At 66.8% G+C, this 230,686-nt stretch carries 194 protein-coding genes and 3 pseudogenes (2 of these 197 running past the window's edge); 105 read left to right on the forward strand and 92 right to left on the reverse strand.

Annotated features, from left to right (window positions below; all coding sequences use genetic code 11):
- The 20 genes in view from ACWMMN_RS33505 to ACWMMN_RS33600 are tightly spaced (at most 58 nt apart) and all read right to left on the reverse strand, a layout consistent with a single transcriptional unit that may run on beyond the window.
- Window positions 1-219, reverse strand: partial view of an ABC transporter permease gene (locus tag ACWMMN_RS33505; protein WP_486424385.1) — the start only. The gene continues 861 nt to the left of window position 1, outside the view; 219 of the gene's 1,080 nt are visible here — the first part of the coding sequence; it begins with the start codon at window positions 217-219; its stop codon lies off the left edge, out of view.
- Window positions 212-1,225, reverse strand: coding sequence for an ATP-binding cassette domain-containing protein (locus ACWMMN_RS33510; RefSeq protein WP_486424386.1), 1,014 nt, complete (start codon window positions 1,223-1,225; stop codon window positions 212-214). The genes ACWMMN_RS33505 and ACWMMN_RS33510 overlap by 8 nt, the downstream gene beginning before the upstream one ends.
- Before the next feature lie 11 nt (window positions 1,226-1,236).
- The gene (locus tag ACWMMN_RS33515; protein ID WP_059241313.1) at window positions 1,237-2,310 is read right to left on the reverse strand and encodes a TauD/TfdA family dioxygenase; all 1,074 of its coding nucleotides are present in this window, start codon (window positions 2,308-2,310) and stop codon (window positions 1,237-1,239) included.
- 3 nt (window positions 2,311-2,313) lie between these two features.
- Window positions 2,314-2,976 (reverse strand): class I SAM-dependent methyltransferase, encoded by a 663-nt coding sequence (locus ACWMMN_RS33520; RefSeq protein ID WP_059241314.1) that lies wholly within the window; start codon window positions 2,974-2,976, stop codon window positions 2,314-2,316.
- Window positions 2,977-3,004: 28 nt separating this feature from the next.
- Entirely contained in the window at window positions 3,005-4,252 is a 1,248-nt protein-coding gene (locus tag ACWMMN_RS33525) for a citrate/2-methylcitrate synthase (RefSeq protein ID WP_486424387.1), read from the reverse strand.
- 1 nt (window position 4,253) lies between these two features.
- Window positions 4,254-6,101: an acyl-CoA dehydrogenase family protein gene (locus tag ACWMMN_RS33530; protein WP_174992317.1), complete on the reverse strand. Its 1,848-nt coding sequence runs from the start codon at window positions 6,099-6,101 to the stop codon at window positions 4,254-4,256.
- Window positions 6,101-7,192, reverse strand: a complete 1,092-nt coding sequence (locus ACWMMN_RS33535; protein ID WP_256087741.1) for a hypothetical protein — start codon at window positions 7,190-7,192, stop codon at window positions 6,101-6,103. Before ACWMMN_RS33535 ends, ACWMMN_RS33530 begins: the two co-directional genes overlap by 1 nt.
- Window positions 7,189-8,766, reverse strand: coding sequence for an acyl-CoA ligase (AMP-forming), exosortase A system-associated (locus tag ACWMMN_RS33540; RefSeq protein ID WP_486424388.1), 1,578 nt, complete (start codon window positions 8,764-8,766; stop codon window positions 7,189-7,191). The genes ACWMMN_RS33535 and ACWMMN_RS33540 overlap by 4 nt, the downstream gene beginning before the upstream one ends.
- Window positions 8,767-8,786: 20 nt before the next feature.
- Window positions 8,787-9,962 (reverse strand): PLP-dependent decarboxylase, encoded by a 1,176-nt coding sequence (locus ACWMMN_RS33545; protein ID WP_486424389.1) that lies wholly within the window; start codon window positions 9,960-9,962, stop codon window positions 8,787-8,789.
- Window positions 9,952-10,941: a beta-ketoacyl-[acyl-carrier-protein] synthase family protein gene (locus ACWMMN_RS33550; protein WP_059241320.1), complete on the reverse strand. Its 990-nt coding sequence runs from the start codon at window positions 10,939-10,941 to the stop codon at window positions 9,952-9,954. Before ACWMMN_RS33550 ends, ACWMMN_RS33545 begins: the two co-directional genes overlap by 11 nt.
- 1 nt (window position 10,942) lies before the next feature.
- On the reverse strand, window positions 10,943-11,926 hold the full coding sequence (locus tag ACWMMN_RS33555; protein ID WP_174992320.1) for a ferritin-like domain-containing protein: 984 nt from the start codon (window positions 11,924-11,926) through the stop codon (window positions 10,943-10,945).
- A gap of 1 nt (window position 11,927) precedes the next feature.
- Window positions 11,928-12,548 (reverse strand): hypothetical protein, encoded by a 621-nt coding sequence (locus ACWMMN_RS33560; protein ID WP_486424390.1) that lies wholly within the window; start codon window positions 12,546-12,548, stop codon window positions 11,928-11,930.
- Between the two features lies 1 nt (window position 12,549).
- Entirely contained in the window at window positions 12,550-13,425 is an 876-nt protein-coding gene (locus ACWMMN_RS33565) for a hypothetical protein (RefSeq protein ID WP_256087744.1), read from the reverse strand.
- A 7-nt stretch (window positions 13,426-13,432) separates the two neighbouring features.
- Window positions 13,433-13,687, reverse strand: a complete 255-nt coding sequence (locus ACWMMN_RS33570) for an acyl carrier protein (protein WP_011350104.1) — start codon at window positions 13,685-13,687, stop codon at window positions 13,433-13,435.
- Between the two features lie 58 nt (window positions 13,688-13,745).
- A complete protein-coding gene (locus tag ACWMMN_RS33575; RefSeq protein WP_486424391.1) occupies window positions 13,746-14,840 on the reverse strand; it encodes a hypothetical protein in 1,095 nt (364 codons plus the stop codon).
- 13 nt (window positions 14,841-14,853) lie between these two features.
- Window positions 14,854-16,194: a hypothetical protein gene (locus tag ACWMMN_RS33580; RefSeq protein ID WP_486424392.1), complete on the reverse strand. Its 1,341-nt coding sequence runs from the start codon at window positions 16,192-16,194 to the stop codon at window positions 14,854-14,856.
- Complete coding sequence (locus tag ACWMMN_RS33585) at window positions 16,184-16,924, reverse strand: outer membrane lipoprotein-sorting protein (RefSeq protein ID WP_059241326.1); 741 nt, start codon at window positions 16,922-16,924, stop codon at window positions 16,184-16,186. Before ACWMMN_RS33585 ends, ACWMMN_RS33580 begins: the two co-directional genes overlap by 11 nt.
- Window positions 16,921-18,138 (reverse strand): ABC transporter permease, encoded by a 1,218-nt coding sequence (locus tag ACWMMN_RS33590; RefSeq protein WP_174992322.1) that lies wholly within the window; start codon window positions 18,136-18,138, stop codon window positions 16,921-16,923. Before ACWMMN_RS33590 ends, ACWMMN_RS33585 begins: the two co-directional genes overlap by 4 nt.
- Window positions 18,110-18,820, reverse strand: coding sequence for an ABC transporter ATP-binding protein (locus ACWMMN_RS33595; RefSeq protein WP_059241328.1), 711 nt, complete (start codon window positions 18,818-18,820; stop codon window positions 18,110-18,112). The genes ACWMMN_RS33590 and ACWMMN_RS33595 overlap by 29 nt, the downstream gene beginning before the upstream one ends.
- Window positions 18,817-20,580 carry a fatty acyl-AMP ligase gene (locus tag ACWMMN_RS33600; protein WP_226196055.1) on the reverse strand — a complete coding sequence of 588 codons (1,764 nt, stop codon included), beginning with the start codon at window positions 20,578-20,580 and terminating at the stop codon, window positions 18,817-18,819. Before ACWMMN_RS33600 ends, ACWMMN_RS33595 begins: the two co-directional genes overlap by 4 nt.
- Window positions 20,581-20,960: 380 nt before the next feature.
- On the opposite strand from ACWMMN_RS33600, the gene ACWMMN_RS33605 reads away from it, so the two are divergent.
- The 4 genes from ACWMMN_RS33605 (at window position 20,961) to ACWMMN_RS33620 (ending at window position 25,422) form a co-directional block, all read left to right on the forward strand.
- Entirely contained in the window at window positions 20,961-21,908 is a 948-nt protein-coding gene (locus ACWMMN_RS33605) for a fatty acid desaturase family protein (RefSeq protein WP_486424485.1), read from the forward strand.
- Window positions 21,909-21,934: 26 nt separating this feature from the next.
- Window positions 21,935-22,786: a ferritin family protein gene (locus tag ACWMMN_RS33610; protein ID WP_059242424.1), complete on the forward strand. Its 852-nt coding sequence runs from the start codon at window positions 21,935-21,937 to the stop codon at window positions 22,784-22,786.
- Window positions 22,787-23,424: 638 nt separating this feature from the next.
- Window positions 23,425-24,417, forward strand: a complete 993-nt coding sequence (locus ACWMMN_RS33615) for a LysR substrate-binding domain-containing protein (RefSeq protein WP_059241331.1) — start codon at window positions 23,425-23,427, stop codon at window positions 24,415-24,417.
- A 180-nt stretch (window positions 24,418-24,597) separates the two neighbouring features.
- Entirely contained in the window at window positions 24,598-25,422 is an 825-nt protein-coding gene (locus tag ACWMMN_RS33620) for an alpha/beta fold hydrolase (RefSeq protein ID WP_486424393.1), read from the forward strand.
- Between the two features lie 60 nt (window positions 25,423-25,482).
- On the opposite strand, the gene proP is transcribed toward ACWMMN_RS33620, so the two are convergent.
- Complete coding sequence (gene proP / locus ACWMMN_RS33625; RefSeq protein ID WP_340625897.1) at window positions 25,483-26,952, reverse strand: glycine betaine/L-proline transporter ProP; 1,470 nt, start codon at window positions 26,950-26,952, stop codon at window positions 25,483-25,485.
- A 464-nt stretch (window positions 26,953-27,416) separates the two neighbouring features.
- Between proP and ACWMMN_RS33630 the strand changes: the two genes are divergently transcribed.
- On the forward strand, window positions 27,417-27,944 hold the full coding sequence (locus tag ACWMMN_RS33630; RefSeq protein WP_340625898.1) for a hypothetical protein: 528 nt from the start codon (window positions 27,417-27,419) through the stop codon (window positions 27,942-27,944).
- A gap of 74 nt (window positions 27,945-28,018) precedes the next feature.
- Here the strand turns inward: ACWMMN_RS33630 and ACWMMN_RS33635 are convergent, their stop codons facing one another.
- Window positions 28,019-29,407: an MFS transporter gene (locus ACWMMN_RS33635; protein ID WP_340625899.1), complete on the reverse strand. Its 1,389-nt coding sequence runs from the start codon at window positions 29,405-29,407 to the stop codon at window positions 28,019-28,021.
- 131 nt (window positions 29,408-29,538) lie between these two features.
- A complete protein-coding gene (locus ACWMMN_RS33640; RefSeq protein WP_174992328.1) occupies window positions 29,539-30,462 on the reverse strand; it encodes a LysR family transcriptional regulator in 924 nt (307 codons plus the stop codon).
- Between the two features lie 119 nt (window positions 30,463-30,581).
- Between ACWMMN_RS33640 and ACWMMN_RS33645 the strand changes: the two genes are divergently transcribed.
- The 8 genes from ACWMMN_RS33645 to ACWMMN_RS33680 all read left to right on the forward strand — a co-directional run bounded on the left by ACWMMN_RS33645 (window position 30,582) and on the right by ACWMMN_RS33680 (window position 37,990).
- On the forward strand, window positions 30,582-31,160 hold the full coding sequence (locus tag ACWMMN_RS33645) for a YceI family protein (RefSeq protein WP_059241337.1): 579 nt from the start codon (window positions 30,582-30,584) through the stop codon (window positions 31,158-31,160).
- Window positions 31,161-31,187: 27 nt separating this feature from the next.
- A complete protein-coding gene (locus tag ACWMMN_RS33650) occupies window positions 31,188-31,793 on the forward strand; it encodes an FMN-dependent NADH-azoreductase (protein WP_059241338.1) in 606 nt (201 codons plus the stop codon).
- A 36-nt stretch (window positions 31,794-31,829) separates the two neighbouring features.
- Window positions 31,830-32,681 carry a pirin family protein gene (locus ACWMMN_RS33655; protein ID WP_174992329.1) on the forward strand — a complete coding sequence of 284 codons (852 nt, stop codon included), beginning with the start codon at window positions 31,830-31,832 and terminating at the stop codon, window positions 32,679-32,681.
- A 331-nt stretch (window positions 32,682-33,012) separates the two neighbouring features.
- Window positions 33,013-33,975, forward strand: a complete 963-nt coding sequence (locus tag ACWMMN_RS33660) for an ABC transporter substrate-binding protein (protein WP_486424394.1) — start codon at window positions 33,013-33,015, stop codon at window positions 33,973-33,975.
- A gap of 75 nt (window positions 33,976-34,050) precedes the next feature.
- Complete coding sequence (locus ACWMMN_RS33665) at window positions 34,051-35,565, forward strand: sugar ABC transporter ATP-binding protein (RefSeq protein ID WP_486424395.1); 1,515 nt, start codon at window positions 34,051-34,053, stop codon at window positions 35,563-35,565.
- Window positions 35,562-36,602: an ABC transporter permease gene (locus ACWMMN_RS33670; RefSeq protein ID WP_486424396.1), complete on the forward strand. Its 1,041-nt coding sequence runs from the start codon at window positions 35,562-35,564 to the stop codon at window positions 36,600-36,602. Before ACWMMN_RS33665 ends, ACWMMN_RS33670 begins: the two co-directional genes overlap by 4 nt.
- Entirely contained in the window at window positions 36,599-37,702 is a 1,104-nt protein-coding gene (gene yjfF / locus ACWMMN_RS33675; protein ID WP_486424397.1) for a galactofuranose ABC transporter, permease protein YjfF, read from the forward strand. The genes ACWMMN_RS33670 and yjfF overlap by 4 nt, the downstream gene beginning before the upstream one ends.
- An 18-nt stretch (window positions 37,703-37,720) precedes the next feature.
- A complete protein-coding gene (locus ACWMMN_RS33680; RefSeq protein ID WP_174992332.1) occupies window positions 37,721-37,990 on the forward strand; it encodes a hypothetical protein in 270 nt (89 codons plus the stop codon).
- Window positions 37,991-38,027: 37 nt separating this feature from the next.
- On the opposite strand, the gene ACWMMN_RS33685 is transcribed toward ACWMMN_RS33680, so the two are convergent.
- On the reverse strand, window positions 38,028-40,376 hold the full coding sequence (locus tag ACWMMN_RS33685) for a sensor histidine kinase (protein ID WP_486424398.1): 2,349 nt from the start codon (window positions 40,374-40,376) through the stop codon (window positions 38,028-38,030).
- Complete coding sequence (locus ACWMMN_RS33690) at window positions 40,369-41,202, reverse strand: response regulator transcription factor (RefSeq protein WP_059241346.1); 834 nt, start codon at window positions 41,200-41,202, stop codon at window positions 40,369-40,371. The genes ACWMMN_RS33685 and ACWMMN_RS33690 overlap by 8 nt, the downstream gene beginning before the upstream one ends.
- A gap of 1,440 nt (window positions 41,203-42,642) precedes the next feature.
- On the opposite strand from ACWMMN_RS33690, the gene ACWMMN_RS33695 reads away from it, so the two are divergent.
- Both ACWMMN_RS33695 and ACWMMN_RS33700 read left to right on the forward strand, forming a co-directional pair.
- The gene (locus ACWMMN_RS33695) at window positions 42,643-47,295 is read left to right on the forward strand and encodes a YadA-like family protein (RefSeq protein WP_486424399.1); all 4,653 of its coding nucleotides are present in this window, start codon (window positions 42,643-42,645) and stop codon (window positions 47,293-47,295) included.
- Between the two features lie 127 nt (window positions 47,296-47,422).
- Entirely contained in the window at window positions 47,423-48,085 is a 663-nt protein-coding gene (locus ACWMMN_RS33700) for an OmpA family protein (protein WP_486424486.1), read from the forward strand.
- A gap of 175 nt (window positions 48,086-48,260) precedes the next feature.
- On the opposite strand, the gene ACWMMN_RS33705 is transcribed toward ACWMMN_RS33700, so the two are convergent.
- A complete protein-coding gene (locus ACWMMN_RS33705) occupies window positions 48,261-48,731 on the reverse strand; it encodes a MaoC family dehydratase (RefSeq protein ID WP_486424400.1) in 471 nt (156 codons plus the stop codon).
- Window positions 48,732-48,795: 64 nt separating this feature from the next.
- Entirely contained in the window at window positions 48,796-49,860 is a 1,065-nt protein-coding gene (locus tag ACWMMN_RS33710) for a carboxymuconolactone decarboxylase family protein (RefSeq protein ID WP_486424401.1), read from the reverse strand.
- Window positions 49,861-50,112: 252 nt separating this feature from the next.
- Between ACWMMN_RS33710 and ACWMMN_RS33715 the strand changes: the two genes are divergently transcribed.
- The 5 genes from ACWMMN_RS33715 (at window position 50,113) to ACWMMN_RS33735 (ending at window position 57,608) form a co-directional block, all read left to right on the forward strand.
- Window positions 50,113-50,871, forward strand: a complete 759-nt coding sequence (locus tag ACWMMN_RS33715) for an SDR family NAD(P)-dependent oxidoreductase (protein ID WP_256087756.1) — start codon at window positions 50,113-50,115, stop codon at window positions 50,869-50,871.
- An 84-nt stretch (window positions 50,872-50,955) separates the two neighbouring features.
- Window positions 50,956-52,221: a crotonyl-CoA carboxylase/reductase gene (gene ccrA, locus ACWMMN_RS33720; protein WP_233464183.1), complete on the forward strand. Its 1,266-nt coding sequence runs from the start codon at window positions 50,956-50,958 to the stop codon at window positions 52,219-52,221.
- 52 nt (window positions 52,222-52,273) lie between these two features.
- On the forward strand, window positions 52,274-56,134 hold the full coding sequence (locus ACWMMN_RS33725) for a type I polyketide synthase (RefSeq protein WP_486424402.1): 3,861 nt from the start codon (window positions 52,274-52,276) through the stop codon (window positions 56,132-56,134).
- An 83-nt stretch (window positions 56,135-56,217) separates the two neighbouring features.
- Window positions 56,218-56,547 (forward strand): acyl carrier protein, encoded by a 330-nt coding sequence (locus ACWMMN_RS33730; protein ID WP_486424403.1) that lies wholly within the window; start codon window positions 56,218-56,220, stop codon window positions 56,545-56,547.
- Between the two features lie 68 nt (window positions 56,548-56,615).
- A complete protein-coding gene (locus ACWMMN_RS33735) occupies window positions 56,616-57,608 on the forward strand; it encodes a beta-ketoacyl-ACP synthase III (protein ID WP_174992340.1) in 993 nt (330 codons plus the stop codon).
- A gap of 252 nt (window positions 57,609-57,860) precedes the next feature.
- On the opposite strand, the gene ACWMMN_RS33740 is transcribed toward ACWMMN_RS33735, so the two are convergent.
- Window positions 57,861-58,745 carry an EAL domain-containing protein gene (locus tag ACWMMN_RS33740; RefSeq protein WP_486424404.1) on the reverse strand — a complete coding sequence of 295 codons (885 nt, stop codon included), beginning with the start codon at window positions 58,743-58,745 and terminating at the stop codon, window positions 57,861-57,863.
- A gap of 564 nt (window positions 58,746-59,309) precedes the next feature.
- Between ACWMMN_RS33740 and ACWMMN_RS33745 the strand changes: the two genes are divergently transcribed.
- The gene (locus tag ACWMMN_RS33745; protein WP_340625912.1) at window positions 59,310-61,409 is read left to right on the forward strand and encodes an ATP-binding protein; all 2,100 of its coding nucleotides are present in this window, start codon (window positions 59,310-59,312) and stop codon (window positions 61,407-61,409) included.
- A 105-nt stretch (window positions 61,410-61,514) separates the two neighbouring features.
- On the opposite strand, the gene ACWMMN_RS33750 is transcribed toward ACWMMN_RS33745, so the two are convergent.
- The 5 genes and pseudogenes from ACWMMN_RS33750 to ACWMMN_RS33770 all read right to left on the reverse strand — a co-directional run bounded on the left by ACWMMN_RS33750 (window position 61,515) and on the right by ACWMMN_RS33770 (window position 70,373).
- Entirely contained in the window at window positions 61,515-62,255 is a 741-nt protein-coding gene (locus ACWMMN_RS33750; protein WP_486424405.1) for an NYN domain-containing protein, read from the reverse strand.
- A gap of 400 nt (window positions 62,256-62,655) precedes the next feature.
- Window positions 62,656-63,450 carry an OmpA family protein gene (locus ACWMMN_RS33755; RefSeq protein WP_422674395.1) on the reverse strand — a complete coding sequence of 265 codons (795 nt, stop codon included), beginning with the start codon at window positions 63,448-63,450 and terminating at the stop codon, window positions 62,656-62,658.
- A 111-nt stretch (window positions 63,451-63,561) separates the two neighbouring features.
- Window positions 63,562-68,205 (reverse strand): YadA-like family protein, encoded by a 4,644-nt coding sequence (locus tag ACWMMN_RS33760; RefSeq protein WP_486424487.1) that lies wholly within the window; start codon window positions 68,203-68,205, stop codon window positions 63,562-63,564.
- A gap of 366 nt (window positions 68,206-68,571) precedes the next feature.
- Window positions 68,572-68,670, reverse strand: a pseudogene (locus ACWMMN_RS33765) (ESPR domain-containing protein); the annotation flags it as partial.
- 953 nt (window positions 68,671-69,623) lie between these two features.
- Window positions 69,624-70,373 carry a response regulator transcription factor gene (locus tag ACWMMN_RS33770; protein ID WP_174992344.1) on the reverse strand — a complete coding sequence of 250 codons (750 nt, stop codon included), beginning with the start codon at window positions 70,371-70,373 and terminating at the stop codon, window positions 69,624-69,626.
- A 518-nt stretch (window positions 70,374-70,891) separates the two neighbouring features.
- Between ACWMMN_RS33770 and ACWMMN_RS33775 the strand changes: the two genes are divergently transcribed.
- The 3 genes from ACWMMN_RS33775 to cuyB all read left to right on the forward strand — a co-directional run bounded on the left by ACWMMN_RS33775 (window position 70,892) and on the right by cuyB (window position 74,720).
- Window positions 70,892-71,806, forward strand: a complete 915-nt coding sequence (locus ACWMMN_RS33775) for a LysR substrate-binding domain-containing protein (protein WP_059241349.1) — start codon at window positions 70,892-70,894, stop codon at window positions 71,804-71,806.
- Between the two features lie 182 nt (window positions 71,807-71,988).
- The gene (locus ACWMMN_RS33780; RefSeq protein ID WP_174992345.1) at window positions 71,989-73,263 is read left to right on the forward strand and encodes a dicarboxylate/amino acid:cation symporter; all 1,275 of its coding nucleotides are present in this window, start codon (window positions 71,989-71,991) and stop codon (window positions 73,261-73,263) included.
- A complete protein-coding gene (gene cuyB / locus ACWMMN_RS33785; RefSeq protein ID WP_486424406.1) occupies window positions 73,260-74,720 on the forward strand; it encodes a cysteate racemase in 1,461 nt (486 codons plus the stop codon). Before ACWMMN_RS33780 ends, cuyB begins: the two co-directional genes overlap by 4 nt.
- Before the next feature lie 183 nt (window positions 74,721-74,903).
- Here the strand turns inward: cuyB and ACWMMN_RS33790 are convergent, their stop codons facing one another.
- A complete protein-coding gene (locus ACWMMN_RS33790) occupies window positions 74,904-75,092 on the reverse strand; it encodes a hypothetical protein (protein WP_034192021.1) in 189 nt (62 codons plus the stop codon).
- A gap of 165 nt (window positions 75,093-75,257) precedes the next feature.
- Here ACWMMN_RS33790 and ACWMMN_RS33795 point away from each other — a divergent pair, with 165 nt between their 5' ends.
- From ACWMMN_RS33795 to uvrA, 9 genes are all read left to right on the forward strand, one after another.
- Entirely contained in the window at window positions 75,258-75,473 is a 216-nt protein-coding gene (locus ACWMMN_RS33795; protein ID WP_059241351.1) for a DUF3820 family protein, read from the forward strand.
- Window positions 75,474-75,569: 96 nt separating this feature from the next.
- Window positions 75,570-76,079, forward strand: a complete 510-nt coding sequence (locus ACWMMN_RS33800; RefSeq protein WP_059241352.1) for a hypothetical protein — start codon at window positions 75,570-75,572, stop codon at window positions 76,077-76,079.
- Window positions 76,080-76,495: 416 nt separating this feature from the next.
- Window positions 76,496-77,011 carry a hypothetical protein gene (locus tag ACWMMN_RS33805; RefSeq protein WP_059241353.1) on the forward strand — a complete coding sequence of 172 codons (516 nt, stop codon included), beginning with the start codon at window positions 76,496-76,498 and terminating at the stop codon, window positions 77,009-77,011.
- A gap of 348 nt (window positions 77,012-77,359) precedes the next feature.
- The gene (locus tag ACWMMN_RS33810; protein WP_486424407.1) at window positions 77,360-78,508 is read left to right on the forward strand and encodes a c-type cytochrome; all 1,149 of its coding nucleotides are present in this window, start codon (window positions 77,360-77,362) and stop codon (window positions 78,506-78,508) included.
- A 13-nt stretch (window positions 78,509-78,521) separates the two neighbouring features.
- Window positions 78,522-80,276 carry a cytochrome c oxidase subunit I gene (ctaD, locus tag ACWMMN_RS33815; RefSeq protein ID WP_486424408.1) on the forward strand — a complete coding sequence of 585 codons (1,755 nt, stop codon included), beginning with the start codon at window positions 78,522-78,524 and terminating at the stop codon, window positions 80,274-80,276.
- The gene (locus tag ACWMMN_RS33820; RefSeq protein WP_059241356.1) at window positions 80,273-80,884 is read left to right on the forward strand and encodes a cytochrome c oxidase subunit 3; all 612 of its coding nucleotides are present in this window, start codon (window positions 80,273-80,275) and stop codon (window positions 80,882-80,884) included. Before ctaD ends, ACWMMN_RS33820 begins: the two co-directional genes overlap by 4 nt.
- On the forward strand, window positions 80,881-81,588 hold the full coding sequence (locus tag ACWMMN_RS33825) for a heme-copper oxidase subunit III family protein (RefSeq protein WP_059241357.1): 708 nt from the start codon (window positions 80,881-80,883) through the stop codon (window positions 81,586-81,588). Before ACWMMN_RS33820 ends, ACWMMN_RS33825 begins: the two co-directional genes overlap by 4 nt.
- A gap of 8 nt (window positions 81,589-81,596) precedes the next feature.
- Window positions 81,597-81,938 (forward strand): cytochrome C oxidase subunit IV family protein, encoded by a 342-nt coding sequence (locus ACWMMN_RS33830; RefSeq protein ID WP_486424409.1) that lies wholly within the window; start codon window positions 81,597-81,599, stop codon window positions 81,936-81,938.
- 204 nt (window positions 81,939-82,142) lie between these two features.
- Window positions 82,143-88,037: an excinuclease ABC subunit UvrA gene (gene uvrA / locus ACWMMN_RS33835; RefSeq protein ID WP_486424410.1), complete on the forward strand. Its 5,895-nt coding sequence runs from the start codon at window positions 82,143-82,145 to the stop codon at window positions 88,035-88,037.
- Window positions 88,038-88,118: 81 nt separating this feature from the next.
- On the opposite strand, the gene ACWMMN_RS33840 is transcribed toward uvrA, so the two are convergent.
- The 3 genes from ACWMMN_RS33840 to ACWMMN_RS33850 form a co-directional block, all read right to left on the reverse strand.
- Entirely contained in the window at window positions 88,119-88,853 is a 735-nt protein-coding gene (locus tag ACWMMN_RS33840; RefSeq protein ID WP_174992349.1) for an ABC transporter substrate-binding protein, read from the reverse strand.
- Window positions 88,854-89,040: 187 nt separating this feature from the next.
- Window positions 89,041-90,039 carry a zinc-dependent alcohol dehydrogenase family protein gene (locus tag ACWMMN_RS33845; protein WP_174992350.1) on the reverse strand — a complete coding sequence of 333 codons (999 nt, stop codon included), beginning with the start codon at window positions 90,037-90,039 and terminating at the stop codon, window positions 89,041-89,043.
- 61 nt (window positions 90,040-90,100) lie between these two features.
- Window positions 90,101-90,403: an ArsR/SmtB family transcription factor gene (locus ACWMMN_RS33850; RefSeq protein ID WP_059241362.1), complete on the reverse strand. Its 303-nt coding sequence runs from the start codon at window positions 90,401-90,403 to the stop codon at window positions 90,101-90,103.
- Between the two features lie 1,046 nt (window positions 90,404-91,449).
- On the opposite strand from ACWMMN_RS33850, the gene ACWMMN_RS33855 reads away from it, so the two are divergent.
- From ACWMMN_RS33855 to ACWMMN_RS33865, 3 genes and pseudogenes are all read left to right on the forward strand, one after another.
- Window positions 91,450-92,721 carry a peptidoglycan DD-metalloendopeptidase family protein gene (locus tag ACWMMN_RS33855; RefSeq protein WP_486424411.1) on the forward strand — a complete coding sequence of 424 codons (1,272 nt, stop codon included), beginning with the start codon at window positions 91,450-91,452 and terminating at the stop codon, window positions 92,719-92,721.
- 306 nt (window positions 92,722-93,027) lie between these two features.
- A complete protein-coding gene (locus tag ACWMMN_RS33860) occupies window positions 93,028-93,465 on the forward strand; it encodes a tetratricopeptide repeat protein (RefSeq protein ID WP_059241364.1) in 438 nt (145 codons plus the stop codon).
- Window positions 93,466-93,582: 117 nt separating this feature from the next.
- Window positions 93,583-93,696 (forward strand): annotated as a pseudogene (locus tag ACWMMN_RS33865) (LysR family transcriptional regulator); the annotation flags it as partial.
- 126 nt (window positions 93,697-93,822) lie between these two features.
- Here the strand turns inward: ACWMMN_RS33865 and ACWMMN_RS33870 are convergent.
- Entirely contained in the window at window positions 93,823-94,989 is a 1,167-nt protein-coding gene (locus tag ACWMMN_RS33870) for a porin (protein WP_486424488.1), read from the reverse strand.
- Window positions 94,990-95,963: 974 nt separating this feature from the next.
- Between ACWMMN_RS33870 and ACWMMN_RS33875 the strand changes: the two are divergent.
- From ACWMMN_RS33875 to ACWMMN_RS33885, 3 genes and pseudogenes are all read left to right on the forward strand, one after another.
- Window positions 95,964-96,409: pseudogene (locus ACWMMN_RS33875) on the forward strand (GNAT family N-acetyltransferase); the annotation flags it as partial.
- A gap of 140 nt (window positions 96,410-96,549) precedes the next feature.
- Window positions 96,550-97,962 carry a response regulator c-di-GMP phosphodiesterase, NosR family gene (nosR, locus tag ACWMMN_RS33880; protein ID WP_059241365.1) on the forward strand — a complete coding sequence of 471 codons (1,413 nt, stop codon included), beginning with the start codon at window positions 96,550-96,552 and terminating at the stop codon, window positions 97,960-97,962.
- A gap of 84 nt (window positions 97,963-98,046) precedes the next feature.
- Entirely contained in the window at window positions 98,047-99,816 is a 1,770-nt protein-coding gene (locus ACWMMN_RS33885; protein WP_226196049.1) for a histidine kinase, read from the forward strand.
- Between the two features lie 47 nt (window positions 99,817-99,863).
- Here ACWMMN_RS33885 and ACWMMN_RS33890 read toward each other — a convergent pair whose 3' ends face one another.
- From ACWMMN_RS33890 to ACWMMN_RS33900, 3 genes are all read right to left on the reverse strand, one after another.
- Window positions 99,864-100,976, reverse strand: a complete 1,113-nt coding sequence (locus ACWMMN_RS33890) for an extracellular catalytic domain type 1 short-chain-length polyhydroxyalkanoate depolymerase (protein WP_486424489.1) — start codon at window positions 100,974-100,976, stop codon at window positions 99,864-99,866.
- 247 nt (window positions 100,977-101,223) lie between these two features.
- On the reverse strand, window positions 101,224-102,927 hold the full coding sequence (locus tag ACWMMN_RS33895) for a cobaltochelatase CobT-related protein (RefSeq protein WP_486424412.1): 1,704 nt from the start codon (window positions 102,925-102,927) through the stop codon (window positions 101,224-101,226).
- Between the two features lie 4 nt (window positions 102,928-102,931).
- On the reverse strand, window positions 102,932-104,134 hold the full coding sequence (locus ACWMMN_RS33900) for an AAA family ATPase (protein WP_059241369.1): 1,203 nt from the start codon (window positions 104,132-104,134) through the stop codon (window positions 102,932-102,934).
- A 214-nt stretch (window positions 104,135-104,348) separates the two neighbouring features.
- Between ACWMMN_RS33900 and ACWMMN_RS33905 the strand changes: the two genes are divergently transcribed.
- On the forward strand, window positions 104,349-104,873 hold the full coding sequence (locus ACWMMN_RS33905; RefSeq protein WP_059241370.1) for a GNAT family N-acetyltransferase: 525 nt from the start codon (window positions 104,349-104,351) through the stop codon (window positions 104,871-104,873).
- A 69-nt stretch (window positions 104,874-104,942) separates the two neighbouring features.
- Window positions 104,943-105,812 carry an alpha/beta hydrolase family protein gene (locus ACWMMN_RS33910; protein ID WP_226196045.1) on the forward strand — a complete coding sequence of 290 codons (870 nt, stop codon included), beginning with the start codon at window positions 104,943-104,945 and terminating at the stop codon, window positions 105,810-105,812.
- 167 nt (window positions 105,813-105,979) lie between these two features.
- Here ACWMMN_RS33910 and ACWMMN_RS33915 read toward each other — a convergent pair whose 3' ends face one another.
- The 4 genes from ACWMMN_RS33915 to ACWMMN_RS33930 form a co-directional block, all read right to left on the reverse strand.
- Window positions 105,980-107,485: a methylenetetrahydrofolate reductase C-terminal domain-containing protein gene (locus ACWMMN_RS33915; RefSeq protein WP_486424413.1), complete on the reverse strand. Its 1,506-nt coding sequence runs from the start codon at window positions 107,483-107,485 to the stop codon at window positions 105,980-105,982.
- A 153-nt stretch (window positions 107,486-107,638) separates the two neighbouring features.
- Window positions 107,639-108,139, reverse strand: coding sequence for a flavin reductase family protein (locus tag ACWMMN_RS33920; RefSeq protein ID WP_256087777.1), 501 nt, complete (start codon window positions 108,137-108,139; stop codon window positions 107,639-107,641).
- A gap of 140 nt (window positions 108,140-108,279) precedes the next feature.
- Window positions 108,280-109,308 (reverse strand): methionine synthase, encoded by a 1,029-nt coding sequence (locus ACWMMN_RS33925; protein WP_059241374.1) that lies wholly within the window; start codon window positions 109,306-109,308, stop codon window positions 108,280-108,282.
- 25 nt (window positions 109,309-109,333) lie between these two features.
- Entirely contained in the window at window positions 109,334-110,317 is a 984-nt protein-coding gene (locus tag ACWMMN_RS33930) for a DUF1852 domain-containing protein (RefSeq protein ID WP_486424490.1), read from the reverse strand.
- 321 nt (window positions 110,318-110,638) lie between these two features.
- Here ACWMMN_RS33930 and ACWMMN_RS33935 point away from each other — a divergent pair, with 321 nt between their 5' ends.
- The 4 genes from ACWMMN_RS33935 to ACWMMN_RS33950 all read left to right on the forward strand — a co-directional run bounded on the left by ACWMMN_RS33935 (window position 110,639) and on the right by ACWMMN_RS33950 (window position 113,893).
- Window positions 110,639-111,547 (forward strand): LysR family transcriptional regulator, encoded by a 909-nt coding sequence (locus ACWMMN_RS33935; protein WP_486424414.1) that lies wholly within the window; start codon window positions 110,639-110,641, stop codon window positions 111,545-111,547.
- A gap of 237 nt (window positions 111,548-111,784) precedes the next feature.
- Complete coding sequence (locus tag ACWMMN_RS33940) at window positions 111,785-111,976, forward strand: hypothetical protein (RefSeq protein WP_404823516.1); 192 nt, start codon at window positions 111,785-111,787, stop codon at window positions 111,974-111,976.
- Window positions 111,977-111,988: 12 nt separating this feature from the next.
- The gene (locus ACWMMN_RS33945) at window positions 111,989-112,705 is read left to right on the forward strand and encodes an epoxyqueuosine reductase QueH (RefSeq protein ID WP_340626302.1); all 717 of its coding nucleotides are present in this window, start codon (window positions 111,989-111,991) and stop codon (window positions 112,703-112,705) included.
- 732 nt (window positions 112,706-113,437) lie between these two features.
- Complete coding sequence (locus ACWMMN_RS33950; protein ID WP_486424491.1) at window positions 113,438-113,893, forward strand: phosphotransferase-like protein; 456 nt, start codon at window positions 113,438-113,440, stop codon at window positions 113,891-113,893.
- Window positions 113,894-113,962: 69 nt separating this feature from the next.
- Here the strand turns inward: ACWMMN_RS33950 and ACWMMN_RS33955 are convergent, their stop codons facing one another.
- Together ACWMMN_RS33955 and ACWMMN_RS33960 are read right to left on the reverse strand one after the other, a co-directional pair.
- Complete coding sequence (locus ACWMMN_RS33955; RefSeq protein WP_486424415.1) at window positions 113,963-115,213, reverse strand: ATP-grasp domain-containing protein; 1,251 nt, start codon at window positions 115,211-115,213, stop codon at window positions 113,963-113,965.
- 37 nt (window positions 115,214-115,250) lie between these two features.
- Entirely contained in the window at window positions 115,251-116,195 is a 945-nt protein-coding gene (locus ACWMMN_RS33960) for a hypothetical protein (RefSeq protein WP_486424416.1), read from the reverse strand.
- Window positions 116,196-116,362: 167 nt separating this feature from the next.
- Between ACWMMN_RS33960 and ACWMMN_RS33965 the strand changes: the two genes are divergently transcribed.
- Window positions 116,363-117,238, forward strand: coding sequence for a LysR family transcriptional regulator (locus tag ACWMMN_RS33965; protein WP_059241380.1), 876 nt, complete (start codon window positions 116,363-116,365; stop codon window positions 117,236-117,238).
- 32 nt (window positions 117,239-117,270) lie between these two features.
- Here ACWMMN_RS33965 and ACWMMN_RS33970 read toward each other — a convergent pair whose 3' ends face one another.
- The gene (locus ACWMMN_RS33970) at window positions 117,271-118,539 is read right to left on the reverse strand and encodes an ATP-grasp domain-containing protein (RefSeq protein WP_340625927.1); all 1,269 of its coding nucleotides are present in this window, start codon (window positions 118,537-118,539) and stop codon (window positions 117,271-117,273) included.
- 52 nt (window positions 118,540-118,591) lie between these two features.
- The gene (locus tag ACWMMN_RS33975; RefSeq protein ID WP_059241382.1) at window positions 118,592-120,025 is read right to left on the reverse strand and encodes an MFS transporter; all 1,434 of its coding nucleotides are present in this window, start codon (window positions 120,023-120,025) and stop codon (window positions 118,592-118,594) included.
- Between the two features lie 448 nt (window positions 120,026-120,473).
- Between ACWMMN_RS33975 and ACWMMN_RS33980 the strand changes: the two genes are divergently transcribed.
- Both ACWMMN_RS33980 and ACWMMN_RS33985 read left to right on the forward strand, forming a co-directional pair.
- Window positions 120,474-121,589: a TauD/TfdA family dioxygenase gene (locus ACWMMN_RS33980; protein ID WP_059241383.1), complete on the forward strand. Its 1,116-nt coding sequence runs from the start codon at window positions 120,474-120,476 to the stop codon at window positions 121,587-121,589.
- Window positions 121,590-121,682: 93 nt separating this feature from the next.
- On the forward strand, window positions 121,683-122,624 hold the full coding sequence (locus ACWMMN_RS33985; protein ID WP_486424417.1) for an ABC transporter substrate-binding protein: 942 nt from the start codon (window positions 121,683-121,685) through the stop codon (window positions 122,622-122,624).
- 19 nt (window positions 122,625-122,643) lie between these two features.
- Here the strand turns inward: ACWMMN_RS33985 and ACWMMN_RS33990 are convergent, their stop codons facing one another.
- The 6 genes from ACWMMN_RS33990 to ACWMMN_RS34015 form a co-directional block, all read right to left on the reverse strand.
- The gene (locus ACWMMN_RS33990) at window positions 122,644-123,534 is read right to left on the reverse strand and encodes an AidA/PixA family protein (RefSeq protein WP_081052094.1); all 891 of its coding nucleotides are present in this window, start codon (window positions 123,532-123,534) and stop codon (window positions 122,644-122,646) included.
- Window positions 123,535-123,599: 65 nt separating this feature from the next.
- Window positions 123,600-124,103, reverse strand: a complete 504-nt coding sequence (locus tag ACWMMN_RS33995; RefSeq protein ID WP_059241385.1) for an inclusion body family protein — start codon at window positions 124,101-124,103, stop codon at window positions 123,600-123,602.
- Between the two features lie 293 nt (window positions 124,104-124,396).
- Complete coding sequence (locus ACWMMN_RS34000; protein WP_059241386.1) at window positions 124,397-124,780, reverse strand: GtrA family protein; 384 nt, start codon at window positions 124,778-124,780, stop codon at window positions 124,397-124,399.
- A 12-nt stretch (window positions 124,781-124,792) separates the two neighbouring features.
- The gene (locus ACWMMN_RS34005; protein WP_174992366.1) at window positions 124,793-125,836 is read right to left on the reverse strand and encodes a glycosyltransferase family 2 protein; all 1,044 of its coding nucleotides are present in this window, start codon (window positions 125,834-125,836) and stop codon (window positions 124,793-124,795) included.
- Between the two features lie 24 nt (window positions 125,837-125,860).
- Complete coding sequence (locus ACWMMN_RS34010; RefSeq protein WP_486424418.1) at window positions 125,861-127,240, reverse strand: glycosyltransferase family 87 protein; 1,380 nt, start codon at window positions 127,238-127,240, stop codon at window positions 125,861-125,863.
- Entirely contained in the window at window positions 127,237-128,475 is a 1,239-nt protein-coding gene (locus tag ACWMMN_RS34015) for a glycosyltransferase family 87 protein (protein ID WP_059241389.1), read from the reverse strand. The genes ACWMMN_RS34010 and ACWMMN_RS34015 overlap by 4 nt, the downstream gene beginning before the upstream one ends.
- Before the next feature lie 1,051 nt (window positions 128,476-129,526).
- Here ACWMMN_RS34015 and ACWMMN_RS34020 point away from each other — a divergent pair.
- The 18 genes from ACWMMN_RS34020 (at window position 129,527) to ACWMMN_RS34105 (ending at window position 147,654) form a co-directional block, all read left to right on the forward strand.
- Complete coding sequence (locus ACWMMN_RS34020; RefSeq protein WP_059241390.1) at window positions 129,527-129,718, forward strand: Flp family type IVb pilin; 192 nt, start codon at window positions 129,527-129,529, stop codon at window positions 129,716-129,718.
- A 141-nt stretch (window positions 129,719-129,859) separates the two neighbouring features.
- The gene (locus ACWMMN_RS34025; RefSeq protein WP_059241391.1) at window positions 129,860-130,051 is read left to right on the forward strand and encodes a Flp family type IVb pilin; all 192 of its coding nucleotides are present in this window, start codon (window positions 129,860-129,862) and stop codon (window positions 130,049-130,051) included.
- Window positions 130,052-130,133: 82 nt separating this feature from the next.
- Window positions 130,134-130,340, forward strand: coding sequence for a Flp family type IVb pilin (locus tag ACWMMN_RS34030; RefSeq protein ID WP_059241392.1), 207 nt, complete (start codon window positions 130,134-130,136; stop codon window positions 130,338-130,340).
- 28 nt (window positions 130,341-130,368) lie between these two features.
- Window positions 130,369-130,908 carry an A24 family peptidase gene (locus tag ACWMMN_RS34035; RefSeq protein WP_059241393.1) on the forward strand — a complete coding sequence of 180 codons (540 nt, stop codon included), beginning with the start codon at window positions 130,369-130,371 and terminating at the stop codon, window positions 130,906-130,908.
- Between the two features lie 32 nt (window positions 130,909-130,940).
- Window positions 130,941-132,341, forward strand: coding sequence for a hypothetical protein (locus tag ACWMMN_RS34040; protein WP_059241394.1), 1,401 nt, complete (start codon window positions 130,941-130,943; stop codon window positions 132,339-132,341).
- Window positions 132,342-132,376: 35 nt separating this feature from the next.
- Window positions 132,377-133,216: a Flp pilus assembly protein CpaB gene (cpaB, locus tag ACWMMN_RS34045; RefSeq protein ID WP_059241395.1), complete on the forward strand. Its 840-nt coding sequence runs from the start codon at window positions 132,377-132,379 to the stop codon at window positions 133,214-133,216.
- A 104-nt stretch (window positions 133,217-133,320) separates the two neighbouring features.
- On the forward strand, window positions 133,321-135,246 hold the full coding sequence (locus ACWMMN_RS34050; protein ID WP_059241396.1) for a type II and III secretion system protein family protein: 1,926 nt from the start codon (window positions 133,321-133,323) through the stop codon (window positions 135,244-135,246).
- 20 nt (window positions 135,247-135,266) lie between these two features.
- Window positions 135,267-135,563, forward strand: a complete 297-nt coding sequence (locus tag ACWMMN_RS34055; RefSeq protein WP_059241397.1) for a hypothetical protein — start codon at window positions 135,267-135,269, stop codon at window positions 135,561-135,563.
- Between the two features lie 25 nt (window positions 135,564-135,588).
- Complete coding sequence (locus ACWMMN_RS34060; RefSeq protein ID WP_486424419.1) at window positions 135,589-136,860, forward strand: TadE/TadG family type IV pilus assembly protein; 1,272 nt, start codon at window positions 135,589-135,591, stop codon at window positions 136,858-136,860.
- Between the two features lie 13 nt (window positions 136,861-136,873).
- Window positions 136,874-137,407 (forward strand): TadE/TadG family type IV pilus assembly protein, encoded by a 534-nt coding sequence (locus ACWMMN_RS34065; protein ID WP_059241399.1) that lies wholly within the window; start codon window positions 136,874-136,876, stop codon window positions 137,405-137,407.
- A complete protein-coding gene (locus tag ACWMMN_RS34070) occupies window positions 137,404-137,847 on the forward strand; it encodes a TadE/TadG family type IV pilus assembly protein (RefSeq protein WP_059241400.1) in 444 nt (147 codons plus the stop codon). Before ACWMMN_RS34065 ends, ACWMMN_RS34070 begins: the two co-directional genes overlap by 4 nt.
- A gap of 22 nt (window positions 137,848-137,869) precedes the next feature.
- On the forward strand, window positions 137,870-139,078 hold the full coding sequence (locus ACWMMN_RS34075) for a CpaE/TadZ family protein (protein WP_059241401.1): 1,209 nt from the start codon (window positions 137,870-137,872) through the stop codon (window positions 139,076-139,078).
- A gap of 18 nt (window positions 139,079-139,096) precedes the next feature.
- Window positions 139,097-140,464: a TadA family conjugal transfer-associated ATPase gene (locus ACWMMN_RS34080; RefSeq protein ID WP_059241402.1), complete on the forward strand. Its 1,368-nt coding sequence runs from the start codon at window positions 139,097-139,099 to the stop codon at window positions 140,462-140,464.
- Between the two features lie 32 nt (window positions 140,465-140,496).
- A complete protein-coding gene (locus tag ACWMMN_RS34085; RefSeq protein ID WP_174992370.1) occupies window positions 140,497-141,474 on the forward strand; it encodes a type II secretion system F family protein in 978 nt (325 codons plus the stop codon).
- A gap of 36 nt (window positions 141,475-141,510) precedes the next feature.
- Window positions 141,511-142,491 carry a type II secretion system F family protein gene (locus tag ACWMMN_RS34090; RefSeq protein ID WP_059241404.1) on the forward strand — a complete coding sequence of 327 codons (981 nt, stop codon included), beginning with the start codon at window positions 141,511-141,513 and terminating at the stop codon, window positions 142,489-142,491.
- A 941-nt stretch (window positions 142,492-143,432) separates the two neighbouring features.
- Complete coding sequence (locus tag ACWMMN_RS34095; RefSeq protein WP_486424420.1) at window positions 143,433-146,168, forward strand: xanthine dehydrogenase family protein molybdopterin-binding subunit; 2,736 nt, start codon at window positions 143,433-143,435, stop codon at window positions 146,166-146,168.
- On the forward strand, window positions 146,165-146,683 hold the full coding sequence (locus tag ACWMMN_RS34100) for a (2Fe-2S)-binding protein (RefSeq protein WP_486424421.1): 519 nt from the start codon (window positions 146,165-146,167) through the stop codon (window positions 146,681-146,683). Before ACWMMN_RS34095 ends, ACWMMN_RS34100 begins: the two co-directional genes overlap by 4 nt.
- The gene (locus ACWMMN_RS34105) at window positions 146,680-147,654 is read left to right on the forward strand and encodes a hypothetical protein (RefSeq protein ID WP_486424422.1); all 975 of its coding nucleotides are present in this window, start codon (window positions 146,680-146,682) and stop codon (window positions 147,652-147,654) included. Before ACWMMN_RS34100 ends, ACWMMN_RS34105 begins: the two co-directional genes overlap by 4 nt.
- A 15-nt stretch (window positions 147,655-147,669) precedes the next feature.
- On the opposite strand, the gene ACWMMN_RS34110 is transcribed toward ACWMMN_RS34105, so the two are convergent.
- The 6 genes from ACWMMN_RS34110 to ACWMMN_RS34135 all read right to left on the reverse strand — a co-directional run bounded on the left by ACWMMN_RS34110 (window position 147,670) and on the right by ACWMMN_RS34135 (window position 153,984).
- Entirely contained in the window at window positions 147,670-148,932 is a 1,263-nt protein-coding gene (locus ACWMMN_RS34110) for a serine hydrolase domain-containing protein (protein WP_486424423.1), read from the reverse strand.
- Between the two features lie 146 nt (window positions 148,933-149,078).
- On the reverse strand, window positions 149,079-150,035 hold the full coding sequence (locus ACWMMN_RS34115; protein WP_486424424.1) for a SphA family protein: 957 nt from the start codon (window positions 150,033-150,035) through the stop codon (window positions 149,079-149,081).
- A 36-nt stretch (window positions 150,036-150,071) separates the two neighbouring features.
- The gene (locus tag ACWMMN_RS34120) at window positions 150,072-150,599 is read right to left on the reverse strand and encodes a flavin reductase family protein (RefSeq protein WP_059241409.1); all 528 of its coding nucleotides are present in this window, start codon (window positions 150,597-150,599) and stop codon (window positions 150,072-150,074) included.
- A gap of 5 nt (window positions 150,600-150,604) precedes the next feature.
- The gene (locus ACWMMN_RS34125; RefSeq protein WP_486424425.1) at window positions 150,605-151,843 is read right to left on the reverse strand and encodes a styrene monooxygenase/indole monooxygenase family protein; all 1,239 of its coding nucleotides are present in this window, start codon (window positions 151,841-151,843) and stop codon (window positions 150,605-150,607) included.
- A gap of 64 nt (window positions 151,844-151,907) precedes the next feature.
- Entirely contained in the window at window positions 151,908-152,696 is a 789-nt protein-coding gene (locus ACWMMN_RS34130) for an SDR family oxidoreductase (RefSeq protein ID WP_256087788.1), read from the reverse strand.
- 40 nt (window positions 152,697-152,736) lie between these two features.
- On the reverse strand, window positions 152,737-153,984 hold the full coding sequence (locus tag ACWMMN_RS34135; protein WP_486424426.1) for a dienelactone hydrolase family protein: 1,248 nt from the start codon (window positions 153,982-153,984) through the stop codon (window positions 152,737-152,739).
- 352 nt (window positions 153,985-154,336) lie between these two features.
- Here ACWMMN_RS34135 and ACWMMN_RS34140 point away from each other — a divergent pair, with 352 nt between their 5' ends.
- A complete protein-coding gene (locus ACWMMN_RS34140; protein ID WP_486424427.1) occupies window positions 154,337-155,362 on the forward strand; it encodes an AraC family transcriptional regulator in 1,026 nt (341 codons plus the stop codon).
- A gap of 129 nt (window positions 155,363-155,491) precedes the next feature.
- The gene (locus ACWMMN_RS34145; RefSeq protein ID WP_486424428.1) at window positions 155,492-156,022 is read left to right on the forward strand and encodes a GNAT family N-acetyltransferase; all 531 of its coding nucleotides are present in this window, start codon (window positions 155,492-155,494) and stop codon (window positions 156,020-156,022) included.
- A 25-nt stretch (window positions 156,023-156,047) separates the two neighbouring features.
- Here the strand turns inward: ACWMMN_RS34145 and gcvA are convergent, their stop codons facing one another.
- A complete protein-coding gene (gcvA, locus tag ACWMMN_RS34150) occupies window positions 156,048-156,926 on the reverse strand; it encodes a transcriptional regulator GcvA (RefSeq protein WP_059242440.1) in 879 nt (292 codons plus the stop codon).
- Between the two features lie 126 nt (window positions 156,927-157,052).
- Here gcvA and argH point away from each other — a divergent pair, with 126 nt between their 5' ends.
- The 7 genes from argH (at window position 157,053) to ACWMMN_RS34185 (ending at window position 164,271) form a co-directional block, all read left to right on the forward strand.
- Window positions 157,053-158,486, forward strand: coding sequence for an argininosuccinate lyase (gene argH, locus ACWMMN_RS34155; protein WP_059241414.1), 1,434 nt, complete (start codon window positions 157,053-157,055; stop codon window positions 158,484-158,486).
- Window positions 158,480-159,373: an amino acid ABC transporter permease gene (locus tag ACWMMN_RS34160; protein WP_340625939.1), complete on the forward strand. Its 894-nt coding sequence runs from the start codon at window positions 158,480-158,482 to the stop codon at window positions 159,371-159,373. Before argH ends, ACWMMN_RS34160 begins: the two co-directional genes overlap by 7 nt.
- A complete protein-coding gene (locus tag ACWMMN_RS34165; protein ID WP_275054994.1) occupies window positions 159,370-160,173 on the forward strand; it encodes an amino acid ABC transporter ATP-binding protein in 804 nt (267 codons plus the stop codon). The genes ACWMMN_RS34160 and ACWMMN_RS34165 overlap by 4 nt, the downstream gene beginning before the upstream one ends.
- A 97-nt stretch (window positions 160,174-160,270) precedes the next feature.
- A complete protein-coding gene (locus ACWMMN_RS34170; protein ID WP_059241417.1) occupies window positions 160,271-161,104 on the forward strand; it encodes an ABC transporter substrate-binding protein in 834 nt (277 codons plus the stop codon).
- Between the two features lie 7 nt (window positions 161,105-161,111).
- On the forward strand, window positions 161,112-161,984 hold the full coding sequence (locus ACWMMN_RS34175) for a polysaccharide deacetylase family protein (RefSeq protein ID WP_059241418.1): 873 nt from the start codon (window positions 161,112-161,114) through the stop codon (window positions 161,982-161,984).
- Complete coding sequence (locus ACWMMN_RS34180) at window positions 161,981-162,889, forward strand: polysaccharide deacetylase family protein (protein WP_233464197.1); 909 nt, start codon at window positions 161,981-161,983, stop codon at window positions 162,887-162,889. The genes ACWMMN_RS34175 and ACWMMN_RS34180 overlap by 4 nt, the downstream gene beginning before the upstream one ends.
- A complete protein-coding gene (locus ACWMMN_RS34185; RefSeq protein ID WP_174992380.1) occupies window positions 162,886-164,271 on the forward strand; it encodes an MmgE/PrpD family protein in 1,386 nt (461 codons plus the stop codon). Before ACWMMN_RS34180 ends, ACWMMN_RS34185 begins: the two co-directional genes overlap by 4 nt.
- A 108-nt stretch (window positions 164,272-164,379) precedes the next feature.
- On the opposite strand, the gene ACWMMN_RS34190 is transcribed toward ACWMMN_RS34185, so the two are convergent.
- Window positions 164,380-165,336 (reverse strand): mannuronate-specific alginate lyase, encoded by a 957-nt coding sequence (locus tag ACWMMN_RS34190; protein WP_342706294.1) that lies wholly within the window; start codon window positions 165,334-165,336, stop codon window positions 164,380-164,382.
- A 400-nt stretch (window positions 165,337-165,736) separates the two neighbouring features.
- Between ACWMMN_RS34190 and ACWMMN_RS34195 the strand changes: the two genes are divergently transcribed.
- Window positions 165,737-167,929, forward strand: a complete 2,193-nt coding sequence (locus tag ACWMMN_RS34195; RefSeq protein ID WP_486424429.1) for a TonB-dependent siderophore receptor — start codon at window positions 165,737-165,739, stop codon at window positions 167,927-167,929.
- A gap of 7 nt (window positions 167,930-167,936) precedes the next feature.
- Here ACWMMN_RS34195 and ACWMMN_RS34200 read toward each other — a convergent pair whose 3' ends face one another.
- The 3 genes from ACWMMN_RS34200 to ACWMMN_RS34210 form a co-directional block, all read right to left on the reverse strand.
- On the reverse strand, window positions 167,937-169,046 hold the full coding sequence (locus tag ACWMMN_RS34200; RefSeq protein ID WP_486424430.1) for an alpha/beta hydrolase: 1,110 nt from the start codon (window positions 169,044-169,046) through the stop codon (window positions 167,937-167,939).
- Between the two features lie 106 nt (window positions 169,047-169,152).
- Window positions 169,153-169,968: a response regulator transcription factor gene (locus ACWMMN_RS34205; protein ID WP_059241424.1), complete on the reverse strand. Its 816-nt coding sequence runs from the start codon at window positions 169,966-169,968 to the stop codon at window positions 169,153-169,155.
- Window positions 169,969-170,347: 379 nt separating this feature from the next.
- Window positions 170,348-170,536, reverse strand: a complete 189-nt coding sequence (locus ACWMMN_RS34210; RefSeq protein ID WP_486424431.1) for a hypothetical protein — start codon at window positions 170,534-170,536, stop codon at window positions 170,348-170,350.
- 570 nt (window positions 170,537-171,106) lie between these two features.
- On the opposite strand from ACWMMN_RS34210, the gene ACWMMN_RS34215 reads away from it, so the two are divergent.
- Complete coding sequence (locus ACWMMN_RS34215; protein ID WP_059241425.1) at window positions 171,107-174,700, forward strand: YadA family autotransporter adhesin; 3,594 nt, start codon at window positions 171,107-171,109, stop codon at window positions 174,698-174,700.
- Between the two features lie 364 nt (window positions 174,701-175,064).
- On the opposite strand, the gene ACWMMN_RS34220 is transcribed toward ACWMMN_RS34215, so the two are convergent.
- Together ACWMMN_RS34220 and ACWMMN_RS34225 are read right to left on the reverse strand one after the other, a co-directional pair.
- A complete protein-coding gene (locus tag ACWMMN_RS34220) occupies window positions 175,065-175,589 on the reverse strand; it encodes a GNAT family N-acetyltransferase (protein ID WP_486424432.1) in 525 nt (174 codons plus the stop codon).
- Window positions 175,590-176,020: 431 nt separating this feature from the next.
- Complete coding sequence (locus tag ACWMMN_RS34225) at window positions 176,021-176,305, reverse strand: hypothetical protein (RefSeq protein WP_486424433.1); 285 nt, start codon at window positions 176,303-176,305, stop codon at window positions 176,021-176,023.
- Window positions 176,306-177,154: 849 nt separating this feature from the next.
- Here ACWMMN_RS34225 and ACWMMN_RS34230 point away from each other — a divergent pair.
- Genes ACWMMN_RS34230 through ACWMMN_RS34240 form a run of 3 tightly spaced genes read left to right on the forward strand, consistent with a single transcriptional unit; the run spans window position 177,155 to window position 181,216 of the window.
- Window positions 177,155-178,396 carry an aromatic ring-hydroxylating oxygenase subunit alpha gene (locus tag ACWMMN_RS34230; RefSeq protein WP_486424434.1) on the forward strand — a complete coding sequence of 414 codons (1,242 nt, stop codon included), beginning with the start codon at window positions 177,155-177,157 and terminating at the stop codon, window positions 178,394-178,396.
- A gap of 2 nt (window positions 178,397-178,398) precedes the next feature.
- Window positions 178,399-179,994, forward strand: coding sequence for an FAD-binding oxidoreductase (locus tag ACWMMN_RS34235; protein ID WP_486424435.1), 1,596 nt, complete (start codon window positions 178,399-178,401; stop codon window positions 179,992-179,994).
- The gene (locus ACWMMN_RS34240) at window positions 179,984-181,216 is read left to right on the forward strand and encodes an MFS transporter (protein ID WP_174992388.1); all 1,233 of its coding nucleotides are present in this window, start codon (window positions 179,984-179,986) and stop codon (window positions 181,214-181,216) included. Before ACWMMN_RS34235 ends, ACWMMN_RS34240 begins: the two co-directional genes overlap by 11 nt.
- A gap of 376 nt (window positions 181,217-181,592) precedes the next feature.
- Here ACWMMN_RS34240 and ACWMMN_RS34245 read toward each other — a convergent pair whose 3' ends face one another.
- The 11 genes from ACWMMN_RS34245 to sctU all read right to left on the reverse strand — a co-directional run bounded on the left by ACWMMN_RS34245 (window position 181,593) and on the right by sctU (window position 191,405).
- Entirely contained in the window at window positions 181,593-182,048 is a 456-nt protein-coding gene (locus ACWMMN_RS34245) for a CesT family type III secretion system chaperone (protein ID WP_059241437.1), read from the reverse strand.
- Between the two features lie 91 nt (window positions 182,049-182,139).
- Window positions 182,140-182,346, reverse strand: a complete 207-nt coding sequence (locus ACWMMN_RS34250) for a hypothetical protein (RefSeq protein WP_059241440.1) — start codon at window positions 182,344-182,346, stop codon at window positions 182,140-182,142.
- A gap of 146 nt (window positions 182,347-182,492) precedes the next feature.
- Entirely contained in the window at window positions 182,493-182,735 is a 243-nt protein-coding gene (locus ACWMMN_RS34255; RefSeq protein WP_174992389.1) for a type III secretion protein, read from the reverse strand.
- A gap of 18 nt (window positions 182,736-182,753) precedes the next feature.
- Window positions 182,754-184,022 (reverse strand): secretion protein, encoded by a 1,269-nt coding sequence (locus ACWMMN_RS34260; protein WP_486424436.1) that lies wholly within the window; start codon window positions 184,020-184,022, stop codon window positions 182,754-182,756.
- A gap of 137 nt (window positions 184,023-184,159) precedes the next feature.
- Window positions 184,160-185,053, reverse strand: coding sequence for a hypothetical protein (locus ACWMMN_RS34265; protein WP_486424437.1), 894 nt, complete (start codon window positions 185,051-185,053; stop codon window positions 184,160-184,162).
- Window positions 185,054-185,243: 190 nt separating this feature from the next.
- Window positions 185,244-185,507: a type III secretion system export apparatus subunit SctS gene (sctS, locus tag ACWMMN_RS34270; protein WP_059241447.1), complete on the reverse strand. Its 264-nt coding sequence runs from the start codon at window positions 185,505-185,507 to the stop codon at window positions 185,244-185,246.
- Between the two features lie 43 nt (window positions 185,508-185,550).
- Window positions 185,551-186,204 carry a type III secretion system export apparatus subunit SctR gene (gene sctR / locus ACWMMN_RS34275; protein WP_059241449.1) on the reverse strand — a complete coding sequence of 218 codons (654 nt, stop codon included), beginning with the start codon at window positions 186,202-186,204 and terminating at the stop codon, window positions 185,551-185,553.
- Complete coding sequence (sctQ, locus tag ACWMMN_RS34280) at window positions 186,188-187,495, reverse strand: type III secretion system cytoplasmic ring protein SctQ (RefSeq protein WP_486424438.1); 1,308 nt, start codon at window positions 187,493-187,495, stop codon at window positions 186,188-186,190. Before sctQ ends, sctR begins: the two co-directional genes overlap by 17 nt.
- An 84-nt stretch (window positions 187,496-187,579) precedes the next feature.
- Entirely contained in the window at window positions 187,580-188,176 is a 597-nt protein-coding gene (sctP, locus tag ACWMMN_RS34285) for a type III secretion system protein SctP (RefSeq protein WP_256087802.1), read from the reverse strand.
- Between the two features lie 6 nt (window positions 188,177-188,182).
- Window positions 188,183-190,300: a type III secretion system export apparatus subunit SctV gene (sctV, locus tag ACWMMN_RS34290; RefSeq protein WP_174992394.1), complete on the reverse strand. Its 2,118-nt coding sequence runs from the start codon at window positions 190,298-190,300 to the stop codon at window positions 188,183-188,185.
- A 22-nt stretch (window positions 190,301-190,322) separates the two neighbouring features.
- A complete protein-coding gene (gene sctU, locus ACWMMN_RS34295; protein WP_059241455.1) occupies window positions 190,323-191,405 on the reverse strand; it encodes a type III secretion system export apparatus subunit SctU in 1,083 nt (360 codons plus the stop codon).
- Window positions 191,406-191,672: 267 nt separating this feature from the next.
- On the opposite strand from sctU, the gene ACWMMN_RS34300 reads away from it, so the two are divergent.
- From ACWMMN_RS34300 to ACWMMN_RS34350, 11 genes are all read left to right on the forward strand, one after another.
- Window positions 191,673-192,266, forward strand: a complete 594-nt coding sequence (locus ACWMMN_RS34300; RefSeq protein ID WP_059241456.1) for an HrpB1 family type III secretion system apparatus protein — start codon at window positions 191,673-191,675, stop codon at window positions 192,264-192,266.
- 48 nt (window positions 192,267-192,314) lie between these two features.
- On the forward strand, window positions 192,315-192,704 hold the full coding sequence (locus ACWMMN_RS34305; protein WP_059241459.1) for a hypothetical protein: 390 nt from the start codon (window positions 192,315-192,317) through the stop codon (window positions 192,702-192,704).
- A gap of 59 nt (window positions 192,705-192,763) precedes the next feature.
- Complete coding sequence (gene sctJ / locus ACWMMN_RS34310) at window positions 192,764-193,525, forward strand: type III secretion system inner membrane ring lipoprotein SctJ (protein WP_155627374.1); 762 nt, start codon at window positions 192,764-192,766, stop codon at window positions 193,523-193,525.
- Between the two features lie 69 nt (window positions 193,526-193,594).
- On the forward strand, window positions 193,595-194,362 hold the full coding sequence (locus tag ACWMMN_RS34315) for a type III secretion protein HrpB4 (protein ID WP_174992395.1): 768 nt from the start codon (window positions 193,595-193,597) through the stop codon (window positions 194,360-194,362).
- Window positions 194,347-195,267, forward strand: a complete 921-nt coding sequence (gene sctL, locus ACWMMN_RS34320; protein WP_486424439.1) for a type III secretion system stator protein SctL — start codon at window positions 194,347-194,349, stop codon at window positions 195,265-195,267. Before ACWMMN_RS34315 ends, sctL begins: the two co-directional genes overlap by 16 nt.
- Complete coding sequence (gene sctN / locus ACWMMN_RS34325; RefSeq protein WP_081052098.1) at window positions 195,258-196,673, forward strand: type III secretion system ATPase SctN; 1,416 nt, start codon at window positions 195,258-195,260, stop codon at window positions 196,671-196,673. Before sctL ends, sctN begins: the two co-directional genes overlap by 10 nt.
- Window positions 196,673-197,170 carry a hypothetical protein gene (locus ACWMMN_RS34330; protein ID WP_059241464.1) on the forward strand — a complete coding sequence of 166 codons (498 nt, stop codon included), beginning with the start codon at window positions 196,673-196,675 and terminating at the stop codon, window positions 197,168-197,170. The genes sctN and ACWMMN_RS34330 overlap by 1 nt, the downstream gene beginning before the upstream one ends.
- Window positions 197,167-197,982, forward strand: a complete 816-nt coding sequence (gene sctT, locus ACWMMN_RS34335) for a type III secretion system export apparatus subunit SctT (protein WP_486424440.1) — start codon at window positions 197,167-197,169, stop codon at window positions 197,980-197,982. Before ACWMMN_RS34330 ends, sctT begins: the two co-directional genes overlap by 4 nt.
- A gap of 215 nt (window positions 197,983-198,197) precedes the next feature.
- On the forward strand, window positions 198,198-199,670 hold the full coding sequence (locus tag ACWMMN_RS34340; RefSeq protein ID WP_486424441.1) for a helix-turn-helix transcriptional regulator: 1,473 nt from the start codon (window positions 198,198-198,200) through the stop codon (window positions 199,668-199,670).
- A 61-nt stretch (window positions 199,671-199,731) separates the two neighbouring features.
- Window positions 199,732-201,561, forward strand: coding sequence for a type III secretion system outer membrane ring subunit SctC (gene sctC, locus ACWMMN_RS34345; protein ID WP_486424442.1), 1,830 nt, complete (start codon window positions 199,732-199,734; stop codon window positions 201,559-201,561).
- A 138-nt stretch (window positions 201,562-201,699) separates the two neighbouring features.
- Complete coding sequence (locus ACWMMN_RS34350; protein ID WP_486424443.1) at window positions 201,700-202,764, forward strand: hypothetical protein; 1,065 nt, start codon at window positions 201,700-201,702, stop codon at window positions 202,762-202,764.
- On the opposite strand, the gene ACWMMN_RS34355 is transcribed toward ACWMMN_RS34350, so the two are convergent.
- From ACWMMN_RS34355 to ACWMMN_RS34365, 3 genes are all read right to left on the reverse strand, one after another.
- Window positions 202,761-203,546, reverse strand: a complete 786-nt coding sequence (locus ACWMMN_RS34355; RefSeq protein ID WP_226196035.1) for a response regulator transcription factor — start codon at window positions 203,544-203,546, stop codon at window positions 202,761-202,763. The genes ACWMMN_RS34350 and ACWMMN_RS34355 overlap by 4 nt on opposite strands.
- 400 nt (window positions 203,547-203,946) lie before the next feature.
- A complete protein-coding gene (locus ACWMMN_RS34360) occupies window positions 203,947-204,576 on the reverse strand; it encodes a DUF3455 domain-containing protein (RefSeq protein WP_174992403.1) in 630 nt (209 codons plus the stop codon).
- A gap of 69 nt (window positions 204,577-204,645) precedes the next feature.
- Window positions 204,646-205,095 (reverse strand): HrpB1 family type III secretion system apparatus protein, encoded by a 450-nt coding sequence (locus ACWMMN_RS34365; protein ID WP_081052154.1) that lies wholly within the window; start codon window positions 205,093-205,095, stop codon window positions 204,646-204,648.
- A gap of 411 nt (window positions 205,096-205,506) precedes the next feature.
- Here ACWMMN_RS34365 and ACWMMN_RS34370 point away from each other — a divergent pair, with 411 nt between their 5' ends.
- The 4 genes from ACWMMN_RS34370 (at window position 205,507) to ACWMMN_RS34385 (ending at window position 207,328) form a co-directional block, all read left to right on the forward strand.
- Complete coding sequence (locus tag ACWMMN_RS34370) at window positions 205,507-206,139, forward strand: hypothetical protein (RefSeq protein ID WP_155627328.1); 633 nt, start codon at window positions 205,507-205,509, stop codon at window positions 206,137-206,139.
- A gap of 187 nt (window positions 206,140-206,326) precedes the next feature.
- Window positions 206,327-206,500, forward strand: coding sequence for a hypothetical protein (locus tag ACWMMN_RS34375; protein ID WP_155627329.1), 174 nt, complete (start codon window positions 206,327-206,329; stop codon window positions 206,498-206,500).
- Between the two features lie 28 nt (window positions 206,501-206,528).
- A complete protein-coding gene (locus ACWMMN_RS34380) occupies window positions 206,529-206,894 on the forward strand; it encodes an HrpB1 family type III secretion system apparatus protein (RefSeq protein WP_059241476.1) in 366 nt (121 codons plus the stop codon).
- 8 nt (window positions 206,895-206,902) lie between these two features.
- Complete coding sequence (locus ACWMMN_RS34385; protein WP_486424444.1) at window positions 206,903-207,328, forward strand: GNAT family N-acetyltransferase; 426 nt, start codon at window positions 206,903-206,905, stop codon at window positions 207,326-207,328.
- 56 nt (window positions 207,329-207,384) lie between these two features.
- On the opposite strand, the gene ACWMMN_RS34390 is transcribed toward ACWMMN_RS34385, so the two are convergent.
- Window positions 207,385-208,389: a hypothetical protein gene (locus ACWMMN_RS34390; RefSeq protein ID WP_340625957.1), complete on the reverse strand. Its 1,005-nt coding sequence runs from the start codon at window positions 208,387-208,389 to the stop codon at window positions 207,385-207,387.
- Between the two features lie 301 nt (window positions 208,390-208,690).
- On the opposite strand from ACWMMN_RS34390, the gene ACWMMN_RS34395 reads away from it, so the two are divergent.
- From ACWMMN_RS34395 to ACWMMN_RS34410, 4 genes are all read left to right on the forward strand, one after another.
- A complete protein-coding gene (locus tag ACWMMN_RS34395) occupies window positions 208,691-212,206 on the forward strand; it encodes a hypothetical protein (protein WP_486424445.1) in 3,516 nt (1,171 codons plus the stop codon).
- Window positions 212,207-212,600: 394 nt separating this feature from the next.
- Window positions 212,601-213,047, forward strand: a complete 447-nt coding sequence (locus ACWMMN_RS34400; RefSeq protein ID WP_226196031.1) for a cupin domain-containing protein — start codon at window positions 212,601-212,603, stop codon at window positions 213,045-213,047.
- Window positions 213,048-213,704: 657 nt separating this feature from the next.
- Window positions 213,705-215,540, forward strand: coding sequence for a winged helix-turn-helix domain-containing protein (locus tag ACWMMN_RS34405; RefSeq protein WP_486424446.1), 1,836 nt, complete (start codon window positions 213,705-213,707; stop codon window positions 215,538-215,540).
- Between the two features lie 14 nt (window positions 215,541-215,554).
- Complete coding sequence (locus ACWMMN_RS34410; RefSeq protein WP_486424447.1) at window positions 215,555-216,622, forward strand: hypothetical protein; 1,068 nt, start codon at window positions 215,555-215,557, stop codon at window positions 216,620-216,622.
- A gap of 36 nt (window positions 216,623-216,658) precedes the next feature.
- On the opposite strand, the gene ACWMMN_RS34415 is transcribed toward ACWMMN_RS34410, so the two are convergent.
- Entirely contained in the window at window positions 216,659-217,087 is a 429-nt protein-coding gene (locus tag ACWMMN_RS34415) for a lytic transglycosylase domain-containing protein (RefSeq protein WP_059241487.1), read from the reverse strand.
- A 673-nt stretch (window positions 217,088-217,760) separates the two neighbouring features.
- A complete protein-coding gene (locus ACWMMN_RS34420) occupies window positions 217,761-218,093 on the reverse strand; it encodes a hypothetical protein (RefSeq protein ID WP_174992406.1) in 333 nt (110 codons plus the stop codon).
- 540 nt (window positions 218,094-218,633) lie between these two features.
- On the opposite strand from ACWMMN_RS34420, the gene ACWMMN_RS34425 reads away from it, so the two are divergent.
- Complete coding sequence (locus ACWMMN_RS34425; RefSeq protein ID WP_174992407.1) at window positions 218,634-219,041, forward strand: VOC family protein; 408 nt, start codon at window positions 218,634-218,636, stop codon at window positions 219,039-219,041.
- 22 nt (window positions 219,042-219,063) lie between these two features.
- On the opposite strand, the gene ACWMMN_RS34430 is transcribed toward ACWMMN_RS34425, so the two are convergent.
- Together ACWMMN_RS34430 and ACWMMN_RS34435 are read right to left on the reverse strand one after the other, a co-directional pair.
- Window positions 219,064-219,603 carry a P-loop NTPase family protein gene (locus ACWMMN_RS34430; RefSeq protein WP_486424448.1) on the reverse strand — a complete coding sequence of 180 codons (540 nt, stop codon included), beginning with the start codon at window positions 219,601-219,603 and terminating at the stop codon, window positions 219,064-219,066.
- Between the two features lie 148 nt (window positions 219,604-219,751).
- On the reverse strand, window positions 219,752-220,843 hold the full coding sequence (locus ACWMMN_RS34435; RefSeq protein ID WP_059241491.1) for a hypothetical protein: 1,092 nt from the start codon (window positions 220,841-220,843) through the stop codon (window positions 219,752-219,754).
- 612 nt (window positions 220,844-221,455) lie between these two features.
- Between ACWMMN_RS34435 and ACWMMN_RS34440 the strand changes: the two genes are divergently transcribed.
- From ACWMMN_RS34440 to ACWMMN_RS34450, 3 genes are read left to right on the forward strand one after another with little or no spacing between them, the layout of a single operon-like run.
- Window positions 221,456-222,808 (forward strand): SAM-dependent methyltransferase, encoded by a 1,353-nt coding sequence (locus tag ACWMMN_RS34440; RefSeq protein WP_196486684.1) that lies wholly within the window; start codon window positions 221,456-221,458, stop codon window positions 222,806-222,808.
- A 45-nt stretch (window positions 222,809-222,853) separates the two neighbouring features.
- Window positions 222,854-223,780, forward strand: coding sequence for a hypothetical protein (locus ACWMMN_RS34445; protein WP_059241495.1), 927 nt, complete (start codon window positions 222,854-222,856; stop codon window positions 223,778-223,780).
- A complete protein-coding gene (locus tag ACWMMN_RS34450) occupies window positions 223,770-224,444 on the forward strand; it encodes a 2OG-Fe(II) oxygenase family protein (RefSeq protein ID WP_196486685.1) in 675 nt (224 codons plus the stop codon). The genes ACWMMN_RS34445 and ACWMMN_RS34450 overlap by 11 nt, the downstream gene beginning before the upstream one ends.
- 211 nt (window positions 224,445-224,655) lie before the next feature.
- Here ACWMMN_RS34450 and ACWMMN_RS34455 read toward each other — a convergent pair whose 3' ends face one another.
- The gene (locus tag ACWMMN_RS34455) at window positions 224,656-225,042 is read right to left on the reverse strand and encodes a MerR family transcriptional regulator (RefSeq protein ID WP_340625961.1); all 387 of its coding nucleotides are present in this window, start codon (window positions 225,040-225,042) and stop codon (window positions 224,656-224,658) included.
- An 88-nt stretch (window positions 225,043-225,130) separates the two neighbouring features.
- Between ACWMMN_RS34455 and ACWMMN_RS34460 the strand changes: the two genes are divergently transcribed.
- Window positions 225,131-226,039 (forward strand): alpha/beta fold hydrolase, encoded by a 909-nt coding sequence (locus ACWMMN_RS34460; protein ID WP_486424449.1) that lies wholly within the window; start codon window positions 225,131-225,133, stop codon window positions 226,037-226,039.
- A gap of 76 nt (window positions 226,040-226,115) precedes the next feature.
- Here the strand turns inward: ACWMMN_RS34460 and ACWMMN_RS34465 are convergent, their stop codons facing one another.
- Genes ACWMMN_RS34465 through ACWMMN_RS34475 form a run of 3 tightly spaced genes read right to left on the reverse strand, consistent with a single transcriptional unit; the run spans window position 226,116 to window position 228,762 of the window.
- On the reverse strand, window positions 226,116-226,907 hold the full coding sequence (locus ACWMMN_RS34465) for an ABC transporter ATP-binding protein (RefSeq protein WP_256087320.1): 792 nt from the start codon (window positions 226,905-226,907) through the stop codon (window positions 226,116-226,118).
- Window positions 226,904-227,758, reverse strand: a complete 855-nt coding sequence (locus tag ACWMMN_RS34470; protein ID WP_059241504.1) for an ABC transporter permease — start codon at window positions 227,756-227,758, stop codon at window positions 226,904-226,906. The genes ACWMMN_RS34465 and ACWMMN_RS34470 overlap by 4 nt, the downstream gene beginning before the upstream one ends.
- Window positions 227,759-227,769: 11 nt before the next feature.
- Window positions 227,770-228,762, reverse strand: a complete 993-nt coding sequence (locus tag ACWMMN_RS34475) for an aliphatic sulfonate ABC transporter substrate-binding protein (protein WP_059241506.1) — start codon at window positions 228,760-228,762, stop codon at window positions 227,770-227,772.
- A gap of 337 nt (window positions 228,763-229,099) precedes the next feature.
- Here ACWMMN_RS34475 and ACWMMN_RS34480 point away from each other — a divergent pair, with 337 nt between their 5' ends.
- The gene (locus tag ACWMMN_RS34480) at window positions 229,100-230,527 is read left to right on the forward strand and encodes an MFS transporter (protein ID WP_486424450.1); all 1,428 of its coding nucleotides are present in this window, start codon (window positions 229,100-229,102) and stop codon (window positions 230,525-230,527) included.
- 125 nt (window positions 230,528-230,652) lie between these two features.
- On the opposite strand, the gene ACWMMN_RS34485 is transcribed toward ACWMMN_RS34480, so the two are convergent.
- A protein-coding gene (locus ACWMMN_RS34485) for an LLM class flavin-dependent oxidoreductase (protein ID WP_340625967.1) crosses the window boundary here: on the reverse strand, window positions 230,653-230,686 show its 3' end. Its footprint extends 1,367 nt past the window's final position; only the last 34 of its 1,401 coding nucleotides appear in the window; its start codon lies beyond the right edge, outside the window; its stop codon occupies window positions 230,653-230,655.

Consider the following 230,686-nt stretch of genomic DNA (forward strand, 5'->3'; position numbering starts at 1 on the left):
GGCGACGATCTGCGCCTGGCACGCCTGGTTGTACGGCGTTGCGCCGCCGGGCAGGTCGAACGCGATGTCGGCGGTGCCGAGCGAGCCTGATCCGCCGAACGCGAACAGCATCACGCTCAGCAGGAACACCGGGAACACGAGCGTCCAGAACAGCGACGAGCGGCTGCGCAGATAGCCGAGCAGCTCGTTGCGCACGAGAATCAGGAACACTTTAGTCATGGGCCGGGCCCTCGGTGCAGAGGCGCAGCAGGTCGCCCGGCGTGCTCGGCGCGAGCGCGAGATGCTGGATGCCCTGTTCGCCGACGATCCGGTGCACGTTCGGATGCAGCGTCGCATCGCCGAACACCTCGACGACATGCGTGGCCGACACGCGCACGCCGGTGACGCCCGGCAGCGCCGCGAGCCGCTTGCGCAGCGTGCGCGCATCGGCTTCGTCGTGGCAATGCAGGACCGCGCGCGCGTCGCCGACGAGTTCGGCGCGCAGCGTGTCCTTGTCGCCCTGGTAGCGCACGCCGCCGTCGCGCACCCACACGAGATCGTCGACGACGGACAGTTCTTCTTCCGAATGGCAGATCATCACGACGCTCGTGTCGCGCGCACGGTGGCGCAGCAGGTCGATCACGACGCCCGCATAGCGGCGGTCGAGGCCAGTGAACGGCTCGTCGAGCACGGCCAGCTCGGGCCGGTGCGCGAGCGCGACGTAGAGGTCGATGCGCTGGCGCTGCCCCTTCGACAGCGCGCGGCACGGCTTGTCGAGCAGCTCGGCGATGCCGAGCGCATCGGTGATCGCCGCATCCGCGTGCCCGTACATCGCGCGGTGCAGCGCGACGATTTCCGAGATGCGCAGGTGATCGGGATACTCGACCTTCTGCAATTGCGCGCCGATCCGCCGCAGCGACCGCGAGTCGCGCATGAAGCGCTCGGCCGGCACGTCGAGCACGCGCACGTCGCTGCCGCCGCGCCGGAAGCCGAGCAGCGTTTCGAGCAGCGTGGTCTTGCCGGAGCCGTTCGGCCCGACGATCGCCGTGACGGCGCCGAGCCGGAACCGCACGTGGCGCGCGGAGAAGCGGAAATCGCCGGCCGCGACGTCGATCGCGCGTGCGCCGAGCGCCGCGCCCGGCGCACGCGCATCGGGCAGCGGCGGCGTGTCCGGGCGCGGCGGCCGGTCGAATGCGGTGTGCGGGCCGAACATCGCGCGCACCGAGGAGAGAAACGAAACGCTCATCGCCTGCGCCCTCAGTCGAACAGCATGACCTGCGTGTCGCGCGCGCCCCGGTACGGGTTGCGGCCGTGCGCGACCAGCATGTTGTCGACGACGAGCACGTCGCCGGCCTGCCACGGGAACGCGCGCTCCTCGTCGTCGAACGCGTCGTAGACCGCGACGAGATCGTCGAACGGCATCGGCGAACCGTCGCCATAGCGGATTTCGTACGGGAACGCGGCGCGCGCGCCGTACATGCGCTGCAGGTAGCGGTAGCTGAGCTCGCCCATCGAGCGCGGGTTCGGGTGCTGCGCGCTCGCCTGGTTGAACCACACCGTCTCGCCGGTGCGCGGATGCGCGCGCAGCGCGCTGCCGACGTGCGACACGGTCACGCTGCCGTCGTCGAGCCAGCGGCAGCCGACGCCGCGTTCCGCGCACAGCCGCTCGACTTCGTCGCGCTCGGGAGTGCCGAATGCGTCGTCCCACGGCCGGTGATACGCGGCGAACGGCAGGTTCGGGTTCGCGGCGAGGCCGTCCGCGCGGTCGCCGGGCGCCGCGAAGTTGCGCAGGTACATCACGCCGCGCGCGGCAAACCGCTCGCGCAGCGCGGCCGGCACGCGCGCGGTCACGCGCCGCATGTCGCAGATCGGCGTTTCGCCGCCGGCGTCGGCCGGCTGCCGGCAGTAGAACGCGACGAGGCGCGGGAACGCGGGCATGTAGGCCATTTCCTGATGCAACCCGATCTTGAAGGGCGGCGGCATGCGGGTCGACTCGTAGACCTGGCCGTCGATCTGCCGGCGCGGCGCGGCGCCCGCCGTGTAGCCGTTCGCGTGTGCCGGATACAGCGCGCCGAGGCGGCCGAACGCGGTGGTGTCGGGCACCGCGAAGCCGCGCCACAGCAGCGCGCCGCACGCGTCGAGCAGCGTGTCGATCGTGTCGAGCCGCGAGCGGTACCACGCGACGAACATCTCCGGCGACGTCGCGAGTTCGGCGCTGCGCGGTGTCACGCACAGCGGCAGCGTCGCGCCGGGTGCGACCGCCGCGCAGTGGACGTCGTCGGCGCCGAGCCGCACGGCGGCGTGCGCGGCGAGGAAGGCGAGATCGGTCATCGCTCAGGCCAGCGCCGGTTTCTTCAGCAGGATCTCGAAGCCGAGCGCACCGAGCCCCGCGCTCGGGCTGTAGATCGACGCGACGTCGGCCAGGCCGGCTTCGGCGACGAGCGCATGCGCTTCGTCGAGCGTGATCTTTTCCTCGACGTGGGTCGGCGGATAGTCGGCGGCCGCGCGCATCGCGGTGAAGCGGTCGAGCAGGTGCTGCGGCGCATCGCGGCGCATGTCGTGCACGAGCGCGATGCCGCCCGGTTCCAGCACGCGATACATCTCGGTCAGGCTGAGCGCCTTGTCGGGCAGGTGGTGCAGCGTCGCGCGGCCGACCGCCATCGTCAGCGTGCCGTCGTCGAACGGCAGTGCGAGCGCGTCGCCCACGCGCATCTCGATCGTGTGGTCCAGATCGAGTTCGCGGATCCGCGGGCGGCCTTCGTCGAGCATCGCCGGATCGAGGTCGATGCCGACGTAGCGCCAGCCGCGCATCGCCGGATCGGTCGCGAGCCGCACCGGCACGACGCCGGTGGCCGTGCCGATGTCGGCGATCGTGCCGGGCGTCATTGCGCGCGCGAGCTGGCGGATGCGGCTGATGAACAGCAGGTCCCACGGTTCGAGCGTTTCGGTGGCGAAGCGATCGTAGTCGTTCGCCGGGCGCAGGTTCTTGAGCAGCATGACGTTCCTTGTGCGAAAGGGTGAGGGTTCACAGCCAGCCGACCGGCACGGCGGCCAGCAGCCGTCGCGCGGTCGCGCTGTTGACGCCGAACGCGGGGCGGCGGCGCCGTTCGACCGCATGCGCGGCCATCGCCGCGATGCGTGCGCCGAGCCCGACGCCGACGCCCCACGACGGCGCGGCGACACCGAGTTCGAGCAGCGTCGCGGCGGTCAGGAAATCGATGTTCGGCCGCAGCGCGCGGCGCGCGTCGGCTTGCGCGCAGCACGCGTCGAACAGCGTCACGTACGCGCCGTCGAAGCCGCGTGCGGCGAACCGGCCGCGTATGTGCGGCGGACGCGGATCGGCGACGAACAGCGGATGGCCGAAGCCGTACAGCGTGTGTTTCGCGTCGAGCGCCGCATCGATCGCCGCGCGTCCGGCCGCGTCGAGCGCGGCGGGCGGCGCACCGGCGCCGGCCGGGACCGATTGCGCGAGCGCGGCGAGCCAGTGCATCGCTTCGAGTGCCGCGCCGACGTGCGACGGGCCGCTCGCGAGGAAGCCGGACGCGATCGCCTGCGTCAGCGTGACGCCGGTGCCGATCGCGACGCGCGGCGCGAGCACGGTCGGCGTGATGTAGCCGAAGCCGGCGTGCCAGGCGACGAGCAGCATGTCCATCGCGGCCAGGGCTGGCGTGTCGTGGCGCGTTGCGCCGGTCAGCACGAGCATGCGCTGCGCTTGCGTCGCGGCGGTATCGAGTGACGCGCTGGCGCCGCCGCCCGTACCGGCATCGGCGGCGAACGGACGGCCTTCGATCGCCGCGTGCAGCAGGAACGGCGCGGCGGCCACACCCAGCAGCATCGTGTCGAGGTCGGCGTCGTCCGGCGCGGGGCCGGGCAGCCGTGCCAGCACGTCGTCGAAGCCGCGCAGCAGGCCCGACGCGGCCGCGAATACCGGTGCGACGCCCGCCGCACCGAGTTCCGCGGCAAGCGACTGTGCGACCGAGCCGGGCGCCAGCGCGTCGGCGAACGCCGCGAGCCGCGCGCCGATCGCCGCTTCGTGCGCACGATGGCCGGCGCTGCCGGGCGCGACGTCGAACCACAGATGCGCCAGTGCGCCTTCGAACGTCGTTGCGCCGATCAGCGCGTTCAGGTCGAGATCGCGCACGCGCAGTGCTTCGGGTTCGAGCGTCGCGCCGTCGATGTCGGTGCCGCGATGGCGCGTCGCCGGTCGGCCGAGCAGGTTGCGCGGCGCGTCGCCGGTCGCGGCGGCGGTGCCGGAATCGAGTGTCGTGTCCATGTCATTCCGCCGGTGCGAGTTCGTCGCTGCTGACGCTGATCGCCGCATGCGCCATCGCGGCGATCACGGCCGCGTGCTGGTCGACGACGGGCAGCACGTTCGCGAAGTAGTAGCGTGCGCTTTTCAGCTTGCCGCGATAGAACGCGAGTTCGGCCGGCGTATCGGCCGTTTCCGGCGCATCGATCCGGCGCGCGGCGATCGTCGCCGATTCGAGCAGTACCCATGCCGACGTGACGACGCCGAACATCTCGAGAAAGCGCGTGTAGAACTGGCTGCTGCGGTGCGTGTGCCCGTCCTGCACGTCGCGCGCGATGTCGTCGAGCGCGGCGGCGATCCGGTCGGCGCCCGTGCGCAGCGCGTCGAACAGCGGCCGCAGTTCCGCGTGCGTGCCACCGTGATGCTGGTGCGCGAGGAACGCGTCGAGTTCGTCGCGGTAGTACTGGATCAGCCGCGAGTGGCGGCCGAAGCCGAGCTTGTCGCGCACGAGATCCTGCGCCTGGATGTAGTTCGTGCCTTCCCAGATCGACAGGATCTTCACGTCGCGCGCGTTCTGCTCGACGGGGCTCGCATCGGTATAGCCGAGGCCGCCGTGCACCTGGATCGCGGTTTCGCAGATCCGCCACGCCTGGTCGGAGATGAACGCCTTGCAGATCGGCGTCAGCAGCAACTGCAGCTTGCGGTGGCGCTCGATCTCGGCCGGGTCGGCGTCGGGCGTCGCTTCGAGCATCGCGGCCCGCGTCGCGGTCGCCGCGAGCTTGCCGAGCAGGCCGCGGCAGCCATCGACGCGGCTTTTCATGTCGACCAGCATGCGCTGCACATCCGCGTGCTCGACGATCGCGACGCGGGCGGCGTGGGTGTTCGACGCGCGCTCGATCGGCCGGCCCTGCAGCCGACGGCCTGCGTACTCGACCGCATGCAGGTATGCGCTCGATGCGACGCCGACGCCGAACATCCCGGTGCTCATCCGCGCCTGGTTCATCAGCGGCATCAGTTGCAGCAGGCCGACGTTGCGCCGGCCGCCGAGCAGCCAGCCCTTGGTCGTGCCGTTCGATCCGAACACGAGGTGCGTGTTCGCGCAGCCCTTGAGCCCCATCTTGCGCGGCAGGCCGATGCAGTCGACATGGTTCGGCTGCAGCTCGCCGGTTTCCTCGTCGGGCCAGAAGCGCGGCACGACGAGGCACGACAGCGAGAATGAATCCGGCGACGCGGTGTCGATGCGGCCGAGCACGAAATACAGCGTGTTCTCGGTCAGCTCATGCATGCCGGCCGAGATGTAGACCTTCTCGCCGTCGATCGCGTAGATGTCGCGTTCGAGCGGCGTTGCGCGTAGCGCGACCGCGGTGAGGTCGGTGCCGGCCTGCGGTTCGGTCGCGCAGAAACACGCGTCCCAGCGGTACGCCTCGAGCGGCGCAATGTGCGCTTTCTGGTGCGGCGTGCCGTGCATCTGCAAGAGCTTGATCGCGGGGCGCGTGAAGCCGCCGTACGTCATGAACGACGGGTTCGCGCCCATGAACATCTCGTAGATCATCTGCGTGACGATCGGCGGCAGCCCGTGCGCGGTGCCGAACAGCGTGTTCGACCATTCGTCGCGAAAGCGCGCCCACAGCGCGTGGAAATGCGACGGAATGCGCACCTGGCCGTCGTCGAGCAGCGTGCAGCCTTCGACGTCGGCCTGCTGGTAGCTGCGGCCGAGGTCGAGTGCGAAGTCGCGCGCGCGTTCGAGCAGCGCATCGACCGACGCGCGGTCGTGCGTACCGTACGGCCCGTGCGTCAGGAAGTGCCGGTCGGCCTCGAACAGTTCCCACAGAAAGAAGCGCAGCTCGCGCAGGCTCACCTTGTAGGCGCTCATCATGCGTCTCCTTCGATATCGAGCGCGGCATCGAGGCCGCCGGCCAGGTCGACGACGGCGGCGGCCGCCGCGCCATGCAGTGCCGCGTCCCACACGAGCACCGTGCGACGCTCGCCTTCGTCGAGCGCACCGGCGAGCCGGATCAGTGCGGCGGCCGATTCGGCCGACGACAGGTGACCCGACCCGTCGTGCTGGATCCGCGCGCCGAGCGGGATCGAGGCGGCGTCGGCCACGCGTGCCGCGAAGCCGGGATCGAAGCCGGGCGGCACGCACCAGTCGATCCGGTTCGCGCGCAGGTTCGCCTGATCGAGCGCGCGGCGGATCGCGCGCGCGGCGACCGGCGCGAGCGAGTCGCGCAGCGCAGCGGGCGCGTCGGCCCACGGATCGGCGATCGACGGCCCGAATTCGACCGCGACGGACCGCACGCCGCCCCACACGGCCGGCTCGGGCGCGGGGCCCGCGCGCGACACGAGCAGCGCGGCGGCGGCGTCGCCATAGCCGACCAGATCGCCGAACTGGCGGAAGAACGGGTACAGCCACTTGTCGCTGAGGATCACGAGCGCCTGGTCGCCTTCGTCGAGCAGCCCGTCGAGCAGCATCAGCGCCGAATACCAGCCGAGCGTGCCGTTCTGGCCGAGCGCGAACGGCGTCACGCGCTGCAGCCCGAGTTCGTACTGCATGCGGCCGACGACCGAGTCGCCGATGCCCTCGTTGAGCGCGCAGCTCGCGACGATCACGTGGGTCGTGCGCGCGAGCTGACCGGAGCCGAGCTGGTCGCGCAGGTCGAGCGCCGCATCGGCGGCGAGATCGGCGAGGCTGCGCCCGGGCGGCGCGACCCGCAGCACGGGCCGGCCGCCCGGCGCGAGGCGCGTGCCTTCCTCGGGCGTCAGCGCTCCCGATCCGCGCGGCCGGGCGAAGCGCGCCTGCGGCAGCAGCAGGTGCCGGTAGCCGGGATGGCGCTCCTGCGCCTGGATCGCGCTGAACACGACGGCGGGCGGCAGCACCACGACGCCGCCGGACAAGGCGAGCGTGCCGGGCGCGGCCACGCGGGGCGCGCCGATACGGGCTTCTTCGAGCGTCGACAGGGTCATGCGGCGGTCTCCTCGAGGTTCGGACGCGCGAACGCGTCGCGATACTGCGCTTTCAGTGCCGGCCGGTCGATCTTGCCGTTGGGGTTGCGCGGCAGGGCCGGCAACGGCTCGACGACGAGCGGGCTCATGTAGGTCGGCAGCGCGTCGCGGCAGGCGCGCGCGATGTCGGTGCGGCACGCGCCGGCGTCGAGCGTCGACACGACGCACGCGGCGATCGCTTCGCCGAGCGCCGGGTGCGGGACGCCGAACACAGCGGCCTCGCGGATATGCGGCAGCGCGAACAGCACGTCCTCGACCTCGGTCGGGCTGACGCGATAGCCGGACGTCTTGATCATGTCGTCGCCGCGTGCGACGAAGTACAGGAAGCCGTCCGCGTCGCGCCGCACGATGTCGCCCGACCACACGGCGACGTCCGGGCGCGGAATCTCGCCGTGGCGGCGCGGCAGTGCGCGAAAGCGCTGCGCGGTCAGTTCGGGCCGGTTCCAGTAGCCGAGCGTGACGAACGCGCCACGATGCACGAGTTCGCCGGGCTCGTCGGCCGCGCATTCGCTGCCGTCCGCGCGCAACACGAGAATGTCGGCGTTCGGCACGGCCTTGCCGATCGACGTCGGGCGCAGCGCCGCATCGGCCGGCGCGAGGTAGGTCGAGCGGAACGCCTCGGTCAGCCCGTACATCAGGTACGGCGACGCGTGCGTGAACAGTGCCTGCAGGCGGTGCAGCAGCGGCGTCGCGAGATGGCCGCCGGTGTTCGCGAAGCGGCGGATCCGCGTGCGCGCGGTGTCGCTCCAGCCGGCGGATGCGAGTTGCATCCACAGCGGCGGCACGCCGGTGATCGACGTGACGCCGAACGCGTCGCAATGGCGCGGCACCTCGGCCGGCTGCAGGAAGTCGAGCGGCGTGTAGCACGCGCCGGCCGCCAGCGCGGTCGTGAGCTGGCTCAGGCCCGCGTCGAAGCTGAGCGGCAGCACGCCGAGCACGACGTCGTCGTCCGCGAGCCCCTGGTATGCGGCGACGCTGAATGCGCCCGACACCAGGTTGCGGTGCGATACGACGACACCCTTCGGCTTGCCGGTCGAGCCGGAGGTGTAGAGCAGCGCGGCCGGATCGTCGTCCACCGGCCGGCCGGCGGGGGCCGGCGGCGGTGTGCCGGCATCCGGCGCGTCGATTGCCTCCGCGAGTTCCTCGATCAGCAGCGCGCGTGTGCCGACGAGTGCGGCGAGCGCCGGTAGGCGCTTGAGCCGCTGCGCGCCGGTCATGAACAGCGCGGCGCCGCTGTCGGCGACGATATGTTCGATCTGCGCTTCCTTCAACTGCGGATTGACCGGCACGAAGATCGCGCCGAGCGCGTTGGCCGCGAGCATCGCGACCAACGTCTCGATACGCTTCGGCGCGTAGATGGCGACGCGCTCGCCGGGCTGTACGCCGCGCGCCGCGAGTGCGGCGGCGGCGCGCCGGACCGCGCGCGCGAGCCGGTCGTAGGTCATCGTGCCGCCGCCGTCGGCATACGCGGGGTGATGCGGCCAGCGCTGTGCGCCGTGCTCGAGCAGGTCGGCGACGCTGATCAGTGCGTTCAAGATCGGCTCCTCTGGATGGTCTAGGCGGGCCGCACGTACACGTGCGCGGCTTCGTGGGACAGGAAATGCGCCATCGAGTACGTGCGGTGATACGCGCCGCAGCGTGCGAACACCGCGATGTCGCCGGCCTGCGGCGGTGCGCCCCTGTCGTCGCGGCCGATCACGTCCGCGCGGCTGCAGGTGCTGCCGACGTACAGCGTCGGCACGCCACGGGACGGCGGCGCGGGCGTGCGGCGCACGAGCGATGGCGTGGCCAGGCGCCGCATCACCGATTCGGTTTGCGCGAGCAGGAACGCATGGGACAGGCCGCCGTCGCAGACGGCGATCGTGCGGTCCTGCCACGCCTTGACCGCGACGACGCGCGTCGCGAACACGCCCGCATCGGCGAAGATCGCGCGGCCGGCCTCGTGGGCCAGCGTGAAATTGCCGGCCAGCGGCGCCAGCGCGGTCGCATAGCGTGCGAACGCGGCGTCGCCCGGATGATCGTCGGCAAAACCTCCGCCGAGGCTCAGCGAGCCGAGCGGCGCGCCGTTGGCCGGCGCGAGATCGCGTGCGAGCGCCGCGAGCCGTTCGGGCAACACGAGCGTATCGGGTTGCGTCGCGTCCTGGCGGATGAACGAGTGCGGGCCGGAGAACACGTGCAGCCCGGCGACCGGCAGGCCGGCGGCCGCAAGCGTGCGTACCGCGTCGTGTGCCTCGTTCGGCGTCATCCCGAAGTGGTCGTGCCACAGCGAGCGTGCGTGCTCGCCGGCCAGCGCACCGGCATTGACGCGCAACAGCACCGCACCCGGCGTGCTGCCGCCGGCCGCCGCTTCGCGCGCAAGCGGCACGAAGCGGGCGACCGCGTCCGGGTTGTCGAGCACGAAATGGCAGCGCGACGCGAGCCCTGCGCGCATGAACATCTCGTCCATCGACGGATTGTTCAGGTAGCGCGCCGTCTTGATCCGGCCGATTGCCGCATCGAGTTCGCCGCGGCTCGCCAGCTCGACGCCGTCCTCGTACGCGTGCGCGCAACGTGCGAGCAGGTCCTGGTTCGGGTTCGCCTTCAGCGACACGATCAGCCGCGTGCCGAGCCGCGCCTTCAGCGACCGGTAGCGTGCGATCGCGACCTCGGGCTCGTACACGTAGCAGGGCGTGCGCAGGTCGGCGAGCCACGCGTGGTCGCCGGCGGACGGAAGCGGATGCTCAGGCGTCATGGCGGCCCACCGGATGGAGCGTGGCGGCTGCATACGCGCCGCAGTTCGACTGCATCACGCCGAGCACGCGATGGCCATGCGCGACCGCATCGAGGCCGACGTCGGCCAGGTTGATCGGGAAATCCGAGCAGCACGCGTGGCCGCGCGCATGGATGTTTTCCGCGTAGAGCCGCTCGGCCGGTACGCGCATCGCCCGGCACAGCGCGTTCCAGCCGGGCAGGTCGGCGTTGTGCGGAAGCACGAGTTCGTATGCGTCGAGCGCGTGCGATTCGAGCGCGACGGCCGCGTCGATCGCCTTGCGCGTGTACGGCCACTCCATCATGATCAGGTCGGCCTCGTTGGCGGCGACGGTGTCCGAGCCGCGGTGCCATTTCGCATGCGTCTCGATCGCGATGCCGCCGAGCCGGTTCCTCGTGCTGTTGCGCGCGATCAGCATTGCGGCCGCGCCGTCGCACTGCACGCCCGTCATCTGCCGCATCCGGTAATCCTCGCCATACACGCGGTCGGACGACACGACGAGCGCCGCATCGAGCTGCGGATAGCGGCGCATCAGCGCGCGGACCGTCTCGATCCCGGCCGCGACCGACACGCAGTTCAACTGCGCGACCGAGCCGAGCCACAGCGGCTCGATGCCGAGCTGTGCGGCCAGCTCGTGCGGCAGGCTGCGCGGCGCGGGCGGCACGCTGAACTGTTGCGTGTGCACGTGCACGATCGCGCCGATATCGGACGGATGCACACGCGCGGTGTCGAGCAGCCGGCCGGCCGCCGCGATTGCGAGGTCGGTCTCGCTCGTGTCGAGCGCCATGTGGAAATAGCGGCTGCCCGATTGCGCGATCGCGGCCGCCCGCTGCGCCGGGTAGTCGCGCTCGGCGGCCCAGGCCTCGATATCGACGGGCAGGCCGGGCAGCTCGTAGGCCACTGCGTCGACGCCGATCCAGAAGCCGGCGTCGCGGGATGCGTGGGAGGAGGGCATCGTCATGTCAGTTGAGCGGCATCGCCGCGTAGTCGAGGACGTCGAGCTTGTCGAAGGTCGCCTGCACGGTCGGCGTGAGCAGGCCCATCTCGCGGATCGTCGGCACCAGGCGCCGGAAGATCGAGCGGCGGATCGAGCTCGACACCGGCGACTCGCGCACCATCGCGCTGCATTCGCGCTTCGACAGCCCCATCGGTTCCCAGATGTCGTCCGCGCACAGGTGCTCGTACAGCACGGCCGCGCCTTCGCAGACGAACTGCTCGCGCTCGCGCAGCTCGGTCGAACTCATCTCCGCATACACGCGGCACAGCGTGATCCGGCCGACCGCGAAGTGACGCGACTCGTCGCGCTGGATTCGCACGAACAGGTCCTTGATGAACGGATCGGCGCTATAGGCGACGACGCTCTGGAAAATCGACAGCGCGATGCCCTCGACGAGCACTTGCATCCCGAGGTTCGTCATGTCGAGCGCGCTGCTCGTGATCGTGTCGTGCAGCAGCCCCTTCAGCGAGCGGCTCATCGGGTAGCTGACGTCGAGCTTCTCGTTGACGAGCTTCGCGTACGCCTCGACGTGGCGTGCTTCGTCCATCATCTGCGCGGCCGCGCACAGCCGCGCGCTCAGGCCGCTTTCGGCCGACGCGAGCTTCGACGCGCAGATCAGCGCGGCCTGTTCGCCGTGCAGGATCTGCGACAGCAGCCAGCCCTGCGCGTGATGGCGCACCTCGCGCTTGTCGGCGTCCGACAGCTTGCTCCACAGCGCGGTGCCGTAGATCAAGAGCGTCGGGTCGGGCATGCCGAGCGGATTCGCCGGGTCGAGGTCGTGGCTCCAGTCGACGTCGGTCGCGACGTCCCACTGCGCGGCCTTCGCTTTCTCGTACAGCCGGTTCAGCGCTTCTTCGCGCAGCGCGTAGTCGTTCGACATCAGTGCATCGACGGGCATCGACCAGCGAATATCGGCCGTGTCCTGCATCACGGTTAGCGTGTCAGTCATTTCAGGGTCTCCCCGGCCGCGCGGCGGCGCCGGAATGATGGGCGGAATCGGTCAACGGGAGGGCGGCGCGCGATGCGCCCGGGTGCGGCTCGAGGCGGATCGCGAATGCCGGCCACGGGCCGCGCAGCTGCGCGTCGAAGGCATCGGCGAGCCGCGCGGGCCAGATCGCGCAGCACACGCGGTTGTCGCCGGCGAACTCCGCATCGCGCAGGATGCGGTCGCCGATCCACACGACGGGCGCGCCGCGCGCGGCATCGCGCAACGCTTCGTCGTACAGGTGCACGCCGAGCAGCACGTGCGGCGCGAGCAGTCCGGCCGGCAGCGCGCCGAAGTACGGCGCGCAGACTTCGATGAACAGGCGGGCATCCGGATGTACGGCGTCGCGGACGCGCGCAGCGGCTTCCGCGAGGAACGCGAAATACTGGACGTGGTCGAGCAGCACGCGGCGTTCGCCGCCGGCCGCGCCGCCCGCGTCGTACGCATCGCCGGCCGCTTCCGCGAGCGCGGCGCGCGCATAGTCGTCGGGCGTATCGAGCGGCATCCGGTACGCGCTCGCCGCGACGGCGACCGGCTGCCGCGCGTTGCGCTCGATCCGGTAGGTGAAATGAACGGGGCGCACCATGTCATGCCTCGCCGTCGAGTGAGAACGTCGCGTCCGGCGCGAAGGCCACGTCGGCGACCGCGTAATAGCCGTTCAGCGCGAGCGAACAGATGGCCGCGCGGCGCGGTGTGTCGCCGTCGCGATGCGCGAGCAGCACCGACAGCCACGGATCGCTGCCGAATGCATGTCCGAACACGCCGTGCCCGTCCGGCAGCAGCGGTGTCTTGCCGACGGCGGCGAGCAGCGCGCGGCGCGACGTGGCCGGAAAGAACGGCAACGCCGCGTGCAGGCCGGGGCGCGCCGCGCAGAACGTGCGGATGTCGCGGCCGAGCCGCACGACCGCGCTGGCCGGCGGCGCCGCATCGGCGATGACCGACTGCGCCGGGTCGCGGCCGACATCGACGAGCAGCGTGCAGACGCCGAAGCCCGAGCGCCCCCATGCGGGGTTGCCGTGCCAGTAGGTGTAGCCGTGCACGTCGACGTCGACGATCTGCAGCAGCAGCGTGCGCGGCCCGGTCTCGGCCGCGGTCGCGAGCGTGCGGCGCAGCACGTAGCCCCAGCCCGCGCATTCGTACGAGCAGGTCATCCAGTCGGGCGTGTAGTCGTTCGCACCGGCCAGTGCCTGCGCGAACGCGCGATGCTGCGGCGAGTCGTTCATCAGCAGCATCGACAGGATCGTCGAGCTGACCACGTAATCGTCCGCGCCGATCGCGCCGCACAGCCGCTCGCGCTCGGCGCACGCGAGCGTGCCGATCGCGTGCGCCGTATCGTTGAGCGGCACGGCCGCGCCGTCGCGCGACGGCGCGACGCGCCGGTACGCGAGCGCCTGCACGGTCAGTGCGGTCGCCGGGGCCGGTTGGGCGGCGGGAGCCGCCGCGGTCGCAAGGGGCGCGAGCATCGTCGTGTCAGGCGGCGTGCTGCTGGCGGCGCAATTGTGCGTCGAGCTGCTGCAGCGTCGTGTACTGCGTGATGTTCAGCGCTTCCGGATCGATCGAGCCGTAGAGCTGTTCGCAGAACACGATCAGCTCGACGATGTTCAGCGAATCGATACCGAGTTCGCCGATGCCGGCGTCCGTGTCGACGGTTTCGACGTTGAGGATCTTCGCGACTTCGCGGGACAGGATGTCGAGCGCGTCGGCCGGAACGTTCTGGGTCGTCATGAGGGGAGCTCCTGGAGTTGAAGTGAATGGATCGGGATCGATCGGCCTGTCGCGTGGGTCAACTGCCGGCTTCGCAGCGCAGGCTCTTGCGAAGCTCGTGATAACAACGGTACGAACTGCCTTCCATCTTCGAGAACGCCAGCAGGTCGCGCTGGTCGTCGAAGAGGGGAACCTTGCCGTCGCGCACGAGCGCGGTCAGGAACTCGTTCGACAGCAGCTTGATCGCGAGCACGCGCTGCACCTTGCCGAAGCTGTAGTGCGCGTCGTCGGTCTGGCTGCGTGCGGCATCGGCGATGAAGCGGTGCACGGCGCGTGCATCGGCATCGAGTTCGACGCGGCCGGTTTGTGCGAGCCAGCCGACGTGGGCCATCAGCGCACGAACGAAGTACGGCCGCACGACGGTCAGGTACTTGTTGAACACGGTCGGGCCGCCGATGCGCAGGCGATCCTCGGCGCTGACGCGCACCTGGCCGCCGACATTCGCGAGCTGCAGGTTGCCCGCGAGGAACGGCGCGCCGCAGGTCGCGCGTGTCAGCTTCCGGTACTCGTCGGGCCACACGAGGTAGGCGGCCGGGAACATCACGCCCGGCAAGCGCGCCGCGACGACGGCCATGCAATCGCGATGCGCCTCGATGCCCCACACCTTGTCGACGGTGAGCGCAAGGCCGCTGTCGTCGCTGCGGATGACCGTGCGCCACGCGGCGAGCGTCGGGCCGCCGCCGTCGCTCATCAGGAACGCGAAGTTGTGGCCGCTGTCGATGCAGTCGCAGGCGCGACGGTTCTGGTCGTCGGACAAGAACAACCCGAACATGATGCGGATGAACGCACGCATGAACGGCTTGAACAGGTGATGAAATCCTTCGCGGCCGATCTGCTCGAGCAACGCTTCGGTGAGCGGCGCCTCGTCGTGCCGCAGCGGCGCCGACGCGGACGCATCGGGCAGCACGCCCGGCGCCTCGGTGTGCAGCGCGATCACCATTTCGCTGTCGAGCAGCCGCACGGTGGCGGCTTCGACGAGCCGGGCCGCGGCGTGCGGCGGCGTGCCGGTCATATCGAGGTGGCGCAGCACCGGATACGCGGCCTGGTCGGCCACGCGCAGCAGCGGCTGCGCCGGCGGCGTGGCGATCGAAGCGGGAGCGGAAAGCGTGGACATGGCAGGGTTCCTGTCAGAAACGCACGCGCACGGCGGCGTCGATGCGGGTGCCGAGACCGACCATCCGGTACTCGGAGTGACTGTCGGAGAATGCGCGGGTGAGCGCGACATCGACGCTCACCCGCTTGTTCACGTCGGCGACGACCTGCGCGATCGCGAGCAGGCCCTTGTCTTGCGGCGAATAGACGCCGCGCAGCGAATACTCGACGCGGCCGATCTTCTTGCCGAGCCGCGCGAACAGGTAGTCGCGCAGGTTGCCGTCGACGCTCACGAAATCGGCCGTGCCGCCGAGGCCGGCCAGCGCGGCGCCCGGCGCGACGGGCAGCAGCGCGTTGTTCGCGCGCACCGCGCCGACCATCTGGCGCCACTGGTTCGCGTCGTAACGCGCTTCGTCGTGCGACCACTCGACGATCAGCGACAGGTTGCCGGGCAGTGCGCTCTGCATGCCGACCGCGCTGCGCCACATGTATTGACGGTCGTTGCGGCGATCGACGGCGTCATAGGCAGCTGCCGAATCGAGCGGCGTGCCGTTCGCGATGAACGCGGGCAGCGGCCGCGTCGTGCCGCGTTCGAGCCATGCGCTCGCATAGACGGTGTTCGAGCGAGCGACGTCGAACGACAGCGTCGCACCCGCGCCACCGTGGCCCGCGTGACGTCCCGCGAGCAATGCGGCCGAGCCGCCCGACCAGTTGTACGCGCCGCGCACGAGCTGCGTCGCGCCCTCCACGTCGCGGTTGTCGACGTCGTTGCGCAGCGTGCGGTTCTCGCCGGCGATGAACTGCAGCGTGGTCTGCTCGCCGGCCCATTTCGCTTCGACGAGCGGCGTGCCCTCGACGTCGCCGTAGCGATCGTAGATGTCGGCCGTCGCGGCCCGCTTCTGGAAGAAGCCGAGCGGGAAGAACGCCTGCGACGTGTCGAGCGGGTCGATCCGCTTGCCGGCCGTGAGCGTGATGCCGTTGTCGAACGCGTAGCGCACGCCGGCTTCGTTGAAGCGGCTCGACTGGGCGCCGAGCGAATGATTGCTGGCGACGGCCCGCGCATTCATGAACAGGTTCTCGCCGTCGATGCGCGCGAGCATGCCGGCTTCCTGCTGGTTGCGCGGCGAATCGCCGATCAGGTTGCCGAGCAGCGCGTGGCCGTCCATGCTGTCGACCGAGCGTGCGTACGCGATGCCGTTCAGCGTGCCGAGCTGGTCCATCAGCGACGCTCCATGCGCGAGCGAGCCGCCGAGCGCGAGCGGGACGGCGAGCGCGGCGCGTTGCCACGCGCGCCGGCACGGCGCATCTGCTCGGCCGGACGACGGATGGAGGCGGTCATGACGGGCGTCGGCATGGGCGTCGTGCTCACTGGCCATCGGCGAGCGTGTCGGGATTGAACCAGCCCGACGGAATCTTGCGCGGCTGGCCGTCGAGGATGTCGACGACGCTCGCGCGCTGCTTCTCGACCTCGTTGCGATACGTGATCTTGCGTATCACCTTGCGGCCGTTCGCATCGACCGGCGCGGAGAAATCGGCGCTGCGGAACAGCAGGCCGCTCGCCAGGAAGAACTGCGCGCGTACCGGCACGTCGGCCTCGGGCGTGACCCACAGCTTGATCGTCGGATAGACGTTGTCGGGATCGGTCGCGGTCAGGTCGAGCTCGGTGGCCGGCTTGCCGGCGATCGCCGTGGTGCCGGGCGCGGCCGTCGCGCGATAGCTGTCCGCCCAGTGCGTGCGCGTGATGTCGCTGATCACGACCTCGCCTTGCAGCCGCTGCATCCCGTTGATGCGCACCGCGCTGCGCGTGTTCGGCACGTAGAACCAGTGGCCGCGGGTCGTCGCGAGGTACTTCTGGCCATCGTTCTCGCCGCTGCGCGTCAGTGCGAGCGTGTCGCCGTTGCCGCGCGTGTAGACGAGATAGCGTGTCGCGTCGCCGGACTGTCCGCCGACCTCGTTCGTGATCTCGATGTTCGTCTGCGTATCGGCGGCCGTGCTGCGGTACGCGTCGGCACGGGCGAGCATGGTCTGGGCCGCCGGCGCGTCGGCGGCGCGGGCGAGCGGCGCGCACGCGACGAGCGCGGCGAGCATGAGGCGGATGCGGGTCATGGGGCGAGTCCTTCGAGGATGTTGCGTTTGGCGAGCCCGACGGTCGCGAGCAGCGCGGCGGCCACCCCGAGCACGACGAACGCGCCTTCGACGGCGGCCACGGCGGCCGGCGAGACCGTGAATTCGAGCAGGATCGGCTTCACGCGGCCGGGCGGCGCAGGCAGGTGGATCTGCGCGTGATTGAGCGCGACCATCGTCAGCAGGGCCACCGCGATGCCGGCGGCTGCGCCGAGCAGGCCGAGCAGCGCGGTTTCCTGGATCAGTACGCCGCGCACCGTGACGGCCGGCACGCCGAGCGCACGCAGCGTCGAGATCTCGCGGCGGCGCTCGACGATGCTCATCAGGATCCAGTTGCTCATCGACAGCAGGATCGTCACGCACAGAATTGCGCCGAACACCGAGAACTGGTTCTTGTACAGCGCGACGACCTGGTGATAGAGCGACACAAGCTGGTCCCAGGTCTTCACGTCGAGCGTCGGCAGCGCGGCGCGCAGCGTCGCGGCGGCGGCCGGGGTGCCGGCCGTGTTCGACAGGAACACCGCGATGCGCGATGCGCGGTCGGTGCGCAGCAGCGCCTGTGCGGCCGTGAACGTCACGTCGACGATGCGCTCGTCGACGTCCTTGTTGCCGGTGCTCATCACGCCGACGATCTGCGCGTCGGTCGCGTTGATGCCGCCGTGCGCGGTCGACGCCATCAACTGCACGACCGACCCGACGTGCACATCGAGCTTGCGCGCGAGTTCGGCGCCGACGACGACTTCGGTTCCTGCATTCGTCGGCGACAGGTAGCGGCCCGACAGCACCGAGTGATAGTCGAAGAAGCCGGGCGGTTCGCGGTTCGGCTCGATGCCTTCGCCGACGAAGCCGTAGCTGAGATCGCCGTTCGACACGAGCCCGTCGAAGTCGATGCCGCGCGCGGTCGTCGCGACACCGTGGAGCGTCGCGACGGCGCGTGCTGCCGCGGCCTGCTCGTCGGCCGTCAGCCCGTACTGCAGCGGCCGCTCGCCGATCAGGTCGAGATAGCCGTGATGCAGCACCTGCACATGGCCGACACCGCTGTCGATCGACCCTTCGCGCACCGCGTCGAAGGTTGCGATCACATAGCCGAGCGCGAGGCTCGACGCGAACGCGGCGACGCCGATCATCGCCATCGTCAGCACGGTGCGGCGCCGGTTGCGCCAGAGGTTACGCCACGCAAACGTCGACCAGTTCACGATTCACTCCCGGTACGCCGTCGCGCATCTCGATGCGGCGCGGCAGGTGCGCGCACAGACGATCGTCGTGCGACGCAATCAGAAAGGCGGTACCCAGCGTACGGTTGGTGTCGAGGATCAGCTCGGCGACCGCCCGTGCGTTGGTGCTGTCGAGGCTTGCGGTCGGCTCGTCCGCGATCACGATCGCCGGCTCCTTGGCGAGCGCGCGGGCCAGCGCGACGCGCTGCTGCTCGCCGCCGGACAGCTCGCCAGGGCGGTGGCGTTCGCGCGCGGCGAGCCCCACCGCGTCGAGCATCGCGCGGGCACGTTCGCGGCGCGTGCGCGGCGTGCCCCACGCGAAGCAGCCGAGCTCGACGTTTTCGAGGGCCGACATCACCGGAATCAGGTTGAACTGCTGGAATACGAAGCCGATGCGCTCGCGGCGGATCCGCTCGAGGGTGTCCGGTGCGTCGTCGATCCGGCGGCCTTCGAGCCAGCGCTCGCCGGTGCTCGGCACATCGAGGAAGCCGGCGAGGTTGAGCAGCGTGCTCTTGCCGCTGCCCGACGGGCCGACGAGCGCGACGACGTCGCGCTGGCCGATCGAGATCGTCGCGCCGCGCACGGCGACGACGCGGCCCGCGCCTTCGTATCTGCGCGTGACATCGCGCAGTTCGAGCACCGGAGAAAGGGAGCCGGTCGTCATGCGTACGCTCCCTGACCGGCTTCGGCGGCCGCCGTCGCCTGAATGACGGGCAGCGCGCCGTTCGCATAGAGGTCGCGGCATTTCAGGCGCTGCAGCTTGCCGCTCGTCGTGCGCGGCAGCGAGCCGGGTTCGACGAAACACAGATCCTGCGCGGCGAACCCGATGCGCGACGCGAGCAGTTGCTGGCACTCGGTGCGCGTTTGCGCCGTTGCATCGATCGGCCGTGCCTCGATGGCGACGACCAGCCGTTCGGTGCCCGTCTCGGGATCGGGCAGGCCGAACGCGATGCAGGTGTTCTTGCGCAGCGCGCCGTGCGACGCCAGCGCTTCCTCGATCTCGTGCGGGAAGTAGTTGCTGCCGCGAATGATGATGACTTCCTTCTTGCGGCCGAGGATATGGAGCTGGCTGTCGGCGACGTAGCCGATGTCGCCCGTGCGGAACCAGCCGTCGGCCGTCAGCGGCGCGGCGATCGTGCCGTCGTCGGGATTCAGGTAGCCGAGCATCACCGACGTGCCGCGGATCGCGACTTCGCCGACGGCGCGGTGACCCAGTGCGTGATCGCCGTCGTCGAGGATGCGGAACGCCATGCCTTCGATCGGCGTGCCCATTGCGAGCACCGTTTCGGTTTCCGTGTCGTTACCGTCGTTCGCCGCGGCCGGTTGCGCGTCGCGGCGCTCGATCAGCGCGCGCCGGTCGAGCGTGTCGGCGATCACGTACGGTGCACCGTCGACCGCGCCTTCATGCCACGCGCGATGCATCGATACCGCGAGCGTCGATTCGGCCATCCCGTAGCACGGCTGCAGCGCCGACGCCGCGAGACCGTACGGCGCGAACGTCGCGGCGAAATCGCGCAGCGTCGCGTCGTCGACGCGTTCGCCGCCGATGAAGATGTTGCGGCACGCGGACAGATCCACGCCGTCCATCGCGGCGGCATTGAAGCGGCGCACGCAGTAGCGCAGCGCGAAGGTCGGCACCGACGTGGTCGTCGCACGCGCCGACGCGATGCGCTTGAGCCACCCGAGCGGATTCCGGATGAAGCTGTTCGGCTGCATCATCAGCAGCGGCGCACGGTAGTGCATGTTCGACAGCAGCGTGAGCAGCCCCATGTCGTGATAGAGCGGCAGCCACGACGCGGTGCCGTCGCCGGCCGCGAGGTCGAAGCGCACCGAGCCGCCGATGCCGAGCACGTTCGCGATCACGTTTTCGTGGCTGAGCACCGCGGCTTTCGGATGCGACGTCGAACCCGACGTGAGCTGGACATGATGCGGATCGCGGCCGCTCTTCGCGCTGATCAGCGCGCGCGCGCCGGCATCGGCCGCGCTCGACAGCGTCGCGAGGTCGACGACACGGGTGGATGCGGCGGGAAATGCGTCGTCGCGCCACGCGGCGGCCTGCGCATCCGCGGCGACGACGAGGCGCGGCCGGTACAACTCGCACGCGACGTCGACCACTTGCCGCCCGGCGGCCGCACGCCGCGCGGGAACGGGCACGGTGCACGGCAGCGCGCCCGTCATCACGCAGGCCATCATCGCGGCCGCATGCTCGACCGACGCGGGCAGCGCGAGCATCACCAGGTCGTTCTCGCGGACACCGAGCTCGCGCAGCGCGCCGGCCTGGTGAAACACCGCTTCCGCGAAATGCCGGTACGTGATGCTCGCATCGCGGCCCGCATCGTCGACGAACGTCATGCGATGCGTGGCGCCCGCGACGTCCTCGAGCGATTCGATCAGGCGATGAATGGTGGATGCGCACTTCGTCACGAGGATTCTCCCCTTGAGGAACACGGCCGCTCGCGCCACGGTGCCGGCGGCGCCGTTCGTCGAGTGAAGGGGATTCTTGCCGGATCGATGCGGCGCGACAAACGGAATCTACGCAGGCTATGCATGAGCAGAGCGCATCCACGAGGTGACCGGTCGGTCGCATTCGACCAGTCGTCTAGTTCACGATGTGGTGTGCTCATGCGCGAGGGGCATGCAATGCGTTCGGAAAATTCGTTTGTCCGAAGCATCGACTCACAGAAGAATGGCAACCCGGCACGTGCCAGCGTCGCCGCGTCATCGTGCCGGGCAGGGTCCGGCCCAAGGAGAGCGTCTTGTCCGTCACCTCATCGCTTGTTGCCCGCCCGAAACCGGTTGCAGACATGAAGAGCCGCCCGAGCGGCGTGGTCTTCTCGCTGAAGCTGGCGGTCTACGTCGCGCTCATCGCGCACGGGATGATGTTCGCGCTGTCGGCGATCGTGATCCTGAAGATCGCCGGCATCCTGCTGATCGGCGCGATGTATGCGCACGGCGTCGAGCTGCAGCATCAGGCGCTGCACTACCAGGGGTTCCGGAGCAAGCGCCTGAACATGGTGTTCGGCGTGCTGCTCGGCATGCCGATGCTCGTGTCGTTTCATGCTTACCAGGACAGCCATCTGCGCCATCACCGGCTGCTGGGCACACCCGAGAACAAGGAATTCTTCGACTATGGCGACCAGTACGGCGCGAGCCCCGTCGTCAATCTCGGCCGCTGGGCGTGGCGCCTGTCGATGGCCGCACACTACATCCAGTTCGCGAAGAACGTCGCGAAGCTCGTCGTGCCGGGGGCGCGCTTCGGCGACAACCCGCTCGTGTCGCGTGCGATCCGGCGCGATCACCTGTTGACGGTCGCGGCGATCGTGCTGCTGGCCGGGCTGTCGTTCGCACTGCATACGTGGTTCGTCGTGTGGGTGTGGGTCGTGCCGCTCGCGTTCGTCGCGGCGCCCGTGCATGCACTGGTCGAGATGCCCGAGCACTACCGCTGCGACCTGACGAGCACCGATCCCTTTCGCAACACGCGGACGATCGAGAGCAATGCATTCATGACGTGGTTCACGAACGGCAACAACTATCACGTCGAGCATCACATGATGCCGAACCTGCCGATCGAACGGCTGCACGACCTGCATGGCGCAATCGCGCCGCGCATCCGCTACTACCACCGCACGTACCGGCAGTTCTATTACGCGCTGCTGCGCGGCAGGCTGTCGCCGCGCTCGGTGGACGACGACATGGACGACCGCGAGCCCGATGCGGAGTCGGCTGCGGCGGCGTCCACGCAATCGGCATGACTGCGCCCGCGCGCCTTTCGACGACGATGCTCTACCCGGAACTTTTCAGGTCGCTCGAAGCTGTCCGCTGGGACATGGAGAAGGACATTCCGTGGGACAGGTTCGACGCTTCGCTGCTCACCGACGAGCAGGCGAAGACGATCAAGATGAACGCGATCACCGAGTGGTCGGCGCTGCCCGCGACGGAAATGTTCCTGCGCGACAACCAGCACGACAGCGACTTTTCCGCATTCATGAGCGTGTGGTTCTTCGAAGAGCAGAAGCATTCGCTCGTGCTGATGGAATACCTGCGCCGCTTCAAGCCGGAAATGGTGCCGACCGAGGAGGAGCTGCACGCGGTGCGCTTCCAGTTCGACCCGGCGCCGCCGCTCGAGACGCTGATGCTGCACTTCTGCGGCGAGATCCGCCTGAACCACTGGTATCGCTGCGCGGCCGACTGGCACACGGAGCCCGTCATCAAGCAGATCTACGAGACGATCTCGCGCGATGAAGCGCGTCATGGCGGCGCGTACCTGCGCTACATGAAGAAGGCGCTGAACAACTGCGGCGACGTCGCGCGTGCCGCATTCGCGAAGATCGGCGTGCTGATGGCGTCGGCGCGCCGCACCGAGAAGCCGCTGCACCCGACCAACCTGCACGTGAACCAGGCGCTGTTCCCGCGCGACACCGTGCAGTCGCGCCTGCCGGATCCGGAATGGCTCGAGCGCTGGCTCGACGAGCAGATCCGTTTCGACGGCGAGTGGGAAAAGAAGGTCGTCGAGCGCATTCTGCACAACCTGTCGATCCTGTTCGAGCGCACGTTCGCGACCGCGCAGGAGCTGAACCGTTACCGCCGCGAGGTAACGGTGCGAGCGGGCAGTGTGGCGGACGCCGGCTAGGGACCGGAGGGGCCATGCGTCCCGCGGTCCGCGTTCCGCGTTGTGCGGGCGCACGCCGGATGCGAGCCGGCCCGTCGGCGCAGCGTGTGCGGATTGCCGCCGCCAGCCGGCGGAATGCGCATTTCCGGACACAATTGGTTCATCAATTTCCGGAATTGAATGAGGCGATTAAATTTCGTCCGTTTAGTATATTTCAATAAACATGAAATTCGTGATTTAAATGGTATTTTGAATGAATGTTGAATTGCATTGTTTTTTCGCAATCCGGTAAATGAAATGAATGGTCGGGAAAATGAAATTGATTTGTAGGCATTCGAATACAGCTCTGCCGGGGCGTCGAAAGCGCTGCCGAGATGGCAAATCCAGGCAAAAAGCATCTGTTTTTACGGGTTTTTTGCGATCGTCCGAGACATCATTTCGTGCATGTATTAATTTACAAAATCACTACTTCATAATGATTATGTAAGGATATCGGGGCGATGAAAAGTGATAGATAAATACGCGTGTCACGATTGAAAATAAGAATGATATGCATCCATGCTTCAATATAAAATCGTTTCCGAATCCAAATAGGAGAAGCGACACAGGGAGACGAACGGCGACTTGTCTGTCGATGGGTGCAACTTTGAGGTGGCGGTATGGCTAATGTGAGATTGGCAAAGCGATTGAGAAGTTTGCCTTCGCTGGATTTCCTGAGAGGCTTCGAATGCGCGGCGCGCCATTTGAGCTTTACGCGTGCGGGGCAGGAATTGAGCGTCACGCAATCTGCCGTCAGTCGCCAGGTCAAGGCGCTCGAGGAGCAGCTCCGGATCGAGCTCTTTCACCGGCACATCCGTTCACTGACGCTGACCGACAAGGGACGGGAGTTGTACGACGCGATCTCGTTCGCGTTGTCCGACCTGGAATCGGTGATCGGCAAGCTGTCGTCGAGCGTCGGCCAGCGCTCCATCTCGTTGTCGACCACCGTGTCGTTCGCGGCGCTGTGGCTGATTCCGCGCCTCGGTTCATTCCGCGCAAGCTATCCGGACATCGATGTGCGCGTGTCGGCAACGAGCGAAATTGAAGATCTTAAGCGCAAACGTTTGCACCTGGCCGTCCGATATGCGGGGCCGTATACGTCGACCGACGAGACGGAGGTGCTGTTTCGCGAGCGCGTCGTGGCCGTGTGCAGTCCGAGCCTGATGACGGCGGCGGGCGACGCCGCGTCGATGAAGCCGGCCGACCTCGACAAGCACGTGCTGCTGCATCTCGACGATCCGCGCGGCGAGTGGCCGTGGCACGGGTGGAGCCATCTGCTGAAGGAGCTCGGCGTGCCGCGCCTGCGGCCGGCCGGTGCGCTGCATTTCAGCCAGTACGACCAGCTGGTCCAGGCCGCGGTCGACGGGCACGGCGTCGCGATCGGCAGGCGGCCGCTGGTCGACGGGCTGCTGAAGCAGGGGCGGCTCGTCGAGCTGTTCCCGCATTGCACGGTTGCATCGGGCAGCTACGTGCTCGTGCAGAACCCGGATGCGTGCAACGAATTCGATATCGCGGTGCTGACCAACTGGCTGCTCGAACAGGCATGCCATCCGCTCGCGTCGAACCAGGATGCCGCCGGCAGCAACGTGCTGCCGATGTATCGCGTCGGATAGCACGGCCGCCCGCCATGCTTCGTGCGGTTTCGTGCGTGTCGCGCCGCCGCGCGTGCGGTTCCGTCATGCGCAACACCTGCGACCTGTGCGATGATGCGCCGCTTCGCGTTCGTTGCAGAACGCCGCCGACCGCGGCGCCCGGTTCCGGGTCACCGCCGCGTCCTGATACCCGGAGACGACATGCCCGCACACATCATTCAAGGCAGCACGCTGCATTACCAGGATCACGGCACCGGGTTCCCGGTGCTGTTCGGACACAGCTATCTGTGGAACGCGGCGATGTGGGCGCCGCAGATCGATGCGCTGTCGCGTTCGTACCGCGTGATTGTGCCGGACCTGTGGGGGCATGGTGCATCGGGCGCGCTGCCCGACGGCACGCAGACGCTCGACGATCTCGCCGCGCACGCGAGCGCGCTGCTCGATGCGCTGGAGATCGAACAATGCGCGGTCGTCGGGCTCAGCGTCGGCGGCATGTGGGGCGCACGGCTCGCGTTGCGCGAACCGCAGCGCGTGCGTTCGCTCGTGCTGATGGACGCGTCGCTGGAGGCCGAGCCCGAGGCGACCCGGCTGCGCTACTTCGGGATGCTCGATGCGATCGCGGCGGCCGGCAGTATCGTGCCGCCGCTGCTCGACGCGATCGTGCCGCTGTTCTTCCGTCCCGACGTCAATCTGGCCGACCCGGTGCCGACCGCGTTTCGCGCGGCGCTCGCGAGCCTGCCCGCCGACCGGCTGCGGCAATCGATCGTCCCGCTCGGCCGGCTGATCTTCGGTCGGCCCGACACGCTGTCGGCGCTGGCCGCGCTCGACGCCGAACGCACGCTGCTGATGTGCGGCGCGGGCGACATGGCGCGCCCGCCGTCGGAAACCGTGAAGATGGCGAGCGTGATCGGCTGCGCGCATGCGCTGGTGCCGGACGCCGGCCACATTTCGAATCTGGAAAATCCCGCGTTCGTCACGCGCGCGCTGCTCGACTGGTTCGACGCGCAGCAACTGCCGTCGAACTGACGAACGTGTGTATGGCGACGCCAGCGCATGCCGCACGGCGTCGCGTCACGCCAGACTGCATCAAGCGCGTTCGCCGGCCGGCGTGAACTTCCTGCCGGGTACACGGGCTTCGTCCGCATGCCCGCGCACGAGGCTCAGCGCTTCCGCGCGGCTGGCCACGCACGGCCCGGAGCCGGGCAGCGGCTGCCGCGCCGTCTCGCGCAGCGCGAGCACCGACACGATGCCGATGAACGAGGCGCCCATCAGGTAGTACGCGGGCATCATCAGGTCGCCGGTGCGATCGACCAGCCACGCGGTGACGAGCGGCGTCGTGCCGCCGAACAGCGACACCGACACGTTGAAGCCGATCGCGAGCGCGCCGTAGCGGATCCGCGTCGGGAACAGCGCCGGCAGCGCCGACGGCATCACGCCCGTGAACGTCGACAGCAGGATGCCGTAGATCAGCATCCCGCCGAACACCGGCAGCATGCCGCCGGTGCGGATCAGCATCAGCGCGGGCACCGACAGCACGAGCAGGCCCACGCAGCCGGCCATCATCACCGGCTTGCGGCCGACCTTGTCCGACAGGTGCCCGGCGTACAGCGTCATCGGCATCATCAGCACCATCACGAGCAGCACCATGAACAGCCCGTGCGATTCGCGGAAGTGCAGTGTCGCGGACAGATAGTTCGGCAGGTACGACAGCGCCATGTAGTCGGTCACGTTGAAGATCAGCACGAGGCCGACACACTGCAGCAGCGGCTTCCACTGTTCGGCGAGCAGCGTCGCGAAGCGTTGCTTCGGCCGCGCGCGTTCGTCCGCTTCGCGTGCTTCGGCCTCCTTCCTGAACGCCGGCGTTTCCTCGAGTTTCAGCCGCACGTAGAGGCCGACGAGGCCGAGCGGGCCGGCGATGAAGAACGGTACGCGCCAGCCCCACGACAGCAGCGCTTCCTGAGACAGCGTTGCGGTGAGCAGTGCGACGGTCGCCGCGCCGAGCGTATAGCCGATCAGCGTGCCGAATTCGAGGAAGCTGCCCATGAAGCCACGGCGCTTGTCGGTCGAGAATTCGGCGATGAAGGTGGCCGCGCCGCCGTATTCGCCGCCGGTCGAGAAGCCCTGCACGAGGCGGGCGACCAGCAGCAGCACGGGCGCCATGATGCCGATCGACGCGTAGCTGGGGATCAGGCCGATCGCGAAGGTGCCGACGGCCATCATGATCATCGTCGCGGCGAGCACGCGCTGGCGGCCGATGCGGTCGCCGAGCGGGCCGAACACCATGCCGCCGAGCGGGCGCACGAGAAACGCGGCCGCGAACGTGCCGAAGGTCGCGAGCAACTGCGCGGACGGGCTGCTGGACGGGAAGAACACCTTGCCGAGCGTGACGGCGATGTAGCTGTAGACGCCGAAGTCGAACCATTCCATCGCATTGCCGAACGCCATCGCACCGACTGCCCGCTTGAGGACGGCAGGGTCGACGATCGTGATGTCATCCAGCTTGACGGACTGGCGCGAAGATCGCGATTTCGCAGGGTGCGCTTGCGACGGGCTCAATGAACTCTCCTGGAATTGCCTTGGCAGCCGGCCGGGCTGGAATGCAGTGGAGTCGTGCGGGCCGAGGAGCAGCGAAGGCGGATGTCTCGGGGGCCTCGATGTCGGTGACGTGACGGGCGTTGCGGGCGACACCGGGCAAGTGTGTTGTGAGAGCCAGTTTAGAGAAACGGGTGCAGCCGACTATCGGTCATGCGCCCGGAACCCGGTTGTAAACGACACGGAAGGAACGGTGGCTGCCCATCGTTTCGATGCTCATCAACATCTGCAATCGTTGGCAACGTCGGGTGGAAACCGGGGCAACGCGCACGAGATGAACAAAAGCCATCTGCCGCCGTCTTTGGTGGTAGCGTAGCGTCTCCCGATCGGCCATGACGCAACAGACGATCACTATCAACGGGCGCTGGTGCCGGATAACGGCAGCATCGACTCGCCAGAGGTACTGTCGCCCGAGGCAGGGTGTTGCGATGTCCCGCGAGACGTTCGCACTGCCGCTCGATGGCGGGGCGATCCCGGTTACTTGTTTTTCTCGATTCTCGATGATGACGCTATCCAAGCTCACTGCATGCGCATGGATCCTCGTCGCGACCGTCGCCAACGTGACGTATGCCCGCGATCTGGACAAGCGCGACCCTGACCGCGCCCCTATACTGGCCGCCGTTCACCGGCTGAACGACCGCGAACCGGACCTGAAGGATTACCACTATTTCGTGGTCGATCTGATCGAGGATCGAGATGCCGCCTTCGCATGCGTGGCATTGACGGATAAGGGCGGCAGCCTGGAGATGACGGATGACCAGGCCGAGATCATGAAGTTCGCGCTGGACAAGCGCAGCGCGCAATGGGTCGCAACCGATCTCGGCGGCGTGGGATTTGCAGCCGGTGCGAAGCCGGTGCAATCGGATTGCAAGGTGGAAGGCCGTATCGTCAACACGCGCGATGATGTGAATATCGCGTTGAAGGCAACGGGGCACAAGCCATTCTCCCCGCGTTGACCGCGGAGAGTGCCCGGGAGACCGACAGGCCGGTGGCGACTTGCCGGATCTGAGGGTTGCCGCGACGGCTGTCGTTACGTATTCGCGGAAACCTCCGCCGCGGAAGTCACGGCCGCGCCCGCCGACTCATCGGCCAGCGCCCAGCGCTTCACGAGCGTCGCGATCACGAGCACGGCCACCGCACCGGCCAGCGGCGCGACGGCCATGATCGGAAGAATCTGGCCGAGGCCCAGCCCCGCGCTCAGGAGGGCCGCACCGGCAAACGCGCTGCCGATCGCGCCCAGCCGTCCGAACGCATGCATCCAGCTCAATCCGGTCGAGCGCGCGACGGTCGGGTAGAAGCGCGCGGTCAGCGCGTTCATGCCGGTATTCGTGCCGGGAATGAACCATCCCCACGCAAACGCGAGAACCTGCAGCGCCCCGAACGTCGACTGCATCCCGTGCACGGCCCACAGCGACAGTGCCGCCAGGCAAAAACTCGCGGCGATCACCCGGTAGCGGTCGAAGCGATCCATCAGCCAGCCGATCGCGACCGAGCCCAGCGTGCCGCCCCAGTTCAGGAAGCCGACCATGATCGCGCCCTGTGCGCTCGTATAGCCGGCGTCTTTCGCCATCGTCGGCAGCCAGTTGTACAGCAGGTAAAGGACGAACAGCCCGACGAAGTAGCACAGCCAGATCAGGACCGTGCCTGCGATATAGCGTGTCGACAGGATCGTGCCGATCGCGCCGCCTTTCACCTTCGGTTGCGCGGGCAGGAAGAATCGCGTGTCGGCGGGCACGGGTGTGCGGCCGATTGCGGAAAGGATCTTCGCGATCAGTTCGGGACGCTTGTTCTGAACCGTCAGGAATGCGACTGATTCAGGCAGCCACAGCATGAGAAGCGGCACGCATGCGACGGCCAGCGCACCGCCCACGGTCAGCATCGTGCGCCACCCGTAGCTCGGGATGATCCATGCCGCGATGAACCCGCACAGCGCGGCGCCGACCGTGAAGCCGCTGTACACGACCGTCACGAGAAACGAGCGCCGGCGCTCCGGCACGTACTCGGACCACAGCGTCACGACGTTCGGCATCACGGCGCCGAGGCCGAGCCCGGTGACGAAGCGGATCGGCAGCATCGTCGCGAGCGACGTCGCATGCGCGGTGGCCAGCGTGCCGACGCCGATGATCAGCACGCTCGCGACCAGCACGCGCTTGCGTCCGAACCGGTCGGCGATCGGGCCGCCCAACAGCGCGCCGGCCGCCAGACCGAACAACGCGGCGCTGAGCACCGGCGCCAGTGCGCTCTTCGTGACGCCCCATTCCTTGATGAGTTCCGGCACGACGAAGCCGATGATGACGGTATCCCAGCCGTCCAGCGAGATCACGACGAACGTGAGCAGCCCCACGAGCCACTGAAACGGGCTGACTGCGCGCGCGTCGATGAATTCCCGGACGTTGACGGATCTTCCTGCTGCCGGCATGGCTGTCTCCTGCGATGGGGCTCCGCGCCCTTGCATTGGCGTCAGTCGGTACCCGACGCGATGCCCCGCAGTGTTCGTGCGCCGAAATTCCGCGTCCAACAAGAAATTCCGTTCGCCGCGACAACGAAACGTTATCGGTCGGCCGCGGGCTCCGGGTACCCCGGTATCCCTTGACCGAGCTTCTCCAGCAGAAACTCGGCGACGACCGTGACCGCCGGCGGCAGAGGCGGGCGGCTCGTATAGACGAGCTGCAGCCCGAGGCCCGGGCTCGATCGCCGATAGGACGGCAGCACGCGCACCAGCTTGCCTTGCTCGATCGCCGGTTCGGCGATCAGTTGCGGCACCAGCGCGATGCCGAGCCCGGCGATGCACGCCTGCACGACCACGCGCATGTCGTTGACCGAGAAACGGCCGTCGATCGAGATTTCCTGCGTGCCGCGCGGCCCCTGCAGGCGCCACATGCTGCGCCCCTGGCGGCTGGACACCGTCAGGCAATCGTGACCGGCCAGTTCGCGCGGCGTGCGCGGCGCGGCGCACCGTTTCAGATAAGCGGGGCTGGCGGCGAGGATCATCGTACCCGGCGCGATCCGGCGCACGCGAAAGCTGCCGCCCGTCTCGATGCCGATGCGCAGCGCGAGGTCGATGCGCTCGCCGATCAGGTCGGACGGCGTGTCGTCGAGCAGGAAGTCGAGGCTGATTTGCGGATAGCGCGCATAGAACTCGGCCAGCCATTCGAACTGGAAAAATTCGAACAGGCCGGCCATTGCCGCCACGCGCACGGTGCCGGATGGTTCCTGCCCGTGCGCATGCTGCCGCTCGATCTCGAAGATCCGGTCGAGCGCCGGCGCATAGCGCTCGAATAGCGCCTGGCCTTCGGTGCTCGGTGCGAGCTTGCGGGTCGAGCGGTGCAGCAGGCGCGTGCCGATATGCCCCTCGAGCTGGTCGATGCGCCGGCTCAGCGTATTGGCCGGCATGCGCAGGCGCCGCGCGGCCTCCGAGAAACTGCCGGCCCGGACGACCTGGACGAACAGCGCGAGATCATTCAGATCGAGCATCGGATTCCTCCAAAAATGGATTAATCAAATCCTATTTATCCGTCTAGTGTAAAGCAGCTTCCATCTCCATACTGGCCTCACGCTACAGACGAACCCCCTGAAGTCTCAAGGAGATTGAATTGAAGAAGCATCTGACGATCGCGATTGGCGCGCTCGCTGCATCGCTGTCGCTTTCCGCATTCGCGGCCGCATCGACGTACCAGCTCGATCCGAGCCACACGTACCCGAGCTTTGAAGCCGACCACATGGGCGGCCTGTCGGTCTGGCGCGGCAAGTTCGACAAGTCGGGCGGCACCGTGACGCTCGACCGCGCGGCGAAGACGGGCACGGTCGACGTGACGACCGACATCACGTCGATCCGCACGGGCAGCGCGAAGCTCGACGAGCACCTGCAGACGGCCGAGTTCTTCGACGCGGCGAAGTTTCCGCAGGCGAACTACAAGGGCACGATCAAGTTCGACGGCGACAAGCCGGTATCGGTGGTCGGCAACCTGACGCTGCATGGCGTCACGAAGCCGGTGACGCTGAAGATCGACTCATTCAATTGCATGCCGCACCCGATGCTCAAGCGTGAAGTGTGCGGCGTCGACGCCGTCGGCGAATTCGACCGCAGCGACTTCGGCCTCGACTACGGCAAGCAGTACGGCTTCCGGATGAAGACGAAGTTGCTCATCACGGCCGAAGCCCTCAAGCAGTAATCGCGTCATCCCGTTCGGAGATTCCTCATGAAACTGCTGCATATCGATTCCAGCATCCTCGGCCAAGGCTCGGTCAGCCGCGAACTGTCGGCGGATATCGTCGCGACCTTGCGTGCTCGCGATCCCGGCCTCACGGTGACGCGACTCGACCTCGCCGCGACGCCGATCGGCCATCTGACGGCCGGTCACCTCGCCGCCGCGCAAGGCGCGCCGGTTGACGACGCGCTGAAGGCGGACGTCGAGATCGGCCAGCACGCGCTCGACGCATTCCTCGCGGCCGACATCGTGGTCGTCGGCGCGCCGATGTACAACTTCGGCATCGCGTCGCAACTGAGGGCGTGGATCGACCGCATCCTGGTGGCCGGCAAGACGTTCCGCTACGGCGAGAACGGGGCGGTCGGACTGTGCGGCGCCAAGAAGCTGGTCATCGCATCGTCGCGCGGCGGCGTGTACAGCGCAGGGGCGCCGGTGGCATCGCTCGATCATCAGGAAACCTATCTGAAAGATGTGCTCGGCTTTATCGGCGTCACGGACATCACGTTCATTCGTGCGGAAGGCGTCGCGATGGGGCCGGACAAGCGCAGCGACGCCATTGCATCGGCGAAGGAAGCGGTAGCGGCCCTCGCAGCCTGACGCGCCGGGCCGGATGCCGGTCACAGGAGAACCACCATGTTGCATGCCTTCGAATCTGGTCCGGGGACCATCGGCGCCTGCCGCCGTATCGTGCTTCGCACGCATGGCCACGCGAACGGGCCGGTCGTCCGGATGGTCAGCCCGTCCGATGTCGGCGAGATCATCAAGCCGTTCGTCTTTCTCGACCTGATCGACACGCAGGCGCCGATCGGGCAGCCGTCCTTCGGCTGGCACCCGCATTCGGGCATCGCGACGCTGACGCTCGCGATCGACGGGCACGGCACCTATGCGGAATCCACCGGCCATGAAGGCGCGATGGCACCCGGCGACATCGAATGGATGAGCGCGGGGCGCGGCGTCTGGCATACGGGTTCCGTGGTGCCGCCGGTCAAGGCGTTCCAGTTGTGGGTTGCGTTGCCGCCGGGGCGCGAGCTGGCGCCGGCGTTCAGCCAGCACTTGTCGATCGACGACATCCCGACCGACGGCCCGGCGCGCGTGCTGCTCGGCCGTCATGGCGACGCGGTCAGCCCCATCGATGCACCGCCGGGCATCAACTATGTCGTCGTCCAGCTGAAGGCAGGCGAGCGCTGGATCTGCCGGCCGCCGCACGGGTATCGGGTTGGCTGGACGGCGGTGATGGACGGCAGCCTGCGTACGCCGGATCCGGTCGGCCAGGGCGAACTGGCCGTGTTCGACTCGTCCGACGCGGGGATCGAATTCGAGGCCGTGACCGACGCGCGCTTCGTGGTCGGTACGGCGATTCCGCATCCGCACGATCTGCATCTGGGTGCCTACTCGGTGCATACGAGCGCCGCCGCGCTGGCGGAAGGCGAGCGCGAAATCGTGCGCGTTGGCCGCGAACTACGCGCCAGGGGTGTGATGCGCTGAGTTGACGGAAGCCGTTTCACGGCGACGCATCGTCCGCCGCTTCGATCCGGCGCAGAACGATCACTTCCCCTCCGTCCGCTGAAACCCGACGGGCCGGCGCATTCCCGCATGCGCCGGCCTTCGCGCGTTTAGGTGTTTATACGTATGCCGATTCCGATATCGCTTCAATCCAATATTTCATTGGAAGGTTATCGGGCTTGTTCCTAGACTGATGCGGGGCAGGCAGACCGGGCCGGCCGCACGCGCCGGCCGGCGCAGCCCCGATCCGCGCCAGCGCCACGCAGAAACAGAACAGCGCCGCGGCAGACAACGACATCATCGGAGACGGACCATGACATTCATCAGGAAGCTGGCGGCCGGTGCGCTCGTCGCCGCGGCGACGGTATGGGCGCCGGGCGCGTTCGCGCAGCAGAAGCCGATCACGCTCGGGTTCTCGCAGGTCGGCGCGGAGAGTGCGTGGCGCACCGCGAACACCGTGTCGGTGAAGGGCGCGGCGAAGGACGCCGGCATCAACCTGAAGTTTTCCGATGCGCAGCAGAAGCAGGAGAACCAGATCCGTGCGATCCGCTCGTTCATCGCGCAGAAGGTCGACGTGATCGCGTTCTCGCCGGTCGTCGAGTCGGGCTGGGAGCCGGTGCTGACCGAAGCGAAGGCCGCGCACATCCCGGTGATCCTGACCGACCGCGCGGTCGACGTGAAGGATCCGTCGCTGTACGTGACGATGATCGGCTCGGACTTCCTCGAGGAAGGGCGGCGCGCGGGTCACTGGATGGAAGAGCACTACAGGAACGATGCCGGCCCGGTCAACATCGTCGAGCTGCAGGGCACGGTCGGTTCGGCACCGGCCAACGATCGCCGCGCGGGCCTGCTCGAAGTGATCAGGAGCAATCCGAAATTCAAGGTGATCGCGTCGCAAAGCGGCGACTTCACGCTCGCCGGCGGCAAGCAGGTGATGGAAGCGTTCGCGAAGACCTACGGCAAGCAGATCAACGTCGTCTACGCACACAACGACGACATGGCGCTCGGCGCGATCCAGGCGATGGAGGAAGCGGGGATCAAGCCCGGCAAGGACGTGAGCGTCGTGTCGTTCGACGCGACGAAGGGCGGCTTCCAGGCGATGGTCGCCGGCAAGATCAACGTCGATGTCGAATGCAGCCCGCTGCTCGGCCCGCAACTGATGAGCGCCGTGAAGGACGTCGTCGCCGGCAAGGCGCTGCCCAAGCGCATCGTGACGAACGAGACCGTGTTCCCGATGAGCGTCGCGGCGCAGGTGATGCCGACCCGCAAGTACTGACCGGTCCGGCAGATCCGGCACGGGCCGCCGCGCCGCGGCCGCCCGGACGATGGCAACCGCTTCGAGGGAGGATGCATGGAGAGTCCGCCGGTGGTCGAGATGATCGGCATCGACAAGTCGTTTCCGGGCGTCAGCGCGCTGCAGCGCGTGAACTTCCGGCTGTTTCCGGGCGAGATCCACGCACTGATGGGCCAGAACGGCGCGGGCAAGTCGACGCTGATCAACGTGCTCACCGGCGTGCAAGCGTACGACGCGGGCGAGATTCGCGTCGGCGGCCGGCCGGTGTGCTTCGCCGCGCCGCGCGAGGCCGAGGCGGCCGGCATTCAGACGCTCTACCAGGAAGTGAACCTGTGCGCGAACCTGTCGGTCGCCGAGAATATCTTCGCGGGCCGGCAGCCGATGCGCCGAGGCGCGATCGACTGGAACGCGATCCATGCGCGCTCGCGCGCGGCGCTGGCCGAACTGGACCTGACGCTCGACGTCACGCGCTCGCTCGATGCCTATCCGATCGCCGTGCAGCAGATGGTCGCGATTGCGCGCGCGGTGTCCGTCGACGCGCGCGTGCTGATTCTCGACGAGCCGACATCGAGCCTCGACGACGGCGAAGTCGTGCGGCTGTTCGACGTGCTGCGCCGGCTGAAGGCGTCGGGCATCGCGATCCTGTTCGTCACGCACTTTCTCGAGCAGACCTACGCGGTGTCCGACCGGATCACCGTGATGCGCAACGGCGAGCGCGAAGGCGAGTATCGGGCGCGCGACCTGCCGGTCGATGCGCTGGTCGCGAAGATGACCGGCCGCGAACGGATGTCCGACACGCTGCAGGCCGGTGCGGCGGCGGTCGAGCGTACGGCCGGCGACGCCGTGCCGTTCCTGTCGATGCAGCAGGTCGGGCGGCGCGGGATGATGAACGCGCTCGATCTCGACGTGCACCCGGGCGAAATTGTCGGGCTGGCCGGGCTGCTCGGCTCGGGGCGCACGGAGACCGCGCAGCTGGCATTCGCCGCCGAGCGGCCGGACATCGGCGCGATCGAGATCGACGGCGCGCGCAGGCGGCTCGCCTCGCCGCACGATGCGGTCCGCCACGGTATCGCGTACTGCCCGGAGGATCGCAAGAAGGAGGGTATCGTCGCCGCGCTGTCGATCCGCGAGAACATCATCCTTGCGCTGCAGGCGCGACGCGGCTGGTGGCGGCTGATCGGGCGCGCGCGCCAGCGCGAGATCGCCGATACGTACCTCGTGCGGCTCGGCATCAAGGCGCGCGACGCCGAGCAGCCGATCGGGCTGCTGTCGGGCGGCAACCAGCAGAAGGTGCTGCTCGCGCGCTGGCTCGCGACGGATCCGAAGCTGCTGATTCTCGACGAGCCGACGCGCGGCATCGACGTCGCCGCGAAGTTCGACATCATGGAGCGCGTGCTCGCGCTGTGCGCGACCGGGCTCGCGATCCTGTTCATCTCGTCGGAGATCGGCGAGGTCGTGCGCGTCAGCCACCGGATCGCAGTGCTGCGCGACCGGCGCAAGGTCGCCGAACTGACCGGCGCCGACGCATCCGAGGAGCAGGTGTACCGGCTGATCGCGGGAGGCCAGTCATGACGCGGCTGTGCACGCTGTTTCGTCATCCGCTCGCGTGGCCGGCGCTGACGCTCGCGCTGCTGTTCGCGCTCGACGTCGCGCATCGTCCGGGCTTCCTGTCGATCGCGCTGCTCGACGGTCATCTGTTCGGCGCGCCGATCGATATCCTGAACCGCGCAGCGCCGCTCGTGATCGTGTCGCTCGGGATGACGCTCGTGATCGCAACGCGCGGGATCGACATCTCGGTTGGTGCGATCGTCGCGATTGCAGGCGCGGCCGCGGCGATCGTGCTCGATGCGGACCCGTCGCGGGTCGGCACGGCACTCGCGGCCGCGCTCGGCGTCGGGTTGCTGGCCGGCGCATGGAATGGCCTGCTCGTCGCGTTCGTCGGGATGCAGCCGATCATCGCGACGCTGATCCTGATGGTGGCCGGGCGCGGCGTCGCGCAACTGCTGACGGGCGGCCAGATCATCCCGATCGGCGCGCCGGGCTACCTCGCGCTCGGCGGCGGCTATCTCGCGGCTGTCCCGTGCGCGGTGTGGATCGCCCTCGCGACGATCGCCGCGGCCGCGCTGCTGGTGAACCGCACGGCGCTCGGGCTGTTCATCCGCGCGATCGGCGTGAACCCGGTCGCGACGCGGCTCGTCGGGCTGCGCTCGGGCGCGGTCGTGTTCGGCGTGTATCTGGGCTCGGGCGTGCTGTCGGCGCTCGCCGGCATCCTCGCGAGCTCGAACGTGCGCAGCGCCGACGGCAACAACGCGGGGCTGCTGCTCGAGCTCGACGCGATCCTCGCCGTGACGCTCGGCGGCACGTCGCTGCTCGGCGGCCGCTTCAGCCTCGCCGGTTCCGTGCTCGGCGCGCTGATCATCCAGACGCTCACCTACACGACCTATTCGATCGGCGTGCCGCCGGAGGCGACGCTCGTCGTCAAGGCGGTCGTCGTGATCGTCGTGACGCTGATCCAGTCGGAGGCGGCGCGCGCGCTCGTCGTCCGGCATGCGTCGCGGCTGCTGCCTTCCGCGCGTTCGCGCGCCACCTCCGGAGCGACGCACCGATGACCCGATTCCTTGGCCGGCTCGCCGACCCGCGCACGCTGCCGATCGTCGTGACGATCGTGCTGTTCGCCGCGCTGTTCGGTTTCGGGTCCGTGATGTACACGGGATTTTTCTCGATGCAGGTGCTGACCGGGCTGCTCGTCGACAACGCGTTCCTGCTGATCGTCGCGATCGGGATGACGTTCGTGATCGTATCGGGCGGCATCGACCTGTCGGTTGGCTCTGTGGTTGCGCTAACAACCATATTGTGCGCAGTCGGCGCCGAGCGGCTGCACTGGCCCGTGTGGGTGATCGTGCCGCTCGTGCTGACGTTCGGCGCGCTGTACGGCGCGGCGATGGGCGCGCTGATCCATTACTTCCGTTTGCAGCCGTTCATCGTCACGCTCGCCGGGATGTTTCTCGCGCGCGGCGCGTGCTTCCTGATCACGACGCAGTCGATCACGATCAACGAACCGACGTTCCATGCGATCGCGGGCGTCAGCGTGCCGGTCGGTGGCGGGATGCTGAGCGCGGGCGCGCTGATCGCGCTCGCGACGCTGGCCGTCTCGCTCTACATCGCGCATTTCACGCGTTTCGGCCGCAACGTGTATGCGATCGGCGGCAACGAGCGCTCGGCGCTGCTGATGGGGCTGCCGGTCGCGCGTACGAAGATCGGCGTGTATGCGTTGAGCGGCTTCTGTTCGGCGCTCGGCGGCGTGGTGTTCACGCTGTACGTGCTGTCGGGCTACGGATTGCAGGCGCAGGGGATGGAGCTCGACGCGATCGCCGCGACCGTGATCGGCGGCACGTTGCTGACGGGCGGCGTGGGCTATGTCGTGGGCTCGGTGTTCGGTGTCGCCATCCTCGGCACGATCCAGGTGCTGATCACGTTCGACGGCACGTTGAGTTCGTGGTGGACGCGGATCGTGATCGGCGCGCTGCTGTGCGTGTTCTGCGTGCTGCAGCGGGTGATCGAACGGCATGCCGCGCGACGGCGCACCGGCGGCACGGGGCTGGGTACGCGGCAACCGGCGCGCGACAGCGCGCCCGCGCGGCGGGCATCGCCGGAGGAACATGCGGCGCGGGTTGCAACGATGCGGCGGCTGCAGGACGGCCGATCATGATTCCGCGAGGAGAACGGCATGACGCGCAATGACGTGACGGCGAGCGGTGCCGGTACGCTGGCCGTCGAACCCGGCCGCCGGCCGCTGCTCGACCTGGGCGATGCGCGCGACTGCCGGATCGTGGCCGATGCGCTGCGCGTGCTGCTGCGCGAGCGCTCGGAAGCGCTGGCGTTCGCGATGCGCGTGGCCGACGAGCATGGCCGCCCGCGCCCGGAGGCGGGCGAATTCGGGTTGACGGACATCATTCGTCTCGCCCGCGTCGTCGAACGGGCCGATCGGCAGCGATAGCGGACTCGGGGTGAAACGCGCGAGCGGCGCTGCGCCGTCAGGCCGCGCCGGCTGAGCCTGTCTCGGCATCGAATGACGCATCCGCGACGCGTGCGCGTTTCACCGAGCCGGCCAGCTTCTCGATCGCGGGCAGGTCCAGTGCCTCGAGGTGTTCGCGCACGTGCTGCGCGAAGGCTTCGTAATCCGGCGCATCCGCAACCTGGCCGAGCCATTGCTCGATATCGGTGAGCCGCCCGTCGCGGGCGAGCCGGATCAGTTCGTCGAGCGCGTCGTCGGGCGGGCCGTCCATCGCGGGCGCGGCGCGTTCCGGCCCGGCATCGTCGCCCGGATGAAGCCGCCGGACGAGTTCCGACGCCGGCACGAGCGCATGCCCGACGGCCGGCGCGACGATCGCGAACGAGAACGCCGTGCCGACGCCCGGCTGGCTGGCGACCGCCAGTTCGCCGCCCATGGCGCCGACGATGCGCTGTGCGATGAACAGGCCGAGCCCGGTTCCGCCGTTCACGGCCTGCACCTGCTGGTACGCGCGGAAGATGTCGCGAGTGCCGCTGATGTCGATCCCGATACCCGTATCGGCGACCTCGAACAGCAGGCGCCACGCATCGCCTTCGCGCGCCGCATGCACCGACAGCGTGACGGTGCCGTCGCGCGTGAACTTCGACGCGTTGGACAGCAGGTTCAGCAGCACCTGCTGCAGCCGCATCCCGTCGATCGACACCGTGCGCGGCAGCGGCGTGGCCGGCCGGTAGACGAACCGGTTGTCCTGCTGCGCACACAGCGCGAGCGCGTAGTGGCCGAGATCGTCGAGCAGGCCGGGCAGGTCGGTCGTGTCGGGCGTCACGCCGAGCGGCTGCAGCTCGGCCTTCGTGAACGCGAGCAGTTCGTCGATCAGCGTGAGCTGGTAGCGGATGCTGCGGTCGATCGACCGGATCAGCCGCGCCTGGCTGTGCGTCGCGCTCTGCAGCAGCAGCTTCGCATAGCCGTTGATCGTGGACAGCGGCGCGCGCAGGTCGTGACTGACATAACCGAGCGTCTCGATCTTCTGCTGCATGTGGGTCGTCACCTGTTGCAACGCGTCGTTGAGCGCGACCGTGCGTCTCGCGACTTCGTCGCGCAGGCGATCCTGTTCGGTGAGCTGCCAGTGTTCGAGCCGCTTGCGCGCCTCGGTGCGCTGGCGGCCCACGTGGTGGATCCACGCGGCCAGCACCAGCAGGTGCGTGGCGAGCCCGACGATCGCGATGACCGGGTTCGGGTAGATGTCGGACTTGAGCCAGAACAGTACCGGCGGCAGCGCGTTCATGCCGTCGAGCACGCGGATCAGCATGTTGAAGGTGGCGATCGCGATCGCGATCAGCATCACGCGGCCGGTCGGCGTCCGGCGGATCGCGAGCAGCAGCGCGAGGCTGATGTTGACGATCCCCAGCACCGCGTTCAACCGCAGGCAAAACCACGTGAAGGTCAGCAGGTCGCCGCCTGCGGCGCCCGCCATGCCGATGCATTCGAGCGCGAGGAACGCCATGTAGATCGCGCGCAACGGCAGCCTCGCCTGCTCGCGCCGGGCGACCATCAGGATGAAGGCGATGAAGCAGGCGACAGCCACGTACGCGAAGATCACCTCGCCGCGCGCCGACCATTCGCGCAGCGCGGGCGGCAACGCCATTGCCGTATAGCCGCGGTATGCCGCTTCGAACAGCGTCGTACCCAGCGCCAGCGCGGCCAGGACGTGGAACACGCCGCTGCGCGAAAAGAACCCGATCAGCAGCGCGCACCACGCGAGAGCGAGCAGCCCGCCGAAGAAACCGAAGTCCCACATCGTCGCGCGCCGTTCCAGCGCATCCCAGGCCGCACGGGTGAATGCCGCCGGCGCGAGCCGCATTTCCTTGCGTGACGTGACGCGGATCAGCACGGGGAGGCTTTCGCCGGCGGGCAGCGTGACGTCGAGTGCCGGGTAGCGCGCGGGCGGCGCGGTGGCATCGCCGCCCGCGCCGGCGGCCGGGAAACGGCTGTCGAGCGTCCACCGGCCGTTCTGGCCGACGTAGAAGTCGGCATGGTCGACGCGTGCGTCGCGAATTACCAGTACCAGCGGGCGTGCGGCGCTGTCACGGTTGACCAGCGTCGCGCGGACCCACCATGCCGACCGCGAGAACTCGACGTTGAACGTCGATGCGCCGGCCGCAGCCGCGTCTCGCCCCGGCTCGGCGATGCGCGCGGCGACCTGCTCGGCTGTCATCGTCGTGCTCGCGTCCTCGAACACCGACACGGCGTCCAGTTGCGCGGGATTCGGCGCCGGGGCCGCGCGGGCCGTCGCGCAGGTGACGGCCAGTGCCATCAGAAGCAGCAGCACCGCGCGCCATTCGGCTGCCCACGCCGCGCCGCGACTACGCATCGGGATGATGCCCGCCGGGCGTGAGCGGCGCGTTGATCGCATGGCGCTGGCGCCGCCAGTCGGACGGCGTGATGCCGAAGCGTTCGCGGAACGCCGTCGCGAAATTGCCGGGCGTGGAAAAGCCGATTTCCTCGGCGATGTCGCCGATTCCCATCGATGTCTCCGCGAGGAAGTGCATCGCGGCGCGCAGGCGCGTGTCGCGCAGGTACTCGAACACGGTCTGGCCAAGCTGGTCGCGGAACACGCGCGACAGCCGCTTTTCGTGCGTGCCGACCTGCCGGGCGAGTTCCTCGAGCGCCGGCGGATAGCGCAGGTCGCGCAGCAGGACTTCGGCCGCCGCGCGTACGAGGGCCGCATCCGGGTTGGCGGGCATCTCGGGCAGGTGCGCGAACGGCTGGCTGCGCCGCGCGCGCTTCAGGTGGTTGCGGATCCGGGCCAGCACTTCGATCGGCTCGAACGGCTTGACGATGTAGTCGATCGCGCCGGTTTCGAGCCCCGCGATGCGATCCTCGAGATCGCCCGCGGCCGTCAGGATGATGACGGGGATGGACTGCGTCGACGGTGTCGACGCCAGCAGCCGGCATGCAGCGAAACCGTCCATGCGCGGCATGCGGACGTCCATCAGGATCAGGTCGGGCGCGATCGCCTGGGCGCGGTGATACGCCTGCAGTCCGTCGAACGCGACGCTGATCCGGCATCGCGCGGCACGCAGGATTTCGGTCAGGAGCCGCAGGTCGTTCGGGCGATCGTCGACGACAAGAATATGTGCGTCAGCGAGATCCGGCGTGGAGCGAAGCTGCGCCGGGCTGGACGAGCGGGATGACATGGTGGCGGGCGCGGTGGAAGGGTGTTCAGTCGGATCGAAAGCAGCGCTTTCTGCTCAATTGTTGCGAAAAATTATATGTCGACAACAGTGCCGATTGTGAGGATTCCGTGCGGCCCGTGTGGGCATATCCGGCGGGGCGCTGCGCGGTTTCGGCGCCGACGTCGGGTCGAACGAAATGGAGGTGGAAAAACATGCCGAATTGCATTTCGATATCGGTCTTTATTTCCGGATTTTATCGATTGTAGAATCGAATTGGCCCGCGATATGAATTCGGGAGAGTTGTGTCGAAAGACGATTCCTTTCAATGTGAAATAAATGCGCTCAATCGGTGCTGACGCGATTAATGGATTTCTACTGGCCGGTCGAGATTCGATTCGATAAAAACCGGATTGCGAGCCGGAATGTATGAAAGTAAATATCGTCCGCTCGGGAAAAGCTTTTTTCCGCTCGAGAAAAGGTTTGTTTGAACGGATGCCTGCACACTAGCCCCGGCGCGGCTGGAATCGGTTCTTCGAGGGGAACGGCTGTTCGTGGATTCCTTGCCGCTTCCAGATTCGGATGACGCGATATTCAATGTGACATCGAATGATGGCAATTCTCAGGATCTGGGAATGCGATGGCAGACAAGAAAATTGGCACGAGGGTAATACAAATTTCATAATTTTCCGAATATGTTCGTATACAGGACAGGCGGAAAAATTGTGAGGTTGGTCGGGGTGTGACGCATCGACTGGAAAAATCGTCAAGAAAATTCGACCGATTAAATCGATGCGGGGGTCGTTCGGCAAGTCGGGCGCTTTTCCGGAAATCCGGAAAAGCGTTTGACTGCCGGCGGAGAGGGTGAGCGGCTTCGCGTGGGCAGCCGGGCGGTCTGATCCGTCCGGGCACGATCGCGCAGCGCGCTCTCGAATCAGGCGGGCACGAAAAAATATGAGCGCGACAGGCATGGCAGATCAACGCACCGGTTCGAGCGAACCGGATGCGCATGCTTCATACCCGGGGACCACGCGGCGTCATCCTCCTCCTGAATGAATCTTGACGGGCCGTCCCGGGGTGCGGGCCGGCATCCGTCCATCCGGCGTCTGAACGACGTCTTCCCATGACATTCGAGGTCGCCACCGGTTAGACGCGACGGCGCGCGCACGCGGATTCGCGATGCGCGGGGCAGCGCGTCTCCGTCTTTCCCGCGACATCGGCCTTCATGACCCGATAACCGGCGAGTGCCGCCGCGCAGCGTGCCGACGCATGCGTGCGGCGTGCAGTCGCGCGATCGCCCTGGCGATCGCGATTGCCGAGCAGCGTTGTTCGATCGTTTAGTTAGCTATCCAAAATGAAGCGCAAAGCGTCGCGACACGGGCGAGGAGGCAGACCGATGCATCATCGCCTGCCGTCGCGTTCGCTGCTGCGTCATCCAGCACATGAGAACCGAGGGAACACAAGATGAACAAGTCGTTCAAGTCGATCTGGAACGAAGCACTGGGGGCCTGGGTCGCGGCTTCCGAGCTTGACCGTGCGCGCGGCAAGCGAGTTGCGTCGGCGTGCGGCACACGCGAGCATGCGGCGAACGAGGGCGCCGCGATACGCGCGGGCCTGCTTTCGGCGCCGTCGCCGCGACGACTGGCCGTGCTGATGGCGTCCACGTATCTTGCGTTGTTCCATGCGGGCGCGCATGCGCAGTACGCGCAGGATGGCGGCTCCGCGACCGGCGGCGTGACGTCGATCTCGATCGGCGTCGGGTCGAGTGCGGCGCAGCAGAATTCCACCGCGCTGGGTAACCTGTCGACGGCGCAAGGCGTGTCGGCGACGGCGCTGGGTCCGGGCGCGCATGCGATGGCCGATGGGTCGACCGCGGTCGGCATCAACGCGCAGGCGACCGGCGTCAACAGTGCGGCGCTCGGCGTGCAGGCGATCAGTTCGGGACCATTTGCGGTTGCCGTCGGTAATGCAGCGCAGTCGACGCAGTCCGGCACGGTGGCCATCGGCAGCGGCGCGACCGCGAGCGGCACGTCCGCTATCGGGCTCGGAAACAATGCAACGGCGTCTGGCCAGAATGCGGTTGCACTCGGACTCGGCGCGGTCTCGTCGGCCATCGGCACCGTTGCGCTCGGCTTTTCTTCACAGGCGACCAATCAGGGTGCGGTTGCGCTCGGCAACCAGTCGACGAGTTCCGGCGCGGCCGGCGTCGCGGTGGGTAGCGGTGCGCTGACGACCGGCAATTCCTCGATCTCGATGGGTGTCAACAGCGGCGCGAAGGGCGCGACGTCGATCGCGATCGGCTGGGGCGGCACGGCCGGCGTACCGGGCTCGGGTACGCAGTCGCTCGGCACCAGCTCGATCGCGCTGGGCTCGTCCACGACGGCCGGCGCCGATACGGCGATGGCGTTCGGCCTGAACGCCAACGCGTCGGGCGTCAGTTCGATCGCGATGGGCGTGCAATCGACCGCGACGCAGCAGTTCGCCGTCGCGCTCGGCAATCTCGCGCTCGGCAGCGGCGTTTCGGCGACCGCACTGGGGCCCGGTGCGACGGCGTCGGCCACGAATGCGACGTCCATCGGCATCAACAGCGTCGCGGCGGCGGGTTCGACCGTCGCGATCGGCGACAGCAACTCGGTTGCCGCTGCGGCAGGCGCGGGCTCGATCGCCGGCGGCAACAGCTCGAAGGTGCTGAGCGGTGCCGGCGCCGTCGCGCTCGGCCTGGGCCAGACGGTCAGCGGCAACGGTGCGGTAGCGATCGGCGACCCGAGCACCGCGATCGGCACCGGCGCGGTCACGGCCGGGGCGAACAACACGGCGAACGGCAACGGTGCGGTCGCGATCGGCAATTCGAACATCGCGCAGGGTACCGGCTCGCTCGCGCTCGGCAACACGTCGACGGCCGCGGCGGCCGGTGCGCTGGCGTTCGGCGCGTCGGCCGTGGCGAACAATGCGGGCGATGTCGCGCTCGGCTCAGGGTCGACGACGGCCGCGCCCAACCCGACGGCAAGCGCGACGATCGGCGGCGTCACATACAACTTCAACGGCACGTCGCCGACCAGCGTCGTCAGCGTCGGTGCGTCGGGCACCGAGCGCCAAATCACCAATGTCGCGGCCGGGCGCATCAACTCGGCAAGCACGGATGCGATCAACGGGTCGCAGCTCAATGCGACGAACCAGGCGGTGAATTCGCTGTCGACTTCGACTGCGTCGAGCGTCAGTTCGTTGTCGACGGGTGTGTCGTCGTTGTCGACCGGATTGTCGTCGGCCAATAGCGCGATCACGTCGCTGTCCACGTCGACGTCGACCGGTATCAGCTCGTTGTCGACGGGGTTGAGTTCGACCAACAGCTCGGTGACTTCGTTGTCGACCTCCACGTCAACCGGGTTGTCGTCGGCCAACAGCGCGATCACGTCGCTGTCCACGTCGACGTCGACCGGCATCAGCTCGTTGTCGACGGGGTTGAGTTCGACCAACAGCTCGGTGACTTCGTTGTCGACGTCCACGTCAACCGGGTTGTCGTCGGCCAACAGCGCGATCACGTCGCTGTCCACGTCGACGTCGACCGGCATCAGCTCGCTGTCGACGGGGTTGAGTTCGACCAACAGCTCGGTGACTTCGTTGTCGACGTCCACGTCGACCGGGTTGTCGTCGGCCAATAGTGCGATCACGTCGCTGTCCACGTCGACGTCGACCGGCATCAGCTCGCTGTCGACCGGCCTGAGTTCGACCAACAGCGCAGTGACGTCGCTCTCGACCTCGACGTCGACCGGCCTGTCGTCGGCCAACAGCGCGATCACGTCGTTGTCCACGTCGACTTCGACCGGCCTGAGTTCGACCAACAGCTCGGTGGCTTCGCTGTCGACTTCGACGTCGACGGGCATCAGCTCGTTGTCCACGGGCCTGAGTTCGACGAACAGCTCGGTCACGTCGCTGTCGACTTCGACGTCGACGGGCATCAGCTCGCTGTCCACCGGCCTGAGTTCGACGAACAGCTCGGTCACGTCGCTGTCGACTTCGACGTCGACGGGCATCAGCTCGCTGTCCACCGGCCTGAGTTCGACCAACAGCTCGATCACGTCGCTGTCGACCTCCACATCGACGGGCATCGGTTCGCTGTCGACCGGCCTGAGCACGACGAACAGCAGCGTGACGTCGCTGTCGACCGCCACGTCGACGAGCATCGGCTCGTTGTCCACCGGCCTCAGCTCGACGACCAGCTCGATTTCGTCGCTGTCGACGTCGACCTCGACGACCGTCGGTTCGCTGTCCACCGGCCTGTCGAGCACGAACAGCAACCTGACGTCGCTGTCCACCGCGACGTCGACGGGCATCGGTTCGCTGTCGACCGGCCTGAGCTCGATCGCGTCGAACAACGGTAACCTCGGTAACAGCACGGCCGGCGCGATCGGCGGCGGCGCCACCTACAACCCGACGACCGGCACGATCTCCGCGCCGTCGTACGTGACGTACAACGGCGACGGCTCGACGACGATCAACAACAACGTCGGCTCGGCGATCGACAACATCAACGCGCACGGCATCAAGTACTTCCACGCGAACTCCACCGCGCCGGACAGCCAGGCGCTCGGGCTCGACAGCGTCGCGATCGGCCCGAACGCGATCGCGAAGGTGGACGGCAGCATCGCGCTCGGCGCCGGTTCGGTGTCCGACCGCGCGACGGTGCCGGCCTCGGGGACCATCCGCAACGGCAGCGCGTCGATTCCGTTCAACACGACCGACCAGACGCTGCTGGGCGCGGTATCGCTTGGCGACGCGACGAGCAAGACGTATCGCCAGATCACCAACGTCGCGGACGGCACCGGCCAGCAGGACGCGGTGACCGTGCGCCAGCTGGCCGGCGCGCTGCAGTCGTTCGCGGTCACGACCACGAAGTACTTCCACGCGAACTCGACGGCCGTGGATTCGCTCGCCGTCGGCGCGGAGTCGGTCGCGGTCGGCCCGACGACGGTGGTCAACGGCGACAGCGGCGTGGGGATCGGCAACGGCGCGATCGTCGATGCCACCGCGCCGGGCGGCGTCGCGATCGGCCAGGCGGCAAGCGCTGCGCAGGCCGATGCGATGGCGCTGGGCAGCGGCGCGACGGCCACCGGCGCACAGTCGGTGGCACAGGGCGCCAACGCGGTCGCGGCGAGCGTCGGCAGCGTCGCGCTCGGTTCGGGCGCGCACGCCACGGCGACCGATGCGCTCGCGTTCGGCGCAGGTGCGTCGGCGACGTTCGCGAACAGCATCGCGCTCGGCGCAGGTTCGCTGACCACCGTTGGCGCGCAGACGAACTACATCGCATACGGCCTGAGCAGCCCGCAGTCGTCAGCCGGCGAAGTCAACATCGGCAACCGGCAGATCACCGGTCTCGCGGCCGGCAAGAGCGGCACCGACGCGGTGAACGTGTCGCAGCTCGACTCGGTTGCCAACCAGTTGACGACGCTGATCACGCAGCGCACGTCGAACCTCGGTGGTTCGTACACGACGAATCCGACCGGCACGAACGTGCCGCCGGGCTCGACGGGATCGAATTCGTCGGCGGGCGGGTCGGGCGCGGTCGCATCGGGTTCGAACAGCACGGCGGTCGGCAACAGCGCGCTGGCGTCCGGCAACGGATCGACCGCGATCGGCGTCGGCTCGACCGCAACGGGCAACGGATCGACCGCGATCGGCACAGGCAGCAACGACGGCGGGCGCTCGAATGTCGTCGCCGTGGGTTCCGCGGATTCGGCGCGCCAGGTCGTCAACGTCGCGGCCGGTACGCAGGGTACCGACGCCGTGAACGTGAACCAGCTGAACGCGGTATCGAACCAGTTCACGCAATCGCTGAACACGGTCAACAACCAGCTCACGCAGATGCAGCAGCAGATCCAGCAGACCGATTCGATGGCGCGCGACGGGATTGCGGCGACGGCTGCGATGGCATCTATCCCGCACATGGACCGCGATTCGAACTTCGCGATGGGGGTCGGTACGGCGACCTTCCTGGGCCAGAAGGCGATGGCCGTCGGCATGCAGGCGCGCCTCACGGAGAACCTGAAGGCGACGCTGAACGGCGGTTTTGCCGGCAGTCAGCGCGTGGTCGGCGCGGGTATGTTGTATCAGTGGAAGTGATCCGTGCGCATCGAACCGTTCCGGCGGATAGCGCCGGAACGGTTCGCGCCGAACGAGAACGCATCCGCATGCGGCTGCACTGCCGCGCCGCATGTGCGAGATCGAATCGATTTTACGGAGTGAATCAGTGAATAAAATCTCTCTTGCCCTGCTCGTGTCCGTGGCCTCTCTCGCCGCTTGCACGAGCGCGTCCGGGCCGACGTTCAACGCATACGAACTGCAGCCGAGAAACGGCGTCCGGACGTTTCGCGTCGATTGTCATGGCATCCTGTCGAGCGAAAAGACCTGCATGAAGGTCGCGACGCGCATGTGCGACACGCAACCGGTTCGCCTGGTCGATTCGGCTGCGCCGTTCCGCGACGGCGCGGATCCGCGGTCGATCGAGTTCCAGTGCGGCGCGGCGCCCGCGCCGCTTCCGGTGCCCGTGGTGGCGGCACCGGTCGCCGCGGAAAAGGTCAGCCTGACCGGCGACACGTACTTCGCGACCGACTCCGCAACGCTGACGCCCGCCGCCCGCGCTTCGCTCGACGCACTGTTGAGCCGTCAGGCAGACCGGCATTTCTCGGCGGTGAACGTGACCGGCTATACCGACTCGGTCGGCTCGGATGCTCACAATCTCGCGCTGTCGCGGCGCCGCGCGGAGGCGGTCGCGACGTATTTGCGCGAGCATGGCGTGAACGCGGATGCCGTGACGGCCACCGGAAAGGGGGAGGCCGATCCGGTGGGTTCCAACGAGACCGCCGAAGGGCGAGCGCGCAATCGGCGTGTGGAGATCCTGCTGCAGAACTAGCGGGCAGTACGCTGCGAGCGCCGGTCACGCGACGGCGCTCGCATGCATCCGATGCGTTGTCAGGCGGGATGCGTGTCGCCTCGGATCGAGACCGCCGGGTTGTCGGCGATGAAGGTAGACGTATCGCCGGCGATCGAGACGACCAGGGCGGGACTGAAAATGGCGAGCGTAGCCGTCAGGTTTCCTGACCTTGCAATCGTGCCGTGTCTTTCGCGCGCTCCGCGACGGTCGTCGGCATGACGACCGCCGTGCCTTCCACGACGACGAGCCCGTTCACCTCGCATCGGGTATCGAGCACGACTCGCCGTCGACTTCCGAGAATCGCCTTGATCGTCACGGTCGCGCAGACGGTTTCGCCAAGCTTGACCGGGCGGCGAAACTGGAGGTCCTGCGACAGGTAGATCGACCCGGGGCCCGGCAGACGCGACGCAATCGCCGCGGAAATCACGGACGCGGACAACATGCCGTGCGCGATGCGGCCGCCGAAACGGGTCCGCTGCGCATAGTCTTCGTCGAGGTGCACGGGATTCCGGTCGCCGGAGGCGCTCGCAAACAGAAAGACGTCGCGCTCGGACAGAATTTTCAAGAACTGCGCAGTCATGCCTGGCATGAGGTCTTCGAGATCGTAACCACCTTCGTCGTTCATCGCCTGTTCCTGTGTCGTTCGTATCGTGTGTGAGGTCGATGGGGGCGCCGGGCGGCGCCACCCGTCATGTCGCCGCAGCTCGATGCGCGGCGGTCGCGTACGGATCTGCCGGTGCAAAGAGCCGGTTTGCCACGAGCAACGCCGATTGCACGGCGAGCATGCCCGCGTAGGGCAGTGCGCCGACGATCGCCTCGACGGCTTCGTGCCGTGTCGCACCCAGCGAACGCGCTTCGTTCATATGAGTGGCGAGCAGGTCGGCATCGGCATTTCGAGCAAGGCACGTCAGGCATGCGATGGCCGTCAGATGCCGTGCTTTTTCCTGTTCGATCGATTCGAGACTCGCTGTCGTCGCGCCCGGTTCGTCGAGATGACGGGCGAGGTCGGGGGCAATCTCCGCGATGCCGGCCGGCGCGTATCGATCGGGTTCCCGCGATTGCCGTTCGGCGAACGCATGCGTCTGCTCCGCGCTCGCGCAGCCTTCTGCCGCGTCGAAGACGCCGAGCGCAATGCGCGCGACCGGCAGCACGAGCGGCCAGCCGATATACCCGGTGAGCTGAATCAGGACTTCCGTCAGTTCGCAGCGTGTCCAGCCGACGCGAAGGCATGCCTGCAAATGATGCCGTACCGCGTCGTGCTGATTCTCGCTGGCAATGACGATGGCGAGTGCGGCGAGCCGACGCTCCTTGTGCGTCAGCGCAGCACACGGCGCCTGTCTCCGTTGAAAGAGGCACGCGACGGCCGTTTCGTATTGTCCGAGCAGATCGACCTCGTGGCTGACGTCGATGCCGCGCTCCCGCAGCAACGCCGCGACGTGGCGTATACCAGCCATTGCGACGGGTACGCCTGCGTAATAGAGCGTCTGGAAGACGGTTTCCGCCACGGCTTCCGGCGCCCAGCCGGTATTCAACATGCCGCCCGCATGGTATTTGAGCGTGGATTCGGCATTGCCCATCGTCGCAAGGACCGCGACGGTAACGAGTTCGCGATGCTCCAGCGAGAGATTCGGGCGGGCAATGATGTCCGCATAAGCACCCTCGACGAGCAGTCGCTTGAAATCGGGGTCGAGCCTGTCGAGTGCTGCGCTGAGGCTGCTGAAGCCTTCGTGTCCGATCGCATGGATGACGGACATGCCGATTTCATGCCTGGATTTCGTCTGGGCTTGCATGGTGAGTCAATCGCTCGAATGAAGAAAATATCGACGTTGTGATCATATTCGCGTGCCCGGAATGCGATTCTGAACTTTTATGAACTTTCACCGGCGCGCGTTTTTCCGCGTCTAGAATCAGCGACATTAAACGGTGTCGATTAATTTCAAGCATGTGGGATCGCTCACCGGATCGCTGTAAGAAATCCGTCACATCGACGCAATCAGGAGAGTGCAGTGCTGAAGCTTCGGGAGAAGGTCGCGCTGGTGACCGGAGGAAGTTCCGGTATCGGCCGGGCCACGGCGTTGTTGTTTGCCAGGGAAGGTGCGAGGGTCGCGATTGCGTCGCGCCGTATTGAAGAAGGGCTGGCCGTCGTCGAAGAGATCCGCAAAGCGGGAGGCGAGTCGATGTTCGTGAAAACCGACGTTTCCCGGGCCGAGGATTGCGCCAATGCGGTCGCAAGAACGGTTGGCGAATTCGGAAAACTCGATGTCGCCTTCAATAATGCCGGCGTTGAAGCGTTCGGCAAAACCGTGGCCGACACGGACGAAGCCAGTTGGGATTTCGTCATGAACATCAATCTGAAAGGGATGTTCCTCTCGATGAAATACGAAATTCCAGAAATGCTGAAGGCCGGCGGCGGCTCGATCGTCAATATGTCGTCGACTTACGGCCTTGTGGCATCGGCATTCGGGGGCAGCAGTTATCACGCGTCGAAGGCCGGCATCCTCGGGCTGACGAAAGCGGCCGCGCTCGAATACGCGAAGCAGCATATCCGCGTCAATGCGATTTGCCCCGCGTTCGTCGCGACGGCGATGGTCGAGAAGTTTCTCGAGGAAACCGGGATGACCGATCAGATCAGGAGCTTTCATCCGATCGGACGCCTGGGTACCGAAAAGGAGATCGCGGAGGCCGTCGTGTTCCTCGCGAGCGATGCATCTTCCTTCATGACCGGCACCGCGCTGTCGGTGGATGGCGGCATGGCGGCGGCCTGACATACCGCCACCCTCACGGGTTTCGTCGCGAGCACGCATACCCGCCGGATCAATTCTTTCATGGATATCGATATGGATACCAAAATGTTGGACATGGTTGCCGGAACGAGAAACACCCAGCCCGAGCTTTTCGACACCGGTTGCCCGATCCCGTTGGGCTTTGTGCCGAAGAAGATGCATGCATGGACGATTCGCCGCGAAAACCACGGAGAGCCGCAACGCGCGTTTACGAAGGAAATCGTCGATGTGCCGTCGATCGGCCCCAATGACGTGCTGATTCTCGTGATGGCGGCCGGCGTCAACTACAACGGCGTGTGGGCCGCCCTGGGGCAGCCGTTTTCGGTGCTTGACCTGCATGACGACCCGTATCACATCACGGGTTCCGATGCGTCCGGCATCGTATGGGCCGTCGGGGCGAACGTGCGGAAGTGGAAGGTTGGCGATGAAGTGGTCGCGCATTGTTCGCAGGTCGATGGCGACGACGAAGAATGCAACGGCGGCGATCCGATGTTGTCTCCTTCGCAGCGTATCTGGGGTTACGAAACGTCCCACGGTTCGTTCGCGCAATTCGCACGCGTACAGGCCACGCAACTGATGCCGCGCCCGAAGCACCTCACGTGGGCCGCGAGTGCGTGCTACACGCTCACGCTCGCGACCGCGTATCGCATGCTGTTCGGCCACAAGCCCCACGTGCTTTCGGCGGGGCAATCGGTGCTCGTCTGGGGGGCGGCTGGCGGCTTGGGAACGATGGCGATTCAGCTCGCGGCCCTGGTCGGCGCACGTCCCGTCGCGGTGGTCTCCGACGATTCGAAAGCCGAGTTCGTCAAGCGCCTCGGCGCGGTGGGCGTCATCAACCGTTCGCAGTTTTCGTGCTGGGGCGTGCCGCCGTCCGTCGACGAGAAGGAAGCCTACGCAACCTATGTCGACGGCGTGAAGAAGTTCGGCAAGGCGATCTGGGACGCACTCGGCGAAAAGCGCGACGTCGACATGGTGTTCGAACACCCGGGCCGGAACACGTTCGCGCCGTCCTGCTATGTCGTGAAGCGCGGAGGCATGGTCGTGTTCTGCGCCGCCACGAGCGGCTACGACCTGACCTGCGACGCGCGCTACGTATGGATGCGACAGAAGCGCATCCAGGGCAGCCATTTCGCGAACCTCAAGGAGGCGGCACAGGCGAACCGGCTCGTGATGAGCGGCAGGATCGATCCGTGCCTGTCCGAAGTGTTTCCCTGGCACCGTCTGCCGGAGGCGCACGCGAAGATCCGCGGGAATCAGCATCTGCCGGGGAACATGGCGGTGCTGGTGCAGGCAAGCAGCAGCGACGATCTCGACGCGGCCCGACGCCACTGACATCAAGCATCATTCTTGCCGAGAGTACGGTATGGACCGGTCAAATACCCATTTGCAACAAGTCGCCATCGTCGGCATGTCGTGCCGCTTTCCGGGCGGCGCTTCCTGTGCGTCGAGCTATTGGACACTCCTGAATTCCGGGCGAACGGCGATTCGGGAAACACCGCGCGAGCGGTTCGATATCGACGCGTTCTATTCACCCGATCCCGACCAGCCCGGCACCACGTATTCGCGCGTGGCGGGCTACGTCGACGATCCGTTCTTCTTCGACCGCAAATTCTTCCGCACGTCGGCGGCCGAGGCGATGGAGATGGACCCGCAGCAGCGCTGGATGCTGGAGCTCGCATGGGCCGCGCTCGAGAACGCGGGCATGGCGCCGGGCCGGTTGCGCGGCAAGAACGTCGGGGTTTTCATGACGACCGGCGAGGCCGATTATGGCCGGCGCTCGGTATGGTCCGGCGATGCCACGCGCATTACCACCTACTCGAAGCTCGGCAATCTGCGCGCGATGGCGCCGGGCCGCGTCTCGCACGTGCTGGGCTTGAGCGGCCCGGCGATCTTCGTCGATACGACCTGTTCGTCGTCGCTCGTCGCGATCCATCTTGCCGCACAGAGCCTGCAGGCAGGCGAGTGCGATGTCGCCATTGCCGGCGGCGTGAACCTGATCCTGGGGCCGGAGGAAACGATCGGCGTCGCGCGGCTTCAAGCGATGTCGGTGTCCGGTCAGTGTCGGCCCTTCGACGCAAACGCGGACGGATACATTCGCGGCGAAGGCGGCGGCGCGATCGTGTTGAAGCGGCTTGGCGACGCACGTGCGCACGGCGATCGGGTCGACGCGGTGCTGGCCGGGTCGGCCGTCAACAGCGACGGTGCGAGCAATGGCCTCACCGCGCCGAACGGCGCCGCGCAGGAGGCCGTCATTCGCCGCGCGATGGCGCGGGCCGGCGTTCGTCCCGAGTCCGTGTCGTATGTGGAGGCGCATGGCACGGGAACGGCGCTGGGCGATCCGATCGAGCTTTCCGCGTTGCGCAACGTCTATACCCGCTCCGTCGAACGCGACAAGCCGGTTCTGGTCGGTTCGGTGAAGTCGCAACTGGGGCACCTCGAAGGCGCCGCGGGCATGGCGGGTTTCATCAAGGCGATGCTGATTCTGCGTCATCGCCGCGTACCCGCACAGGTGAACTTCACGACGCCGAATCCGCGCTTTCACTGGGAAGGTTCGCAACTCGAGATTCCGCGTGAAGGCATACCGCTGGGCAACGGCGAGACGTTCGTCGGCGTGAGCGGCTTCGGCATTACCGGCACCAACGTTCACCTGATTCTTTCGACACCCGACGCCTTGCCGGACGCTGCCGCGGAGGTCGAGCGAGAGCGCGTGCTGACGCTTTCGGGCCGGTCGCCCGAGGCCCGCCGGCGCGCCGCTTCGGCGTGGCGCGACTGGCTCGCGGGCACGCCCGCGCCGTTGCGCGAGGCTTGTCACACGTCGAACGTGCGACGCGATCATTTCGATCACCGGGTCGCGCTGGTCGGCAGGACGAACGGGGATTTCGTCGCCGCACTCGACGCTTTCCTCACGGAGAATCCGACGGGGCAATGGCACGCGAACGAGCACCCGAAGAAACCGCGCGTCGCATTTCTCGTACCCGGCCAAGGGGCATGGAAGCCGGGCGTGGGTGCGGGTCTTTACCAGGGAAACGGATTGTTCCGCAAACACGCGGACGTGTGCCTGAGCCTGCTCGGGCCCGACACGGCACGCAACGTGCTGGATGCGATCCTCGGCAGCGCGGCGGGAACGGTGCGCCATCATCCGGGGCAGCTCGCGCATTTCATCGTGTGCTATGCACTGGCGCGCACGTGGATGGATCTGGGCGTGCAGCCCGATCTGCTGATCGGGCACTCGCTCGGCGAGCATGTCGCCGCTGTGCTCGGCGGAGTGATGTCGCTCGATGACGGCCTCAAGGCGGTGACGGCCCGCGGTCGCCTTTTCGATACCGAGACGCCGACGGGCGCCATGCTTGCGGTCGCCGCCGGCGTCGACGAGCTTGCCGCACGGTTCGCATTCGGCGCCGACCTGTTCGTGGCCGGCATCAACGGGCCGGCGCAGACCGTCGTGAGCGGCACGCAGGCCGCGGTCGAGCTGGTTCAGGACGCGATGGTCGCGGCGGGCAAGCGTGTTTCGCTGCTCAGCACCTACGGCACGCCGGGTCATTCGCCGCTGTTGAGTTCGATGCGCGATGCGTTTCGTCGCGCACTCGAGCCCCTGACGCTTGCACCGCCATCGATCCCGATCATTTCCACCCTCACGGGCAAACTCGCGACCGACGCGATTGCCGGGGTCGAGCACTGGCTCGATCTCGTCGAACAGCCGGTGCGCTTTCACGAAGCGTTGCTTGCGGCGTCCGACGGCAAGACCCTTTTCGTCGAAGTGGGGCCGGGCGCGGCGCTCGCGAAGCTCGCACGCGCGACGGCAAACGGCGATTGGCACAGTGCGGTCGCTTCGCTCGCCGACGGGCCGGATGGCGACGAGGAAGATGAAGCGACCGGGTTTGCGCACGGCTGCGCACGCCTCTACAGCACGGGACAGACGATCGCGTGGCACCGGCTTTACGGCAACGTGCCGCGGCCTGCCGAAGCGCCGGGCTATGCCTTCGACGCCGAGCGTTTCGAGTTGCCGTTCCCGGACCGCGCGCCAGCCGGCTTCGAGCGCGGCGTCGCACAACATCGACGCGATCTCGCGGCGAACGACGAGAACCGGCAACCGCATTCTCGAGCGGCCGGGACCGGCGACGGCGCACCACGTGCGGATGCCGCGCACATGCTCGCGACGCTGCGGGCGATCGCGGCGGAGGTCGCGCCGGACGGCATTACCCTCGTGGATGACCTTTCGCTCGTCGGCCAGGGCTTCGACTCGCTCGCATTGACGGAATTGCGCGTGCGTTTGCAACAACACCTCGGCAAGATGCCGCCGATTTCCATGCTCGCGCGCGGAGCGTCGCTCTCGACCCTGGCGGGATGGTTCGACGCGTCGCGCGGCACGGCGCAGCATGACGAAACCGAATCGCCGGACAAGCAGCGCGATCCCGATTCGACGGACGATCGCGGGCTCGTCGTCACGCTGCGCGAGGGCACGGGGCCATTCATCGCGCTGGTGCATCCGGTCGGCGGAAATGTGCTCTGTTACCAGGACCTGGCGAACGTATGGCCGGGCGATCCGACGATCGTCGCGATTCGTCATCCGTACGCCGAACAAGGCCTCATGCCTGAGTATCTTTCGATCGCGCAACTGGCGTCCCGCTATCGCGCCGCGCTGGTGGCCGCACGACACCGGCAGCCCGACTATCTCGGCGGCTGGTCGTTCGGCGGGATCGTCGCGCACGAAATGACGGCGCAGTGGGAAGCGGAGGGGACCGCCGCGCCGCCGCTGATGATCGTCGACACGCCGCTCGACGAAGGCGATTTTGCGACGCGACTGCGCGAGCTCGTCAACGGGGGCGACGCCGCCGACGGATTCCGGACGGTGGAGACGTGGCTTGCCGATCCGCGCTTCGACACGATGCTCGATCAGGACTTTTATCTTGCCGACGCGCGGCGTCGTGCCCAACCCGCCACATTCGGGCACATCGCGCGTCTGCACGCCGCGAACGCCGTGGCGCTTGCCCATCATCGGCCGAAACAGGTGCGCGCCCGCATCGACTACGCGCTCGCCGAACGCGGCGCCACCGGCATGTCGAGCGCGCAGGCGGCGCAATGCCTGCGTGTTCTCACGTGCGGTGCGATCGCGGTGAGCCAGTTCGACGACGATCACAACTCCATCGTGCGCGAGCCTTCCGCGCGGCAGCTGGCGCGCTTCCTCGGCGGCGGCGCCGACGCGTTGCATGCGGCGGCCGGAACGCACCCGCAGGTGACGGCATAGGCAATCGTGTTGCGGTTCATACCCGGTTCGGCGTCGCTGCCGCGCCTTCATTCTTGTCAGTCCGACTTCAGGAAATCGATACCATGAGCGATCAACTTCAAGCTGAAACCATCAAGGGGTCCAAGGTGACCGCGCGGACCATTCTTGCCTGGATTCAGGAATGGACCGAAGCAAACAACCTCCAGGTGCCGACCGATCTCGATCAGACCTTTGCCGATGCGGGCTTCGATTCGATGCATTCGGTCGAACTGGCGTTCTTCCTCGAAGAGCGGCTCAAGATCAAGATCGACGACACGGTGCTCTACGATTACCCGACCTTCATCTCGCTCGCAGAGCATCTTGTATCGCTGAGCCCGCAGGATACCGGCGCCGGCGCGGAGGCTGGCGAGGGCGCGAGCGCCGGAAACTGGTAACACGCGTGCGCCGGCCCGGAGCCGGTTGGCCGCCCGGCGCTTCGTCGAATTTAATCGGAGTACAGAAGATGGCGGAAATCAATCGCGCGGACGGCTGGATGTCGCGCGTCCTCGGTTGCGGGTCGGCACTGCCCGAACGCCGCATGACGAATCACGAGATCGCGCGCATGGTCGACACGACCGACGAGTGGATCACGCAGCGCACGGGAATCAAGGAGCGCCGCATCGCGGCGCGCGGCGAGAATACGTCCGATCTCGCGATCGGCGCCGCGAAGGCGGCGCTGAATCACGCCGGTATCGGCGGGGCCGACGTCGATCTCATCGTGCTCGCGACCTGCACACCCGATCGTACGATGCCGTCGACGGCCGTGCGCGTTCAGGAGGCCATCGGCATGCATGGCGGCGTGGCGTTCGACGTGCAGGCCGTGTGCTCGGGCTTCGTATTCGCGCTTTCGGTGGCCGACAACATGATCCGGCTGGGCCAGGCGCGTACCGCGCTCGTGATCGGTGCGGAAACGATGTCGCGTATCGTGGACTGGCATGATCGCAACAGCTGCGTGCTGTTCGGTGACGGGGCGGGCGCGGTGGTGTTGCGCGGTGAACGGCGTGACGGCGACAAGCCGCGCGGTGTCCTCTCCACGCATCTGCATTCCGACGGACGGTATCAGGACAAGATCCACACGGACGGCGGGGTATCGTCGACGCAAAGCGCCGGCAAGATGCATCTGGAGGGGCGCGACGTGTTTCTGCATGCCGTCGTGAATCTCGCCGAGGCGTCGCAGGAAGCACTCGACGCGCATGGCCTGACCCAGGACGATCTCGACTGGGTCGTGCCGCATCAGGCCAACCAGCGAATCGTGCAAACCCTCGGCGGGAAGCTGAATCTGCCCATGGAGAAAGTCGTGCTCACTGTCGGCAAGCACGGCAACACGTCGGCCGCGTCGATTCCGCTGGCGCTTTGCGAAGCCGTTTCCGACGGACGCATCAAGGACAACGATCTCGTTCTGACGCCCGCGATGGGCTCGGGCTTCACGTGGGGCGCGGCGCTGATCCGCTGGTAGGCTGCGCTTCCTTTTTCTCGACACGATCGTTCGCAGCGGCCCGCATCCGTGGGCTGCTGCACGCGTTGCTTCACGCGAAGCGCGTACGCGCTGGCCGCGTCGAACGGCGTGTTTCTTTCCGGTGCTCGCCGGTTCTTTCCGTCAGGGCCGCGACGGTGACAAAGGTTCACTTTGTGAGCCAACACGCCGTTCTATGATGGCCGCGAGTCACGTGCGGCCATGCTCGCCCGGTTGCCGGGGATACGGTTGCATTTACATCCTCGAATGAGCATGGCGGGAACAGCGGGTAATAAATGCCTCGATGTCCTGCTCCGGAAGCGGTTCACCGAGGTAGAACCCCTGGCCTTCGACACCGGGCAGCGCTGCCGCCCAGTCGAGTTGCGCCGCCGTCTCGATGCCGGAGATCACGATTCGCTTGCCGTGATCCTTGGCGAGGTGCACCAGGGTTTCGACCACGCGTGCGGACTCGCCGTTGTGCGGCACGTCGCGAATCAGCGAGCGATCGAACTTGACGATGTCCACCGGCAGTTGCTGCAGCAGCGTCAGCGAATTGAAGCCGGCGCCGAAGTCGTCGAGCGCGACCCGTACCCCGACGGTTTGCGCGGCATGAATGGCTTCCACCAGCCAGTCGAGCCGGTCGGGGGCAACGGCATCGGTCAATTCGATCTCGAGGCGGCGCGGGTCGAGATCGTGGGATGCAAGGAGGGTAGACAGCTGCTCGGGGAAATCCGCTTGCCCGAGTTCCAGCGACGACAGGTTGATCGCCAGCGACAGCGCGTCGTGGCCGGCCGCCGTCCATTGCGCGAGCGTGCGCGTCGCCAGCCGGACGAGCAATTCGGTGAAGCGTCCGGCGAGGAACGAATCCTCGACCATGCTGATGAACGATACCGGTTCGAGGACGCCGCGTTCCGGATGTTGCCAGCGGATCAGGCATTCGAAGCCGGAAAGGTCGAATGCCTGCAGCGCGAATTTGGGCTGCAGCAGGAAAAAGAATTCGTCCTGGTGAAGTCCTCGTTCGGCATCGCTGAGCGGATGATGGGAAACAAGTGTGCGATTCATGAATGTATTGATGGGCCGAGCCGAGGGGTGCCGCGTGTTCGATGGGGGAATTCTATTGAGTGAATCCGTGATTTTCAACTTTAAATATTGAACAAATGTAACTTTGTTTTGATGGTATCGATTTTATGTGGCGTCTAATGATTGCGATTTTTGCGTGAATTAATGCCGGGAAATATGTAATTATTTGGTGAATTTAAGGGTCGCCTGAAAAATGTGCAGTGCCTTGTATATAAAGGAGTTGTTGTGGCTATTTGAACCTGGCTGCGACGGCGAATGGTTTAAATATTATTCGATATCTTATTTTATTTGATTTGCGAATAGTGGAAATAAATCGATGTCAATATTGTTTACGAAATCATGTATAATTACACCGTTTGTACGTGAATTGATTCTGGTCGGTTGTCAATGAAATTGAAAGGATGTTCGAGTTGAGATGGGTGCCTGGATTACCGGCTTTTGCTTTTTCGGATTCTCCAAATCCGGTGGGCCGGATTTCGAGTGTCGTCCGATGCGATATTGGTGAAACATTGTCGAATTGACATGCTAGGAAGATTTTTCCGTACGCGATTGCGTGGTTCACGTAATGGAGTCAACCCGGCGGCAGCGCTGGCCGGCACCCATCTCGCGCAGGAGTGGGGCGCCTTGACGTTCGCACTCGTGCTGGTCTGCCTGGTGCTGACCGCGAGCCACGCGTTGTATCGCGTCGATCTGGCATTTTTCGATCTCGCGTTTCGGTTGGCGCATGGCAGCACCGCCGAGCCGCTGGCGACGATCGTGGTCGACGATCGCACCGTCGAGCGCCTCGGCGGCTGGCCGTTCAGTGGAGAAGCCCGGATCCGGATGCTCGATCGGCTTGCCGAAAGCGGCGTCACGGCGATCGATATCGACCTCGCGAGCCTGCGCGGTGCCGGTGCGGGCCGTTCCCCCGGCCGTGCCGCGAGCGATGCGCCGGGCCGCGGCAGTGCCGGTACGGCATCGCCGTCGCGCGGCGCCGGCGTCGAGGGCGCCGACGAACCCTGTTCATACCCGGCGTTGCTTCGATGCAACCGGCGCGTCGAACGCTATTCGTACATCGATGTCCTGGACGGGACGGTATCGCCGAACCTGTTGCGCAGCCGTCCGGTCGTGATTCGTGCGTACGCCGGCGATGTGGGCACGCTATCGGTGTGGCCGCAGGTCAACGCGCCGTCGCTCGCGGCCGCGAGCGGACGGGGTGTCGAAACGGACGTCCTCGCTGCGCGCGCGATGCCGCGCCCGGTCGGCTTCGTCGGCGAGTTGCTGTTCAACGAGATGATCGTCTGCCTGATTTGCGCATGGCTTTACCTGTCGAGTCCCCGCGCGGGCCTGGCCGCCTCGTTCGGTCTCTCGGTCGCGATCGCGGCGGCCGCGTTCGCGATGTTCCGTTTCGCGGATCGGCTCGTGCCGCCCGCCACCGGCATGTTCGTCTGCGCGCTGGCTTGTCTGCTGCTGTCGTGGCGCCGTCTGGAGGCCGTATTGCGCTTCGTCGCCGGCTTGTCCGACAGGATGCGGACCGAACCGTCGCTGCCGGCGAAGCCGGTTCCGGCCAGGTATTTCATGGACCCGGTCCAGCGCCGCATCGGCCACGCCGCGTCGCTGAAAGAGCAGGTACGCAGGTATCGCGAGCTGATCGACGAATGGGTCGACAGCCTCCCCGAGGCGACCCTGATCGCGTCGACCACCGGCACCGTGCTGCTGGCGAACAAGCGGGCCGCGGCGTTGTGCGGCGAACTGGATGCGCATCGGGTATCGAGAAGCACGCCGGCGGGGCGATCGGTGTCCGACGTGCTGTTCCAGATCACCGCATCGCATCGGGCCAGCGAATTCGCCACGCAGGCACTGGCATCGCTCAATCGATGGCCGGAAGGCGACGATCTGTCGGCGCAGACGAAATCGCAGCTCGACCAGGGCATCGAAATCGCCAACGCACGAGGCGGGCTGTCGTTGCTGATCAAGTGCGCGCCGATCCGGGCGTCCACCGGTCGTGAAGGCGCGCTGGTCTTTCACGTGGCGGATGTGTCGTCGATGCGGCTGGCCGAGCGGCAGCGCGACATGGCCTTGCGATTCCTGTCGCACGACATGCGCTCGCCGCAGGCGTCGATCCTCGCGCTGGTTTCGCAGGTCCGTCGCGATCCGTCGCGCTATACGCTGCCGCGGTTTGCCGAACTGGTTTCGCAGTATGCGACGCGCGCGCTGAGCCTGTCCGACGATTTCCTGTTCCTCGCGAAGGCGGAGAACCTGCCGCCGAAGCTGTCGCCGGTCGACCCCGCGCTGGTGCTGGGCGATGCCGTCGACGATCTGCTGCCGCAGGCGAGCGCGAAATCCACCGTCGTCAACCTGGTTGCGGAGCCGGGGCTGAGCACGATCGCCGACGTGCAGCTGCTGCGGCGGGCGTTCGTGAACCTGATCGGCAATGCGATCAAGTTCGGCCGGGAAGCGTCCACCGTCGACGTGGAGCTGTCGGCGACCGAGCAGCATGTGAAGATCGCCGTGACCGATTACGGAATCGGGATCTCCGACCAGGACCGCGAAAAGCTGTTCCGGGAATTCACGCAACTGGACGGAAGTTCGTCGTTGTCCGGGCACGGCCTCGGGCTCGCGTTCGTGAAGACGGTCGTGGATTCGCTCGGCGGGAAATTGCAGGTGCGGTCGACGCTCGGCGAAGGGACTACCTTTCTCATGTTCCTGTCGAAACACGATCACGACACGGCGCTGGGTCACTGACCGCGGTGCCGGCGTTGCGCGAATCGGCATGGCGGATGGCGACGCCATCCGTCTGCACCGGCGCTCCGCACCCGGGATGAAGCACATCGTCGTGAAGCCGCGGCGTCAGGCGCCGGAAACGACCTGGATCCGTCGCGCCTCGGGCGCGCCGTTCTGCTTCGCCGGCGATGCCGGCTCGAATTCGAGCACCGTATTTCTCGACGGCAGCCGGGCGAGCACGGACAGGTCCTGCACGCTGCCGCTGCGGAAGTACGCCGGACTGGTCTCGGCGGCCGCGAGCAGCGGCGCATCGGGCAGGGCGGACCGGAACGCGATGAAGCCGTATCCGTCGTCCGGCTCGAACCGGTTGCACAGGCCGCGCACGCGGGAACCGGCTTGCCCCCACGCAGGCAGGCCGGGCGCCGAATCGCGAACCGGAAGCAGGCCGGGAACCAGATAGCCGCCGATGAACTGATCGGCGGCATCCCGCAGGTCGAACGGGACGTTGTCGAAACCCAGCAATTCGACCCGGCCGCCCTTCTTCTGCAGCGCTTTCACCACTTCGACAAAATCGCCGTCGCTCGTTGCGACCAGAACCGTATCGAGCCGGTCGGATTTCGATAACGTGTCGATCGCCATGCCGAGATCCGAATTGGACTTGACCGTCTCCGTGCCGTCTTCGTCGGCGTAGTGCCTGAGCGGCTTCACCGTGACGCGCAATCCCTTGTCCCGCAGCACCGCCTGATAACCCTTGATTCGCGCCTCGTAGTCGACGGAGCGGGCCGCGCGGCGTTCGTCGACGCTCAGATACGCGTGCAGCCTCTGGATCGTGGCACCGGCGCGGCCGGCGCGCGCGCAATACTTCATATCGCATCATGTGGCCGCCATTCGCGTCCATGCTGCTTCCATCCACATAAACCCCGACCCTTCTCGTCATCGAATCCAGAGTGCTGGTGGGTTTCGACCGGGTGACGGGATTGGCGTCGTCGGATCTTGTCGCCAGTCAAAACTGCAGGGGATACGGGTTTGCGCGCGTGGTGCCCGACCCACGACTTGCCCAGGGGAAGGCGATTCGAACCTGGCGAGCCGGCTGCCATGGCGGCCCGATTCGATCATTTGGATTGCAGAATGGTCGCGCAGCGCACCGTGCACAGGCAGTGCGCGATCGGCCGCCCGGCAGCGCGCGATGCCGTTTTCGCCTGTCGGCTCGACAGGCAGCGCCGGTCGCGCAGGCGAGGCGCGATCGGCGCTGCCGGCTTCGCTGCGTTCAGCTGCGGCCGCTCACGGTGATCGAGACGCGGCGATCGGGTTGCAGGCAAGCGATCACGGCGGCGCTCCGGCCTTCGGGGCAGTGCGTGACCGGCTGACTCGAGCCCACACCGTCCGCGTCGATGATGCTGCCGTTCAGGCCGTGCGAGACCAGGTAGCCGCGGACCGTCTGTGCGCGTGCACGCGACAGCGGTTCGTTCACCTTGTCGCTGCCGATACGGTCGGTGTGCCCGACGACGGCGATGCGCGTCACGTCCGCATGGCGCTTGATTCGCTCGATCGCATTGTCGAGTTGCGCCCTGCCAGCCGGCAGCATCGAGTCGAGGCCCGATTTGCCGAACGCGAACAGCGCATCGCTCTGCAGCGTGAACTGCTCGAGGGGCGCGGCCGGCGGCTCGGTTGCGGCGACGGCAGCGGCAGGTTTCGGATGCACGAAATCCTCGCAGGCGGAATCGCGCCAGTACGTGTTGCTGACCTTCATCTGCCGGTCGAAGCGGACCTGGTACTGGCACGAGATCACTTCATTGCCGCGACGGAAGTCGAACAGGTAGTTCCACACATGGCCGCCGACGAACCACTCGTTGAAGTGAGGCGGGCCGAGGAGGTCGAACATCTGGTCCTTGTTCAGGCCCGGCCCGACATTACGCAGATTGCCCACGTTCACGAACGTGCCGCCCTTCGGGCTCGCGGCTCGCGGATCCGGAAATTTGGGCGGCCCGTCGACCGAACAGCCTTCGAGGGCGGCAACGGAAAACAGGCTGACGGACAGCGCAAGTACCCAGTGGATTTTCATGATCATTTTCTCTCGTCGAATAGGAAGCAGCACACCCGCGCACCGCGGCGACGCCCTGCGGAACGTCGCGCGCGGTGGCCGTGCATCGCCGTTGGACGCCGGCTCACGCGATTACCACTGGTAACCCGCACCGATCACGGCGCCGTAGTCGTTGCGCGTGTTGGTCGTCACGGCGGCCTTGTAGATCCAGTGATCGTTGTCCGAGATCGTGGAGATGCCGATTGCCTGTCCCGACTGGCCTCGATAGACGCTGCCGGCGATCGCCACCATGCTCTTGCCCGGCCCGGACGGCTGCGGCAGGCCCGCGACGGCCATGGCGCTCGCCGTTCCTCCGTCCGCGTCGCGCCGCAGGCTTTGAATCTTCGCGTCGGTATAAGCGTTCGCGTTGCCGATTGCCGCATTCAGCTGCTGCACGTTGACGCCGTCGGTGGGGGCGGTGCCCGCCGCGACGTTCGTGATTTGCCGTGGCGAGGTCGAGGTGCCGATCGATACGACGTTGCTTCGTCCGCCGTCGTTGCTGCCTGCACCGATTGCCAGCGAGTTGTTGCCTGTCGACGTCGAGCCCGCACCGAGCGTGGTCGAGCCGGTGCCGGACGCGGTCGAGCCGTTGCCGACCGCCGTGCTGTTCGAGCCCGAGGCGACCGCGCCGTTGCCGCCGGCCGACGAGTTGGAGCCGGTCGAGTTGGCCGGGTTCGACGAGCCGGGGGTGGACGGGAAGCCGCCGGTGCCGCCGTTGGTATTGCTGATGTTCTGGATCATGGTCGTCAGGCTCTGGTTGACGGCCTCGAGCTGGCTGACGTTGACGGCATCGGTGCCGGCCGACCCGGCGGCGACGCTGGTGATCTTGCGGTTTCCGATGTTGACCTCGCCGGCCGACGTTTGCGGGCTGCTCAGGCCGTACGCAATGTAGTTCGATTGCGCGCCCACCGTCGTGACGGACCCGGCACCGAGCGCGATGCTGTTCGCGAAGGTTGCGCTCGCGCCGGCGCCCAGCGCGATGGCATCGGATGCGCTGCTGTTCGCGCCTGAGCCGAACGCGATGCCGCCCGACGTGCTGGCGACCGCGTTGGCGCCCTGGGCGATCGATTGCGGGCCGGTCGCATTCGCGCCGCTGCCCAGCGCGATCGCATCGGCTTGCCCGGAATTCGCGGCCTGGCCGATCGCGACCCCGCCGGGCGCGGTCTGCTGAACCGTCGCACCGTTGCCGATCCCGACGCCGTTGTCGCCGTTGACGACGGTCTTCGGCCCTACCGCGATCGACTCCGCGCCCACGGCGAGCGAATCGGCCGCCGTCGAGTTGGCGTGGAAATACATCGTCGGCGTCACGGAGAACGACTGCAGCGCGCCGGTCAACTGCCTGACCGTCACCGCGTCGTGCGCGCTCGTGCCGTCGGCGACGTTGATCAACTGCCGGTACGTGTTGCCGGCCGCACTGCCGAGCGAGACGGCGCCGAGCAGGGTGGCGTCGGACGTGTTGAACGGCACGGTATGGCTGCCGGCCGGAATGGTGCCGCTGCCAGCCGCGATGGCGCGGTCGGACACGGAGCCCGAACCGATCGCGACGCTGCCTGCAATCGACGCGGTCGTCTGCGCGCCGAGCGCCGTTGCGTTTGCCGCGCCCGATTGCGCACCGGTGCCTGCCGCGAAGCTGCCGGCTGCGCCGGCTAACGCTTGAGGGCCGACGGCGATGCTGTCCGTGCCCGTTGCCTGGCTGTCTGCCAGCGTCGAGTTGGCGTGGAAGTACTTGATCCCCGAGCCGTTGTTGATATTCGAGATCGCGGTCGTGTTCGACGTGACCTGCGCGTTGGTCGCGAACAGCTGCGAGCCGTTCACGGCATCCGTGCTGGTCGCGCTCAACTGGCCGGCCGCGACGTTCTGGATCTGCCGCTCGGCGCCGGGCGCACCGACGCTCACCACGCCCGTGGGCGCCGCGCCCGCGAAGGTGTAGGCGACGCCGCCGATCGTCGCGCCGGCGGTGGGCGTGGCCGCCGTGGTCGTCGCACCTGCCCCGAGCGCGACGCTGTTGGCCACGCTGGTCGTGGCGCCCGAGCCGAGCGCGATCCCGCTGGTTGCCGTGGCCTGGACGACCGCTTGAGGGCCGACTGCGACGCTGTCCGTGCCCAGCGCCTGACTGTCCGCGAGCGTCGAGTTGGCGTGGAAGTACTTGATCCCCGAGCCGTTGTTGATATTCGAAATCGCGGTCGTGTTCGAGGTGACCTGTTCGTTGGTCGCGAACAGCTGCGAGCCGTTCACGGCGTCCGTGCTGGTCGCGCTCAACTGGCCGGCCGCGACGTTCTGGATTTGTCGCTCGGCGCCGGGAGCGCCGACGCTCACCACGCCGGTGGGCGTTGCGCCGGCGAAGGTATAGGCGACGCCGCCGATCGTCGCGCCAGCGGTGGGCGTGGCCGCCGTGGTCGTCGCACCCGCCCCGAGCGCGACGCTGTTGGCCACGCTGGTCGTGGCGCCCGGACCGATTGCAATGCCGCTGGTCGCGCCGGTCTGCACGACCGCTTGAGGGCCGACGGCGATGCTGTCGGTGCCCAACGCCTGACTGTCCGCGAGCGTTGAGTTGGCGTGGAAATACTTGATCCCGGCACCGTTGTTGATATTCGTGATCGCGGTCGTGTTCGAGGTCACCTGCTGATTGGTCGCGTTCAACTGCGAGCCGTTGACGGCATCCGTGCTGGTTGCGCTCAACTGGCCGGCCGCGACGTTCTGGATCTGCCGCTCGGCGCCGGGGACGCCGACGCTCACCACGCCGGTGGGCGTTGCGCCGGCGAAGGTGTAGGCGACACCGCCGATCGTCGCACCGGCGGTGGGTGTAGCCGCGGTGGTCGTCGAACCCGCCCCGAGTGCGACGCTGTTGGCCACGCTCGTCGTGGCGCCCGAGCCGAGCGCGATGCCGCTGGTTGCCGTGGCCTGGACGACGGCTTGAGGACCGACGGCGACGCTGTCCGTCCCCAATGCCTGGCTGTCCGCGAGCGTCGAATTGGCGTGGAAGTACTTGATCCCGACGCCATTGTTGATATTCGTGATTGCGGTCGTGTTTGCGGTCACTTGCTGGTTGGTCGCGAACAGCTGCGAGCCGTTCACGGCATCCGTGCTGGTTGCGCTCAATTGTCCGGCCGCGACGTTCTGGATCTGCCGCTCGGCGCCGGGCGCACCGACGCTCACCACGCCAGCGGGCGCTGCGCCGGCGAAGGTGTAGGCGACGCCGCCGATCGTCGCGCCGGCAGTGGGCGTAGCTGCCGTGGTCGTCGAACTCGCCCCGAGTGCGACGCTGTTGGCCACGCTGGTCGTGGCGCCCGAGCCGAGTGCGACGCCGTTCGTCGCTGCGGCCTGCACGTTCGCGCTGTCTCCGATCGCGACTGCGCCCGCGACATTGGCTTGCGACGCGTTGCCGAGCGCAACCGCGCCTTGTCCGGCCGCGACGTTCGTATTGCCCAGCGCGATTGCGCCATTGCCGTTCGCGGTGTTGTTGGCGCCCATCGCGACTGCACCGTTGCCGGTGGCCGTGTTCGGATCGCCGATCGCCACCGCGCCGTTGCCGCTTGCGGTCTGACCTTCGCCGAGTGCGACCGCGCCGGTGCCGCTCGTCACCTGAGAGTTGTGTCCGCCCGCGATGGAGCCGGTGCCTGCGGCCGCCGCCACCGTGCTGGTGTCGCCGATTGCAACGGTCGATGCGGCTAGCGCCTGCGAAGTCGTACCGATTGCGACACTGCTGGCTGCCGAGGTTTTGGCATTCACGCCGAGGGCGACCGTATTGTCGGCGCTTGCGGTGGCGCCCGGGCCCAATGCAACGGCGGAAACGCCGGAAGTGGAGGCCAGGTTGCCGACGGCAATGCCGAACAGCGTGGACGCCGCGGCGGTATTGCCGATGGCGATCGAACTGGTGCCGCTGGCCGTTGCCTGACTGCCGAATGCCTGCGCGGTGGTGCCGCTGGCGAGCGCGTTGTAGCCGAGCGCAACCGATTGATTGCCGGTCGCCTGCGTGCCCGAACCCGGGACGCCAGCCGTGCCGCCCGGGCCGATCGCGACCGCGTTCACGCCCGACACGCCGCTGTTGACGCCGATCGCGACGCCGGATGCGCCGCTGACGGACGCGCCGGAACCCAATGCCACGCCCGCATCGGCCGTGCCGGCCGTGATGGATTTGAAGCCCATGGCGATCGAATAGCCGCCTGCTGCCGTCGACTGCGTACTCAACGCGGTCGAGTGATCGCCCGATGCGGTGCCACCCGCGCCGAGCGTCGTCGCGGAATTGCCGGACGCCGTCGACGAGTTACCGACGGAAATCGATGACGTGGCTGAAGCGACTGCATTCAATCCGGTCGCTACCGCGTTGTCCGCGGTAGCCCGGGCTCCCGGACCCAATGCCGTGCTGCCGACCCCGGACGCGGTTGCGAAATCCCCGATTGCGTTCGCGTTCTCTGCGGTAGCGACCGACCAGGTCCCGAGCGCGGACGCATTCGTACCGGTCGCGAGCGATCCTTGTCCCAACGTGGTCGCTCCAGTCCCGCTCGCCGTGGCGTTGCCGCCGATTGCCGTAGCGCTGCTGCCGGACGCCGTCGCGGCCTGCCCGTAAGCGCTCGTGCCCGTGTTGTTCGCGAGCGCTTTGGCTCCGGTCGCTGTCGCACTGGTCCCGTTCGCTATGGTATTCGCGCCGATCGCGATCGCATTGATCGTTCCGGAGGCCGTGGCCAGCACACCGAGCGCCACGCTACTGTCCGCGGTCGCGGTCGCAGCAGCGCCGATGGCGGTTGACGCATTACCGTTCGATTGCGTGTGTTCACCCAGTGCGACTGCATTGCCGCCACCCGCACCGGCGGCGAAGCCGAGTGCGATCGCTCCCGGGCCGGCAGCATTGGCGGAGCAACCGGCAGCAATCGAGTTGGTGAATGCGGCGGCCGGGTTGCAGTTGAGGCCGTTGACCGTGACCGATCCCTGTGCCTGCGCGTACCCCAACGCCGGCATGCCCGCGGCGAAGATACCGATTGAAGCGGCGACGACCGCTCGCATGGACGGTTGCCGCATGCGTTCGATCGACCGGGCAGCCGCTGCACGATGCTTGACGGAGCATTCGCCGTCGATGGCTTCGCCACGTCGGTCAACGGCACCTGACGCTCCCGGTTTCCCTTTTCCGCCGGCCGTATCGACTTCCGATACGGCGACGAGCGCGCCGCGCGCCTTGCTCCATATGACCTTGTGCACTCGGTTCATTTTTTCCGACCTCTGTAAAAGAGAAATCTATATCAATGCGGACTGAGTAGTTGTGCTAACTGAGAATTGAAAACGAAGCAACGCAGCGATCTTCTGATCGAGGCATCAAGTGATGCTTGTATGGAAAGCCCGGAATGAACCGAGTTCGCTCGACCGGAAACGGATGTCGGGCCGGGCGTGGAGCTGGGTCGAGGTTGCACGAATCGGGCGTGCGGTTGTGCCGGAAAAGTCGCTCGCGATACGACGGCACGCACTCTCGGCGACCCTGGGGCGCTTCACGATATTTTCCATTCACTTATCTCAATATGAAAAGTATTGCTCGGCGGCAGGCCGCCGTTACTTTAAAAAATACAATTTTTTCTATACGACGGTTCTTTAAAAAATGACGGTCGATTAATTTTGATGGGCTTGTTTGAGCATTGAAATTAATGTCGAATTAATTAAGTGATCGTTGTGATGTTAGATATTAGGAGGGAAGCTTTGAATTAAAAAGTGAACATTTGTCACTTCCTGGTTAATTGATAAAGTGCGGTGACGCCTATTACCCGAAATTGATTGCATCTGCTTGTGCGTGGATGGTCAGCGGCGATCCTCCGCGCGTGAATCAGCGAGAAAACGCCGGGCGCATTGTCGGCGCGCCGACGATTATCAACCGAAGATCGACAATAAATAGGAATTCGAAATTAAAGCGAGCCAATGCGCGACTCGCCAGTGCAGCTCGAGAAAGCCGGGCGCATCGGTCAGCGGCTTTCACGCGCACCGTGGAGGCAACTCATGGGGAAGGGGGTGGCGATAGCCAGGATGTGTAACACCTTTGCGGCGCCGGAATCGGATATTCCCGTTACGGAATCGCGCTTCGTTACCACGACGAAGCGCCGGCGAGTATCGCCCGTGCAAGCATGCGGGAAGCAGCGCCTCCTGCCGCAAACACCGGCTCCCGCATGCGACGAAACTCAGACGCGGCTTTCCATCAGCATGTCGACGTCGCCGCGGACATCGTCCGGCGCATCGGCAGACGCCTTGGTCTGGTCGAGCCGGTATCCCAGCGTATAGACGGCCGACAGGCGCAAGCCGTTCTCGATGCTCAGCTTCAGTTTTTGCCTGATCCTGTAGATATGGGTGTCGAGCGAGCGTGATTCCGTCCCGAGCTCGCGGCCCCATGCGGTCGTCGCCAGAAGCTCGCGGGACATGATCTTGCCGAGGTTGTGAAACAGGCAGGCAACGAGCTGAAATTCCTTGGTCGTGAGCTCGATCTTGCTGTCCCGAAGCCAGACCGCACGTTCCACCGGGTCCAGCACGTATTCGCCCGCCCGAATCTGTTCGTCGCGCTTGACGTTTCGTGCGACGCGCCTCAGCAGCGCATTGACCCGTGCGGCCAGTTCTTCCGCGCGAAACGGTTTGCTGAGGTAGTCGTCGGCGCCGGCCTCGAGCGCGCGCACGACATCGAGTTCCTCGACGCGGCTGGTCAGGAACAGCACGCCGTATTCAACATCGGCGCGCGTGCGAATCCAGTTCAATACCTCGATTCCGGTCATGTTGGGCAGATGCCAGTCGAGCACGACCGCGTCGACGGACTCGGCGCGCAGGAACCGCAGCGCCTGTTCCCCGTTGACGACGACCTTGATCATGTGACTGAAGGAGGCAAGCGCGTTTTGTACTTCCTCGGCTTGAACGGGATCATCCTCCACCACCAATATGCGCATTCGTGCCCCCAAAATATCGTGGCCGGCTTGCTCGACCGGCACCCGTCGGACATGTTTTTGTCACGCAGCAAACGTTTGCGTTTGGGTGCATGCGACATGAACGGTTGGGAAATATAAAGCAATGGAACCGAAACCAAATGTGACTTTTTGTGAAATTCATCAGATGAATCGCATGACCCGATAAAACCGGAAAAAATGACGATATCCGGGTAAGTTTTACCCGCGTCGCGTATCTCGATTCGGTTCGCCAACGGCTTCGCACGTGCGGTGAGAAGAGCGCCCGGACCCCGCAGCAGCGCTGCCGGAAGCCAGCCGGAGCCGAACCGCGATCGTTCCGTTTCGGCGCGCCTGGAATTCGGCGCAGGCGCGCGGCGCAAGTTCTCGCAACGCGGCGTTGCGACGCGAGTCGCCCGGTTTGACGAATCGCGCGCCCGCCTCGTAAACTTTTCGCCATCCCGGCCAGCATCGTGACCCAGGTCGGCTTCAAGTCGATCCGGTTGCAGTCCTCCAAGGCAAACATGGAAATCAAGTGGATCGAGGATTTCATCGCCCTCGCTCAATATCAAAGCTTTTCCCGGGCTGCGGAGTTCCGCAACGTCACGCAGTCGGGCTTCAGCCGTCGCATCCAGTCACTCGAGCAATGGATCGGCGCCGAACTGATCGACCGCAGCAGTTTTCCGCCGGTGCTGACGCCGGCAGGGCGGCTGTTTCGCGAGACGGCGGAAGACGTCCTCAGCCGCTTGTTCGACACACGGGCGATCATCCGCACCGAGCAGCGCATCGCGGGCAAGAGCCTGCAGATCGCGGCGGGCCACACGATCGCGCTGAATTTCCTGCCGTCCTGGCTCAAGGCGCTTGCGCCGCATTTCGGCGAGGTGCGGGCACGCGTCGTGCCGACGAACGTCCACGATTCGATCCTGATGCTCGTCAACGGCAACTGCGAGCTCATGTTCGCCTATCACCATCCGGAGCTGCCGCTTCATCTGGATCCGGTCAGATACGAGCACTTGACGGTCGGCCTCGACACATTGATGCCCGCCTGCCGGCCCAACCGCCGGTCGGCACCCGCATTTCGTCTTCCCGGAACGAAGCAGCAACCGCTGCCGCTCATCTCCTATACGGAAACCAGCTACTTCGGGCGCTGCCTCGCGTTGCTGCTCGATCGTGCCGCCGACGCGCCGGCGTTGCAGCTGCACTATGAATCGGACATGGCCGAGGTGCTGAAAAAGCTCGTGATGGAAGGCGAGGGCGTGGCGTGGCTGCCGCGGAGCACGATCGCCGCCGAGCTGGCGGCCGGCGAACTCGTACCGGCCGGGCCGGCGGCATGGAACCTCGAAATCGAGCTGCGCGTCTATCGCGATGCGTCCAATCGCAACGAGTTCCTGGAGACGCTCTGGCAGCATCTGCGCGCCGAACCGTCGCGGCGCGGCTAGGGTTTTCCCGCCTTATGCGAGTCTCGCATACCGCCATGATGCACCGGCATCATGGTGTGTTCGACCGTCCCTACCATTCGTTCCAACGGCAAATGTGACGCATGGCCCGCGTCGCGCGGCCCGTATCGCAGCGCCCGCTCATCGCCTCCAGGCGGTCGGGTGTCACCCAAGGACGGATGGACATGAAAAATCGCCTTACCTTAAGCATCGCAATCGGCATGATCCTCGGCGTCGCGGCCGGCTATGCGTGTCACACGAGCATCGCGGACCCGGGCACGCTCAAGACGATCGCAGGTTATTTCTCGATCGTGACGGACATCTTTCTTCGGCTGATCAAGATGATCATTGCGCCGCTGGTGTTCGTGACGCTCGTTTCCGGTCTGGCCGGCATGGACGGCGGCGAAGACGTCGGGCGCATCGGCCTGCGCTCGGTTGCGTGGTTCCTCTGCGCATCGCTGGTTTCGCTGGGCCTCGGCCTCGTCATGGCCAACGCGTTGCAACCGGGAGCCGGACTGAACCTGGCGGAAACCGCGGGCGAGGCCAACCTCGGGTTGAATACCGCGGCGCTGAACGCCAGGGACGTGATCACGCACGCGTTTCCGACCAGCCTGCTCGATGCGATGGCGCGCAACGACATCCTGCAGATCCTCGTCTTCTCCCTCTTTCTCGGCGTCGCGCTGAGCGCGCTGAAGCACGATGCACGCGTCGGCATCGTCATCCGGTCGATCGACGGCATGGTTCCCGTGATGTTGCGCCTGACGAACTACGTGATGCGCGCGGCACCGCTCGGGGTCTTCGGTGCGATTGCGTCGTCAGTCGCGCTGCGCGGGCTCGACGTGATCTACACGTACGGCAAGCTGATCGGCGCGTTCTATCTCGGGCTGCTCGTCCTCTGGACGATCCTGATCGGCGCCGGATACCTGTTTCTCGGGCGGCGCGTGGGAGCGCTGCTGAAGGCCGTGCGCGAACCCGCGCTGATCGCGTTTTCGACCGCCAGCAGCGAAGCGGCGTATCCGCGCCTGACCGAGCAGCTCGAGAAGTTCGGCGTCGACAAGAAGGTCGTCGGCTTCACGCTGCCGCTGGGTTATGCATTCAACCTGGACGGTTCGATGATGTATCAGGCGTTTGCGGCCATCTTCATCGCGCAGGCGTTCGGCGTGCACATGCCGCTTTCGCAGCAGGTATTCATGCTGCTGATCCTGATGTTGAGCAGCAAGGGCATGGCGAGCGTGCCGCGCGGATCGGTGGTCGTCGTCGCGGCCGTCGCGCCGATGTTCCATTTGCCGGCCGCCGGCGTGGCCATGATCCTGGCGATCGACCAGGTGCTCGACATGGGCCGCACGATGACGAACGTGATCGGCAACAGCGTGGCGACGGCCGTGATCGCGAAGTGGGAAGGCGCGCGGGCCGCGCAGCCGGATGGCGCCGCGTTCGATTCGCAGGAGCTGAACGCATGACGCGCCGGGAAATCGCAGGCACGGGACGGAAGTTCGGCGTGGTCGGCGGCCTCGGGCCGTTGGGAAGCGCCGACGTGTTCTTCAAGCTGGTGAGGGCGACACCTGCGTCGTCCGACGAGGATCATGTCGATCTGATCTTCGAGCAGCACCCGTTCAGGGGTTCGGGTTCGGGCAGCGCGGCGACGACGGCGCGCAAGCTGTACGTGTTCGACATGATCCGCGCGTTCGAGAAACGCGGCGTGACGACCGTGGTGTTGCCGTGCTTCCTGAGCCACACCTTCATCGACGAACTGAAGGCCAATACGCGCCTGCCGATCGTGGATATCGTCGAAGCCGTTCGCAGCCACGTGCAGCGCACGTATCCCGGCACCACCCGTATCGGCGTGCTGGCTTCGGACTATGTGCGGGCCGACGGGCTGTTCGACCGGTATTTCCCGTCGCCGCAGTTCGAGATCGTCTATCCGCGGCCGCGCGGCGATGTCGACCCCGTTACCGAGGCGATCTACGGGCCGGACGGCATCAAGCGCGGCCATCTTCGCGGCCGGCCGGTCGAACTGCTGCGCGACGCCTGCGAGGATCTGGCAGACCAGGGCGCGCAGGTCATCGTTCCGGGGCTGACGGAGATCGCGCTCGTCGCGGACGAAATCGGGCCACGGCGGATACCGCTGATCGATTCGAATCTCGCGTATGCGCAGTACGCGGTTTCGGCACGATGCGGGGCCCGCGCGCCGGTGTTCAAGATCGGGGTCGTCGGTGGCGTCGGGCCGGCCGCGACAGTGGACTTCCTGGACAAGATCGTCCGGAACACACCGGCTTCGCGCGATCAGGAGCATATCAAGTTGCTGGTCGAACAGAATCCGCAAATTCCGGATCGGACGGCGAACCTCGTCGGTGACGGTACGGACCCCACGATCTCGCTGTATGCGACGTGCAGGAGGCTCGAGGAAGGGGAGGCGGATGTCATCGCGATTCCGTGCAATACCGCGCACGCGTTTGTCGAGCGGGTTCAACCGCACCTCGGCATTCCGATCGTGAACATGCTGACCGTCACGGCCGCCCATCTGCGCGACGCGTATCCGGGGCTGTGCGAAGTCGGCGTGCTGGCAACGTCGGGCACGATCGAAAGCGGCGTGTATGAAAAGGCGCTCGAATCGTACGGATTCCGACAGGTCACGCCGGAACCGGCGCTGCAGGCGCGCGTCATGCAGGCGATCTACGGAGAGCGTGGCGTCAAGGCCGGCTTTACGACCGGCCAGTGCAAAGCGGATATCGGCGCCGCCGTCGAGGCACTGATTGCCGACGGCGTCGAAGTGATCGTTCTCGGCTGCACCGAGCTTCCGATCCTGCTGCCGGGCCGCGAATACGTCGCGCCGAACGGTGCGCGTGCGACGCTGGTCGATCCGACCGACGTGCTCGCTCGCCAATGCGTTGCGTACGCGACGGCTGCCGGGGCTTGAGCGGCCCCGCCGGCCGTGCCGCCTTCGACGCTGCGGCCGGCGCATGCCCGATGTGTCGCGCCGTTCGAGCGGCGCAGGCGTCGATCGGCCGCGGCCGGCCTTGTTCGATTGCGCGGCGACCGCGCGCGTGATGAAGCAGTGTCCGGAGGCGGGCAAGCAAGGCCCCCGGCAGCGGGCGCGATGTCAGTGTCTCAGCACGCAAACGGCCACGATTTCGTACCCGGGATCGGCATGCACGTGCGCCGCCTTTTCCGCTTCCTCATACGAACGAAACGACGTGGCATCTTCAACCGCCGGTGCCATGCCGATATCGCCATCTTCGGCGGTGCAGAGGAACTGCTCGCCGGTCTTCACGACGTAGACGGACAACATGATTCCCTCCATCGTTTGCAGGGGGGAATTCCAGTCTAGCAGGCCGGAAAAGGGAGCGCGGGCGGTTCGCAACGACCTTTTCCGCGAGGTCGTTGCCGGACGGTTCGCCGCGTCGCCTGTCGGCCCGGCGCGCGACAGGAGTGGAAAGCCGTGCACAATACGCGCATGCAGACCCCAGACCTCGAACACCTCGTCACCGTCACGATGCCCTTTGGCAAGTACAAGGGCCGGCTCATTGCCGACCTGCCCGGGCCTTACCTCAACTGGCTTGCCCGCGAGGGGTTTCCGCGCGGCGAAATCGGCCGTCAGCTTGCGCTGATGCACGAAATCGATCACAACGGCCTGAGGGACTTGCTGGAGCCGTTGCGCAAATGCGGATAGCGTCAATCAGGGGCGAATGGCCCAGCGTGCACCTACCACGTTGCCGTTGCTGACATAGAATGGAAAGAGTAGTTGACGGCAAAAAGGGGTGCCAACATGAGACGCCTTTATTTTCTCGTACCCGATACGCAGATGGCCAAGGCGATCGTCGATGACTTGCTGCGCGCGCGCATCATCTGGCGACATATCCACGTCCTCGCCAATCACAGCGTCACACTCGATCAGTTGCCCGAAGCATCGTTGCTGCAAAGCAGCGATGTCGTGCACGCGCTGGAGCGCGGCGTCGCATTCGGCGGCGCAACGGGGGCGCTGATCGGCCTCGTCGCGCTGGTGTTTCCTCCTGCGGAGCTCGTGATCGCGGGCGGCGCCGTCGTCGCGTTGACGGTGATGGGGGCAGGCTTCGGCGCGTGGACGGCCGCGATGATCGGCATCGCCGAGCCGAATGCGCGACTCGAGCGATTTCGTGAAGCGATCAAGGAAGGCCAGATCCTGATCATGGCCGACGTGCCGGGATTGCGAGAGCAGGAAATCGAGGAGATGGTCGCCCAGCATTTCCCGCGGGCGGACCTGGAGGGTGGCGAGCCTACGACACCGATCTTCCCCTGACACGCGAATACCGGCAGGCACGGCGCCCGAGCGCGTCGACGCGTATTTCCTGACGCGTTATCGCATAGCCGTGGCCCGGGGCGACGGGCGCTTGCGTCTCGATGCAGCCGACTCGGGCGTTGCTGCGTGGCGCGCGCTGGGACCGGCGTGACGGGCCCCGCCCGTTACGGTGCATCAGCCTCGTTCCCGCCCGGTGAGCGAACGGAACGACACCGCGCGCCAATTGCCTGCGTGACACGCCGATGCCGAACGTGGTGCTGCGTGTCGTGGTGCCACGCACCGCGCAGGGTTGGCGACCCGTGCGTTCGCTCGCCTGTCTGCCCTGATGAACCGCGCAACGGACGTGCTTCCGGCCTGACGCGCGTGGCGCCTTCTGAACTTGTGTGCTGAGGTGGAACCGTCAGCAAGGAGGTCGTATGGAACTGCACATTCAATCACACCATTGGGAGCGGCGGACGCCCGACTGGCTCTGCGCTGCCGTGGCCGGTCTTGCGGGCGGCGCGCTGGTGATCGCGCTGGAATTCTTCTGGTCGACCCTGGTGATCGGTGAAAGCCCGTGGCAACCGACCCACAAGATCGCGGCGATGGTGATGGGTCGCAGCGCGCTCGGTCAGCTGTCGCAATTCAGCCTCGAAATCGTCGCGATGGCGCTGCTGCTGCACTACGTGCTCGGCGCGATCATGGGGATGATCCTCGCCGCAATCATGGCGCCGTTTCGCTTCGATTCGAGCGTGGGCATGGAGGCGGTCATCGGGCTCGCGTTCGGGATCGTCGCGTATGGCTGGAACTTCTATGTGATGACGGCCGTGTTCCCGTGGTTCATCTCGGAACGAGGTTCCGGACCCTTGCTGGCCAACCTGTTGTTCGGCGTGGTGGCCGCGGTTACGTACGGCATGCTGGAACGGCGACGCACGCAGCACGCCGCGGACTGACGCGGCGCGTTTTTCCCGATGCGCCGGCCCTGATCAGCCGGCGCTCATCCGGCGATGGCCGCGTCGGCAACCCGTGCCGGAGGCGGCCGCGTCGCACGGCGTCGCCGCACGCGACGCAACCATTCGACGTCGTCTTGCGAGCGGTTCGTACGGCGGCACGCGTCGCCCATGCGCTGTCTTGAACGATGCCGGGGAGCGAACTACCTTTTCTTTAGGGCCGCTAACAACGCCAGGCGAATCGGTCCTGGCGGACTGCCGGCGAAAACAAGACGAAGAACGGCGGGGCGGCACGACGACGCTGGCGCACGTGTTTGCGGCTCCGGCGAGTGACATGCAGTGAGGCGGCCTGTGGCGCTTGCGATTGCCCTGATTCTGATCGTCATGCTGGCGGTGGGGTTTCACTTTGCCAGCCCCTGGTGGATCACGCCGATTGCGTCGAACTGGGTGCGCATGGACGACATGCTGACGATCACGCTCGTCATTACCGGCGTGTTTTTCATCGGCATCAACCTGTTCATCGCGATCGCACTGGTGCGCTACCGCCATCGCAGCGGGCATCGCGCCGCCTACGAGCCGCACAACAGGCGGCTCGAATGGTGGCTGATCGGCCTGACCGCCGCCGGCGTGGCGGCGTTGCTGGCGCCGGGGCTGTTCGTCTACGCGGACTACATCCGGCCGCCGCGCAACGTGCTGCAGATGGAAGTGCTCGGCCAGCAATGGCAATGGCGCTTCCGCTTCGCCGGCCCCGGCGGCAAGCTGGGCACGACGGACGTGCGCTACATCAGCAACGACAATCCGTTCGGGCTGAACCCGGCCGACCCGAACGGCCGCGACAACTACCTGGTCGAGACGCCCGAGGTGCACCTGCCGCTCAACCGGCCGATCCAGGTCCTGACTCGGTCGCGCGACGTGCTGCACGACTTCTACGTCCCGCCGTTCCGGGCGCGCATGAACATGGTGCCCGGCATGGTGACCACCTTCTGGTTCACGCCGACCAAGGCAGGGCGCTACGACATCCTGTGCGCGCAGCTCTGCGGCATCGGGCATTCGAGCATGCGCGGCGTGGTGGTGGTGGAAGACGAAGCATCGTTCGCGCGCTGGCTGGCGCAGCAGACCACGTTCGCGCAACGTCAGCAGGCCAGGGTGCAGGCAGCGCCCGCCGCTGCCGGCGGCAGCGCGCAGGCACTTGCCGACCTGGGCAAGACGCTCGCGGCGGCCAAGGGTTGCGTCGCCTGCCATACCGTCGACGGCAGTCCGCGCGTGGGCCCGACCTGGAAGGGCCTGTACGGCAAGACCGAAACGATGGCCGACGGCAGCACCGCGAAGGTGGACGAAGCCTATCTGCGGGCGTTCATCCGCGACCCGACGGCACGCGTCGTGAATGGCTTCTCGCCGATCATGCCGCACTTCGACCTGAGCGACCAGGAACTGACTGCGCTGGTGGCCTACATCAAGGCACAAGGCGGGCCGCCTGCCAGCGCCGCGGCGCAGCCCTGACGGAGTAGATGTCATGCCCTACGCGCAGAACGACCACGCCCCGCACAGCTTCTGGACCCGCTATGTCTGGAGCCAGGACCACAAGGTGATCGCGGTGCAGTATGCACTGACGGCCATCGCCATCGGCCTGGTCGGCCTCGTGTTGTCGGACCTGATGCGGTTGCAGATCGGGTTCCCGGGCAAGTTCGCCTTCATCGACGCCAACCACTACTACCAGTTCGTCACCATGCACGGGATGATCATGGTGATCTACCTGCTGACGGCGCTGTTTCTGGGCGGCTTCGGCAACTACCTGATCCCGCTGATGCTGGGCGCGCGCGACATGGTGTTCCCGTTTCTCAACATGTTGAGCTACTGGGTCTACCTGGTGGCGGTGCTGGTGCTGCTGGCGAGCTTCTTCGTGCCGGGCGGGCCGACCGGCGCGGGCTGGACGCTGTATCCGCCGCAGGCGATCCTGCCGGGCACGCCGGGCGTGGAGTGGGGCATCGTGCTGATGCTCGTGTCGCTGGCGATCTTCATCGTCGCGGCGACCATGGGCGGCCTCAATTACGTGACCACCACGCTGCAGGCGCGCACGCGCGGCATGACGCTGATGCGCATGCCGCTCACGGTATGGGGCATCTTCATCGCGACCATCATGGCGCTGCTGGCGTTTCCGGCGCTGTTCGTGTCGGCGGTGATGATGCTGCTCGACCGGACGCTCGGCACCAGTTTCTTCATACCGGCCGTGGTGTCGATGGGGCAGACGCTCAGGCACGCCGGCGGCAGCCCGCTGCTGTTCCAGCACCTGTTCTGGTTCTTCGGGCATCCGGAGGTCTACATCGTCGCGCTGCCGGCCTTCGGCATCGCGTCGGACCTGATCAGCACGCACGCGCGCAAGAGCATCTTCGGTTACAGGATGATGGTGTGGGCGATCGTGATCATCGGCGCGTTGAGCTTCGTGGTCTGGGCGCACCACATGTTCATCGCCGGCATGAATCCGTATTTCGGCTTCTTCTTCGCGACCACGACACTGATCATCGCCGTCCCGACCGCGCTCAAGGTCTACAACTGGGTGCTGACGCTGTGGCGCGGCGATATCCACCTGACCGTGCCGATGCTGTTCGCGATCGGCTTCATCAGCACGTTCGTGCTGGGCGGGCTGACGGGGCTCTACCTCGGCAACGTGAGCGTGGACATTCCGCTGTCGAACACGTATTTCGTGGTCGCGCACTTCCATATGGTGATGGCCGTGTCGCCGATCCTGGTGGTGTTCGGCGGTCTCTACCACTGGTACCCGAAGGTGACGGGCCGCATGCTCGACGACACGCTCGGGCGCGCGCACTTCTGGATCACCTTCGTCGGGACCTATGCGATCTACTTCCCGATGCATTATCTCGGCATCCTGGGCATGCCGCGACGGTATTACGCATATCAGGGCTACAGCTTCATTCCGCATTCGGCACAGACGCTCAACACCTTCATCACCGTCGTTGCGCTGATCGTCGCGGCGGCACAGTTGCTGTTCCTGTTCAACCTGGCGTGGAGCCTCGTGCGCGGCAAGCGCGCCGACGGCAACCCGTGGCGGGCCACCACGCTGGAGTGGCAGACGCCGCAAACACCGCCCGCGCACGGTAACTGGGGTGCCGCGCTGCCCGTGGTTTACCGCTGGGCATACGAATACAGCCCGCCGGGGCAGGCGGAAGACTTCGTCCCGCAAAACCGGCCGCCCGCGGCGTCGCCCGAACCGGCGCATCCGACGCTTCAACCCGGCGAGGCCCGCGAATGACCACGCTGCCGCGCCCCATCGTTCCCGATGCGCGACCCGGCCTGCCGGATGCGGGCCGCGTCGGCCTGATGGTCTTCATGGCGGTCGCCACGACGTTGTTTTCGCTGCTGCTGCTCGCCTATGCAATGCGCATGCGCGAACCCGACTGGCAGCCGGTTCCGCATCCGGCGCTGCTCGGGTGGAACACCGTTGCGCTGGCGCTGGCCAGCCTCGCCATGCAGCGTGCGCGGCAACTCATCCTGCATCGCACGGCATGGCTGGTGTGCGGCGGCGTGCTGGCGGCCGTATTCGTGGCCGGGCAACTGACCGCCTGGCGCCTGCTGTCGGCGGCCGGGCAGACCGTCGTCGTCAATCCGTCCGACAGCTTCCTGTACCTGCTGACGGGGCTGCACGGGCTGCATGTGCTGGGCGGGCTGGCGGCCTGGGCCGTGACGCTTTCGACGCTCCGGCGCGCGGACCCGTTCCAGGCCCGGCGCGCCGTCGCGCTGTGCGCCCTTTACTGGCATTTCCTGCTCGCCGTCTGGCTCGTGCTGCTGGCGGCGATGTGGTGGCTCACCCCCGGGATCGTTGCCGCCATCTGCGGGCCGCTGTATGGAGCCGCGCCGTGACCTCGCCCTTGCTCCCCACCGAATCCGGGACTTCCCCGCCGGACGATGCCGGGCCTGACGGCTGGCGCGGCATCGTCACGGACTGGTCGGCCGACCGCGAAGCCTTCAAGGTGCCGTGGGGCAAGGCGATGATGTGGATCTTCCTGCTGTCGGACACCTTCGTCTTCAGCAGCTTCCTGATCGGCTACATGACGGTGCGCATCTCGACCACGGCGCCGTGGCCCGACACGTCGAAGGTGTTCGGGCTCACGGTGGGGGGGCTGGATGTGCCGCTGCTGCTGATCGCCATCATGACGTTCATCCTGATCACCAGCAGCGGCACGATGGCGATGGCCGTCAACTTCGGCTACCGGCGCAATGCCAGGCGCGCCGGCGCGCTGTTGCTCGCGACCGCGCTGCTGGGCGCGGCCTTCGTGTCGATGCAGGCCCTCGAATGGACCAAGCTGATCGTCCACGAAGGGATCCGGCCGTGGGGCAACCCGCTGGGCGCGGCGCAGTTCGGCGCGTGCTTCTTCACGATTACCGGGTTCCACGGCTTTCACGTGACCTGCGGCGTGATCTACCTGCTGCTGGTCGCACGCAAGATCCTGCAGCCCGGGTTCAGCGAGCACGGCAACTTCCAGATCGTCGAGATCGCCGGCCTGTACTGGCACTTCGTCGACCTGGTGTGGGTGTTCATCTTCGCGCTGTTCTATTTGTGGTGAGGCAGGCCATGGACCACTTCGATCCCGCCGATCGACCCGGCGCCGCGCACGGCCAGCAGCATCCGGTCGGCCTCTACGTGAAGATCTGGGGTCTGCTGTTCCTGCTCAGCACGATGTCGTACCTGGTCGATTACTTCCGCGTGCAGGGCCTGCTGCGCTGGGTGCTGATCGTCGTGCTCATGATCGCGAAGGCCGGGCTGATCGTGTCGATCTTCATGCACATGATGTGGGAGCGGCTGGCGCTGGTGTACGCGATCCTGATTCCGCCCCTGTGCCTGCTGGTGCTCATGGTGCTGATGGCGGCCGAAGCGCATCACACGTTCGGCATGCGGGCACTCTTCTTCCGTTGATTCCTTTGCCGGCGGCTTCCCGGCCGCCTGCCCATGACGTCCGCAGGGTCGTCATGGAAAACTGTATGAATATACAGTATAGTACCCGTCGAACTCGAGCCGCACAGGTGCAACCCTTGCGGCACGTGCGCCGCGCCTGCGGGTATCCGCCGCAGCGTTCCGGCACCGTGAATTCCGGCTAACTCATTCAGACGGGCAGGCAAATTGTCATCCAGCAATCTGATCCGCATTCGCGGAGCACGTCAGCACAACCTCAAGAATCTCGATCTCGACCTGCGCACCGGCGAAATGACGGTCGTCACCGGCCCGTCGGGCTCCGGCAAGTCGAGTCTCGTGTTCGACACGCTGTATGCGGAAGGGCAGCGGCGCTACGTCGAAACCTTCAGCGCGTACGCACGCCAGTTCCTCGACCGGATGGACCGCCCGCAGGTCGAGCGGGTCGACGGCGTGCCGCCCGCGATCGCGATCGACCAGACCAACCCGGTCCGCAGCTCGCGTTCGACCGTCGGCACGATGACCGAGCTGAACGATCACCTGAAGCTGCTGTATGCGCGCGCGGCCGAGCTGTTCGACCGCCAGACCGCGCGGCAGGTGCGCCACGACACGCCGGAGACGATCTACGCGGATCTCGTCGCGCGCACGCAGGCGGACGATCCGCGCGTCGTCGTCACGTTCCCGGTCGAGCTGCCGGAAGCGGTGTCCGACGAGGAAATCGCGCAGTGGCTGTCGGCGAGCGGGTACACGCGCGTGCAGGCGCAGCGCGAAGTCGCGTCGGCCACCGGGCCGCGCAAGGTGCTCGACGTCGTGGCCGACCGCTTCCGCGTGCAGCAGGCCGACAAGGTGCGGGTGGTCGAGGCGATCGAGGCGTCGCTGAAGCGCGGCGGCGGCCGCGTGAACGTGTACGTGCTTGCCCCGGAGGCGGAAAACGCGATCGCCGAGCCGCAGGTGTGGCGCTTCTCCACCGGGCTGCATGATCCCGACAGCGACCTGCGCTACGCGGAGCCGCAAGCGGCGATGTTCTCGTTCAACTCGGCGTACGGCGCGTGCGAAACCTGCCGCGGCTTCGGCCGCGTGATCGGCGTCGATCTCGGCCTCGTGATTCCCGACGCGCGCAAGACGCTGCGCGGCGGCGCGATCAAGCCGATGCAGACACCCGCATGGAAAGAGTGCCAGGACGACCTGATGCGCTATGCGGCGAAAGCCGGCATCCGCCGCGACGTGGCATGGTCCGAGCTGACCGACGCCGAGCGCGACTGGGTCGTCAACGGCTCGCCGGACTGGAACGGCAAGTGGCAGAGCCAGTGGTACGGGGTGAAGCGCTTCTTCGGCTACCTCGAATCGAAAGCGTACAAGATGCACATCCGCGTGCTGCTGTCGAAATACCGCAGCTACACGCCGTGTGACGTCTGCGGCGGCGCGCGCCTGAAGACGGAATCGCTGCAGTGGCGGCTCGGCTCGAAAGAGAACGCCGACGGCGTGCTCGCGCCGGCCGGCCGCTTCATGCCGCGCGGCGTCGGCTGGAACCGTACGCAGCTCGAAGCGCTGCCGGGCCTGACCGTGCACGACCTGATGCTGCTGCCGATCGAGCGCATCCGCCGCTTCTTCGACGACATCAGCCTGCCGAGCGCGCTGCTCGACGATGCGTTGAAGCTGCTGCTCGCCGAGGTGCGCACGCGCCTGAAATACCTGTGCGACGTGGGGCTCGGCTACCTGACGCTCGACCGGCAAAGCCGCACGCTGTCGGGTGGCGAAGTGCAGCGGATCAACCTGACGACGGCGCTCGGCACGTCGCTGACCAAAACCCTGTTCGTCCTCGATGAACCGAGTATCGGGCTGCATCCGCGCGATCTGACGCGGATCGTCGAGGCGATGCAGCGGCTGCGCGATGCGGGCAATACGCTGGTCGTCGTCGAGCACGATCCGTCGGTGATGCTCGCGGCCGACCGGCTGATCGACATGGGGCCCGGCCCGGGCGAGCGCGGCGGCACGATCGTCTACGACGGCACGCCGGCCGACATCCGTTCGGCGCATACGCTGACGGGCGAATATCTCGGCGGCCGCAAGCAGGTCGCGCATGCATCGAACTGGGCGCGCCGGGCGGTCGACGCGAATACGCCGCGCATCGTGCTCGAAGGCGCGAGCGAACACAACCTGCGCGACGTGACGGTCGAGATTCCGTTGCAGCGGCTCGTCTGCGTGACGGGCGTGTCCGGCTCCGGCAAATCGACGCTGCTGCAGGACGTGCTGTATCCGGCGATGGCGCGGCACCACGGCAAGGCGACCGAGTCGCCGGGCGCGTACCGCAGCCTCGCCGGTGCAGACCAGGTCGGCGACGTCGTGTTCGTCGACCAGTCGCCGATCGGCAAGACCACGCGCTCGAACCCGGCGAGCTATGTCGGCGCGTTCGACGAGATCCGCAAGCTGTTCGCGAAGGCGCCGCTCGCGCTGCAGCGCGGCTACGGCGCCGGCACGTTCAGCTTCAACTCGGGAGACGGCCGGTGCCCGACCTGCGGCGGCTCGGGCTTCGAACACATCGAAATGCAGTTCCTGAGCGACGTCTACCTGCGCTGCCCGGACTGCGACGGCAGCCGCTACCGCGCCGAGATTCTCGAAGTGCACATCGAGCGCAACGGCCGTGCGCTGAACATCGCCGACGTGCTCGACCTCACCGTCAGCGAAGCGGCCGCGTTCTTCGCGACCGACGCCGAGGTGCTGCGCGTGCTGCAGCCGATCGTCGATGTCGGCCTCGAATACGTGAAGCTCGGCCAGCCGGTGCCGACGCTCTCGGGTGGCGAGGCGCAGCGCCTGAAGCTCGCCGGCTTCCTCGCCGAATCCGCAGCGGCGGCCAACGGGCGCCGGGTCGCGACGGAAGAAGCGCGCGTCGCCCGCGCGAAGCTGTTCATGTTCGACGAGCCGACCACCGGGCTGCACTTCGACGACATCGCGAAGCTGATGCAGGCGTTCGGCAAGCTGCTCGCGGCCGGCCATTCGCTGATCGTGATCGAGCACAACCTCGACGTGATCCGCGCGGCCGACTGGCTGATCGATCTCGGCCCGGAAGGCGGCGACGGCGGCGGCCTCGTGCTGTGCGCGGGCACGCCCGACGACGTGAAGGCCTGCGCCGAATCGCATACGGGCGTGGCGCTGCTGCAGTACGACCGCGCGATGGATGCCGAAGCGGCGCTCGCCGACGAAGGCGTGCCGTTGCAGGCCGTGCTGAATGCGGCGCGCGAGCGCCGTGCGATCGAAGGCGAGGACGTCGTGCGGATCGTCAACGCGCGCGAGCACAACCTGAAGGCGCTCGACGTCGACATTCCGCACGGCAAGTTCAACGTGATCACCGGCGTGTCGGGGTCCGGCAAGTCGACGCTCGCGTTCGACATCCTGTTCCACGAAGGGCAGCGCCGCTACCTCGAATCGCTGAACGCGTACGCACGCTCGATCGTGCAGCCGGCCGGGCGCCCCGAAGTCGATGCGGTGTACGGCATTCCGCCGACCGTCGCGATCGAGCAGCGGCTGTCGCGCGGCGGGCGCAAGAGTACGGTCGCGACCACATCCGAAGTGTGGCACTTCCTGCGGCTGCTGTATGTGAAGCTCGGCCTGCAGCATTGCATCCACGACGGCACGCCGGTCACGTCGCAATCGGTCGAATCGATCGCCGCGCAGCTGCTGCGCGATCATCGCGGCGAACACGTCGGGCTGCTCGCGCCGCTCGTCGTGAACCGCAAGGGCGTGTATACCGATCTCGCGAAATGGGCGAAGGCGCGCGGCAACACGCATCTGCGCGTCGACGGCGAGTTCGTGCCGGTCGATCCGTGGCCGAAGCTCGACCGCTTCCGCGAGCACACGATCGAATTGCCGGTCGCCGATGTCGTCGTGTCGCCGGACAACGAGGCCGAGTTGCGGCGCAAGCTCGACGAGACGCTCGAGCTTGGCAAGGGCGTGATGCACCTGCTCGCGCCGCTCGACGGGCTGCACGATGCGATGCAGGGCGATCGGTCGACCGCGCGCGTCGGCACGGTCAAGGTGCTGTCGGTCAAGCGTGCGTGCCCGGTGTGCGGCACGAGCTATCCGGAGCTGGACCCGCGGATGTTCTCGTACAACAGCAAGCACGGCTGGTGCACGACCTGCGTCGGCACTGGCGTCACGCTCACGCGCGAACAGCGCGCGGCGTACGACGACACGGTGCTCGCCGAGGACGGCCGCGGCCGCGAGCAGACGCTGCCGTCGGACGAGCAGGAACCGGAAGGCGTCGGCAACGAACCGTGCCCGGATTGCGGCGGCACGCGGTTGAACCCTGCGGCGCGCGCGGTCACGTTCGACGCGCATCCGATCGTCGAGGTCGCGCAGTGGACGGTGTCGGACACGCGCCGCTGGATCGACGCGCTCGAACTTACCGGGCGCGATGCGCAGATCGCACGCGACATCGTCAGCGAGATCGGCAGCCGCCTCGCGTTTCTCGAGGAGGTCGGGCTCGGCTACCTGAGCCTCGACCGCGCGGCGCCGAGCTTGTCGGGCGGCGAAGCGCAGCGCATCCGGCTCGCCGCGCAGCTCGGCAGCAACCTGCAGGGTGTCTGCTACGTGCTCGACGAGCCGACGATCGGCCTGCATCCGCGCGACAACCAGATCCTGCTCGATGCGCTGCGCAAGCTCGGCGACAAGGGCAATACGCTCGTCGTCGTCGAGCACGACGAGGACACGATCCGCCGCGCCGATCACATCATCGACGTCGGCCCGGGCGCCGGCAAGCGCGGCGGCACGCTGGTCGCGCAGGGCGCGGTCGCCGATCTTGCCGCGCAGGCCGATTCGGTCACGGGCCGGCTGCTCGCGCAGCCGATGACGCATCCGCTGCAGCCGCGCCGCAGCGTGAGCCTGCCCGGCAAGAAGGGCGGCGACGCGGTGCCGGAAGCGTGGCTGACCGTGCACGGCGCACGGCTGCACAACCTGCGCGACGTCACGGTCGGTATTCCGCTCGCGCGGCTCGTCGCGGTGACGGGCGTCAGCGGCTCGGGCAAATCGACGCTCGCGCGCGACGTGCTGATGACGAACCTGCTCGACGCGGTCGGCCGCTCGGTGCTGTCGTCGCCAGCCACGCGGCGGGCGCGCAAGGCCGCGCAGCAGGACGCGCCAGCAGCCAACCGCCGCTCGAGCGTGCTCGCGCGCAGCGCGCCGCGGCCGTCGCTGAACGTCACGCATGCGTGGCAGGGCTGCGAGTCGCTGAGCGGCTGGGAGCAGATCGATCGCGTGCTCGAAGTCGACCAGACGCCGATCGGCAAGACGCCGCGTTCGTGTCCGGCCACCTACATCGGCGTGTGGGACACGATCCGCAAGCTGTTCGCGGACACGCTGGAGGCGCGCGCACGCGGCTATACGGCGTCGCGTTTCTCGTTCAATACCGGCGACGGGCGTTGTCCCGCATGCGAGGGGCAGGGCGTACGCACGATCGGCATGAGCTTCCTGCCCGACGTGAAGGTGCCGTGCGACGTGTGCCACGGCCAGCGCTTCAACCCGGAGACGCTCGCCGTCACGTGGCGCGGCCGGAACATTGGGGACGTGCTGACGATGGAGATCGACGAGGCGGTGGAGTTTTTCGCGCCGATCTCGAACATCGCGCACCCGCTGCAGCTGATGAAGGACGTCGGGCTGGGGTATCTGACGCTCGGCCAGCCGTCGCCGACGCTGTCCGGCGGCGAGGCGCAGCGCATCAAGCTTGTCACCGAACTGACGAAGGTGCGCGACGACATCACGCGGCGCGGCCAGAAGGCGCCGCACACGCTGTATGTGCTCGACGAACCGACGGTCGGCCTGCACATGGCGGACGTCGCGAAGCTGATTCGCGTGCTGCACCGGCTCGTCGATGCAGGGCACAGCGTCGTCGTGATCGAGCATGACCTCGACGTGATCGCGGAAGCCGACTGGATCATCGATCTCGGGCCGGAAGGCGGTGTGGGCGGCGGCACGATCGTCGCGGCGGCGCCGCCGGAAGCGCTGGCGAAGGTGAGCGCGAGCCATACGGGGCAGGCATTGAAGCCGGTGCTGGCGCGTACGGATTCGGCTGAGGGTGAGGCCGAGCGGCAGGGAGAAGCGCGCGTCGGTTGAGCGCGACCTTGCCGGTCAGCCGACGGCCCCGGTGTCTTGGCGGACACCGGGGCCGTTTTTATTTCGTCATGCGGCGGCCGGTCAGGCGGCCGGCGCGACGGACGCGCCCGTGATGCCGTGCCGACGCAGGGAATCGGCGACGAAGCCGGACGCTTTCATTTCTTCGACGAATGCATTCAGCATGGTTGCGGCCGCATCGCCGCGGCTTTTCGGCACGCCCATCGCCTGACGGATCACCATGAAGCGCTCGTCGAGCAGGCGCAGGCCGGTCGTTTTCGCGGCGTCGGCTTCGAGCTGCTGCTTCACGCCGGCCGCCACTTCCAGCCGCTGTTCGAGAAACGTCGGGACGACAGCCGGCGACGTCGGTGCGCGCACGATCTGGGCGGACTTCAGTTCGCGCGTGAGGAACAGGTCGTATGCGCTGCCCTTGCCGACGGCCACGCGGTTGTGCGGCTGGTCGACGTCGTCGTTGGTCCGGATCGGCGAAGCGTCGGGCACGAGATAGAAGCCTTCGATCAGCACGTACGGCGCGGTGAACGCGACGGTTTCGCCGCGCAGCGGATCCACCGCGAAGAAGCCGAAATCGGCGCGTTCTTCAGTCAGTGCCTGCACCGATTTGCCGGCGGCGTCGAACACCACGAGTTCCAGTTCGGCCGACAGGCGCTCGGCGAACGCGCGCGCGAGGTCGATCGAGACGCCGAAGGGTTCGCCCGTGGCAGCGTCGCGATTCGCGAGGATCGGGTTGCCGAGGTTGATCGACGCGCGGAGCTTGCCGGTCGGGGTGAAGGCGGAGACGGCGGAAGGGGCGATGGGCATGAGCGGGCTCGTGGGCGGCGTAGGGGCGGCAGGGTGACGGGGGACGCGCAACGGCGCGTCGATGTCGAGCTTATCACCCGGACGCCGGGGGGAGCGTGTCGCGGGGCGCGCCGGCTTCGAAACGTCGAGCCGGAACGCCCGCTTCATGGTCGTAGCTCCCCCGTCCGGGTGGCCTATGACGGTTCGGCTATTCGTTCCGGTGCTGACCGGAAACGAGCTGAGCAGACGGCGCAACCGCGATCGCGATTTTTCCCCGAACACCGTTGTCAGGACTCTCCAGCCGGGCATGGGCGAGCGGAATGTCGGCAAGCGAATAGACGGCGCCCACGTGTGGCCGCAACTGGCCGCGCTCGACCAACGCGCTCAACTCGTCGAGCTTGCCGCGGTTCTGCCGTGTGAAAACGAAGTGGTAACTCGCGTTCTTGCCCCAGGCCTGAAGGACGTTTTGCGGCTGTGCGATGTCCACGATCGTCACGACGCGGCCGAGTTGCGCGAGCGCGTCGGGGCTACGCGACAAGGTGTTGCCGCCAATGGTGTCGAACACGACATCGACGCCGCGGCCGCCCGTTTCCCGCAGGATGGCATCGACGTAATCGTCCTTCTGGTAGTCGATCACCACGTCGGCCCCCAGGCTTCGCGCGAACGCGAAGTTGGTTTCGCGCACGGTCGTGAACACCCTTGCACCGATGGCTTTGGCGAGCTGGATCGCCACATGACCGACGCCGCCCGCGCCGCCGTGTACCAGAATGCTTTCCCCGACTCTTAATGCCGCGCGCACGACCAGGGCTTCCCACGCCGTCCCGCCAACCAGGGTCAGGCTTGCCGCTTCAAGATGGCTCAGCGACGACGGCTTCTTCCCGACGATGCCTTCTGCCGCAACGTGGTACTCGGCATAGCTTCCCGGGCCGTCGAAAATCTGCGGGGTGTACCAGACTGCGTCTCCCGGGGAGAAGGTCGTCACCCCCGGGCCGACTGCCTCGACCACGCCGGAGACGTCATGCCCGGTAATGGCCGGCAGCGGCACCAGGTCGCGATAGTCGCCCCGTCGGACCTGGTAATCCAGCGGATTGATGGAGGTGGCATGTACGCGGACCAGCACGTGTCCCGCGTGCGGCACCGGCGTGGGCACGTCGCAAAGTTCGAACGATTCCGGGCCGCCAAACGACTTGAGTTGCATTGCTTTCATCGCACATCCTCGTTTCGATAAAAAGGGATATCGGGAAATGTCGATATCATGGGGCAAAAAATTACAGGTCCTTGCCGATGCTCGCGGCAAGGGCACTGATGGCTGCTTCGTTCCGCTTGTAGTAGGTCCACTGGCCGATGCGCCTGACTTCGACCAGGCCGGCGCGTTGCAGTGTGGCCAGATAATCGGACACCGTGGACTGCGACAAACCGACACCTTCCTGAATGCTGCTGACGCAGACGCCCACCGTATGAACGTCCCCCTCGTCCTGCGGAGGGAAGTGCTTCGCGGGATCCTTCAAACCCTTCAGGATTTCAAGGCGCGTCCGGTTCGAGAGAGCTTTGAAGATTTCGAGCAAGTCCATGGCGCGAGTATATCGAGATTTACCGATATGTCAATGTGGGGCGCGCTGTCGTCATGGAGAAGGGGGGATGCGGGTGGCTGGGTCGACGCCTCCGTCGGACCTGATGCTGCGTGCGCCTGTTGCAGCTTTGAAGACGGGTATCCAGGTCGGCCCGAGGCGCATCTGGCAGCCGAAGCGGGGGCGCCATTTTTCGGGTTCGCGATCGAGCGGGAAAAGCCGGTCAGGATGCTTCTCGTTTCGCGACCTGGCGATCGGTACTTCAAGGCGCTCGATTCATGTTGCCGCAAGACTCATGCGCGAGTCGCCTCAGCATCGTGGCTTGCGAGGCAGGCATGTGACGTGGCGCAGTCCACCTCGGGTGCGGTTCGCCGCCACTCCAGCGGCGCCGTCACCGCGATGCCGTGACGAAACACATTTATTGCAGGAGCACGGAGGGGCCGCCGCTTGCCCGGAAGTTCGCGGCGACGGGGCGTGCTCATCGAGACCGACTGCTTCATGGTGCGGGATCGTGGGCAACGATCGAGGCCATTTCGCAGTTAAAAGCCTGCCGGGCGCGCCACCTGGTGACCCGCTACGTGAACCGACCGCGAGGCGCGAATGCTCGCCTCGTCAAATCAATTAAATGCAATTGCGCAGTGGCAAAAATATGAGCGGCATCAAGCCTCATTGTTATTCGCAAGGCGGTAGCGCTACGTCGCGAGAATGGAGTGATTTCGACGCGGCTTATAAATGACGAGGGAATGGTTGCGTGCGGCGGTGAACGCACATCACGGCGCCACCTTCATCCCTCGGTGGCGAGAGGCATTGGCTTGGGCGGAAATGCATGAGCGGAGCGTGTTCGATCAAGCCGAATTGAATCGTGGAAAATCCATTCAGGCCCCCAAGATGATTCAATATCGACCGACTCCGGTTTCAAGGTCATTTAAATCATTGTGAAATTATCGCGTCAAGAATTTCAGCCGAAGCAGGCTATTGGGAAATTGGCTCGGTTATATTGCATTTTCCTTGCAATGAATGATGAATGAGGTAGGCTTGAGGCTGTCGTCATGATTTTCTTGAAAACTCCATACGTGGTGAATTTAACTATGCGCAATTCATCAGGTCGTTCTGCATTGAATTCGATTCAATCCATCATTGGAATTCTGCTGATTGCAGCCAGCCTTGCCGAAACCGCCCATGCGGTGCCAATCGAGACGTCGTTGCAACGCTCGGTCGACGAGGCGCTTGAATCCCGGTCGGGCAAGACGCTGAAACTGCCGGCCCAGTCGGACAGCAGTCTGGTCGAGGCAATAAGAACCGACGACGTTTCCGGGTGGGTATTTGGCACTGCGACGCAAATTCTGCGTGATGACGAATCTGCCGATCCCGTCACGAAGCTGTTCATTGCACGCAACGTGAATGGCCGGTGGATCGCAGGTGTGGAGGGCAGCAGCACGTTCGGAGCGTTGCTCGATGCGGCGCCCCCCACACTGCTCGCGGCCGACGAGCGGAAGAATCTGGCGTCACGGCGCACCGCGCTTGCACCACGGTCGGCTGCGTTGCCGCAACCGGGCCTTGCGTTGCCGTGGGAATCGAATGCCGGGTGGTACTGGACCGGCGGCGCACACGGCTGGTCCGGACAAAGCAGGCCGTACAATTCCCTCGATTTCTCGGGGGGTAACGGCCGCGTGCTGGCGGCGCGAGACGGCTATCTTTACAAGAGCTGCGAGCGCAACGGCAGCGCAATCGTGAAGGTGGTTCACGACAATGGCTATGCGACGACCTATTACCACATGGTCCAGCTGACGTCGCTGAACAGCGGCACGCGTGTCCGTCAGGGGGAATATCTCGGCAGCGTCGGAAACGGCTTGCCGTGCGGCGGGCAAACGACGGGGCCGCATGTTCACTTTTCATTGAGCAAGGATGGCAATGACGTGTCCGTCAATGGCATGACGATCGGCGGCTGGCAATTCTTCGAGGATACTGCGCCGTATTCGGGATACGCGGTTCGAAATCAGCGGCGCGTCTCCCCGCAGGCATGGCTGGTCAACTACGGGAGCGCGGATTCCGGCGATCCGCCCACGCCCGTGAGCGCACGTGTACAGGCACCGGGTCCGGCGAATCTGCGCAGCGCGCCTTCGTTGTCGGCGCCGATTGTCGGTTCGCTCGAGAATGGGCGCACCGTGCAGCTCGCTTGCCACCAGTACGGCGACTCCGTGAATGGAAACTGGGGCGCTACGCGGCTTTGGTATCGACTCGACTCGAATCAATGGATCTCCGACGGATTCATCTACACGGGCAGCAACGACCCCGTGGTGCCGGAATGCGTGAGTTCGTGAGCATGCCGGTCTCGTGCTGCCTGCTGTAGCCAAAGCGCCGACGTGGCCGTCACGGTTCCGGTCGCGCCGTTGTGCCGTAGGGTGATCGTGCGAGTGAACGCCATGCAGCCGTGACGATCATTCTGTACAAACCGGGTGGATACACCGGGAACCGACGCACATCCTTCACTCTGCTCGGGTATGCTGCGTCACTGTTGGGCTGTTGAGCCAACCAGACATCGACGATGGGCGGAGCGGGCGACACCACGATCGCATCGCCCCCGTTCGCACCACGACGCCACTTCCCTCTCCCGGACAAGGACCCCCATGGCAGAACTCGACAACGCACTTTACGAGCGCATCGGCGCGCTGAGCGAGGCAGGCGACGCGTTGGCGGAAGACGAGGATTTCGAAGGCGCGCTGGCGAAGTACTGGGAGGCGTTCGATCTGCTTCCCGAGCCCAAGACCAACTGGGAGGCCGGCACCTGGTTGATGGCCGCCATCGGCGACGCGAATTTCTTCCAGGAAGACTACGCGGCCGGCCGCGACAATCTCGGCCACGCGATGCATTTCCCCAATGCGATCGGCAACCCGTTCCTGCACTTGAGGCTCGGCCAGTGCCAGTTCGAACTCGGCGATCTCGACCGCGCCGCGGATGAGTTGATGCGCGCCTACATGGGCGGCGGGCCGGAGCTGTTCGAAGACGAGGACGACAAGTATCTGCGATTCCTGGCCACGCGGGCGGAAGGCATCGAGGCACCCTGACGAGGTCGTTCGCAACCGACGTCCCGTGTCGCGTTGCATCGCCACACGGGCAGTGGCCCCGCACGAACCCGCGATCCAATGAACCTGGCCCGCCGTCGTCTTCCCGGCGCCACGTTTCAGCTCGGCGCGGCCGTCGAGGGGCTGGGCGTGGTGCCGGCATCGCCGCCGCCGATCAAGCGCGATCTCGCCGAGGGGCGCCGCGTGTGTCCTGTCGCGTCGCCTGGCTTTCGACGCTCGAGGCCGGCGAGACTGATGTGCTGCGCATCATCGAGCCGGATGTTTGACGTACAGCCCTGCCGGCAGAAGTGTTCTTTGCCGGAGTAATGCGGCCATTACTCCGGACTTCCGGGGTGGCGATCAAAAACCGTGGAACATGCCGATGTTGACCTGAACCTGGTTGCCGCCCGATGAGGTGGCGCCGAAGTCGGCAGCCGAAGCCTGAGCGCCCTGAGCATGGACGTAGGCCCCCATCGCGTACAGCGCGGTGCTCTTCGACAGCGAGTACGTTGCACCCAGCGACACCTGGTTGATCGACGCCATCGTGCGACCTTCGGCAGCTTGCGTGGGGGTGGCTGCGGAACCGTACACGTAGGTGTACCCGGTAGCCAGCGACAGCGCCGGCGTGACCCGGTACTGCAGGAGGGCCCCCAGCACGTTGAAGTGGATCGACGGCTGGCCGTTGTTGCCCTGGTATTGGGCGTTCGAGTAGCGCAAGCCAGCCGTATACGGCCCAATTTGGTACTGAGTCGCGATTTGCGCGATGCCCGCGCTCTTGAACGCATTGCCACCGTTGTAGCCCGAACTCGGATAGCCCAGCGCGCCGCCGAAACTCGGTTGCGCCGTTGCGTTCAGCCAGCCGTTCTCACCCTGGTTCGTTGCGTGAAAGTACCCGCCGGCGACCGTCAGGCCGCCTTGAGCGTAGGTCGCAGCCGCCGACCACGATTGACCCGAACCCATTGCGCCGGCAACGCCGCCGAACGAGTACGCGCCTTCAGCCTGGAAGCCGTGGATGATCGGCGAAATGTACTTCACGGCGCTGTTCTGGTTCGTCGTGTTGTCGTTGTTGTCGACGTCGCCTGGCGTCGAGAATGTCGTCGCCGAAATGGCGTCACCCGTGAGGCCTTGAACCATTTCCGTCACGGCGTCAAGCTGGCGCCCCATACGCAGGGTACCGTACCGATCGGACGCGAGGCCGACGTAGGCCTGGCGGTTGAACAGCGAACGCGTGGAACCAATAGGCCCTTGACCACCAATGCCGCCTGTCGAGATGTTGAAACCATTCTCGATCTTGAAGACCGCCTGGAGGCCGCCGCCGAGATCCTCTTGCCCCTTGAGGCCCCACTTGTTCGACCCGGCTGCACCGCCATCGAGGCCGAACCGCTTGTGACCATTGACGTTCGACGTGTAGCCGATGCCCGCATCGAGCATGCCATACAGGGTGACTGACGACTGTGCCATTGCTGCCGAAGATGCTGCGAAGGCGGCAAAAGCGATAACGCTGACGTTGATTATTTTGCTTTTCATCTGCATGTCACTGTCAGGAATAGTTTCGGGGTGGATTGAAACGGCGTGTGTTGTATTCGAATGCAGGTGACGGCGCACGGCCCGCGCGTCGCCTCGGCCGCAACGACCGGTGTCATATTCGTCAGATCGGCTTGCTGAATTTACTCATTTTGGCGTCCTTAAAATTTTTAGTTGTGAAACGCTAAACATGTCGACTTGTCCTGCCTTCTGCCGTATTCGTAATCCGGGCGAACTGCGGTACCGAATCCGCACAGCCGAATAGCGCGGGCGGATCGCCGTGCTGAACCAGACGCTTCTCCGATGGCATTTCGAAGAAGTACTGCAGCACCGTGCTTCACGCTCGCGCAGTTCCTGCGAGCGAGGTCAGCGATGCGGGAACCGGACCATGCGCCACCTGCGACAACAAGCGAGCCGGAAATACCGGCCGTCCTTGCAGACTGATTGAGAGTCCCGTTCAGTCACAGGCGACGTGCACGAACTTTTTCGACGAGCACCCACGCAGCCGGGTTGTGCTTTGCAAGTGCAAAAAACATATCAGGAACATAATTCGACGTCAAAATTTGTTTGATATAAGTTAATCTCGTTTGATAACCTGACGCTTTACGGAGTTTCCCTTATAGGAGCGGCATCGAGACGAAGTGTTATCGAGGTCCGCGTCGTCACGCTGATCACTGCGGGACGTGACAATTCCGGTTACGCGAGGCGTTTCCCCAATGCAATCGGCAACCCGTCCCAGCATTTGACGCGCGGGGCGTCCCAGTTCGAATTCGGCAATCTCGACCGCGCCGCAGACAAGCTGGTGCGCGCCGACGTGGGAGGGGCGGCACGGCGTTTTCGAAGACGAGGGCGGCAAGTACCCGCGATTTCCGACCATGCGAGCGCAACGCATCGACACGCGCGGATGTTCGCCCTCGGCACCCGGGCAGCGCTGCGCCGCCACGCCGAGCACTTGCTTCCGAGCATCCCGCCAGCCGATGAACCCGACCTTCGTCCCCGTCGCGCAATCCGATGCCGAAACCTCGTCGCCATCCGCATCGCCGCGATGCGCGACCGCCTCGAGCGCATCGGTCGTTTCGATCCGCAGCGTGCGCGCGACCGGTTTCTCGCGTCGTTCGCCCCGGCGTTCTGCCGTTTCATCGAAGCCGGCAAGGCGTGCGTGCGCTTCGACGTGGTTCGCCCGGCGGCAGATCGCTGGCGGCGCGATCACCGGTCCATCGCGCCCGAGCAACAGGGCAAGGGCATCGGCGCCGCCGTGCTGCGCGAGCGTTTTGCCGAAGCCGGCGAACACCGGATGCCCGTTCGTGTCGGCGCATTGCGCGATGGCGACTCGAACCGCTTCTCCGAACGACACGGCTTCGTGCGAGCCGACGAAGCGGAATGGGACATTGACTACCGGCGCGAGCCGCGCACGGCAACGACGCAGCGCCCGCGCGCTGCACGCGGGTTGAAGCCAGGCCGGAAGTGGAAGTCATCGGAAGGATTAGCGTTTTCACCAATATGGAAAACGCGAAGGCGGCCGATGTTGCAGAGAGGGTGTGAATAATTGAACCGAGGCCAATTATGACGACATCTGCAATAAACGGCGTCAATGCTGCGCTGCTCGACACATCCAGCTCAACGTCGGCATCCGGCGACGCGGACCGCGTACCGTCGATCCTGCTGGTCGACGACGAACCGAACGTGCTGTCGGCGCTCAGGCGCGTGTTCCGGCCCGCCGGCTACGACATCCTGACTGCCGAGAGCGGCGAGGCCGCACTCGGGATCCTGGCGTCGACCGATGTCGACCTGATCGTGTCCGACATGCGGATGCCGCACATGAGCGGCGCAGAGTTTCTGGCGCGCGCACGGGCGCTGTACCCGGACACGATGCGCATCCTGCTGACCGGTTATGCGGAAATCGCGTCGGTCGTGCAGGCCGTCAACGACGGCGGCGTGTATCGCTATCTGAACAAGCCGTGGGACGATCACGACCTGCTGCTGACCATCGAGCAGGCGCTGGAGCAGCGTCGCCTGCGCCGCGAAGCGGCCCGGCTGGCCGCGCTGACGGAAGCGCAGAACGACGCGCTGCGGCTGTTCAATACGGAGCTCGAAACGCAGGTGCGCGCGCGTACCGAGGAGCTCGGCCAGACCGTGATGTTCCTGGAAGCCGCGCAACGCGACCTGAAAAGCAGCTTCACGGCGATGGTCCAGGTCTGCGCGAGCATGATCGAGCTTCGCTGCGGGGCCGCAAGCGGGCATGCGATGCGGGTCGGCGAGATCGCACGCCGGCTCGCGCTCGCGGCGGAGATGAGCGAACTGCACGCGCAGGACGTCTATTTCGCGGGGCTGTTGCACGGCATCGGCAAGCTGTCGCTGCCGGACGAATTGCTGCACAAGCCGCTCACGCGCATGAGCACGGACGAGCACCGGCTGTTCCACGAACATCCGCTGCGTGCGCAGATGGTGCTGACGCCGGTCGCGCAATTGCACAAGGTCGCATCGATCGTGCTGCACCAGTACGAGCGCTTCAACGGACGCGGCACGCCGGACGGACTGGTCGGCGATGCGATCCCGCTAGGCTCGCGGATCGTGGCGATCGCACGCGATTTCGAAGGGTTGCGTCACGGTGAAATCGGTGTGCCGCATTCGATCGAGCAGGCAATCGACGTGTTGCGCTCGCAGGCGAGCGTCCGCTACGACCCGCAACTCGTCGCGCGCTTCGTCGAGCTGATGCGGGACCCCGCGAGTCTCGGCATCGCGGCGTCCGTCGCCGAGATCAAGTCGGCGCAGCTGCGCGAGGGGATGCGGCTCGCCGACGATCTGCGTACGCATCGCGGCGTGCTGCTGATGACGAAGGGCAGCGTGATGTCGGCGCACCAGATCGAACTCGTGCGGCGCTTCGAGACGCGGGAAGGCACGCCGTTCGACATCCTCGTGCTGGCCGGCCCGGCTGCGTCGGCGCAGGCGCCCAACGCCGGCGCGCCGCCGGCCTGACCGCGCAACGATGGCGTGACGGCCGCGGTGCGCGATCAACCGCGCACCGCGGCGATGCATTGAACCCGCTCCAGGCGCCCGATCATGCATGGCACCTACAACCTGCCGCTCGTCGTACTGTCGCTGGCGATCGCGACGCTGGCCTCCTATACGACGCTCGATCTCGCGGCATTCATTTCGCTGCTCGACAACCCGAAGCTGAAGCGGGCGTGGCTGGGCGGCGGCGCGGCCGCGATGGGCACCGGCATCTGGTCGATGCATTTCGTCGGCATGCTCGCGTTCTCGCTGCCGATTCCGCTCGGCTATGCATGGCAGGGCACGGGCATCTCGCTGGCGATCGCCGTGCTCGTGTCGTATTTCGCGCTGAACGTCGTCACGCGCGCGCGGCTGGGCTGGCGGCGGCTGTGCGCGGGCGGCGTGCTGATGGGCGGCGGCATTGCCGGCATGCATTACATGGGGATGGCCGCGATGCACATGCAGCCGGGCATTCGTTACGATGCCGCGCTGTTCGCCGCCTCGATCGGCATTGCCGTGATCGCATCGACGGCCGCGCTCTGGATTGCGCAGGCGTTGCGCGTGCAACAGGCGCGCCATGCGACCGCGCAACGCGTCGGCGCGGCCATCATCATGGGCCTCGCCATCACCGGCATGCACTACACGGGCATGGCGGCCGCGCATTTCGCGCCGGACGCACGCTGTGGCGCCGCGCAAGGCGTCGATGCGCCGTGGCTCGCGACGACGGTCGCGTTGTTCACGATGGCGACGCTGGTCGTCACACTGATGCTGTGCCGCTTCGATGCGCGCACAACCTTCCTGCGCGGCATGACCGACACGCTCGAGAGGCTCGTGCGCTTGCGCACCGACGAGCTCGAACGCGCACTGCGCCGCTACGAGCAGACGACACAGATGCTGCAGCGCACGCGCGAGAACATGGCGACCGAGATCGACGAACGCAAGGCTGCGCACGCGCTGCTCGAACAGGAGAAGGACGAACAGCGGCGCCTGCTGCAGGTGCTCGAGGAAACGCACGAGCAGCTGCTGCAGTCGGAAAAGCTCGCGTCGATCGGCCAGCTCGCGGCCGGCGTCGCGCACGAGATCAACAATCCGATCGGCTTCGTCAGCGCGAACCTCAATACGTTGAAGACATGGGTGCGCAGCCTGCTCGACGTGGTCGCGGCGCATGAAGCCGCGCTGCCGCAGCTCGATCCGGCCACCCGCGACGCGCTGGCGGCCGCGCGCCGCGCAGCGGATCTCGACTACGTGCGCGACGAGATCGCGACGCTGATCGACGAGTCGATCGACGGTGCGCTGCGCGTGCGGCGGATCGTGCAGGACCTGCGCGATTTCTCGCGCCCGGCCAGCGACGAATGGCGCGTGGTCGATCTGCATGCGGGGCTCGAGAGTACGCTGAACGTCGTTCATAACGAACTCAAGTACAAGGCCGACGTCGTGCGCGACTACGGCGAGGTTCCGCACGTCGAATGCCTGCCTTCGCAACTGAACCAGGTATTCATGAACCTGCTGGTCAACGCGGCGCAGGCGATTCCCGAGCATGGCGTGATCACCATCCGCACGTCGAGCGACGGCGACCAGGTATCGATCGCCATCAGCGACACCGGCACGGGCATGACGCCCGACGTCGTCCGGCGGATCTTCGATCCGTTCTACACCACGAAGCCGGTCGGGCAGGGCACGGGGCTCGGGCTGTCGGTGTCGCACGGCATCGTCGAGCGCCATCGCGGCGCGATCGACGTGACCAGCGAGCCCGGGCGCGGCACGACCTTTCGGGTGCGGCTGCCGGTCCGGCGTGCGGGCGATCGCGCGAACGCGGCAGCGCTGGCGCAACGGGCATGACGCCATGGCGGCGGCCGGTCGCGAGAAGCCGGTACGGGTGTCGCGCGTCATTCCCCTCGCTTGCGGCGCTGGCGACGAAAGAAATGCCAGAACATCGCGGTGGCGTCCGGCCCGCTGGCCGAATGGAACGGTTCGCGCGGGTCGCCGCCGCTCCACGCATGCCGCAGCCGGCTGACGATGCATACCCTGACGACGAGCCGGCCGCCCTTGAGATAGTCGGTGTAGTGCGCATCGTCGCGCGCGCAGGAGCGTTGCTCGCCGACGCGTATCGCGCCGTGCTCGTCGACGAGCCGGTTGAGCCGGGCGAACGCGATGCCGAGTTGCTGCGCGTTCCGGTCGGTCACGACCGTATCGAGTTCGCCGTGCACGACGAGGGCCGGCATGCCGGGATAGGCCGCGATGTCGGCGCAGGCGTCGACCACGCGTACCGGATCGTCGCGGATGCCGTGACGCATCAGGCTCATGGCGGCCATCGTCGACAGCGGCGGCGCGATGGCCGGCCCGGAGTGCAGGCCGACCGCCGCGAAGCGCTCGGGATGGCGGATCGCCAGCGCCGCGGCGAGTCCGGCGCCGGCGGACATGCCCGCGACGTAGATCCGGTCGCGGTCGAAGCCGTACTGCTGCACGACGGCGTCGACCAGCGACGCGACCGCCGCGGCTTCGGACCGGGTCGCATCGTCATGCCAGTGCCAGCAGCGGTGCGGGTGAGCTGTGGCGGCCTGCTCGGGAAACAGCACGGCGAACCCCGCCCGTTCCGCCAGGCCGCACATGCGCGTGCCCGCCGCAAACGACTCGGCAGTCTGCTTGCAGCCGTGCAGCATGACGACGGCCGGCATGCCCGCTGTCGTCGCCGGTGCGGCGGGAAGATACAGCGCATACGCAAGATGGTTCACGAGCCGGCCGGCACTCGGGCCGGCGGAATGAAACGAGCGGCGCCACGTGCCGGGCGCCATGTCAGACGGCGCGGGGGCGGGACGCACCGCGCCGGTGCGTCGGGCGGCGCGGGCGGCGCGGGCGGTGGCGGTCGGTTTGGCCGCCGGCTTGCTCGCCCGTTTGGCTGCCGGTCGCTGCCTGGCGGCAGGCTTCTTCGGACGTGCGCCGGTCGCAATGGAGAACAGCGCGAGATGCCGCAACCAGATGCTGGATTTTTTCCTGGGCATGGGCAGTTTCGTGCGGGTGGCGGTGGCAGGAAGATGCGGCCGAATCCGCCGTCGGGTGAAAGTCGAACGGGCGCGGAGCAAGATTCGTGCTGCCTGACGCACGCGCATCGGAACCGGCTGGCCGATCGAGCGCAGTGGAAAGCGGCATCCCGCAGGCGGCTGCGATTCGCGTTGGCCGTCGAGATGCTAGTCGCCCGATGTGACGCGCCTGCGAATCGACGCGCGCGCCGACCTGTCGCGCCGACGGCTACCGCCGATCCAGCAGCGTATCGCTCAGTACGGCGAACGCCGCGCCCGGCAGCTCGTTCAGGTGCTCGACCACGCTGCTGACTGGATAGAACGACTCGACCGCGTCGTCGAGAATTCCGACGCCGATCAGTTCGACGCGTCGTTCGCGCAGCGCTTCGACGCGTGCGCGCAGGTCGGTGCGCAGGATCGCCGGGTGGCCGTCGCCGGTGGCCGGATAGCCGTCCGACAGCACCATCAGGATACGCCGGCGCGCGCGCGTCGACAGCAGGCGCTCGGCGGCCCAGCTCAACGCCTCGCCGTCGGGGTTCTCGTGGCCGCATTCGACGCAGGCGACGCCGCTCGGGTTGTCGGAATCGAACCGCTTGTAGACGCGCAGGTCGAGCCGTTCGACGAACCGGTTGTAGCCGAATGTGCTGCGGCCGTCGTCGATCCAGCGCTGGTAATGCGCGCGCATCGCCGCATCCTCGACGGAACTGTAGCCGAGCACTTCGCATGCAAAGCCGAGCTGCATCAGCGCGTCGCACAGCGCAGCGGCGCAAAGCGTCGCGAGTTCGATCTTCCTGCCGGCCATCGAGCCGCTGCAGTCGATCAGCAGGCTGACCGCCGCGTCGCGCCCGGGCGCCGCGCGTTTGACGCGGAACGGCGTGCGGTAACCGGGGGACGTCACGAGGCGGGCGAGCGCGGTCCGGTCGAGCTCGCCGCGCTCCTGTTCGCGCTTCCAGCGTGTCTGCTCATCGACTTTCAGCGCGCGTTCGAGCTGAAGCTTGAGCGGCTCGGTCTGCGCGCGGGCCATGCCGCGCAGACGATGCCAGCGCGCCGGTTCGCCGTGGCCGGTGAAGTCCGTCACCGTGTCGAATGCGGTGGTCAGTGGAACCGACAACAGTGGCCGGCTGTCCGCCGACAGGCGGATCGCGCCGGGCGCCGCATCGCCCGGCGCCGGCGATGCCGTCGACGATTCCGTGTCGGCGAGCGCCCCGGCGCCGGATTCGGCCGCCACCGGCGCACGCGCGTCGTCCGATGTGCCCCGGCCGTCCGGTTCGAACTCGGCGGCGACGGTGTCGCTGTCGAGCGTGCCGCCCGGATCGGCCGTGAACATCATGTTGTTCGCGCCGGCCGACGCCAGCGCGCGCACGCGTTCGACGATCCGCCGTGCCGCGCGGATGCTGTCGGCCGTCGAGGTCGCGGCGCGGGCTTCGCCGACGAGATCGCCGGATGCGGCCAGCGTGGCGTCGAGCGACGGCATGCGCTCGAGGGCGGACGGCTGTTCGTCCCACAACGCGCGTTCGAGGCGCGACAGCAGCTTGTCGCGCCACGCCATGTGCGGCCACCGGCGCAGCATGTCGGCGGACGACACCGCCCGCATCCGGCCCAGGAACGCCTTCGCACCGGGATAGATCGCGACGAGACAGCCGGCCGCGCGCCGGTCGTCGATCGCCTGCGCTATGGCCCGCATGGCGGGCGACGCCAGCGCGGCCACGGTGTCGGTCGCGCCGAAGCGCTCGCGTGCGGCATACAGGTCGACGAAGCCGGTGATCGCGTCGTCGTCGATGCCGCCCCGGAGCAGCGTGTCGGGCAGCACCAGCACGTCGCGCTGCACGACCGGCCCGTGGCTCGCGAAACGCACTTCGATGCCGTGCCGTTGCGCGAGCGTGCGGGCGAGCCGGGTCAGGTGCAGCGACCGCGCGTCGTCGTCCCGGTCCATCGCGTCAGGCCTCGACGTCGATGTAGTGGCGGATGATGCTGCGGATCAGGTCGGCGTCATCCGCACCGACCTTCGCGTAGATCGTCGGGCCGGCGGCCGATTCGGGGTCGCCGGTGCGCAGCATCAGCGCGGCCCAGTCGAGCAGGCGCCGCGTCGAGAACGCGCTGGCGAGATCCTCGCGGACGAACGCGGCACGGCAGTCGGCCGCGATCGCCGCGAGCGTGGCGGCCATCGCCGGCGACATCGCCGCACCGAAGGTCCGCTGCAGCACGCGCGCCTCGTCGGCCGGCGGCAGATAGTCGAGGTGGTACACGCGCCAGCGGTCCAGGAACGCCTCGTTCATCACGTTCGCGCCCTGGTACAGGTGGCGGAACTGTCCCATCGCGCCCACCGCGTTGGCGGTCGCGAACAGCCGGAACGACGGGTGCGGCACGACGATCTCGTTGCCTTTCTCCTTCAGCAGCAGACGGCCGCCCGGTTCGAGCACGGCGGTCAGCACCGCGAGGATCGCCGGTTCCGCGAAGTCGATCTCGTCGACGATCAGCCACAGGCCCTCGCGCATCGCCGTCGGCAGCACGCCGTCGACCCAGATCGTCTCGCCGCCCTTGACGGTCCAGAAGCCGACGAAGTCGCCGACCGTCGTCTGGCCGTTCATGTTCGAGCGCAGCACGCCGTGGCCGGCCTGCGCGGCCGCCTGCTCGACGAGGCTCGTCTTGCCGGTGCCCGTATGGCCGATCAACAGGATGCGGCGGTTCTCGACGATGTCTTCGAGCACGTTCGCCGCCCGCGCGGTGAACAGGTAGGCGGGGTTCGTCGGCGGCACGAGCGGCCCGCCCGGGCCGCGCGGCATCGGCACGCCGCCGACGTGCGCGGTATGCGTCGCGTCGACGGCTGGCGCCGGTCGCGACGCATGCGCGCGCCGCAGGTCCTGCATGAAGCCGCCGCGATGCGCGGGGGCGGCGCGGTCGTCTGCTTCGCGCCGGACGAAGCCTTCCCGAAGCCACTTGTGCAGCTTCGCGTCGAGGTTGTCCGCGTCGACGACCGTATCGACCGACGTACTGCCGTCGGGCCGGCGATGCTGGATGCGGTACATGTGCGCGCGTTCGGAGCGGCTGACGATCCATTGTCCGGCGGACGGGTCCGCCAGTTGCCGGTAGACGCCGAGGACCGGCGGGGCGGAAGGCGAAGGGGCAGCGGGTGAGGTCATGGCGGCAGACGAGATTGGGCGGCAGGCGCTTCATGTCTTCGATGCGTCGCATCGATTGTATAGTTTTGCCGCGACGGGTGACATCGAGGCATCGTGGGCCGCCAGACGTTGCGCTGATCGACCGGGTTGAAGGTCGGTATCGTAGCGGGCCTGCCCGCCCGCCTTTGCAAACAATCGTGCGCCGGTCGTCGAATCCCGCGAAGGAGAGTGGAACGTGACGGTGACAGGAACCGACGAGCGGGTGATTCGCCGTGCCAGCACGCTTGACGTGCCGGCGGTGCTGGGCATCTTTGACGAGGTGATCGCCTGGTTCGTCGCCATCGGCAACGAAGGGCAATGGGGCCGCGAGCCTTGGTCGACGTCGCCCAAGCGGATCGCGCTCGTGACCGAAGCCTGTGCGCTGCCCGAAGCGTGGGTGGCGGAAGGGCCGGAGGGCCGCATTCTGGGCGCATTGATCCTGGGCGAAGCCATGCCCTACGTGCCTGCCGCAGCCGAGCCGGAAATCTATGTGAGAGTGCTGGTGGCGGCGCGCGACGCACAGGCGCGCGGTGTCGGCCGGCGCCTGATGGCCTTTGCGGACGACCGCGCCCGGGCTGCGGGGGTGGCGCGCCTGCGCGTGGACTGCTACGGCGGCGGGACGGGCGCGCTGGTGCGATTTTACGAATCCTGCGGGTATGAGCGAATTTCGACCTTCGACGTGGAGGGTTGGCCGGGGCAATTGCTGGGGCGTCGTGTGTGACGGCGCGCGTCACGCTTCAGCGATTGCCGTGCTGAAGCCATCCATTTTCGATATGTAGACCCTATGACAATGACCCGACGCCTGCTTTGGATTGGCCTTGCGCTCGTGATTCCCGGCGTCCACGCCGAACAGCTCAGGTCGGACCTGCACGAATCCGTCTCGACAATCGACGTGACCGTCAAGGATTTCTACGGGACGGAACAGACGGGCAAGGTTGCGATCACGCAATTCCTTCCGGATGGCGAAGGGCCGTTCCCGATCCTGATTCTCAATCATGGTCGCAGCGGAACGGATCGCGGCACGCCGCCGCGTTTTCGCTTCACCCGGCAAGTTGCTTTTTTTGTGAAACGAGGCTTCGCCGTATTTGAACCTACGCGCATCGGCTATGGTCAGTTCGGCACGCAGTTCGATCCGGAATATAGCGGTAAATGCCGCCAGAAGGACTATGCCCCGATGATCGATGCGGCTCGCGCTGAAGAGCTTGCCGTACTGGATTACTCGAGGCGGCAACCCCATGTCGACCCGCATCGCATCGTCATTGTCGGGCAATCGGTCGGTGGCTTCGTCACGACGGCCATGGCAGCCGACAATCCGGACGGCGTGGTCGGGGCAATCAACTTCGCAGGCGGTTCCGGCGGGGACCCGGTCGGGCATCCCGGTGTGCCATGTCAGGGCGAACGACTGGAAGCCATGTATTCTCGGTTCGGAACAACGGCGCGTGTCCCGATGCTCTGGATCTATACCGAAAACGATCAGTATTTCGCTCCGACGTATAGCCGCGCCTGGCACGATGCATTCGTTCGCGCCGGTGGCAATGCCGACTATCGGCTGCTTCCGCCGTTCGAGAAGAACGGGCACATGCTGTTCGCGCACGGTGTCGAGGTCTGGGAGCCCGTGGTGTCCGAGTTTCTCGAGCGTCAGGGATTCCCGGTTCGATGACAACCATGATGGATGCGGGGATCGAGTTCGACGTGAGTGCGACTTTCGATGTCCTGTTCGGGCTGGCCGTGGCGGAGCGAGGCACGGCTAGCAGCAGCTAGCGGCCACCCACAGTCACTCAGGAAACCAGATTGAATGACCGTTCAAGGCGTACTTTCGGCCACCGATCACTTTCGGCGTCGTAAAGGCCGCCTGGCCGGCTTCCATTCTCGGGGGGGTGATTCAGCGCCCTGCGTAGTGTCTTCCGGCTCGAACCATTCGGGCCAGGAGCTGCGGTGTCTGTTGTCCGCTTCGATGCAAGGAATCAACGTCTGCGCCAGCACAGCCAACTGATCGGCAGATTTGGCAATCCGGTATTTGACGCTGTGCACGCACTCCCGGTCGCCAAATTCGCAACGATTGAGCCGGGTGCCGCCACAGGGGCCATTCGCCAGGCCTTTGGGGCAGGTCTCGGGGCATACGTACAGGGTGTCCTGCAAGCGGCAGCGGCCGCAGGTATCGCAACCGACCAGCGGCCGCTTGATCGTCCGTTCGATTGCATGCAGGGCATTCGCAGCCATGCCGACCTTCCAGATCGACCGCGTCACACTCCAGCCAAAGGCTCTGCCGAGCCATCCCGTGCGACTGAAGAATCGATCATGTATGGAAGAGAGCAGCCTATGTCGCAGGCGTTCCCGGCGGGTGGCGGTGACGCCGGATTGCCCCATTTCCCAGGCACCGCTTTCGGGCGTGAAGCTAACCTGGGGCACCCCAGGCAGCTGCCAGCTTGCACGCCATCGCTCGCTCCATTCGGTCAATGAGGTCACGCTGTCCCGCTGCTCGGTGATCGCCTGCTCCAACGAAAGCAGTTCATCAAGCGTATGCACCCCGGACACATGAGCACCGGCATAGCCCATCAATTGCAGGCCCAGTATCTGCAACGCCAGGCGCTCGACACTTCGTGCGCTGGCATAGGCTTGCGATACCCGCTGCTCCCTGCCCAACAGCATTCGCATGGATTCGGTGATGACGATGCCGGGTACGGCCTGCAGAAGGGCCGCGCGTTTGTCGGTCACCCCCATCACACAGGCCAGCATGGGTTTCATGCTTGCCTGAGCGCGCATCCAGGTCCGGGCTTCAATATGCTTGGCGGCGTCAAAGCCGAGTTGCAGGGTGAGAAAATCCGCCCCAGCCAGAAGCTTTTTCTGCGCTTTCAGGTACTGTGCGCCGCCTTCTTCTTCACGGTATTTGAACGGGTTCAGCGCAGCGCCCAACAGCCAGTCCGGGCCGTGTTCGCGGGCAATCTGCAGCGCAGGTACCGACTCCAGATAGCGCACCTGTGCCTGATCATGGTGGCCTGGCAGGCGATCCCCACTGAGCAGCAACAATTGCTCCACACCAAGGGCCTTCATCGAGTCCATCTGAAGCAGCAAGTCGGCACGCTCGCGATCCTTGCCTGAAAAGTGCAGCAAGGATGAGGCCGGATTTCCCAATGCTTCAGCGGCTTCCAAGGGGCTCAGGTCCGAGTGCAGGCCGACACGATCGGCGAAAGCTGGCAGTAGCGGCCAGCCTGCCAGGTGCCCGCGTTGCACGATTGGCTCGAGCGCGGCCAGGCGCGAAGGGGACTGTTGAGGAACGACCTCAAGCACGCAGACGAAGCGCCCGTCGTTTAGCGCCTGTTTCAATGAACTCAAGACGGCTCGATACCTTGCAAGTGGGAGGAGCGTCGTCGCAGCCGCCGCCTGGTGATGGCGCAGGGCAACGACGGGGATGCCAGTCCCTGGCAGGCTGGCGACATGGAAGAACCAATGTGCGGGCGCCCAGCGGCGGAAAGCGCTCGAACCGGGCTATGCGCCGGCGATGTTGCAGTACTGTCCTCTGAAGTACAGCAAGGGCTGCGTAGCGGCAGTGGCTTGCAGGTCCAACGCTTTCACTTCGCCAATCACGATCAGGTGATCGCCCGCGGCGTGTTCGGCATAAATTTCGCAATCGAGCCAGTGAAGGCTGCCGGCAATGATCGGATTACCCAGCGGCGATTCCTGCCATTCGATGCCGTGCCACTTGTCCGTGCCTCGTCGAGCGAATTGCTTGGAAATCCCGACTTGCTCGTCCGACAGGATATTGACGACGAATCGACCTGCCTGGCGAATTTTCGGATAGCTGGCCGAACTGGACATGACGCTGAACGACACCAGCGGCGGGCTCGTCGACACGCTATAGAAAGACTGGCAAGTGAAACCGACCGGCTCGCCATCGACGTGCGATGCAATCACCGTGATACCGGATGCGTAATGCCCGAGCGATTCGCGAAAGCTCAAAGGCTCGATGGCCGTGCTGGAAAGTGACATGGTAGATACCGAATACTGGGTGCGGCTCGGAACAATCGAGGCGGCGTAATTCGACAGATTCAGAGCGCCATTTCATGGCACTCCCCGACATCCTCGCGGCCTTCGATTCCCCGAGCACGACTTCCGACTTCAGCGCGGAACTAGTTCGAGAGTTCTTGTCGGACGATTTCCGCGCCTGCGCTCAAAGCACTCAGCTTGCTTCTCGCGATTGCGCGCGACAACGGGGCCATGCCGCAGTTGGTGCAAGGATAGAGCTTGTCGGCATCCACAAACTGAAGGGCTTTGCGCAACGTGCTGGCGACTTCCTCGGGGGTTTCAATGGTATCGCTTGCGACATCGATGGCCCCCACCATCACCTTCTTGCCTCGAATGAGCTCGATCAGCTCCATGGGAACGTGCGAGTTGTGACACTCCAGCGAAACCATGCCGATACTGGATTTTTGCAGCTTGGGGAAGGCTTCCTCGTATTGCCGCCACTCCGACCCCAGCGTCTTCTTCCAGTCCGTATTGGCCTTGATGCCATAGCCATAGCATATATGCACGGCGGTTTCACACTTGAGACCTTCAATCGCCCTTTCCAGGGTAGCGACGCCCCAGTCATTCACCTCATCGAAGAAAACATTGAATGCGGGCTCGTCGAATTGAATGATATCGACGCCGGCAGCCTCCAGTTCCCTGGCTTCCTCGTTCAGGATCTTTGCGAACTCCCAGGCCAGCTTTTCGCGACTCTTGTAATGATCGTCGTAAAGCGTATCGATCATGGTCATCGGGCCCGGCAACGCCCATTTGATGGGCTGCTTGGTTTGCTGGCGCAAAAACCTGGCATCGTCTACGAAAACCGGTTTTTGTCGGGAAACCGCATCAACGACCGTCGGCACGCTCGCATCATAGCGATCGCGAATTCGAACGGTCTTGCGATTCTGAAAATCAACGCCGCTGAGGTGTTCGATAAACGTGGTCACGAAATGCTGGCGCGTCTGCTCGCCGTCACTGACGATATCGATGCCTGCATGCTGCTGCTCTTGCAACGACAAACGCAAGGCGTCCTGCTTGCCCTCGATCAATCCCTCGTCCTGCAATTTCCACGGGGACCAAAGGGTCTCGGGTTGGGCAAGCCAGGAAGGTTTAGGCAAACTGCCAGCGGTTGAAGTGGGTAGCAATTTTTTCACGGTAGACGGCCTTGCGTTTTGTTAGTCAAAGAGCGTAGTCAGCGGACCACTGTTCAAGAATGGCGCGGTATGGTTTGATGAATTGATCCTCGACGAACCTGCCCTGCTCGATAGCCAGCCGGCTGCGTTCTTCCCGATCGTAAACAATTCGAGTCAACGAATAATCCTGGTGCTTCAAGCTGGGCCGGTAGGATTTTCCAGCCGGGGAATTCGCGTTGTAAATCTCCGGCCGGTAAATCTTCTGGAAGGTATCCATCGTGCTGATGGTGCCGATAAGTTCAAGGTCGGTGTAATCGACAAGCAAATCGCCGGAAAAATAAAACGCCAAAGGTGCAGCACTGTTTGGCGGCATGAAGTAGCGAACCTTCAAACCCATCTTTTCGAAATATTCGTCCGTCAGGGAATATTCCTCCTGCCGGTACTCGGCGCCCAATACGGGGTGCTGATTGGCAGTCCGGTGGTAGGTCTTGCTACTCGAAACGCTCAGGCATATAACGGGCGGCTTGGCAAATTGATTTCTGTAAGTGCTGGAATTTACGAAGCTCTTGAACAGCTTTCCATGCAGGTCGCCAAAATTATCTGGCGTGCTGAATTCGGGCTGATCCTTGTTGTGCTCCAGTAATACCACACTGAAGTCGTAATCTCTCACATAAGAGGAAAAATTGTTCCCCGCAATCCCTTCAATGCGTTCGTCGGTTTTCAGATCGATAATATTTGGTTTCAATATCTCGATCAAAGGGAGTGTGTTATCGCTGCTTTCTTCGTCAACGTTCATTTCAACGGAAATGATTTCAAGTTTGACGGAGTAGCGATCGCCCGCAGGATTGTCCCAATGAGCCAGTGCATTGAAGCGATTGTCAATCATCCTGAAAGTGTTGCGCAAATTATCCTGGCGGTTCGTTCCTCTGGCCAGGTTGGCAAAGTTGGTCGTGATGCGCGTGCTTCCGGACGGTTGATAGTCTTCATCGAAACAGATGCTGTTAATGGCAAATGTGAATTCTTTACTCATTGCGATCTCGCACCCTGATTTCTGAAATGAACTGCGTTTGCTCTTTGTTTCCCGCTTTTCTTCTCTGATTCTTGACTCGGCAGTCTCATCGGTATCGACTTTCCGGGCTAACTTGACGCTGAGCCACAGTTGACCGCGCATGAATTGATTGCATGCAACCATTAGTCACTCTCATGGTGCGATGTGCGTGGATCTGCATAGTGACCATGTGCTGTGTGCTAATCAGAAGAAAAGTAACTGGAAGCGATGATATAGTTCCTGTTGCATGAATGAAAATGGATTTATTTCATGCAAACATTAAAATTGTTCATGGAGTGAGCGATGCTGGATCGCAGTCATCTGATGGTCGTGCGGGAAGTGGCGCGGCAGGGTTCGCTTACGGCTGCCGCCGATACGCTGAATCTCACGCAGTCGGCGCTCAGCCATGCGGTGAAGAAGCTCGAGCAGCAGCTCGGTACGCCGGTGTGGACGCGCGAGGGACGTTCCATGCGGCTCACGCAGGCCGGACAGTACCTGCTGAGCCTCGCGAACCGGTTGCTGCCGCAATTCGAACTCGCCGAAGAGCGTATCAAGCAGTACGCGCAGGGCGAGCGCGGCACGTTGCGGATCGGCATGGAATGCGCGCCGTGCTATCAATGGCTGCTGAAGGTGGTGTCGCCTTATCTCGCGCGCTGGCCGGATGTCGACGTCGACGTGAAGCAGCGCTTCCAGTTCGGCGGCATCGGCGCGTTGATCGGCTATGAAATCGACGTGCTCGTGACGCCCGACCCGCTCAAGAAACCCGACCTGCATTTTCAGCCGGTGTTCGACTACGAGCAGGTGCTGGTGGTCGGCGACAACCATGCGCTGGCCCGAGAAGCGTATGTCATGCCGGAGCAGTTGCAGGATGAGGTGCTGATCACGTATCCCGTCGAAACGGACCGGCTCGACATATACACGCAGTTCCTCACGCCCGCGAACATGGTGCCGAAGCGCCACAAGGTGATCGAGACGACCGACATCATGCTGCAGATGGTGGCGAGCGGCCGTGGCGTGGCGGCGTTACCTCGCTGGCTCGCGGAGGAATACGCGGGCTGGATGCCGCTCACGCCCGTGCAACTTGGAGAGACGGGCATTGCAAAGCAGATTTTCCTCGGCACGCGCAAGGCTGATGACGACATCGATTATCTTGCGGCGTTTGTGAAGGCGGCACGGGAGTGGAAATGGGCGGAAGCGAAGATGCGAGACTAGTTTTGCATCGGGACATGAACAAAACTAATTGTTCGATGAAAAGATACCATTTCATCCTGCACGGCTCAGCCACTATCATGTTCGCCCGGGCGCATTAGCCGCTTGGCCTTTTAGCCTTTTAGCCAGCTGCTGCGGACCCATAACCCGCGTCGGGCCGCGCCACACCTCCACGCAATGCTTGCGCCTGAAAGTCAGGCGTGAGCACCCGATCCTTTTTTCTTCCAGGACCCCAATCCCGTGTTCGAACGTCGCCGCTACTCACTTGCCGAACGTGAGAAAGCAATCGACCCGGTGATTTTCCGTGGCATTCAGGGGGGCCTGCTGATGCATGCGATCGCGGGCAAGGCCGTCGCATTCAACGAGGCTGCATCGCTGGAGTTCAACGCGCATCAGCAGCCGGCCGTGCGATACGCGGCAGTGATCGAGTGAGGTAAAACGATGATGACCAACTCCGGCGAACGCAAATCCCTGCCCTTACCGGGCGGCCATCGGAAGGTTTTGCTGCATTCGTGCTGCGCGCCGTGTTCCGGGGAAGTCATGGAAGCCATGGTCGCATCGGCGATCGATTTCACGATCTTCTTCTATAACCCGAACATTCATCCGCGCAAGGAGTACGACCTGCGCAAGGATGAAAACATCCGTTTTGCCGAGAAATTCGGCATCCCGTTCGTGGATGCCGACTATGATCGCGACAACTGGTTTGCGCGCGCCCGCGGCATGGAAAACGAACCCGAGCGCGGCATTCGCTGCACGATGTGCTTCGACATGCGCTTTGAGCGCACTGCGCTGTACGCGCACGAGCACGGCTTTCCGGTGATGACCAGTTCGCTTGGCATTTCGCGCTGGAAGAATATGCAGCAGATCAACGACTGCGGTAAACGCGCGGCCTCACACTATCCGGAACTGTTGTATTGGGAATATAACTGGCGCAAGGGCGGTGGTTCGGCTCGCATGATCGAAATCAGCAAGCGCGAGAATTTTTATCAGCAGGAATATTGCGGATGCGTCTATTCGTTGCGCGATACGAACGCGCATCGCATCGCGACCGGGCGCGAGCGGATCAGGCTGGGAGCGTTGTACTATGCGCAATCTTCAGCGGAGGAGAAGGGCGTGCAGCCTGCGGCGCTGCCCGATACTGATGCTTCATCGCCGGGATGACGCCATCCCACGTTATTGCGCAACCCAATTCACGGCGACATCGAACGCACGAGCGTTGAGAGCGGGATCACGGGCGGGATGCAACTGGCCTTTGCCGATGCCGTACTGCATTCCGCTGCGCTGACTGCGATCAACGAAGCTGCGATGCTGGTCGCGACCAGCAAGGGACTCGAATTACATTAATGACATGGGTGGCGCGACCTTCGCGGAAATCGACGCATTGCAGACGCACTATGTCGATCTCTGCCGCCTTTATCTGTTCGTTCCGGGGCCCGCCGTGGAACGCGCAGCGGCCGTTGCGAAAGCGGTGTTCCGGACGCGGCGCGAAGTCAGGTCGAGCTACGTACATGTTTGACCGGTCGGGAGCCTGTTAGCCGCCGTCGCTCCGACATCGGTGCCCCGCTCACGCTGATAGCCACAGTCACGCCGCTGGCTCCGGCAGTTCATGCACCGAAAGCCGACGTCATTGCCGAGAGTCTCGATTGGCCGTAACGGGCGGTGGATTCAACCGGTCGATCCGGAACGGCGTGAACGTAGGAGATGACCTAGGTCTTCGCGCGGACCGAAACTCGACAGCGATGCTTGCTCGCGATACGAGCCGGCGGTTAACTGATGTTCGGCTGTCACTGCGCCGCGCTCGCTGCGCACGTCCGGCGATTTCACCGCCATTCGCTATGAAACCCATCGCGGTCGTATTGCACGGCCCGACCAGCGCCGGAAAGAGCAGCCTGGCTGCGCGCGCTCCGGGACAGTTCGGACGTGCCCGTGTTTCACATTTCGCTGGACGTGTATGCCGAATTGTCGCGCAGGCGTGACATGCGATCGGACGAAGCGCTCGACCAGGCGCCCAGACATCATCCTCTGAACCTCCAGTCGACGCTCAGCCGCGTTGCGGCCAGTCATTTCGACATCGTCCTCGATCTCGTCCTTCGGGATACACCCGCGCTGGACGCGTGCATTGCTGCACTGTCACCTCGCCGTACCAGCGTCGTTGGCGTTTCGTATCCGTGGGCCATTCTTGAGCAGCGGGAACGTGCGAGGCCGGATCGGGGAGAGGGAATGGCCAGATCCCAGATCGGACACCCTGCCTGTTCACGGCCGTACTCGATGCGCATCGACACGTCGACATGCAGCCCGGAGGAAGGCGCCCACCGTATCCGGGCCCACCGCGACGAACGGGGCGGGTGATTGCGCGTGAAGTGCGACGCGGATGCGCTCAGGCGCCGCAGCGGCCATTCCGGAAAGCCCCGCGATGTATCAGCGAACCTTTCCGGTTGAAGGCTCAGGAACAGGAGAAGGTGGTGCAGCCAGCGTCGGCTGCAAGACGTCGCCGCGCCCGGCCGACGTTCCCGCGTGTTCCACCGAACCGTGCGCGGCCGGCAACGCAACCCGCACATAAAGAAACGCGCGCCGTTCGCGATCGGGCAGCACTTGCGGCCCGTAGCTGATCCTCACCGCGCCGTCGTCGATCTCACCGGCCTGCGCGAAACGCCACGCGCCGGGATCGCTGTCGAGCAGGAATTCGGCGCGTGCATACGCGTGCGGCTCGAACAGCTCGGGAATCGCCACGGTCCGCCCGTCGAGCTTGTCGAGCAACGCTTCGACGACGTTGAAGCCGTAGCCGTCGCGCACGATGTCGCAGATGAAGCTGCCCGCGATGCGCGGATTCAGTTCGATCACGTGCGGCACGCCGTCGTGCACGATGCAGTCGAGATGCACGGGCCCCCACGTGAGCCCGGCCGCGGCGGTCGCACGCGTGCCGACGTCGATCAGCGCGCGCAGCGTATCGGCGTCGAGATCGAGTTCGGACGTATAGCCGCGTTCGAGAAAACCGGCGCCATGCCGCTTCAGCTTGCGCAGCGCGCCGACATAACGGCCGTCGAAATACTCGACGCAGTATTCGCTGCCCTCCAGGAATTCCTCGATGACGACACGTTCGGTCGCAAGCGACGGCGCATCGGCCTGCGCGGCGACGAGCGCGTCGAGTTGCGTACGGACTTCAGCGATGTCCTCGCACCGCCGCACGCCGTCACTCGCCGAGCCTTCCGACGGCTTGACGACGACCGGAAAGCGCAACGGCGTAGCCGCCGCCGCGAGCGCTGCCGGCGCGGCCAGCGTGCCCGCGACGAACTGCGCGGCCGGGATGCCGTGTGTGGCGAGCAGCGCCTTCTGGTTCGACTTCGACACGGCGTGCGCGACGTGCCGCGCATCGGGGCCGGGCAGGCCGAGCGCATCGGCGACCCATGCGGCGGTGCGCGCATAGGTGTCGTGCGCGGTCGTCACGCGCAGCGTGTCGATCTCGTCCGGAAAGCGCGCGCGCAGCCAGCCGGCGAGCCGGCCCGCGTCGGGCTCGAGGTTGACCGTCTCGACGCTGCCGGGAAACACGCCGTCGAGACGATGGCCGGGCGCGGTGATGACGGTCACGGCCACCTGGCGTGCAAGGGCGGCGCGCACCAGCGCGACGCTGCTGCCGGTGGCGCGTGCGCCGATCACGATGAGTCGCTTCATGAAGAATCCTTGATCGAGGACGGAAGAAAGGCGCCGGCTAGCGTGCGCGCCGGCGCAGGCGTTGCGCTTCGAGGCGCGGCAGCAGGTGCTGGACGACGCGCGGCAGCGTATAGATCGGCAACTGTGCGCACGTGAACACGAGCGCCATGGTCGGCGTCGCGGCCAGCCCGAGCGCGGCCCACATCAGCCCGACGTTGCGATTGGCGACGATCAGCGCAACGTTGAGCCGCGTGCGGACGTCGCCGGGCGTGAGCCCGTAGGCGAGGATCTGGAAACTGGCGTTGACCGCGAACGCCAGGGCAATCGCCGTCAACGCGCGGTGCGGCGCGTCGATGATCGACTGCTGCATGCCGGCCATCGTGCCGAGCGCGAACACCAGCAGCGCGACGACGACGATCGCATCGATCGGTGTCGCAAAACGGTCGAGCCGCGCGCCGGCCACGCGCCGCACGAGCAATGCGACGCCCTCGGCGCTGCCGATCAGCAGCGCGAGCCGCAACGCGAGACTCAGCGGCGAGATCGCCACGGCCGCATCGTGGCTGAACCAGGCCGTCAGCAGCGGCGCGGTCAGCGGCACGAACACCATCGACGCGAGGGTGGCGACGAGCGCGACACTGGCGTCGAGCGACAGCATGCGCGCGATCGTCGACGTGCCGCTCGACGGCGGCGCGCAGTACGCGATCACCAGCGCGACCACCCAGTCGTACGGCATGCCGGCGAGCCGCGCGGCGATGCCGAGCGCGACCGGGCACACGATCATCGTCATGGCAGGCAGCAGCACCGACACAGCCGGCCGCCGCGCGACCGCGCGCACGGCGCTCGGTTCGACGCGCAGCAGCGTGCCGAGTACGAACAGGAACACGGTGACGGGCATCAACGGCCGCGCGAGATCCGCGAGCGGCGGCACCAGCAGCCCGAGGACGACGCCACATGCGAGCACGGTCGGCCCGCGCCGCACCAGCGCAGCGATCAGCGCGCGCACGGGCGGGCCTCGGAGCGGCGGTGAACGGGGGTGAAGCCGGAGCAGACGGCGGATGGCATGCGGATTCCTCGGAAAAGGCGCGGCCGGCACGGAATATCCGCTAGGCTAATCCGGATGATGAGCGAAGTAAAATGATATAAACTGAATCAGTAACAAGAGAAAGTGATATGAACATTCCTCTGCTCGAAACCTTCCGGGCCGTCGTGCAGGAAGGCAGCGCGTTGCGCGCGGCCGAACGGCTCGGCTGCACGCAGTCGAACGTCACCGCGCGGCTGCGCCAGCTCGAAGAGTCGCTCGGCGCGCCGCTGTTCGACCGGCACGGCAAGCGACTGGTGCTGAACGATGCCGGGCGCCGGCTGATACCGTACTGCGACCGCATCCTGCGCCTCGTCGACGAAGCGACGCAGGTGGTGCGCGACACGCCGGTAGCACGCAGCTTCCGGCTCGGCTCGATGGAAAGCACGGCGGCCACGCGGCTGCCGGCGCTGGCCGCCGCGCTGACGGCGCACGATCCGGCGCTCGGCCTCGTGGTGCAGATCGGCAGCGAGCCGGATCTGGCCGATGCCCTGTTGCGCGGCCGGCTCGACGCCGCGCTCACCGCACGCGCGATCGTCAGGCCCGGGCTGCGTTACGAGCCCGCGTTCGCGGAAGACATGGTGCTGGTGAGCGCGGCCACGGTCACGCGCCGGCAGCTGCTGGCCGACAACGCGGTGCGGCTGCTCGCGTTTCACGACGGCTGCCCGTATCGCGCGGTCGCGGAGCACTGGCTGAAGGCGCGCGGCGTCGCGATCGAATCGGTGTCGTCGTTCGGCACGTTCGGCGCGATCCTCGGCTGCGTGGCGGCCGGGATGGGCGTTGCAATCCTGCCGAAACGGATCACGACCGAGCACGTGGCGCGCAAGGAGTTGCGCACGCATGCGTTCGACGATCTCGACAGCGTGACGACCTACCTCGTCACGCCCGACGAAACGCCCGCGTTGCCGGAGCTCGACGTGTTGCGTACGGTCATCGGCCGGCAGGCGGGCGCGCTGCTCGCCCGCTGATCCGGGCGAGCCGGCGCGCCGCGCCCGCCGCGTCAGGCCGGTGCGACCGCGTGTTCGTCCGCGAAGAAATTGGCCTCGATTTCGCGGATCCGCCGGCAATCCTCGAGCAGCCGCTCGAAGGTCGGGCTGTACAGGCCGACCGTGCCGAGCGCCGTCTGCAGGTCGGTGGTCACGCGCAGCGTGTCGCCGACCTTGATCCATTGCTTGAGCCCGACGAACGACGGCAGCGCCTGGATCGCCTGCCACGTGAAGTCCTGCCGCAGCACGCCGTTGCGCGACGACAGCAGCAGCACGTGCCCGCAGTAGCCGCGAAAATCCGTCGGCGCGACGGCGTCGCCGAACAGCCGCTCCGGATGCAGCACGGCTTCGACGGCGGCCGACACGTGGTTCTCGCCGCTGACTGCGCTCGTCAGCCGCGGATCGAGGCTGCCGTGCAGCCGCGCATTCAGCTCGACGATTGTCGGGCCGTCGGCCGTATCGAACAGCTCCAGATGGGTCGGCCCGAAGCGTACGTCCAGCGCGTCGAGCACGTCGGCCGCATAGTCGAGCAGCGGCGCATAGCGTGGATCGGCGTGGTTCAGCACCAGCATCTTGTCGAGCCGCGGCGCGTGCGTGCGGTCGCGATGCACTTCCCACAGGCTGACCACGCGATGGCGGCCCTCGAACGATACCGAATCGACGATGTATTCCTGCCCCTCGGAATAGCTCTGGATCACGATGTCGTCGTTCGGCTGGTTGTAGAGCGAACGGGTGGCCAGCACGTCGCGCGCGGCGGCTTCGACCTGCGCGAGCGTCCGGCAGATCTTCACGCCCGTGACGCCCGCGCTGCGCGCCGGTTTCACCACGAGCGGCAACGTGCCTTGCGCGCGGGCCCATTCGACCGCCTCGTCGACCGACGTGCTGTGAAAGTGCGCCGGCGCACGCAGGCCGGCCTCGCGGATGCGTTCGTTCATCGCGAACTTGTCGCGTCGCGCGGCCGACGTCGCGAGCGGGTTGCGATACGGCACGTCGAGCCGTTCGGCCAGCGTGTCGGCCAGCTCCAGCGCGGCGTCGAGGCCGTGCAGCACCGCGCCGATCCGCAGGTCGCTCAGCTGCGCGAGCGTCGCGTCGATGTCGCCGCGATGCTGGATCTGGCGGATGTAGTCGGACGGCACGAACTGGTTCAGGTAGATGTCCGGCAGATCGGGGTCGCTGATCACGTGTGCGCAACGAATGCCGTACGCACGAAACGCGGGCGCCAGGTAGGCGGCGGTCGACGCGCCGTCGACGATCAGGACGGTATCGATGAAGCGATGCTGCATGGATTCCTCGCTCGGCTGGGGGATCGGTGAAAGGGTGTCGGTCGAAAGCGGTTCAGGCCCGTGTGGCGGGATCGGGGGCGTCGCCGGGCCAGCGCGCGGCCAGCACGATGCATACGGCGATGAGCGCGGCCGCGACGGCGAACGCGCGCGACGCGCCGGCCACGATCGCCGCGCCCTGGCCGGCGACCAGCGCGCCGAGCGCGGCGACACCGATGGCGGCGCCGACCTGGCGCGCGGTATTGAGGATCGCGGACGCGGTGGCCGAGCGGCCGGCCTCGACGCTGCCTAGCATCGTCGACGTCAGCGCGGGAATCGCGATGCCGCCGCCGATCGCCATCGCCGCGAGCCCCGGCGCCAGCAGCGCGTAGGGCGTGTGTGCGGCGAGCGTCTGCCACAGCCACACGTAGCCGGTGAGCGACACGGCGAGGCCGACGACGACGGTCGCGCGGAACCCGTACCGGACGGCGAGCCGCGCGCTCGCGAGGTTGGCGAGCATGATGATCGTGAGCGGCGCGAGCGCGAGCCCCGATTCGGTCGCGGTGAAGCCGCGGCCGCTCTGGAAATAGAGGCTGAGCGAGAAAATCAGCCCGTAGAACGCCGCATTCGTGACCGCGCCGATCGCGAGCACGCCCGGCACGCGCGCGATCCGGAAGAACGCGAGCTGCAGCATCGGCGCGGCCACGCGCCGTTCGATCGCCACGAACAGCATGCCGAGCGCGACCGACGCGGCCAGGGCGCCGGCAGCATACGGGTCGCCAATGCCGTGGGCGCCGGCGCGGATGATCCCGCCCGTGAGCAGCCCGAGCACGAGCACCGCGACGATCTGGCCGGCCGGATCGAACAGCCGCGTGCGTGCGGCGGCCGAATCCTGCACGTGGCGCAGCGTGAGCCACAGCCCGATCGCGCAAATCGGCAGGTTGATGAAGAAGATCGCGCGCCAGCCGAGCGAGTCGATCAGCAGGCCGCCGAGGGTCGGCCCGGCCGCGCTGATCGCACCGCCCGTCGCGCTCCACCACGCGACGGCCTTCACGCGTGCGGCGGCGTCGTGGGCGCACGCATGCGTGATGAGCGCGAGCGACGTGGGCAGGATCATCGCGGCGCCGACACCCTGCGCGACCCGCGCGGCGATCAGCGCCGCCAGCGACGGCGCGAGCGCGCAGCCGAGCGACGCGAGCAGGAACAGCAGAAGACCGTAGGCGAACAGCCGCCGGCTGCCGAAGCGGTCGGCCAGCGTGCCGGAGGTCAGCAGCAGCGCGGCGAACGACAGCGTGTACGCATCGACGATCCACTGCAGCCCGTGAACGCTCGATCCGAACGCGTGACCGAGGCTCGGAATCGCGACGTTGACGACGGTCACGTCGAGCTGGACGATCGCGAAGCCGAGGCTCGCGGCCGCGACGGTCGGGAGGATCGCGCGCAGCGACGTGCGTTGAGGCGGCGCGGCGGCCGTCTGCGTGCGGTCGAGCGCGTGGGCCTGGTCGCTCATCGGGCCTCCCCGGGCGTGCGGGGCGACGGGCGGCACGCCGGCAACGACGTGTCGTATCCGGAATGATCGAAGGAGCAGCGGCGCGGCGGGGGGTATCGATTCATCTGGCGGGTTCCCGTATGTCGGACGAAGGGCGCCGGCTGCCCGTCGGGCAGCGGTCGCATCGTCGAGTCCGACAGAAAACTAGCATCGACCCGCTGGCGAAGACAAATAATAAGCAGCGATTTTTTAACAAGTATTTGTGTTAAAGACCGGTGCGAACGACGCGAACCGGCCACGGCCGCGTTGCTGAACTTATATCGATAATTTTTGTTTGCAATCGAATTAATATCATTTCGCAATGCAATGACGGTCTCCTAGTCTTGTCGAGCGCTTCGCACCGAGGACGGCAGAGCGCGGCGGTGGTGCCATACCGCTCTTCGACCCAAGATCTTTATACGAGAGACCTATGACCTATCTCGCAGATGAACGCATCGCTTTGACCGCAGTGGAGTCGGCTCACATTCGCAAGACGCTCGGCGCGCTGGGCTACGACCCGGCCGGCGGCGCCGGCTATATCAGCGCAGTCCGCAAGCTGGCCTACAACGCGTTTCCCGACCGGATCGTCGACGCATTCGATCGCGCGAAGGCGCCGACCGCGGACGCGCACGGCTCGATCGAGATCGACAACCTGCCGATCGACGAGGGCGTGCAGGGCAGCCCGCGGTTCGAGGAAACCGGCCGCTCGTTCAAGGCCGGCGTGCTGAGCGAGAACGTGCTGGTCGCGCTGAGCACGCTGGCCGGCGAGCCTTATTCGATCGCGCACGAAGGCCGCGAGCTCGTGAACAACCTGACGCCGCACAAGACGAACGCGCGCGACTACACGGGCCTCGGCTCCGAAGTCGAGCTCGACTTCCATATCGAGAATGCCGCGCAGGCGCACATGCCCGAAGGCGACACTTCGCCGTTCGCGCTGCTGCTGCTCGGCGTGCGCAGCGAGGCCGGCGGCGGCCCGTACACGCGGCTCGCCGATGCGCGCCGTGCGCTGCAACTGTTGTCGCCGGACGATATCGCGCAGCTCTACGGCGAGCACTACATCATTCGCGTGCCGTACCGGTGGCGCGGCGCGGCGCCGACACCGCGCGACAACACCGACCTGAGCGCCGTGCTGTCGGGGCCGATCGACGCGCCGCGCGTGACGGTCGCGTTCTATCCGGACATGGTGCTGGCCGTCAACACGCGGGCGCAGGAAGCGCTGGCCAACCTGTATCGCGCGGTGCGCGAGGTGTCGTTCGGCGTGCAGGTGTCGCCGGGCAAGCTGGTGCTGATCAACAACCATTTCACGCTGCATTCGCGCGACCGCTTCGATCCGCAGTACGACGAGAACGACCGTGCGCTCCGTTGGGTGCAGCGCGTGTTCGTCGCGCGCAGCCTGTGGAATTTCCGCGCGTTCACGCCGCTGCAGGCGCGCGTGTTCGATCCGAAGGCGCTGTATGCGGGCGACGCGGTGCAGGCGAGGCAACCGTCGCGCGTCGTGCAACCGGTGCCGCAGCGCGCGGCCGAACTCGAGGCGACGCCTGCGTGACAAACCGCGCCGGCGGCGGCGTGCGCCGAACGTCGCGCCGCCGCCCCCGTGCCTGCTTCACGCATCATCGAATAACAAAGGATTCCGGAAGACATGAGAAGAACCGCTTTTCCCGTTGTACGCATCGCCCGCGTGCTGGCCGCCATCCTGATCGCCGGGCACGTTGCCGCCGCGCAGGCCGCGCCGTTCGACCTGAGCCCCGAGCAGCCGGGCCGGCAGCGCGGCGCCGTGAACCCGGCGGTCGAGCAGGCGTTGCCGGGCGGCTTCAAGTTCGCCGAAGCGAATACGCTGACGATCGGCATCGCGCCGAACCTGCCGCCGCTCAGCACCTATGCGACCGACGCGCGCACGGTGGTCGGTTTCGATCCCGATCTCGCGCAGCTCATCGCGGACAGCGTCGGCCGCAAGCTGAAGATCGTGCCGCTCGCGTGGGCCGACTGGCCGCTCGCGCTGCAGTCCGGCAGGGTCGACGCGGTGATCTCGAACGTGACGGTCACCGAGCAGCGCAAGGAGAAGTTCGACTTCTCGACCTACCGCAAGGATCAGATCGGCTTCTACGTGAAGAGCAACAGCCGGCTCGTCGCGATCCGCGAGCCGAAGGATGTTGCCGGGTTGCGCGTCGTGACCGATTCGGGCACGAACCAGGAAAAGATCCTGCTCGAATGGAACCGGCAGAACATCGCGCGCGGCCTCGCGCCGGTCGAGATCCAGTATTACGCGGATGCCGCGGAACGCTGGGTCGCGCTGCAGTCGGGCCGCGTCGACACGATCTTCAGCGTGAATTCGATGCTCGCGTACCAGGCGTCGCTGCGTGGCGATGCGAAGCTGATCGGCACGGTCAGCGGCGGCTGGCCGCGTACCGCGGACATCGCGATCACGACGAGGAAGGGCAGCGGCCTCGCCGGGCCGCTGACGCTCGCGATCAATGGGCTGATCGCGAACGGCAGCTACCGGAAGGTGCTCGGCCGCTGGAGCCTCGATGCCGAAGCGGTCGACCAGTCGCAGACCAATCCGCCGGGGCTGCCGCGCACCTGAGTGCCGCACGCGGCGCCGCTCACGTAATCGGCCACTGCAGGATCACGATCCCGTCGTTGTAGTCGCGGTCGGCGCCGTCCTCGGCCCCGAGCCAGCCGAGCCAGACCGTGTCGCCGGCCGACAGCGGCGCGAGCCGCGCATCGGTCGCCGATTTCCTGCCGTTGGCCGACGCGTCGATCCGGATCCTGCCGCCTTGCGAGTTCAGCGTGAACTGCCTGACGCCATCGTTGCCGTTGCCGGCGAACGACGCGGCCGGTTCCGGCGCGTCGTCGATGAACAGCTTCAGGTCCTGCCGGTCGGCGGCATTCGCGTAGAAGGTCGCCTTGAAAGCGGTATTCGGCGGCAGCGTGAAGTGGCCGTTGCGGTCGGACGACGGCTTGAAGCCGGGCTGTTTCGTGTCCGGCTGGCTGCCGGCGATCTCGATCGTCGTTTCCCAGCGGAAGTAGCCCGATACGGCGCCGTCGCGATCGAGCACGGCGAAATCGGCCGTGCAGGTGGTGGCACCCGCGGCCAGCACGTCGCTGCGCCAGACATGGTCTTTCATCGGCCGGCACGACGGATGAAGCAGGTCGTCGCCGTCCGGTACCGGCACGGCGGCATCGCGGATTTCCGCTTCGATCGGGGCGACGATGCCGGCGTCCTTCAACGCGAACCGGACGAACAGCACGCTCACTTCGGCGCGCAGCGCCAGCGCGGTTTCGCGCAGATGAAGCTGGTCGCCCGGCGCCAGGCCGGCAAAGAGACGGTTGTCGTTGTGGCCGACCTGCCCGGTCTCGCCGGGGCTCAGCACGTAGATGTGCCGGCCGTCGATCACGGTCGGCGCGTTGGCGTCCCGGCTCGCATCGGGGTAGGCCGACAGCAGCGTGACGGCGTCGATGACCGCGAGGACATCGCAACGAAGACCAGACATGAGCACCTCCTCCGCAACAAGGGAGCGGCACGGGCGGCCGCCGCGCGGCCGCCCGCGTGCCGCGATCAGTTATGGATCGAGATGAACGGATCCCACGAGAAGCAACCCTGGATCTGGCAGTTGCGATCGATGATCTGGAACTGGAAGTGGTAGGTCACGCGGCCGACCTTCAGGCATTCCGACGACCAGTAGTAGTTCGCGACTTTCTGGCAGGTCGGCACTTCCGGCTTGCTGGTGTTCGGCACCGGGATCGACGCTTCCGCGACCCGCGGGGTCGGCGTCGAGATCAGGTCGTTGCCGACGTTGCCGATGAACTTGTAGAACACCACCTGGTTCTCGAAGCCCAGCGACAGGCTCGTTTCGCGCCAGCGGATCAGGTCGCCGACCTGCGCTTTCAGGTCGAGCTCGCCGCCCGCCTGCCCGGAAATGACGTTGTCCTGGTTGGTCACCATATAGACGTAACGCCAGTCGATCAGCGTCGGGGCAGCCGGGTTCTTGCTGGGATTCGGATATTTTTTGAGAATGGTTTCGGTGTCGAACGAAACGAGCACATCGGTTACGCGTGACATGGAAGCTCCCGTTTTAAGTAATGGGACTTATCGTTGCGCGAATTGCTTCGTGCGGTCGCCATCGCCTTGTTCTGCAAGGATTTGTGCCCGATTGGGCCCGTGCTTGAGCGACGGCGAATCCAGATTATCCCGTTTGAATATTCGTGGAAGCTGTAAAGGTAAACAGGGTCGTTAAAATATATTCATTTGGTAATTTTAAAATAAGAATCAATCGATTCGATGCGTTACATAAATACAATGGCATCGAATACGTTAATTGATGGGCCGATTATTTTCCGGGCACGGGAGGCCGCTTACCGGTAGGTCCAGAACCGGTGCAGCAGGAACGTCGTCGGCGGGATCAGCAGCGCGATCGCGACGACGCTCATCGCGCGCGACATGTCGAGCGCCGCGGCGCCGCGCGCCAGCAGCAGCGTTTCGACGAACCCGGCGAGCGTGACCGCGAGGAAGCGCGTCGCGTTGCGCGCGCGTACCGTCGACGAAAAACTCCACAGCGTATTCGCCAGGTACGAGAACGCGGTGGCGCAGAGGAACGCGACGGCGTTCGCGGCCACCAGCGTCGCATCGAGCAGCGCGAACATCGCCGCCGCAACCAGCGTGTGAATCGCGGTCGAGCAGAGCCCCGACACGCCGAAGCGCACGAGCCTCGCGCGCTCGGCAGCGAGCAGGCCGATCATGGTGCCCGCGCGTCAGCGCGCACCGACCCGCGCACGGACCGGCTGCACGCGCCGGCGTGCGGCCAGGCGGCGCGCATCGCGTGAAACCGGCAGTTCGATCACCTTGCCGTGCGCCTGGTAGCGGCGGCGGATCAGGTAGACGGGCCGTTGCTTCGACTCGTCGTAGATCCGCCCGACATACTCGCCGACGACGCCGATCCCGATCAGCTCGATGCCGCCGATGAACAGCGTGACCGAGATCAGCGACGCATAGCCGAGCACCGGATTGCCGAACAGCAGCGTGCGCAGGATGATGAACGACCCGTACAGGAACGCGAGCGCGGCGATGCCGAGGCCGATGTAGGTCCAGCTGCGCAGCGGCACGGTGCTGAAGCTGGTGATGCCCTCCAGTGCGAAATTCCACAGCTTCCAGCCGGAAAACTTCGAGTGCCCGGCGCTGCGCGGATCGCGCTGGTATTCGACGATCACGGTCTTGTAGCCGACCCACGCGAACAGCCCCTTCATGAAGCGGTGCCGCTCGGGCAGGTTGCGCAGCGCATTCACGACCTTGCGGTCCATCAGCCGGAAATCGCCGACGTTCTCCGGCAGCTTCACGTCCGACAGCAGGTTGTGCACGCGGTAGTAGATCGCGGCGGCGGTGCGCTTCGCGAACGAATCGCACGCGCGGTTGCTGCGTTTTGCCGCCACGACTTCCGCACCGTCGCGCCAGTGTTCGATCATGACCGGAATCAGGCTGGGCGGATCCTGCAGATCGGCATCGAGCGGGATCACCGCGTCGCCGGCGGCTTCGTCGAGGCCGGCCGTCAGCGCGGCCTCCTTGCCGAAGTTGCGGGTGAGATCGATCACGCGCACGCGCCGCTCGGCGGTGCTGATGCGGACCAGGCGTTCCAGCGTGTCGTCGCGGCTGCCGTCGTTCACGCAGACGATCTCGAAGCGGATTGCGTCGATGGACGTCAGCAGTGGAATCACGACGTCGAAGAAATGCTCGACGGCCTCGCCTTCGTTATAGAACGGCACGACCAGCGAGACGAGCGGCGTGTAGATGGATTCCCGCATGATGATTCCCCTTGTAATGTCGCTTCACCGGCCGACGCCGATCGTCGGGCGGCCGGTGCGGCGCATTCCGTACGCCGGGCGGTGGTGTGACCGGGCCGGATGGGCGAACCCGGTATCGGTCGAGGTGTCGCGCGCGTCGGGCATCGACGGCACGTCGTGTCTTTCCTGTGCGATCCGGCTGACGAGCAGCGCGAGCGACGCGAGCGTCACGAGCGGCATGAACTGGAACGACAGGTGCGGTACGACCGCGAGGCCCGCGAGCGGCATCGGCCACAGCAGCATCAGCCATTCGCGATCGAAGTGGCGCCAGCCGCGCGTCCCCGCATAGCGGGCGTACCACGCGATCACGAGGCCGTACCACGTCAGGTCGTAGTCGTACAGATAGGGGCTGACGAGCAGGCAGGCGCACGCGAGGGTCGCGGCGCGCAGCGCGTACGAACATGCGCCGCGCCACGCGTAGACCACGGCAATCGCGGCAGCCGCGGCCGACAGCAGCTGCAGGCCGCGTGCAACGAGCGCGGGCCAGCCGGCCATCGTCGCGAGCGCAAACACGGTCGGCATGCGCGCGAGTTTCGCGTGGCCGGTGCCGACGATCGCGTAGACGTTGGCGATCACGTGCATGAACGCGACCCACGGGGCGAGGCCGAACGCGAGCGTCGCGAGCACGACGCTGACGGCGAGCGTCGCGGCCCACGCGGCCAGCGCACGCCATTGCCCCGCGCACAGCAGCGCGAGCGGGAACAGCACCGCGAGCTGCGGCTTCGTCGTCAGCAAGCCGAAGCAGATCCCGGCGACAACCGGGCGGCGGTTCAGCGCGAGCAGGCCGAGGCCGGCGAGCATCGCGGTGAAGAGGCTGGTCTGTCCGACGATCACCGTGAGGAAAGCGCCGGGGAATGCGAGGGCGCACAGCCACGCGGCATCGCGCTGTACGGTCGCGCGGATCGTCGCCGCGAACAGCGCGTACGTGACCGCGAGCCACAGCACGAGCGCCAGCGTGTACGGTAGCCAGCCGAGCGGCGAGACGAACAGCAGCATCGTGGGCGGATAGAGCCACGGCTGCGTGCCGTCCGCGAGCGTCAACGTCGGGATCGCAAGCTTCTGGACCGCGAACAGCGCGGGGAAATGCCATGCGTCGGCGCCGTGCCCGTGCGCGGCGAGCCATGCGGCGCTCCAGACCGGCGAAAAATCCGGCGACAGCGGGTCCGGCGCGCCGTGGTTCGACAGGATCACGCGGATCAGGTAGATGCCGATGAACAGCAGTTCGGTCAGCAACGCGGCGGCCGCATAAAGGCGTATGCGGTCGCGATTGAACCAGTGCGGGTAGCGGTGCGGGCCGGCGATCGGGAGTTCCGGATGCGCGTCAATGGAGGAATGCGCATGGCGGGCGAACGAAGGCGCTTTCATTGCGTGCTCCGTGACGCCAGTGCCGTGCGGCGCACGACGACGAACAGCACCGCGAGCAGCACGACTGGCCCGATCTGCGGCAGCTTCATCAACCGATTGAACATCTCGAAGATCGGCAACAGCCACGCGAGCACGAGGATGCCCTGGTCGCCGGGAAGCCAGCCTTCGTCGAGACCGTACGCGATCAGGCAAAAGACCGCGATGCCGAGCCACGTCAGTTCGTAGTGCCACAGATAAGGCGTCGTCAGCAGCGTGGCGACCGCCAGCACTGCGCCGCGCAGGCGCATGTCGTGCGTGCGACGCCACACGTTGACGGCCGCGGCGATCGCGAGCAGCGCGACCGCCGCCTGTGCGGCAAGCGCGGCGGCTACCGGTGCGCCCGCGAGCCGCAACGCGGCGAACGGCGTCGGCGACGCGAGCCAGTACGACGCGAGCATGAAATGCTGCTCGCGTACCGTCGACATCGCATGCGTCAACCCGTGCAGCGCGGCCGGGCCGGACAGTGCGACGCCGGCTGCCGCGAACAGCGTCGCGGTGATCGCCGCCGCCGCGAAGGTGCGCCACGCACGCGTCGCGATCAGCACGAACGGGAACACCACGGCCAACTGCGGCTTGATCGCGAGCAGCCCGATCAGCACGCCCGCCACGACCGGACGCTTGCCGAGCAGATGCAGCGCGAGCGCGGCGAGGCCGGCGGTCAGGATGCTGTTCTGCCCGAACAGTGCGGACATGCACACCGCCGAATACGCGGCGGCCACGAGCGCCGCGGCGCGCGGCACGGGAAGATGCGCGCGCAGTCCCGACAACCGCGAGACGGCGAACGCGTAGCATAAAAGACTGCCCGCGAAAAAGAGGAAGTAAGCGGGCAGGAAAGGCACAAGGGCAACCGGCGCGACGAACAGCAGCATCGTCGGCGGATAGAGCCAGGGAAGCGGCCGGTGTTGCAGAAACGCACCGAAGTGCGCGAACTCGGCCTGCACGAATGACGACGTGTCGTAGGCCGATGCGGCATGGCCTTGCAACACGAGATGCGATGCAGTCCAGAAGACCGAGAAGTCGGTGCCTGGACGGGCGATGGCGTTCGACGTGAAGCCGTCGGTCACGACGCCCCACACGACCACCAGTGCGATGAACAGCAGCAGCATGATGCAGCTGTATGGAACGATCCGGTCCGCTGTCAGCCATTGAGCACAGCGTATGGCGCGATCGCGCGTTTCACGATTGGCTGTGTACATGATGCCCCGTTTATCGTAGTGGCTGCGTGGTCTGTCACAGCCGTTTGATGTTGTCGTGCCTGCGGATCGAATCGCGTTGAAACGGCGTTGTCCGGTGAGTTCATTGTTGAAGAAAATATCGCGTGATGCAAACCACGCATGGGCGGCCGGTCTTTAATGTGTTCAGCGATGCGCGTGAAAACCGCCGTTTCTGGTATGAAAAAATGCCGACGCCGGGTTTCGTGTTTCTGGCTTGAAACATTCCGCGATTTTCACCGGGTTCGCATGCCGCCGATCCTGCGGTGCGCGAGCGGCGCCAGGCGTCCGGGAAAATCCCGAGAAAAAATTTTGTGCCCTTTGTGCAGCGCGACGACGGGCGTTCCGGGGGCCTCCGTTCGCGGGGGCGCCTATATCAAATTTGAAACATTTCGATCGTTGCGCCCCTGGCCCGGGGCGGCGCGGATCGCCGGAACCCTTGATGCACCTCGATTTCGCCCGAGATGGTCCGCTCTTTGCGTAAGCGTTGGCACGGCAGTCGACGACGGGATGACCGGCCGGTTCGGACAAAAGACACACGGAACCGGCTTTGGAATCACCTGCGGAAAAGATGGGCCGGAGCGCGTCGGGGAACATGCTGCTCCAGGTCGATGAACCGCGCGAATCGTCGCCGAGTGACCAATGAGACCCGATGTCTTCAGGGCAATAAAAATCGGCATGGCAGTACTTGGGGAATAAAAATGAAAGACCACTGCACATCGCGGATCGCAAGCCGCGTTAAAAACACATTGCGGCTTTGCCGGGAGTTCGTCTCCCGTTCAACTGGATTCCATGCGTCGAACGGCCGTCGTGCCGTTCCGGTCTGTCGGCATGCCCGGTTCATCCGGCTGGTCGGCCCGGCCACGCCTTTCTCGCGCTCCGTTTCACTGATACCCGTTCGCACGGACAGGGGTGTGCATCCCCGTTCCCGCAGCTGAGCGTCGCGTTCCGATTTTTCGTGTAGTGCCGGTGGTGCCCACCCCCGACGTCTTGATTGACGAAGGGAATTTAATAGTAGTCCGAAAGGAGAAAGCTCATGCCAAGAATCATCGAAAAGGTAGCCTGGTTCGTCGAGGATCAAGACGGTGTGACGGCCATTGAATACGGCCTGATCGCCGCGCTGATCGCAATCGGCATCATTGCCGCGCTGACGACAGTCGGCACGGATCTGAAGACCGTGTTCAGTACGGTCGCCGACGATCTGGACTCGGTAGTGGCAGCAATCTGATGAACGGTACGGCGAGCGGCTCCTCAGGATTGTTCGTCGGCACCACACGGCATCAACAACATGCCTCGACGTATCGATGCCGGATCATTCGATCCAGCCGGCACGCGAGGACTTTGAAAGTGACTACGCAAGGAGATCATCATGTCCAAGTTCATTCAACAAGTCAGCCGTTTCGTTCGCGATGAAGATGGCGTGACGGCCATCGAATACGGCCTGATCGCCGCCCTGATCGCCATCGGCATCATCGCCGCGCTGTCGACGGTCGGCAAGGACCTCAAGACCGTGTTCACCACGATCGCGGACGACCTCGATTCGGCGGTCGCAGCCATCTGATGGACCATGCCGTGGACGGCTCGGCCGGTGCAGTGCTCGAGCCGTCCCCGGCCATCCGATCAACCAGGAACCGGAGACCACCATGCAAGCCACGATGTGTGTCGTCCGTCGCTGGATCGCCGACGAGCAAGGCGTGACGTCGATCGAATATGCGTTGCTCGCGGCGATGTTCGCCACCGCAGTGCTGGGCAGCGTCGTCACGCTGAAAGGCTCGCTCGCCAATACGTACGAGGTGATTGCAGCGGCCGTGACGTCTGCGGTAACCACCGCGCTGGCAATGGTTTCCTGATTCAACGATTCGATCCGAGAGGTTCGCCATGTTACCTGTTGCGCCGCCTTACCCGGTCCCGTTGTGCGTGACGTTGCTCGCCGTCGCCGCGGCCAGCACGGACATCGCAAGCCGCCGCATTCCGAACCGTCTCGTCGCGGTCGGGCTCGTCGGCGCGCTGGTCGCGCAGTGCATGCTGCACGGCGTCCTGGCAGGCGCACTCGGGTGGCTCGCAGGGGCGGCGACCGGCTTCGGCCTGCTGCTGCCGTTCTATCTGTTGCGCGGGATGGCGGCCGGCGACGTGAAGCTGATGCTCGCGATCGGCGCATGGGTCGGGGCGGAAATGACGTTCTACATCGTGCTGGCCACGTTCCTGGCCGGCGGGATAGGCGCCATCGCGTTCGCGCTGCTGCGCGGCCGGATGCGCCAGATGTGGGCGAACGTCCGCGCGCTGATCGCGCGTCGTTCGCAAGGGGCGCACGCGGAAGCCGCCGGCGGCCCCGTGGAATTCGCATCGGTCGGCACGCTGCCGTATGGCGTGGCGATCGCGGCCGGCACGCTGGGCATGTTGTTCGTGTCGTGCGCATAGCGCGACGCACAAGCAACGAGGACGGAGCGATCATGAACACGAATCACACCGAACCGAGACGCGACGCGCAGGTGGCGCACCTGCCCGATCCGCTGCCGTCTCGGGAAGCCCATACGAAACTGGGCACGCAGTTGCCGACGGCGCCGCGCACGCTCGAGGAAACCGGGCTGAGCATGACGTTCGTCGCCGGGCTCGTGCTGAAGTCGACGCTGGTGCTCGGCCGCCCGTCATACGGCGACCTGGTCGAGCGGCACTGCCTGCCGCTCGCGGTCCTCGACGACGTCTTCGCCTTCCTGGTGCGCGAGCATCTCGTCGAGCTCACCCATCGCGGCGCGACCGATCTCGACGTGACGTTCCGCCTGACCGACGCGGGCCGCGTGCTCGCACTCGAGGAACGGGCGCGCAGCGGCTACAGCGGCCCCGCACCGGTGACGCTCGACGCGTATCTCGAATGCGTGGCCGCTCATTCAGTGCGCAAGCTGCACATCGGCCAGAACGACGTGTGGGCCGTGTTCGAAGGCATCGTGATCGACACGTCGGTGCTCGATGCGGCGGCTGCGGCACTGAATGCCGGCCGTCCGCTGCTGATCTACGGCCCGGCCGGCAGCGGCAAGACCTTCCTCGCCGAACGGCTCGGCTCGCTGATGCACGGCCACGTGCCGGTGCCGCACGCGATCTGCGCGGCCGGCGAAGTGATCCAGATCTACGACCCGCTCGTGCATGTCGAGGTCGGGCAGCCCTCCGGCAACTGGTCGATCGATCGCCGCTGGCGCCTGTGTACGCGGCCGGTCGTGATGTCGGGCGGCGAACTGACGCTCGATGAGCTTGATCTCCGCCGCGACGAAGCCGCCGGCTTCTATCAGGCGCCGCCGCACATGAAAGCCAACATGGGCATGTACGTCGTCGACGATCTCGGTCGCCAGCGCGTCGAGCCACGCGACCTGCTCAATCGCTGGCTGCGCCCGCTCGATCGCGGCGTCGACTTCATGACGCTCGAATCCGGCAACCGCTTCGTGATGCCGTTCGATGTCTGGCCGGTGTTCTCGAGCAACCTGTCGCCGGAACAGCTCGGCGACGACGCGTTCCTGCGTCGCCTCGGTTCGAAGCTGCACGTCGGCGCGATGTCGATCGACGACTACCGCGCCGTGTACAACGCGGCCTGCGCATCGCTGGGGCTCATCTCCGCGAGCGATGCATTCGACTACCTGCTGCATCGGCTGCATCTGCCGACCGGCAAGGCGTTTCTCGCCTGTTTTCCTGCGGACCTGCTGCGTCTCGTGGCCGCCGGCGCACGGTATCGCGGCGATCCGCCCGAAGTGACGCACGACGCACTGTACGACGCATGGGCGAGCTATTTCGGCGCGGCACCCGAACGTGACGGCAGCCATCCGCCGCCCGTCGAGCGCGGTGGCCGCACGTTCGTTACCGGTTGAGCCGTTTCTTTCACGAATCGTCGAGGAGCATTGCCATGAAAAACAGTCGAGCGGTCATGATGCTGGTCGTCGCGATGGTCGCGGGTCTTGCCGCGGTCGTGTTCGCGTCCCACTGGCTGGTGCAGACATCCACGAATTCGGTCACGCCGGTCGCGGTGGCCACCACCGACCTGAACCTGGGCGAACCGCTCGGGCCGAACCAGATCCACCTGGTCAACTGGCCGTCGGGCAGCGTGCCGACGGGCGCGTTCACCGATACGAAAGCCCTTGAAGGGCGCGTGGTGCGCACCAGCCTTTCACGCGACGAGCCGGTGATCGAGTCGAAGCTTGCGCCGGTCGGCACCAAGGGCGGGTTGTCCGCGGTCATCGCCGACGGCAGCCGCGCGATCACGGTGCGCGTGAACGACGTGGTCGGCGTCGCGGGCTTCGCGCTGCCGGGCAACTACGTCGACGTGATCGTCAACACGCAGGAACAGCAGGGCAAGACCGACGGACAGAGCATCTCCAAGATCGTGCTCGAACACATCCTCGTGCTCGCCGTCGCGCAGCAGGTCAGCCGCGACGACACCGCACCGAAGGTCGTCAATGCGGTGACGCTGGAAGTCACGCCCGACCAGGCCGAACGGCTCGATCTCGCGCGCAGCGTCGGCACGCTGTCGCTCGTGCTGCGCAACCAGGTCGACCAGAAGACGCTGAACACCGACGGCGCGACCAAGCTGACGCTGCTGGGCAAGGAGCCCGCACCCGAAGCGCCGCCGGCACCTGTCCATGTACGGACGGTACGCGTGCACGTCGCATCGCACGCGGCGCCGGAAGCACGACGCGACTGCGTCGGCGTGCTGACGGGCGTGAAGGGCAGCGTCGAGTGTTTCTGAAACAGATCAATACAGCCAGACAAACAGATCGGCCGCCGGCAACGCGCGGCGGCCTTGGAAGTCGATAACCGGCACGGCGCCGGTCTCTCGGGGGATCAGACGAAATGAAGATCAAACCGCAACGCACAGGTACGAGCCCACTGCGGACACGCGTCGCACGGGGCACGATGATGGCCGCGATCCTCTGTTCGGGATGGCTGACCGTTTATGGCGCACTCGCGCAGGAAGGCGTCGAGTCGGCCGTGCTGACGAAGGGCGGCGCCAGCGCGCCGGCCGCCGTCGGCAAGGGGCCGATGCAGATGACGATCAGCATGGCGCCGGTGCCGGCCGCCGCGCCCGCCGCCTCGGCGGGGCCGCTGCGCGGGCCGAACTGCGTCGGCGCCGTGCGCGAGTCGACCAGCGTCAGCGTGCCGCTCGGCAAGTCGCTGCTGGTGCCGATGCCGGAGCCGGTCCGCAATCGGACGATCGGCAACCCGGCCGTCGCGCAGGCCACGATGGTGTCGCCGCAGACGCTGTACATCCTCGGGCTCGCGGTCGGCACGACCAACATGATCGTGCAGGGCAAGAGCGGCGCCTGCCGCGTGATCGACGTTGCGGTCGGCGCGGATGCCGGCGGCCTGCAGGCATCGCTGCTGCAGCTGATGCCGAACGAGCGCGACATCCACGTATCGACCGCGGCCGGCACGATCGTGCTGGCGGGTACCGTGTCGAGCTCGCAGGCTGCGCAGCAGGCCGTGCAGATCGCCCATGCGTACGGTGACAGCGCCAGCGACCCGGCAGCGGGCGGCAAGGGCGGCGGCGGTGTGCTGAACATGCTGAACGTCACGTCGCCGCAGCAGGTGATGCTCGAGGTGAAGGTGGCCGAGGTGTCGAAGACGCTGATCAACCAGATGGGCAGCGCGTTCAACATCCAGGGCGGGTTCGGTTCGTGGAGCGGCGCGCTGGTCAGCAACCTGCTCGCGGGCGTGGCAAGCGGCGCCGTCTTCAACAAGGCGAACAACAAGCCGTTCAGCATCGCGGCCGACGCGCAGAACACCGACAACCTCGTCAAGATCCTCGCGGAGCCGAACCTCGTGACGATCAGCGGCCAGGAAGCGACGTTCCTCGCCGGCGGCAAGATCTTCATCCCGATCCCGCAGAGCAGCGGCAACGGCACGTCGTCGATCACGCTGCAGGAAGAGGAGTTCGGCGTCGCGCTGAAGTTCACGCCGACGGTGCTCGCCAACGGCCGGATCAGCCTGAAGGTCGCGCCGGAGGTGTCGGAGCTGTCGCAGACGGGCGTCACGCTGAGCGCGACCAACATCGGCGGCACGTCGATCCTGCCGCTGATCACGACGCGGCGCGCCTCGACGACGGTCCAGATGAGCGACGGCGAATCGTTCGCGATCGGCGGGCTGATCAAGGACAACGCGACCGGCGCGCTGAAGGCGATCCCGGGTGTCGGCGAAGTGCCCGTGCTCGGCGCGCTGTTCCGCAGCACGTCGTTCCAGCAGGACCGCACCGAGCTGATCTTCCTGATCACGCCGCACCTGGTGAAGCCGCTGTCGACCGCCGATGTCGCGCTGCCGACCGACAGCTTCTCGAAGCCGAACGAAGCCGACGTGTATGCAACGGGCAACATGGAAGGCCGCGGCGGGGTTCGCAAGGCAGGCGCACAGCCCGCGAACGGCGCAGCAGCTGCACCGCAGGCTCCGGCCGAGGCTCCGGCACCCGCGCCGGCTCCGCAATCGGAAGCGCCCGCCGGTCCCGCCGCCGCGCTGCCCGCGCCGCGCGCGCCGCAAGGTGCCGACGCGCAGTCGCCGGTGCTGGCCGAGCCGCACAAGGTGCCCACGCCGGTGGTCGCCACCGTGCCGCAGCCCGACACGTCGAACGCGGCGCGCATCGCGAACATCGAAGCCACCGCCGCGCGCCTCGCGGCAGCCGGCCCCGATACGCCGGCCAAGCCGGCGGCGCGGCCGAAGCACCGGGTGCCGGCAGCGCAGGCGCAGGTCGCGCGTGCGGGCGCCGAACCCCAGTCCACCGATCGTTGAAGCCATCCAAGGGGACACTCATGAAATCCGCCTACCTCGTATTCGTGCGCCGCGCGGCGCTCGCCGTCCCGCTCGCGTTCGCGCTTGCCGGCTGCATGTCGTCGACCCCGGTGTGGGACAGCCGCTTCGGCGATTCGGTCCGCACCGTGATGCAGGCCCAGATCATCGATCCGCATGCCGGCGAACACCCGGCAGCGGCATCGGGGGTCGACGGCGGCGCAGCCGCGGCCGCGCTCGACAACTACGACAAGTCGTTCAAGCAGACGGTGCCGCCCGCCAATGCATTCGTGATCGGCATCGGCAAGGCCACCCAGTAACGCCAGGACGCTCAGGGAGAACGCCATGAACAGCGCAGCCCGCTATCCGAAAGTCATGCGTCGCAGCCTGCATCGCCAGCGCGGTGCCGTCGCGATCATCGTCGGTCTTGCACTGGCGGTGATGATCGGGTTCGTCGGTCTCGCGCTGGATCTTGGCAAGCTGTACGTCACGCGCAGCGAACTGCAGAACAGCGCCGATGCCTGCGCGCTGTCGGCTGCGCGTGACCTGACTTCGGCCATCAGCCTGTCGGTGGCCGAGGCCGACGGCATCGCCGCCGGCCATCTGAATTTCGTGTTTTTCCAGAACAGCGCGGTGCAGCTGTCGACGAACGCGAACGTCACGTTCAGCGATTCGCTGACCAACCCGTTCCTGACCAAGACCGCGGTCACGACGCCGGCGAACATCAAGTACGTGCAATGCGCGACGAAGCTGAGCAACATCGCGCACTGGTTCATCGAGGTGCTGAACGTGCTGCCGGGCACGAAGCTCGCGAGCGCGGCGGAAGTGTCGGCGAGCGCGATCGCCACCGTCGGCGGCGGGCAGACGACCTGCGCGATCCCGGTGTTCGTGTGCCGCACGACGGGCTCGCCGTCCTACAACGTCGGCGACTGGATCACGTCGCCCTCCGGGTCGTCGTCGACCTACGGGCCCGGCAACTTCGGCTGGGCGGCGCTCGACGGCTCGACGAACGAGACGACGCTCGCTGGCGAGCTGTCGGGCAACACCTGCAACATCACGAGCCCGCCCGACCTGAGCACCACGGGCCTGAAGTCGGCGTCGCTGCGCGCCTGGAATACGCGCTTCGGTATCTACACGAACGGCGCGAACGGCTCGAGCGGCCAGCCCGACTTTACCGGTTACGCGTATGTCGGCCCGAACTACGGGCCGCCCGGAACGGCCGGCATCAAGGGTGATGCCTATACGCAGTTCGTTACCGACCGCACGAATTTCAAGCCGTACCAGGGCGATGGCGCGCCGCCTGCGGGCAGCGGAATCGCCACCAACGGCACCGCGACGGCGAGCAACTACCAGACCTACGGCGGCGACCGGCGCGTCGCGCTCGCACCGGAAGGCGATTGCTCGACGCTGAACGGCAACAGCGGCAAGGTGCACGTCACGCAATGGGACTGCGTGCTGATGCTCGATCCGCTGCCGTTCAGCCCAGGCAAGGGCGGGGTCGTCGCGCACCTCGAGTACCTCGGCTCGTCGGTGTCCGGCAACAATCCGTGCGCGACGCACGGCTTGCCCGGCAGCGGCAGTGCGTCGGGGACCCAGGTTCCGATGCTCGTTCAATAGCGGAGAGACGACCATGAACAAGCCTCCGTTCCGCCGTTCGCGCACCCGCGGCGTCGCTGCCGTCGAGTTCGCGCTCGTGCTGATTCCGATGATCATGCTGTCGACCGGCGTGGCCGAGTTCGGCCGCGCGATCTACCAGTACGAGACGCTGACCAAGTCCACGCGGGATGCGGCGCGCTACCTGTCGGTCTGGCTGCCGACCGACAGCGCCTATCCGGTGTCGCAGGCGCAGTGCCTCGTCGTCTACGGCAGCACGACCTGCGGCTCGTCGGGCACCGAGCTGGTGCCCGGGCTCACGACGTCGATGGTGACGATCTGCGACGCGCAGCGCACGACCGGCTGCAGCGACGGGTCCGATCCGCCGCAGTTCGCGAACCTGCCGACCTACGACTCGAACAACAACGCGGCGAGCGGCACGGCGACGGGCGCAATCAACGTCGTCGAAGTGAAGATCAAGGGCTACAAGTACCAGCCGATCCCCGCGTACCCGTGGCTGCCGTCGATCACCTTCAACAACATCGTCACCGTGATGAGGCAAGTGTCATGAACGCTCGCCATGCCCCCCCGTCACGCCGGCGCGCCCAACGCGGCGCGACGATCGTCGAGTTCGCGCTGATCGCGTCGGTGCTGATCATGCTGCTGATCGGCATCTTCGAATTCGGCCGCGTGCTGTTCTACTGGAACACCGCGAGCGAAGCCGTGCGTCTCGGCGCGCGCACGGCCGTGGTCTGCGACGTGAATGCCGCCGGCGTCGCGAAGCGCGTGACGGCGCTGCTGCCGCTGCTGTCGAACGCGAACGTGTCGGTGAACTACTCGCCGGCGAACTGCGACGTGAATTCGTGCGCGTTCGTGACCGTCAGCGTCACGAACGTCACCGTCAAGACGATGATCCCGTTCGTGAACGTCACGGTCACCATGCCGCCGTTCACGACGACACTGCCGCGCGAAAGCCTGACTTCCGCGACTGGCGGCACCGCTTGCAACTAATCGAACAGACGAGGCACACGACATGATCAACCTCCTCGTAGCTTCCGACGATACCGCGCGTCTCACGCAGATCGCGCGCCTCGTGGCCGACTGCGGACGCTATCGCGCGACCCGCGCGACCGGCCGCCCGTCGCAGATCGAGCATCGCACCGACGGGCTCGACGCGTTCGATGTCCTGCTGGTCGACGGCACGTCGCTCGAGCCGTCCGAGCTGTCGGCGATCGAGCGCATCTGCCGCGCCCACGCGAACCTGACCTGCATTCTCGTGACGGCGGATGCGTCGCCGCACGTGCTGCTCGACGCGATGCGCGCAGGCGCCCGCGACGTGCTGCAGTGGCCGCTCGAGCCGCAGGCGCTCGCCAACGCGCTCGAACGGGCGGCGGCGCAAAGCACGCGGCGCGACACCGACGATACGCGGATCGTGTCGTTCATGTCGTGCAAGGGCGGGGCCGGCACGAGCTTCGCGGCCAGCAACATCGCGTTCGAGATCGCCGAAGGGTTCAAGCGCCGCGTGCTGCTGATCGACCTGAACCAGCAGTTCGCCGATGCGGCGTTCCTCGTCAGCGACGAAACCCCGCCGTCGACGCTGCCGCAGCTTTGCGCGCAGATCGAGCGGCTCGACAGCGCGTTTCTCGACGCGAGCGTCGCGCACGTGACGGAAAACTTCCACGTGCTCGCGGGCGCCGGCGACCCGGTCAAGGCCGCCGAGATGCGCGAGGACGCGCTCGAATGGATCCTCGGCGTCGCCGCGCCGCGCTATGACTTCGTGATCTTCGACGTCGGCGTCGGCATCAATCCGCTGTCGATGGTCGCGCTGGATCGCAGCGACCAGATCCAGATCGTGCTGCAGCCCGCGATGCCGCACGTGCGCGCCGGCCGCCGGCTGCTGGAGATCCTCGTGTCGCTCGGTTACTCGACCGACCAGTTGCGGCTGATCGTAAACCGCGCGACGCGCGCGAGCGACCGGACCCGCACCGCGCTCGAGGAAGTGCTCGGCCTGCAGGCGGCCTGCACGATTCCCGACGATGCCGATACCGTGCTCGAAGCGATCAACCAGGGCCATCCGGTATCGCGGCTCGCGCGCGGCACGGCGGTCGCGCGTGCGTTGCAGGGGTGTGCGAAACAACTCGTCGACGGGGAAGTGCGCGCCGGGCACAGCGCGGCGAACAGCGAACCGTTGATGTCCAGGCTCTTCGGCCGCAAGGCCACGCCGAAGCTCAAGTCCATGTAAATTTTTCGGGGAACCATCATGTCATTGCGCGAACAGATGTCCTTGCACCGGGCCCAGCCGCTGGTGGCGGGTGGTGAACCGGCCGGTCCGGCACATTCGTCGGTGCGCGACGCATACCAGAAGCTGCGCCGCGAAATCCACCTGGCGGTACTCGAACGCGTCGAGCTCGAGCGCCTGTCGCGGCTGCCGCAGGATACGGTCCGCATGGAAATCGGCGCGCTGATCGCGCGCATCCTCGACGACGGGCGGCTGCCGGCGAACGACATCGAGCGCCGGCAGCTCGCGGTCGACGTGTACGACGAGATGTTCGGCTTCGGCCCGCTCGAAGCGCTGCTGCGCGACCCCGGCATTTCCGACATCCTCGTGAATACGTACCGGCAGGTCTACGTCGAACGTTGCGGCCAGCTCGAACTGACCGACGTGACGTTCTATGACGACGCGCACCTGATGAAGGTGATCGAGAAGATCGTGTCGCGCGTCGGGCGCCGCATCGACGAATCGAGCCCGATGGTCGACGCGCGGCTGCCGGACGGCTCGCGCGTGAACGCGATCATCCCGCCGTCCGCGATCGACGGGCCGCTGATGTCGATCCGGCGTTTCGCGGTCAACCCGCTGAAGATGGACGACCTCGTGCGCTACCACAGCCTGACGCCGCCGATGGCCGAGCTGCTCGACGCGCTGTCGCGCGCGAAGGTGAACGTGCTGGTGTCGGGCGGCACCGGCAGCGGCAAGACGACGCTGCTCAACATCCTGTCCGGCTACATTCCGCGCAACGAGCGGATCGTGACGATCGAGGATGCGGCCGAACTGCAGCTGCAGCAGCCGCACGTGCTGCGCCTCGAAACGCGCCCGCCGAACATCGAGGGCAAGGGCGAGATCACGCAGCGCACGCTGGTGCGCAATGCGCTGCGGATGCGCCCGGACCGGATCATCCTCGGCGAAGTGCGCGGCGCCGAAGCGCTCGACATGCTCAACGCGATGAACACCGGCCACGAAGGCTCGCTCGCGACGATCCACGCGAACACGCCGCGCGACGCGCTGACGCGGCTCGAGAACATGATCAGCGTCTCCGGCCTGACGCTGCCGCCGAAGACGATGCGCCAGCAGATCGCGTCGGCGATCTCGGTGGTCGTGCAGGCGGCGCGGCTGACGGACGGCAAGCGCAAGATCGTCAGCATCCAGGAACTGACCGGGATGGAAGGCGACATCATCAACATGCAGGAGATCTTCACGTTCAAGCGTACGGGCGTGGATCGTGACGGATCGGTCCGCGGCCACTTCTGCGCGACCGGCGTGCGGCCGAAGTTCGTCGAGCGGCTGCAGGCGTTCGGCATCAACCTGCCGGATTCGCTCTACGACCCGTCGCAGCGCTACGAGACGAACTGACGGCCCGTCGCCGCCAGCTCCGGGGAGGCTTCATGAACACGATCTTTTACGGCTTTGTGATTCTCACCTTCGTCGCGGTGGTGCTCGCGATCGAAGGCGCCTATCAATGGTGGAACGCGCGGCACGGCAGCGCCGCGCGCCGGATCGAATCGCGCATTCGCGCGATGTCGGCCGGCGGCAACGTACAGCAGGAGCGGCTGTCGATCCTGAAGAAGCGGATGCTGGACGAATCGAAGCCGTTCGACCGGCTGCTGCTGAGCGTGCCGCGCGTGCAGGCGCTCGATCTCGTGCTTCAGCAGTCGGGCCTCGACTGGACGCTGCCGAAGCTGATCACGCTCAGCGCGCTGTTCGCGGCTTTCGCGTGGCTGGGGATGAGCGTCGCGAGGTTGCCGCAATTCGCCGGGCTGCCGGTCGCGCTGTTCGCCGGATGCCTGCCGATGATGCACGTGATGCGCCGCCGCGCGCGCCGGATGCGCAAGCTCGAACGGCAGTTGCCGGACATCTGCGACATGATCGCGCGCGCGCTGCGTTCCGGTCATTCGTTCACGAGCACGCTCGGGATGGTCGGTGACGAGTTTCCCGATCCGATGGGCGGCGAATTCCGCGTCACGTTCGACGAGGTCAACTACGGCGTGTCGTTGCACGATGCGCTGATGAACCTCACGACGCGCGTGCCGGTGCAGGACCTGCGCTACTTCGTGATCGCGGTGCTGATCCAGCGCGAGACGGGCGGCAACCTGGCCGAGCTGCTCGACAGCATCGCCGCGCTGATCCGCGAGCGCTTCAAGCTGTTCGACAAGGTGCGCGTGCTGTCGGCCGAAGGGCGGCTGTCGGCATGGATTCTCGGGCTGCTGCCGTTCGGTACCGCCGCGGTCATGGCGCTGCTGAACCGCGAATTCCTGTCCGTGCTCTGGGAGGATCCGGCCGGGATCAGGATGGTCGGCACGATGCTCGTGTCGATGCTGTTCGGCCTGTTCTGGATCCGTCGTATTGTCCGCATTCGCGTCTGACGCGCGTGCCGAATAACGAACCGTTGCGAGGTTGTCATGCAAAACCTGAGCGTGATCCAGGCCGTGATGCTGGGCGGCTTGTTCCTCTTCGTGGCCGGCGGCGTGCTCATCGCGATGCTGCTGTTCGCGCCGCGCAGCATCCAGCGCCGGCTGCAGCAGGCCGGCGGGGCCGGGGCGGGCGGGACCGCCGTCGGGGGGACGGGCGACGGCGACGACATGGCGTCGCGCTGGGTCGCGAAGCTGGTCGAGCTGTCCACCCCGATCTCGAAGCTGTCGGTGCCGAAGGAGGGGTGGGAGAATTCGCCCCTGCGCATCCGGCTGATGAACGCCGGCTGGCGCAACCAGAGCTCGGCCGCGCTGTATTTCACGGCGAAGACGGCGCTCGCGCTCGGGTTGCCGTGCGCAGCGCTGCTGGTGCTGATCACGACGTCGCTCGGTGACGAGCGCGCGCTGCTGTCGATCATCCTCGTCGCGTTCGCCGGGATCGGCTACTACATCCCGAACATCGTGCTGTCGCAGCGGGTCAAGGTGCGCCAGCAGAAGATCTTCGAGGATTTCCCGGATGCGCTCGACCTGCTGACGGTGTGCGTCGAAGCGGGGCTCGGGCTCGACGCGGCGCTGATGAAGGTGAGCGAGGAACTGCGCTTCAGCAGCGAGGTGGTCTCAAGCGAACTCGACCTGCTGCTGCTCGAGATGCGCTCAGGTTTCACGAAGGAGACGGCGCTGCGCAATCTCGCGCTGCGGACCGGCGTCGAGGACATCGAGTCGTTCTGCGCGATGCTGATCCAGGCCGACCGCTTCGGCACGAGCATCAGCGAATCGCTGCGCGTGCTGTCGGACATGCTGCGCACGCGGCGCCGGATGCGTGCGGAGGAGCGGGCAGCGAAGATTGCGCTGAAGCTGCTGTTCCCGCTGATCTTCTGCATCTTCCCCGCGCTGATGATGGTGCTGCTCGGCCCGGCAATGATCCACGTGTATCGCGTGCTGCTGCCGACGTTCGTTGGCGTCGCACCGTGAGCGGCGAACCGGCGTCGCGCCGGGATCGCCGATGAAGGATGGGCGTGCCGGCCCGCCCCCCGCCGGCCGGCACGGCAACAGGCTTCATGGAGGCTCCCTCCCCAGGCGGCGCCGCGAGACAGGTTGACCATAGCGGCGTCAATGCATCCTGGACCCATGGTCGGCCATGGAACAAGCCGTAGTCCACCGCCTTCGCGGCTGCCCCCTACCGCTAACCTCTGAAGCCGCGTTGCCGGCATGGCGCGATGCGGCTGAAAGCGACGTCGCAGGGATGAACCCCCGCCATCGAGTTAATTGAATCATGCGCGGGATTGTTCATTCTGTTGTCGATTGCAATTGCTTCTCGTTCGTCTTATGCGAACGGCGGGAATGCGCCGCGTTTGCCGAAATGGCAAATTTGCAGAAAGCATTGTGTAATTGATGGTGTGCGCCCGCCCGCTGGCGGTCGACGAGCCGCTTGCACCGGCGTCTCGAGCGTCGTCCGAAAATCTCCTTGAAATACCTGGCTCGAATTTCTACATTATTCAAAATCAAACTCGCATGACGGAACGGACGAATCCATCGTTACACGTACCGTAAAACCGAACAAAAACACTTGAAAATCAAGAGACTGCCCGACAATACGGAAAACAGGCCAGTCACGCACGATCAAGGCCGGGGGAAACAATGAGCAAGCAAGCAACGGCAAGCACGCTGCCTGACGCTTCATCGAGCAGGCGCCCATGGGGCTGGGACGGCCCCGCGAATCCGCCGCGCACCTTCCCCGGTCCGCTTCCTCCCGGTTCCTGACCGCAGGCGCCCAACCGCGCCCGCCAGACCGTTTCCGCACCGACCCATCCCGCACGCCGAAGCACACGCGAAGCGGCCCGCGCACGGCCGGCGTGACGACGCGTGTCGTGCATCGGCGGTGCCGGCATAACAAATCGAATGAGAGACACAGCATGGCCATCGATCTGCCTGTCACACGCCGGACGTTTCTGAAGCTGGCCGGGAGCGGCGCGGTCGTCGCGATCTCGATCACCCATTTGCCGGCACTGGCGCTCGGCGCTGCCGAGCCGGCGGAAGACGGCACGAGCGGGCCCAGCTGGGCACCGGTGCCCGGCAAGGCGCGCTGGCGCATCGACGGCATGCCGAAGATCACGGGCCAGAAAATCTATGCGCGCGATTTCAAGTCGCGCGACTTCGTCGGCTGGCCGCAGCAGGAGAGCTGGCTCTATGCGTTGCGGTGCGATCGGGTCGACGCCGTGTACGACGGCTACGACCTGAGCGTGCTGCCCGCGGAATTGCGGCCGATCGCCGTTGTCGACAACGCGTTTCTGACCGCGCGACGGATTCCGCTGGCGCCCGTTCCCGATCCGATCCCGAACCAGGACATCTACTGGCTCGCGCGGACCGGCTACCCGGCGGACTGCTACGGGCAACCGGCCGCGCTGCTGATCTTCGAGAACTTCGATGCCTATCGGCGCGCGAAGAAACTGCTCGATTTCAACCGCGGCGTGATCCGCTACGGCGCGCCGGTCACGCCGCCGACGGCCGCGCAGGCCGTGCCGTATTCCCCCGTGACCGTCTACGTGCGCGACGACGAACGCCGCTTCAACTACGTCGACAACTACCAGGCCGACAGCAGCGGCAAGCCGACCGAACAGTACCTGAAGGAACGCGAGGACGCGGTCGTCAACATCGACGCGACGATTGCCCGAAACGCGGCCGCCGGTACGTGGATCGGCGTGCGCGCGACCGGCAACGACGGATTCGAGACGCCGGCGATGGACCCGATGTTCATGGAGCCCGAAGCGGGGCTCGCGTGGTACGACGCGTCCACCGCGAAAATGAGCCTCGTGCTCGGCACGCAATCGGCGAACGACGATGCGACCGGCGCGATCGGGCTGTTCAAGGACAGCGACGTAACGGTCAAGGAAGCGCACGTCATCGCGTGCTATCCGGGCGGTGGTTTCGGCGGGCGTGACAAATCCTACTTCCCGCTTTATCTGGCGCTCGCCGCGCCGTTCGCGAAGGGCGCGCTGCGCTGGCAGCAATCACGCTACGAGCAGTTCCAGGTCGGGCTGAAGCGCTGCGAAACGCAGTTCTCCGAATCGCTGTGGTTCAACCGCCGCGGCAAGCTCGAAGCGGTCACGTGCGACTTCCTGATGAACGGCGGCGGCAAGAAGAACCTGTCGCCGTACGTCGCGCAGCTCGCCGCGCTGAGCGCGATGAGCTGCTACGAGATCCCGCGCGCCCGCGCGCAGGCGGCCTCGACCTATACGCGGGAAGTGTTCGGCGGGTCGCAGCGCGGCTTCGGCGGGCCGCAGGCGTTCATGGCGATCGAGACGCTGATGGACGAGGCTGCGCGCCGGCTCGGGCTCTCGCCGTTCGCGATACGCCGCGCCAATTTTCTCGGCAACACGCCCGGCCTCGGCAAGGGACGGGCGATCACGGGCGCGCCGATCCTGTTCGACCTGCAGCTCGATGCGCTGCTCGACCGGCTCGAACAGCATCCGCTGTGGCGCGACCGCGAACGCACCCGTGCGGAACGCGGCGCGCGCAATCTGCGCTACGGCGTCGGGCTCGCGATGGCGAACGAGGCGTACGGCACCTCGGGAGACGGGATGTTCGGGATGGTGCAGATCCTGCCGGACAGCCGGCTGCGCGTGGTCACGCCGTACACCGACATGGGCAACGGCGCGGCCACGACGCTGGGTCTCGCGCCGGCCGAATTTCTCGGGCAAAACACGCAAACGATTGCGATGAGCGAGATCGGGCCGTTCAACGCGCTCGGGCTCTCGCGGTCGAGCAATCCGTCGACCAATCCGAAGACGGTGCGCTACACGTATGGATCGTCGAGCGCCTGTCTCGGCGCATTCCACCAGTATCACGCGGTGAAGGGCGCGGCGCAGGCGCTGTTCCTGCAAAGCGTGCTGCCGGCGGCGCGGGCGTGGTGGGGCCTGCCGGTCCGCGCCGAGGACGTGCGCTGGGTCGATCGCGCGCTCGTCACGAACGGCGCCGTACCGATTCCGTGGCCGGCGCTGCTCGCCACGATCACGAAGATGGGCCTGCAGACGGTGGCGGCCGTGCATGCGAGCTATGCCGGGTACTTCTGGAAGGGCACCTATCCGTTCGCGTCCGGCAATGCGCAGATCGATTACGACTACGTGGCGGTGGGCCTCGATCCGTATTTCCTGACACCGCTGTCGCGCACGCTGCAGGCGCCGCCGGTCGACACGACCCTCTACGGGCGCACGACCTATGCGCCGTCGGCGTCGCTCGTCGGCGTGTCCGTCGATCCGGCGAGCGGCCGGGTGAAGGTCGAGCGCGTGGTGACGGCCGTGAGCGTCGGCCGGCAGCTGTCGCCGGAGCTCGTCGAAGGACAGTCGCAGGGCGCGGTCGCGATGGGGATCGGCAACGTGCTGACCGAGACGTGTCCGCTCGGGCCGGACGGGCCGGGTGGCGGCCGATGGAACCTCGACCGCTACGAGGTGACGCGCCTGCCCGATATTCCCGCGCAGGAGCTGATCGCGTTGCCGCCGCCCGGCAACGACCCCGCGAATGCCCGCGGCATCGCGGAAGCGGTGATGTGCCCGATCGCACCGGCGCTGCTCAATGCGCTGGCGATGGCGACGGGGCGGCGATTCAGGGTCACGCCCGTGACGCCGGACAAGATTCGGGAGGCACTGCAATGAACGATCCGGTCCGCATGGTCATCAACGGTCGGCCCGTCGAGGCGGCCGCCGCCGACGGCGACATGAACCTCATCGATTTCCTGCACGAGCGGCAGGACCTGACGGGCACGAAGCTGTGCTGCGGCATCGGCGTGTGCCGGGCGTGTACCGTCGGCGTGCGTAACGCGCCCGATGCGCCGATGGAAAAGACGCTGTCGTGCTCGACGCCGGTCAGCGCAATGGCCGGCATGCACGTGTACACGATCGAAGGGCTCGCGCAGGGCGGCACGCTGTCGCCGTTGCAGCAGAGCTTTCTCGAATCGTTCGCGTTCCAGTGCGGCTACTGCGCGTCGGGATTCCTGATGGCCGCGACCGCGATGCTCGATCATCTGCGCACGCAGCCCGTGCACGTCGCCGAACTCGACGCGATGATCGAAACATGGGTGGGCGGCAACGTGTGCCGTTGCACCGGCTACGTCAAGTACATCGAGGCCATTCGCAAGGTGGCGATGCGCTACACGAAGGAGGCGGCATGACGATCAGAACCTGCGTCGCGGCGCTGGCGATGCTGCTGGCCGCGCCCGCCTCGTTTGCCGCGGAAGGCGCCGGTGCATCGCTGCACGAATATGCGCAGCAGTGCACCGACGAAATCGGCGAGATTCCCGCGTTCGACTGCAACAGCGGCACGGACGTCCCGATCACCGTCAACGGCAGCGTGCCGGTGCGGTATGTGGCGCACATGACGTGCGACCGCCCGGCGCTGCTGCCGTACGACGCGCCGACGTCCGGGCAATGCACGCCGTATTCGAAGATCCTCGACCTGTCGCACGGCGACACGCAGATCTCGGCGTTTTGCCGCCGCAAGCAGATTCGCGAGAACCGCAGCCCGTACTACGACGAAGTCGACATCGTGCTGCACCATGTGCGCAACGGCAAGACCTGCTGGTTTCATGCGGACAAGGGCGGCACGGGCGGCATGGACGCGTCGCGCGTGCCGCCGCCGAACGAGACGACGCCGCCGCCCGGCCGGCCGTCGGCCGTGGAATTCTGGTGGAAGCCGGCGGCGACCGCGACGAAGCGCTGCGTGTCGTGCCACGATGCGAGCCCGGTGATGTACAGCCCGTGGCTCGGGCAGGTGTGGAACCGCGTGCCGACCGACCCGTGGGGCAAGTACGTGAATCTCGGCGCCGACTTCGCGTCGTGGACGTCGCACGCGATCAGCACGCCCGGCAACACCTGCATCGGCTGCCATCGGATCGGCGACCAGAACAGTTGCAAGATCTACGTGCCGCTCGCGGCGGGGTTGCTGCCGCCGCCGAAAGGCAGCAACCAGCTGGCGAGCAGCTATCCGTTGACGCACTGGATGCCGATCGACAACAACCGCAGCCTCGACGAATGGAACGCGGCCAACGTGAAGTCGGTGAGCGACTTGCTCGAATGCTGTTCGGCGCGGGGCAAGAACGATCCGAAGTGCAGCTTCACGCCGGCGGCGCAGGCGGCGAAATAAGCCGCCCGCACGGCGTCACGGCCGCCCTTCGCTCGGCACTTCCGCCGCCTTGCTCAGCTCGCCCATGATGATCTGCGCGATCACGTTGGCCGGCGCGCGTCCGTCGGGCGCGGCCGCCGTGGTCGCCCACGTGACGATCGTCGTTTTCGTGGCCGGGTCGTAGCCCATGAAGGTGTTGAAGCCCGGTATCTCGCCCGTGTGGCCATAAAACGTGCCGAATTTGGCCAGGCCCATGCAGTAGCTGGGCGACATCGGGTCGGACGCATCGATCGGCGTGCAGCTGGCGAGCCGCTGCGCCTGCAGGTCGGCGCTCAGGTAGCCGCCGCCGACCATCCGCTGCACGTAGGCGGCCAGTTCGGTCACGGTTGAAATGCCGGAGCCGGCCGTCCATGCCCACGACGTGTTGACGCCTGTCACGTCGGTCGGCTGCAGCGTGCCGTTTTTCGCTTCCGCCTGGCGTTCGGGCGACAGCGCGTCGCTGTCGGTCGTCTCCGCATTGGTGCCCCATTGATAGCCGTGCGGCGCGGGCGCCGGCAGCGCCGTATTCGCCTGCGGCGGGAGGAACGTGTTGCTCAGGCCGAGCGGCGCGAACAGGCGCGCGTTCATCGCGTCGGCCGCGCTCATGCCGGTGAGTTGCTCGATGATGAGCCCGAGCAGCACCGTATTCGTGTTCGAGTAGCGAAAATCGGCGCCCGGCGCGAAATAGACCGGCTGGCCTTCGGCGATGTCCAGCAATTCCGTCGTCGTCCAGACCTTGTCCGGCTGCGCATCGAGCGTCTGGTTGAACGCGAGGCTGGTCGAATAGTTGTAGAGGCCGCTGCGCATCCTCAGCAACTGCTCGATCGTGATCATGTTGCCGTTCGGCACGTTGGCGACGAACTTGTCGACGGTGTCGCCCAGGCTCAGCCTGCCTTCCTGCACGAGTTGCAGGATCACCGTGCCGGTCCACGTCTTCGTGATGCTGCCGACGCGAAAATGCGCGCTGGTCGGGATCGGCGTGTTCGTGCCGCGCACGGCCGTGCCGAACGATTCGAGCCAGTTGCCCTGCGGCGACTGCACGTAGACGACGGCGCCGGGCGTCATCGTGTCCGCGAGCAAGGCGTTGATCTGCGGGCGCGCCGCGTTCGCGAACGCGGGCCCGCCGGACGAGGGCGAGCTGTCACCGCCGCAAGCGGACACCGTGAGTCCGATCACGACGGCCGGTGCGACGGCAACCAGGCGCCGCACCAGCCGTTTCGCCGCGCGCGTCAAGCACCGGAAGGTTGCTGAAGTAGCCATGGCGCGGTCCCTCCGGGTTCGTGATTAACTTCGTTCCCACCTTCTCCAAAACTATAGGACAGGCGCATCCCGGACGGCAGCACGCGTTGCTTTCGTCCGGATTCGTCTGGAGATAGCGATCCGGCCCGTTGATCCGGCCGCGCGCGTTACTGGAAGTGATGCACGTAGCGCAGCACCATCCGTGCCCCCTGCGGCCGGTTGCGCGCGTAGGTCTCGAAGTACGCGTTGAACAACAGGTGGTCGTGCGGCGAGAAGCTGACCATGGCGCCCGGCCCGACCGCGAACACGGCCTCCCGTGTGCCCGGCACGTCCTGCCCGTTTTCCTTCATGTCGGTGGTCTGGCGCAGCCAGTAGCCGTTGAGCCCCAGCCGCAGGCCGGGCCGCACTTCATATTCGGTCGCGAAGTTCACGTGGATCGCCTGGCCGGCCTGCGTCGAGGTCACGTCGGGCCCGAGCGACGTGGCCGGCCGATGGTTGGTCGCATTCCACAGATAGTGGAGCCGCCACGACACGGTCCATCTGGGCGTGAGCCACAGCGTGGCGGCCCAGTACGGATCGAACGACCAGAAATGACTGCCCGGGTTGATCGCGCGCGACGGATCGTATGCGCCGGTCGGCGCAATGAACTGGAATTCCACGCGCTGCGCGAAGCGCGGGCCCTGCGCGCCCATCACCGGGTCGAACTGGATGAACGGGCCGATCAGCAGATCGCCGAAGCCGGCGCGCGCATTCAGCGCGACGTTGCCGATGCCGTCGTCGGTCCGCGCGGACGCGATCCACGGCAGGATCACGTCGAGGCCCGGATGCATGCCCGCGAACGTCAGCGGCGACTGGTAGACGAGCTGGCTCAATCCTGCGAACAGGTCGATGTCCTGCTTCGGCAGCCCGACCTTGTTGCCGGCATTGTCGTTGACGCGGCCGGCCGTGTAGTACTGCAGGTACTGCGTGCCGTACCAGCCGGCGCCGGCCGGCGGCATTCCGTCGAGGAAACTGGTCATGCCGAGGTTGACCGACGGCAGGTCGGTCGCGTTGGCCGGCGCGTGACCGGCGAGGCCGGCGATCGCGAAGCCTGCGACGACGAGCAGGCGAGAGCCGAATTTCATGTTCACCACCTCCTGGTTATTTGTATGTATAACTAATCAAATGGTGCGTAAAAGATCGGGATGATCGGCGATCGCACGATACTGGCCGGCATGGAATACGAGCGGCGCCTTGCCGAATGCATCGAACTGCTCGATCTCGCCGATGAAGAGCAGGTGATCGCCGCCTTCGTAGTGGCCGACGTTGCGGCACACGAAGCGCGCGCTCGCGCCGTCGAGGCAGGGCACGCCGCCGCTATCCGAATCGACATGCAGCACGCCGTCGAACTTGTCGGCGCTGGGCGTCGCGAAGCGGCGCGACAGGTCGATCTGGTCGTGCGCAAGGATGTTGATCGCGAAGTGGGTGGCCGCGAGGAAATCCGGCCGGCTCGGCGCGACCTTGCGAAGACTCCACAGCACGAGCGGCGGGTCGAGCGACAGCGACGAGAACGAATTGGCGGTGAGGCCCACCTTGCGCCCGTCGGCCGCGCAGGTGGTGATCACGGTGACGCCGGTCGGGAACTGCCCGAACGCGGCACGCAATTGCAGCGGGTCGAGGGCCGGACGGCCGGTCAGGGGGGTGTCCATGCCGGTCACGCCGCCCGCGCACCGTGTTCGCGGATCATCGCCGCGCAGGCCGAAGGCTCGAACCACCACGGCGAGAACCGGCGCGGATCGTCGAAGCCGTCGACGATCGCCGATGCGAGCGACGGCAGCTGGCCAGCCGCGCCGAGCAGTTCGAGGATGTGCGGCGGCGGTGGCGTGAGCAGCGAGTTGGTCCAGCGCACGACATGCTGCGCGTACGCCCAGTAACCCTCGAACGTCTGCTGCATCCAGTCTTCGCCGAACGGCGCGGCATCGCGCGCGACGATCGCATCGAAATACGCCTTCGCGCATTTCGCGGCGTTGTTCGATCCCTGGCCCGTGATCGGATCGTTGACGACCACCGCATCGGCCATCCCGAACACCGTGCGGCCCGACGGCAGCCGGAAGAACGGCTTGCGCACCGTCGGCGCGAAGCGCCCGGCCAGCGTGCCGTTCGGATCGGTCAGCTCGACGTCGCGGCAGCGCTCGAATTCCCACGGCACGTAGCGACGCAGAAACGACAGGCTCCGGTCCAGATGCTGCTCGGGCGTCTTCACGTCGGCCCAGCAGTCGAGCGGCCCGCCCGGAATGCCTTCGAACACCATGATTTCGCACGGACCCGTCGTGGTCAGCGCGGGAAACACGAAGTACTCGCCGATGCCCGGCAGCAGGTTGAAGCGCACGCGCGAATACGGCTGGCTCGGCGTCATCCCCTTCACGTAGGTGAGCGCCAATGCGCGTTGCGGGCGTTCGAACGCGCTGCGTGCGTCGTCGCGGCCGAGCAGGTTGACGATGTCGCCCTTGCCGGCTGCGAGCAGCACGAGGTCGTGACTGCGCGCCAGTTCTTCAAGCTCGGGCACACCGACGTCACCGATGCGCACGTCCGCGCCGCGGCGCCGGACGCCGTCGAGCCAGTCGGCCATCTTCACGCGTTGATCGACGGACTGCGCATAGCGCGTCAGCCGCGACGACCAGTCGATCGCCTTGCGGCCGTTGCCATCCGGGTGCGGTACCGCGATGCCGATCCCTTCGACGGACGGGCATGCTTCCTCCCACGTATTCAGGCCGAGGTCGCGCTCGATCTGCAACGACGTGTGGAACATGCACTGGCTCGACATGACCTTGCCCGTGCGGATCTGTTCCGCATCGCGGTTGGTCGAGAGCGTGACGTGATAGCCCTGGTCGAGCAGGGCGAAGGCGAGTTGCAGGCCGGACTGGCCGGCGCCGACGATAGCGATGCGTCTCATGAAAATGTCCTCGATTGGCCGGGGTCCGGCCGGAATGATGGCGGAAAGCGGTGACGAAGCGCGGTCACTCCGCCAGGCGTGGAATGGCCGGCACCGCCTGCTCGGGGCCCATCGCGGCATAGCCGCCGTCCACCGCGTAGTCGGCGCCGGTCACGAAGCTCGCCGCGTCGCTGCACAGGAACGTGACGACCTGCGCGACCTCGGACGGATCGCCGACGCGGCCGAGCAGGTGGAACGGCGCGGCGACACGATCGGTCTTCGCGCGGTCGCCGTGCGTCATCTCGTCCATCACCCGCGACCACGTCCACCCCGGCGACACCGAGTTGACGCGAATGCGGTCGGGGGCGAGATCCATCGCCATGCTGCGCGTGAGCTGGCGAATCGCGGCCTTCGACGTCGGATACAGCCAGCGGCCGGTTTGCGCGCACTGTGCCGAAATCGAGCTGAAATTCACGATCGCGCCGCCGCCGCGGCGGGCCATGTGCGGATGCACGGCCTTCGCGAGCATCGCGGCCGAGACGACGTTGACGTCCATCGCGGCGAGCCAGTCGTTGCGGGTCGCCTGGATGCCGTTGTCGACGTAGCTGCATGCGAGGTTGACGAGCACGTCGATCGCGCCGAAGCGTTCGAAGATGGCCGATACCGCACGCTCGATTGCGCTGTCGTCGGTGAGGTCGAGCGCGATGAACATCGCATGTTCGCCGAGCGAATCGGCCACGCGCGCGCCGTTCTCCGCGTCGAGATCGAGAATCGCGACGCACGCGCCGGCGCGGATGAGGTCCTGTGCGACCGCGGCGCCGATCAGCGTGGCGCCGCCGGTGACGATCGCGACTTTGCCAGCAAGGGCATTCATGGGGTGTCTCCGGGAATCGTGGGGTGAGGAAGGGGGCGCGTCAATGCGCACCGGCCGGCGGCGCGCTGTCCTGCCAGCGGCGCATCAGGCCGTTCGACGGCACGGTGACGTCGAGCAGCTTGCGGGCCGTTTCGACGCCCGCGACGGGCAGGCCGGCCGGGTCGAGCAGGCCGATCTGCACGAGCACGCTCGCCTGGTCCCAGTAGATGTGCTCGTGATAAAGCTTGTCGCCGCGAAACTTGACGATCGCGACGAGCGGAATCTCGACACGCCTGCCGGTCGGCGCGACACCCGGCAGCATCCAGTCGATCTCGGTGGTGTGCGTGAAGCAGAACAGCAGCTCGTCGACGATCTGGCTCGCGCCGATCGTGCGCGAGATCGGCGTGATCGTCGTGTCGGGCGGATTCGCGTGCACGAAGTGATGCGTGTAGAAGCGCTTGAGCTCGTCGTGGCCGACGCCGCCCGTCAGCGTCGGAATATGGTTGACGTACGGCTCGCCGACCATCGTGGCCATCGTCGCGTCGACGTTGCGCGTATCGAACTCGTGCTTCAGATGCACTTCCCACAGTGTGGACAAATCGTAGAGCGGGCCGAGCGCGGCGCGGAACGCGGCGATCGCGCGCTGGTGTGCCATGATCGCGGCGGCCTGGTCGAAATGATCGCCGCCGGCACGGGCGAACGCGTGATCGACGCCCGGATACACGTAGACCTCGACGCCGTCGCGCCCGGACAGCGCGCCGGCGATGCGCTGCTGCGCGTCGGGCGGGCAGAAGCGGTCCTGCCCCGCGATTTGCAGCACGAGCCGCCCGCTCAGGTGCGCGGCTTCATCGAGCGCATGTTCGATGCCCACGCCGTAATAGCTGACCGCCGCGGCCACGCCCGGCAGCCGGCACGCGGCGAGATACGCGAGCTTGCCGCCGAGGCAGTAGCCGAGCACGCCGGCTTCGCCCGTGCATTCCGGCCGCTGCCGGAGCACGCCCAGCGCGGCGCCGATGTCCTCCACGCCCTTGTTCTCGTCGAATTCGCGATAAAGGGCCATCGCGCGCTCGAAGTCGGCCGCCGCGTAACCGAGCTCGATGCCCGGCGACTGGCGCCAGAACAGGTCGGGCACGAGCACCGTATAGCCTTCCTCCGCGTAGTAGTCGGCCGCGTCCCGCATCGTCGCGTTCGCGCCGAAGATCTCGTGGCAGAGCACGATGCCCGGCCCCGTGCCGCCGGCCGGCGTGCTCAGGTACGCGCGAAACGCGCCGCCGTCCGGCGACGGGATCTCGATGTGACGTCCATTCATGTGTCCCTCCGTGCTGTTTGTTTCGGTGACGGGCCCAGTATTGGCGGACGAAACGCGCGCTTCTATCCGCTTTCTTCGGCCGGTATCCGCGAATTCCGGAAACCTGCTGCCGCGGCCGCCGCGCGCGGGCAGGCGCGCGGCTGACTGCGGGTATGTGCGGATGCGGAAAGCCCGCACAGTTTTCTACGATGCGCGAACGGTCCGCTTCTTGCGTCGTTTGCGCGGGACTTGCGTGTGTCGATGGCCGGACTGTCCGGATCCTCCGGGTGCTGTCCGGATCGTGCGGCGGATGCCCCGATACCGGGAACGCATGCACGGCGCGAGTGCGATCGAGCACGACGGGAGAACTTCGATGGCGCAATTATCCGAAACCGGCTGGCTGGCCGATGCCGCCTGTTTCAATCACGACAACCTGCTGCTGCAGTCGAACGACGTCGACGAGGTGCGCGCACGCGTCGCCGACGTGTTCAAGCCGCACCGGCTCACGCCGACCGGCGGATCGCGCGCGCTGCACAGCTGCATGCACCATGCGCGCTGGGGCAACCTGTCGCTGAACCTGCTCGATTACGGCGGCGGCGTCAGCATCGAGCCCGGCCCGCTCGAGCACTTCTTCCTGTTGCAGATTCCGTTGCGCGGCGACGCCGCGATCGAGTGCGGATCGACGCACTTCGTGTCGTCGCCGGGCACCGCGTCGCTGATCTCGCCGACGCTGCCGCTGAAGATGCAGTGGGGTGATGCGTGCCCGCAGGTGATCCTGCGCATCGAGCGCGAAGTGATGGAGCGCCACGCGCAGCGGCATTTCGGCGACGACCGGCGCGCGCCGGTCGAGTTCGAACCGGAATTCAGCCTGTCGTCGTCGCAGGGCACCTGCCTCGCGCAGTTGCTGCCGATCCTCGCCGGCACCATTTCGACGGACGCGCACCCGCTACGGCATCCGCTTGCATTCGAGCAGCTCGAATCGACGCTGCTCAACCTGCTGCTGCACGGCCATCCGAACAGCGCACGCAACGGCACGCGGCACCTGCCGACGGCGCTCGCACCGTTCTACGTGCGCCGTGTCGAGGAGTACATCCGCGCGCATCTCGATGAGCCGCTGACGATCGAGCGGCTCGCCGAACTCGCCGGCGTCAGCCCGAGCACGCTGTTCGCCGGCTTTCGCAATCGCCACGGCATCACGCCGATGGGCTTCGTGCGGCAGTTGCGGCTGCAACATGTGCGCGAGGCGCTGCTGGCCGACGAGACGCCGGGGCTCGCGTCGGTCACCGACATCGCGCTGAAATGGGGATTCGCACACCTCGGGCGGTTCGCGATCGAGTACAAGCGGGCGTTCGGCGAATCGCCGTCGGCGACGCTGAGGATGCGGCGCGTGCGGGGGTGACGGACGACGCGGCGGGTTGACCGCTCGATCGCGCGGCCGCGCGGGTCATTCGACATCGTCGCCGGGATCGTCGACAATCCGTCGTGCACACCGCGCCCGTCGGCGCGACGCCGCCCGGGAGCGTCTTCAATGACTGGCATATCCATCAGGCCCGCAAGGATCGACGATGCGCGGGCGATCGCCGATTTTCATGTCAAGGTCTGGCGGCATACCTATCGGGATCTCGCACCGGCGGAAGCGCACGCCGTTCTCGACGAACCCTATCGCTGCAAGCAATGGCACGGCAAGCTGTCGTCGAGCGACGGGAACCAGCTGGTGCTCGTGGCGGAGATCGACGGCAGGATCGTCGGCATCGGCGCCGCCGGCGCGCCGTCCGCGCCGATATTCAAAGGCCGCGGCGAGATCAAGTTCCTGTATGTCGATCCCGGATTCAAGCGGCGTGGCATCGGCCGCCAGTTGCTCGCCCGGCTCGCGACGCATTTGAGCCGGTTGCAGTATCAGGGGGCCGCGTTGAGTGTCGTCGACGGCAACGACGCGGCGATCGCGTTTTATGCGGCGCTGCAGGGTCGGCCCGCCGGCGAATACACCGATCCGGGACCGGTCTGGCGATCGCACAACATTGTCATGGTGTGGGACGACCTCGCGAGCCTCGCTACCTGAGTACGCCCCTGCGCGGCGACGCGCATCACGCGAGGCATGCTCGCAACCAGGACGTGAACGCGGTCACGAGCGGCGACTCGGCCAGCTCATGACGCGTGACGAGATAGTACGCATGGCGTGACGGCACCGTGGCGCTGAACGGCCGCACGAGCGTGCCGTCGATCAGGTCGTCGCGCACCGACAGGCTGTCGCCGAGCGCGACGCCTTGCCCGTGTACCGCGGCCTCGACGCCGATGTGCGCGTTGCCGATTTCGAGAATGCGGATGCCCGGCAGCTTGTCGGCGTTCGCTTCCGCCAGCCACCGCATCCACGAGCCCGCATGCTCGCAGAACAGCGTGCGTCCCGCGAGATCCTGCACCTTGCGGATCGCATCGGGCCCGTTCATCAACGCCGGGCTCACGACCGGGAACAGTGCCGGATGCTCGAGCAGCTCGACGCGCCGGTTGCGCCAGTTGCCTTCCCCGTAGCGAATGCAAACGTCGACGTCCGGCGAATAGGTTTCGCGATCGTCGTTCGACGGAATCACTTTCAGATGGATACCGGGATAGCGCTCCAGAAAATCGCCGATGTGCCGGGCGAGCCAGCGCGACGTCAGCGACAGCGGCGTCGACACGACGAGATCGCCGGCGGCAGCCGGCGAATCCAGCCGGACGGTGGCATTCGCGATCATGTCGAACGCGGTACCGACCGGTTCCAGCAGCGCCTCGCCTTCGGGCGTGAGCTTCACGCGGGCCTTTGATCGGACGAATAGCGCGACGCCGAGCGTGTTCTCGAGAATGCGGATCTGGTGGCTGACCGCGCTCGCGGTCACGTGAAGTTCATCCGCGGCGGCCGACACGCTGCCGCGCCGGGCGGCGGCTTCGAATGCACGTAGCGGGTTCAGCGGCGGCAGACGGTTGCGCATCGGCGGGCGCGTCGCAAGCGACGGTACTGAGAAAAATTTCATTAAAACGGATTCAATTTCTCGCTACAACAAAAAAAATTGAATGCCTACAGTGGGGGCAATCCAACCGAGTCGAGGTCGACCGCAATGAGCCTTACCGAACCGATCGAACGCCTGTGGGGCGGCCGCTTCCAGTCGCAGCCGTCCGACGCGCTGCAGAACTTGTCCCGCTCCGATCCGAGTTTCTTCCGTCTCGTGCCGTACGATCTGGCGGGCTCCCGGGCCCATGCACGCGAGCTGAACCGCGCAGGCATCCTGAACGACGACGACCTCGCGCAACTGCTGGGCGCGATGGACGGCATCGCACGCGACTATGCGGCCGGCGCGATCGCGCCATCGCTCGCCGACGAGGACGTGCACACCTTCCTCGAGCGCGTGCTCACGCAACGGCTGCCGGCGCTCGGCGGCAAGCTGCGCGCCGGGCGCTCGCGCAATGACCAGGCGGCGAACGATCTGCGCCTGTACCTGCGCGACAAGGCGCGCCAGCTCGTGCGCGGCATGCTCGACCTGCAGGACGCGCTGATCGTCCAGGCGAGCCGGCACGTCGACACGGTGACCGCGGGATTCACCCACCTGCAGCCCGCGCAGCCGATCGTGTTCGGCCATCAGCTGCTCGCTCATGCGCAGTCGCTGTATCGCGACGCCGACCGCCTGGTCGACTGGGACCGTCGCACCGCGCGTTCGCCGCTCGGCGCGGCCGCGCTCGCGGGCTCGGCGATCTGCGTGCGGCCCGAGCTGTCGGCGCAGGAGCTGGGTTACGACGCGCCGTGCGAGAACTCGATCGACGCGGTGGCCGCGCGCGATCACGTCGCCGAATTCGTGTTCGTCACGAGCATGCTGGCGGTTAACCTGTCTCGCCTGTCGGAAGAGGTGATCCTGTGGACGTCGCGGCAATTCCGCTGGGTGGAACTCGACGACGGCTACGCGACCGGCAGCTCGATCATGCCGCAGAAGAAGAACCCGGACATCGCGGAGCTCACGCGCGGCAAGGCCGGGCGCCTGATCGGCAACCTGACGGGGCTGCTCGCGACGCTGAAGTCGCTGCCGCTCGCGTACAACCGCGATCTCGCGGAAGACAAGATCGCCGCGTTCGATTCGATCGATACGCTCGAACTCGTGCTGCCCGCGATGGCGGGGATGATCCGCACGATGCGCGTGAACGTCGACGAGATGCGTCGCCAGGCACCGCTCGGCTTCACGCTCGCCACCGAGGTCGCGGACTGGCTCGCGCTGACCGGCGTGCCGTTCAGCGAAGCGCACGAGATCACCGGCACGCTCGTGCGTGCGTGCGAGCGGGACGGCATCGAGCTGGCCGACGCGAGCGCCGAACAGTTGCAGGCCGTCGATCCGCGCCTCGCACCGGCAGTGCGCGCGCATCTGACGCTCGACGCAGCCGTCGCCGCCCGCGGCGGTGCGGGCGGCACGTCGCCAGCACGCGTGCGCGAACAGATCGGCCGCCTGAGTGATGCGATCGAACGCCAGGTGGCGTGGGCAGCCAATTACCGGGGGCCGTCATGCTGAGCGCATCCGATTCTCGCCGCCTCGATGGCGCGCCGGGGCCGGCCGACGCGGCCGCAGACGACATCGCCGGCCTCGTGCGCGTACGCCGGCGCTACTGGGGCCGCTACGTCGCGTCGGTCGCGATCGTTGCCGCGCTCGCCTATATCGCCGCCGCGTTCGCGCGCGGACAGATCGAGTGGCGCGTCGTCGGCCAGTTCCTGACTGCGCACTCGATCCTGACGGGCCTTGCCAACACGATCGTGATGACCGTCCTCGCGATGACGCTCGGCGTCGTGCTCGGGGTCGTCACCGCGGTGATGCGGCTGTCGTCGAACCCGGTGCTCGGCGCGGTCGCGCAGGGCTACATCTGGCTGTTCCGCGGCACGCCGGTGATCCTGCAGTTGCTGCTGTGGTTCAACCTGGCGCTGGTGTTTCCGACGCTCGGCATCCCGGGCCTCGCCGAATACCGGACCGTCGACGTGATGACGCCGTTCCTCGCGGCAGTGCTCGGTCTCGGCATCAATCAAGGCGCGTATACGTCGGAAGTCGTGCGGGCGGGGCTGCTGTCGGTCGACACCGGCCAGTACGAGGCTGCAAAATCGATCGGCATGCCGGGCCTGCAGGCGCTGCGCCGGATCATCCTGCCGCAGGCGATGCGCGTGATCGTGCCGCCGATCGGCAACGAGCTGATCGGCATGGTCAAGCTGACGTCGCTCGCGAGCGTCGTGCAGTACGCGGAGATGCTGCACAACGCGCAGAACATCTACTACGCGAACGCCCGCGTGATCGAGTTGCTGATCGTCGCGGGGATCTGGTATCTCGCCGTCGTCACCGTGCTGTCGCTCGCACAGGCACGCGTCGAACGGCGCTTCGCACGCGGCGCGGGCCGGGCGGCGGGCCGCAAATGAACGCCACGACCCTCAATCATCAGGAGAACGTCATGACGAACGCAGTCGTTCGCGCGGTCGACGTGCGCAAATCGTACGGCGATTTCCAGGCGCTGCACGGCATCACGCTCGACGTCGAGCAGGGCGAAGTGCTGTGCATCATCGGGCCGTCGGGTTCGGGCAAGAGCACGTTCCTGCGCTGCATCAACCAGCTCGAGACGATCAGCGCGGGTGCGCTGTGGGTCAACGGCGAACTGGCCGGCTACCGCCGCACCGGCAACCGGCTCCACGCGCTGTCGGAGCGCCAGGTCGCGCGCCAGCGGCTGGCGACGAGCATGGTGTTCCAGCGCTTCAACCTGTTTCCGCACAAGACCGCGCTCGAAAACGTGATCGAGGGGCCCGTGCAGGTGCTCAAGCGCCGCCGTGCACAAGCGGAGGAGGAGGCGCGTGCGTTGCTTGCCCGCGTCGGGCTCGCGCACAAGTGCGATGCGTTTCCGGTCGAGTTGTCGGGCGGCCAGCAACAGCGCGTCGCGATCGCGCGGGCGCTCGCGATGCATCCGCAACTGATCCTGTTCGACGAGCCGACGTCGGCGCTCGATCCCGAACTCGTCGGCGAAGTGCTGGCCGTGATGCGCGATCTCGCGAAGAGCGGGATGACGATGATCGTCGTCACGCACGAGCTCGGGTTCGCGCGCGAGGTGGCCGACCGCGTCGTGTTCATGGACGGCGGCCGGATCGTCGAGAGCGGGACGCCCGATCAGGTGCTGTCCGCGCCGACGCACGCGCGCACGCGCGATTTCATTTCAGCGGTGATTGCATAAGCGGGCCGGGCGCCCCGTATCCCAGCGCCCGAGCGATCGAGCCGCCGGCCCGAGCGGCGCAGCACCCCATTACTCCACCATGACAAGGCGACACCCCATGAAAGCATCCGTCCTGACCCGCACGCTGGCCGCCGTCGCATTCGGCGCACTCGCACTGCATGCGTCGTTCGCCGTCGCGCAATCCGCGAGCGCGAAACGCACGCTGAACGTCGCGATCGTGCCGAACTATCCGCCGTTCGAGTACAAGGATCCGGCCACCGACAAGCTGGCGGGCTTCGACGTCGATCTCGGCGAAGCGATTGCCGCGAAGATGGGCGCGAAACTGAACTGGGTCGAGACGAGCTTCGACCAGATGATGAGCGCGGTCGCGACGCAACGCGTCGACATGATCCTGTCCGGGATGACCGACCTGCCGACGCGCCGCGACGCGGTGACGTTCGTCGACTACATCGAGACGGGCCCGCAGTTCTACACGCTGAAGGCGCGCGCCGGCGAATTCGCGCAGATGAACGCGCTGTGCGGCAAGCGCGTCGGGTCGAGCCGGCGCACGTCGTTCCCGGACAACACGACCGCGTGGAGCGCGGAGAACTGCGTGAAGGCCGGCAAGCCCGCGATCGTCGTGGTGGGCACCGACGGCTCGTCGGATGCGCGGATGCAGCTGCGCCAGAACCGCATCGACGCGGCCGTGCAGGGGGGCGAGACGTTGCCGTACCAGAACAGCCTCGAGCAGAACGCGTATGCGCCGGTCGGCAAGCCGTTCCTGTCGCAATACACGGGCATCGGCGTCGCGAAGAGCAACACCGCGCTGAGCAGCGCGCTGACGACGGCGCTCAACCAGATGATCGCCGACGGCTCGTACCAGAAGCTGCTCGCGAAATGGGGGCTGCAGGAGCACGCGGTGGCGAAGGCAACCATCAACGGCACCCACTGAGCGCGCGATGACGGAGCTGGCTCCCCGCTGGCCGGATGCGAAACGTGCATGCGTCGCGCTCGCGTTCGACCTCGACGGCCCGACTGGCGATGCGATGCTGAACGGGTCGATCTGGCGCAACCCCGCGTATTTCACGCTCGGCAGCTACGGGCCGTGGCGCGCGCTCGGCCGGTTGCTCGACATGCTCGCGTCGTTCGGGCTGCCGGCAACCTTCTTCGTGCCCGCCTGGGTCGCGCAGACGTGGCCTGCGCAATGCGCGGCGATCGTCGAGCGCGGCCACGAGATCGGCTATCACGGCTACCGGCACGAAGCGTTCTGGACGCTCTCGCCCGATCGGCAGCGCGAGATCATGGCGCAGTCGGCCGACGTCTTCGCGCGCACGCTCGGCGTGCGGCCGGTCGGGTTCCGCACGCCGTCCGGCGACTGGAGTGCAGCGACGGTGGCGGTGCTGCGCGAGGCGGGCGTGCGCTATTCGAGCTCGATGCGCGGCGACGACCGGCCGTACCTGCTGCACGGCGAGGCCGGGGAACCGCCGCTCGTCGAGATTCCCGGCCGCTGGGAAACCGACGATTACGCGTCGCTCGCGTACCACCGCAACCCTGACTACCCGGCCGGGCTCGACCGGATCGCCGGATACGGTGCGACGCTCGACAACTGGACGCGCGAATTCGACGGCGTGTACCGTGACGGGCTGTGCCTGACGACGCTGCTTCATCCCAAGGTTTGCGGCAAGCCGGGACGCATCGCGCTGCTTGAGGCATGGCTCGACCATATGTGCGCGCAGGACGGCGTATGGTTCGCGCGCTGCCACGCGCTAGCCGACTGGTGGCTCGCGCAGGCCACGCGGGATGCGGAACCCATGCAACGGAGCGGCATGTGACCTACTTTCCTTCATGGCCGGGCGGCGCGCGATACGCGGTCGCGATCACGGTCGATTTCAACGACATTCATGGCATCCAGACGCGCGAACCGCGCATCGTCGGCCGTGAGAAATCGCTGTCGGTCTGGCGTTACGGCGCGACACGTGGCGTCGACCGGCTGCTTGCAGCTTTCGACGCGTTCGGCGTGCCGGCGAGCTGGTTCGTGCCCGGCGCCGTCGCCGAAACGCACGGGGGCGCGGTGCGCGAGATTGCCGCCGCCGGCCACGAGCTCGGCGTGAGCGGCTATCGCTGCGAGGATTTCGATGCCTTGTCGCTTGCCGCACAGGCCGACGCGTGCCGCGCCGGGCGTGCTGCGCTCGCGGACGCGATCGGTCGCGACGCGGAAGGCTTTCGCTCGTTCACCGGCAACTGGGCCGATGGTTTCGCGGATTGTCTCGTTGCGGAAGGTTTCACGTGGTCGTCGTCGTGGCGCGGCGACGATCTGCCTTACGTGCATCCGCGCAACGACGGCGACGCGAACGGCGCGCGGCTCGTCGAGCTGCCGCTGCACTACGAACTCGAGGACGAACCGTACTTCGAGTTCAACCTGTCGCCGCCCGTGCCGGCGGGCCAGCCGCGCATCGCGGCGTACCGGGACGTGCTCGACAACTGGCGGCGCGACGTCGACGGGTTCAGGCGTTTCGGGCTGTGCTGCGTGCTGCGCCTGCATCCCGAGATCATCGGCACGACCGGGCGGATCGATCTGCTGCGCGCGTTGCTCGCGCACCTGCGCGGCACCGGTGATGCGTGGTTTGCGACGGGGCGCGACATCGCGCGCTGGTGGCGTGCGCAGGCCCCCGTGAACGCCCCGGGCCATCCGGTCGACGTGTTCGCGCGTTGCGTGGCAGAGGAGGCGGCGCGATGACAACGGAGACGCAAGCGCGCGCCACCCGGCTCGCGGCATTCGTTGCACGGACCTCCGCCGATGCAATGCCGGACGACGTCGTCGCGAAAGCCAAGCGTCATGTCCTCGACACGTTCGGTGCGGCGCTGGCCGGCACGTCGGCCGTCGAGACACGCAGTGCCCGTGCGTTGACCGGCGCCGTTGAGCAGGGTGGCGCGTCGCTATGGGGCACGCGACGGCGCGCGAGCGCGCGCGACGCGGCGTTCGTCAACGGCATTGCCGCGCACGCGCTCGAGCTCGACGATTCCGGCGGCTGCGATCATTCGGGCGCGGTCGTGCTGCCTGCCGTACTCGCCGCGCTGTCGTGCGCCGGCCACCCCGTGACCGGCCGGGCATGCGTGGCGGCGATCGTGCTCGGTTACGACGTCGGTCGGCGCGTGCTCGAGGCGGCGGGCGGCTACTCGGCCCACAACGGAGCGGGCTGGCATTCGACGCTCAGCTGTGGCGTGTTCGGTGCGGCCGCCGCGAGCGCACGCGTGCTCGGGCTCGACACCGCACGCACGCGCGACGCGCTTGGCCACGCGGCGAGCTTCGCCGGCGGCCTGTGGAGCTTCATTCACGACGGATCGCAGACCAAGCGGCTGCACGCCGGGCGTGCGGCCGAAGGCGGCGTGCTGGCAGCATTGCTTGCACGGGAAGGCGTGAGCGGCCCCGCCCGCGTGTTCGACGACGTGTGGGGCGGTTTCTTCAATACGTTCGCCGCACAATCGCACGCGCCCGACGCATTGACCGACGGCCTTGGTGCGCACTGGAAGCTGATGCGCTGCTCGATCAAGCCGCACGCGTCGTGCCGCAGCGCCCATGCGGCGGTCGACGCGACGTTGCAACTCGCGGACGGCCGCACGTTCGATGCCGACGCGCTCGAACGGGTGGTGGTGCGCGCAAGCGCGTTCGTTGCGCGGATGTGTGGCGGTCGCGACCTGTCGACGCTGTCGTCCGCGCAGATGAGCCTGCCGTATGCCGTTGCGGCGGCGCTCGTGTTCGGCGATACCGGGCTCGGCGCCTATCGCGCAGACCGGCGCGCCGACCCGCGCGTGACCGCGCTGCTCGCGCGCATCACGGTCGACGTCGATCCGGCACTCGGCGATCTCGACGAACCGACGGTGACCTTGCAGCGCGCGGACGGGACGCGGGAATCGCGTCACGTTCCGATCGCACTCGGCGATCCGCGCAATCCGCTGCCGGATGCGGCGCTGCTGGCGAAATATCGTGCGCTGGCAAGCACGGCGCTCGACAGTGCGCGCGTCGACGCGTTGCGCGACGTGTGCCTGTCGCTGGACCGGCAGGCAGACGCGCGCGTGCTGAACGAGCGGCTCGCAGGCGATTCGGAAAACCGCGAATGACCGTGCCGATGGGCTTCGAGCGGCAGTGGCGGCTGCAACATTCGCGCGAAAAACGGCCGATCAACGATACGTCAACGCCGAGGATGTGCCGCGTGCGGGGTGCCGGGCCTATGGCAGCGGCGCGCCCCACACCGCCGTCACGTCGCCACCCAGCCGCCATTCGTCGAACGGGCGGCGCGGTGCGATGATTGCCGGCAGGCGACGATCGCGAAAGCGCGCGAAGTACGGCTCGACCCAACTGAGTTCATCGCGAAACGTCCACGGGAACAGGTCCTGCCTGACCGGCGTGATGGCCGCGAAGCTCGCGGGATTCTCCACCGCGGCGATCACGAGATTCGCGAGACGGCCGATCGCACCGTCGTTTTCCCGATAGAGATCGATATGGCGCTGCTGCACGAGCTCCGCCGCGAACACGAGCGGCAGCAGTGCGAACGTGTGGTAGTGCAGCGCACGGTTGCCGCGCTTGACTTCCCGTGCAAGCGAACCGTCCGGGCCGATGTCGCGGATGCCTTCGCGAACGCGCAGCAGCCCCGAATCGACGAGGCTCGCGTTGCCGGTCGCGGTGCCGATCGCGATCAGGTCGAGTCCGGCCCAGTACACGAGGTTGTTGTGCAGGTGGTTGATCGCTTCCGCATCGCGGGTGGCGATCGCGATGCGTTCGAGCCACGGATCGATCGCATCGAGGCGCGCGCGATTCGCATCGCGCACGTCGCGCGGCATGCGCAGGATCACCATCGCGAAATCGGTGCCGGCCCATGAACGCTCGTAATGGCCCTGGTAACCCGAGATCCGGCCCATCAGCGCATCGGCCTGCGCCCAGCTTTCCAGCAGGCTCGATGCGCACGACCAGTCGCCGTGGTCCGCCGCCGTGTTGAGCCGGGCAATGAAATCGCGCATCGGCTTCACGGCGCGCGCATAGCCGGCGGCGTCGTCATAGTAGCCGGGCGGATCGATCGTCGTGACGGCTGGCGGTATGTCGCAGGCGCGGGCCGGTGGCACGGTGCCGAATAGCGCGCCCAGGGAGAGCAACACGGCGAACAGCGGTCGAGTCGACAGGCAGCGCATACGGTCCCCGGTGGTGACGGTCGTGACGCCGGGTGCCCGCGGTCGACGCCGTACCGAGCATCGTGCGGGGCCGCGTGGTCCGCGGCCGTTTCCGGGTCGAACGCAGTCTAGCGTCCCCGTCTTTCATCCGCCTTTCCCGGCGGCAGCCGACCGGATCGATGGCGCGCCTGCGCCGTTTTCGCCGCGCGAGCGCCGGATTCGCGTGCCCGCGCACTTTTTTTGAAGACCGCGCCACATTCGCCCGGTATGATCGCTGCGCTCGCGAACGACGCCACTGGCCATCGGATTCCGGCTCGCGCGCAATCGACATGACCGGCATGACAACACAGGGCGGACGCCGTTCGATGCGTCGCGCCACGATCGGGCCGAATCGGCCACCAGCACGACGGAGCAGGGAACGATGGTAACGGGGACGAGTGCGGCGCGACGCGCGAGGACGGTCGCGGCCGCCGGAGCATGGTGCGTGGCGGCGGCAGGCAGCGCGCCCGCGCAGGCTGCGGATGCGGGAGACGCGCCGCAGGCCGGCGCGGCGGCAGCCGTGTTGCCGGCAATCGACGTGCAAGGCGTGGCCGACGGCGCGTCCGTCGGGCTCGTCGGGCGGCGCACCGCGGCCGGCACGAAGACCGACACGCCGGTGGCCGAGATCCCGCAAACGATCAATATCGTGACCGCACAACAGATCGAGATGACCGGCGCGGCCGACCTGAACCAGGCGCTGCGCTACGTGCCGGGCTTCTCGACGTTCGGCGCCGACAGCCGGACCGACTGGTATGCGGCGCTGCGCGGCTTCACGCCGACGCTGTACGTCGACGGCGTGCCGGCCCTGAATACGGCCGTGATCGCGAACTGGCGCGTCGACCCGTACACGATCGATTCGATCGCGGTACTGCGCGGGCCGACGTCGGTGCTGTACGGCGCAGGCGAGCCCGGCGCGATCGTCGACGCGCAGACGAAGCTCGCCGACGGCGCGCGCGTGCGCGAAGCCGGCGTGCAGATCGGCAACGATGCGCGCAAGCAGGTCATGCTCGATGTCGGCGACCGGCTCGATCCGGACGGCAAGGTGGCATACCGCTTCGTCGGCGTCGCGCGCGACGGCAACGCGGTGACCGGCCCGAACGGTGACCGGCGCGTCGCGCTCGCGCCGTCGTTCCGCTGGCGGCCGAACGCCGACACGTCGCTGACGGTCTCCGCAACGTTCCTGCAGGACAGCGGCGACGTATCGTCGAACTTCCTGCCGGCGTCGGGCACGGTATTGCCGAACCCCAACGGCCGCCTGTCGCAGGACACCTACATGGGCGACCCGTCGTTCAACGACTACCGCAAGAAGCAATGGTCGCTCGGTTACGCGCTCGAACACCGCGTGAACGGGATCTGGACGCTGCACCAGGACGTGCGCTGGTCGCACCTGTCGCTCGACGATGCAACGGTGTTCGGCAATGGCTTCGCGCCCCGCAGCACGACGAACATGATGCGTTTCGCGGGGCTGTTCCAGCTCAACTACAGCCGGCTCGACATCGACAATCACGCGCAGGCGCGCTTCGGCACGGGGCCGCTCGAGCATACGCTGCTGTTCGGCCTGCAATTCGACCGGCAGACGACGACCAACAGCGTGTGGCTTGCACTCGCGCCGTCGCTCGACCTGTACCACCCCGTCTACCGGCCGGTGACGGCCGCGATCTTCTCCGGTCCGACGTCGCTCGGCCACATCGACCAGTACACCGCGATGAACACGGTCGGCGTGTATGCGCAGGACCAGATCCGCTGGCAACGCTGGACGCTGACGCTCGGCGGCCGCGAGGATGTCGTGAATGCGCGCTTCGACGACCGGACGGCCGGCACGCAGGCGCAGCAGAACGTCAGTGCGTTTTCCGGGCGCGTCGGGCTCACCTATCAAGGCGACGCCGGGCTGTCGCCGTACCTGAGCTATTCGACGTCGTTCGATCCGGTCATTGGCGTGCGGATGTTCGGCGGCGGCCTGCCGAAACCGACGCGCGGCGCGCAGACCGAGGCCGGGCTGCGCTGGCAGCCGCCCGGCAGGAACCTGATGCTGAACGCGGCCGTCTACCAGATCGACCAGACCAACGTCGTGACGCCGACGCCGGTGAATCTCGACCGGACCGGCACGACGTCCGTGCAGACCGGCAAGGTGCGTTCGCGCGGCATCGAGCTGAGCGCGGTCGGCAAGCTGACGCGCGAGTTGTCGATCGTCGCGTCGTATGCATATCAGGACGTCAAGAACGTGCAGGCGAACGACGCGTCGCTGAACAACTGGCCGGTGTCCGTGCCGCTGCCGCGGCAGATGGCGTCGCTGTGGGCCGACTGGACCTGGCAGACGGGCGCGCTGGCGGGCGTCGGGATCGGCGGCGGCGTGCGCTATCAAAGCGCGTCGGCCGGCGCGCCCGACAATTCGTTGACGGTGCCGAGCGCGACGTTGTACGACCTGGCGTTGCATTACGACATGCCGCACTGGCGTTTCGCACTGAACGTCGCGAACCTGTTCGACCGGCGTTATGTCAGCGGCTGCCAGTCGTACGCCGTGTGCGTGTTCGGCAACGAGCGGACCGTGCTGGCCAGCGCGAAATACAACTGGTGAGCGCGCGCTATCGTGCCGCGGCGGGCAGCAGATATTCGAGGCCGTGCGTGAAACCGCGCGGCGCGACCGTCAGGTGATTTTCGTCGTCGAGTACGTCGACGCGCAGCCGGAGCGACCGGAACTGCCTCGACCGCAAGGACTTCTCCATCTTCCGCGTGTCGGTGACCATGTTGTAGGTCCTGGCAAAACGCGGATCGCCCTTCCGGACTTCCTCGTACTCGCCGACATACATGAACACCTGCGCCGGCAGGTCGCGGTGGCTGGCCGCGTAGGCGGCCTCGACACGCGACATGGCGTGCCGGTCGTACCACAGCGACGGACTGCCGATCAGATAGCCGGAGAACAGGTCAGGTTCGGTCAGCAGGATCCTCATGCCCAGCAGGCCGCCATATGAATGGCCGAGCAAGAATCGCCGGCTTTCGTTGGTCCGGTACTGCTTCGCGATGAACGGCAGAACCTGGTTGCGGAGATACGCCTGATACGCACCGGCCTGGCCGTGAACGGCATCGGCCGGTGCGTCGGGAGATCCTGCCGACGTGGGCGTGTAGTCGCGTCGCCGGCTCTGCATGCCGCTTTCGCCGCGCGCATAGGACAGGCCGACGAGTATGAATTCCTCGACGACCGGCCCTTCGCCGTTGAGACGGCGGGCAATCTGCTTGACGAGGGGGAACGCATAGTCGGCATCCGTCACGTAAAGGACGGGATAGCGGCGCTGCGGCTGGCTGCCGTAGGACGGCGGCAGCGCGACGAATACCTGATAGTCGCGGCCGGAAACCGGGTCCGGCACGTCGCGGACTTCGGTGTCCGCGACTTCATAGGGCTCGCCGTTGCCGCGCTGCCAGTACGCCGGATGGGTTGACGTCGTTGCCTGTCCCGCTGCGGCGGCGGAGTGGGCGATCAGGCACATCGCGACGAGGCCTGCATGCAGAAGTGGCTTCATGCCGGACCGCATGCCTCGTTTGGCCCGCATCAACGAGGCGACGATCGAATGGTTCGGGAAACGTGGACGTCGCATGGGGCGTGCTCTTGGCCGAAAGCGCGCAGTTTGCCAAAAAAAGCGCGCTCGCGCGGCGCCGATTCGATTCGTTTGGGCGAACGGGCGGGCGCGATTGGTCAACGACGGCCGGCGCGCCAGGGCCCGGCGATTCCGTTGCCCGGTTGCCGGCGGTGAACCGCGGCCCGTGAAGCCGGCAGCGCGCGACGGGACGCCGTGACCCGGCGCGCTACGCGCCGCGCTGCGGCTCCCGTGCGGCGGTGCGCGCGCCCGCGTGACCCTGGCGCCGCCATTCGGTCGGGGTGATGCCGAACCGCTCGCGGAAGGCGGTCGCGAAATTGGCCGGCGTGGAAAAGCCGATTTCCTTCGCGATGCTGGCGATGCTGAGCGACGTCGAATCCAGCAGGTCCTGCGCGATCCGCAGCCGCTCGTACCGCAGATATTCGAACACCGTCTGGCCGAGATTGTCGCGAAACGCGCGCGACAGCCGCTTTTCGTGCGTGCCGACTGCGCGTGCCAGTTCCTCCACCGTCGGCGGATCGTTCAGCGTGCGCGACAGGTGGCGAATGGCCGCCCGCACGATGATGTCGTCGTCCTTGCCGGCCGCAAACAGGTTGTCCGCCGGTTCCGGACCGGCCGGCCGTTCGCGCTGCGTCCGTGAGAGCTGCACGCGGATCCGTGCGACCACTTCTTCCGGCTCGAACGGCTTCACCACATAGTCGACGCCGCCGATCTCGAGCCCTTCGAGCCGTTCGTGCAATGCGCCGGCCACGGTCAGGAAGATGACGGGAATCCCGGCCGTGAGCGGATCGGCGGCAAGCAGGCGGCACGCGGTGAAGCCGTCCATGCGCGGCATCCGCACGTCCATCAGGATCAGGTCGGGCATCAGCGCCTGCGCGCGCTGGCACGCTTGCGCGCCGTCGGATGCGATGCTGATCCGGCATCCGGTGTCGCGCAGGATGTCGATCAGCAGACGCAGCTGGTCGGGTTGATCGTCGACGACCAGGAGATGGGCGTCGCTCAATGCGGAGATCGATGAAGGCATCGTGCACCTGTTCGGAAAAGGCGGTTGGCTGCGTTTCCACGGGTGGCCTGCCCGGTTCGGGGGAAACGTCGTGAGCCGCTCTATGACGACGCATAAGCGCATCGCACGCTCGCATCGATTCCAGAGGTTGCCGGCACTGCGCGACGGACAACCGGTCGTCGCATGACACGGCATTCGTTTTTTTGATCGCTGAGCCGGTAAGGACGCGGACGATTGCCGTGCTCGCGCCGTGAAGATCGCGACTGCAGGAATCAATGCGAGCGGAATTGTAGGAGCTTCTTTCAAATCCCGCCAGACACTGCGGCTCTATTCGCGTCATCCCGCTTTCCCGATATTTAAAATGGCGGATTGAGACAGGAACGCCGCGCGTTGATATGCGTCAATACTCATGGTTTACGCGAATGCCGGCCACGCAGATCCGCGATCGACTGGATTCCGGATTGTCTTCCCGGGATTGATTTGAATTTAAATCCGCTTTGGCAAAGTATTTATCCGCCTTGTAAAACATTGCGATTAATTTCGGCAGCACGAAATCGTTTGCGAGGCGCGGGTATTTCACGTAAGTCATTGAATATATTGAATTTCACAATCTATAAAGAATGTCGGCTTCAATAATTCAAGATCGTGTCCCATAATTCGTCCGAACTTTGAATGCCGGGTGGCACAGCGCAACGGAAGGCGCCGCAAGGTGCGCCGGACGTTGTGCGATTCGAGTCCGAAGCATCGATTGATGCCCGCCCGGGCAAATGCTCGTGGCACGGGAATAAAGCACCGGTTGCCGAAGATGAAATAAAAGAAGCGGGGTTGGTCGCGGTCGGCGCGACCTCACATCAGAGGTGTTTATAACGACAGGTTGAATCTCCGGATTCAGTCGGGGAAAGGCTCGTCCATAAATAGTATTACGCATTCCTAATGAGGTTTCTTGAATAACGGAACGGGCCGTAACTAGACGGCGGGCCCGGAGGCTTCGATCGTCCGGTGGAAACGAACGGTCGATGCGGATCGCCTCCAACGTGGCAGCGCCGGATCACGGAATCGGGTTCCGCACCGAAGTCGCAATCGCAATCGAAGTCGAAGCTGTCAATAAACGTAAGTAGTCCATATTCAAACCAGACGCTACACAACGGAGCAGAAGACCATGAAGAGGAAGCAGATTTCGGTGCTCGCCGCCGCGATGTTCGCGGGCGCGGGTATGCTGAGCGCCGGCGCCGCGCACGCCGACAATTTCGTCGACCGCGGCAACCCGGACAACGCGCTGAACGGGCAGTGCATCGACGGGACCAACCCGCTGTGCGTCAAGACCAAGAACGGGACCTACGTGGCGGTGAGTACCACGAACGTGACGCAGGGCACGAATGCCAAGGCCGGCACCAGCGGCATCGCGATCGGCGACCAGTCGAATGCGAGCAGCAACGGCGGCAGCAGCAGCGGCGGTGCGATTGCGATCGGTGTCGGCTCGCAGGCGCTGGCGAACTCGGCGACCGCGATCGGCACGGTGGCGGTCGCGCAGGGCAACACCGCGCTGGCGATCGGCCGCCAGTCGGCCGCAGTCGGCGATTTCTCGATGGCGCTCGGCAACGTGGCGGATGCGCACGGCACCAGCTCGATCGCACTCGGCCACTCGGCATTGGCCAGCGGCGACCGCTCGGTCGCAATCGGCGGCGCGAACCCGACGTCGAGCGATGGCGTATCGGCCGGCGCGTCGTACGACGCGGCGACGCAGACGCGCGCGGGCGGCACGCAATCGGTGGCGATCGGCGCGGGTGCGCAGACGAACGACAACAATCAGGTGGCGATCGGGTCGGGCAGCATCGGCGCGAACAACGGCGGCACGCCGGTGTTCGGCGGCACGGCCGCACCGGTCGGCGGCGCGGTATCGTTCGGTGCAATCGGCAGCGAACGCCAGCTCAAGAACGTCGCGGCGGGCGCGGCCGATACGGACGCCGTCAACGTCCAGCAGCTGAAGAACGTGAACAACACGCTCAGCACGGGCATCGGCAATGTCGACGCGCGCGTGACGTCGGTCGGCAATTCGCTGTCGACCACGATCTCGAACGTCGACCAGCGCGTGACCAGCGTCGGCAACAGCCTCAGCACGAGCATCGTCACGGCGACGCAGAACGTCGTGAAGTACACCGACAACACGCATGCGGCGATCGCGCTCGACGGCGTCAACGGCACGACGATCGGCGGTGTCGCGGCCGGCGTGGCCGATACCGACGCCGTCAATGTCGGCCAGCTGAAGGGCAGCGTCACGCCGCTTCAGACGTCCATTTCGACGGCGGCGTCGAACATCGCGAACCTGCAGACCAGCGTGACCGGCATCAACACGTCGCTGAGTACGGCGGCGTCGAACATCGGCGGCCTGCAGGCGGCCGATGCGCGCAACGTGAAGTACGACGGCGCGAGCGGCTTCGACTCGGTGACGTTCGCGGGCACCAACGGCACGACGCTGCACAACGTCGCCGACGGCAAGGACGTACACGACGCCGTCAACGTCGGGCAGCTGAACGGCGGCCTCGCGTCGCTCAGCACGAGCGTGACGAACAACCTCAGTACGACGCTCGGCAACCTGAGCACGTCGATCACCAGCCAGATCAGCAGCGCGACGAAGAACGCCGTGCAGTACGACAGCGACGCGCACAGCGGCGTCACGCTGGGCGGGACGGGGGCGGCGGCGCCGGTCGGCCTGCACAACGTCGCGGACGGCACGGCCGCGAACGATGCGGTGAACGTGGGCCAGCTCGGCAAGGCAACCAGCACGCTCAACCAGTCGATCACGACCGTCGGCAACCAGGTGACGACGAACACGGGCAATATCGCGGCGCTGCAGCAGGATGCGCTCCAGTGGAACCCGGGCATCGGCGCTTACGACGCGAGCCACGGCGGCCACGGCCCGCAGCTCATCAGCAACGTCGCGGCCGGCAAGGCCGGCACCGACGCGGTCAACGTCGACCAGCTGACCGCGGCGATTCACGACGGCACGAGCCAGCTCGATGCGCTGGCCGTGAAATACGACGACGCGAGCAAGCGGCAGGTTTCGCTCGGCGCGGGCAACGGCGGCAGCCCGGTGCGCGTGACCAACGTCGCGGCCGGCAACGTCGCGGCCGGCAGCACCGACGCGGTGAACGGCGCACAGCTGCGCAGCGCGATCGACAGTACCGCGGCCGCACTCGGCGGCGGCGCGACGTCGAATCCGGACGGCTCGATCACCGCTCCGAACTACAAGATCGGCGGCAGCGCGTTCAACAATGTCGGCGACGCACTGACGAACCTAGACGGCCGCGTCGGCAGCAACACGACGACCCTCGCGAATCACGAAACGCGCATCGGCAACGCCGAAACGAATATCGCGGGCAACACGGCGGCGATCGCCGGGCTGCAGCAGGACGCGCTGCAGTTCGATCCGAAGCTCGGCGCGTTCAGCGCGGCGCGCGGCGGTGCACCGACGCAGCTGACGAACGTGGCCGACGGCAATGTCGCCGCGGGCAGCACGGATGCGGTGAACGGCGGCCAGCTGTCGGGCGTGAAAACCGCGCTCGAACAGCAGATCACGCAGGTGTCGAACCAGGCCGGCGAAGCCGTGAAGAACGTCGTCAAGTACGACGTCGACACGAACGGCAACCGGCTGAATTCGGTGTCGCTCGTCGGCGGCGATGCAACGTCGGCGGTCGTGCTGAAGAACGTCGCGGCGGGCACCAGCGATACGGACGCGGTGAACGTGAAGCAGCTGAAGGGCGTGCAGTCGAGCCTCAACCAGCTCGGCGCGCTCGCGGTGCAGTACGACGACAGCTCGAAGAGCACGATCACGCTCGGCGGCGCCGGCGGCACGCGCATCACCAACGTGCAGGCAGGCACGCTCAGCGCGACCAGCACCGACGCGGTGAACGGCTCGCAGCTCTACGCGACCAACCAGCAGGTGTCGAAGAACACGACCGACATCTCGAACCTGCAGAGCAACGTCACCAACATCGCGAACGGCAAGGCCGGCCTCGTGCAGCAGCAGGATCCGAACGGCGCGATCACGGTCGGGCAGGGCACGGGCGGCACCAGCGTGAACTTCTCCGGCACGGCGGGCGACCGCGTGCTGACCGGCGTCGCGGCGGGCGTGAACGCCAACGACGCGGTCAACATGGGCCAGTTCAACACCGCGCTGCAGAATGCCGCGGCCAACGACAAGATCCGCGCGGCGGCGACCGATGCGAACACGTCGTGGATCGCGCGTGCCGACGCGGGTTCGATCGGGTCGACGGCGACCGCGACCGGCAAGAATGCGGTGGCGGTTGGCCAGGGCTCCGTCGCCGATCGGGACAATTCGTTCTCGGTCGGTGCGAAGGGCAGCGAGCGCCAGGTCACGAACGTCGCGGCCGGGACGGCGCCGACCGACGCGGTGAACGTGCAGCAGCTGAACGACAACCTGTCGACGGCATCGGCGCAGGCGAAGGGCTACACCGACCAGCGCGTCGGCCAGGTGTACAACGCGTTCAACGACCTGAAGAAGGACATGTACGGCGGCGTCGCGTCGGCGATGGCGGTGGCCGGTTTGCCGCAGCCGACGGGCGCGGGGCGCTCGATGGTGTCGGCGGCGACGTCGAACTATCACGGTCAGCAGGGCTTCGCGGCCGGCTACTCGTACGTGACGGAGAGCAACCGCTGGGTCGTCAAGGCGTCGGTGACGGGCAACACGCGGTCGGACTTCGGCGCGGTGGTCGGCGCGGGTTATCAGTTCTGATGCAGGTCGCGCAGCGTTGAGCGTTGAGCGGTGCGGGCGCCGGGGCATGGATGCAGCGCCCGGTACCCGTGATCGCCCGGTGGCCCGGGGTCCGTTGACGGACCCCGGGCCATTTGCGCAGCAGCCCGCCTGGCGGCAGGCACGCGCCGGTCTGTTCGACCAGGCGGATGAATCCGGGTAGCGCGCGAATCGACGCGCCCGCCGTTGCGCCGATACTCGCGGCGCCGCCGCATGCGCGCGGCGGACGATGCAACGCGCATGCGGTTCCGGGACGCTCAGCGGACGCGGGTTTGCCGCGGCGGCGGAATGTCCTTGAATCGTGGATCGAGCGCGATCCAGAACGCTTGCGTCCGGCCCGGTTCGGTCAGCGCCGGGTCGGGGCGGGGCGCCAGCCGCGCGCCTGTTTTCGCTCCAGTTGCGCCGTATTGCTGTCCCATACGCGAGACAGCCTGTATCGATCACCCTTCGCGATCAACGCGTCGTCGACCTGTTTCGCGAGGTTTCTCGCGGCGTCCGTTCCCCGATGTTCCCGGGCGACCAGGATATTGATCTGGGCGACTTGTCCCGGCGCGTGCAGCCCGGTTTCCGAATCGTCCATGAAACCCGTGATCACGTCGTCCTTGACCGCGACGACCACCCCTTCATAGTTGCGCGGGTCGAATGCGCCGGGCGGGTAATCCTCCTCGAAACGGGCGGCAAGTGCGCCACGATCGTCCGCGTCTATTTCGAACGGGAATCTGATGAGTTCGTCCCTGGCGTTCGCGTCATGCGGGTCGACCGCTCCCGTCGTCGTTCCGTCGGAGTAGTGCCGGATGCGCGAAAGCTGTGCCGGCGGCGCTTCGCCCGCGCTCTCCAGCGACGCCGTACTTGGACGGCGCTGTCCGGACAAGGGGGCGGGAACTGCGATCGGATCTGGGCTTGCGCGGCAGTATCGACGGTTGGCGCCGGCGCTGGCGTTCAGTGCGAACTGTCGACAGGGCTTTCGCTGTTTCGCGGGCTGGAATCGGGACTCGCGGTGCGCGTCACTTGCATGGCGTTCAGGAAATGAGTGGCGGGTTAACGGAATGTAGGCGGGCCTCGCGCGCCGATCGTAGCCGCATCGGAACCGCGGTCGCCGGATGCGAAGCGAGCGTGACGCTGGCGGCATCGACTGCGGGTTTGCGCGCGCCGCTTCGCATTGCGTCCGGCCGCAATCGACGGACCGAGGTATTTCTGCAGGAGTCGGTGTCGGCACGGCGTTGCCGAAGGGGCGTTCACCCCAGCCCCATGCTAGCGAACAGGTATCGGAGAGCACATGGACAATACGGTCAGCGGGCCGCGTCAGGTTTCATTCGGAAGTCCGCCCGCATCGACGCCGGCGCCGGAGCGCCACGACAGCCCGCCAGCGCAGCCGTCCAGCCCGGCCGGCGGCGCGGTGCTCGAACGGCTGCGCACGATCGGCGCCCGGGCCGATACGCCTTTTTCTCCGCGGCCCGTCAGCCCGCTGACGAAGGCCGACATGAGGTCCGTCGTCACGCCAAGACCCGTCTCCCCGGAGACGGCATCGCCCATCCGCCGGCCGGCGGCATGGCGGATCGGCAACGTGCCCGCAAGCGCCGGCAACACGAGCCCGCCCGGCAGCTTGCCGGAGCCGGGCAGAACGGCTTCTGCTGCGTCGAACGGTCATTCGTCGCCGCATGCGGAAGCGCCGGCCAGCGCGCCGAAACAGCCGGACGAAGACTGGCGCGCGTTCCTGACGCGTACCGGGCATTCGCCTGGACCGGAGGCACCACCATCGCCGTCCGGCAGCCCTGCGCAGACGGGGGGCCACGAAGACTGGAGCACGTTCCTGACGCGCACCGGGCATGCGCCTGGATCGGCGGCGCCGCCATCGTCATCCGGCAGCCCCGCGCAGACGGGGGGCCACGAAGACTGGAGCACGTTCCTGACGCGCACCGGGCATGCGCCTGGATCGGCGGCGCCGCCATCGTCATCCGGCAGCCCTGCGCAGACGGGGGGCCACGAAGACTGGCGCGCGTTCCTGACGCGCACCGGGCATGCGACGGAACCGGAGGCGGCAACCGAGCCGTCAGGCAGCCATTCGGCGGCGCGTGAAGGCGTGCAGGACAGCTTGCCCGCGAACCCGGCGGGACACGTGCCGGTGGCCGTTGCCGACGTTCCGCTGCAGGCGCCGAAACCGGTTCGTCCCCATGCGACGGCGCACATCTTGCGGGACGTACCCGATCGTTCGCCCGGTGTGCCCGCGCAGGTCAATCCTGCACCGGCACGCGCTGACGCGCACCGTAATCCACTGCAGGCACTGAGGGACGGGATCCGACGCATCTTGCGCTGAATCGCATGGCCGTCCGCTGCGGATCGCCCGCCACCGTTTCGCATCGCGGCCGCCGCAACGGCACGCTTCTCCTACGATCGCTGTCACGGCCGCATGGGCGCGGCCCAACCCTGGGGAATTTCATGCAAGCTGCGCAGCGCTATCAACATGTCCTCACACAGCATCTCGCGAAGCCGCTCGAGCACGCGACGTCGCTTCCGGCGGCGTTCTACACCGACCCCGAGATCTTCGCCCACGAACGCGCGGTGCTCGACGAACGCCACTGGCGCGTCGCAGCCGCCGGCGGACAGGTTGCCCGGCCCGGCGACGTGCTGCCCGTCACGCTGTCCGGCATGCCGCTCGTCGTCACGCGCGATCGAGACGGCATGCTCGGCTGCTTTCACAACATCTGCAAGCACCGCGGCGTGCCGCTCGTGAGCGAGACGGCAAGCGACGTCCATTCGATCAGGTGCCCGTATCACGCGTGGCGATACGGATTGAACGGCGCGCTGGAACGTGCGAGCCACTTCAACGGGATTCACGACCACCACGTGGATGCTTCGCACCGCGCGTGTCTCGAACTCGATCGCGTGCGAAGCGCGAGCTGGAACGGTCTCGTCTGCGTGAACCCGGGCGGCCGAGCCGCGCCGCTCGCCGATACGCTGGCGGCGCTCGAGCGCCGCTGGCACGACTACGACTTCTCGCAACTGCAGTACGGCGGCGCGCTGCACTATCGCGTGCACGGCAACTGGAAGCTCGTCGTCGAGAACTTTCTCGACAGCTATCACAACCCGTTCGTGCATCCCGCGCTGAACAAGGCGTCGCTGTGGAACGAGCACTACCCGATCGTGGACGCGCACGTCTGCGGCGTCGGCACCCGTATCTACGATGCGGCGACCGCCGGCCACGGCGGCCTGCCGACGTTCGCCGGACTGTCGCCGCAACGCGCGCGCGGCGCCGAGTACCTGCTCGCGAGCCCCACGCTGATGCTCGGCCTGCATGCGGACTACCTGTTCGTGCTGACGGTCGATCCGGTCGACGTGCAGACCACCGACGAGCACGTGTACTTCTTCTTCGTCGGCACGCCGTCCGCCGGCGTACCGGCCACGAATGACGACGGCGATCCGCTGGAAGCGCTCCGCGAGCGCGTGCGCGCGAACTGGGATCGCATCAATCGCGAGGACCTTCCGATGATCGAGGGCATGCACGCGTGCCGCCGCTCGCCCGGCTATCGCGCCGGCCCGTTCTCGCCGTTCCACGAAGGGCCGCTGCATGCGTTCCAGCTCTCGCTCGCGCGCCGGATGGCGCCCGAACCGGCTGTGCCGTCGCAGCCCGCCGAACGGCACGACGCGCTCCGCTTCCATCCGATTTCAGTCGAGGCCTGACCATGCAGATTGCATTCAACGGGCCGTCGCACGGCGACCTGGGCGAGCGGCTGTGCGCGCTCATCGGCGCCGACGCGGTGCTGACCGACGAACCGTCGCTTGCGTTCTATTCGAACGACGTGTTCTGGCAACCGGGCGTGGCGCCGCTGGCGATCACGCTGCCGCGCAGCGCCGACGACGTGGTCGCGCTTGCGCGACTCGCGCAGGATCTCGACGTCGCGCTGATTCCGCGCGGCGGCGGCCTGTCGTACGGCAAGGGCTATCTGCCGCCGCACCGCAACTGCATCGTGGTCGACACGCGGCGCATGTCGCGCGTGATCGAAATCGACGAGAAGAGCCGCTTCGTCACCGTCGAAGCCGGCTGCACCTGGGCCGAACTGCACGAGGCGCTGCTGCCCACCGGCTTGCGCACGCCGTACTGGGGGCCGATGTCGGGGATCGGCGGGACGGTCGGAGGCGCGCTGTCGCAGAACAGCGCGTTCTACGGATCGAGCCGCCACGGCACGGTGGCCGACAGCGTGCTCGGCGTCACGGCCGTGCTGGCCGACGGCACCTGCGTGACCACCGGGTCGGGCGGGCGGCGCGGCGCGAAGCCGTTCACGCGCCACGGCGGCGGCCCCGATTTCACGGGGCTCTTTCTCGGCGACAACGGTGCGTTCGGCATCAAGGTCGCCGCGACGCTGCGCCTGATCGAGCGTACGCCGCATGTCGGCTACCTGTCGGCCGGCTTCGCGACGATGCAGGCGATGGTCGACGCGCAGGTGCGGCTGGCGCAGACCGGCAAGATCGCGGAGAGCTTCGGCATCGACCGCAACAAGGCGCTGCAGTCGGCCGGCGTGAACCGCGCGGCCGACAGCGTGAAGAACCTGCTGGCGGTGGTCGGCGCCGGCACGAGCCTCGCGGCCGGCGTGAAGGACGCGGTGGCGGTCGCCGCGGGCGGCACGCAGTTCCTGACGGCGTATCCGTACACGCTGCACCTGATGGTCGAGGACGAATCGGCGCGACGCCTCGGCGAGGCGCTGGCCGAGGTGCGCGCCATCGTGCTGTACGAGGGCGTCGAGCTGCCCGATTCGGTGCCGCGCGTGATTCGCGCGAAACCGTTCGGCCCGGTGCGCGGCATGCTCGGGCTGAACGGCGAACGCTGGGTACCGTGCCACGCCACGTTCGCACTCGCCGATGCGTTGTACGTGTGCGATGCGATGGCGCGTCACTTTGAAACGTTCGATGCGTTGACGACGCAACACGGGATCAGCCGCTCGCATTTCCTGATGTGCATCGGCAACGAGTTTTTCTTCGAGACCGCGTTCTACTGGCGCGACGAACTCACGCCGCTGCACGTCGCGACGGTCGGGGCGGACGTCACGGCGCCGTGGGCCGACCGGCCAGCCGCGCCCGACGCGCGGGCCGCCGTACAGGCGATTCGCGACGCGACCTATCTCGCGTATGCGGAACTGGGCGGTGCGAGCTGGCAGGTGTCGCGCGACTATCCGTTCGAGCGCGTGCTGGAACCGGGGTCGTGGAACCTGATGCGGCGTGTCAAGGCGAGCCTCGATCCGGATCGGCGAGTCAACCCGGGAGCGCTCGGCGATGGCTGCTGATCCGCGCGAAGGGGCGGCGGCCGGTACGCCCGCCGCCGATGGCGTTACCGGCGCGCAGGTCGCGCTGATGGCGACGCTGTGCGCGTTCTCGGCCGGCAGCCTCTACTACAACCAGGTCATGGCGACTGCGATCGCGTCGAGCTTCGGCGTCGCGCCGGCCACCGCGAGCACGCTGTCGATCTTCGGCCACGTCGGCTACGTGGCCGGCCTCGTGCTGCTCGTGCCTCTCGGCGACCGTTACGAGAAGCGCTCGCTGGTCGCGCGTCTCGCGTGGCTCGGTGCGCTTGCATTGGCCGGTGCGGCGCTTGCGCCGTTCTTCGCGCTGGAGGCGCTCGCCACCCTTGCGAGCGGCGTGTTCGCGACCACCGCGTCGCTGACCGTGCCGTTCGCGGCGACGCTGGCGGCGCCCGCGCGGCGCGGCCGTGTCGTGGGGCGCGTGATGCTCGGGCTGCTGATCGGCATCGTCGCGAGCCGCGTGGTTTCGGGCGCGCTGACCGACGCGCTCGGCTGGCGCGCGATGTTCGCGTTCGCGGCGCTCGCGCAGGCCCTCCTCGCGTGGCTCGTGTCGCGCCGGCTGCCGCGCTCGCCGGCGACGACCGGCGAATCCTATGCGAGCCTGCTTCGCTCGCTGCACGCGCTTTATCGCGACGAACCGCGCCTGCGGCTGTCGGCGTGGCGCGGCGCGCTGCTGTTCGGCGCGTTCAGCGCGCTGTGGGCGAGCTACGCGCTGCATCTGCGGCACACGCATCCGGCATGGGGCGCGGCCGTGGACGGGTTGTTCGGGCTCGCGGGCATCGCCGGTGCGCTGATCGCGCCGGCGATCGGCCGCGCGGCCGACGTGCTCGGACCCGAGCGCGTGTTCGGGCGCGCGCTGGCCTGCCTGTTCGTCGCACTGGTGCTGTTCGCCGCGTGGCCGGGGCAGGTCGCCGTCGAGGCGCTGGCGATCGTGTTGCTCGACATGGGCATCCAGGCCGCGATGGTCTGCAACCAGACCGTGATCTATGCGCTGCGGCCGGCCGCGCGCACGCGCATCAACGGCGTCTACATGATCGTGTACTTCATCGGCGGCACCAGTGGCACGGCGCTGGCCGTGCCGGCGTGGACGACGGCAGGGTGGCCGGGCGTGCTGGCCGTGTGCACGGCATTCGTCGCGGCGGGGGCCGGGTTGCATGCCGGGGCACGGTGGCGTGCGCGTGCATGGCGCGGCGACCCGACGGTCTGACCGTCTGACCGTCTGACGCTGCGCGATCGGGTACGGCCTGGCCCCGCGCGCATGACGGATGCGCCTGCGTCGACCGTCGCAATCAGCGCGGAACAACGGGCGGTCAGACGCGGCAGGACATTCAACGACACGCGCACCGCGCCCGCGATGCGCGGCCCATCCGCGCGTGGGCTCGCCTCCATCCGTCCCCATCGCATGACGATCGACGTCGAACGCCGCGGACCGGTGCTCCAGTGCGTCGCACGTGTGACCTCCGGGGCAACGGGTTCCGGAACCAGCACAGGCGCACCGCCACGCGGGTTACATCATCGATGCGAAGACGGATTGGCGGACGCGAAGTGCCGGTCCGCCGCGCGAGCCGGGGTCAGGCGAGGCTTCACGCGCGCAGCCAGATGAATTCACCCGTCGCGATACCTTCGAACATGTCGTCGTTCGATTCGATGATGTTCTGCCGCCAGTACCGGCCGTGTTCGGCGTAGTGCGAGAGGAGGTCGGCGAGGGTCTCGCCGGTCACGTCGTCGGCGAACGGCACGCGCACGATCAGCACGATGCCGCCCGTATCGCTGTCCATGCCGAGCTGTGCCTGGTCCTGCGCATAGATCAGCAGGTTCGCTTCCAGCATCAGCCGGAAGATCGTCAACGTGCGGCCGGCCGTGACCGTGCCGTAATGAAAATTGACGTAGAGCGCGCCCGGGTCGTTGTCGAAGTAATCGAGCCGCACGTCGAAACCCTCGACCTCGATCGTCCGCGTCTGCAGGATGTGGTCGACGTCGGGCAAGCCGACGGCGGCGCACAGTTCGCCGACCAGCGCGGTATAGATATCGATGCTCATCGACCTTGCGACCCGTCGAAAGAAGTGCCGGCCGTACCGCGCCGCGACCCGACCGGCACAAGGGTCGCGGCGCCGGTTGCCTTCGTCTCGATCACGAGGGCTTCGCGGCCTCCTTGACACCCGAAGAGGCCGCTTTCATTGCCTCGCCGGTCGCCTGCTTCAATTGCATGTTCGACACGGCGCCTGCGATCGCCAGTTGTTCGTTCCCGGCGGCCCCAAGCTGTCCGATGATGCCACCGGTGGCGGCAGCCGAATTCGCGCCTCCCGCGACGCTGCCGACGACGTTGCCAATACTCATGTCCGACTCCTTTCGACGTGTAGAAGAGCCTGTCCGAACGCCGCCGCGATTGCATGCGGGCGACTTTCTCGACAGTACGTTGCAGATCGCGACGGTCCGGTCGCCCGGCGTCGCGGGATTCCGCGCACAAGCGCGAAAACCGGGCGCTACTTCGCGAGTTCCTGCTCGCGAAGCTGCGCGACGAGGCGGCTGGCCGCCATCAGTCCGAGATAGATCTTCGAGCGGTTGCTGCGGTCCAGGTCGGACCCGCCCCGGGCGTCGCCGACCGCCTGGGCACTGAGCTGCAGCGCGCGCTCGAGCTCGATCAGCCGCGGCCCCGAGGCCGGGTCGGCGAGCAGGTTCTGCAGGTTGCCGAAATCCTCGGCGTGGCGTTCGATTGCTTCGTACATGCGAATTCCCCTTGGGCTTCAGTGAATCGACGCTGCGGCGGCCCGGTCGTCCGACGGCAACGGCACCGGATCGACCCGCGCGACGGGCGGTGTGGCGGGCGCCGCCGGCGTGGCGGATGCCGTACCCGGCGCCGATGCGGCGGCCGTTTCCGAGGCACTGCCGTCAGCGTCGTCCGGCACGGGATAGATGTGCTTCACGCCGTCCGGCGTTTCGGCATACCGCACGTTGCCCGACGACAGCAGCGCGGTGAAATTCCCCTGTTTGGGGGCCGGCGCCGGCAGGTCGATGTCGGTCAACGCGACGCGAATCTGCGTGACGCTCTTGTCGAAATCGCCGCGAATACGCGTCAGCGCACTCTCGACGCGTTGCCGGTCCGCCACCGCGCCGGATACCGTAAACACGCCGTGGCCGTCGTAAGCGACCTGGACGCCGTCGACGTCGACGGCATCGCGAATGCCGCGGGCGATGTCGTCGGCCACCCGATAGCGGCGCACGATGACGGCCGGCTTCATGCGGTCGAACAGTTGCCGCGCGACATGATCGTCGTTCGCCGAGCGGACCATCCCCGTCACCACCGCGCGCGCGGCGCCGTCGCCGCCATCGCGGGCTGCATGAAGCTCGTTCAGGTGCGCGTCGGCCAGCGCGCGGTTCACGCGTTGCTCGAGCAGCACGTCGGGCGGCGCGAGCGCGGCGCGGCTGACGTTGGTCGTCAGCGCGAAGCTGAGGCCGGCCACGCCCGCGCCGACGGCGACACACGCGGCGACGATGCCCGCATAGCGCAGCCGTTTCACGCGCGCGACGCCGCGCGGCGTGTCGTCGCCTTCGTTCGACGCGCGGGCGGGGCCGGTCAGCAGTGTCGACAGCAACGCGAGGTCGCTCGGCCACGTGTCGTCCGCCCAGCCGATGCACAACGCGATGTCGTCGAACTGCAACGGCACGAAGTCGACCATCCAGACCTTGCAAGGATCCAGCGTCGCAGGCGGTTCGTCGTCGTGCCCGGCGAACGCGTCGCCGCGAGCCGCGCGGGCCGACGCCGCGTCATCGCCGTCGCGCGGCAGGTCTGCCTGCGGTGCAGCGAAGGCGGCGAGCGAATCGTTCGTGTCCGCGTGCTCGAGCCGCTGGCTGCTGACCGCGCCGTTCGATTCGACCACCAGCAGGACGTCGGCACCCCGCCAGTCGGTGAGCTGGATGTCGGCGTCGTCGTCGGCGCCGACGCGATACGCACCGGGTTCCAGATGGACCTGGGCGCCGGCGTGGTGTCCCGTGAGGATGCGCAGCAGTTTCATGGTCGATTCGGATCCGTGCGGTGACGCAGGCGACATGCATCGCAGCGGCGTCGCGTGCTTTCGATACTTTCACTGTAACGGCCGTCGGTTCCGTCGCCCGGCAGACGCGCGAACCGGCGTGCGTGTCTGCGAAGCGGTCAACGAGTCGATGGCGGGTCAGACGGGGTGTCGTCGCCGGGAAGGTCGCGCGCGTCAAGGTTCGACGCGTGCGCACCGGCTTCCAGCGACGCCAGGATGCTGTCGGCGCGCGCCGCGCGCGAGCCGATCGCCGGCCGTTCGAGCGCAAGCAATTGCAATCCCAGCAACAGGTTGAAATGCCGGATGCGGGCGGCCGGTTCGACGGCCGGTGCGGCCCGGTCGGCCGGATGCGATTCTCCGGCGCCCGTGGCGGCGCTGCGCAGCCGGGACCGCTCGACGAGCCGCGCGCGCACCGCGTCGAAACCGGTCGCGCTCGACGGGCCGAGCCAGGTGCGTGCCAGCGTGACTTCACGGGCGACGCGATACATTCGTGCATCGAGTGGCGTTCCGGGGGCCGCGGCGAGCTCGTCGCGCATCGCCAGCAACGCGTCGCAACACGCATCGGCAACGGCCTGTTCGCGCGCACCGCCGGCGTCATGACCGAGTGCGCCGGCCAGCCAGTCGGGTACCGTCGCGTCGTCGAGCAAGGCGGCCGCCGCGCCGCGCCGGGCGACGCGCAGGGCGCCCGGCGCGCGCCGCGTGCCAGGCTCCCGTTCGCGCTGCTGCTGTTGCCGGCCTTGCTGCTGTTGATTCCCGTCCTGCTGGGACGACTGCTGCTCGCCGCCGCGCTGTCCTCCGCGTCCGCCGTCACGACCGACGCGCAATCCGGACAGCGGGCTCGACGTACCCCGCCGGGTCGTGCCGTGCGGACCCCGTTGCTGCGCCGGTTGCGCGATTGCCTTGCGCGGCATGGCGAAGCGCGCGCGCTTGCCGGCGTTTTTCCGCCGGGCCTGCGCGAGGCGCGCGCGCAACCGGGCGGCCAGCTGCTTGTTCGCCAGCAGCCTCGCGCTCACGTTGCGCGCATGCGCGAACAGCGTGCGGCCGCGAAACAGCGCGGCCTGATGGCTCGCGCGCGCGTCGTCGCGTCCGTGTTCGGCGCGGGTCCGCTCGGTTTGCGCGAGCCCGTCCTGTGCGGCAGCATAAGGATTGTGCGAGATCCGGCTCATCGACATGCCGCTCCGGGGATCGTCGTGACGATGCCATTCATTGCGGCAACGCGGTGCGCATCATCTGGTTGGCGAAATGCAGGACCGAGGACGCCGCGAGCGGGGCCACGATGATGATCGTGATCACCACCGCCACGAGCTTCACGCCATGCGGCAAGGTCTGGTCCTGCATCGACGTGATCGCCTGCAGGAACGAGACGGCGAGCCCGACCGCGGCCGCCACGATGACGACCGGCAGCGAGCAGTAGAGGCACAGCAGCATCCCCTGGGCGGCGGCGCCGATCAGCGCGTCGATTTCCATCGAGAATTCCCGTAAGCAAGCATTCGATATCGATTGCGGCGCGCTACCGGTAGGTCAGCACGAGGCCGTGGATCAGGGTCGACCAGCCATCCATCACGACGAACAGCAGCAGCTTGAACGGAATCGCGACGTTGGTCGGCTGCACCTGGTTCAACCCCATCGCGAGCAGCACGTTGGCGATGATCAGGTCGACCACGATGAACGCCACGTAAAGCAGGAAGCCAATCTTGAACGCTTCCGTGAGCTCGGTGAGCGTGAACGCGGGCGCCAGCACGAACAGGTCGGTGTCCTTCAGTTCGCTCGCGACATCCTTCGGCCAGACCATCGCCGCCGACCGGACGAAGAAGCGCCGCTCGCGCTCGTGCGCGTGGGCTTCGAGGAATTTGCGGAACGGTTCGCGCGCGGCGCTGAACGCCTGCATCACCGCCTGCGAACTCGATGCGCCCGCGACCGGGTCGCTCGGCAGGTTGCGCGACGCGGCGATCGCGACCGGCGCCAGCACATACGCGGACACCAGGATCGCGATGCCGTTGAGCACCATGTTCGGCGGCACCTGCTGCACGCCGAGTGCGTTGCGCAACAGCCCGAGCACCACCACGATCTTCATGTAGCAGGTGACGACCATCGCGATGAACGGCACGATGGTGATCGCGATGACGACGAGCAGCAGCCCGGTGAGGTCACTGTACTGAACCATCGCCGTGCGCCATCCGCAGGATTCGAACGCCGAGACGATCGGCGACCGCGATCAGCTCGCCATGACCGATCGTCTGTCCGTGGGCCACCAGCCTGATCTGTGCGTCGGACACGCGCGTATCGAGCTCGATCACGTAGCCCGGCCGCAGCGACGACAGTTGCGCGAGCGGCAGCGCGACGCTGTCGAGTTCGAACTGCACGGGCAGGTCCAGCTCGCCGATGTCGACGGGGTCGTCCTGGAAATCGTCGGCGAGCGGCGGGTGCGCGTCGTCGGGGTAGTGCAGATCGTCGGTCATGACGGGGTCCTCGCTGATGACAAGCCGGCTGCCGTCGATTTCGACGCCGGTGCAAAGCCGGGTCAGCCCCGGCGTCCCCCACGCGGCGCGCGCGAGAAATGTGTCGCCCCGGGCCAGCGCGGTTTCGACATGCGTCGGCATCGTGCGCAGCAATACGTCGCCGGGGCGCAGCGCCTCGAGCGCGGCGATCGCGATGCGGCGCGCGCCGATCGTGATGCGGCCCGGCATGCGCAGCAGCGGATGGAGGCCGCAGGTGGAGCCCGGTCGCGCATGCGGCGCGTCCTGCGCCGGAGCGTCGGAGGAGCGGCCCGCCTGCATCGACGACAGACGCCGTTCGAGCAGCGCGAGCGTCGCCGCGCCGATGTGCAGCGTCGCGTCGTGACGGTATCCGTCGACCGTGACGGCCACCTCGGCGACGAGTCGATCGGCATCGGTGCCGGTGCCGGGCGCGTTGCGGCCGGCGTGCTGCTGGCCGTGCCGCGTGGCGGTCGCGCCGCCGGTTCGCAGCACGTCGGCGACCCGGCACGTGCCGATACCGGTTTCGAGCAGACGCTCCGTGAGTGGCGCCAGCAGCACGCCGGCGATCGATTGCCGCAGCGCCTGGACCGTGCCGGCGGCCGACCCGCGCGAATCGGACGCGAGCGCCTGCAATGCCGGATAGCGCGCCAGATCGACATCGACCGCGAGGCTTCCCGTGACATGGGCGAGAACGATCCGGCCCGGTTCGTCGCGATGCGTGTCCGGATCGGCCGCCCGCGGCGCGGGTGTCAGCCGCCATCCGGTGACGCCGCCGAACTGCGCGACCAGCGCGTCGACACGCGCGTCGAACAGCACCCGGCTCGCTTGCGCGGCGGCCGGCGTGATCCGCGACAGGCCGCGTGCAAGCGCATCGGCGGGCAGCGCCGGCGCACGGGCGTCGGTTGCGGCAAGGGCGGGCGGCCGCTGCGAAGCGCCGCCGGTGATGCCGTCATTCAGCAATGCCGTTTCGTCGAGCACGATGCGATCGAGGGTTGTCCGTTCAGGCGGTGTCGGAGTGTTCGTCTGCAGATGTGCCGCAAACGAGCCGCGCTTCATGTCGCGTCACCCGATGACGATCTCGATCTGCCGCGGTTCGCCCCATGCGTCGAGGAGTCCGGTCAGTTCGCGATCCAGGAGGCGACTGTGTTGCCAGAGTAGCTGTCTGCTCGACGGGTCTTGCGCGTCGAAACGAAGCTGCAGACAGAGAGGCGAAAGCGACAGGTACAGCGTCGTGTCCGGCAGCACCGCCGGGTCGAGCGGCAGGCACACATCCCAGCTGCCCGATTGCGCGATCGTCCGGTTCGCGCAGAACTCGGCGATCTCGCGCGCGATATGCGCGGTCAATTCGATGAACCGGTTCTGTTGCCGGTAGACGGCGTCGACGACCGGCGCGCTGGCCGCGCCGATCCGCTCGGCCAGCGAGGCGCCTGCGCGCGCATCGCCTGGCGCATCGCCGCGGGTATCCTCGTCGGCACCGGAATCCGGTGCGTCGTACGCATCGTGCCCGTCGTCTTCGGATGCCGCGCCGCCCACGCGCGGCATGGCACGCCGGCGCAGCAGCGCCGCGTAATCGAAGCGGCGCGCGCGGCGCGCACCCGGCGCGTCGACAGGGTCGGTCGCGGGCGGGATGATCCGGGCGGGACGGTGGATCCTGGACATCGCGCGTTACAGCATCACGCGGCCGAGCGGCTGCAGATCGACATGCGAGCCCAGCTCCTGATACGAGTAGACCGGCAGCCAGCCGAGCTGCGCTTCGATCATGCGCCGCACGTAGCGCCGGATATCCATCGACGTCACCAGCGCAACGCCCGTGCGCGGCACCGGGCCGACGAAGGACTGGATGCTGTCGACCAGGAACTTCGCTTCTTCCGGCGGCAGCGCCAGATAGTTGCCGGTCGGCGTCTGCTTGATCGCCTGGCGAATATGCTGCTCGACCGGCATGTCGAACAGCACGGCCGGCAACTGCTTCGCGCCGTTGGCGGCACGATGCGCGAGGAAGCGCGACAGGTCGCCGCGCACGTATTCCGTGAGCATCAGCATGTCCTTTTCCTTCGGCCCCCATGCGATCAGGCTTTCCATGATGTTGCGGGCGTTGCGGATCGACACCTGCTCCTCGAGCAGGCGCCGGAGCACGTCGGCGATCCGCTGCGGCGGCAGCACCTTCTGCACTTCGGCCACGAGCCCCGGGTATTCGCCACCCATCTGGTCGAAGATGTACTGCACCTCCTGGACGCCGACGAACAACGCCGCATGCTGCCGCAGCAACGCGACCGACGCATGCGCGATCAGCTGCTCCGCGCGCCATACGCGGGTCTTCGCGGGCACCGACTTTTCGTCGATCCAGTAGGTTTGCGGGCCGTTCGCGACGAGCGGCATGCCGACGTCGCATTGCGCGATCATCGCGCTGGCGGCTTCGTTGTCCACGGTCTGCGGATCGCCGGGTTCCGGTCCGCGCGCGGCCGCCGCGCCGAGATCGGGCAGCATCACCTTGCCGGCCGGCAGGTCGAGCGACAGTTGCGGCACGTCGTGCATCAGGAATTCGCAGCTCGACGGCGGCACGCGGTCCGACACCCAGATCGTGATGCCCGGAAACGGCAACCCGAGTTCCTCCTGCAACAGCGCGCGCTCGGCTTCGAACGCGCGGTCGAGCGCCGGCTGGTTGATGCGCACGACCAGGTCGGCGGAAATGCGCACGCCGAGCGGCGCGGCGAACGCGGGCGCCTGCGGCAGGATCGCGGGCGAGACCGTTTTCGCGCCGGCCCGCTGCATCGAGCCGAGCGGTTCGTCGACGGACGCGCCGCGCGACGGCTTGCGCTTGCCGAGCCGGTATGCGGCGAAGCCGAGCGCGCCCGACAGCAGCAGGAACAGCGGCCACGGAAAGCCCGGCACCGCCGCGAAAGCGAGCAGCAACAGCGACGCGAACGCCAGCGCGCGCGGGCTGGCCGCGAGTTGCCGGCCGATCTCGGCGCCGAGCGACAACGATTTGCCTTCGCGCTCGTCCGACACGCGCGTGATCATCACGCCGGCCGCGACCGACAGCAGCAGCGACGGGATCTGCGACACCATCGCGTCGCCGATCGACAGGATCGAGAAACGGTTGGCCGCTTCGCCCGCGGTCATCCCGTGATACGCGACGCCGACCGCGAGGCCGGCCACGATGTTGACGACCGTGATGATCAACCCGGCAATCGCATCGCCCTTGACGAACTTCATCGCACCGTCCATCCCACCATGCAGCGCGCTTTCGAGCGCGAGCGTCGCGCGCTTGTGACGCGCTTCGTCGGGCGTCAGGTTGTTCGCGCGCAGGTCGGCGTCGATGCTCATCTGCTTGCCGGGCAACGCGTCGAGCGTGAACCGCGCGCCCACTTCGGCAACCCGTTCGGAACCCTTCGCGATCACGATGAACTGCACGACCGTGATGATCACGAACACGACGATCCCGACGACCAGGTTGCCGCCGACCACCAGCTGGCCGAAGCTGTCGATGATGTCGCCGGCCTCCGCGTGCAGCAGGATCGACTTGGTCGACGCGATGTTCAGCGACAGGCGGTACAGCGTCGTGAACAGCAGCAGCGTCGGAAATGCGGACAGCGACACGATGCTCGGCACGTACAGCGTGATCATCAGCAGGGTCGCGCTGATCGCGAGGTTGAAGCTCAGCAGGATGTCGATCAGCAGCGTGGGCAGCGGCAGGATCATCAGCGAGATCATCGCGACGATCAGCGCGAGCAGCGCGATTTCTCCGCCGGCGGGCAGTTTCAGCGACTTGAGCAGGGTAGCCATGTGACGTAACCGGTTGCGTGGATCAGTGCGCGTCGGCGCGGGCGTCCGCATCGGGCCGGCCGCGGGCCGTGCCGAGCGATTCGACCCAGCGCAGGATCACGGCGACCGTCTCGAACAGTTCCTCGGGAATCGGCGCGCCCAGCTCGACCTTGTAGAGCGCGCGCGCAACGGGCGGGTTGCCGACGATCGGCACGTCGGCCAGCTGCGCTTCCCGGCGCAGGCGCGCGGCCTGTGCGTCGAAGCCTTTCGCGATGATCACGGGCAGCGGGTTTTCGTCGGGCGCATAGCGCACGGCGACCGCATAGTGGGTCGGGTTGACGACCATCACGCTCGCCGCGCCAACCTTCGGCCGCGCCGGGCCGTTCGACAGTTCGCGGGCGATCCGGCGGCGCTCGCCCTTGATGACCGGGTCGCCTTCGTCCTGCTTGTGCTGGCGCTTGACCTCGTCCTTGCTCATCTTCTTGCTGCGGATGAACAGCCAGCGCTGCAGTTTCACGTCCGCCGCGCCCATGATGATGAACACCAGCGCGGCCACGCCGAACAGCTTCAGCACGATGACGGCGAGCAGCCGCGACAGTTGCGGCAGCGGCTGGTACAGCGAACCGGCCACCATCGGCATGACCGCGTCGATGGTGCGCCACATCACGAACGACACGATCAGGCCCTTGACGATCATCTTCAGCAGATCGATCAGCGTCCGCACCGAAAAGATCTTCTTGATGCCGGCCACCGGGCTGACCGCGCTGAGCTTGAACGCAACCGGCTTCATCGACACCTGGAAGCCGACCTGCGGCGCCAGCGCCACCACGGCGGCCACGAGCGCGGCCGCGACCGGCACCAGCACGGCGCCGGCCAGCCGGGCGCCCATCTGCTGCAATGCGACCGCCAGCGTGACCATGTCGTGGCCGGACGACACGAAGCCAAGCGCGATATGCAGCGACGAGCGCGTGGCGTCGACGATCATGTCGCCGCACGCGAGCAGCACGATCGCGCCGGTGGCGAGCAGCGCGCCGTCGATCAGGTCGCTGCTTTTCGACACCTCGCCGTCGCGGCGCGCGTCGCGCAGCTTCTTGTCGGTTGGCTGTTCGGTTTTCTCGTCGCTCATCGCGGGCCTGGGTCGGGATCCTGGGTCGATCATAGAGGCCGGCCCGCCGGGCTGCCGGGCAGGCACGAAGCGCTCCGTGCGCAAACGAAGCGGGCTGCGGCGGCCGGGCCGGGCCGGCGGGATGCGTATCCGGCTTCGTTTGCGCACGGAGCGCTTCGCGTCGTCCGCCGGCCACGCGGCACCCCGTTGCTATGGTGGGATGGTCCGTCGGCAACGCCACGCGTCTGCCGCAACGGCGGTTGCCCGTATCCATGGAGAGTCAACGTCATGCTCAACAGCCAGCCTGCGCCGTCTTCCGCGAACGCGCTTCCCGACTATCTGCAATGCAGCCACGACGTCGTGTGCGGCCTGATCGATACCGTATCCGCCGCGCTGTTCGCCCATTTTCCGAAGGCAGCCGGCGACACGCTCGATGCCGAGCTCGTGCTGGATGCGCTGCGCGTGTTCCGCCCGGCCGTGGCGGAGATCGGCATGCTCGACGGCGTGCTGCACATCGTGCACGGACGCTGGACCGACGCGGAGCACGCACTGAGCACGGTAATCGATCTGGCGCCGGATTTCGTCTACGCAAAGGCGATGATGGCCTATTGCCTCGCGTCGACGGGCGAGCCGGGCTGGCGCCAATGGGCGCATGGCGCGCTCGAGTCGAAGCCGAACCGCGAGGCGCTGCAGCTGATACGCGCACTCGAGGCGCGCGAGGACCTGAACCACGCGATACGCGACTACCGCGGCGGCGAATTCCGGATTCCGGAGTCGTGCCAGCCGTCCCCGGTCGCCGTGCACGCCGACCCGGCACGGCAGGACGACAGCCGGGCCGCGCCGCCCGCAGCCGGCCCGCAGCTGAATTACCTGCGCGCCTGACCGATGCCGCCCCCGGCGGCGTTCCACATCGCAGAACGAGGAGGGTGAATGAGCCAAGCCATCGCAAGCCAGATGATCGACGCGGCATTGACCGATATCGCGCAGGGCGGCGACGCGGCCAGCGCCGGCGCCGCGGCAAAATTCCAGGCGCTGATGAACCAGCCGCACCTGGTTCCACCCGGCACGCATCACGACGGCGCCGACGGCGGCAGCGTGATCGCCCAGATGCTGACCACGCACGACGCGGCCGCGCAGCATGCGATGGACCGCGTCAGCCAGTTTTCGGAGCAGAGCGCCCACATGGACGTGAAGCAGGTGCTCGCCGAATCGGCCGATGCAGCAATGGAGATGTACCGCGTGCAGTTCGACTTCCAGGCGAAGATGAGCGTGGTGTCGTCGTCCCGGTCGTCGGCCGAAACGCTGATGAAGAACCAGTAGCCATGACGCGCCGGACAGGATGGAAGCGCGACGCGGCGCGGCGGGCCGGCATTGCCCTGATGGTGGCCGGCTGCGCGCTGCTGGCGTCGTGCAAGAAGGAGCTGTACGCGAACCTCAGCGAGCAGGACGTCAACGAGATGGCGGTCGCGCTGCTGGAGCGCGGCGTGAGCGCGGACAAGGCGAGCGCGGACGGCGGCAAGACCTACGTGCTGCAGGTCGAAAGCAGCGACATGGTGCGCGCGATGCAGATCCTCAGGATGCGCGGCCTGCCGCGCAGCAAGTTCGACGATCTCGGCAACCTGTTCAAGAAGGAAGGCCTGGTGTCCACGCCGACCGAGGAGCGCGTGCGCTTCATCTACGGGTTGTCGCAGGAGCTGTCGGCCACGTTGTCGCACATCGACGGCGTGATGTTCGCGCGCGTGCAGATCGTGCTGCCGAACAACGATCCGCTGGCCCAGCAGGTGAAACCGTCATCGGCGGCGGTGTTCATCAAGTACCGGCCGGAATCCGATATCGACGCGCTCGTGCCGCAGATCAAGAACCTCGTGGTGCACAGCGTCGAAGGGCTGTCGTACGACCAGGTGAGCGTGACCGCAGTCGCGGCCGAGCCGGTGGAAATCGCGGCCGCGACGCCTGCGCAGGCGCATCCGCTGCGCTGGCTCGCTGCGGGCGGCGCCGTGCTGCTGCTGGCGATCGGCGGCGCGGCGGCGGCCATGCGGCACCGCGTGCTGAAGCAGCGGCTCAAGCCGGCCGCCGACGTGCTGGGCGACCGGATCGCCGGCTTCGCGTCGCTGCGCCGCAAGCGCGGTTCGCAGGCGTGACCGTGACGTGCCGGCCGCCGTGCGCGACGGGGCGTGCCCGGTCGTGATCCTGTCTTGTCGATGAATGCGATGACCGATCTCTCGTATCGAATGGCCGCGGCCGCGCTGGCGGCGTGGCAGCGCAACGCGCGGAGCGCGCTGCAATGGGCGCATCCGTCGTGGCTGGCCGGTGCGCTCGGTATCGACGCGGCCGCGGCCGATGGGTTGGCGCGCGCGTTGGCCGCGCCCGACGGCTCAGCGGATGCGGGCAGCGGCGCGGCGATCCGCCTGCGTATGCGCGTCGATGCCTGTTCGCTGGCGCTGCTGCGCTGCGTCGGGCTGCCGCTGCCGGACATCCGGGCCGTCGTCGGTCCGGGCGCGCTGCGCGTCGACGCGTTGCCGCCGGCGACCGGCTTGCGCGTGTTGCGCATTCGCGCGCTGCGGTTCCGGCGCGGCGAGATCCGGCGGATCGTCGACAAGCGCATGCGTGCGCGCGTCGCCGAATGGTCGGGACTCGCGCTCGACCGGCTGATCGCCGAGCAGCCGGGCAAACGGCACGCGATTCCCGACATCGAACAGATGGCCGGGCGCGTGCCGGTTCCGCCCGTCACGGCAGTCGATGGCGATGCGCTCGCGCTGGAAGGGCATGCGCTGATCCGGCGCGACCTGGGTCATGCGCATTCGCCGTGCCCGTTGCTGCGTCTCGCACTGCCGGCCGACGCCCACGCGTTGCGCGCCGCGGGCGCGTCCCCTCACTGGGTCGACCGGATTCCGGCCGACCTCGACCGGCACGGCACCGACGCGCTGTTTGCCGAACTCCCTCATCTGTTGCCGGAGTACGCATGGTTATCTGGCTGAGCAAGCCGCGACAGGCCGATCCGTCAGCGGAAGAGTCGTACCCGCGGTTCGGTGCGCAGGGCGACATCCTGCCGCGTGAAACGTTCGGCACGCTGGTCGACATCGAAACGGCCTACCGGCAGGCCGGCGAGGATGCGCGCGCCGAGCTGGATGCCGCGCGCGAAGAGGCCCGGCGCATCGTCGCGGCCGGCCGTGCCGACGCGGACGCGTTGCGGGACGCCGCACGCGCGGAGTTCGCATCGGCCGCGCAGCGCGGTTTCGAGGAAGGAACCGCGCGCGGCGCGGCGGACTGGCTCGTCAACGTCGCCCAGGCAGGCAGCGACGCGCGGGCGGCGCAGGAGCGGATGCGCGCCCGCATGGCCGAGATCGTCGCCGTCGCGGTTGAGCAGATCGTGCGCAGCGAAGGCGCGAGCGCGCTGTTCGAGCGGGCGCTGTCGGCCGTCGACCGGATCGTCGAAGGCTCGACCTGTCTGCACATCGCGGTTCATCCGGACGATCTCGACGATGCGCGTGCCGCGTTCGACGGGCTCGCGAGCCGCTGGCGCGAACTCGGGCGGCCATTGCCGGTCACCGTGGCCGCGGATCGGCGGCTCGCACGCGGCAGTTGTCTGTGCGAATCCGACGTCGGCCTGATCGACGCAAGCGTGTCGACCCAGTTGCGGACGATGCGCGCGGCCATCGCCCGGGCGCTGAAGGCATCCGTGCAGGACGCCGGCGGCCCTACCGGTGACGAGCCAGTTGCCGCGTACGACGACGGCAACGGCAACGGCAACGGCAACGGCAACGGCGATGGCGACGGCGCAATGCCGGACCCGGTCGGTATCCCGGCAACGGGCGGCGCGGACGATCCGGCGCCGGCCGCGAGCGCCGGCGCGCAAGCGGAAGAGGCGGGCACATGGCGCTGACCGACCTGCCCGAAGAGGCGACGGCTCACACCGCCGGCAAGCGCATCGCCCCCGTGCGGGACACGCGGCTGCGCGACCTGACCGATGCGATCGAGCGGGAACTGCGCGCGAGCGTGCGCGTGCATCAAAGCGGCAAGATCACGGAGGTGATCGGCACGCTCATCAAGGTCGCGGGCCTCGACCTGCAGCTCGGCGAGCTGTGCGAACTGCGCACGCCGGACGGCGCGCTGCTGCAGCACGGCGAAGTGATCGGCTTCACGCGCGACCATGCGCTCGTGTCGCCGTTCGCGCGGCTCGCGCAAATCTCGCGATCGACGCGCGTCGTGGGGCTCGGCCGGCCGCTTTCCGTCAAAGTGGGCGACGGCCTGCTCGGGCGCGTGATCGACAGTCTCGGCGAGCCGATCGACGGGCTCGGCCCGCTCGGCATGGACGACGCGCCGGCGCGGCCGATCTTCGCGGATCCGCCGAGCCCGATGACGCGCCGCATGATCGAGGACACGATGCCGACCGGCGTACGCGTGATCGACGCGATGACGACCTTCGCGGAAGGCCAGCGGATCGGCATCTTCGCGCCGGCGGGCGTCGGCAAGAGCACGCTGCTCGGCATGCTCGCGCGCGGCGCGCAGTGCGACATCAACGTGATCGCGCTGATCGGCGAACGCGGGCGCGAAGTCCGCGAGTTCGTCGAGCTGATTCTCGGCCCGCACGGCATGGCGCGCTCGGTGGTGGTCTGCGCAACGTCCGACCGCTCGTCCATCGAGCGCGCGAAAGCCGCCTATGTCGCGACCGCGATCGCCGAGCATTTTCGCGACGAGGGCAAGCGCGTGTTGCTGATGATGGACTCGTTGACGCGGTTCGCGCGCGCCGGTCGCGAAATCGGTCTCGCCGCCGGCGAGCCGCCCGCGCGGCGCGGCTTTCCGCCGTCGATCTTCGCCGAGCTGCCGCGCCTGCTCGAACGCGCCGGCATGGGCGAAACCGGCTCGATCACCGCGCTGTACACGGTGCTCGCGGAAGACGAGACGGGCAGCGACCCGATCGCCGAGGAAGTGCGCGGCGTGCTCGACGGCCACCTGATCCTGTCGCGCGAAATCGCGGCGAAGAACCGCTATCCGGCCATCGACGTGCTGGGCAGCCTGTCGCGCGTGATGCCGCAAGTCGTCGCGCCCGGCTATCTCGCGGCGTCGACCCGGCTGCGCGAATTGATGGCCCGGTACCGCGACGTCGAGATGCTGTTGCAGGTCGGCGAATACCAGCCCGGCTCGAATCCGCTGTCCGACGAAGCCATTGCGAAGATCGACGCGATCCATGCGTTCCTGTCGCAGCCCACGGATCACTATGCGGACCCCGCCGATACGGAAATGGCGATGATGCAGCTCGCGCAGCCCCGCGCCGGCGGCGCGTACTGATGCGCACGATCTCGCGCCGGATCGCCGCGCTCAAGCGCGCGGGCGCGCGTCGCGAGCGCATGGAGCCCGAGCTGCGCGGCGCGCTCGACGCACACCGGCGCGAGCACGCGGAACTGCAGGCGCGCGTCGAGCGCACGATGGCCCGCCTCGCGGAACTCGACGCGATCGCCGCGCAGCAGCGCGCGCGGATCGCCGGCATGATGACCGGCACGGCGCCGTTCGCGATCGACGATTTCGACGGCTGCCGCCGCTACCTCGAAGTCATCGAAACGCAGGCGCGGGCCACGCAGGCGGAACTCGACACGCATCGCGACGCGATGGCCGCGAAGGACGAACAGGTCGCGCAGGCCCGCCGCGCGATCGCGCAGAACCGCGGCCGCATCGACCTGTGCCGCACGCGCACGACGCAGCTCGAACGGTCGCTCGACCGGATCGAGCTCGACGCCGAGGACGAAGCGGCGGAAGAACTGGCGCTGGCGCGCCGCGGCCGCGCATGAACGACCAGTTTCTGCAGATCGGCCCGCAACTGGTCCAGGACCTGACGGTGCTGGGCGTGTGCTCGATCCGTCTGCTCGTGATCCTGACGCTGTTTCCGCCGACCGCCGACGGCATCCTGCAGGGGCCGTTGCGCAACGGCGTCGCGCTGATCTTCAGCCTCTACGTCGCCGTTGCGCAGCCGGCCGGGTTCGCCGGATCGCTCGCCGGCACGGGGCTGATCGTGGTCGCCGTGCGCGAAGCGCTGATCGGCACCGTGCTCGGGTTTGCCGCCGCGACGGTGTTCTGGGTCGCGGACGCCGCCGGCACCTATCTCGACAACCTCAGCGGCTACAACAACGCGCAGCTGACCAACCCGATGCGCTCGGAAAAATCGACGCCGTCGGGCACGCTGCTCAGTCAGGTCGCGATCGTTGCCTTCTGGTCGCTCGGCGGCATGGAATTCCTGTTGCAGGCGTTGTACGAGTCGTACCGCTGGTGGCCGGTAGCCGCGCAGACGCCCGTCGACATGAATTTCCTCGAGATGTTCGCGATGCACCAGACGGATACGCTGATGCAGATGATCGCCAAGCTCGCCGCGCCGATGGTGTTCGTGATGGTGCTGATCGACCTGGGCGCCAACCTGGCATCCAAGTCCGCGCAAAAGCTCGAGCTCAGCGCGCTCAGCCAGCCGATCAAGGGCGCGGTCGCGGTGCTGATACTCGCGCTGTTCTGCGGCATTTTCGTCAACCAGATCCACGATCAGCTCGATCTGCGCCTGTTCGCCAGCCAGATGCGCGCCGTCGCGCACGGAGCAGGCCAGGCTGCCCGATAGATCCTCCGCAACGCGCCGGAATTTCAACACTCCTCAAATCGGATCGCGGCGTTAGGTTTGTTGAATGTTCAACAAATCTTCCTCGTCTACATTACTTCCATGGCGCTGGCACGCTGCACGACGTCCCGCATGAACGGGCGCGCGCGGCACGCCGGCGGCGGGTGTCGATCATCGCTTCAGGTCGATGCTCACGATAAACCGATATGGAGTCCGATATGTTTTCAAGCCTCTATTTTCCGCTTGTCTCGGTGCTCGCCTGTCACGACGCGCAGCCCGACCATCTCGACATGCTGCTCGACGGCAGGATCGCGGAGACGATGTCGTACACGAGCCGCTGCGCCGAGCAATGCGATCACGACGAGACCGGCGCATCGGGCTGCATGCAGATCCAGGCCGATCTGCAAACCATGCTCGGCATCGACGAGGATGCGGAGGATTCGTACCGGGAAGCGCAGAAGATGATCCGCTCGTCCCGCCGCGACCTGCGCATCGCATCGTGCCGCAATGCTGGCTGGCAGGCGTTTTTCCGTCACCGGCTCGGCACCGCGATGTCGTGCTTCATGTCGATCGTCGACGATCCGAGGCTCGAACCGCGCCAGTCGATGGAAGGGCGCTTCGGCGCACTGTGCGTGCTGCTCGAACTGGGGCAGTTGCACGAGGCCGAAGGGCTGCTCGTCGAACTCGAGGTCATGCTCGATGAGCAGACCGCGAGCGGTCGAGCCGCGTTGCCGCAGCTGCCGGTGTGGCGCGAGCTGATCGATACGCTGCGTTACGACCTCGGCGTGCAGAATGCGCTGCGCACCGCGGCGCAGCTTTCCGATCACGTGTTCTGGCAGTCGGGCCTGGCGGCGCGGCCGGCAGCCGGGAAGCGCACGCACGTGCCCGATGCCGGGCCGTTTTCAGCGCTCGCCGCTCGCGTGCGCTCGCCGTTGCTGCGCAGCCGGATCGATTACCTGGATCACCTGCAGCGTCTTGCCGCCGGGCAGCGCGAAGCGTCGCCGGCCGCGGTTGCGCATCTGAACTGGGCGATGGCGAACGGCCTCTATGCGTATCAGTACGCGGTGCGGATCGAGATCGCGTTTGCGAGCCTCGCCGGCGGTGCGCCACAGCTCGCGGAAACCATGCTTGCGCCGCTCGCCGCCGACCGGCGCGCCGCGCAAGGCCGCTGGAAACTGGAGTCGCTGTACTGCCTCGCGAAGACGCGCGCCGCGCAGGGGCGCGACGCCGATGCCGCGCAGCTGTACAGCCGTTATGCCCTCGTCGCGATGCAGTGCCTGCGCGACGCGTCGGCGGTGCTCGCGCCGTTCGCGCATCGGGCGAAGCGCGTCGCCGAGCAGCTCGACGATGTCGGCGCGCGATTGCCGGCGAAGTACCGGCGCGCCTATCGCTACCTGATGGAAAACCTCGAACGCAGCGATCTGTCGGTGCGCGAGGTGGCGGCCGAGATCGGCGTGACCGAGCGTGCGTTGCAGAGCGCGTTCAAGAACAGCCTCGGCTCGACGCCGACCGAAATCATCCGTCAGAAGCGCATGGAGCGGATTCGCGCGGAACTCGAAAGCGACACCGTGCTCGGCACGCCGAGCGTATTGTTTGCCGCAGCGCGTTGGGGGGTGCAAAGCCGGTCGACGCTGGTCAACGGGTACCGGCGCCAGTTCGACGAAGCGCCGTCGGACACGCTCAAGCGCTGAATCCACCGAGGCCATGCCATCCGTGCGGGCCCGATCACCTTCAAATCAGACGGCAATCCACATGACAGTCACTTCGCGTCGCAATCCGTGGGGACGGCGCTTCGCCGCCAGCCTCAAGCTGTGCCTGGTCCTTTCGCTCGCCATCGGCGATGGCGCGCGCCCCGCGATGGCGGCCGACGTGCCGTTCCGCACGTCGGCCGTGCATATCCAGGTGGAAGGCAAGGACCTGAAAGACGTGCTGCGGGATTTCGCAGCGAGCCAGGGGGTCGTCGCGTCGGTGGCCGGCGACGTGCATGGCGCGGTATCGGGACGCTTCGACATGTCGCCGCGGCGCTTTCTCGACACGTTGGCATCGACGTTCGGCTTCGTCTGGTTCTATGACGGCAGCGTGCTGTCGATCAGCAGCGCCAGCGACGTGACGCGCCGCGTGATTCATCTCGACTTCGCCGGCACGCGGGAGCTGCGTTCGACGCTCGCGCAGATGGGGCTCGAGAACAAGCGTTTCCCGGTGGTCTACGACCCGTCGATGGGCGCGGCGCTGGTCACCGGCCCGAGCCAGTACGTCGCGCTGGTCGACAATCTCGCGTCGCGCCTCGATCAGAACGCGAACCGGCGGGTTGGCACCGAAGTGCGGATCTTCCCGCTGAAACACGGCTGGGCGGCCGACCACGACGTCGTGATCGACGGCAAGACCGTCACGGTGCCGGGCGTCGCGCGCGTGCTGGCCGACATGTATCACGCGGGCGGGGACGATGCGAACGGGAACCCGGGGCTCGGCGCGAGCGCGATGACGCCCGGCATGGAACGCCAGACGCCGATGACCGACGCGGCAGGCGGTACCGGCGGCGGCTCGCCGTTCAGCGGCGCCGGCGGCGGCGGGGTCAACCCGCCGTTGCCGGCCTTCTTCGGCCGCGGAGCGGGCAGTGCACCGCAGTTCGGTGCGCAGTCGCCGGCGCAGGGCCGCACGGCGGACGGCGGTTATGCGAACGCCGGCGGCGGCACGGGCGCGGTGCCGGCCGGCGCCGGCATGCTGCCGGTGATCAAGGCCGATCCGCGCACGAACTCCGTGTTGATCCGCGACCTGCCGCAGCGGATCGGTCAGTATCGGCCGCTGATCGATCAGCTCGACGTGCGGCGGCGGCTGGTCGAGATCGAAGCGCACATCATCGAGATCGACGATACGGCGCTGCGGCAGCTCGGTGTCGACTGGCGTGCGCACAACAGCCACATCGACATCCAGACCGGCACCGGCTCGACCTCGGCCAACAGCTATGCGAACGGGCAGTTGAACCCCGTCTTCACCGGCACCGATTCGAGTGGCGGCACGCTGCTGAACGCGACACCGGCCGGCCTGTCGCTGACCGCCGTGCTCGGCGACGCCGGGCGTTACCTGATGGCGCGCGTCAACGCGCTCGAGGACAGCAATCTCGCGAAGATCGATGCCAGCCCGAAGGTCGCGACGCTGGACAACGTCGAAGCCGTGATGGACAACAAGAAGCGCTTCTATGTCCGCGTGCAGGGGTATACGTCGGGCGACCTGTATGCGATCTCGACGGGCACGTCGCTGCGCGTGCTGCCGATGGTCGTCGACGAGGACGGGAAGACCCAGATCAAGCTGCAGGTCCACGTCGAGGACGGCATGACGACACCGCAGAAGGTCGACAACATTCCGGTCATCACGACCAGCACGATCAACACCGAGGCGGTCGTGTCGCAGGGAGAAAGCCTGCTGATCGCCGGCTATCGCGTGGACAATACGTCGAACGGCGAGAGCGGCATTCCGGTGCTGTCGAAGATCCCGCTGCTCGGCGGCCTGTTCCGCTATCGCGAGAACCAGCACAGTCACATGGAACGGCTGGTGCTGCTGTCGCCGCGGCTGATCGAGTTCTGACGGCCGGCGCCGGGCGGGGCGGCACGCGCTGCCGCCCCGCGATTGCGCGATCCGGGACATTCGCTCGCGTGCTGCCGCGTCGGCTTGCTCCCTGCATGATCCAATCCGGTATGCCAACCGCCGTGTTGATTCCCAGCCATGCCGACCTCTGTCGATTCGAAGTCTTTGCCGCCGATTCTCCCGTCACAGGTTGACGACGGGAGCGAGGCCGATCAGCGTGTGAAGTCCGGCGGCGCAACCCATGCGTCGCCGCACGGGCCGCTTGGCGGCCTGACCAGGTACAAGGCGAACCTTGCCGGTCTGCCGGCCGAGATCCACCAGGCGATTGCCGGCCAGTTGCCGATGGCGGACCTGTCCAGATTGTCGCGAACCGCGCGCACACTGCATGAGCGGTTGGGCGGCGAAGTCCGGGCATTCGCTTCGTTGCGGAAGGAGATTGACGACACGTCGGATCTTGCGGGCCTGCACCGGTTGACTTCGCGCGTCGCCGCGGAATTGGTCGGGGAGGGGAAGCCGGCCATCCGTCAGTCGCACGCGGGCGAACGGCAGCCGCTGTTCTTCGTGATCGGCGAGCGAATGTACGTGGCCCTGAAGCACATCGTCGACATGCCGCCGGAACAACGCGCCGGCATGCCGCCGGAACAACTTGCGGCGCAATTCGGGCAATACATCGCGGGTTTCAGCCAGATGCGGCCGCCCGAGCTTGCAGAGGCTGGTGTGTACTACGCGGCAGCGTCCATCGTGAACGCTTTGCCGAGAGGCGCCCAGCAAGCCGTTTTCGATCGCGCTCTCGCCGCGGCGCGCGCTTTCCCGCCGGAGCACCGGAGCCGCATCCTGATCGCGCTGACCGAGGCCACTTTCCGAAGTCCCGATCCGGTGAGCGCCGACTCGCTTCGCGATGCACGAACGAACACGATCACGCTCGCGAACAGTACCGACGGCATGGCGCCGGCCCAACTCAAGCCGATCGTCGAACGGCTCGCGAACCATTCGAAGCTCTTCCTGATGGCGTCGGAGGGCGGCGACTGGCAGTCTCCATTCAATGCGATCGTCGATGCATCGAGCCGGCTGGCGCCGGACGACCGGCAGGCGGTCGGCACCCTGTTGAACGATTCGCTCGACAAGATCGAGTCGAACATCGACCCCGCCGGCATCGACGCCGCCCGCCAGCGTCTGGCCATGCTGACGCCGCCCGCCGCCTAGGTATTGCACGCGGCCTCGCTATCGCTCGTCAGCAGCCGGGACGGCGAGGCCGCGGGCGTACGGAGCAACCGCGCCTTGGCCGGCTCGACGACCTGTTCCATGACCCGCTCGACGACCCGCTCGATCCGGTAGCCGTGCGCGTACATCGTTCGCAGGACGATGCCGCATGCGCCGTCGAGCAGCAGCTTCTTGCGCAGCTTGTAGATGTGCTGCTCGAGCGTGCGTCCGACGATTTCCTCGGAACTGCCCCACACGGTCGCGGCGATCGCGCGCCGTGTCACGTAGTTGCCCTGCTGCGAGAACAGCACCCACGCGATCGCAAATTCGCGGGTGGTCAGGCGTACGCCCTTGCCGTTCATTTCCACGCTGCCGTTGCGGCGGCTCAACCGGTAGATGCCCATGCCGATCTCGTCGCCGGCCGGTTGAGGCTTGCCGGATTCCGCGGGGCCGCCGGTGAATCGATGCACCGCGAGCAGGACGCGCAGGCGCAGCTCGCGCGGGTCGACCGGCTTCAGCACGATGTCGTCGGCGCCTGCGCTCAACGCGGCGATCGCCCGGTCGTGCGCGAAGAAATCGCCGATCGCGATCAGCGGCGCGCGCCGGTCGCCGAAACACGCACGCCGTGCCAGGACCGGATGGGACGCGTCCATGCCCGCAGACGCGTCGAACACGATCGCGCTGAACTCCTCCCGATGCAACGCACGCGCCAGATCGACGTCCTCGCGATAGCGCGTGCAGATCACGTTATCGCCGACCAGGCAGGTTTGAATCAGATGAAACAACGCCGAATCGTGGGTATAGATTGCCAGTTTCAATGGGCACCTCGCGAAGACATCTCTCTCTTTTACTTGGATGCCCGGGAGGGTACGACCGCGTCCGTCCCGGCCCACGAAAGGTAGGGGGAGGCCCTCGCTAGATGCGTAACATTTTGTTAAATGACCGCCAGAATGACGCGGCGAGGACGGAAGCCGTGCGTTTCTTGAAAAAACGATCGGAACAATTGGGTCGTATTGGGCGATATTGCGCGACGATTCCCGGTTTTTAGCAACACCCAATATTTGGTCAATTGCTCGATTGACGAACAAAATGTCAGACGAATCGGCCGTGCGGGCCTTGTGCCGCAAGGACTTCCGAGAAATCTTACAGGCCGTAAAGTCACGGGTGACTTTGATTGAGGATTGGTCAGTGGTCTGGAATCGGTACCGTCCCGTTTGCCGGTCCAGCGGGCGCATGCCACGGCGGCGGCATCGCGCCAATGCGACCGGATCGCGCCGGCGCATTCGATGTGGCGACGGCGGATGCGCTGTAGATCAGATAGGTCGCCCCATAGGGCACCAGCAGCGTGCTGCCTTCGCGATCGCACAGCGCATCCGACGGCAGGCCGCCGCGGGTGTCGACCTGCTGGATGATCGACGTACGCGTGAAGCGCCCGGTGCGCGTCGCGCTGCCCGGCCGGTGACGCGCGACGTAGCGTGTCCAGACGGGGGTGCCGGCCGTGACCTGCGCGACCGCGTCCGTGCGGACGACGACGTAGCTGCTGTCGTAGGCCGTGAAGTAGCCGCCCGGTGCGACGGTGCCGACGCTCTGGCGCTGCCGGTCGACCAGCGTCGCGAGATCGCCTTCACGCGCCCACAGGCGCACCGCGCCGTCGCGACGGCATTCATAAACGGTCTGGCCGCGTGCGGTCAGCACCTGGTCGAGATGCTGGGCCGGGCCGGCCCGCAGCATGGCCGGCAGATCGTCATCGGCCGGCAGGACCGGGGCAGACGCGCAGGCCGCGAGCGTGACCAGCGCGATCGCCGACGCCAGCATGCGTGTTGCTCGCGATTCGATGAAGCGTGAGGACGGGTGCGGGAACATTCGGTTCGTGCCTGCCGTGAATCAGGCGGCCTGCACGCGGTTCGAGCTCAGCGCTTCCATCACCCGGGTGTACGCGTCGGTGCTCCGGTAGCCGGCCGGCTGATCGTCGCTCGCCGCTGCGAGAAAGCGGTCGACGATCGCGATCGCGGTCGGGTGGCCGTTCGCCAGCACCGCGCGGGCGCACCGTTGCCATTCGATATCGCCGAGCATGTACAGGCACCAGCTCTGCAATGCCCAGGAAATCGGCCCGCCGTCGCCGCGCTCGTCGATCTGCCGCAGCACTTGCGACGCTGCGAGCCAGTTCGACGAGCCGATCTCGAGCCGCGCTTCGCAGATGTCGCCGGTCGTGCCGTGCGGGTGCAGCACGCGCAACGCCGGCAGCATCTCCTCGAGCTCGGCACGCGAACCGCAGCGCACGCCCCAGGAAAACATCGTCAGCAGGATATTCGACACGATTTGCGGGTTCGACATGAGGTGTGCTCCGAAGACGTAGTGAGCGTCGCAGCCGGATCCGGCGGACGAACGGGGCGCGTCGATGCGCCGATCGCGCAGCCATGACGGCAACGGGATTGTCGGCGATGCCGCGGGCGCGCCCTCCGGCGTGCGCGAAGCGCTGAATGGGGCGACGAATGTTGCGCGGCGATGAACGGTTGCGCTGCGCGTCGCGACGGGGCGCCGGTCACGCAGCGCGCACGTCGATACGTCGTCGGGCGCCGCCGGGCGCGTCGCCGGAAGGCTGGCCGATTCGGTTCGCGTGACGCGGCTTCGCACCGCTCATCCGGTTCGCGGATGCCTGCCCATAGTCTGACGGTGGATCGGACCGTACGCGAGCGCGCGCCCGATCCGTCTTGGCGATCCACACTTTTCACCGGGAGCAAACACATGAACGACATTACTTCAGGTTGTCTGAGCTCACTCTTCGGCTGTTCATCGACCCAGTCGCCGCAAGGCATGTCCAATGGCGGGAACATGGGGGGTATCGGGCTCCTGCGGAAGCTGAAACAGGACATCGAGAAACTGATCACCGACATGCTCGGCATGAACGGCGGCGCAGACGGCAACACGGGCGGCGTCGACGACAGCATGGGCGGCAACTACGGGAACGGGATGCCGCAGCGTGACGGCGCCATGAACGGGAACAACTTCCAGACCGGTGGCGACTACGGGAGCGAGGTACCGGGCGACGACTTCGGGCAAAGCCAGGGGCAGGGGCTGCGCGACGTCAAATTCAATTCGCCGGCCGGCGGGGAGGCACTGCACCTCAAGATGGACCAGAACGGGAATCTGTTCAACGGCAGCGGCAATTCCGTCGGCCGTTACGATCCGCAGACCCGCCAGCTCTCGTTCAACTCCGGTGCGGGAAAGGAAATCGAACGGCTCATGACGGGCGGCCGAAACATGCTCGGCGTTCCCGACGAATTCGCCCCGAAGAAGGGCCCCGGCGGCAACGCGGTCTTCTCGCCGTCGCAGTTCACCATGAGCGTCGGCGACCTGAACCAGAAGGCCGATTTCTGACCGGACCCGCGGGGAAGCCAGTCGCACCGGCAACGCGCCTGCACACGTTCGCTTTGCCATACGCCGTTTCGGATCCGCGGGTGCCCGGCATGTCGCCGGGCCCTAGTCTTTTCATTGCGATCTGGCAGAGCGAGATACCGCCAGAGTTCGCATCAATCAGGCATCACACTGGAATCAGGAGAGTCACATGGGCGCAATTGCAGAAATCGGATCGAAAGTGATCGGAGCCATCGGCGGGATCGGTGGCCAGGAAGGAGGCGGCGGCTCGTCGCCGGTCGACGCGCTGATTCATAGCCTGCTGGGGGGCGGTCTGAAGGCGCTGGAACCTCAGCCTTCCGCCAGCAAGGATTCGTCTTCCTGAACGATTCAATTCCCTGAAAAGGACGCTCATGCAACCCGACCATGAAGAGGTGTCCCGGCTGGGACGTGCGTTGATCGACAGCATCATGGAGGATCGCTTCGACGAAGCCGAGAGTTTGCTGGAACGGCTGTGCGTCGCGCATCCCGCCGCCCGGTCCCAGGTGATATTTCCGGTCGCCATCGCGATCCGGCGCGGCCGCCCGCAGGATGCACTGCATCTCGTCAACGGGTTGCATGAGAACGACCGCCCGGATCTGAAGGCGCTTTGCCTGCACGCACTCGGCGATCCGTTGTGGCACGGCTATGCGCTCGAGCATCAGGACAGCGAGGATCCCGACATCCGCAAGACCATGCGCGGCCTGCTCGAGATCGAACGGCAGGCCCACGGCGTCTGAGCCGCGCGATGAAGCGATTCCGACTGGCAGACCGCGCGGACCTGGCGGTCTTTTACGAGGCCGATGCTGCCTGCTTTCGCGCCGCAGGCAGGGAGGACATGCTTCAGCTCGTCAGCAAGGACGTGTTCGTCTCTCACTACAGCGGGTGCCCGTCCATCGGTTTCGTCTGCGACGGCAACGCGATCGGCGGCATCATCCTCGATCGCGATCATGCGCACCTGGCCGTGCTGCCCGATTACCACGGGCGGTGGGCCATTCTCTGGAAGCCCGCGCTCGAATGGTTGTTCCGCATGACGCCGGAGGCATGGGGGATCGTGGAAGCCGACAATCGCGTCTGCCTTGAATTCATGACGCGCAACGGCTGGACCGGGGTGCCGGCCAGCGACGGCAGGATCGTCTTTCGCATCACGCCGCGCACGCCGCGGCGGCCCTGACCGGCGCCTGCCCGATCGCACCATTTACGGATTGCCATGGCAATCCGGTGGTGCGATCAGATATTGTCGAGCACACTGAAGACCTTGTCCGCCGTCTGCTTCGCATCCTTTCCGAGGTTGCTGTTCTCGATCGCTGTCTTGGCTTCCGACACGCCCACGTTCTTGATGACCGTGAGGATTGCCGATACCGGATTGAGACGGCCTTTCGTGATGATGTCGATGACGCTCTTGCCGATGGCCTTGAAGAAGGCGCCGATGTACTTGCCGGCCTGCTCGAGCCCCCACTGCAGATTGTCCTTGTTGGTGCCGTCGAGATTCACGTGGGAATCGTTCGTCTCGTCGAGCTTGTGCCCCGTCTTCTCGAGGTGGGCCCAGCCGCCTCCCGGATGCCCGCCGGCGCCGACCACGTCCTGCAACAGTCCCGCTTCCGTGCCGTGACGCGCGTCGCCGTCTTTCGTGAAGCCGTCGATCTTGCCGTTGCCGACCTGCGATGGATCGCGCGCGTCGCCGTTCCGGTTTGCCGAACTCTTGATGTTCGTGAGCAACGCGGCCGCCTTGAACGCCTGGTCGGGATCGTTGTACATGTTGCCGCCGACGAACTTGTTCAGGTTGTCCTTGATGCCCCCCTGGTTGCCCAGGTTTTTCAGCAGCGGGTTGTCGTCGATGATCTGCTGGGCCGTTCGGTTGTCGCCAGGCGGCCGCTTCGTCTGGTCGTTCGGCGCCTGTGTCGCGTAGGGCGCCATCCGGGGATCCGGAGACGCGGCACACGGCTTCTGGTTTTCGGCGGGCGCGGGTGCGGCGGCAGATGTCGTCGTGTCCGTCACGGTCTGCGTCTGCGCGAAATTGACGGGAAGGTCGACCGGCGTCGGCGATACCGACGCCTGCCGGTATTGGCCCTCGGGAATCGGCGGCGACGAGCCGCCCGACTCGGTGGCGAGCAGTGACTCGATGTCCTGCAGGATCGCCTTGATGACGGACGAAATGTCGGCGGGTTTGCCGGTCTCGCCGTTGCGAAACGTTGCGCCGATCGAAACCGGATCGGGGTACCGGGTCGAAATCATTACGCCTCCGTGAGCGAAGTCTGCGCACCGAACGCCGCCCCTCGCCGTTCGGTCGCCGGACGCGTCGATGCCGCGCTGCAGCGGCGTACCCGCCAGATGCAGCGCACGGTTCAAAGACTAGCCGGGCGCGACGCAGGCCGCGCGCGTCACGCGAACATCGGTGCGGAAATCCGAACGTCCAGCCGTGTCATGGCGCGAGCCTCGGCGCATTCGACAGTCATGCCGGTCAACGCAATCAAATCGGTTTCCTTAATAACTGGATGGTTCGACAGAATTCATGCCGGCGAGTCACGTCAGTTTCATGTCCGGTAGCGATAGTAGGCGTATCCCATTACGTGACCGCTCCAGCGAGATGTCGACTCCCGCGCTCAATCGATCGAACGGCATGCCGCCAGCACGGGCTGCCGATCACGCGGCCGATACGCCTGCCACCCCCTCACCGGGCCCGTCGACGCAAACGGATCCGGCGCCGGCGCCCGGCCAGGTCACCGGTGTGCTGGCCGGCCTGACGTCGAAACTGAAATCGCGCGCCAGGGCGGCGGGCCACGCGATCGCCCACCCGAAGCGGCCGAATCTCCCGATGGAGCTCACCGCGCTGTCGGTGCTCAAGGTCGGCACGAAGGGCCGGCCGGTTCTTCCGCATCAGACGAACGATCCCGCCCGCGACGTTGCCGTTCCGCCGCCCGCGTTGTCCGGCGCGACGCGTCCCGATTCGCTCGCCTATGTGCGGCCCGAAGGCGCGATGCGCAAACCGGCGCAATCGATGCAGCAGGCGCTTGGCGGCTTCAGCGCGCCCGCGGCCGACACGACACCCGCTGGCGGCGACGACGGCATCGGCGATCCTGCCGCGGCCGCGCGCCGTTGTTTCGCCAGCCGCGACCCGGCCAGCATCGACCGTCTCGTCACGGATCTACGGCACGCGCTCGCATCCGCGCCGGGGCTGCCGCCGGCAGGCCGCGCGTGTCAGGCGGAACTGCTGATCGATGCGCTGGCCGACGTGTGCTACGGACAGCCCGATCTCGCCCGCGACGTGTTGCGTCGCCTGCAGCAAGGCCTGTCGATCCAGTCGCAACCGGCACGCGATGCCGGCTTCATCGACAACCATCTGACGGCGCTTGCGTGGCGAACGGCCCAGAAGCTCGCGGTTACGGCCAGCGGCTACGACTGCGTGCACGCGCTGGCCGGTCGCACCTGGCCGCCGGCGGACGGCGCGGCGCGATATGCGCCGCGCGTGTGGTTGCAGGCCGCCGATCGGCTGGTCGACACGACGCGCTGCGATGCCGATCCCGCGGGCGTCGAACGTCACGCGCGGGCACTGGCCGGCGATACGTCGGCCACGAAGCCCGCGCATGCCGCGTGGCTCGTGCGTGCGGCGTCGCGGCTGTGGCGCAGCCAGAACGCGGACGGGCTGAACGCGTCGGACAAGGGCGCGTTGCTCGCCGGCCGGCAGGGCTTTTTCAGCGATGGCCCCGGCACGCCGTTTGCCGCGACGAAGAACCGGCTCGCGCGTTTCCTGAACCACACGATTCCGCGCGCCACGTCGGACCACTTCGAGCCTGTGCAGGACGAACGCGACGAGGCGGTGCCGGTCGCGGCGCAACGCTCGGCGTTCGCGGCCGCGGTGCGGCCGTTCGGGTACCGGAAAAGCGCCGTCGCGGCGATGCAGGACGGTGTGCCGGGCGCGAGCCTCGGCGCATGGTCGAAGGACGAACAGGTGCTTGACGCCGCGCTTCGCGATGCCTTCGTCGCGATGGACGAACACCCCGCGGTGCGCGAACCTGCGGCTGGCCCCGCGAAGCTGAAGAAGGACAGCCGCGCGATTCACGAAACGGTTGGCGCGGCCGAACTCGCGGTGCTGGCCGAATTGTCGCGTACGCCCGGCGCCGGCCGGCAACCGGTCGGGTACGGGATGAAATTCGACGATGCCACGGTCGGCCTCATCGCCGCACGTGTCGTGCACACGCTCGACGACGCCGCCATCGACCGGCTCGCGCGCCGCGCCGTGCAACGGCCCGGTGCACGCGCAGCGCCCGTTTCCGTTCGGTCGACGCTGCGCGCAGCGCGCGTGCGGCGCATGCTCGCGGCATTCCGCGACACGCTGGCGGGCGCCGACCGAAGTCCACGGGCGCGAGCCGATGCGCTCGAACGCGTGCGCAAGCATCTGATCGGCGGCTCGGACGTGCTCGACGCGAAGAAAATCGGCCTGTGGCGCAAACACGTCGGCGACGACGTGCCGCCCGCCGTTGCCACCCGGTTCGACACGATCGACCGCATCGCGCTCGGGAAAGCGGTGAAGCCGCGCGGCACGACGACGGACGATTACCGCGACGCGGGCGATCGCATCATCGACGCGCTCGAAGGCAGCGGCAAGGCGATCGTCACGGAAGGCGGCGTGATCGGCGCGAGTACGCGCGGCGTCAGCGCGACCGCCGCATCGTTCCCGTGGATTGCACCGCGGCTCAACGTGCAGGCGTCGCACGGACGTCAGTCGGTACTCGAATTCAGCCGCAGCACGGCCGCCTACAAGATCGGCATCGGCACGCAGCGCCGGAACCGCTTCGAGGCCGGCGGCGGCCTTCAGGTGGGGCACAACTTCAGTATCGTGCGTGCGGCCGGCAACGTCGAGGTCGGGCATGAGTGGGACGACACCGAACAATGCACGGTCGACCTGAGCATCGCGCGGCGGCTGCATCCGGTCAACGACGCCTATGACGACTCGGCCGGCAGGCGGCAACTGAAGTCGGTCAACCGCTACCTGTTCGACAACGCCGGCAGGGGCAAGGGCGAACGGGCGCTCTGGAACGAACTCGGCAGCCGCTTCTTCGACAACGATGACTTCTCGGTTGCATGGAACAACCAGACCGCCAGTTTGCGGAAGGTCCAGGTGGCGACCGACCTGCGGGCCGGCGTGAAGATCGGCGCGGGCCAGTACTCGGCGCGCGCGACCGCGGCGCTCGGCGACACCTACCAGTGGGTGCACCGCGCCGAACTCGATTCGGTCGACGCGAGCGGCCAGACGAAGATCGAAGGCCATCGCGTCGGCAGCGGCCATCGGGCCGGCGTGGAGGCCGGCATCAACGTCAGCATCAGCGATCAGTTGCAGAACGCGCAGACGGGCAGCGCCGACCCCGCCGATGTCGCGACCGTGTCGATCTTCTCGCCGAAGCTGATCGGGGTCGAGGTACCGGTGCACGACTCGTTCCATCAGGCGAAGGCGACGCTCGTGCGTGAACGCGGCAGGCTGCAGGTGCGCGCGTCGAATGCCGACACCGAATTCGCGAACTTCACGCAGTACAAGAACGCGCTGCGCAACGATCCGGCCTGGCTGCTCGCGTTCGGCGCGACGCCCGGGCAGCCGCTGCCGGCCGCGGCGGCCGACTACGAGCGGGCGCTCGCGGCCGGCCGCGAACGCATCGAGCAGTACCTGTCGCAGATCGCCGAAAATCGCGTGCAGAACCTGCGCTTCGTGCTGCGGCGGCGCCTGCGCGAACATGCGGCCCGCGAAGCCGACGCGCTCGACGACCGGATCGCGTCGCTGCGCGCCCGGCATCGCGGCGACCCGCCGGAGCACGACATCGACATGTTGCTCGACCGGCGCGATGCGCTGCTCCGGCGCGCCGACTCGTGGTTGCCGACCGAACTGCTGACCGTGCAGGCGACCGACCGGCAAATCACGGCAGGGCTGCGGCTGGGGCTGCAGATCGCGGTGCAGAAAGGCGCGCGCGGCGAGCATGAAGTGGCCGCGCTGAAGCTGTCGCCGCGCGAAGCCGACCGGCTGGACCGGAATTGGCCGCGGCAGCCCGAAGCGCGGGCGTGACGGGCAGCGTCGCCGCCCGGGTAGGCCGCTGCGTTTTGAGGGACGCGCATTCGCAATTGCGGGGACGCTGGCATGAAATGCGACGATCATGAAGTCGCGCAACGGCGATGACCTGTCGTTGCGGCCCATACGTATCACGCGGCGCGCCCGACAAGGACCAACACCGTCCGGAGAGCGACGTGGGCGTATGGGGCCGTGGCGTCAACGGGAACTGGCCGGACTGAATCTCCCGAATTCGTTTGAAACGAATGAATGAAGGCGGATTGTCTTTCCATAAGTTTATCCAGGGTCGCGCGCAATTTATTCTTGCTTGTCGTCTTGCGCCGAAATCGCGACATTAGCGGCTGTTCGATATCGACACTGACGAGGGAATTCGGCAATGAAGCCGTCAAGCATGACAACGTGGGTGACTGGCGCGGACCACGGACGTGTGGCTGCGATGCGCACGCTCGCGCGCGGCGCGCTGGCGTTCGCGACGTTCGCGTTCGCGCAGTCCGTACCGGCGGCCGGCAAGGCCCCCGACAGCAAGCCAACGGTCGTGCTGCAGCGTGTGCCCGTGCCGGACACCGGTCGCGAGATGGGGATGGGGCTTGCCGAATTCCCGCCCGATGCGCTCAAGCCGCGTCATGCGGCCACCGGGCCCGAGCTGTGTTACGTCCTTGAAGGCGAAGTCGTCGTGCAGGTGGACGGCAAGCCGCCGGCGACGTTTCACGCGGGCGAGACGTTCCGGTTGCCGGCCGGCGTCGCGCACGTGACGCGCGCCGGGCCGGCCGGTGCGAAAGTCGTGGCTGCGTGGGTGCGCACGCCGGGCCAACCCTTCAACGTCCCGGCGCGGCACTGATGCCCGTGTCGCCAGTCATCGCGTGGCCGGAATGCGCAATGCGCTGTCCCGATTGCACAATGACGACCGGTGGTTACGCAGGGGCGATTCGACTATTCCTTGGAATCGACTTGTGTCGTTATGTGCAGATCCGGAGAACAAGCACGTAATTCCGACTAAAATGCCTTTCCGGATTCATTGCAATAAGCCAAGGGGTTGCCTGCGACATCGCGACCGTTCAAAAAACGTGTCACTCAACCGGCATGCGCATGACATTCAATGCTTCGAGAGAAACGCGCGGATATGAATGCGCGATCCGCGATCACGGCGACATCGCGTCGCGTCCATTGTCGGGGTGACCGGCTCGACCGGTTGTCCGTCATGCCCACGCGCCGTGCGTGGCCGGCTCGCGACGAGCCCGGTCGCGGGGCGGCACGCGTGGCCGCCACGAAATAACCTGTCCGGACTGTCCCGGTCGACGGTTGCGTCCGGATTCCGCCGCGGCGGATGCGCGCGTCGGGCATTACCGGCGTGCGCCCAGGTGCATCCCTCATCCCCGCGAGCCCCGGATCGGCCTGGACGAACCGGCGGAGCGGGCGCAACGGTGGAGCAGGTTCCCGTCGACATGAAAACCCCGATTTCCTTCGCGCTGAGCGCCGCGCGCCCGAGGGCCGGCGCATGAAGAAACGCTCGTCGCCACCTGCTTCCGCCGCGCATGTCACGCTGTTCGGCCGTTTTGCGCTCGATCGCGACGCACGCGTGCTGTACGCGGAAGGCAGCGCGCTGCCGGTCAACGAGCGCGCGATGGCCGTGCTGATCACGCTGGTCGATGCCGCGGGCAAGATCGTTTCGATCGAGCAGTTTCAGCAACGCCTGCGGCCGGCGTCGTCCGTCATGGCCCATAGCGTGCATGCGCTCGTATCGCAGTTGCGCCGTGCACTGGGCGACGATCGCGGCATGATCGAAACCGTGCCGCGTCGCGGTTACCGCTTCGCCGCCGAGTGGTATGACATTCGCGACCGGCTGGGCACCGCCGACAACGAGCCTCCGGCGGCCGATGCCGATGCCGATACGGAGCCGGACCGGCAACAGGCCGGCGATCGCGACGCGTGGCCCGACCGTGGCCCCGACCTCGAAGGGGCGCGAAAGCTGCTGATCGGACGCGATGCCGAACTCTCGGAATTGTCGATGCGCATTGCGCAACACCGGCTGGTCACGCTGATGGGCGCACACGGCAACGGCAAGACGCGGCTCGCGCACGAGACGGCATTGCGCGTCGCGGCATTGTTCCCGGACGGCATCGTCCGCGTCGAGCTGGCCGGGCTGACGCTGCCCGAAGGCGTGCCCGACGCGATCGCGGCGCAGCTTCCGCCACATCCGCACGTCAAACCGGCCGCGCAAGGGCTCGACGGGCTGATCGCGCGACTCGCCGGCCGCCGGATGCTGCTGATCGTGGACGATTGCGACCCGCTCGCGCATGAGGTCGGCGTGTTGATCGACGCATTGCTGACGGCCACCGACGTGTGCGTGATCGTGTGCGCGGAAGCGCCGTTGTTCATCGCCGGCGAATACGTGCTGCCGCTGGCGCCGTTGCGCTTTGCGCTTCGGCCGACGAACGACGTGACGCCGGTCATGCCGGACGCGCCGCCTTCGGATGCCTGTCAACTGCTCGCCGCGCAGCTCGACGCATGCGGTGCCCGGTTCGCGAGCGACGCCGCCGGCACGGCGTCGAACGACACGCCGGCCGCGCACGTGCAGCGCCACCTGGAATCGATCTGCCGCGCGTTGAGCGGCAATCCGCTGGCCCTCGACCTGGCGGCGCGCCAGATTGCGGGTGCCTCGCGCGGCCGCACGACGCCGGCCGAAGCCGTCGCGGCGTGGGATGCGCGCTGGCGCCGCTACATCCTGCAGCGAACCGGCGGCCACGAGCTGGCCTTGCCGCCTGCGGCACTGGTGCCGACGGTGGTCGCCCATGCGTATCACGCACTCGATGCCGGCGCGCAGCACGTCCTGCGTTGCGCGAGTCTTTTCGCGGCGTGGTTCGATGTCGCGGACGTTCACGCGGTATCGGCGGAGGGCGACGCCACCCGCGCCCCGGACGACGCATCCGCCATGCAGGCGATCGTGTCGACGCTGATCGATGCCGGCCTGCTGATCGAACACGCGTCGAGCGACGCGCGTCGCCTGTTTCAGGTCCCGGCCGCCGTCCGCCGCTTCACGCTCGGCGTGCCCGCGCACCGGCCCGACCAGGCACGCGCGGCCGCCCGCCATGCGCAACGGATCGCCGAACGGCTCGACGCGGCCGGCCATCGCGCCGGCGAACCCGCGTCTCGCGCGCCCGCACTCGCCGACGTGCGCCGGGCCGTCGGCTGGTCGATCGAGGCACGGCATTTCCACACCGCCGCGCGGTTGCTGCGGCATTCGGGATCGCTGTGGGCTGCCGCGCATCTCACCGGCGAGTGGACGGTCTGGACCGGCGCGTTCTGGATCACGACCTGTCGCGCTCGATTCTGAAGGTGCGCGATCTCATGCAACTGCAACTGACGCTGGCGCAGGCGATGCAGCAGGCGACGCCGGCGCCGTTGCCGGCCGACACGATCGCCGCGTGGTGGCGCGTCTACGAACTCGCCACCGCCTGTGCCGACGATGCCAGCCGGCTGCATGCGTTGTCGGTCCTGTTGCTGCGTACGCTCGAAGCCGGCTTCAGCGACGATTCACCCGAACTCCTGATGCGCGTGCGGGCACGGATCGCGCAGGAATGCGAAGTGTCGTCGTCGCATCGCAGCTTCGCGTTGCTGCGCGGCGCGCTGCTGACGCTGGACGGCCGCCACGACGAGGCGATTGCGCTGCTTTCGCCGCACGACGAACCGGCGCGGGAGGCGGATTGCGATGCCGCCGAAGCCGCCGAAGCCGGTGCGCCGGACACGTGCCGTCCCGACTACATCACGTCGGTTGCGGACAACGCGCTCACGATATCGCTGTGGCTCACCGGCGCGCAGGCGATCGCGCATCCGACCTTGTTGCATGCGTTGCAGGGCGCGCGGCAGCAGTCCGATCCGCTGTCGCGTTGCGCGGCCGCGATGATGGCCTGCGTGCTGTTCCTGCTCGAAGGCGACGCGCCGCGCGTCGCGCAACAGGCCCGGCTGCTCGTCGACGTCGCGCAGCGCAACGGGCTGCCGGGCTGGCGCAACATCGGCCGCCACTTCCTGATGTGGGTCGACGCGACCGACGAAACGCACGACGAGACCGGGAAGCTGATCCAGCTTGCGCTGCGCAATCTCGCGCGCGGCCACGTGAGCATCATCGACCTGGCGATACTGGACCGGTTTGCCGGCGCGGTGCTGCAGCTGGCCGGCGGCCCGGCTTTGAACCGCCTGTTCGAGCAGACGACCGCGAATCTGCCGGCCAGCGGACGCCGCTGGCTGCTGCCGGAAGCGTTGCGCGTACACGCGGTCGTGCGCCACCGCGCCGGCGTGCCGGCGGACGACGTACGGGCGTTGCTCGACCAGGCAACGCACGAAGCCCGCCGGCAGCGCGCTTCGCTGCTCGAGCGGCGGATCTCGGCGACCGTCGAGCAGATCGTCCCGTCGCGGTAAGCGTCATGCACGAGCGGGCGGCGCCTGCCGCCTGCTTCAGTTCGACTGCATCCGCTGCACGATCAGCCGGACCTGGGCCGCATAGCGGTCGCGTTCCGCCGGTGTTTGCGAATGGTATGCGCCGACCGCCTTCCACGTATTGCCGTACTTGAGCATCATCTTGCGCAGGTGCCACGCGGCGATATAGACGCTCGCGCAAGGATCCATCAACGTGTGCGACGTGATGCCGTACGTCGACAGCGTCGTCAGATGGATCGAGTTGATCTGCATCAGGCCATAGTCGATCGACCCGTTGGTGTTGACGCGCTTCGCGTTGACGTTGTCGTGCGATTCCTGCCATGCGAGCGCGCGCAGAATCGTTTCGTTGACGTGCTGGTAGGCGGCGGCTTCGGCGAAGCATTCGGCATGGGCGACAGGCGTCAGGTACGGCAGCAGCGCCAGAAGCGCGATCGCTCGGATGGCCATGGGTTCGATCGTCGGAAGGATTCGGGAGGATGAGGCATCCATCATGCTCGTACGACTCGGCCGGGTGAGGGGGGCGCACGCGAATCCACGGCGCGCGGTGCGAATTCATAGCGTCGTCGCACGTGATTTCGCATGCGCGCCGGACGGCCGGAGGCATGGTCGCGATCATCGACGTTTGTCCCGTGCCGAACACGCCTGATTCAGGGGAACGACGTCATGCCGAACATCACGCGATCTGCCGGCGGCCTCTCGAACGCGTCCCGCCGCTCGTCTTCGCCGGAGCCAGGCGAATCGGAGCCGGGGGCAGGCTCGGGGCCGGATGTCGATACCCGGTCCCGTGCCGCTGCAGGCATGCCCCCGCCGTTGCCCGGGCGACCGGTCTTTCTCAAGCGCATGCAATCGTCCTCCGTGCGTCGGCCAGACCGCCGTTACGCCACGGCGAGAGGTGCGATCGTCAGGCACATGAACGAAATTTTCGATACCGTCCCCGCCCAGGTGGCGCTGACGGCGCCACGCGCGGCGCCATCCCGCAAGCCTCGTCTTCGACACGCACGGCATGCCCGACGCGCAATGACACCGTCTACCCGCCGGGAGGCGGGCGGGCAACGCGATCGATCGTTCCGTCGATCGCGCTCGCGGCATGCCGCGTCGGGACGTGGGGCGTACCCGTACGCTACTTGGTCTCGGTTGCCTTCAGGATCCCCCCCGAACCGGCCTTGATTGCCTCGGCCTCCGCCTGCGTCAGACTCAGCTTCGACTGATACACCGCCAGTTGCATCTGCGATTCGGAATAGCGCTCCAGCGATGCAGGTTCGCTTTCACGAACCTGCGGCTTTCTCGCGTGTCGTTCCGCCGCAGGATCCATCCGCGGTTTGAGGTCGGCGAGTTTCCCGGCAACGGCGGGCCGGTTCGAAAATCGGGACGGTCTGCGCGTATCGGGCTCGTCCGTCGTTGATGGATGCTGAAGCGGGGCGACGTTCGCGCCGCCAACACGTGATGTCGACATGTCCGGACTCCGGCGTCTCGCATTAAAAGTCTGTTCTAACATGGCCTCGCCGGCGCACGGTCGACGCACGCGAATGATCGTCGCGCGATGCGAATCCCGCTTGATTCCCGCGCATCGACGCGTTGCGCCGAGAGGCCGGACTTCGTGGCTTCGTCGACGGTTTCGGCGGTGCGGCGACGCACGCACCGCCGGGCATCGAGCGTCGACACGCAGGCCTCCCACAGGACATCTGGCGCCGTACGCGCGACGGCCGCGGTAACGCAATCGGCGCCGCTCCGACCGCGGACCGATTCTTCCGCGCCCATCGACCGCCCTGCCGACGGGCCCCGGGAACCCGCCGGGTCGCTCGCCGCGAATGCGAGTAGCGCAATCCATCGAGATCGTCCCCATACCCCGACCGGCGGCCCCGCGCGGGTTCGCGCGCCGCCCGGCACACGCGTCCAATGCGAGTTGTCGAATGTGAGCCGCAGCTCATATTCTGAAGTCGTCGGGCGGCAAGGCATGGGGCCTCCGCCGATCACCGCATCAGAGAGTACGACCATGACCGAAACGACCCAAACGATGAAGCTCAACCACCTGAGCTTTCCCTCGGCCGACACGCTGGCGACGGCCCGGTTCTTCGAGCGATACCTCGGCTTCACGATTGCCGGAAGCTGGGACGAATCCTGGATTCTCAAACGTCCGGGCTTCGACGTCGTGATCGATCACGTCGGCGACGGCGTGCCCGCGTGGCCGACGAATTTCCACGTCGGCTTCGAACTGCCGAGCCTCGATGCCGTGCGCGCGCTGTTCGAGCGCTTCACGGCGGAGGGCGTCGCGATGGAGACGGACATCTTCAACAACGGGCGCGGTTCGCGCTTCTTCTGTCGCGCGCCGGGCGGCGTGATGTTCGAGCTGAACACGCGCGCGGATGCCGCACCGGAATATCAAGGCACCTTCGACGACTGACGTGGGGCGATTCGTACCGCGCTCAACCGCGACCGGCATTGCGTGCCAGCATGTCGATGAACGCGCGGGTGCGCGAAGGCTCGGTGATCTCCGTCCATTGCAGGTGCGCGTATTTCGGATCGTCGCGCAGGCCGGTGAACTTGACGCGGTTTTTCGCGAATGTCGTGCATGACCACAGCAGTACCGAGTCTCGCGAGCAGAACGCCATCCGCAGCGACTCCCGGTTGCCGTGAGACAGCTCGGTACGCATGAGCCCGCGGCTGATCGTGCGCCAGAGTACCCGCGAGAATACGGTCCAGCGCCCGAAGTTGAGCCAGACGACGTGCGTGGCTCTCGACCACAGCACGTCGCGCACCGCGCTGTAGTTCCCGTCGGCGACCCAGCGGTCCCCGGCGGTTGCGGCCAGCACGGCGCGCTCGAACTGCTCGGGCGGCACGGCGGCCCAGTTGCGACCCCAGTAGAGCCGGTCGAGTTCGATGTAAGGGCAGTCTGCCGCTGCTGCGAGCGCGCTGGAGAAGGTGGATTTCCCCGATCCGCTTGTTCCGACGACGACGACGCGCATGTGTTTGACCGCGGGCAAAGGGCGAAGCCGCGTATTGTGCCCGATGCACGGGAACGGCGCCGCTTGGCCGGTCGACTCATCGCCGTTGGCCAACCGGTTCCGGCCGGCTGCCGATGATTCGGCGAGCCGGCCAAGGACCGAACACCGCTTACCGGAGCGACACCACCATGTTCTGCGTGTTGCCGACGGGAACGTAGTCGAACTTGAGGCGCTTGCTGTCCGATTGCGGTACGCCGTCGATGGCAACGACCCGCTTGTTCAGCATCGCGGACTGTTCGAACGCACTGCCGGCGCCGTAGAGCGTGAACTTGCCCGTGCTCCTGGACTGAGGGCTCGACTGAAAGTTGAACAGGCCTTCCGGGTATTGCCGGTTGCTCAGGAAGTCGAAGGGCTTTCCGCCGGAGTAGGTATCGAATTCCACATCGGCATGATCGGCGATGGAAAAAATGGCGGTCGATGCGCTGTCGTAAAACTCGACCGCGTCGGTGACGAACGTCGCCCGTGCGCTGTCCTGGGCCGCAACCCGCACGCTCTTGCGCAACGTGATCTTCTTGCTCTTCACCGCGCTCTTCGCGCTGTTCCCGAACGCGAAACGCGATTCGGCGATCTCCAGCTTGCCACCGGTCGCTTCCAGGTTCAGCGAATGGTCGTCGCCCGGCGCCCGCGGCAACTCGGTCGGCAGGACGAAATACTCGCTGAACGTCAGCACGACCTCGTCGGCCCGGACCTTCACGGCCGATCGTCCCTTGACAAGCAGCCGCTTCGTGCTGGCGTACAGCCCGCAGTCGACCTGATAGCGGCTGGCGCCGGCCAGCTTCAAGTCGAGGAGGAGGTCGATGTACATGCCGAGCACCAGTGGATCCAGACCGCCGGCGTTCACCTTGTCGAAATGGCTGGCTTCGAACGACGCGTCGGTGAGCGTGAAGTTGACGAACGGATGTCCGATGAGCTTGTACGGATACGGCCCCATCGTGAAATCGACACCCTTCGGATCGCCGGACACACCGCGCAGGACGAGTGCGCCGCTGCGGAGATCGATTTCGGTCGGCGGAATCGCATTGTCGAAATGTCCGCCCCATACCGACGACTGCCTGGAAAGCAGCATCAGCGTTCCCGCGGGGGGGATCATCGTGAAGGACTTGCCGGCTTCCTTGTCGAAGGAGGCGGCACTCAGTTCGTACGGCCCCGGAATGTCGTAGGTCTGGTTTTCGTCGGGATTCCAGATGAAGATTTTCGACATGATGCCCTCCTGATTGAGTTGAGCGGAATGCGCAGGTGTATCGAATCGACCCGGGTCGCTATTGAATCCTGGCAAGCAATGGCTGATTTTTTATCGGCCTTGATGAAAATCCAGAGATCCGGGTTATGGAGAAAGAACGAAAACAATATAGAAGGGGTTATTTTAAAAGGCGATTACACTCGATTACACGGACTGTCGCGGCAGCACCGGCATCGGTAACCGTCCATACGGCGGCTACACCGCCTCAGGCGCGGAAGGCGCCGCGAGGCAAGCCATACCCCGGTCGGGGCTTTGTTTCGAGTTATTCAATTCAGCCGGGCATTGTTGATTGCCGCGTAGCCGGTTTCGGAATATTCGAACCAGGCAGGGAGGCAAAGCTTCCTGAAAATGTTCAATTTTATTTCGGCGAATTTTCAAGTGCGCGATCAAATTCAATTCAATCAAATTTGGTATTGAATTTGTCGAAATCCGGCCCTATACCTAATGACGCGCACGTGATTGGAATTCTGTCGCGCGGTGTGCGAGCAGGTTTTATGCATGGGCGGAGCAAGACTGTCTTAGTCGTTCCGGCGTGTTTTCCGAATCCTGATTTCGGGAGATCGATATGTTCGATTGTCTGATAGCGGAGGACGTACTATGAGCGCGGCCAAAGGCAGGCTGGTGGTGATCGGATCGGGCATCAAGGCGGTTGCGCACTTTACGCTTGAAGCGCAGGCGCATATCCAGCAGGCGGACATCGTGCTCTATGCGGCGGCCGACCCGGTCACCGACATGTGGATCGAGGCGCAGAACCCCAACGCGTTCGATCTCTACCAGTATTACGCGGACGACAAGGCGCGCGTGATCACGTACGTCCAGATGATCGAGCGGATCATGGCGGAGGTGCGTGCGGGCAAGTACGTGTGCGCGCTGTTCTACGGTCACCCCGGCGTATTCGTGACGCCGTCGCACAATGCGATCGCGATTGCCCGCAACGAAGGCTACGATGCCGTGATGCTGCCGGCGGTTTCGGCCGAGGACTGCCTGTACGCGGACCTGGGCGTGGACCCGAGCGTTCCGGGCATGCAGATCTACGAGGCGACCGATTTCCTGTTGCGGCGTCGCAAGGTGGATACCACCGCCAACTTCATCCTCTGGCAGGTCGGTTGCATCGGCGACCTGGGCTTCAAGTTCGGCGGCTACCGGAACGACAAGTTCGACGTGCTGCTCGACTATCTCGAGGAGATCTATGGCGCCGAGCATCCCGCCATCAACTATGTCGCCAACATGTTTGCCGGGCCGCCGCAGATCGACCGCCACGTGATCGGTGACTACCGCGACCCCGACGTGAAGGCGAAGGTCTCCGGCATCTCGACCTTCTTCATTCCGGCGAAGGACGGCATCCAGTCCGATGCCGGCATGCTCGCCAAGCTTGGCCTCGCCAGAATCAGCGAGGCGCGCCGCAACCCGTTGATCTGCGACCGCGAAGACTATCGCGTACTGGCCGAAATCGCCCGGCGCAACATCCACAATCACAAGGTACCGCCCGGCTACAAGTACAGCTTCGCATCGGAAGCGTTGTACCAGACGCTGCTCACGCTTGCGCTCGACCAGCGTGCCCAGGGCGAGTTCCAGACCAACCCGCGAGCCTACCTCGATTCGCGCGCGGGCCTGACTGCCGAGGAGCGGCGCAACCTGCTGCTCCAGCACACGGGCGTCACCCGGATGATGTTCAAGCGCGATCCGGACAAGGAGGCTGTCCGGTTCGTCGGCGCCGCGCTGCTCGATCCGGAACTGGCCCGCGAATACCGCGATCGTCAGGCCGCTGCCGCGCAAGCGGTCGCCGACCACGAGATTCCGCTCGGCGAGTACGAAGGCGTGGTCGCGTCCTGGTTGCGTCGGCAGGGTTTTGCCGCCACGCCCGCCGCCGTGACCCGGGCCATGGAAGCGGTCCATACCAGCAAGGACGACCTGAGCCTGGCCTGAGCGCCTGCACGCGCTGTCCCACCACCTGAAAAAGAGGAAAAGACCATGGCTTCCTTCGACGTGTCCGGCACCTATATGACCAGCTGGCTGCAGCCGGACGGAAAAACGTACATTCCCGGGCCGGTCGTGATCGATACCGGCAACCAGTCCGTCACGCTCAACGGCGCCGCGATCGCTTCTCCGTCGTTCACCGCAACCGGGGTGAGCTGGGCCGCGACCGGCGGCAATGCGACGTCTGCCAGGCTGACCTTCTACCAGAACGGCGGCGTCAACGGCTTCGTCGGCGTGTTCTCGCAGGGAAGCGACCCGTTGCCGAGCGCCAACAACCTGTTCGGCAACGCCGGTGCCGCCACCCAGCAGTTGTCGACGTGGAACGGGACGTACAACCTGTTCAGCCTGACCGCGGACGGCAAGAGCACGCCGCTGAGCGACAAGCTGGTCATCAGCGCGCCGCAGGTCACGTACGGCGGGTCGATCGTGAACAAGCCCGTCTATACCGGCGAGAAGGGGCCGAAAGGCGAGATCGACCAGCTCGCGTGGTTCAGCGCGAACGGCAATCCGCAGAATGCGATCATCCAGTTCTCGAACGCGCAGGCGCCGACGTTGACGCTCTACGGGGAATTGTGGAACAGCGGTGCGCAGCCCACTTACGTCAATCTCTCGGGGACCACCAAATCCAGTTCCGCCCCGCCGAACATCACGGTGGTCGCCGCGCTGATCAGCAACACGTCGACCGAAGTGACGACGGAGGTGACGACCGAGGTCACGACGGAAGTGACGACGGAAGTCACCACCGAGGTGACGACGGAGGTGACCACCGAGGTCATGACGGAAGTCGCGGTGGCGGTGGTCGAGGTGCTGGCGGAGGACGACGACAAGCCGTCACCCGGTTCGACCAAGGCGTCCCTCCCCAAAGAGGATGCCGCGGCGGCGGAGAAGCTGCTCGAAAAGGCCCTGGCGCTTGCGGCGTGAGCCGTGCGACGGGAGGCCCTTCATGGCATCCGATCGCGGCCCTGTCCGGTACCGCAGCGCGGAGACGGTCGAGGTGGCGGGGCGCGCCCTGCCGCTGTCGTCCGTCTTCGCCTACGATACCGCGCGGTGGGATTTGCGTGCGATCGTGGCGGAGTTTTTCGGCACCGACGCGCTCGAGACGCTGCACCTGGATCCTCGCTGGAACCCGCAGAAGACGGACCTCACGCTGCCGCATCACTTCGTGACCCGAAACAGCTGGGACGTCAGCAAGGCCTTGCACGCAGCGGTCGCCGAGCGCTCGATGGCGCTGATCCGGTCGCTCGTCTTCGATCATGTCGACGGATTCGCCGGCCCGATCCGGAGTTGCCAGCCGATTGCGATGATGCGGGTCAACTTCCACGGCTCGCGTGCGATCCTGCGCTTTCATCGTGATGCGGAATACGGGCAGCGGCCGAATCTGGTCAACATCTGGCTGCCGGTGACACGCACCTTCGACAGCAATTCGATGTACGTCGAATCCGCGCCGGGGTTGAGCGACTTCAAGCCCGTCGAGCTTGAATACGGCGAAGGATTCATGTTCTACGGCACCGAGATGATGCACGGCACGCTGGACAACCTGAGCGGCGCGACGCGCATCTCGTACGACTTCCGGTTCTCGATATAGCGCCGGGCGTTCAGGCCGCCATTTTGTCGCCGACACCTGCTTCAACGCCTCTTCGACCCACCGCACGTCGCCCGCCTCGCGGGGCGGGCCTGCTTGAACGGTGCCGAGGTGGCGCTGGCGCCCGAAGCGAGGAGCGAGAAGCGAGGAGCGAGGAGCGAGGAGCGAGGAGCGAGGAGCGAGGAGCGGCGCGGCGGCCGGGAATGCCGGCGCGTCAGTCGAGCGGAGGCACCGCGCCATCCTGCAAAGTTTTGACGAGCCTCGCGCGCCGTTTCTCGAGATCCGCGATCTGACGGTCGATGGCTTCGAGGCGTTCCCGCTGGACGTCGGTGATCTGATCGCACGAGCGGGCGCCGTCAATCAGCAGCATGCAGTCCGGAAAGCCGCGAATGTCGTCGATGGTGAAACCGGTCGCGATCATGCGCTGAATCTGTTTGACCTGCGTTACCACCTTGTCGGGGAACATGCGATAGCCGTTGGCCGCCCGCACCGACGCGAGCAGGCCGTGCTCGTCGTAGTGCCGGATCGATCGCACGCTCGCGCCGGTGAGTTGGGCAAGCTCGCCGATGGTCAGGCGTGCCTGCGCAGATGGATTTTTCATGAAAGGCAGGTTAGCACGAACCGCTTGACTCTCACACAGGTGTGAGGGTTGAGACTGGGCGTTCCGGCCACTCTTTCAGGAAAACATCATGAAATTCCGATCGCTGATCAACCCGCTGATTGCCGCGATCGCGTGGGCGATGCCGGTCGCATTCGCCAGCGCCGCGGCCGCCGCGCCCGTGAGCTATACGGTCAGCTCGACGGACGGGGCCAAGCTGGCCGTTCAGGAAAGCGGCGACCCGGACGGGCCGCCGGTCATCCTGATCCACGGTCTGCTCGGCAGTCGCCTGAACTGGGACGCCCAGGTGGCGAGCCCCGCATTGCGCCGCTACCGGATCATTACCTACGATCTGCGCGGTCACGGCCTGTCGGACAAGCCGTCCGGCGCGGAACCGTATCGCGACGGAAACCGTTGGGGTGACGATCTTGCGGCGGTCATCCAGGGGGCGCATGCGCGCAAACCCGTCGTGGTCGGCTGGTCGCTCGGCGGCGTCGTGATCTCGAATTACCTCGCCAGGTACGGCGATCACGGGATCGCCGGCGCGGTGTATGTCGACGGCGTGGTGGAGCTTGCGCGGGATCAGATCGTCGCGCATCCCGATGTTTACCGGGACATGAACGCGCCGGATCTGAAAACGCATCTCGACGGCGAACGCACCTTCGTCGGTCTGTGCTTCAACCATCGACCGGACGCCGCCACGTTCGAGCGGCTGCTCGCCAACGCCGCGATGGCATCGTGGGACATGCAGAAGGCCGTCCCGACGATGACGGTCTTCGCGGCCGCGGGGCTCGGCCACGCGCACGTGCCGCTGCTTTTCATCTACGGCGGTCGCGACGCGCTCGTCGATACGGACGCGACGCTGGCGCGCGCGGCTGCGCTGAATCCGCGTGTGGTCAGCAAGGTGTACGCGGAGTCGGGGCACGCGCCGTTCATCGAGGAGGCCGAGCGGTTCAATCGCGATCTGGCCGCGTTCGTCCAGTCAGCGTCGCGGCAATGAATGCGCGTGTCGCGCTGCCCGCATGGCGCAATCCGGGGCGCGCAGGCACGCGATTTCAGGCGGGCGTGGCCGTGGTTCAGGCCGCGTCGCCCACCGCGCGATCGTGAAAGCGCTGGAACGCATCGAGCAGCCGCGCGCGCTGCGCCGCCAGCGACGGATCGCGCCGATCGCGCGGCCGCGCGACATCGACGTGGATTTCGCCGTCGATACGGCCCGGGTTCGGCGCGAGCATCAGCACGCGATCGCCGAGATACAGCGCCTCGTCGAGATCGTGCGTGACGACGATCGCGGCCATCCGGTGCCGGTGGACGACATCGAGCAGCAGCGTCTGCAGGCGCATCCGGGTGATCGCATCGACCGCGCTGAACGGTTCGTCGAGCAACAGCAGATCCGGTTCGCCGAACAGCCCGCGCGCGATCGCGGCGCGTTGCGCCATTCCGCCCGACAACGTGGCCGGCAGTTGCCGCGCGACGCCCGCCAGGCCCACTTCGTCGAGCAACCGGGCAACGCTCGGCGCGCGGCCGCCTCGCGGGCCGGCCGCGAAACCGACGTTGTCCGCGATCGATAGCCACGGCAGCAGCCGCGGCTCCTGGAAGATCACGCCGACGCGCGCGGACGGTCCGGCGAGCGCGCTACCGTCCAGCGTCACGCTGCCGCGAAAGTCGGCGTCGAGCCCGGCGACGATCCGCAGCAGCGTGCTCTTCCCGCAACCGCTCGGGCCGACCACGCAGACGATCTCGCCGCGTGCGACCTGCAGCGCGACGTCGGCGAGGATCGTGCGACCGCCATACAGCTTGCGGACGATCCGCAGGTCGAGCAGCGGCGTATCGGTGCCGGCGGCCGGGCGGGCCGAAGGATGTGCACTCATTTCGACACCTCCCGCGGCACGCTGTCGAACGCATCGCGCCAGCCGAGCCAGCGCAACTCGATGCGGCGCATCGCGCCATCGGTCAGCTTGCCGAGCAACGCGAGCAGCAGGATCGCGCCGAATACGAGATCGGGGCGCCCGGTTTCGCGGCCGTCACTCAACAGGAAACCGAGGCCGCGGGTAGCCGCGATCAGCTCCGCGGCCACCATGAACATCCACGCGAGACTGAGGCCGGTGCGTAGGCCGGTGACGATCTGCGGCAGCGCGGCCGGCAGCAGGATGCGACGGAACAGCGCCAATGGGCCGAGCCGGTACACCGCGCCGAGCTCGACGAGCTTGCGGTCGACGTCGCGAATGCCGGCGACCACCGCAAGATGGACCGGGAAGAATGCGCCGATGGCGATCAGCGTGATCTTCGGCGCTTCGTCGATACCGAGCCACAGCAGCAGCACCGGCACCCATGCGAGCGAAGGAATCGCGCGCAGCGCCTGAAACGTCGGCTCGAGCAGCGCGTCGATCCGACGGCTCAGGCCCATCGCCGCGCCGACGACGAGCGCGAGCCCGGCGCCGGCTGCAAAACCCGCCGCCACCCGCAACGCACTCGCAGCGACATGGCGTGCGACCCGCGTGACGCCCATGCGCGCGAGCGTATCGAGAATCTCGCTGGGCGCCGGGACGAGGCGATCCGGCAGCCAGCCCTGGCGCACGGCGCATTCCAGCAGCGCGAGCGCGGCGAACGGCAGTGCGAGCCCAGCGATGCGCCACCCGCGAAGCGGGTCGCGCCGGCTCGCTTCGGGCGGGGCCGGACGGCGGGGCGCAAGCGCATCGTCCCGGGCAGCGGTGTCCGTCATCGGCGGCCAGCTCAGTGCGACGCAGCGACGATCGGGCGCGCGAACGACGGATCGATCAGCGTATCGACGATCTTCGCGGGATCGACGCCGGGCTTGGTCAGCTGCTCGGCCGTCAGCACGGGCGCGGCGGCCTTCAGCGCCGCGCGCTGGGTGTCGCCCGGCACCGGATCGCTGAAGTCGTTGCGCTGGAGCTGCAGCCGCGCGACCGGCAACGACACCTTCGATTCGTCGGCGACGATCTGCGCGGTTTCGGCCGGATGCGCAACGATCCACTGGCGCGCGCGGTCGTAGACCTTCAGCACGCGCGCAACCGCCTGCGGATACTGGCTGGCGAACGCGTCGCGCACATTCAGGAACCCGTACGTATTGAACGCGACGTTGCGATACAGCAGGCGCGCGCCGTCGTCGAGCTGGGCGGCCGCCATGTGCGGATCGAGCCCGGCCCATGCATCGACCTGACCGTTCGCGAGGGCGGTGCGGCCGTCCGGATGCTGCAGGTTGACGATCTCGACGTCGTCGCGCGTCAGGCCGGCCGAGTGCAGCGCCCGCAGCGTGAACAGGAACGGATCGGTGCCGCGCGTCGCGGCGATTTTCTTGCCCTTCAGGTCGGCAAGCGAGCGGATCGGGGAATCCTTGCGTACGACGAGCGCCGTCCACTCGGGACGCGAGAAGACGTAGACCGTGCGGATCGGATTGCCGTTCGCGCGCGCGAGCACGGACGCCAGCCCGGCGGCCGAACCGAAATCGACCGCGCCGCTGTTCAGGTATTCGAGCGCGCGATTGCTGCCGAGGCTCAGCACCCAGCGAATCGACGTCCGGTCGGCCTTGAACTCGTCGTCGAGCCAGCCGAAGTGGCGGATCACGAGACTCTCGGGCGAGTAGTACGCATAGTCGACGCGGATTTCCGCGGGCGTCGCCGCGTGGGCCGGCATCGATGCGAGACCGGCGAGCGCGGCAATGACGAGGGCCGCGGATTGCCACGCGCGGGACCAGAACAGCTTCATCGGGGAATCTCCGGAAGAGCGGCAATGCGCCGCGAACAGGCAGGGTAGCGGGCTAATGTACCCAAGCGCCGGCGATCCGTTAACGAAGAAATCCGCGATTGAACATGCGCGCGGCTGCTAAGCGCACCGGCCGCGCAACTTTATGACGCAGGGCGATTAATTAATCGCTTTATATCGCTTGGGATTGCCGGACCGGGGGAACAGAATTTCGGCTGCCGGGCCTCGCCGGCAGCGGGACCGCCTTCGCGGGATGGCCTGACGCTCCGCGAATGTGCACGCCCGGTTTCCCGCGCCACGCGAACATCGCCGGTCATCCGGCGTGAAATTAAGGAATGCGATGAGTTCGATCCACCTGGACCCGGTCACCCCGGCCTCTTCCCCGATCCGCTCGGCGAGCGACGTCGCGCGCCTGATCAACACGGTCGACAGTTCGGTCAGCCATGCGCGGATGATCGTGCTGCTGGCGCTCGGCGGCGTGTTTCTCGATGCGTATGACCTGACGACGCTGTCTTACGGCATCGACGACGTCGCGCGCGAGTTCGGCCTCACGCCCGCGCTGACCGGGCTGGTCGGGTCGGCGATCATGATCGGCACGATCTTCGGCAGCCTGATCGGCGGCTGGCTGACCGACCGGATCGGCCGCTACCAGGTGTTCATGGCCGACATGCTGTTCTTCGTCGTCGCGGCGATCGCGGCCGGGCTCGCACCGAACGTCTGGGTGCTGATCGGCGCCCGCTTCGTGATGGGGCTCGGCGTCGGCATCGACCTGCCCGTCGCGATGGCGTTTCTCGCCGAATTCTCGAAGTTCAACGGTCGCGGCAACAAGGCGTCGCGGCTCGCGGCGTGGTGCCCGATGTGGTACGTCGCGTCGTCGGTCTGTTTCCTGCTGATCTTCGGCCTGTATTTCCTGTTGCCGGCCGAGCATGCGGGCTGGCTGTGGCGCGCGTCGCTGATCTTCGGCGCGGTGCCCGCGCTCGTCATCATCCTGTTCCGGAACCGGTTCATGAACGAATCGCCGCTGTGGGCCGCGAACCAGGGCGATCTGGCCAATGCCGCGCGCATCCTGCGCGAATCGTACGGTATTCACGCCCACGAAGCGGAGGATGCGCGACGCGAACCGGGCCCGCCGCCCGTGCGGATTCGCGTGCTGTTCCAGCGCCCGTATCTCGGGCGCACGATCGTCGCCAGCGTGATGAACCTGTGCATTCCGTTCGAATACACGGCGATCGCGTTCTTCCTGCCGTCGATCCTGTCGCAGTTTCTCGGCGCGGGCGTGTTCGAGACGATCGCGGCCTCGCTCGCGTTGAACGTGCTGTTCGCGTTTACCGGCGGCTTGCTGGGCATGCGCCTCGCGTATCGGTACCCGTCGCGCCATGTTGCGATCGCGGGGTTCGCGCTGCAAACGGTCGCACTCGTCGCGCTCGCGCTGGCGGGGCATCCGCACGGCGCACTCGCGGTTGGCGTCGTGCTGCTGATGCTCGGTACGTGGCTGTTCGCGGAAGGCTTCGGGCCGGGCGCGCAGATGATGATCTATCCGACGCTGTCCTATCCGGCCGCGATCCGCGGCACCGGCGTCGGCTTCGGGCGATCGCTGTGCGGCATCGGCCAGGCGCTGGCGCTGTTCGTGCTGCCGATCCTGCAAGCCCGTCTCGGTACCGACATGTTCTGGGTCGTCGCGATCAGCGCGGTCACGCCGATCGTGTTCCTGCTGATCGTGCGCTACGAACCGACGGCGCGCGACATCGACGACGAAAGCGCCGCGTGAGCGTTGGCGGGAGGGCGCTCGCCGCTCCCCGTAAACACAAACGGCTTCGCCGGGCCGCGCGAAGCCGTTTGCGCTGAGGCCGGTTGCCCCGTACACGGGCATACCGGCCTGGACGTTGCCGTTCGTTATGCGCTGACCGCTTCCTGCTCCGCATCGCGC

It is taken from the genome of Burkholderia cepacia complex sp. TUM26381, from assembly GCF_057439935.1.

Coding starts and splice junctions, on each gene's coding strand:
- ACWMMN_RS34260 (WP_486424436.1), bottom strand. CDS start 184,022: ATGAAACTGCTGCGCATCCTCACGGGACACCACGCCGGCGCCCAGGTC.
- ACWMMN_RS34340 (WP_486424441.1), top strand. CDS start 198,198: ATGTTTTCAAGCCTCTATTTTCCGCTTGTCTCGGTGCTCGCCTGTCAC.
- ACWMMN_RS34075 (WP_059241401.1), top strand. CDS start 137,870: ATGATCAACCTCCTCGTAGCTTCCGACGATACCGCGCGTCTCACGCAG.
- ACWMMN_RS34185 (WP_174992380.1), top strand. CDS start 162,886: ATGACAACGGAGACGCAAGCGCGCGCCACCCGGCTCGCGGCATTCGTT.
- ACWMMN_RS34410 (WP_486424447.1), top strand. CDS start 215,555: ATGCAACTGCAACTGACGCTGGCGCAGGCGATGCAGCAGGCGACGCCG.
- ACWMMN_RS34085 (WP_174992370.1), top strand. CDS start 140,497: ATGAACACGATCTTTTACGGCTTTGTGATTCTCACCTTCGTCGCGGTG.
- ACWMMN_RS34110 (WP_486424423.1), bottom strand. CDS start 148,932: ATGGCTACTTCAGCAACCTTCCGGTGCTTGACGCGCGCGGCGAAACGG.
- ACWMMN_RS33630 (WP_340625898.1), top strand. CDS start 27,417: ATGTCCCGCGAGACGTTCGCACTGCCGCTCGATGGCGGGGCGATCCCG.
- ACWMMN_RS34125 (WP_486424425.1), bottom strand. CDS start 151,843: ATGAGACGCATCGCTATCGTCGGCGCCGGCCAGTCCGGCCTGCAACTC.
- sctV (WP_174992394.1), bottom strand. CDS start 190,300: ATGGCTACCCTGCTCAAGTCGCTGAAACTGCCCGCCGGCGGAGAAATC.
- ACWMMN_RS33980 (WP_059241383.1), top strand. CDS start 120,474: ATGACCTATCTCGCAGATGAACGCATCGCTTTGACCGCAGTGGAGTCG.
- ACWMMN_RS34120 (WP_059241409.1), bottom strand. CDS start 150,599: ATGGACACCCCCCTGACCGGCCGTCCGGCCCTCGACCCGCTGCAATTG.
- sctC (WP_486424442.1), top strand. CDS start 199,732: ATGACAGTCACTTCGCGTCGCAATCCGTGGGGACGGCGCTTCGCCGCC.
- ACWMMN_RS33965 (WP_059241380.1), top strand. CDS start 116,363: ATGAACATTCCTCTGCTCGAAACCTTCCGGGCCGTCGTGCAGGAAGGC.
- ACWMMN_RS34370 (WP_155627328.1), top strand. CDS start 205,507: ATGAACGACATTACTTCAGGTTGTCTGAGCTCACTCTTCGGCTGTTCA.
- ACWMMN_RS34080 (WP_059241402.1), top strand. CDS start 139,097: ATGTCATTGCGCGAACAGATGTCCTTGCACCGGGCCCAGCCGCTGGTG.
- ACWMMN_RS33895 (WP_486424412.1), bottom strand. CDS start 102,927: ATGGACCGGGACGACGACGCGCGGTCGCTGCACCTGACCCGGCTCGCC.
- ACWMMN_RS34235 (WP_486424435.1), top strand. CDS start 178,399: ATGCAGATTGCATTCAACGGGCCGTCGCACGGCGACCTGGGCGAGCGG.
- ACWMMN_RS34145 (WP_486424428.1), top strand. CDS start 155,492: ATGACTGGCATATCCATCAGGCCCGCAAGGATCGACGATGCGCGGGCG.
- ACWMMN_RS34445 (WP_059241495.1), top strand. CDS start 222,854: ATGGCTTCCTTCGACGTGTCCGGCACCTATATGACCAGCTGGCTGCAG.
- ACWMMN_RS34385 (WP_486424444.1), top strand. CDS start 206,903: ATGAAGCGATTCCGACTGGCAGACCGCGCGGACCTGGCGGTCTTTTAC.
- ACWMMN_RS33525 (WP_486424387.1), bottom strand. CDS start 4,252: ATGGACACGACACTCGATTCCGGCACCGCCGCCGCGACCGGCGACGCG.
- ACWMMN_RS34005 (WP_174992366.1), bottom strand. CDS start 125,836: ATGCGGGAATCCATCTACACGCCGCTCGTCTCGCTGGTCGTGCCGTTC.
- ACWMMN_RS33995 (WP_059241385.1), bottom strand. CDS start 124,103: ATGTCACGCGTAACCGATGTGCTCGTTTCGTTCGACACCGAAACCATT.
- ACWMMN_RS34135 (WP_486424426.1), bottom strand. CDS start 153,984: ATGAATGGACGTCACATCGAGATCCCGTCGCCGGACGGCGGCGCGTTT.
- ACWMMN_RS34360 (WP_174992403.1), bottom strand. CDS start 204,576: ATGCTGGCGTCGGCGATCGCGCTGGTCACGCTCGCGGCCTGCGCGTCT.
- ACWMMN_RS34035 (WP_059241393.1), top strand. CDS start 130,369: ATGTTACCTGTTGCGCCGCCTTACCCGGTCCCGTTGTGCGTGACGTTG.
- ACWMMN_RS33870 (WP_486424488.1), bottom strand. CDS start 94,989: ATGAAAAGCAAAATAATCAACGTCAGCGTTATCGCTTTTGCCGCCTTC.
- ACWMMN_RS33685 (WP_486424398.1), bottom strand. CDS start 40,376: ATGCGTAGTCGCGGCGCGGCGTGGGCAGCCGAATGGCGCGCGGTGCTG.
- ACWMMN_RS33780 (WP_174992345.1), top strand. CDS start 71,989: ATGAAAAATCGCCTTACCTTAAGCATCGCAATCGGCATGATCCTCGGC.
- ACWMMN_RS34065 (WP_059241399.1), top strand. CDS start 136,874: ATGAACAAGCCTCCGTTCCGCCGTTCGCGCACCCGCGGCGTCGCTGCC.
- ACWMMN_RS33550 (WP_059241320.1), bottom strand. CDS start 10,941: ATGACGATGCCCTCCTCCCACGCATCCCGCGACGCCGGCTTCTGGATC.
- ACWMMN_RS34380 (WP_059241476.1), top strand. CDS start 206,529: ATGCAACCCGACCATGAAGAGGTGTCCCGGCTGGGACGTGCGTTGATC.
- ACWMMN_RS33620 (WP_486424393.1), top strand. CDS start 24,598: ATGCCCGCACACATCATTCAAGGCAGCACGCTGCATTACCAGGATCAC.
- ACWMMN_RS33595 (WP_059241328.1), bottom strand. CDS start 18,820: ATGACGACCGGCTCCCTTTCTCCGGTGCTCGAACTGCGCGATGTCACG.
- ccrA (WP_233464183.1), top strand. CDS start 50,956: ATGTTGGACATGGTTGCCGGAACGAGAAACACCCAGCCCGAGCTTTTC.
- ACWMMN_RS33520 (WP_059241314.1), bottom strand. CDS start 2,976: ATGCTGCTCAAGAACCTGCGCCCGGCGAACGACTACGATCGCTTCGCC.
- ACWMMN_RS33890 (WP_486424489.1), bottom strand. CDS start 100,976: ATGCCCAGGAAAAAATCCAGCATCTGGTTGCGGCATCTCGCGCTGTTC.
- yjfF (WP_486424397.1), top strand. CDS start 36,599: ATGACCCGATTCCTTGGCCGGCTCGCCGACCCGCGCACGCTGCCGATC.
- ACWMMN_RS34315 (WP_174992395.1), top strand. CDS start 193,595: ATGACCGATCTCTCGTATCGAATGGCCGCGGCCGCGCTGGCGGCGTGG.
- ACWMMN_RS33755 (WP_422674395.1), bottom strand. CDS start 63,450: ATGAAAATCCACTGGGTACTTGCGCTGTCCGTCAGCCTGTTTTCCGTT.
- ACWMMN_RS33575 (WP_486424391.1), bottom strand. CDS start 14,840: ATGTCCACGCTTTCCGCTCCCGCTTCGATCGCCACGCCGCCGGCGCAG.
- ACWMMN_RS34105 (WP_486424422.1), top strand. CDS start 146,680: ATGACGATCAGAACCTGCGTCGCGGCGCTGGCGATGCTGCTGGCCGCG.
- ACWMMN_RS33605 (WP_486424485.1), top strand. CDS start 20,961: ATGAAGAGCCGCCCGAGCGGCGTGGTCTTCTCGCTGAAGCTGGCGGTC.
- ACWMMN_RS33930 (WP_486424490.1), bottom strand. CDS start 110,317: ATGAGTAAAGAATTCACATTTGCCATTAACAGCATCTGTTTCGATGAA.
- ACWMMN_RS33805 (WP_059241353.1), top strand. CDS start 76,496: ATGGAACTGCACATTCAATCACACCATTGGGAGCGGCGGACGCCCGAC.
- sctJ (WP_155627374.1), top strand. CDS start 192,764: ATGGTGGCCGGCTGCGCGCTGCTGGCGTCGTGCAAGAAGGAGCTGTAC.
- ACWMMN_RS34405 (WP_486424446.1), top strand. CDS start 213,705: ATGAAGAAACGCTCGTCGCCACCTGCTTCCGCCGCGCATGTCACGCTG.
- ACWMMN_RS33955 (WP_486424415.1), bottom strand. CDS start 115,213: ATGAAGCGACTCATCGTGATCGGCGCACGCGCCACCGGCAGCAGCGTC.
- sctT (WP_486424440.1), top strand. CDS start 197,167: ATGAACGACCAGTTTCTGCAGATCGGCCCGCAACTGGTCCAGGACCTG.
- ACWMMN_RS33990 (WP_081052094.1), bottom strand. CDS start 123,534: ATGTCTGGTCTTCGTTGCGATGTCCTCGCGGTCATCGACGCCGTCACG.
- ACWMMN_RS33670 (WP_486424396.1), top strand. CDS start 35,562: ATGACGCGGCTGTGCACGCTGTTTCGTCATCCGCTCGCGTGGCCGGCG.
- ACWMMN_RS34240 (WP_174992388.1), top strand. CDS start 179,984: ATGGCTGCTGATCCGCGCGAAGGGGCGGCGGCCGGTACGCCCGCCGCC.
- ACWMMN_RS34395 (WP_486424445.1), top strand. CDS start 208,691: ATGTCCGGTAGCGATAGTAGGCGTATCCCATTACGTGACCGCTCCAGC.
- ACWMMN_RS33920 (WP_256087777.1), bottom strand. CDS start 108,139: ATGTCACTTTCCAGCACGGCCATCGAGCCTTTGAGCTTTCGCGAATCG.
- ACWMMN_RS34100 (WP_486424421.1), top strand. CDS start 146,165: ATGAACGATCCGGTCCGCATGGTCATCAACGGTCGGCCCGTCGAGGCG.
- ACWMMN_RS33795 (WP_059241351.1), top strand. CDS start 75,258: ATGCAGACCCCAGACCTCGAACACCTCGTCACCGTCACGATGCCCTTT.
- ACWMMN_RS34375 (WP_155627329.1), top strand. CDS start 206,327: ATGGGCGCAATTGCAGAAATCGGATCGAAAGTGATCGGAGCCATCGGC.
- ACWMMN_RS34030 (WP_059241392.1), top strand. CDS start 130,134: ATGCAAGCCACGATGTGTGTCGTCCGTCGCTGGATCGCCGACGAGCAA.
- ACWMMN_RS33535 (WP_256087741.1), bottom strand. CDS start 7,192: ATGACCCTGTCGACGCTCGAAGAAGCCCGTATCGGCGCGCCCCGCGTG.
- ACWMMN_RS34250 (WP_059241440.1), bottom strand. CDS start 182,346: ATGAGTATTGGCAACGTCGTCGGCAGCGTCGCGGGAGGCGCGAATTCG.
- ACWMMN_RS34465 (WP_256087320.1), bottom strand. CDS start 226,907: ATGAGTGCACATCCTTCGGCCCGCCCGGCCGCCGGCACCGATACGCCG.
- ACWMMN_RS33970 (WP_340625927.1), bottom strand. CDS start 118,539: ATGCAGCATCGCTTCATCGATACCGTCCTGATCGTCGACGGCGCGTCG.
- ACWMMN_RS33945 (WP_340626302.1), top strand. CDS start 111,989: ATGACCAACTCCGGCGAACGCAAATCCCTGCCCTTACCGGGCGGCCAT.
- ACWMMN_RS34215 (WP_059241425.1), top strand. CDS start 171,107: ATGAAGAGGAAGCAGATTTCGGTGCTCGCCGCCGCGATGTTCGCGGGC.
- ACWMMN_RS34390 (WP_340625957.1), bottom strand. CDS start 208,389: ATGATTTCGACCCGGTACCCCGATCCGGTTTCGATCGGCGCAACGTTT.
- ACWMMN_RS33640 (WP_174992328.1), bottom strand. CDS start 30,462: ATGCTCGATCTGAATGATCTCGCGCTGTTCGTCCAGGTCGTCCGGGCC.
- ACWMMN_RS33820 (WP_059241356.1), top strand. CDS start 80,273: ATGACCACGCTGCCGCGCCCCATCGTTCCCGATGCGCGACCCGGCCTG.
- ACWMMN_RS34160 (WP_340625939.1), top strand. CDS start 158,480: ATGCTGAGCGCATCCGATTCTCGCCGCCTCGATGGCGCGCCGGGGCCG.
- ACWMMN_RS33830 (WP_486424409.1), top strand. CDS start 81,597: ATGGACCACTTCGATCCCGCCGATCGACCCGGCGCCGCGCACGGCCAG.
- ACWMMN_RS34055 (WP_059241397.1), top strand. CDS start 135,267: ATGAAATCCGCCTACCTCGTATTCGTGCGCCGCGCGGCGCTCGCCGTC.
- ACWMMN_RS34000 (WP_059241386.1), bottom strand. CDS start 124,780: ATGATCGGCCTGCTCGCTGCCGAGCGCGCGAGGCTCGTGCGCTTCGGC.
- ACWMMN_RS34040 (WP_059241394.1), top strand. CDS start 130,941: ATGAACACGAATCACACCGAACCGAGACGCGACGCGCAGGTGGCGCAC.
- ACWMMN_RS33850 (WP_059241362.1), bottom strand. CDS start 90,403: ATGGACTTGCTCGAAATCTTCAAAGCTCTCTCGAACCGGACGCGCCTT.
- argH (WP_059241414.1), top strand. CDS start 157,053: ATGAGCCTTACCGAACCGATCGAACGCCTGTGGGGCGGCCGCTTCCAG.
- ACWMMN_RS34230 (WP_486424434.1), top strand. CDS start 177,155: ATGCAAGCTGCGCAGCGCTATCAACATGTCCTCACACAGCATCTCGCG.
- ACWMMN_RS33545 (WP_486424389.1), bottom strand. CDS start 9,962: ATGACGCCTGAGCATCCGCTTCCGTCCGCCGGCGACCACGCGTGGCTC.
- ACWMMN_RS34480 (WP_486424450.1), top strand. CDS start 229,100: ATGAGTTCGATCCACCTGGACCCGGTCACCCCGGCCTCTTCCCCGATC.
- ACWMMN_RS33790 (WP_034192021.1), bottom strand. CDS start 75,092: ATGTTGTCCGTCTACGTCGTGAAGACCGGCGAGCAGTTCCTCTGCACC.
- ACWMMN_RS33565 (WP_256087744.1), bottom strand. CDS start 13,425: ATGCTCGCGCCCCTTGCGACCGCGGCGGCTCCCGCCGCCCAACCGGCC.
- ACWMMN_RS33910 (WP_226196045.1), top strand. CDS start 104,943: ATGACCCGACGCCTGCTTTGGATTGGCCTTGCGCTCGTGATTCCCGGC.
- ACWMMN_RS34435 (WP_059241491.1), bottom strand. CDS start 220,843: ATGTCGAAAATCTTCATCTGGAATCCCGACGAAAACCAGACCTACGAC.
- ACWMMN_RS33655 (WP_174992329.1), top strand. CDS start 31,830: ATGTTGCATGCCTTCGAATCTGGTCCGGGGACCATCGGCGCCTGCCGC.
- ACWMMN_RS33860 (WP_059241364.1), top strand. CDS start 93,028: ATGGCAGAACTCGACAACGCACTTTACGAGCGCATCGGCGCGCTGAGC.
- ACWMMN_RS34475 (WP_059241506.1), bottom strand. CDS start 228,762: ATGAAGCTGTTCTGGTCCCGCGCGTGGCAATCCGCGGCCCTCGTCATT.
- ACWMMN_RS33855 (WP_486424411.1), top strand. CDS start 91,450: ATGATTTTCTTGAAAACTCCATACGTGGTGAATTTAACTATGCGCAAT.
- ACWMMN_RS33770 (WP_174992344.1), bottom strand. CDS start 70,373: ATGCGCATATTGGTGGTGGAGGATGATCCCGTTCAAGCCGAGGAAGTA.
- ACWMMN_RS33510 (WP_486424386.1), bottom strand. CDS start 1,225: ATGAGCGTTTCGTTTCTCTCCTCGGTGCGCGCGATGTTCGGCCCGCAC.
- ACWMMN_RS34305 (WP_059241459.1), top strand. CDS start 192,315: ATGAGCCAAGCCATCGCAAGCCAGATGATCGACGCGGCATTGACCGAT.
- ACWMMN_RS34425 (WP_174992407.1), top strand. CDS start 218,634: ATGACCGAAACGACCCAAACGATGAAGCTCAACCACCTGAGCTTTCCC.
- ACWMMN_RS33975 (WP_059241382.1), bottom strand. CDS start 120,025: ATGAGCGACCAGGCCCACGCGCTCGACCGCACGCAGACGGCCGCCGCG.
- ACWMMN_RS33695 (WP_486424399.1), top strand. CDS start 42,643: ATGAACAAGTCGTTCAAGTCGATCTGGAACGAAGCACTGGGGGCCTGG.
- ACWMMN_RS34415 (WP_059241487.1), bottom strand. CDS start 217,087: ATGGCCATCCGAGCGATCGCGCTTCTGGCGCTGCTGCCGTACCTGACG.
- sctR (WP_059241449.1), bottom strand. CDS start 186,204: ATGGTTCAGTACAGTGACCTCACCGGGCTGCTGCTCGTCGTCATCGCG.
- ACWMMN_RS34140 (WP_486424427.1), top strand. CDS start 154,337: ATGGCGCAATTATCCGAAACCGGCTGGCTGGCCGATGCCGCCTGTTTC.
- ACWMMN_RS33710 (WP_486424401.1), bottom strand. CDS start 49,860: ATGTCCGTCATCCATGCGATCGGACACGAAGGCTTCAGCAGCCTCAGC.
- ACWMMN_RS33845 (WP_174992350.1), bottom strand. CDS start 90,039: ATGAAAGCAATGCAACTCAAGTCGTTTGGCGGCCCGGAATCGTTCGAA.
- ACWMMN_RS34255 (WP_174992389.1), bottom strand. CDS start 182,735: ATGTACGAAGCAATCGAACGCCACGCCGAGGATTTCGGCAACCTGCAG.
- ACWMMN_RS34430 (WP_486424448.1), bottom strand. CDS start 219,603: ATGCGCGTCGTCGTCGTCGGAACAAGCGGATCGGGGAAATCCACCTTC.
- ACWMMN_RS33985 (WP_486424417.1), top strand. CDS start 121,683: ATGAGAAGAACCGCTTTTCCCGTTGTACGCATCGCCCGCGTGCTGGCC.
- sctL (WP_486424439.1), top strand. CDS start 194,347: ATGGTTATCTGGCTGAGCAAGCCGCGACAGGCCGATCCGTCAGCGGAA.
- ACWMMN_RS34460 (WP_486424449.1), top strand. CDS start 225,131: ATGAAATTCCGATCGCTGATCAACCCGCTGATTGCCGCGATCGCGTGG.
- sctP (WP_256087802.1), bottom strand. CDS start 188,176: ATGTCCAGGATCCACCGTCCCGCCCGGATCATCCCGCCCGCGACCGAC.
- ACWMMN_RS34330 (WP_059241464.1), top strand. CDS start 196,673: ATGCGCACGATCTCGCGCCGGATCGCCGCGCTCAAGCGCGCGGGCGCG.
- ACWMMN_RS33800 (WP_059241352.1), top strand. CDS start 75,570: ATGAGACGCCTTTATTTTCTCGTACCCGATACGCAGATGGCCAAGGCG.
- ACWMMN_RS33570 (WP_011350104.1), bottom strand. CDS start 13,687: ATGACGACCCAGAACGTTCCGGCCGACGCGCTCGACATCCTGTCCCGC.
- ACWMMN_RS34010 (WP_486424418.1), bottom strand. CDS start 127,240: ATGAAAGCGCCTTCGTTCGCCCGCCATGCGCATTCCTCCATTGACGCG.
- ACWMMN_RS34400 (WP_226196031.1), top strand. CDS start 212,601: ATGACAACGTGGGTGACTGGCGCGGACCACGGACGTGTGGCTGCGATG.
- ACWMMN_RS33750 (WP_486424405.1), bottom strand. CDS start 62,255: ATGAAGTATTGCGCGCGCGCCGGCCGCGCCGGTGCCACGATCCAGAGG.
- ACWMMN_RS33885 (WP_226196049.1), top strand. CDS start 98,047: ATGCATGGCACCTACAACCTGCCGCTCGTCGTACTGTCGCTGGCGATC.
- ACWMMN_RS33735 (WP_174992340.1), top strand. CDS start 56,616: ATGGCGGAAATCAATCGCGCGGACGGCTGGATGTCGCGCGTCCTCGGT.
- sctN (WP_081052098.1), top strand. CDS start 195,258: ATGGCGCTGACCGACCTGCCCGAAGAGGCGACGGCTCACACCGCCGGC.
- ACWMMN_RS34350 (WP_486424443.1), top strand. CDS start 201,700: ATGCCGACCTCTGTCGATTCGAAGTCTTTGCCGCCGATTCTCCCGTCA.
- ACWMMN_RS34175 (WP_059241418.1), top strand. CDS start 161,112: ATGACGGAGCTGGCTCCCCGCTGGCCGGATGCGAAACGTGCATGCGTC.
- ACWMMN_RS33775 (WP_059241349.1), top strand. CDS start 70,892: ATGGAAATCAAGTGGATCGAGGATTTCATCGCCCTCGCTCAATATCAA.
- ACWMMN_RS33650 (WP_059241338.1), top strand. CDS start 31,188: ATGAAACTGCTGCATATCGATTCCAGCATCCTCGGCCAAGGCTCGGTC.
- ACWMMN_RS34170 (WP_059241417.1), top strand. CDS start 160,271: ATGAAAGCATCCGTCCTGACCCGCACGCTGGCCGCCGTCGCATTCGGC.
- ACWMMN_RS34070 (WP_059241400.1), top strand. CDS start 137,404: ATGAACGCTCGCCATGCCCCCCCGTCACGCCGGCGCGCCCAACGCGGC.
- cpaB (WP_059241395.1), top strand. CDS start 132,377: ATGAAAAACAGTCGAGCGGTCATGATGCTGGTCGTCGCGATGGTCGCG.
- gcvA (WP_059242440.1), bottom strand. CDS start 156,926: ATGCGCAACCGTCTGCCGCCGCTGAACCCGCTACGTGCATTCGAAGCC.
- nosR (WP_059241365.1), top strand. CDS start 96,550: ATGACGACATCTGCAATAAACGGCGTCAATGCTGCGCTGCTCGACACA.
- ACWMMN_RS34190 (WP_342706294.1), bottom strand. CDS start 165,336: ATGCGCTGCCTGTCGACTCGACCGCTGTTCGCCGTGTTGCTCTCCCTG.
- ACWMMN_RS33660 (WP_486424394.1), top strand. CDS start 33,013: ATGACATTCATCAGGAAGCTGGCGGCCGGTGCGCTCGTCGCCGCGGCG.
- ACWMMN_RS34130 (WP_256087788.1), bottom strand. CDS start 152,696: ATGAATGCCCTTGCTGGCAAAGTCGCGATCGTCACCGGCGGCGCCACG.
- ACWMMN_RS33635 (WP_340625899.1), bottom strand. CDS start 29,407: ATGCCGGCAGCAGGAAGATCCGTCAACGTCCGGGAATTCATCGACGCG.
- ACWMMN_RS34245 (WP_059241437.1), bottom strand. CDS start 182,048: ATGAGCATCGATATCTATACCGCGCTGGTCGGCGAACTGTGCGCCGCC.
- ACWMMN_RS34300 (WP_059241456.1), top strand. CDS start 191,673: ATGCTCAACAGCCAGCCTGCGCCGTCTTCCGCGAACGCGCTTCCCGAC.
- ACWMMN_RS34115 (WP_486424424.1), bottom strand. CDS start 150,035: ATGAAATTCGGCTCTCGCCTGCTCGTCGTCGCAGGCTTCGCGATCGCC.
- ACWMMN_RS34050 (WP_059241396.1), top strand. CDS start 133,321: ATGAAGATCAAACCGCAACGCACAGGTACGAGCCCACTGCGGACACGC.
- ACWMMN_RS33680 (WP_174992332.1), top strand. CDS start 37,721: ATGACGCGCAATGACGTGACGGCGAGCGGTGCCGGTACGCTGGCCGTC.
- cuyB (WP_486424406.1), top strand. CDS start 73,260: ATGACGCGCCGGGAAATCGCAGGCACGGGACGGAAGTTCGGCGTGGTC.
- ACWMMN_RS34095 (WP_486424420.1), top strand. CDS start 143,433: ATGGCCATCGATCTGCCTGTCACACGCCGGACGTTTCTGAAGCTGGCC.
- ACWMMN_RS34470 (WP_059241504.1), bottom strand. CDS start 227,758: ATGACGGACACCGCTGCCCGGGACGATGCGCTTGCGCCCCGCCGTCCG.
- ACWMMN_RS34420 (WP_174992406.1), bottom strand. CDS start 218,093: ATGTCGACATCACGTGTTGGCGGCGCGAACGTCGCCCCGCTTCAGCAT.
- ACWMMN_RS34210 (WP_486424431.1), bottom strand. CDS start 170,536: ATGACTTACGTGAAATACCCGCGCCTCGCAAACGATTTCGTGCTGCCG.
- ACWMMN_RS33580 (WP_486424392.1), bottom strand. CDS start 16,194: ATGGCCAGTGAGCACGACGCCCATGCCGACGCCCGTCATGACCGCCTC.
- ACWMMN_RS34060 (WP_486424419.1), top strand. CDS start 135,589: ATGAACAGCGCAGCCCGCTATCCGAAAGTCATGCGTCGCAGCCTGCAT.
- ACWMMN_RS34455 (WP_340625961.1), bottom strand. CDS start 225,042: ATGAAAAATCCATCTGCGCAGGCACGCCTGACCATCGGCGAGCTTGCC.
- ACWMMN_RS34020 (WP_059241390.1), top strand. CDS start 129,527: ATGCCAAGAATCATCGAAAAGGTAGCCTGGTTCGTCGAGGATCAAGAC.
- ACWMMN_RS34165 (WP_275054994.1), top strand. CDS start 159,370: ATGAACGCCACGACCCTCAATCATCAGGAGAACGTCATGACGAACGCA.
- ACWMMN_RS33615 (WP_059241331.1), top strand. CDS start 23,425: ATGGCTAATGTGAGATTGGCAAAGCGATTGAGAAGTTTGCCTTCGCTG.
- ACWMMN_RS33515 (WP_059241313.1), bottom strand. CDS start 2,310: ATGACCGATCTCGCCTTCCTCGCCGCGCACGCCGCCGTGCGGCTCGGC.
- ctaD (WP_486424408.1), top strand. CDS start 78,522: ATGCCCTACGCGCAGAACGACCACGCCCCGCACAGCTTCTGGACCCGC.
- ACWMMN_RS34025 (WP_059241391.1), top strand. CDS start 129,860: ATGTCCAAGTTCATTCAACAAGTCAGCCGTTTCGTTCGCGATGAAGAT.
- ACWMMN_RS34195 (WP_486424429.1), top strand. CDS start 165,737: ATGGTAACGGGGACGAGTGCGGCGCGACGCGCGAGGACGGTCGCGGCC.
- ACWMMN_RS33530 (WP_174992317.1), bottom strand. CDS start 6,101: ATGAGCGCCTACAAGGTGAGCCTGCGCGAGCTGCGCTTCTTTCTGTGG.
- ACWMMN_RS33690 (WP_059241346.1), bottom strand. CDS start 41,202: ATGTCATCCCGCTCGTCCAGCCCGGCGCAGCTTCGCTCCACGCCGGAT.
- ACWMMN_RS33840 (WP_174992349.1), bottom strand. CDS start 88,853: ATGCCCATCGCCCCTTCCGCCGTCTCCGCCTTCACCCCGACCGGCAAG.
- ACWMMN_RS34365 (WP_081052154.1), bottom strand. CDS start 205,095: ATGTCGAACCCGCAAATCGTGTCGAATATCCTGCTGACGATGTTTTCC.
- ACWMMN_RS33555 (WP_174992320.1), bottom strand. CDS start 11,926: ATGACTGACACGCTAACCGTGATGCAGGACACGGCCGATATTCGCTGG.
- ACWMMN_RS33935 (WP_486424414.1), top strand. CDS start 110,639: ATGCTGGATCGCAGTCATCTGATGGTCGTGCGGGAAGTGGCGCGGCAG.
- sctU (WP_059241455.1), bottom strand. CDS start 191,405: ATGAGCGACGAGAAAACCGAACAGCCAACCGACAAGAAGCTGCGCGAC.
- ACWMMN_RS34205 (WP_059241424.1), bottom strand. CDS start 169,968: ATGCCTTCATCGATCTCCGCATTGAGCGACGCCCATCTCCTGGTCGTC.
- ACWMMN_RS34015 (WP_059241389.1), bottom strand. CDS start 128,475: ATGTACACAGCCAATCGTGAAACGCGCGATCGCGCCATACGCTGTGCT.
- ACWMMN_RS33730 (WP_486424403.1), top strand. CDS start 56,218: ATGAGCGATCAACTTCAAGCTGAAACCATCAAGGGGTCCAAGGTGACC.
- ACWMMN_RS33560 (WP_486424390.1), bottom strand. CDS start 12,548: ATGGTGCGCCCCGTTCATTTCACCTACCGGATCGAGCGCAACGCGCGG.
- ACWMMN_RS34090 (WP_059241404.1), top strand. CDS start 141,511: ATGCAAAACCTGAGCGTGATCCAGGCCGTGATGCTGGGCGGCTTGTTC.
- ACWMMN_RS33665 (WP_486424395.1), top strand. CDS start 34,051: ATGGAGAGTCCGCCGGTGGTCGAGATGATCGGCATCGACAAGTCGTTT.
- ACWMMN_RS33610 (WP_059242424.1), top strand. CDS start 21,935: ATGCTCTACCCGGAACTTTTCAGGTCGCTCGAAGCTGTCCGCTGGGAC.
- sctS (WP_059241447.1), bottom strand. CDS start 185,507: ATGGAAATCGACGCGCTGATCGGCGCCGCCGCCCAGGGGATGCTGCTG.
- ACWMMN_RS33705 (WP_486424400.1), bottom strand. CDS start 48,731: ATGAACGACGAAGGTGGTTACGATCTCGAAGACCTCATGCCAGGCATG.
- ACWMMN_RS33585 (WP_059241326.1), bottom strand. CDS start 16,924: ATGACCCGCATCCGCCTCATGCTCGCCGCGCTCGTCGCGTGCGCGCCG.
- ACWMMN_RS33900 (WP_059241369.1), bottom strand. CDS start 104,134: ATGACCTCACCCGCTGCCCCTTCGCCTTCCGCCCCGCCGGTCCTCGGC.